The organism is Sphingomonas sp. MMS24-J13 (assembly GCF_044905095.1).
Lineage (GTDB): Bacteria > Pseudomonadota > Alphaproteobacteria > Sphingomonadales > Sphingomonadaceae > Sphingomonas_I.
In genome coordinates, this window is record NZ_CP173258.1 from 4,657,350 (window position 1) to 4,886,315 (window position 228,966).

Consider the following 228,966-nt stretch of genomic DNA (forward strand, 5'->3'; position numbering starts at 1 on the left):
CGACCGGATAGTCATATTGCCGCCCCGCGACCTCGGGCGGCGCCATCGGCGTCATCGGATCGAGCGGGCCGAACCAGTTGGCCGGCGCGTTGCCGGTGAAGGCATATTTCACGGCGACGAGCGCGCGGGCGATCATGCCTTGCGGATCAGCAGCCATGCGGCCTCCTTTTTGATTTCTTCTCCCCGAGCAACTCCCGGAAGAAGCAAACGGCTATTCCTTCAGTCTGGCATCCGCCCAGGCGAGCCAGCCCTCGATCCCCGACCCCTGCGACAGATAGCGCAGGGCCTGGGTCGTGCTGTCGACATCATCGTCGTGCGCACCGTTCGGAAAGGCGGCGTGCGAGGCGATATAGTCCGCCGCCCAGTCCGCCCCTTCGGGCAGGAACACGCGGCCCGACTGGATCAGTGCCGTCACCGCGAAGGCGCGGCTGATCTTGTCGGCGTCGACCTGCACCGGAATGATCGGCAGCATCGTGTCGCGCCGCAATTCCTGGACGAGCGACTGGCCCGAAGCCTTGTCCTCCACCAGCACGGCGTTGGGCAGGACCCCGCCCCAGCGTTGCGCGGCCTTGGAGACCAGGATGCGCTTGAGCTCGGGGAATTCGGCCTTCTGCTTCCACAGATCGACCAGATAGAAGCCACGGTCGGTCTCGGCCCAGGTGGTGCAGACCGAATAATCGTTCGTGGTCTTCGTCTTGAAAGCGGTGTCCCAGCTCTGCACGACCCGTTTGACCGGCGGCAGCGCATCGAGTGGGAAGAAGCGCCACCAGTCGATCTTGAAGATGCCGCCGTCGAGCGGGGCCGGAATCTGCATATATTGACCGGCGAACTCATAGGGCTTGATCCGACGCATGCGATCGAGCGCCTCGAAATCGTGCTTCTGCGGCCAAAGCGGCACATCGTCCTTGTCGAGCGCGGGGATACAGAGATGATCCCATATCTCTCCATTGCCGCCCGCCAGCAGCCAGCCCGCCAGATCCTCCTCGTGCAGCCGCTGCATGATCAGAATGATCGGCGTCGTCGGCGCATTCGCACGCGATTCCAGCGTGTTGCGGAACCAGTCGATCACATTGCGGCGAACGAGATCGGATGTCGCCTCGGCGGCCTTGTGCGGATCGTCGATGATGATCGCGCCGCCGAAGCCGTGATCCCCCGCGTCGCGCAACTTGCCGGCACCAAAGCCGGTCATCGTCCCGCCTGCTCCGGTGGCAAAGACGACCCCGCCCGCCGTCGTGCGCCAGTCGTCGCTCGCGCGGCGGGCGGGATCGCTCAGCGTGTCCGGAAACAGTTCGCGATACCAGTCCGATCGGACCAGGTCGCGGGCACGGGCCGCATTGCTCGCGGCCAGCCGCGCACCGTAGCTGACATGGATGAACTCGCTGTCGGGGGCGAGGCCGAGCGACCAAGCGATGAAATCGATCACCGCGATCTCGGTCTTCGAATAACGCGGCGGAATGTTGATGATCAGCCGACGGCAATCCCCTGCATGAACCTCCTCCAGCTTGGTGCAGATCAGCTCATGATGCCAATTGTGCTGCCATGGATAACCGCGCTGGTTCAGGAAAGCGTAACGGCAGAACCAGTAAAGCGATGATCGCGCCATTCCCTGCCGCGCGTCGAGGGGCTGGTTCGGATCAGGCGGCGTCATCGATAGCCAGGAGATGGCCCATGTTAAGCCTCCCGCAAGGTCTGCCGCTCGGACCAGCGCGCCATGTCGCGCAACCGCGCTGCCGTGCCGGTCAGGGTGTAATAGGCCGCTTCCGCGCCGAGTTCGCCCTGCGCCACCAGCATGATATCGTCGGCGAAATCGCGCAGCAGCTGATCGAAGCCGTCGGGCAGCGCATGCTTAGTCATCGAACAGTTGGTGGAGCGCCGCGGCGATGCGCTGTGCTTCGCCGGCATTGCGTTCCTCGCTTTCGATCCCGCGGGCTTCCTGGACGTCGAAGATCAGATCGTGGAGATCGGACGTGAGCCGCTCCAGCATCGCAGCCTTGTCAGCCACCATGGCACTCTCCCTACGTTGGTTTGGTCTTGGATCCGGCAGCGCAGATCGCGCGGGGTGGCAGCCGCGCTCCACCGGCGCCGGCCATGAAAAAGCCCGGCTGACGATCGTTCGTCCCGGGCACAACTTTCAGATGATGATGTAAATCTACGCCAGATCTTCCCCGGCGGCAAGGATATCCAGCGAAACTCTAGTCGATTGATGGATCGAGGCCGATCATCCGCTTTAATTGCGCGAATGACAGAACGACAGGTGCTTACGCATCCACCTCGATCATTCCAAGCTCCACGCGGCCAACCAGCAGTGGCTGGCCTTGGACACAACTTTAAGATGATGATGTGAATCTACGGCCCATCTTCCCCATGTGCAAGATCGATATTTCGTCGGTCGGCGGTTACGGCCGCGACCGTCACTTCCAAGGACTTGGAAAATGGTTGGCAGAACGGTAGCTCGCTAATGCTCTCCCGGGATTCCCGTTCAGCATGTTCGGTAGCTGGCGCATATGGGCGCGGGTTGAAAGTGCGAGCCGGTTGCTCAGATGCGAGCGCTGAGGCAAAATACGGCGGTGAGGTGCGGGGACAAAAGATGCGCACGTTGACGACGTTGATCGCCGGTGCTGCCTGCCTTGCAGGCTGCTCGGTGGCAGCCAACAGGTCGGCGGCTGAGGCGGGCATTGCCGATTTCCACAAGGCGCTCGATGCCGGCCAGTTCGATACGATCTATGATGGCGCCAGCCCGGACATGAAGACCGCCTCGGCGCCTCAGGCCTTCGGCGGGATGCTGGCGGCGGTCCATCGCAAACTGGGCGCCTTCAGGTCCGGTACTGCCGTGAACTGGAACGACAGCCACACGATGAAAGGCGAATTCGTCACGATCAGTTATGCGGCTATCTATGAGCGCGGCAAGGCGCAGGAAAGTTTCGCCTATCGGATGCTGAGCGGTCGCGCCGAACTGGCCGGCTATCACATCGCCTCGGACGCTCTGATCCTCAACTGACCAGCCGCACCGGCAAATGGCCCCAGCCGACGGCGGCGTTATTGATGAAGCGCCGTCCCTCGCCTGCGGGTTCGATAGCAGACACGCGGCGGATCAGCGCCTGAAAGACCGCATCGAATTCCATCCGTGCCAGCACTTGTCCCAGGCAAAGATGGATGCCCGCGCCGAAGCCGAGATTGGCGCCCTTGCGCATGATGTCGAAGCGATCGGGCTCTTCCCAGCGGTCCGGATCGCGGCCGGCGGCGGTAAGGAACAAGGCGACGGGATCGCCCTTGCGGAACCTGACGCCCTCGACCTCGCAATCCACCATCGCCGATCGGCCCTGGACGCGTGCGGGCGGATCGTAGCGCAATACCTCCTCCAGCGCGTTGCGGACCAGTTTGGGATCGGAGCGGAGCAATGCCCACTGATCGGGAAAGCACAGGAATGCGCCGATGCCGTTGGCGATTGCCAGCACGGTCGTGTCGAAGCCGGCCGCGATCGTCGCGCGTACCAGCAATTCGGCCCGCTCGGGCGCGATGATGCCCTGATCGCCCAGATCGAGGATGCGGCTGGCGAGCCCGCCCGGCTTGACCGTATCGCGCCGCGTATTCTCCTCCACCCACGCAAAGGCCGGGGCGGCGCGCTCGAACAATTCCTGGAAGATGGCATTGATCGGGCCGACCGTGTTGAACGCCGCCTCGCCGAAATCGAGGATGAGTTCGCGACCATCTTGCTTGAGGCCGATCATGTCGGGAAAGACCTTGAGCACGAAGGCGGCGGCAATGTCCTTGACCGCATCGATCGTGCCGCGTTCGGCTGCCTCCGCCACCACGCGATCGGCCTCGACCGCAAACGCGTCGGCGTGACGCGCCAACGCCGTGGGTGTGAAGAATTGCATCAGCGCATTGCGCACCAGGGTATGCTCGGGCGGATCCTCGGTCACGAGGATCGGCGGCACCAGCGAGAAGGGATCGTCGCACGGCTTGGCGGTCGAGGTGAAGCGCCGCCAATCGGGCAGGATCGCGCGCACGATCGCGTGTGATCCGACTGCGGCACAGCCATATTTGTCGAGCCAGGTGGCCGGCGCGCTTTGGCACAATTCGGCATCGGCATAAGGTAGCCGGGCGATCCATTCGGCCGAGAAAGGATCGCCGTCGCTCAGCGGCATGAACGGGGAGGGGGCGATCATGCGGGCCGCTCCGCAGCAGCCCGGCGCGCGCTTTCAGCCTGGAACGCCTGCTCGATCGCGCGATGGCGGCCTTCGACCGGGGCGAGCATACCGGGGTGGGTGATGATGTAGAGCTGCTTCAACTTGATCGCGCGGATCACCTGATCGGCGGTCGCCTCGGCCGAAAGCCAGTCGATCGGCTCATTCTCGAACTGGACAGAATCCTCGAGCAGCACATCGGTCAGCGCGCCGGCCAGTTCGGCAGGGCGGTTGCGCGTGCTGCGGCCGAGATCGCTGCGCACCGGGCCGGGGCAGAGGATGCTGACGCCGATCCGCCCGCCCTCGGCCTCCAGCTCGATCGCCATCGCTTCGCTCAAGCCCACGACGGCATATTTGCTCGCGCAATAGGGCGTCAGGCTCGGCACCGCCATCAGCCCCGCCATCGATGCGGTGTTGACGATATGGCCGCCTTGAGGGTTTGCATGCAGGATCGGCAGGAAGCTGGTGACGCCGTGGATGACACCCCACAGATTGACGTTGAGCATCCATTGCCAATCGCCGGGGGTGAGATCGGCGAGCGGCGCCATCGGGCCCACGCCGGCATTGTTGCAGAGCACGTCGACCACGCCGAACCGATCGACCGCGGCCCTGGCAAGCGCGGCGACGTCCTCTGCCTTCGAAACGTCCGCGACGACGGCGAAGGCGCCCAGCGCATCCGCGGTCGCCCGAAGCCGGCCGGCTTCCACATCGGCGAGAACGACATTCATGCCCTCCGCGATCATTGCGGCGGCAATCGCCTTGCCGATGCCCGATGCACCGCCGGTGACGACACCGACCTTGCCTGCCAGATTCTCCAACGCCGCTCTCCCTGCATCCTCGTGCGATGGGCGCTTTCGTGGCGCTCCATCCGCTGATTGTATGGAAGCGCGGCGGCCGTCGCTATGCTGAGAGCGCAGCCGGGCGGTCCAGAGCGAAGCCGGCCCATGTCTTCCAATGGTCTCGAAGCGGGGCTAACGCGCGTCCCTTGGATGGAGTGAATGGGATGGCCGCGCGGTATCTGATCGGATTGGCCCTGATGGCGGCGACGGTCGCCTTGGCCGAAGAGCCGACCTTCATCACCAAACATGGCAAGGTCATCCCCGCGCCGGGCGAGTCGACCAATACGAAACGCGCCAGGCCGGCCCACGTGACGAAAGCGCATGGTGGCCGCCAGTGCATCCCGATCAAATCGATCAAGGCCGAATCCGCCGAAACCAGCGCCAGCCTGATCTTCCACGCCAATGACGGCAGTGCCTACCGCAATCGGCTGGATGCGCCGTGCGATGGGGTGATGGACGTCAATAATCTCGGCGAACTCGGCCTCAAGCCCAAAGACGGCAAGCAGCTGTGCGCGGGCGATGCCGTGTGGATGCAGCGCAGCGGCGTGCAATCCGCGCTCGGCATGGGCAAGGACGGCGAACAGGAAACGTGCAAGCTCGGCACGTTCGAGAAGATCTCGGAGATGTCGCTGAGCGAGTTCCTGCGGCGCTGATTGCGGGGCGCTAGATCATTGAGCGCTGAATGTGATCCGTTCGTCCCGAGCGAAGTCGAGGGACGCTGCGCAACTGAATGAGCGTTGTGTAACGTCCCTCGACTTCGCTCGACACGAACGGACTTCGTTGCGCCCGTTTTAGCGCTCGATGCTCTAACAGGCCAGTCCAGCCCGTTCGGTCGGCGTGCCGCTTAGAGTGGTTTGTGATCGCAGGGATTCACAAGCGAGCTAAGATCTGATTCAACCTGCTGGCTGGAAGGAGGCCAGCAGGGATGACACGAGCCTATTCGCAGGATTTGCGCGACCGTGTGATATCGGCGGTGGAGGACGAGGGTTTATCTCGCCGCGAGGCGGCGCGGCGTTACCGGATAGGGGATGCGACGGCGATCCGATGGTTGCGGGCCCGGCGCGCTGGCCGACGTGGTGCTCTTGCGCAAGGTGGGGACCGTCGCTCTCGATTGCCTGCGCACGAGGCCTGGCTTCTCGGGCTGATTGCGGCGGAGCCGGACTTGATTTTGATCGAGATCGCCGAACGGCTGTATCTTGAGCACGGTGTGAAAGCGGATGCCGGGATGCTTAGCCGGTTTTTCACCGGGCGTGGGATCAGCTTCAAAAAAAAGCGTTTACGCGACCGAGCAGTTCAGGCCTGACATTGCCGACGCGCGGACGGCATGGCGGACGATGCAGCCGTTGCTCAGCACGAAGCGGCTGATCTTCCTCGACGAGACCGGGGTCACGACCAACATGATCCGACGCTACGGTCGGGCTCCCAAGGGGCAGCGGGTGACCGGCTATGCGCCAGGTGGACACTGGAAAGTCACGACCTTCCTCGCCGGCCTCGACCGCGATGGGATCGTCGCCCCCTTCGTGGTCGACCAGCCAATGAATTGGGCGATCTTCACTCAGTATGTTCGCCAGTATCTCGCGCCCGAGCTTGGGCAGGGCGACATCGTCATTTGCGATAACCTGTCCAGCCATAAGGGCGCCGAGGCCGCCGCTCTCATCGCCGAGCGAGGCGCAAGGCTCGTCTTCCTCCCGCCTTACAGCCCCGATCTCAATCCCATTGAAATGGCCTTTGCCAAGCTCAAGCAACTCCTGCGAAAGGCTGGGGAGCGAACCCGTGACGGCCTTTGGAGCCGCATCGGCAAACTTGTCGATCTCTTCCCGCCCGCAGAATGCCGAAACTACCTCCGCCATGCCGGCTATGAACCGGTATGATCGCAAATAGCTCTAATAGACCTTCTTGTACCGCACGCTCACATTCGATCCGCCGAACGATCCGGTCTGGCTCAGCACGCTCAAGGCCTTCGACAGCGAGATTTCGAGCTGGGTGGCGGTGAAGCCCCGGGCGTCGGTCACTATCTCAACATAGACATTGTTGGTGATATACTTGCCCGCGGCAAGCGCCGTGCCGCGGCCCGCGCTTTCGTCGGCACCCAGCACGCGCAACCGATCGATTCCCGTGACGCCGCGCAATTTGCCGAGCGGGTTGAGCCCGCCACCGGAGCCGCGCAACGAATTGAGCGCGGAGGCCAATTGGATCGCCTGGATCGGTGACAGCGACGTGACCGAGCTGCCGAACAGCAGCCGCGACAGCACCTCGTCCTGCGCCAGCGCCGGGGTCGAGGTGAAGGTGATCTGCGGCGCCTGGGCGTAGCCGCCGATATTGATCGTCGCACTCACCCCCTCGACCGTGGTCGAGGCCGAGATGTCGAGCGCCGGGTTGGTCAACGGCCCCTGGAAGGTGATCGTGCCGGTATCGATATCGAGCCTGCGGCCGGCGAAGCTGTACGTGCCGCGCACCACTTCCAGCTTGCCGACCACGCTCGGCGTGTTGCTCGATCCGCTGACGCGCATATCGGTGCGCCATTCGGCCTCGAGCCCCATCCCGCTGACGAAAATGCGATTGTCGGCGCGGATGCGGATATCGAGCTTCCAATTGTTCGGCAGCGACGCCGCTTCGGCCGGTTTGACCGGCGGCGCGCCCTTGCGGCGGACGCCCGTGAGATCGGGCACGACCGCGCCGCTTTGCCGGACGATCGTGTAGCGGGCCTCCGGGATTGTCAGATCGCCCTTGATCAGCCCGCCGGCCGCCTTGCTGTTGGTGACGTTGATCGATCCGGTGACGGTCGCGTCGACATCGTCGCCGCGCGCCAGACGGGCATGATCGAGCGTCGCGCGGATATCGATCGGGAAGCCGCCGGCGGCGTCGAGGCCGACATAGCCGGTCGCCGAGAGCGTGCCGTTGCCGGCCTTCGCCTGGAGCTTGGTGAGCTCGAAGCGCGATTGGGTGAAACGCCCGTCGATCGCCATGTTCGACAGTACGGTGCCGTAAGCCTCATTCTCGTAACGCAGCGCGTTCGCGCGGACCACGCCGGTCACCGTCGGCTGGTTGAGCCGCCCGCCGAAATCGGCGCCGATCGCGATTGGCCCACTCAATTGCTGTTTCGCGATGCCCGACAATGTCCACAGCACTTCGGCCGGGCCGTTATAGCGGATGCCGCCCGAGAGCGGCGCGGCCATCAGCCGCTGCGTCAGGCTTGCGCCCGTGCCGAGCGGCGCAAGCCGCGCCTGCAACCGGCCGACGATCGCGCCACGATCGCGGATCAGCGCGCGCATATCCGCCCCGCCGTCATTGAGCGTCGCCTCGGTCGCGATATCGACAGGATCGGATACGGTCAGCGCGGCCGTGCGGGTGAAGCCGGCGATATCGACCCGCGCCCTGAGATCCGGGACTGTTCCGCGCGCGACATAATCGACGGTACCCGACGCCTTGCCGCCCAAGCCGAGCCCCGGGGCGAAGGCATTGGTGATCGACAGGTCGAGGTTGCGCAGCACCGCGTGCACGGTCGTCGCCGCGCCGCCGAAGCTGCCGCTCACATCGGTCTGGCCTTGGGGCAGGACGATCGTCGCAGGCGCGAGCTTCCAGCTGGCACCGACTTTGGTGATGATGGCAGGCTGGGCAAGGCGGATCGCAACGCCGTTCACCATGCCGCGCAGATTGGCGACGATGCGGTTGGGCGAGAGCGTCGCCTGCGCTGCCAGATCGAACGGTGCACCCGCCTGTCCGCCGGTTGCGACCAGGGCGACCCGGCCGCTGCCGTTGCGATAGCTGACATCGCCGCGCGCACGAGCCACGCTGATCGTGCCCTGGCGGACATCGGCCAGGCTGAAGCGCCCGGTCACCGATGGCGCGTCCGGGGTGAGCAGGATCGATGCGGTGATCGTGCCGCTGCCGATCGTGGTCGGCAGCGGGCCGGGAATTTTCGCCGCCGAGGCGCGGACGTCGAGATCGGCCTGCTGGACTGATCCCGCCGCCGCCAGCCGGACGCTGCCGTTGAGCCCGGAGCCGGCTAGAGTCAGGGTCCCCGCGAAAGGCCCTGCCGGCGTCTGCACGACCTGCCCAGCCGCATGGATGCCGGCAAAGGTAGCGTTGGCGATATCGAAGCGCATCGGATTACCGGTGCGGATCGTCACGTCGGCGGTCAGCGGGCCATACGCCGATTGGCCGCGCGCCTGGACGCGATAGCCTGCTTTGTTGCTCTCCAATGTCGCTTCGACGCCGGTCAGCCCCACGCCCAGATTGGGCTGCGCCGCGCGCAGCCGCGCGGTCGGCTTGGCGACGGTGCCCGACACGTCGAGGATGATCGGCCCATAAGCCGAGGACTGGCCGGCGGCATGGAAGGCGATATGCCCGTCCGGCCGGTAGCTGCCCTGGCCCTCGGTGATCCGGAGGAGCGGCGCTGCGACCCGCAGATTACGCACCGACGCACCGCCTGCCAGATCGTAACCGACATCGGCTGTGATCACCGCATTGCCGCCGAGCTGATCGCGCACCGTGGCATTGTCGAGCCGGCTGGTCGTCACCCGCACCCGGCCGCGGATGGCGAAACCGCCCTTGATGCCGGGCACCAGTCTGGCGTCGGTCACCAGATTGACGCGGCCGAGCCCATTGACCTGATAATCGTTGACCCGCCCCTTAAGCGCGCCGGTGTAGGTGCCCTTGGCGATATCGGCGAGCAGCAGGGCGGTCGCGTCGATCCGGTCCGAGCGCAGGCGCAGATTGTCGGTCGCGACCTTGCCGTTCTGATAGGCGAGATCGCCATCGACGCGCAGATGGGTGAGCAACCCGCCGGCCGCGGCATTGAGACCGGTGACGGCGCGTGCGGTCGCGTGGACGGGCACGACGATGCGATCGGCATCGATCCGCGCTCTCCCGCTTGCCAGCAGCCCGTCGATCCCGGTCGTGCCGAAGCCGATCGCGGCGGCCGAGAGCTTGTAGTCCAGGGTCGGGGTCGCGAACGGCCCGTCGACTACAGCCGCCAGCCGCACATCACGCCCACGCACATTGGGCGCGATCGCGCCGGGAGTCAGTAATTGGCCGTCGACATGAACATTGCCGAACTTGCTGTTGCCCAGATCGATCATCCCGGACGCGGTGGCCACGAACGCGTCCGAATTCGCCTTGAGATGCGTATCGACCATCCGGTTGGCGAGCGCGGTGGTGAGATCGATCGTGATGGCGGGTTCGGTCAGCCGGCTCGCCGGGCCCGTCAGGATCAGGCCGGGGCGAACGTTGCCGGTGGTGCGGAAAGTGCCGTTGCTGCCCGTCACCGCCAGATTGGCGAGCTGCTCGACGCCCAGCAGCCCGTTGGCGGTGCCGTGCCAATTCGCCCAATCGCCTTGTCCGCCGACCGTCAGCACCAATGGCTTGCCGAGTTTGGCGTAGCTATCGACGAGACCGCCAACCGGCGCATTCAGCCGCGCATCGAGCCCGAAGCGATTGGCGGCCGGGACAGCATCCAGCTTCACATGCAATTTGTCGCCACCGGCAATGCCTGCCGCCCGCAGCGCGCCGGCATCGGCATCGATTTGCGCGCGCCCGTCGGCGATCTCGGCCGACCCCCGGATGCTGACGACATGGCGCTGGCCGGTGACGGCCGGCAGGATCGTCAACCGGTCGATCGTCAATTTCCGCAGCGACAGATCGATGTCGGGCAGGATCGGCGCGTTGGGATCGGACGGCACCGCCTTGAGCGCGGGCTTGCGCAGCAGGGTCATCATCGGCGCGGTGAACTCGCGCACGTCGATCTTCGAATGGATGTAGGCGAAGGGGCGCCAGTCGATCGTCAGTTCGGGGATGACGAGGAACGCCCCCTGCGTGTCGCGCACCTCGACCTGGCGAAGCAGCATCTTGCCGTAGATCGAACCTTCGATCCGCCCGGCGCGGAAGTTGAGCCCCGATGCGGTCGAGAAACCCGCGAGCCGGTCGACGATGAAGCGTTTGCCCGGCCCGGTGTTGAGCGCCAGCGCGGCGAGCGCGGCCAGGGCGATCAGGGTTGCGATCGCGATGCCGATCCATTTGGCGATCCGCAGCGCCATCAGAAGGCCTGGCCGATCGAGATATAGACGGCGATCTTGGACTCGCCCTTCTGCCGAGCGATCGGGGTGGCGACGTCGAGGCGGAACGGCCCGAAATTGGTGTAATAACGCGCGCCGATGCCGACGCCGTAGCGCATATCCTTGATGCTCGGGGTCGATTCCGTGCCGACCCGGCCACCGTCGAAGAAGGGCACGATGCCGTAATTGCCGAAGCGGTAACGCGCCTCGACCGCGAATTCGGTTTGCGATCGGCCGCCGATCGGATTGTTGTCGACGTCCTTCGGGCCGAGCTGCTGATAGCCGTAGCCGCGCACCGATCCGCCGCCGCCCGAATAGAGCCGCCGCGAGGGTGCGATATCGTCGCGCGCCGCGCCGATGATCGATCCGACCTGTGCCCGTGCGGCGATCACGAGGCTCTTGCCGATGATCGGATAATAGCCGCTCGTCTGGGCGAGCAGGCGGACATATTTGTCGAACCCGCCACCGCTCTGCTTCTGAGCCTCGGGACTGACCTTGGTGGTGATCCGGAAACCGCGCGTCGGATCGAGCAGGCTGTCCGACGTATCGTAGCCCACCTGCAGCGGCAGCGCAGCGATGAAATAGGTGTCGTGCGGGCGGGTGAGATCGCTCGGATCGAATGGCGTTTCGCGCGAGGCGGTGAGTTCGGTGCCGACCGACCAGGTCCATCTCTTTTGCCAGATCGGAGTCGACTGGCGGGCCAGGCTCGCCGCCAACGTGGCCGTATCGGCGCTGTAAGCGTCGAAACGCTGGCGGCTGACGGTTACGCCGGCCTGGAACGTGCGGTCGCGCTGGCCGGCGTCGGACCGGCGGAAGGTTGCCGCGAGCGACTGATCCAGCGTGCCGGCAGTCGCGGAGAGGATCAGCGCCCCTTCGGGCGGGAACAGGTTGCGATGCTGCCATTCGCCGGTGAGCTTGATGCCTTCGCCGGTGCCATAGCCGGCACTGGCCGAAAGCGTGCGTGCCTTGCCGCGGCTCTGGTGCACCAGCAGATCGACGGCTTCGGTGCCGTCGGGCGCGATCTCGCCGGTTGCGACCGGCTCGACCGACACGGTGGAGAGCAGGCTGGTGCCGATCAGCGCCTGGCGCAGATCGTCGACCTGGCGGCTGTCGTAGAGATCGCCGGTCTCGAAGCGTGGGAAGACGTTGAGATGCTGCACCGTGAAGACGGGATCGCCCGCGGTGCGCAGCTTGCCGAAATGCGATTTGCGGCCGGCATCGACCGGGAGAGTGTAGTCGCCTACGTGCGTGACGTCGTCGAGCAGGATGTCGCGCTGGCCGACCTTGACGAACGGATAGCCCTGTTCGGGCAGGCGCAGTGAGATATGCGCTTCGGCATCCTCGATCTTCGCCGCGACGATCGGATCGCCGGTCTTCAGGTTCAGCGCCGATTGGGCCAAGCCATAAGGTTCGGGCGTCAGGCCGGTGAGGGTAATCGTGCCGAGCTTGTAGCGATCGCCCGGCGTCGCGACGATCGCGACCGGAACGACCGCGTCGGGTGCCACCGTCGCCGGAATCGTCGCCACGGCAGTGCCGTCATAATAGCCGCCAGAACGCAAAATCCGTTCGGCCAGCGCGACATCCTCGTCGGCGCGCGCCTTGATCTGGGTGGCGTTGGCGGCCTTCTTGCCGTCATGGAGCAAGGCCGACAGGCTGCGGAAATCATCCTCCAGCCCGATCTGCTTCAGCCCCGAAATCTCGAACTTGTAGCGGAGCGCCTTGGGCGCCTCGCCTTGCGCGGCTTGCTGCGCCGTGGGGGGCAGGGGTGTGGGGTTGAAGGTCGTGAGCGGCGGCAGCGCCGCGTTGAGATCGGCGTCGGACGAGGGCGTTTGCGCTAGCGTGGGAGCAGGCTGGGTTTCGGGCACGGCATCGAGCGGCGGGAGCGCCTTCTGGAACTCGGCGTCGTCGATGCTCGTCGGGCGTTGCGGCGCCTGCCGTGCGATGGCTGCCGTCGCAGTCAGGCTTATGCCCGCCAGAAGCAGGACGTACGCCCCCCTGAAGCCATACGACTTCACGTGCCTCTTCGGCGGCGTTGCCCGATCCCCGCTTTTACTCATCCGCTCATCGGGGAACGGGCAACCCTTCCGGCGGTTCCCCGGAATATTAACGTCGGACGAACCTTTGCTGCCTTTTCGCGCCAAGCTGCGGAAATGAATGACCTTATTGGGCCGCCGGGCGTTAGGCTGGCGATAGACCGATAGGGGGAACGTGCAAGATGGCGGAGATTGTTCCGAGCGGGCAGGCGGGTGGTACCTCCAGCCAGGCAGACCATGCGGCGGTGCGCCAGGCCGACAATCCCTGGACGATCCTGCGCCTCGACGGCTGGAACGTTCTCAAGGCGACATGGAACGACAGCGGGGCCAACAATCTCAGCCTGATCGCAGCGGGCACGGCATTCTGGGGCTTTGCCGCGATCGCGCCGCTGCTCGCGGCGACGGTGCTGACTTATGGTCTTGTCGCCACCCCTGCGACCCTGAGCGAGAATATCAAGGACCTGTTCGGCGTGTTGCCGCGCGATGCGGCGGCCTTGATCGCGGATCAGCTTGCCGGCGTGGTCAAGACATCGGGCGAGAAGAAGGGCTGGGGGCTGGTGCTCGCCCTGGTGCTGGCTTTCTATGGTGGCACGCAGGGCGCATCCGCCGTCGTGACCGCCCTCAATGTCGCTTACGCAGAGAAGGAGACTCGCGGTTTCGTCCGGCTCTATCTGCTTGCCTTTGCGATCACCGGCTCGGCGGTGCTGTTGGGGCTCGCGGTCGCCGCCTCGACGGCAGTGACCGCCTTCATCGACAGCCTCCTGCCTGGCGCCCCCGCCAGCGTGCTGGCCGCGATCCGCTTCGCCAGCTATGCCGTGCTGGGCGTGATGGCGGTGACCGCAGCGGCTTTCCTGTACCGCTTTGGCCCGGACCGCACCCATGCCAAATGGGTGTGGCTGACGCCGGGCTCGCTCTGCGCGACGATCCTGTGGCTGGCGGTGACCGGCGCTTTCGGTTTCTACGTCTCCAATTTCGGCAATTATGGCGCGACCTATGGATCGCTCAGCGCGGTCGTGGTGCTGCTGTCGTGGCTGTGGCTGTCGACCTATGTCTTCCTGCTGGGCGCCGAACTCAACTCGCAGCTCGAACGCCGCACCGCCAAGGACACGACCGTCGGCGCGCCGGCCCCGATGGGAGAGCGCGGCGCGGCGGTCGCGGACATGGCCGGCAGCGTGCTGCCACCCCCCGATGTGCGCGCGTGCCTGAGCGAGCCGCTTCAGAAAGCGTCCTGACCCGCAATCCCTTGATCGCGCTTGACGTGATCGATCGGGCGTCGCTTTTTGCCGGATCATGAAGGTGCTGATCCTTGCGCCGGGGGAGCCATGACTGCCGCCATCGGGCTGCGCGCGCAAAAGGGCGGGTGCGTGGCTGTCGGCCTCGCGATCGAGCATGGGCAACCCCGGATCCTGATCTCGACCCTGATCCAGACGCATCGGCCCGGCGACCGCCTCTCGTTCGAACCGTTCGCCGTCGCCGCGGGGATGGCGCGCGACGAAGCCGCGGCCGCCGTCGCCGAAGGACGCGCGCGGCAGGATCGGCTTGCCGCGGACGGGTTGCAGGCGCTGGCCGATCGGCTGGCGGCGGCCGGATGCCGGCCGACGGTCGCGGCGCTGCTCATCAACCGCGCCGGCTGGATCACCGATCTGCTCGACTATAGCCGCGCCTGGACCGAGCATGGGCCCGTCGCCGAGGGCCTGGCGGTGCGCGAGGCGCTGCGCTTCGGTGTCCGCGAAACCGGAACCGCGCTGATCGAGCAGGACGAGAAGGCGCTGCCCGCTTACGCCGCGGCGGTGCTCGGCCTGGCGCCGGCCGGGATCGACGCGCGGCTGAAAGCGTTGGGCGAAACCGTCGGCAGGCCATGGCGCAAGGAGCAGAAGCTCGCCTGTCTTGCGGCGTGGGTCGCGCTGGTGCGCGATCGCTGACCCTCCGTCACGCGCGCGCGCCCCTACGCCTCCGCCCCATAACCCTGCACCAGCGCACGCAGCCCCAGATCGAACGCCGCGTCGAAATCGAGGATCGTGTCGAGGAAATCGTGCATCGGCCCGTTCGCCTGAAAGCTCGCCCAGCCCAACGTCAGCGAGATGACCGAGGCCTGGAAGGTCAGCGAGCGCGTCTCGTCCAGCCCCAATGCCAGCAACGGCGCGGCGATCGCGCGGCGGCGTTCGGCGACCGGGCCGGCATGGATCGGCTGCGCGATCGCGCATAGCCGCGCCCCGTCGCGATGCGCGGTGAAGCTGCGGCGCAGCGCATGGCCGAACCCGATCAGCCACGCGCGCCAGTCGCCCGCCGCAGGTACCGCCTTGCGCGCATCGGCATAGATCGCCGCCGCCATCCAGCTCAGCAGCTCGCCCTTGTCGCCCAGATACCAGTAGAGCGCGGGCGCCTGCACCGACAGCCGTGCCGCCAGCGCCCGCATCGTCAGCGCATCGAGCCCGCCATCCTGCAGCAGCGCGAACGCCGCCGCGAGCACGCTCTCGCGATCGATATTGATCTCCGTCCGGCGTGCCACGCGCCGATCCTTGACAATTGAACGCCGTTAAATCAACCTTTGCATCGCAGGGAATTGCACGCCCCGGAGAGGATCGATGAGCTACGTTCGCAATGCCTGGTACGTCGCCGCCTGGTCGCACGACATCGGCGCCCAGAAACCGTTCGCCATCACCATCCTCGGCGAACCCGTCGTCATCTACCGTTCCGAAAGCGACCGGCTGATCGCGCTCGAGGATCGCTGCGTCCACCGCATGGCGCCGCTCTCGCTCGGCCGGTGCGAGGGCGAACGGCTGCGCTGCATGTATCACGGCCTGCTGTTCGATCCCGACGGCAAGGTCGCCGAGATTCCGGGGCAGGACATCATCCCCAATCAGGCGCGGGTGAAGAGTTATGCCGTGATCGAGAAGCATAGCTGGATCTGGGTGTGGATGGGCGACGCCGCCAGCGCCGACGAAAGCCTGATCCCGCCCGCGGTCGGCTTCGACCACCCCGATTTCATCCTCGGCAGCGGCCATCTCGATTATGCGGCCGAGGCGCGGCTGATCAACGACAACCTCCTCGATTTCAGCCACCTCACCTATGTCCACGCCAACAGCTTCGGCGCGACCGATACCTGGGCGCGCAACCGCCCGGTCGTCACCCCGCTCGCGCGCGGCGTCCGCTTCGAACGCTGGATCACCGGCGAGGCCGGCATGCGCGGCCGCGACGACGGCGTGCTGCACGATCGCTGGACCAGCTACGATTTCCTCATCCCTGGCGTGCTGCTGATGACGGGCGGCTATTTCGAGCCCGGCACCGCGGAGGCGTGCAACCACCAGGCCCCCGATCTCGACGATGCGCTCGGCGGCATCACCTTCACCAGCCAGGCGGTGACCCCGATGCAGGCGAAGACCGCGCGCTACTTCTTCTCGTGGGGCCCGCACCGCCGCCATGGCGACGAGGCGCTGCGCGACGCGCTGATGAAGCTCGCCGACATGGCGTTCGGCGAGGACAAGGTGATGATCGAGGCGCAGCAGCGCGTGATCGACGCCACCCCCGATCCGCGCATCATGCCGACCAGCGCCGACAAGGGGGTGACCCTGTTCAACCGCCTGGTCGAAAAACTGGTCCGTGCCGAGCAGGACGCGCTGCGCAACGCGGCCTGACGCGGCGGCCGTCGAAGCGGCCATTTTTGGCAGTTTTTCCCTGTTATGAGGGCATAACAGGGAAAAATGCGGTTTTCGGGCGAGGCGGGCGGCGTTTAATTTTTCTATATCATTGATATCGCGAAGGAAAGTCGGGGCTTTCCCTGTGCCACATAACAGGGAAAATGCATTTGCATTACACGCGCGAAAATCGCCCGAACAGCAGTCATAAGGCAGCGTATCAGGGGTGATTGCGGATCTGGCCGAAATGGCCTGAAGCTGGTATAGTAAAGTTGTGTCTTTGCCCGTGTTCCGCATGGTGAATATTACCATGATCGGTGTGTTCCGACTTCGGATTATATGCCTGGCTAAACGTTACCCCTGCGGAGGCAGGAGCCCATGGCTGTCGCCGGACAGCATTCCGGAACTGCTATGCGAAACTCGCCGCTCCAACCTGGAATACTGCTCGCTGCGTCCCGGTGATGGTATGTTTCATATCGTGTTATCAGAATTCATGCCCCTTAGAGCAGGACGGCAGCTACCCGCCCTATCCCATTAGTATACCGGGCCCACCTGTCGCAAAAAACCGCCGTTCGCTTAAGAAAAGTGACCAAAACGACTGGTGGACTACGCACCCGGCCGGGTGCGATCCTGTGTTTCTGCCGTTCTTTCAGCTTTAAGGCGATGACAGCTACGTGCCTCACGTTGCCGTTTATCGTACTGTTAGCCTGCACTGAAGCTGCCGCTCGTTGCGGGTTCTCCTGATCGTGCGCCGGCCTCCGTGAAAGGTGGATGCTCAGCGGGTTGGTCAGCGCGAGGCGACCCAAGCTTGCGCTTCCAAGGCCCGATCAAAACTTCCGCCGGACGCCAATCCGGATATCGGAGTCGACGCCCAAAATGATTCGCGATTTCGGCGGCAGCATCGATGACGGTAACGAGCCCCGGATGGCGTCTCCAACGCTAATGTCGAAAGCGACCGCTCTGCCGGCGTATCACCACAGCAAGCTGCTAAAGGCTGCGCCCAATTATCTTTTTGCCGCGCGGCCCGCAGTGCAGCATGGAAACGCCGTCATGGACGCCTAATCATCCCTAGAAAAAAAACGTCGTAAGTGGAGAGAAAATTTAGTCATTTTTAACCGCGCGCCCAATAACCGGCCCGTCGCCAATTTCGGCATGAATGGGGGTCGTACGTCATTCGGGTGAATCGATCGCTTGCCGGCGTGCGCCGGCAAGGCAGGATTGCTGCGCCACAAGACCTACGCCGCTTGGGGAGCAAAGTCATCTTGAAGAGCCGTGTCCACCTGCTTGCATCGACCGCCGCCGTCATCATCGCCGCAGTCAGTTCGTCCTTCGCTAGCGCCCAGACCACCGTATCGGTGGTGAATGGTAACGGGGGCACGGGTCAGTTCGTCACGACCAACAACGCTTTGGCGACAACCAATTCGAACGTGACCGGTCCAACGGTCTCGGTCGGCAATTCGAACAGCCAGACCGTCTATACGAACTTCCGAACGGTCGGCGGCAGCGGGTCGGGCGGTGGCGCGGGCCTCGGCGGCGTATTCTTCATCGATACCGGTGCGTCGCTGAGCCTCACCAATGTCAGCTTTGCGAACAACACCGTGACCGGAGGTCAGGGCGGCGGCGTCAAGGTCAACTCGGCTGCATCGATCGCTTTCTCGGTCGCCGGCGCGACCACCGATGCCTCGGCCTATGTGCAGTACAACACCGGCGTCGGCGCGCATTATGATGCGCTGACCGATTCGGTTCAGGTTTCCAGCCTCACGCTTTCGGCGCAGAATACGTTGGTCGGCGTTGGCAGCGGCGTCGGCGTCGGCCAAGGCGCCTCCTACAGCTCGGCTATCGGCGATACCACGATCAATGCGGACGGCAGCGAAACGCTGACCCTTACCAAGGCGCTGACCCTGACCGACGGCAACGGCGTCAACAAGGTGACCCGCACGACCCTCGGCGGCGGCCTCGATGCCTGGAACTTCTCGTCCAACTCGGCGACGGCGGTCCAGTCGGGCATGACGATCGTCGGCAACGGCATCCCGACCGGCGTCATCGTCGATCAGGTGAACCGCGATGCCAACAACAATATCACATCGATCACCGCCAAGGATGCGAACGGCAACGCCTATCTGCTACCGGCCAACCAGTCCTTCTACGTCGTCAACGCGCAGACCTATGATTTCTCGCGCGTGCAGTCGTCGGTGAACGGCAACACCAATTCGAACACCCTGATCTCGACCGGCCCGCTCGCGGGCTTCGCGGTCGGCATGACCGTTACCGGCACCGGCGTGCCTGCCGGCACTAAGGTGACTGCGGTCTCCACCGATACCGATCCGGAGACGGGCGGCACCATCACCACGGTCACCCTGTCGAACAACGTCAACCTGACGACCGCGACCGATATCAAGGCCAGCTTCAATCCGCTCGTGTCGAACAGCGGCAATGCGGTGCTGAGCCTGTCCTCGACTGCAGGCTTCGCTGTCGGGCAGACGGTCAGCGGCATCGGCATCCCTGTCGGCACCAAGATCGTCGCGATCAACGGCAATGACGTCACGCTGAGCAGCGCGCTCGGCACGGCGGCGGTCAACGCGATCAACAATTCCAACCTGCTGCTGACGATCGATCCGGTCGTCGCCTCGGCGCCCGGATCGGTGAAGCTCACCTCGGTCAGCGGCTTCCGCGTCGGCGATGCGATCACCGGCACCTCGATCCCGGCCAATGCCCGCATCACCGGCATCGACGCTTCGACCAACACCATCACCTATGTCGTCGATCCCGCGCTGGCCTCGGCCAATGCGGGCGGCTCGCTCAACGGGCTGAAGGCACCGGGCACGGTGGGCGCCAACGGCTCGAACGGCCAGACCGGCACCAGCTTCGGCGCCACCTTCGATAACGGCGAAGGCTCGCCGGGCTCGAACGCCACCAGCGGCAAGACCGGCACCAATGCCGCCGGCGGCAATGGCGGAAACGGCGGCAACGGCAGCAACGGCTCCGCCACGAACAAGACGCTGATCACCGGCCTGGCGCTCGACACGGCCAGCCTGGTCGCGGATTTCCTGAGCACCGCCGACGACGCGGCCGGGCTCTTCACCCTGCCTTCGGTGGCGGGTGACATCGCGCACACCGTGGTCGATGCGGCGCATGTCGTGTTCGACACGACCCAGCTCGTCGCCTGGCAGATCGCGGAGAAGCAGGGCCTCGTGGCGCTCGGCGGCTCGGGCGGCCAGGGCGGCAACGGCGGCGACGGCACCGCTTACTTCGGCGGTGGCATGGGCGGCACCGGCGGCCATGGCGGCAACGGTGCCGAATCCAACTCGATCGGTGGTGCCGGCGGTGCCGGCGGCAGTGGCGGCGCGGGCGGCTTCGGCGCCGGCGGCGGCAATGGCGGTGCCGGCGGCGCTGCGGGCAATAACGGAATTGCCGGCTCCGCCGGCGCGGGCGGCACTGCGGGCTTCGGCGGCGGTACCGGTTCTTCGGCCGGCCAGAGCGGCCAGGGCGGTTCGGGCTATGGCGGTGCGATCTTCGTCCGTAACGGCGGCACGCTGACGATCACCGGCAACTCGATCTTCCAGAACAATGCGGCGCTGGCCGGATCGAGCAGCAACGGCGGTGCAAGCGGATCGTCGGCGGGTGCCGATCTGTTCATGATGACGGGCTCGACCGTCAATCTGCGTCCGGGCGTCGGCAGCACGATCACCTTCTACGATTCGATCGCGGACGATAGCTCGGCCAGCATCGGCGGCTCGATCGCGGCCGGCCAGGGCGCCTCGCTCAACATCGGCGGCGGCGGCACCGTGCAGTTGTTCGGCACCAACACCTATACTGGAGCCACCAACATCTCGGGCGGAACGCTCGAGGCGCAGGACGGCACCGGTATCAATCCGTTCAGCCAGATCCAGTTCAGCGGATCGGGCACGATCGGCAACAATCTGTCGCTGACGACGGCAGGCGTCCTGCTGTCGGGCGGCACGATCACGCGTGCGGTCGGTACCGGCCCGACCAACGTCTACTTCTCCGGCAGCGGCGGTTTCGCCGCCACGTCGAACGGGCTGGTCGTGAACCTCGGCTCGCTCAACGGCGGCGTCGGGCCTACCCTGGTGTGGGGCGCGGGCGGCTTCGTGCCGACCACCTCGACGCTGCTGTTCGGATCGGACGCAACCGACGCCACCGGCACGGTGACGTTCAAGAACGCGATCAACCTCAATGGCGGCAGCGGCCAGATCGCGGTCTACCACAACAGCGGCAACAGTGCAGCTTACGATGCGCTGATGACGGGCGCGATCGCCAACGGCACGCTGAACGTCAACGACACCGGCTTCGACGGCACTCTGGTGCTGTCGGCACAGAACAGCCTCAACGGCGTCACGCTCAACAATGGCACGCTCACGACCGTCAACGGTTCGCAGATCGGCCGCCTGATGAACACGTCGGCGGGCGGCTATGTGACCATCAACGGCGGCACCCTGCAGCTCGGCGGTGCCGAGAAGCTGACGACCGTGAACGTCGCCTTGGGCGGTTCGCTGCTGGCGGCCGGTGCGATCAATGCCGGCGCGATCAACAATGCGGGCATCGCGGGGTTCGCCTCGACGCTCAACGCATCGTCGATCAACAATAGCGGCGTCATCGGCCTGATGGGGGCAACCGCCGTAAGCGGCCTGTTCAACAACCAGTCGGGCGGCATCGTCCGGCAGTTGGCGGACACGACGGCGGGCAATGTCGTCAACGACGGCACCTGGTCGCTGGTCGGCGATCTCACCACGGGCGGTACTGTCGTCAACAATGGCGAGATCGACGTCATCGGCACGCTCGCCAACGGCACCGAGACCGCCGCGACCCGCACGATCCACACGGCAGGCCTGGCCGGTGGCGCGACGGGCGTGATCAACGTCGGCGGCACGACCGGTACGCTCGGCAACACCCTGGTGGTCGATCAGTCGGGCAACAGCATCTACGCCGGTGTCGTCACCGGGGCGGGCTCGCTCGCCAAGACGGGCACGGGCATCCTGACCCTGACCGGCGCCAACACCTTCACCGGTGGCCTGGCGATCAATGCCGGAATGATCGACACGACCGGCGGCGGCACGCTGGCCGACAACCTCGCCATTTCGGTGGCGCAGGGTGCGGCCTTCAATGTCGGCACCAACGACACGGTCGGCTCGATTCAGAATGCCGGTGCGCTCACCACCACGGCCGATCTGAACGTCGCGACGATCGGCAACAGCGGCACGGCCGTCGTCTATGCCGGCCTGAACACGACCGGCGACGTCGTGAACACGGTCGATGGCAACCTGCGCTTCGCGGGTAGCTCGAACGCGTCGATCGGCGGCAACCTCGCCAATGCGGGCAGCGTGAAGGCGTCGGGCGTCCTGTCCGTCGCAGGCACGGTCGACAATGCGGCTACCGGCACGATCAGCCTGTCTTCGGCGTCGACCCCGACCTTCGGGAGCCTGATCAACTCGGGCACGGTAACTGCCAATGCCGCACTCACCGTAACGGGTGCCTATACCCAGAATGCCGGCACGCTGAACGCCAACGCCAACATCGCCACGGGCAGCTTTTCGGGCCTCGGCGGCGTCGTGAACCTCGCAGGCGGCACCAGCTTCGCCATCAACCAGACCAAGGACGGTGCCTATCTGGGCTCGGTCGTCGGTCTCGGCGTGGTGAACAAGGCGGGTGCGGCGACGTTGGTCCTCGCCGGCGATGCGGGCAGCTTCGCTCCGGCGGCGCTGAACGTACAGCAGGGCGGGGTCGTCGCGTCGACCGCCAACGTGCTCGGCCAGGCGCTGGTCGTGAAGGTGCTTTCGGACGGCGGGCTCGGGGTTTCGGCCGACCAGTCGATCGCGACGCTCGCCAATGACGGGACGGTCGCGCTCGGTGCCGATCTCACCACCAGCGGTGGCGTCACCAATAACGGCGTGATCGTCCTGACCGGCGAGGGCGCGGTGATCCGCACGATCCACACGCCGACGTTCGCAGGCGCCAGCAGCGGCCAGGTCCTGCTGGGCGGCGCCGACGGCACGGTCGCCAACACCCTGGTGATCGATCAGTCGGGCAACAGCACCTATGCCGGCACTTTCTCGGGTGCAGGCTCGCTCACGAAGACGGGCGCAGGCACGCTGAACCTGACCGGCGCGAGCAGCTTCACTGGCGGCCTCGCGGTCAATGCCGGTACGCTCGACACGACCGGCGGCGGTACGCTCGCCGATACCCTCGCTGTCACGGTGGCGCAGGGTGCGGCTTACACGGTCGGAACCGCCGACGTCGTCGGCTCGATCCAGAATGCCGGCACGCTGACCGCCAATGCCGATCTCGGCGTCGGCACGATCGGCAACACCGGCGCGGCGACGGTCAATGCGGCTTTGGTCACCAGCGGCGACGTCACCAACGCGGTCGGTGCGAACCTTACCTTCGCTGCCAGCTCGAACGCGCTGATCGGCGGCAACCTGGCCAATGCCGGGACCGTTTATGGCGCTGGCGTGCTGTCGGTCGCCGGAACGGTCGACAATGCGTCGACCGGCACCGTGACCTTGGCTGCAACCTCCACCCCGACCTTCGGCACTCTGGTCAATGCCGGAACGATCACCGCCAATGCGGCGCTGACCGTGACGGGAGCCTACGTGCAGAATGCGGGCACGCTCAATGCCAATGCCAACCTCTCGACCGGCAGCTTCTCGGGCCAGGGCGGTTCGGTCATCCTGGCGGGCGGGACCAGCTTCGCCATCAACCAGATCAATGACGGTGCCTATCTGGGCTCGGTCGTCGGCCTCGGGGTGGTGAACAAGTCCGGAGCGGCAACGCTGGCGCTGGCCGGCGACGTGGGCAGCTTCGCCCCGGCGGCGCTCAACGTACAGCAGGGCGTGGTGGTCGCGCAGACCGCCAACGTGCTCGGCCAGGCGCTGGCCGTGAACGTCGCGCAGCAGGGCGCTCTTGCCCTTGCCGCCGACCAGTCGATCGCAACCCTCACCAACGAGGGCGCGGTCGCGCTCGGTGCCGATCTCACCACCAGCGGTGGCGTGGTCAACAACGGCCTGACGGTGCTGACGGGGGACGGCGCGGTGACCCGCACCATCCATACGCCGACCTTCGCAGGCGCCAGCACCGGCAACGTGGCCTTGGGCGGTATCGACGGAACCGTCGCCAACAGCCTCGTCCTCGATCAGTCGGGCGACAGCACCTATGCCGGCATCTTCTCCGGCGCAGGCTCGCTGACCAAGACGGGTGCCGGCACCCTCACCCTGACGGGCGCCAACACCTTCGTCGGCGGCCTGACGGTGAATGCGGGCGCGATCGACACGACCGGCGGTGGCACCTTCGCCGACACGCTGGCGATCAACATCGCCCAAGGGGCGGCCCTCGTCGTCGGCACGGCCGACGTTGTCGGCGCCGTCACCAACGCCGGGACGCTGACCGCGAACGCCGATTATGGGGTGGCGAGCCTCGCAAACAGTGGCAATGCGGCGCTCAACGCCAAGTTTGCCGCCAATGGCGACGTTGCCAATACGGGCACGATCGCGTTCAACGGCAGCAGCACCGCGATCGGCGGTACCCTGACCAACAACGGCACCGCGACGGTTGCGAACCAGTTCGTTACCTCCGCGGTCGTCAATGCCGCAAGCCTGTCGCTCCAGTCGGGTTCGGTGACGCACGTGACCGGCAATGTGACCAACAGCGGCCAGTTCGCCTCGGCGGGCACCTTGGTGGTCGACGGGCAGCTCAACAACGTTCAAGGCGGCACCGCCGCGTTGGGCGGCGTGGGTACCAGCCTTGGCAGCCTTGCCAATGCCGGTACGGTGTCGGCTTCGGCACCGCTCGGGGTGACCGGCGCGGTCGTCAACAGCGGCGCGATCGCGCTCGCCACCGGCGGCACGGTGCAGTTCGGCAGCCTCGTCAACAGCGGCACGGTCACCAGCAACGACGCTCTGTCGGTTGCCGGGTCCTACCAGCAGAATGCCGGTACGCTGACCGCCAATGCCGGGCTGGCCACCGGATCGCTCTCGGGCGCCGGCGGCAGGATCGTTCTCGCCAATGCCAGCCAATATGTCGTCAACCAGACGGTCGACGGCACCTTTGCCGGCAGCATCAGCGGCAACGGCAAGCTCGTGAAGACGGGCGCCGCCACGCTGACGCTCTCGGGCGGCAATGACAGCATCGCCCCGGCGGCGCTGGCCATCAACCAGGGCGGCGTCACGGTGCAGCAGGCCGGCGCGCTCGACAATGCGCTCTCGGTCAACGTCGCGACCGGCGGTACGCTGACACTCCTTTCGGATCAGACGATCCGCGACCTGGGCGGCAACGGCACCCTGTCGATCGCCACCAACAACCTGACGTTGAACAATGGCGGCACCTTCACCGGCGCGATCACCGGCACCGGTTCGGTCAAGGTCGCCTCGGGCACCTTCACCTTCAATGGTGCGGGCACGTCGAGCGTCAACAGCCTGGCGGTGTCGGGCAGCACGGTCAATGTGGGTCCGAACACGACGATCAACACCCAGACCCTTTCGGTCGCCAACGGTCTCCTGAACCTGCAGGGCACCGTCGTCGCCAACAGCACGACGATCACCAACAACGGTGTGCTGCATCTCGGCAACGGGATCGATGTGGGCCAGGCTGGGGCGGGCCTCGGCACGCTGAACAGCGGCACCACGCTGATCAACGGTGGCGGCATGCTGACCGGTAACGGTACGGTGACCGGCAACACGACGGTGGGCGGCACCAGCGGGGGTACGATCGCACCGGGCAACTCGCCGGGCGTGATGACCTTCACCAACCTGACCTATGGCAATCAGGGCGTGGCCGCGATGCAGATCGACGGTGCCAACGGTGCCGGCGTGGCAGGCGGCAACGATCTAGTGATCGTCAGCGGCACGCTGACGCTTCAAGCGGGCTCGACGCTCGCGATCAGCAAGTCCTCGTCCACGAACGGGTACGAACTGCCGCTCGGTAAGGGGATCCAACTGTTCCGTTACGGCCTTGGCCGTGTGAACGGCGCGTTCGGCTCGGTCACAAAGACGGGCTTCACCGGCAACCTGGCGTTCAACCTGTCGAACGGCACGATCTATGGTCTCGGCAGCTACACCCCCGACGCGTTCGCGGCGGCGGTGTCGACCACCGCGACCGGGGCCGCGGCGATGAAGGCGACCTTCGTCACCAACGCCGGCGGTGTGGCGCAATACTATGGGGGCAACCTGATCGGGGCGGTTTCGACCGCGCTCGGCTCGGGCCCCGCGGCGGTGACCGAGGTGCTCAAGCGCTGGTCGCCTGACGCCTATGCCGGCATTCTCGACGAAGCCCGTTCGGCTACGCTCAACAATCTGCCGGAGATCGGCGGTTATACGCAGCTCCAGCCGGGCCGGGTGTTCGCGACGGGGTCGGTTGAGCATGACCGCATCGATGGTCGTCAGGAGGTTGGCTATTCGCAGAACAAGTTCCACAACACCGGCTTCTCGCTCGGTTTTGCGGGTGATCTGCGCTTCGCCGAGGTCAGCGTCTCCTATACCCGCCACACCGGCGGCTTTAACGGCGACGCGATCCAGGCGAAGGTGAATGGCAACCAGTTCGGTGCCGGCGTGTCGGTGCCCGTTACGGCCGACCAGGCACTGCGGCTGGTCGCGCGCGGGGTGTATGGTGATTTCACCGCGCACGGCAGCCGCGGTGTGATCGGCGGGACGGCGAATTTCGGTGACGTCCGTTCGCACGTCTACACCTATGGCGGTGGTTTCGAATATGCCCGCCAGAGCAACCGTATCTGGATCGACGCCTCGGCCGAGATTCTGGGCGTCCACCAAACGCTCGGTTCCTTCACCGAAACGGCTTCGACCCCCGGCGGGCTCGATCTCTTCGGCGTGCGCCGCACGACGGAGAACCGGACGGTGGCCAAGCTCGACGGCAAGCTGGGCTACGCGCTAACCCCAATGGTCACCGCTTATGTGAAGGCCGGCTATCTGCACGAATTCGGTGGTGCCAATACCGCGATCGTCGCGGATGGGGCGATCGATCCGATCACCGTTACGGTCGACAATCCGGGCCTGGCGAAGGATCGGGCCAATGCCGGCCTGGGACTTCAGGTGAACCTCAGCCAGAAGCTCCAGCTGAACGCCGATGCCACCGGCGGTACGCAGGGCAGCTATCGAATCGGCGGCGGTGTGAAGCTGCGCTTCTGATCCTGTCGGAGGGCGTTCGAGACCTCGAGCGCCCTCCATCTTTTCTCGAACATTCCGGTTGCGCATCACACTCGAGTCCGCATTCGGGAAACACGATCGAGCCGCCATTCGTGTGGAACCAGGTGAGGTCAGTGCAGTGCATGATTGCACATCTACGGCCCCGGGTCGCATAAGCAGCCAGCCGCTCATGGTTTAAGCGGGTTAGGCACAATTGATGCCGGGCATCGCGAACGGCATGAACGGCGCCTTCTCAGATCCAACTCCTGCATCCTGCCTGGCGGCAACCGGCCAGATCGAGCCAAAATCGGAAGCTTAACGAGCGGCTGAAATTGGAAAGTGGCGGAGGCGACGCGAATGACCGAAACTGGGTCATTCCCGCCATCGACCAACGCTCCCTAATCCTCCTTCGCCCCATCGCTCGCCGCATAGGCCATGATCCGCCCGTACGGCGCGAACGCCGCCAGCACCTGCGGATCGTGCCGCAGCGCATCGGTGGCCGCGCGCTGCGCCCGGGCATACGCGGTCGGCGCCGGGGGCTGGCCTTGCGGTTGCAGGAAGACGGCAAGGCTCGGCCTTTCCGCCGGGTAGGTCAGCCCCTTGATCAGGGCTGCGCGCGCGGCCGGCATGTCGCCCATGCAGATCGCCACCTCCACCTCGGGCTCGCTATGCCCGGCCTGCGCTGCGATCGTCGCCGAGACGACCGCCTCCTTGTCGCGCCCGAGCGCATGGAGCGCACAGGCGCGTGCCTGATGCATCCCCGCGATCGCGTCGCTATTGACCTGGCCCTGCCAGCGATGGCTGTCCGCGATCGCCAGGTCGATCTGTTGCAGCGCTTCGGCCGGCCGGTCGGCGTTGAGCAGGGCGACCGCGCGGTTCGCCGCGATGTTGAGCGCGTTGGCGGTGCTGCCGAGCGGCCAGATCTTGCCCGCGCGATCGAACAGCGCAATCGCGTCGTCGATCCGCGCCTTGCCGATCAGCGCGCGCGCCAGCGGCGGCACGATATACAGCATCTGCCAGTCGCGGGCGGCATCGTGCGGGCCATCGAACAAGGGCAGGAATTCCGCGATCAGCCGATCCCGCGCGCCGGCCGCGGAGAGCGCCAGCGCATAATCCGCACCGCGCTCCAGATCGCCGCTCGCCGCCCAGCGCCGCTTCGCCTCGTCCAGATACAGGCGCCACTGCTCTTCGAGCTTCGGCCCGGCCCATGTCTCCAGATCGCCCCAGATCCGTCGATAGACATTTAACGACAGCAATTCGTAGCTCGCCGCCGGATCGAGCAGGCTGGGGATGAGCTGTCGCGCCCGCGCCAGATCACCCGCTTCGACCGCGCGCTCGATCGCGCTCTTCGCCAATGCGGTGCGACTGCGCACGCCGGCGCCGGTCCAGCCGAGATCGAGCAGCCGATCGCCCAGCAATTGCGCACGCTTGCGATCGCGCACCCCGTCCAGCCGGCGCATCAGCCCGTCCAGATCGTAATCCGGTATGCCCCGCGCGGCCTCCGGATCGATCTCGATCGCGCGCAGCAGATCGTCGGCGGCCAGCCCGGCATTGTTCGTATAGAGATGGATCTCGGCCGCCGTCATCAGCGGGCCGCTATAATCGGGCAGCAGCCGGATCGCCTCGTCGATCGCCGCCATCGCCTCGCCCGGTCGCTCCATATGCGCAAGCGCCAGCGCGCGGGTGGCCTGGATCACCCCGCGCAGTTTCGTCGGCCGGGGCAGATCGGCGAGCGCCTTGTCCAGCGCCGCCATGCGGCCTTTCACATCCTGCTGGGGCATGCCCGCGAAGGCGCGCATCAGCGCGGCCAGCACCGGCTGCTCCTCGGGTCGCGCGACCGTTTCGAGTGGCGGCATGCTGCGCGAAGGGCGGGGTTCGGACGCGGTGTCGGCTGTTCGCGGGACAAGGCTGAGCGGCGGCGGTTCGGGGGAAGGGGAGGCGACGCCCGGCGACGGAGTGACCGCCGCCAGGGCAAGCGCGATGGCGATATGGGCGACAGGCGGATGCGGGATCATATCGGTTCACACCGTTTGGCACGCGGGAAAACGATCGAGCAACAGGCGCCACGCTGCGCGGCGGGGCCAAGCGGGCGTGTCCGGCCCGTCGCGTCGCGCGCCGAGCCCGACACCCGCCGCGCTCAGTTCGGGCTGCGCGTCAACGCGATCGGCGTCACCGTGGCCTGCGCCGCAACCGGGGACGCCGCCGGGGCGGTGGCGACGGTCGCGGCCGGGGTCGGGGCGGGCGCGCTCGGCGCCAGCGCGACCATCAGCGGCTCCTTGGTGTAGGCCTTCCACTCGCTGCCCTGTGCCGCCGCCGCGCTATGCCCGGTGACGAAGGCGCCGAACACGCCGACGGCGACGACCGCGCCCACCGCCGCGCCGGTATTGCCTTGTCCTTCGATCCGGTAGTGGCCGCTCACCGGAATGAAGCGCTGCCCGACCTGCACGTCGACAAGATCGAATTCCATCTTCGCCGATTTGCCGAACGCGCCCTTGCCGGTGCGGTAGGAAATCTGCCCATGCGCCGGCGTGCCGCGGGATATGACGACATAATCGCCCATCATCACGTCGCGCGAGACGGTGAGATCGAACTTGTCGCCGACCTTGAGGCTCTTGGACGACAGGCCGCTGTTGAGGCTCAGCCAGACTTCGGAATTGCTCGGCAGCGACGATCCGATATCGGCCTTCCTGGCGACGATCATCTGCTGCGCCGACGCCATGACCGGCTCCTGCGCGACGGACGGCGCCGCTGCCGCGAGCGCGGCAACGAACAACATGCTCTTCATCGATCATCCTCCCCCAGTTCCGGCCAGCCCCCGCCGGCCATGGCGGACACTTACGCAGCCGTTCCGATCGTGTCGTGCGAAAGTATCTCCGTTTCGGAGGATGGACGGCGGGGGCTCACCCGCGCGGCCGAACCGGCACCGTGAGGCCATGGCGCGGCCGGCCCGCCATGATCCTGTCGACCGGCGCGGGCATCGCCGGTGCCGTTCAGATCATGGCGCGCAAACAGGACCCGTTCGTCCCGAGCGTAGTCGAGGGACGTTGGGCGCTACCGTGTCTCGACTTCGCTCGACACGAACGGGAGTCGTTGCGTCGTACTCTCATTGCCCCTTCGCGTCAGCCGCCGTGCGGCGGCGAAGCCTGATCGGCTGAAAACTGGTGCGCGCACAATCCCTGCGGCATCCACATGTGGGTCAGCGTCGTCGGCGGCTGATCCGCGTCGTGGAGAATGAGCGCGAAGCCCTGGCGGGGAACCTTGCCGATCGCCATGAGGAGCATCGGCGGCCCCGCCTTGATCATCAGGCTGTTGCCTGGTCCGCGCCCGATCTGGACGCCGTCGGGCGTTTCGAGGCAGGTGTCGCCGGTCACGGCGAAAAAGGCTTCGGGCCCTGAATGGATGTGGAGAGGCGCGGTCGTGCCGGGGTTGAAGATCGAGCGGAGATATTCGGCGGCATAGGTCGAAGCCGGCGCGATCGGGAGCGGCCCGATCGACGCGACATGCGCGCCGCCGTTGGACCGCCAGTCCGGTTGCGCGATCGTGAAAAGCCAGGTCGATCCGAAAGCCTCGACGACCGTGCTCGTCGCCATGCCGGCACCCGCCGCGGCGTCGCGCGACGCAAAGCGATCGATATGCCAGAAAACCGGGCCGGCCGGCAGCGCGGGAAGGGGCGTCCGGGCCATCAGGCAGGCGGGGCCCGCTTCCTCGACCGCGCCGCACGAGCGCGTGGTCGCCTGGCCGTACGCCACCGAAGGGGCGGCCGCCGCCGTGGCGGCCAGGCCGATCCAGATTCCTCGCATCGCTCGCTCCGTTCCAGACATCGATGAACAGCCCGACTGCTTTTGCTACGCCTTCGACCGGTGGGGCAAGTCGGTCGTCCGCCCGGCAGCCGGCAGATGCCGGCGTCGGATGATGCTTTGGCCCACGATCGTACCCCCGGTCTGTCCGCAATGGATCGACGGTCCGCATCATCCGGCGCCGACACGGGCGGCCCTTAGCGGGGCGGTGGCGGTGCAGCGTCCGCCAAAAAGGGGGATGCCGGCGGATTCATCAATTCCATCGCGCCGAATTCGGCGGCTTGGCGGTTGTACAGCGCGACGCATCTGCTGCGGAATATATGACAAAGTTAGGCTACGGCGTCAGGGTGCACTCATCCAGATCGCGGCATCGCTGGCGCCGCCAATCGTTCAAACTGCCATATGAGGTTCGTCCATCATGCTGATCCAACGTGCCGACTATGAAGAATATCTCCGCCGCTTCAACGCGCGCGATTATGACGGCGTGTTCGATTTCTATATCGAACGTCCGAGCATCGCCTTCTTCGGCATCACGATCCGCTCGCGCGAAGAGCTGAAGCGCTTCTACGGTTTCCTCCATGCCCATGCGAGCGAGGCGATCACGGTCGAACGGTTCGCGTCGAGCGAGGAACTGGTGGCGCTGGAGGCGATCGTGCGGATCGAGGGGCTGCGCGACCTGTCGGCCGAGACGCTGGCGGCGGCGGGCTACGGCGAACTTCATCCGATCGCCCGGGGGCAGGTGATCGAGATGCGGCAGATGATCCATTACGACGTCGTCGACGGCAAGTTCGCCGCGGTGCGCTGCGCGATCATTTGACCGCCCGTCATCGGCAATGCGGGGGACGCGCCCTTATGCCGTCCGCGCCTCGCCCCGCATCCACAAAGCCATTCCGCGCGCATCGGGCGTGACCTCGCCAAAGCCGAATTGCGCATAGAGCCGGTGCGCCTTCCTGTTGGCGATCAGGCTGACATACACTTCGGCCGGGGCGTGCGCCGCGATATGTTCGAGCAAGGCCGCCACGATCGCTCGGCCGATCCCGCGCCCCTGATGCAGCGGATCGACCGCGATATCGACGATATGGAGAAACAGAGACCCGTCGCCGACGATCCGCCCCATCCCGATCACCGCATCGCCGTGCCGCACATGCACGCCTGCGAAGCTGTTCGGCAGTCCTGCCTCGGCCGCCGCGATGCTGCGCGGGGTGAGTCCGCTGGTTTCGCGCAACCTGCGATAATCCGCGATGCCGGGCACGCCGACGTGCAAGGCATAGCCCGCGGCCAGCGTGCCCGGCGTTGCGGCCAGGGGCGGATCTTCGTTCCAAACTATCACTGACGGTCCTTTCGTAAGGACCACCGTAATCAGGCTGCGGCTGTATGATCTGACCGAAAGCGCGCCTGTCACGGCGGCCATGGTCATGGGTGATGACAACATGCCGCTCCCTATCGGGGGCGCCAATACTCCGTGTTGAAGAGGGTAAAGAGGGTCGTCATCGGGGAAAGGCAATGCCACAGCGGCGCGCGCGGGGCAATCGCAGAGGCTGTCAAATCCTCCCTGCGCCGGGCAGATTTGGCCAGATCAACCCTGCTCGCATGCCGCAGGCTGGGCGAAGCGAAGGAGGAGATCGGTCATCGCATCGCGATCGACTGCTTTCGAAAACAGATGGCCTTGGCCGAGCGCACACCCGAACGCCTGCAACTGGGCCGCCTGGCTTTCCCGCTCGACGCCTTCGGCCACGACCCGAATACCAAGCTTGCGGGCGATCGTGAGGATCCCCTCGACGATCACCCCGCCCGGCTTTGCCGGATCCAGTTCGGCAAGGAAGGATTTGTCGATCTTCAGAATGTCGATCGGCACGGTCAGCAGATGGGTGAGCGATGCAAAGCCCGTCCCGAAATCGTCAAGCGCGACCTTCAGGCCGAGAGCGCGCATCTCCTCCACCTCGCGGACGATCGTGTTGCCGCTCCGTCCCATATAGACATCCTCGGTGATCTCCACGATCAGGTGCCGCAGCGGGACGTTATTGCGCGCAAAGGCTTCGGCCAGTGCCGCGCCGAGCCCGCCCTTCTGGATATCGGCGAACGAAATGTTGAGGCCGACATGCTGGAACGGTATGCCGCAATCGAGCCAGTGCCGCACATCGGCGGCGACCTGCGCCAGCATGATCTCGGTGACCGCGCATGCGACGTGGGCATCGGACAAGGCCTCGACGAAATCGGCCGCCGGGACGATATCGCCATCGCGCGTGATCAGCCGGCATAGCGCCTCCGCACCGACGATCTCGCGGCTGTCGAGGCGAAAGATCGGCTGGTAGAAAGCCTTGAGCCGCCTCTCCGCGATCGCGAGGTTCAAGTCGCGGATGGCCGACAATCGCCGGACGATGGCGGAATCGATGCCCGGCCAGTAGCGCACATAGCCGCCCTTGGCGCGGTCCTTGGCGTGATACAGGGCGAAGTCGGCATTCTGCCGCACATCCTCGGGCCGGCGATCGGCGGCCGAAAGCATCGCGGCGCCGATCGTCGCCTGCGCACGAATGGAATGGCCATCGCATACCGCCGGCTGGTGCAGCGAATCCAGTATCCGCAGTGCCAGCGCATCCATATCCTCGAGCGCCGCCGGGCCTGCGATGATCAGCGCGAACTCGTCGCCGCCCAGCCGGAACACGCGCACGGGCCCAGCCGCCGCGAGGATCCTCTCCGCGACGGCCTGCAGCAGATCGTCCCCCGCGCGATGGCCGAACGTATCGTTCGTCCGCTTCAGATTATCCAGATCGACGATCATGATCGCCCAGGCCGATGCCTCGCCGCACGACAGGCGATCGAGCGCCGCGTTGAAGGAGGCGCGGTTGGCAAGCCCGGTCAGCGCATCGGTGTTGGCCAGCCGGTCGCGCTCGGCCACCCGCTCGTACCGCGCCAGCGCGATCATGCACAGGTGAAGGCAGGCATCGACGATCGCTTCCTCTTCGGGCCGCGGCCCACGGCATGTGCTATAATAGAACGCAAAGGAGCCCAGCACGGCGCCATCCTCGCCCAGGATCGGGCTCGACCAGCAGGCCCTGATCCCCAGCGGCAGCAATTGGTCCTTGAAATCCGCCCAATTGGGATCGGTGGCGATATCCGTCGTCGCCACCGGGTGGCGCAGATAGGCGCAGGCGCCGCACGCGCCGATCTCCGGCCCGATTTCCAATCCATCGATGGCGGCCGAAAATGCAGCGGGCAGGCTTGGTGCGGCCAGTGGGCGCAAGGATCCGGCGCGATCGATCCTCAGCACCGAGCAGATTACGTCGGGTAGCCGCTTTTCCACCTCGGTGCATAACCGCGCCATGGTCGCGTCCAGTGCTTGCCCGGTTGCAACCATTTCCAGGATGATATTCTGAAGGTCCCGCATCGGATCGATTCCAAGAGAGGCATAACCGTCTCTATGACGACCAATTCTATTGATTTTGTCGAAACGCCGGTCGATTTTCCTACCCAAAACGGTTGAATATGGGAACCGGCAAGGGGCACGATTGGATTTTCGAGCCGCAGCGCGGCATGATGCGCACATGCGAACCGCCTCGTGCCGTTGCGGCCAGTTGAAGATCCATTGCGTCGGCGATCCGGTCCGGATCTCGGTGTGCCATTGCCTGGCGTGCCAGCAACGCACCGGCAGTGCTTTCTCGGTGCAGGCGCGCTGGCCTGACGCGCAGGTGACGATCGACGGCGAGTGGTGTGCATGGGATCGGATTGCGGAGAGGGGCAACCGATCGACCTATCGGTTCTGCCCGGTCTGCGGATCGACCGTGGCTTATGCCGGCGAGGGAATGCCCGGGCTGACGGCCGTCGCGGTCGGCGCCTTTGCGGACCCGGATTTTCCGGCGCCGAAAGTCTCGGTTTACGAGGAGCGGCGGCACAGGTGGACGCAGATATTGGGTGACGATGTCGAGCACATTGATTGAACGCGATCGGGCGCTGCGCGCGCAGTCTTCCCGCCGCGCCGGTGCCCGATGGAACTGCCCATCATTCCCGTAGGTTAGGGCAATTCACGCCACGGAGTAAGCTTATGTCCCACATCTCATCGTCCCGCATGCCGCACGCTTACGCCACCCCGACGCCGAAGGATGACGACGGCCTGGGCGAAACCCTCAAGCGCGACGTGGCGGTGGCCCGAAACGCAGTCGGTGGCGTTTCGCGCAATGCCTGGGTGCTGGGTGCGCTCGGTATCGGCGCGGTCGGCGCGGCGCTCTATGCGTCGTTCCGTCCTGCCAAGCCTGCGCCCCGGAAGCGTCGCGGTCCTGGTCGCAAGCCCGCCGCGCGTCGCGCGAAGGCCGCGGCCTGACATCTTCAGGGTGAAAGCTCGAGATTAGCGTAGATACCCCCGCGCCATCGCTGACGCGGGGGTGATCGGCCTTAGCGGAACGAGCCGCTGATCTGGATGCCGAACGTGCGCGGATCGTTGTAGATGCCCGCGCGGTAATTGTTGGTGTCGATGACGTTGACGAGGTTCTTCTCGTTGGTGAGGTTGCGTACGAAGAACGCCGCCTCGTACCGGCCGAAGGCATAGCCGATCTTGCCGCCCAGCTCGAAGTTGCCGTTCGCCGTATATTCGATCGTGCGATACAGGACGTAGTTGGTCTTGCCCTGCATGTTGAAGTCGGCGCCGATGAACAGGCGGCTCTTCTCGTCGATCGGGAAGTCGTAACGGCCGCTCAGGTTGAGGTTGTACTCCGGCGCGTTCGGGAACGGATTGCCGTTGATGCTGGCGAACCGCAGCCCGCTATTGCTGCCCGTGCCCGGGAACGGCGTCGGGAAAACGGTCTCGGCCAGTACGCCGCCGGCTGCGCCGACCTGGGCGAAGGCGTTGGGATCCTCGATCTTGGTGTGCAGCCAGCTGAAGCCGACGTTGAAGCGGAAGTTCTTCACCGGCCGCGCCTCGAGCTCGGCCTCCATGCCGTAGCCCTTGCCCTTGTCGGCATTGAACAGCACGCCGTTGCCGTTGCTGTCATTGCCGTTAAGCTGCATGTTCTTCACGACGTAGTAAAAGCCGGTCAGGTTGAAGTGGACCTTGTTGTCGAGGAACACGCTCTTCAGGCCGATCTCACCCGACGTATTCGTTTCCGAATTGGCGGTCGTGTAGGCCGATCCGAACACCGCCGAGCGGCCCTGGATGGTCGGTCCACGGAAGCCGCGCGCGACGCGCCCGTAGAAGCTCAGATCGCCGGTCGCGCGATAGAGCAGGCTCGCATCCCAGCTCGGCTTGGTGTCCGACAGACGGCAGGAGAAGGCCGTGCCGCATGCGAAGGACGAGGCCGGGGCGGTGCCGGGGATGGTCAGCGCCACGCTGTTCGGGTGGAGCAGCAGTTCGGTGCGCTTCGTGTCCTCGGTCACGCGCACGCCGCCGGTGGCGGTCAACTGGTCGGTCAGGTCATAGCTCGCCTGGCCGAACAAGGCCCAGCTCGTGTTGTTGTCGTGCAGCAGCACGAAATTGTTCGGGTTGGGATTGGTGCCGAAGCTGTTGTTGGTCAGGAAGTAGGCCCGCTGATCGAATTCGGTGCGGTCCTTCTGGCTGAAATAGATGCCGCCGACCTGCCATTTGAAGCGGCCGGTGTCCGGGCTGGCGAGGCGGACTTCCTCGGTCACCTGATCGAGGCCATGGACGCGGCCCTGCGATTCACCATAGCCGAACGGCACCGGTGCGCCGCCGTTGGTGCTGAGCGGGAAGTTGACCGCGGCACCACCGTCGGTATCGCCGCGGCTATAGCCCGACAGATGCTCCCAGCCGGTGATCGACGTCAGCGTCGCCCCGCCGAAATCATAGACCGCCTTCAGCGAGGCGCCGTGGGTCTTGTAGGCCTGCGGGTTGTTATGGGCTTCGTCATAGGCGACGACCGAACGGTCGAAGCTCGACGGCACCGCATTCGTGCCCTGCCGGATTGAGCCGCGATAGAAGATCGAGGCGTTGCCGTCATAGTCGCGATAATGGCCCGACAGGCGGACGCTGAAATTCTCGCTCGGCTTGGCGAGCAATTGCAGGCGGACGTCGCGCTCGTTGAAGCCGCCCATCACATCCTTGCCGCCGACGGTGCCGTCGTCCGAATTGCCGGTGTAGCTGTTGGTGATCCAATTGTCGCGATGCTGGTAGAGGCCCGACAGTCGGAAGCTGATGCTGCCGTCCTTGGTCAGCGGGCCGCCGACGCCGGCGTCGACATTGACGCTGTTATACTTGCCGTAGCTTGCCGAGCCCTGGCCCTGCCACGTCTCGGTCGGCTGGGCGCTGTCGAACTTGACGATGCCGGCCGTGGTGTTGCGGCCGAACAGCGAACCCTGCGGACCTTTCAGCACTTCGATCTGGCCGACGTCGAACATCGGGTTCGACTTCAGCACGACGTGCTCTTCGACGATGTCGTCCTGGATCACCGAGACCGGCTGCGATGCGCCGAGATAGAAGTCGATATTGCCGAGACCGCGAATGTAGAAGCGCGGGAAGATGCGGCCGGTCGAGGTTTCGACATAGAGGCTCGGCACCTTGCCCGATAGCGAGAGCAAAGTGTCGCTGCCGGCGGCGACATAATCCTTGAATGCGTCGGGGCGGATGACCGAGACCGCGACCGGCACTTTCAGGTCGTTCTCGACGCGGCGCTGCGCGGTGACGGTGATCGTCTGCACGTCGCTGTCGCTGCTCGCGGGTGCAGCGGCGGACTGCGCCGGCGCGGCCATCGGCATGGCGGCAAGCATCGCGGTACCGGCAAACAGACCGGCATGGATCTTACGCATTTTCATATGATTGGGCCCTTAACTTTCTGTCGTTCGCCCTTCGGGAGGCGGGGCGAATCCGATGGGATGGCTCCTGCACTGGGGCGATGACCTTTTTGTTGCAATGCAAAATCGGGGCGCGACTGTGGACATTTTGCCGCATGTTGCGTCGGCGCCACTGTTCCGGATCCACGCCAAAAACCGGGAGAGCCTATTCCGCGAGAGCCGCCTGCTGGCTCAACCCGGCGATCAAGGCCGTCCACGACATCGATCGCGCGAACAGCCACCCTTGCGCATAGCGTACGCCTTCGCGCCGCAGGAACTCTGCCTGTTCGGCCGTCTCGACGCCCTCCGCGACCAGCTCGAGGCCCAGGTCGCGCGCCATTGCGATGATGTGCGACACCACCCGGCTGGTTGCGGCACCCTTGTGGGCCGAATCGACGAAGCTCTTGTCGATCTTGATATAGTCCAGCGGAAATTGCTGGAGGTAGCTCAAGCTCGAATAGCCCGTGCCGAAATCGTCGAGCGCGACCCTCAGGCCCCGCACCCGCGCGGCGTCGAGCGTGCTGGCACCGCCCTGGACATCGATCAGGCTGCGCTCGGTCGCCTCGACGATGAACTGGCGCGGGCTGCAGCCGGTCTCCTTGAGCAGCTTGTCGATCAGATGGAGCAGCCGTCCGGCCTGCAGATCCGCCGAGGCAACATTAACCGACAGATAGAAATCGGGTCGCCGCCGCAAATCCTCCCCGGCTTCGTCGGCGAGCCGGGCGAAGATATGGTCGGTCAGCGCGCCGATCAGGCCGGTCTCCTCCATATAAGGGATGAAGCTGTCGGGGCGCACGTCTTCGCCGCCGCGCCGCCACCGCACCAACACCTCTGCACCGATCCAGCGGCCGGTGTCGAGCGCCACCAACGGCTGATATTCGAGGTAGAACTGGTTTGCGCGCAGCGCGCGGCGGATGACCGTCCGAAACGACATCTCCGATCGCACCACCAGCCGCAGCAGCACGATCAGCAGCCCGGCGCAGACGATCGCGAGCGGCAGCAGCATGATCGCGTAATAGCGGAAATCCGGCGTCATTCCGTTCAGCGGGCGCAGTACGAAGCCGGCATAATCGCCCTGGTTCGAAGGCTCGATCGAGACCAGCCGATCACCATAGATGTAACTGGTCAGCCGGTCGCGCAGGAACGGTCCGAGCGCAGCGCGATCAAGCGGGCCTTTGACATTATAGACCCGCCCGGTGCCGATCCCCATCACGCCGACGGTCATGCCCCCTGCCGGCAGCGCGAGATCGAGCGTGAGATCCGGATGCGCGAACATCGTGTAGCCCGAAGGTCCGGTGAAGCTGATCAGCCGCGTCCCGGGCGCGGATGGCAGTCGGACGTCGGTGCGGACCTTGGAGCCATGGCCGCCGTCGAAGTTCGGCGGACCCAGGTCGATCGGCGGCTCGTTCGGACCGACCATCATGCACAGCAGGGTGTTGCCGCGCATGAAGCCCGCGCCGTGCAGCATCTCGAACCGCAGCATCACCCCCGCCGTCTGCCGGATCGCCTCGGGTGAGCAGGGCGGTGCGGGGATGGCGCGTAACAAGGTATGCGCGCTCAGCAATTGCGTATTGGTGCGATCGGCGCGGCGGATAATTTCCTTCGCGATCCATTGCGATTTGCGCCGTTCGCTCGCGAAGCTCTGCTGGCGAGCAAGCAGCAGGGCGGCCAAGACGGGCGCCAGTACCGCGATGACGGCCAGCGCGAAGACCATTGCCACGATCAGCCCGCGCCAGGGCCTTTCATGGCGGTGGCCATTATCGATACCCCGGTTTGTCGTAACCATCCGCCCGCCTGTATTGCCTCTGTAAGTGGGGCGGGCGGATGACGCAAATCGAGATCGGACCGGAACCGTAACAAATCACGCGGGTCGATCGCGGGTGGAGGCGCACTCCGCCAGGCCCTTCGATCAGCCTGTGGCCCGTCGGGCACCCTTGCGCCGGGCGACGATCTAGCCCCGCCGCGTCATATCCTCGGGCCGAAATGCTTGCCCGCTGCGGTTCGTCACCGCCGGCAGTTCCGCGACCCGCGCATCCCATTCGGCCAGCGCAGTCAGGGCCGGATCGACGGTGAGCCCCGCGCCGCGCGCGAAGGCGAGCGCGGCCCATAGGGTAATATCCGCCATCGAGAAGCTATCGCCTGCGACGAACGGCTGGGTGCGCAGCAACGCATCGAAATAGGGCATGCCGCGCACCGCCTGCGCGCCGCGCCGCTCACCCCATTCCTTGCGGCCGGCCCATTCGGGCATCCGCCACGGCGCCAGCGCGGGCCCCAGACCCGTCGTACCGTAGTGAAAGAAATCGTCGACCGGCTCCATCACCAATTGCTCGACCCGGCGCTGCATCATGTGGATCGTGGCTTTCTCGCGCGGGGTGCGGCCGGTCAGGCGCGGTTTGCCGTCGAGATTGTCGAGATATTCGGTGATCGCGGTCGATTCCGAGAGGATGAAGCCATCGTCCAGTTCAAGCAACGGCGTCTTCCCGATGGGATTTTTGGCGAGGAAGCCTGGCTGCTTCTGATCGGCGGCGATCAGATCGACAGTGACGAACTCGACCTGATCGTCGAGCCCCTTCTCGGCCAGGACGATGCGGATGCGGGCGGCATTGGGGGTACCTTCACGATCGTAGATCTTCATGAGATATGGTCCTTCGATTCGACTATCTATCGATAGATAGGTGAGTTGGGCTAGAGACCTATTCATCCACGCCGTCAACGCCTATCTATCGATAGATTGATGGAGGTGTGATGTGACTGTGGATACCCGCGAGACGATCATGGATGCGGCGCGGGCGATCGTGCAGGCGCACGGGTATAACGGGCTCAGCTTCCGCGATCTGGCGGCCGAGGTCGGCATCAAGAGCGCCAGCGTCCATTATCATTTCCCGACCAAAGGCGATCTCGGCGCCGCGATCGCGCGCCGCTACACCGAAACGGCGCGCGTCGATCTCGACGATCTGCTCGCGCGGACTTCCGATTCCTCCGCCTGCCTCGCCCGCTACACCGCCATTTTCCGCAGGGCGCTGGAGGACGACAATTGCATGTGCCTGTGCGGGATCCTGGCGGCCGAGTATGACGATCTGCCTCCTGCGGTGAAGGCGGAGGTGCGTGCGTTCGCCGACGTCAACGTCGCGTGGCTGACGAAGGTGCTGGCGCTTGCGCCGGAGGGGATCGTTCAGCCTGGACAAAGGGCGCTGGCGATCTTCGCCGCGATCGGCGGCGCGCAACTGGCGGCGCGCAGCCGCAACGATATTGCGATCTATGATGCGATCATCGAGTCCTATCGGACGAGCGGGCTGGTCCCGCGGTAAATATGCCGCGCCCCGGAACATCGCGCGGTCGGCGTTCGGGTGTCCTGTCCTTCATTCTGCTGTGCTGGTGCGCAGACGGCCCTCGTAATCGCGCTTGCCGATCGGCACGCCGCGCGAACGCAATATGTCGTAGGCGGTGACGGCATGGAAATGGAAATGCGGCAGTGAGAAGGAGAGGATGAAGGACTCGGCGGTGAAGGCGAGCCGGCGCGGTCCGATCTGCAGATCGAGCGCCTTGCCCGCGCATGCGTCGATCTCGTCGGGCGTGACTGCCTCCAGCGCGGTTTCGGCCCGGTCGATTACGGCCTGTAGTTGGGCGAACGGCACCGTGCCGACGAGCGGGGGCGGTGTGAACGCCCCAGTCTTCAAGGCTTCCACCCCCCAGACGGCATGGTGCCACGCGGCCTCGATCTGGAAGTGGAAGGGCGCCATGTCGGGGTAAAGGCGCGTGGCCACGAACGCATCGGCGTCCACGCCCGTCTCGGCAAAATGGGTCGCCGCGCGGTCCAGGAAACCGCCGATCGCCCGCACGGTCTGCAGGAAGGTCGGCACGCTCAGATCATAGAGTGATGTCGACATCGGTCCGCCCCTTATTCCGCCTTGCCCTTGTGCGCGACCGGCTTAGGCTGGGCCGCAAATATGCAGGGGAGAATGCCATGAAGAGAATTGCGCGCAATCGGTCTGTGCTCCGCCCGGCGATGGCTTTTGCCGCCTTCGGCCTGATGTTGGGCGTCGGCACGCCCGCGCTCACACAAACCGTTACCGCCGCCTCGCTCGTCGATCGCGCCGAGGTCGAGGATCTGCTTACGCGCTACTACAACAATTTCGGCAAGGCGGGCGGTGGCCAGTTCGGGGCTTTCTACACCGACGATGCCGAGATGGTGCTCGGTAAGATGAGCTACAAAGGCATCGCCGCGATCGAGGGGGCCTATAAGGGCCTTGCCAATGCCGACATCCCGCAGCACAAATCCTTCGCGTTCAACATCCTGATGACCAATCCGCTGATCGTCATCCACGGCTCGACCGCCACCGCGCGGCTGCTCTTCACTGAAGTGGTGGTCGACAAGCAGGGCGATACGCCGCGCCTGCTGACGCAGGGCAAGGAGTTCGACAATCTGGTCAAGGTCAAGGGTCAGTGGCGGATCTCGCGGCGGCAGATTTTGGGGGCGGAACAGGGGCCGCCGGCGGACTGGAAGGAATAGAGCCTGACACTTCGTCGTCCCTGCGCAGGCAGGGGCGACGAGAGGGATTCGATCGAGGCTAGCTGTCCACTGCCCGGTTCGCATCCCCCGCTGCGAAATGCGCGATCTGATTTGCGCGCGCCTTCCTGAATGCCGGTCGATCGGTCACCCGCTCCACATAGCGATCGGTGGCCGGCCGGTCGCCCCACGCGCGCACTTTGGAAACGCGCAGCACATCCGCCATCAGCAGATCCGCCGCGGTGAAGCGATCGGCAGCGAGCCATTTGCGTCTCGCCAGCACCGCCTCGAGCTGATCGAGCCGGCTCGCCATCCATCCCTCCAGTCCGTTATCCGCCGCGCCGGTCACTTCGAGGAACCACCAGGGCACGGTCACCATCTCGATCGAATTGAGCGCGGCGAACATCCACTGCAACGTCGCTGCTTCCCCCGACGGATCGCGCGGCATCAGGATTTCGCTCTTGCGCGCGAGATGGAGCAAGCCTGCGCCACTCTCGAACGTCTCCAGATCGCCGTCGCTCAGGAATGGAATCTGTCCGAAAGGCTGGTGCTCCAGATGGTTGGTCTCGCGTCCCTCGAACGGCACGGTCCTCACCGTATAAGCCAGCCCCGCTTCCTCGCATGCCCAGCGCAGCCGCAGATCGCGCACGAAGCCGCGCGGGCCGGGGGGCACCCAATCGTAGGTCCAGATGATCAGATCGGTCATCGTATCCGGCTATCCTCCCTGATGGTCCGACGTCTTCGCGGCGCGTAAACGATCGCAAGCCGTTCGTTTGGCGGCAAGGCATGGAGGGAATCTGCCGATCGGCCTGCCGCGCAACAAGCCATGCATCATCCCGCCCGCGGCGCATTGATCGCCAGCTGAGCGGCAAAGGCGCGCTGGTAGGCGGGGCGGGCCTCGCCGCGGGCCACATAGGCCGCCAGGTTCGGGAATTCGTCGAGCAGGCCCGATGCACGCAGCCGAAGCAGCACCGAAACCATCATGAGATCGCCTGCGCTGAACGAGCCGTCGAGCCAGTCGGCTGCGCCCAGACGCGCGGAGAGCTGAGCCAGCGGCTTGCGGATGCGATCCATGACCAGCGGCAACCGCTCGCTGGCCCAGGGCTTTTCGCCCTCGACCATCCGGGCGACGACCAGGTCGAGGATCGGCGGCTCGACCGAGTTGACCGCCGCGAACATCCACGTGATCGCCCGCGCCCGCGCATTCTCTTCGTCCGGCAGCAGGCCGCCATATCGTTGCGCGATGTAGAGGATGATCGATCCGGTTTCGAACAGGACGAGATCGCCCTCCTCGTAGGTCGGGATCTGGCCGAATGGATGGAGCGCCAGATGCGCAGGCTCCTTCATCGCGGCGAACGAGAGAAGGCGCACTCCGTAGGGCTGGCCGACCTCCTCCAGCGCCCAGCGGACGCGCGTGTCGCGCGCCAGCCCCCTGCCGCCGTCGGGCGACCGTTCGAACGCGGTGATGGTGATGCTCATCGTCGGCTCCTTATGGATCGTAGATCTGCGTTCAGCCCCACGACCATGTTCGGATCCACGCACACTGAGCGGCGCCGGTCCTTCAGGATCGTTCAGCACCGCAGCGCAGGCGGAATTTACGCTTCCTCCAACCCCCGCAACCGTTCGGCGTCACGCGATGGCGGCGCGCCGAACATGCGGGCATATTCGCGGCTGAATTGCGACGTGCTTTCGTAGCCGACCGAGTAAGCTGCGTGCGTCGCATCCGCTTTCGCGACGAGCAGCCGGCGCGCCTCCTGCAGGCGCAGTTTCTTCTGATATTGCAGCGGACTCATCGCGGTTGCCGCCTTGAAATGACGGTGGAACGAGGCGGTGCTCATCCCCGCCAGATCGGCGAGCGTCTCGATCCGGATCGGCGTGTCGTAATGCGCGCGGATCCAGGCGATCGCCGCGCGGATTTGCGCGATCCGGCTGTCGGCGCAGGCGATCTGGCGCAGCACCCCGCCCTGCGGCCCCTGCAGCAGCCGATAGAGGATCTCGCGCTCGATCAGCGGTGCCAGCACCGGCACGTCGTGCGGCGCATCGAGCAGGGCCAGCATCCGTGCCCAGGAATCGAGCAAGGGGGCGCTAACCGGGCTGGTCGCGAAGCCCGCGCCATGCCCCTCGGGCCGGGCGGGCAGATCGGGCACAAGTTCGGCGATCACGTCATGATCGAGCGCGAGCGTGACGCAGATATAGGGTTGCTCGGGGCTCGCCTCGACGATCTGCCCGCAGGCCGGCAGATCGAGCGTCGCGACGAAATAGCTGCCGGGATCGTAGCGCAGCCGGCGATCGCCGATCGTCACCTCCTTGGCGCCTTGCAGGACGAGGCACAGCATCGGGCGATAGAGGCTCGATGTGGCGCGTGTCCGGTTTTCCGACACGAACAAGGCGATGCGTGGCAGCCGCCCTATGCTCGCGGTGTTGCCGGCATGCATCCGGGTGAGGCGGCACATCCGGTCGAGCTGATCCTGCATGGCGCCAAGATGGCGTGGGGATCGCGTCAGGCAAGACGCGCCGCACGGATTTGAGAGGATCGGGCAAGAGAAAGAGGCGATCGGGCGCCGGGCACGGGCCACGCCACCCCAGATAAGGCGCATCACAACCATGGAGGACATTCATGACCAGGATCTTCGGCGCTGAATCGACGACCGATGACGTGCTCGACGGCATCGAATTGCGCGGCAAGCGCATCCTCGTCACCGGGGTTTCGGCGGGGATCGGCGTCGAGACCGCGCGTGCGCTCGTCGCGCATGGCGCTGCCGTCGTCGGCGCGGCGCGCGATCTCGCCAAGGCCGAGCGCGCGACCGAGGCGGTACGCGCCGCGGCGGCGGAAAGCGGTGGCAGCCTCGAACTGGTCGAACTCGATCTCGCCTCGCTCGAAAGCGTGCGCGCCTGCGCCGACGCTCTGGTGTGGGACGGGCGCCGGTTCGATATCATCATCGCCAATGCCGGCGTGATGGCCTGTCCGCAGGGCAAGACGACCGACGGGTTCGAGACCCAGTTCGGCACCAACCATCTCGGCCATTTCGTACTGGTCAACCGGATCGCGTCGCTGCTCGAGCCCGGCGGCCGGCTGGTGAACCTGTCGTCGGCCGGGCACCGCTTCGCCGACGTCGATCTCGACGATCCCAATTTCGAGCATACGCCTTACGCCGAATTCGTCGCTTATGGCCGCTCCAAGACCGCCAACATCCTGTTCGCGGTCGAGTTCGATCGCCGCCACCGCGATCGCGGCATTCGCGCCACCGCGGTTCACCCCGGCGCGATCAGAACCGAGCTTGGCCGTCACATGGATCCGGCGGTGATCGAGGCGATGATCGCGTCGATCAACGAAACCCAGAAGGCCAACGGCCTGCCGCCTTTCGCCTACAAGACGATCCCGCAGGGCGCCGCCACGTCGGTCTGGGCCGCGATCGTGGCACCGGCAGGCGAAGTCGGTGCGCATTATTGCGAGGATTGCCAGGTCGCCGCGATCCAGGACGGCGACGGCTTGCGCGGCGGGGTGCGGCCCTATGCGCTCGATCCCGAGCACGCCAAGGCATTGTGGGCAAAAAGCGAGGAGATGGTGGGGGAGCGGTTTTAGGCCGCCCGAACCGGTTTTTGCCGATCATCGATCGCATCGCGAAAGAAGCCGGTCAGGATCGATCGGGTTTCCGGCGCGACGCGATCGTTCAGAAACAGCCGCCGTTCCCACAGCGAGAAACTGGTGATCAGGCGCAGTTCGTTTTGCGGATCGAATGCCGCGACGATGCTCTCGATCGACATCGTTACGCCCAGCCCATCGACCGCGCTTCGGATCTTGCTGTCGTGAAACTGCGTGCGCAGCGCGACAAGGGGTTTGGGAACGCCTCTTTTTTCGAGGCTGCGGCGCTCGGAGCGCTCGTCGTCGCTGCCGATCGGGCTGAGGATGAAGGGGAGGGTCGCAAGCCCGCTTTGTCGCGCCTGCGCGGCATGCCGCTCGGTGCCATAGATCCCGCCTTGCACGTGAGAGAGGAGGATCGATCCCGGCATATCGTTCGCGTCCGGCACCGTCAGCAGAACCACGTCATATTCGCCCGCCAAGATATGCTGCTTCGCCTGATAGCGGGATTGGTTGATGTCGAACTGCAACTCGATTTCGGGATGATCACGCATCAGCCGGGGCAATGCCGGCCGGATGAAATCTTCCAGCAGATGCCCGCCGACGAACGCTTTCAATGGGGGGTGGCGACGTGAATGCCGCCGTGCCGCCGCGCGCAATTCGCGCCCGCGGCCGACGAACGCCAGCGCCTCTTCGCGAAACGCATTGCCCGCTTCGATCAACATGATCTTCGCCCCACGACGCCGGGCGAAAAGCGCACAATCGAGTTGACGTTCGAGCGCACGGATATGGTTGCTCACGCCGGCTTCGGAAATGCCGATCCGTTCTGCCGCGCCGCGAAAGCTGCCGGCTTCGCATACCGCCAGGAAAATCTCGATCTGCCGAACGGTGAACGCGAACATGCTGCCTCCCGTCTGTGCGTCTAACACACAAGGCACAGGTTATCACTTCTGATCACCTCAACCCCGATTGCTGCGGTGGCGTGTCCCATTGGATCATAAGGCGTCGGCGGGTGCAGCCGACGATCACAAATCATAAAGCACATGGGGGAGAGAGAAAATGGTTCGTCGTCCCACGACACGCACCGCTGCCTGCGCGGCGATTGGATGGGCCATGGCAGGGTCCGCGATGGCTCTCGCACAGGAGCCCGCCCCGGTGGCTCCCGCAACACAGGCTGCGGTGGCTGCGTCAGGCGCCAATGCGCCGGTGGACGAGATCGTCGTCACGGCACAGTTCCGCTCGCAAAACCTCCAGAACACCCCGCTCGCGATCACCGCCCTGAACGCCGCCAGCCTCGAAGCGCGGGGTGCCACCCAGGCCGCCGATCTCACCAACACCGCGCCGAACCTGTTGTTCAAGCAGGCCGGCGCCTCATACGGGCCGGCAGCGCAGGTCTTCATCCGCGGTATCGGGCAGCAGGATAGCAGCTTCGCATCGGAGCCCGGCGTCGGCACCTACATCGACGATGTCTATTACGGCACGCTCTACGGTGCGAACTTCGATCTGCTCGATCTCGACCGTATCGAGATCCTGCGCGGGCCGCAGGGAACGCTCGCCGGCAAGAATTCGATCGGCGGCTCGCTGAAACTCTACACCCATAAGCCCGACGGCAGGGGCGACGCCTTCGTCGAGGGCACTTACGGCACGCGAAATCTGGCGAGCTTTCGCGGCGGCGCGGATATCGTGATGGTGCCCGATCGGCTGTTCGCGCGCATTTCCGGCGTGTTCAATCGGCAGGACGGTTATGTCCGGCGGATGGACTATGGTTGCCTGCATCCCGGTGGCGGCGTGGCCGTGGCCGGCACCAGCCAGAATTGCACCCTGGGCCGCGAGGGCGGAAAGAATTATGGCGGCGGCCGGGTCGCGCTGCGCTGGCTGCCGACCGCCGGGCTGGAGATCAACCTCAACTCCACCTTGATCCGCGACACGTCCGAACCGGCGCCGACGGTGCTCACCGGTGTCACGTCTGCGGCCAACGCCTATTTCGGCGGCCTCAATCCGAACATCTTCGTCACCAATCCCCGCGACTATATCAATTACGCGACCTACACCGCGCCGGCCTTCACCGATCCGGCGACTTATGCGGGCAAGGTCGGCGCGGGCAACCATCCGACGACGACCGTGCCCGATCATAACGATATCCTGAATTCCGCCACCGCGGCGACGATCGATCTGTCCTTGCCGCACGGCCTGTCGATCAAATCGATCACCGGCTACACCTATACCCGCGCGGCCTATGGCGTTGATATGGATTCGACCCCGGTTGCGGTGCAGAACGCGTTGTATGCGGCCAAGAGCCGGCAATTCAGCCAGGAGTTGCGGTTGAGCGGCGACGCGTTCGGGGATCTCGTCGACTGGACCGTCGGCGGCTATTATTATCGCGCGCACAACAATTTCAGCGGGTCGAACATCCTGTATGCCGGGCTGCCGTTCGAAAACCTGAACAGCCCCGACGACGATATCATCTCCCGCAACAAATCCGGCTTCGGCCAGATCATCGTCCATCCGCTCGATCGCCTGAATGTCACCGGCGGCATCCGCTATACCGATGACGCGAAGAGCTACGTCTATCGACGGTTCAATCCATTCCTGCCCGGCGTACCGACCTTTACGCCCGCCGGTGCGTTGACCGGGGTCCACAGCGATTATCACGCAACGCGCGTCGATTATCGGGTGAATGTCGATTATCGCTGGTCGGACAGCCTGATGACCTATGCGCAGATCTCGACCGGATTCCGTGGCGGCGGCACCAATGCGCGTCCGTTCGTTCCGGAACAGGCGGTATCCTTCAATCCGGAAACGCTGACCGCTTACGAGATCGGCCTCAAGAGCGATCTGTTCGATCGCAAGCTGCGCCTCAATGCCGCGGGCTTCATCAACGATTACAACAATATGATCTTCACCAATGTGGCGCCGACGCCGACCAGCATCAACAATGCCACCCCGACGAATGTCGGCAAGGGCCAGTTCAAGGGCGCCGAAATCGAAATCACCGCGCGTCCGTTCGACGGGCTGCTGATCGACGCGAGCGGCAGCTACCTCGATTTCAAGCTCAAATCCTTCACCTCGGCCGGCGTCGTGATTGCCGGGGTGACGCTCGACAGCAAGGCGCCCTTCTCGCCGAAATGGAAGGCGGCAGTCGGGGTGCAGTACGCGGTGGGAACCGCGATCGGGACGCTCACGCCGCGGATCGATTATGCCTACCAATCGTCATTCTTCACCAATATCGATAACAATCCGCTCGGCGCGGTGCCGGGATATGGCCTGTTCAATGCAAAGCTCACCTGGGATTCGCCGGACCGCGCGTGGCGTCTTTCGGCGACCGTCAAGAACATGTTCAACCGCTTCTATTACGTGAACAAATTCTTCAATGTCGGGCTGCAGACCACCCAGCCGGCGCCGCCCCGCGAATGGATGCTGACACTGCGGCGCAAGCTTTGAACAGCCGTTGAAAAATCATGGTTCAGGAGTGACGAGGATGCCTCTGTTTCCTATCTCGCGGCGATCGCTGCTGGCTTCGTCGGTCGCGGCAGTCGGCGCGCTCGGCCTCGGGCCTGTCGCACGCGCGGCCGGCGGTGCGCGCAGGCCCAACATCCTCTTCATTCTCGCCGACGATCTCGGTTACGCCGATGTCAGCTGCTACGGCCGGCGCGATTACCGCACGCCAGCGATCGATCGGATCGCGGCGGAGGGGATGCGCTTCACCCAGGCCTATGCCAATTCGGCGGTCTGCTCGGCGACGCGGGTCGGGCTGATCACCGGGCGCTATCAGAACCGGCTGCCGATCGGGCTGGAGGAGCCGCTCGGGCAGCGCGATGTCGGCCTGCCGCCCGAACATCCGACCCTGCCGTCGCTGCTGCGCACGGCGGGCTATGGCACCACCCTGCTCGGCAAATGGCATATGGGGTCCTTCCCCAATATGGCCCGCTCAAGAGCGGCTACGATCATTTCTGGGGCTTCCGCGGCGGCGGGGTCGATTATTTCAGCCACGATTTTCAGGGCAAGCCCGACCTGTGGGACGATGACCGGGAGACGCGCGAGCCCGGCTACATGACCGATCTGCTCGGCAACCATGCGATCTCTGCGATCGAGACCTATGCGCGCGGCGATCGGCCCTTCTTCATCAGCCTCCATTTCAACGCGCCGCACTGGCCGTGGGAAGGCCCCGGCGATGAAGCCGAATCGAAGCGGCTGGCGGCGAGCAAGACGCCGTTTGCGGTGTTCGATACCGATGGTGGTTCGCAGAAGACCTATGCCGCGATGGTGACGCGGATGGACATGCAAATCGGCCGCATCCTCGCCACGCTCGATCGGCTGAAGCTGGCCGACGACACGATCGTGATCTTCACCAGCGACAATGGCGGCGAGCGTTATGCCGACACCTGGCCCTTCACCGGCCGCAAGACCGAATTGCTGGAAGGGGGCCTGCGCATTCCCGCGATCATCCGTTGGCCCGGCCATGTGCCGGCCGGCACGGTCAACGAGCAGATGATGATCTCGATGGACTGGCTGCCAACGTTGCTCGCCTGCGCCGGCGGCAAGCCCGATCCGGCATTTCCGCCGGACGGGGTGGATCTGACCGATACCTTGCTCCATCGCGCGCCGCCGAAGGAGCGCACGCTCTGCTGGCGCTATCTCAACCTGGCCCAGGAAGCGTGCCGGTCGGGCGACTGGAAATATCTCAAGATCCTGGACAACACGTTTCTATTCAACGTCGTCGAAGATCCGCTCGAGCGCGCCAACCTCAAGGATCGCGAGCCCGAAACCTATCGCCGGCTGGTGGCGGCGTGGCAAGCGTGGGACAAGCAGATGCTGCCGCTCGACATGGAGGCCAATACGAGCGGCTTCACGGGGCGAGAGGTGGCGGACCATTTCGGTATCACGCAGGCGAGAACGCTGGGGCGGCCGGGTCATTAAGTGTCTCTCGACGGAGCCCGGCGCGCGGTCTGCCGATCAGCGCCGTTGCGCACAGGGCCGCCGTCATCGCGGTGATCATGCTGGCCTCGCGATCATGGTTTTCTTCCAGCGGAGCCAGGGCAGGATGAGCGGCCTGAGAATCGGCGACGTGCCGTTGGGCGTCTTGATGTCGATTTTCAGGCTCTTGAACTGCCAATAGATCATCACGCTCATGATCGCGGCGTAGAAACACCAGACCGAGGCGAAGGCGTATTCCTTGACGATCTCCGCGACCGACAGCGCGGCGACGTTGAGCATGCCATAGGTCCTGACGACCCGGTGGGTCGATAGCAGCAGCGCGCCGCAGGTAGCGAGAATATACAGGTAGGATATCCAGATATCGCCCGTCATCGGGTTACGATAGGCTATCGAATTCTGCTCGATGAAGCACTGGCTGGGCAGGAAGATCAGCCCGGTCACATCCCACGCAAACACCAGCGCGCCGACGGCAGTCAGCCCGAGAATGGCGCCACGACGCCAGCCGGGCGGTTCCATCAAGGCGACCGCGGGGGGCATAAGCAACGGCAGGATTCCCAGCGCGTACAGCATGAACAGGAACGTGACATGGTCGAACCCAACCTTGCCTATCCGCCCGTCGAGGCCGAGCCAGACCCATCCCTCGGTAAATTGATGAAGCGCGAACAGCAGCGGTACGGAAGCGAACAGGAGGGCCCTGGGCTCGCGCACATGCCGAAGCGTCGCCACTCCGATCGCCCCGATTACGCCCGAGGCGATAAAGCTGGAAGTGGCCGAAAAGCACATGCGGATCCCCGATACAAAATAGGAACCTCACCGCTGTGCGGTGCTTCATGCGTTATGGCCATCGTGGCATCTACGTAGCGAACAAGGGACGATGAACGCGTATCGCTGTCGGATCACTGCAGGAATGGCGATTAATGGTTCAATCTGACCGATCCGCGCATTTGTCCGATAGGGTCGATTGTATTTCGAACTTGGCGAACCGGTTCGCGCAACTTGGGGCCGCATCCAATGCCCTGCCACCCCATGGGCAGGGGCGCTGATCGATGTCGGATCCGGCCATGATCGAAAACCACACATACGACGAGATCACCGTCGGCGAGAGCGCCAGCGTCACGCGGACATTGTCCCGGGAGGATATCGAGCTTTTCGGGTTTGTATCAGGCGATGCCAACTTCACGGACTACGAAGGAGATCAGGCGAGCGAGCGGTTCCCGCACGCGACCGCACACGGCATGTGGAGTGCAGGACTGATTTCCACGGTGCTTGGGAGCGTACTGCCGGGGCTAGGAACCAATTATGTCAGCCAGAACCTTCGTTTCGCGCGGCCGATCGCGATTGGTGACACGATCACGGCGACGGTGACGGTCAAGGAGAAGCAACCCGCACGTCGGAGGGTCGTCCTCGCTTGCCGTTGCGTCAACCAGGCCGGCGAAGAGGTCGTGACGGGCGAAGCGGAAGTCGAAGCGCCAGCCGAAAAGGTCCATCGCGCACCTGCCGTAATACCCGATGTACGGATTTCCAGCCATGATCGTTACCGCAAGCTGATCGAGCGGAGCGCGAGGGGCGCGGCCGTCGCGACCGCAGTTGTCCATCCGTGCAGCGCGGCGGCAATCACCGCCGCTGTCGATGGTTTCGAAGCGGGACTGATCCGCCCGATCCTTGTCGGACCCGAAGCGCGTATGCGCGATGCCGCACGGGAGGCAGGAAAAGACATATCGGCCTTCCGTATCGTGTCAGCGCCCCATAGCCACGCCGCGGCCGAGACCGCGGTTGCCCTGATCAGGGCAGGGGAGGCGCAGCTGCTCATGAAGGGCTCGCTACATACCGACGAACTGATGGGTGCGGTGGTCCCGCGTGCGACCGGTCTGAGGACCGAACGCCGGATCAGCCATGTCTACATCATGGACGTACCCGGTCATTCCTCGCTGATGTTCATCACCGATGCCGCCATCAACATCGAGCCGACGCTCGACGAAAAGGCGGATATCATTCGTAACGCGATCGATCTTGCCCATGTTCTCGGGATCGAAACACCGCGTGTCGCCATTCTTTCCGCGGTCGAAACCGTCAATCCCGAGATCCGGTCGACCTTGGATGCGGCTGCGCTCTGCAAGATGGCGGACAGGGGACAGATTACGGGCGCGATACTCGATGGACCGCTGGCGTTCGACAATGCCGTCAGCGAGGCGGCGGCGCGCGAGAAGGGCATTGTCTCGCCGGTCGCCGGCAAGGCGGATATCCTGGTGGTTCCCAACCTCGAGGCGGGCAACATGCTGGCCAAGCAACTGATTTTTCTCGGGGGTGCCGATGCGGCCGGAATCGTTCTGGGGGCTCGCGTTCCGATCATCCTGACCAGCCGTGCCGACTCATTGCGTACGCGGCTGGCATCCTGCGCCGTCGCCGTATCGATGGTGCGTGCCGCGACGATGGCGGCCCCCGGCCCTGCCGAGGCTGCCTGACATGGGCCGGGTGATCGCCAGCCTCAATGCCGGGTCGTCGAGCATCAAGTTCGCCTTGTTCCATGTCGGTCAGGACGAATTTGCGCTCGCGGCCTCCGGCAAGGTGGAAGGGATCGGGACCGCGCCTCACCTGGTGGCACACGATGCCGCTGGCACCATCCTGATCGAACGCACATGGGACGGCGGCGACGGCCTGAGCCATGAAGCGCTGCTGCAGGAACTGCTCCATTGGGCAGCCGGCCACCTTCCCGAGCACGAGATTGTCGCGGTCGGGCATCGCGTGGCCCATGGCGGGCTTCGGTTCGGGCAGCCGGCGCTTGTCGATGATGCCCTTCTTGCTGCCCTGGAGATGCTGTGTCCGCTGGTGCCTCTCCACCAGCCACACAACCTTGCCGTCATCCGGGCGATTCGGGCGCTCCGGCCGGAACTGCCGCAGATCGCCTGTTTCGACACAGGTTTCCATCAAGGGCGCCCGGAGGTGGCCACACGTTTCGCTCTGCCCCGTGCGCTGCACGACCGGGGCATCCGCAGCTATGGATTTCATGGCCTCTCCTATGAGTATATCGCGCATCGCCTTTCGAAGACCGAGCCGGCGTTCGCGGGCAAGCGGCTGATCGTTGCTCATCTTGGAAACGGTGCGAGCCTTTGCGCGATGCACGCGGGAAAAAGCGTCGATACGACGATGAGCTTCACGGCGCTCGACGGCCTGGTGATGGGAACCCGCTGCGGTACGATCGACCCTGGCGTCCTGCTTTATCTCCAGACTCAGGACGGCAAGAGCGTCACCGAACTGGAAACGCTCCTCTATTCGCAATCCGGGCTGCTCGGCGTCTCGGGCGTATCAAGCGACATGCGGGTCCTTCACGCCAGCAGCGATCCCCATGCCATCGAAGCGATCGACCTGTTCGTCTGGCGCGCCGCGCGGGAAGCGGGCGCACTGATTTCATCCCTCGGCGGCATCGATGGCCTCGTCTTCACCGCCGGCATCGGGGAAAACGATCCTGTCATTCGCGCTGCGATCTGCGAGCGGCTTGCCTGGACCGGACTGATTATCGATGCGGAGGCCAATCGACGGAACGCGACCACGATAAACGCCACGGGGAGTTCGGTCGCGGTTCGCGTCATCCCCACCGATGAGGAGCGGATGATCGCCATGCACGCGGTTGCGTTCGTCATGCCCGCTCAGCGAGCTTGACCTGTTCGATGCCGCTCGAGCCACGTTGAAAGGAGCACTGCCATGTCCGAACAGAGCCGCGCGTTCGTCACCCACACCGGTCTTCGGATCATCGTTCGGCCCGCCGAGCCCGAGGACGGCGCGATCCTCGATACATTGTTCCATCATGTCGCTCCGGAAGACCTGCGCTTCCGTTTCCTGACGGGGCTGAACGAGGTGCGGCCAGCGCAGATCGACGCGATGATTCATGTCGATCCCAAGACGGCCGAGAGCTTCATAGCCTTTCGCGAAGATGGGAAGACACCCCTGGCGACCGCAATGCTCGCATGCGATCCGGCGGGGGCGCGTGGCGAGGTGGCAATATCCGTCCACTCCGAATTCAAGAAACAGGGAATCGGGTGGCAGCTGCTCTCGTTCATGGCGGATGAAGCAAAACGTCGCGGCGTGAAGGTCATCGAGTTCGATCGAAAGCCGTGACAACCGTACGGCGATCGAGGTGGAGCGCGATTCGGGTTTTACCGTTGAGCCCTATCCCGGAGACGCGAGCCTTGTTCTCGTCTCCAAGCGTCTTGGATGAGATATCGACTGCGACGTAGCAAGGAACAGGGATCGTCCTCGACGCGCGGCGTAGCCGTCGCTCCTGGAACCAATCCCTAGGACATCTTCTGTTATCCGCAGCACGATTTTCCGCATCATCAGGACGGACAACACGGCCCGGATTGGTGGAACCGACTGCGCCCATGATCGGCCTATTCTACATCTGGCCCGTGCCGCTCATCGGCAGCCTGATATCGGAATTCCTTTCATCTGCATGCCGGGCATCATGCCGGACGCAGTCTTGGCCGAGCGCGAGGTGGCCAAGCGAGCGTTCCTTGTCATGGCCGCCATGAGACTAGGGAGATCACGAAGGGTGCCGGGGCGCTCGCAGGCCAGTCCGACTAGGGAAGAACCTCGAGCATCAGGGCGATTCCCTGGCCGCCGCCAATGCAAAGCGTGACGGCGCCCCGGTGAATGCCGTCGCGTCGCATGGAGTGAAGCAATCGGGTCGTGAGCACCGCTCCCGTTGCGCCGATCGGATGCCCATGGGCAACTGCGCCGCCCTCGACATTGACGATCTCTGGCGGCAACCCGAGTTCTCTGGTGACCGCAATCGCGATTGCGGCGAACGCCTCGTTGATCTCGATGCGCTCCAGATCCGATATCGTCCATCCGGCACGGTCGAGCGCCTGGCGAACGGCGGGTACCGGCCCCAAACCGAAGAGGCCGGGTTCGACCGCTCCCACGCCATAGGCGACGAGCCGGCCCATTGGCTCGACGCCGTGCCTTGATGCCCAGTCCATCGTCGTGACGATCATCGCCGCGGCGGCGCTGTTCAGCCCCGGCGAGTTCCCCGCCGTGATCGTCCCGTCGCTGCGAAAAGCCGGTCTGAGATGAGCAAGCGTCTCGAGCGTCGTATCGGGGCGGTTCTGTTCGTCGCGCACGAACAGCGTGGTCCCTTTGCGGGTCGTCAGCGGAACTGCGACGATCTCCGCATCGAATTTGCCAGCTGTCTGGGCATCACTGAAGCGCTGCTGCGAGCGCACTGCCCAGGCATCCTGGGCTTCCCGGCTGATCTTGAACTTCGTGACGAGATCTTCGGTAATCCAGCCGGAATGATGATCGCTAAAGGCGTCGTTGAGTCCATCGCGAAGCATGCTGTCGACGAGCTTGCCGTCACCCATCCTGTATCCCCAACGGCCCCTTTCGATGAGATACGGCGCCTGATCCATATTCTCCATCCCGCCGGCGATCGCGGCCGCGGAGTAGCCGAGCATAACCTCCTGCGCAGCGCTGGCTATCGCCTGAGCGCCCGACCCACAGACCCGATTGACCGTCAGCGCGGGCACCGAAACAGGAACGCCGGCCCCGATCGCTGCCTGTCGCGCCGGATTCATCCGCGCGCCGGCCTGGACGACCTGACCCATCACTACGGTGTCGACAGTCTCCGCGCCGACCTTTGCGCGGGCAAGGACTTCCTTGATAGCCACGGTTCCGAGTTGGGGTGCCGGCATATCCTTGAGGCTGCCGTCATAGGCGCCGATGGCAGTACGCACCGGTGCGCACAGAACAATCTGGGCTGGCATCTCGAATTTCCTCTCGATTGCAACCGCGGCCGAATTAGCCAGCGGGCGTCTTGATGATTTGCGCCCGATCCTAGGCCATGTACTTGCCGCCGTTGATGGACAGCGTGGTGCCGGTGATGAAGCCCGCCTCGTCCGCCACGAGGAACAGGACCCCCCGTGCGATTTCCTCCGGCGTGGCAAGGCGGCTGATCGGGATCCCTTCGAGAATGCCTTGCAGCACCGTCTCGGGCACCGCCTTGACCATCCCGGTATCCGTGTACCCCGGGGCTAACGCGTTGACGGTGATGTTTCGCGATGCGCCCTCGAGCGCCAGCGCCTTGGTGAAGCCGATCACCCCTGCCTTGGCCGCGGCATAGTTCGTCTGGCCGAACTGGCCCGACAAGGCGTTGACCGAGCTGATATTGACGATCCGCCCGAACCTGCGTTCGCGCATTCCCTCGATCACGGCGCGACACATATTGAAGCAACCGCCGAGATCGACATCGATCACGCTGCGCCATTGTTCGGGGGTCATCTTATGGAGAGTGCTGTCGCGCGTTATGCCGGCATTGTTGACGAGAATGTCGATCGGGCCGAAGTCCTGGACGACCGCCGCAACTCCCGCCTGGCTTGCGGCAAAGTCCGCCACGTCCCAACTGCGGGTTGGAATGCTGGTCTCGGCAGCGAATGCTGCGGCCTCGACATCGTTGCCGAAGAAGTTGGCGACGACCCGATAGCCCGATTTCTGCAGGAGCTTTGCGGTTGCGGCGCCAATGCCACTGACGCCTCCCGTGACGAGGGCAATACGCGACATGGGGTTTCCTTGGTTTGAAGCGGTCTTGCACCCGACTAGCGATCAATTCAGGCCGGCAGGATACGTATCCTTACTAGGCGGGGTTCAGAGGTCTCGGCGATGGCGAGACGTTGACCGGAGAGGTCAGCGCGCGATGCCTTCTCGACGCGTTTTCGCTTCGCTTCGCGCTATCAAAGGCAGGGGCTACGGGATGGGGCCTCGACGTGCGACGACCCACTTCAATGACCGTCTCCCCTGATCCTCCCAACGCTTGGAGAAGCCGATCGCCGCTCACGAACAGGGGATCGAGGATCGCAGGCGCTTTTGCTCGAGCCCTGATGGTGCTGGCGGCATCATGTCTCCAGCACATAATTGCCGGGAGCGTCTCCCAGCGCTGCGAAACCCTTCTCCGCGCCGCCCATGGGCGGCGGTGATCCTGGCTCGCTGGAGTGCTCGTCCAGCCAACGGCCCCATTCGATCCACCACGAGCCTTCGCGCTGTTCGGCCTGCTCCATCCACTCGTCCGGACCAACGGCAGGATCGTCGAGCGCGCGAGTGGCGACATGATAGCGCCGATGCGGATGACCGGGTTCCGAGACGATGCCGGCATTATGCCCGCCGCTGGTGAGCACGAAACGGATGGCGGCGCTCGTGAGCCAATGGATCTTGTGGACCGACCGCCAGGGGGCGACATGGTCGCGCTCGGTGCCGACCACGAACATCGGTTGGCGGAGCGACGACAGCGTGATCGTGCGGCCGTCCACCTTGAACCGGCCTTCGGCGAGGTCGTCGCCGAGGAACAGTTCCCGAAGATACTGGCTATGCATGGCATAGGGCATCCGCGTGCCGTCCGCATTCCAGGCCATGAGATCGATCATCGGCTCGCGCTCACCCATGAGATAGGTCCCGAGCAGATGTGACCAGATGAGATCGTTGGAGCGAAGGATCTGGAAGGCGCCACCCATTTGCTGGCTGTCGAGATAGCCACGGCTCCACATCATGTTCTCGATCAGATTGATCTGCGACTCGTCGATGAACAGACCGAGCTCGCCGGGTTCGCTGAATTCGGTCTGCGCGGCGAGCAGGGTGATCGACGCCAGACGTTCATCATGCTCTTGGGCCATGGCCGCGGCGGCGATGGCAAGCAGTGTCCCGCCCAGGCAATACCCCACGCCGTGAACCTTGTCCGAGCCGGTGATCGCCGTCACGACGTCAAGCGCCGCCATGGGCCCGAGGCGGCGATAATCGTCCATGTCCAGATCGCGATCGGAGGTGCCCGGATTGTGCCAGGATATGGCGAAGACCGTATAGCCCTGGCCGACCAGCCAACGGATCAGCGAATTTTCGGGGGACAGATCGAGGATATAATATTTCATGATCCAGGCCGGAACAATGAGCACTGGCTCGGGGCGCACCGTTTCGGTGGCAGGCGCGTATTGGATCAGTTCGATCAGGCGGTTGCGGTAAACGACCTTCCCGGGGGTCACCGCGACAGTTTTTCCGGGACGAAATTGTTCCACGCCCACGGGAGGCTCGCCGCGCATCAGGCGCCCCGCATCCTCGAACCAGTGCTGCGCACCGTCGAGCAGGCACTTGCCGCCGGTCTCGGCGACCCTGCGCAGCAGCACCGGGTTGGTCGCGAGGAAGTTGGTCGGCGCGGCCACATCGAGCAGCTGGCGCGCGGCAAAGGACACCATCTCCTCGTGATGCCGGGACACGCCGGCGACGGCCGTGGTCGCGGCGTGCCACCATTGCTGGGTCAGCAGGAAGGATTGCGAGATCAGATCGAAGGGAAATTGCTTCCAGGCAGGATCATCGAACCGGTGGTCCTGTGGCAGCGGGTCGATGGCCGGCTCGGCATCCTCGTGCCCGATGCGGCGGACAGCATAATCGGCGATACGATGACACTTGCGGTATGCCTTGCCGGCAAGTTCGAGGCGCTTGCCCGGCGAAACCCCAAGATGCGTGCTCCAGTCAAGAAACGCCAGCATCATGGTCGCCGGGGAGAGACCTGAGGTGACCTGCGCAATCGCGGCCAGCAAAGCGTGGTCCAGTGTCAGGGCGATGCCGTCAAGCGGATCGGGACCACGCTGCAGTTGGACGATGTCGGTCATGCAAGCTCCAGACGCTCATGATATCAGAGCGACCATGGCCGGAGCGGTCGCAGCCCGCATTACGTAATGTCCCAGTCGACGGTGCGGCTGGCCTGGACCGACGCTGCGCTCAAGCTTTGTCTTGCAAGAGGGCGCCTCCCCGCCGACCGTGTCGATTACGGCATCCTGCCCGGCTATCGCATTACACCCCGTGCCGCCACTTGCGCATGGGTCTGCCGTAGGCCGCACTGGAGAAAGGAATGACCATGCAGATCACATCAAAGGACTTCCGCGTGCGGAAAGGCGATCTTGTCGACCTCAAGAAGTGGCCGACGATGGTCGATCCCGTCTATCGGTCGAAGGAGCATTATCATGACCTGCTGACCGACCATGTCTCTCGTCTCAGTGTTCAGCAGCAGCTTCTCTACGCATCCAACCGTCACGCGGTCCTGCTGGTGTTCCAGGCCATGGATGCGGCAGGCAAGGACGGGGCGATCCAGCACGTCATGTCCGGCATCAATCCTCAAGGCTGCCAGGTGTTCAGCTTCAAGCATCCAAGCGCGACGGAACTGCAGCACGACTTCCTATGGCGCACGACCCGGGATCTTCCTGAGCGCGGGCGGATCGGCATCTTCAACCGATCCTATTACGAGGAGGTTTTGATCGTCCGGGTGCATCGGGACATCCTCATGAGTGAGGGACTGCCGGACGTGCCGCGTCACGACAAGACGCTTTGGCGCCACCGCTATCGGTCGATCTCGAACCTGGAAAGGCACCTGCATGCCAACGGGACTCGCATCGTCAAATTTTTCCTCCACCTCTCGAAGGAAGAGCAGCGTAAACGCTTTCTGGCTCGGATCGATGAGCCCGAAAAGAACTGGAAATTCAGCACGGCCGATGTCGAAGAAAGGAAATTCTGGGACCATTATATGACGGCGTACGAGGAATGCCTGGCTGCAACGAGCACTGGACATTCGCCGTGGTACGTGGTGCCCGCCGATGACAAGCAGAATGCGCGATTGATCGTGTCTCAGATCGTTCTCGACGCCTTCGACGACCTCAAGATGTCGTATCCGAAAACCAGCGAGGCTCGGCGCCGGGAATTGCTGATGATCCGCAAGCAGTTGGAGGAATGAGCGCTCCTGCGTCGCACGGCCGGCAGAGGCATCTGGACCAAGCTGCAGCGCAATCGCGGGTTGGCGCCACGCAGGCCGCGCGAGCCTGACTGGTTGGCTCCTCAGCGCGATCGCCGAAGATGCCGGGCTGGTACACGACCTGGCAGAGACGGTGCTGCGCCGTGCCTGCCTCGCCGCCGTGCAATGGCGGTGCACGTGCGCCTGCCGATCGACATTTTTGACTCCACCTGCGTGATGATCTGTTGTGCCCGCATCTTGCCTATGGAAGGACAAGGATCATGAGTGTCGATGTCGCCGTCCTCGTTGGCAGTCTCCGCAAGGAGTCCTTCACACGCAAGCTCGCCAACGCCATGATCGAGCTTGCGAAGCCCGCTCTTCGGCTCGAGATCATCGAGATCGGCCGACTGCCATTCTACAATCAGGACGAGGATGAAGGGCAGCCCCCGGCGGGCTGGACCGATTTCCGGCAGGCAGTCAGGGCGATGGACGCCGTGCTCTTCGTTACGCCCGAATATAATCGATCGGTCCCGGCCGTGCTGAAGAACGCAATCGATGTCGGGTCGCGGCCCTATGGCGCAAGCGTCTGGGACGGCAAGCCCGCGGCGGTCGTCAGCGCCTCGCCGGGCGCAATGGGCGGGTTCGGCGCGAACCATCACCTGCGCCAGTCGCTCGTGTTCCTGAATATGCCCACCCTGCAGCAGCCCGAAGCCTATATCGGCCACGTCGCCGCCCTGCTGGATGCGTCAGGCGGGATTGCGAACGAGGGTACGCGCAATTTCCTGACGACTTTCCTGCTCAAGTTCGGCAGCTGGATCGAGGCCAACCGCCCGCACGGCGCCTGAGGCTGGCGCATGATGCGGACCCGCGGAAACGAAATCGGTCGGGCGGCCCGGTGAAGAACCGGTCAGGGATGCCAAGCGCGTTCGGTGACTCCATTTTGATCGTCCCGACGGAAACCGCCGGTCGGGTTTAGCCGGTAAACGACCCAACCTTGGGCTGACCCTCAGCGCAGTTCCGATCGTCCCGCTAAGTAGAGATACGGACGGCGAGAAGGAATCTCGGCCTCTATCAGTGGACAATATCATGCGGTGGCGGGCGATGGCAGCATTCGTGCTGCATCGGCCCGTCGCCGGATGACGAGGATGTCCACCTGATGCCCACGCGAGAGGTCAGGAAAGCCGCTGCGAAATTGAGCGAAATGCCGGGCCACGGGATGACATCCCTCAGCCCGGCCAGCCGAACAGGATTTGAAGATGCCCGGTTATACTGCCCCCGTCGATGACATGACTTACCTGCTCGAGGAGCTTTTCAAAGCCGACGATGTGTTTGCTGCGTTGCCCGAGTTCAGCGCGGTCAATACCGAACTGGTCCGCACCATTCTGGAGGAGGCTGGACGCTTCTGCGCGGAGGTATTGCGGCCGCTCAACCAGAGCGCTGACGTGGAAGGCTGCAGGCTGGAGGATGGCATTGTCCACACGCCGAAGGGGTTTCCGGAGGCCTATCGGCGCCTCGTCGAGGGAGGCTGGCCTGGCCTGTCGGCCCCCGCCACGTTCGGCGGGCAGGGCCTGCCGCGCACGGTGCAGATTCTCGTCGACGAGATGCTGTCGAGCGCCAATCTTTCCTTCGGGCTGGTTCCTGGCCTGAGCCGTGGCGCCACCGAAGCCATCGATGCCCATGCGAGCGAGGCGCTGAAGGCGCTTTACCTGCCGCACATGGTCTCGGGCCAGTGGACCGGTGCCATGGCGCTCACCGAGGCGCAGGCCGGCTCCGACCTCGGCCTGCTCAAGACGACTGCCGTTCCACGCGAGGACGGCTCCTTCAGCATCACCGGTTCTAAGATCTTCATCTCGTCGGGCGATCATGACATGGCCGAGAATGTGATCCATCTCGTGCTCGCCCGGCTGCCGGGCGCGCCGGCGGGCAGCAAGGGGATCAGCCTGTTCCTCTGCCCCAAATATCTGGTCGATGAAGGCGGCACGCTCGGCGCGCGCAACGCGCTGAGCGTCGGCTCGCTCGAGCACAAGATGGGCATCCATGCCCAGCCGACCTGCGTCATGAACTATGACGGTTGCCAGGGCTGGCTGGTGGGCGAGCCCAACCGCGGGCTCGCTGCCATGTTCACGATGATGAACGCGGAGCGGCTGTTCGTCGGGGTCGAGGGGCTGGGCGTCGCCGAGGCGTCCTACCAGACCGCCGCCGCCTATGCGAAGGAGCGCCGCCAGGGGCGGGCGCCCGGGGGACGGGAACGGCCACGATCATCGAGCATCCCGACGTGCGCCGGATGCTGCTCACCATGCTGTCCTTCATCGAGGCCGCCCGTGCACTGACCGTGTTCACCGCGCTGGAGATGGACAGGGAAAAGGCCCATCCCGACGAGGTTGTGCGCAAGGAGGCGACCGGGCTGGTCGCCCTGCTCACCCCGGTCGTCAAGGCGGCCTTCACCGACATGGGCTTCGAGGCGACGGTGCTCGGCCAGCAGGTGCTCGGCGGACATGGCTATATCCGCGAATGGGGTCAGGAGCAGTTCGTGCGCGATGCGCGGATCACGATGATCTACGAAGGCACCAACGGTATCCAGGCGCAGGATCTGGTGACTCGCAAGGTTGGAATCGATGGCGGCGCGCCGGTGCGGACCTTCCTTGCCATGATCGGCGATACGCTGTCGCAAGCAGCCGCGCAGCCGGGCGCCACCCTGATCGCCGAGCGTTTGAAGGCGGCCCTGGGGCTGCTCGATACCGCCACCAAACGGCTGGGGCAGGGCGACTTCGCCAACAATCTCGAGCAGAATGCGGCCGCCAGCGATTATCTGCGGCTGTTCACGCTGGTGACGTTCGGCTGGCTGTGGCTGCGCATGGCGCTGATCACGCTGGCGAAGGGCGATAGCGCGACGGCCCGCGACCGGCGCAAGCTGCTGGTCGCCGAATTCTTCGCCACGCGCATCTTGCCGCAGAGCGCCGCACTGGCGCAGCAGATCGACGCCGGGTCCGCACCGCTGATGGCGCTCGCTTCCGATGACTTCTGACGCCATGCTCTATCGTTCGCGCATCATGACCGCGGATCAGGCGATCGCGCTCATTCCCTCTGGCGCGAAGGTAGCGATGGGGCTGGGCGTTTCGCAGCCGCCCGCGCTGCTGCGCGCGTTGGCCGATCGCGCGGCGGCGTGCGCGGTTTCGGACATCCACCTCTATTACATGCTCTCCACCGCGATCGCGGGCGAGACCGTGCTTCGCTACGAACTGCGCGATCGGATCAGGCCGATCTGCCTGTTCCACAGCCCGGTCGAACGTGCGCTCGATGCCCGCGCGGCCGCCGAAGGCGCGCAGCCCGTGGACGTCATTCCGGTCGCGTTCAGCCAGGTTCCCCGGGTGTTGTGCGAACATATCGGCGTCGATACCTTGCTCATTACCGTGTCGCCGATGGACGAGGACGGCAATTTCAGCTTCGGGACCGATACCGACTATGCACTGGCGGTCTCGCGGACGGCCAAGCGGGTGATCCTTGAGGTCAATCCAAACATGCCGCGGGTGCATGGCGACTGCGTGGTCCATGTGTCCCGGGTGACTGCCATAGTCGAGCATGAAATACCCTTGCTGGAAGTGCCTGGCATGCCCCTCCATGCCGAAGATGTTGCGATCGGTGCGATCATCGCCGGACTGGTGGAGGACGGCGCATGCATCCAGATGGGCATCGGTGCGCTGCCGGATGCCGTCTGCGCGGCGCTGCGCCAGCATCGCCATCTCGGCATCCACACCGAGCTCATGGCGCCCGGCCTTGTCGAACTGATGCGCCTGGGCGTGGTCGACAACAGCCGGAAGCAGATCAATCAGGGGCGCTCGGTCTTCACCTTCGCCATGGGGGACAAGGCGCTCTACGATTTCATGGACGGCAATCCGCTCCTGGAGGCCCACCCGGTCGACTATGTCAACGATCCCGCAGTGATCGCGCGCAATGCGCGCATGATCTCGGTGAACGCGACGCTTCAGGTCAATTTGGACGGCGCCTGCAACTCCGAATGTATGAACGGGCGGCAGTATAGCGCTGCAGGCGGGCAGCTCGATTTCGTGCGCGGCGCCTATGCCTCGAAGGGCGGTCGATCCATCATCGCCTGTCATTCCACGGCGGCGAAAGGCACGATCTCGAGGATCGTGCCTGCGCTCGATGGGCCGGTGACTACGCCGCGCAATGATACGCATATCATCGTCACCGAACATGGCTGGGCCGACCTGAAGGGGAAAACCGTGGATGAGCGCGCGCGGGCGCTCATCGGTCTTGCGCACCCCGATTTCCGCGAGACGCTCGAGCGCGCCGCCCATGAAAAGCGCCAACGTACGGCCACGGCCCGTGCCGCTGTGTGAAGCCGAAGTTGCCGGCGGGTATGCGCTGCCCGCTGACCCCGATGACGGCGCCGGCCAGAAGGAGACATGCATTGGTCCAGGTAATCGGCATTGACCACCTTGCCATCCGGGTGGGCGATCTGGCGCGATCGAAGCGCTTCTATGACGCGCTGCTCGGCTTCATGGAGTTCGAGCGCGAATGGGAGTTCGGCGAGGTCGTCGGCTGGAACAACGGCGAGACGATGTTCTGGATCACCCAGGCGGATGCGGAAGGCCGGTGCCACAAGCACCGCGCCGGCAATATCGGCTACCATCACTATGCCTTTGAGCTTGCCACGAGGGAACAGGTCGACGCGCTCTATGCCTTCCTGCTGGAGCAGGAGGTCGAAATCGTCGACACGCCAGCCGACTATCCCGATTATGGAGAAGGCTATTACGCCGTCTACTTTCTCGACCCCGATGGCCTGAAGCTCGAGGCAATGCATTTTGTCGAGAAGGAGAAGCGCCGGGCGCGTATTCGCCGCGATAGGACCAAGTCGGCAAAAGGCTGAGGGCTGACAGGCAGGAACCAGGCACGCTTCCCGCCGACCGGGGCGACAGCTTCGTCGCGACGACGGGGCTCACACTGCCGATGCGCGCCGCTCCCGCGATCACGAGGAACAGCTTTACGTAGCATTGCGGATTACCGCGCATCGGTGCGCGAGCGATGAAAAGACTGCCGATGGTTCGAGATACCGTTCATCGCTCGGAGATAATCATGTCCCTCGACAAGAAGACGGCCACTTTCGTTCGACCGCGTAGTGTCGATGGATGGGCCTGTCTGTCCAGTGTCGCTGTATCCGGCTGAGGGAGATCCGTGGTCCATGCCGAAGCGAATGGTGCGGGCGAGCGTCCGGTCGTACAGACCGATTATACGCTTCGTCACACCGCCAAAGGTCTGGAGCTTGTCGCGATCGGAGATTGGACGGTCCTGACGCTCGGCACGATCCCAGCAAGACTGGAGAGTGCGGTCAAACGACAGGGCCGGTATAATGCGGTCGATGTTTCGCAAATGGGGCGGGCAGATAGCGCCGGCGTCTACGCTATTCTCGGCGCTGTCGTGGCGGAGGCGGCGGATCGGTTGTCGGACCGCGAGGATCTGCGCCGACTGATGGACATCGTCCGTCCGGCGCTGCTGGCCGCACCGTCCCCCGTGCGCGCGGACCATGGGATCATCGCCTTTTTCGAGCGGATCGGCAGAGCTATCGCAGCGGAAGGAAGCGAACTCTACCATGCGATGGAATTCGTAGGGCAGATGGTGGTTGCGCTGGCGCGTACCGTTGTGCGGCCGCGTCGCTTGCGAATGACACCGCTTGTAGCGGTCATGGAAGAGGCTGGTCTCAACAGCATCCCGATCACGATGGTCATGACCTTCTTTGTCGGAGCGATCATCTCGCTCGTGGGCGTCAATATCCTCGCCGAGTTCGGCGTATCGGTATTCACCGTGCAAATGGTCGGGGTCGCGGTCCTGCGCGAGTTCGGCGTGGTCATCGCCGCCGTCCTGCTTGCCGGCCGTTCCGCGTCATCGTTCGCTGCACAGATCGGCGCTATGCGGATGAACCAGGAAATCAATGCGATGCAGGTCATGGGCGTCGACCGGTTCGACGCTCTCGTGGTTCCCCGCGTTCTCGCCGCCCTGCTGATGATGCCGCTCCTGACCTTCTGTGCCGACATGGGCGGCATAGTCGGTGGACTGCTGATCAGCTGGCTGACGCTCGACATCAGCCCGGTCTTCTTCGTCAGCCGAACGCTCGAGACAGTCGATATCAAGCATTTCTGGATCGGGATGAGCAAGGCGCCCTTTCTTGCCGTGGTGATCGCCGCCACCGGCTGTCGCCAGGGCTTCATGGTGGGAGGCGATACGGGAAGCCTGGGGCGCCGTGTCACGGCGGCGGTTGTCCAGTCGATATTTCTCATCATCATGTTCGACGCGATCTTCGCCATGATCTTTACCGAGCTGGATCTGTGAGCGGCGAGGATGGCGCCTCGACACTGGTCCGGGTCGCCGGATTGCGCACGGTGTTCGGCAGCCGGGTGATTCACGACGGCCTTGATCTGGACGTACGCCGGGGTGAGATCCTTGGTGTCGTCGGCGAGTCAGGCTCGGGCAAGTCGGTCCTTCTCAACACGATCCTTGGCCTCAAGCGACCCGATGCAGGGACGATCACCGTGCTCGGCCACGATGTTCTCGATCCTGACCGGCAGGCCGATATCGAACGGCGCATCGGTGTCATGTTCCAGCAAGGCGCTCTCTTCTCGGCCTTGTCGGTCCAGGAGAATGTCGAGGCGCCGTTCCTGGAACATGCCAGACTGCCCATGAACTTCGTGCACAGCATGGCGGCGTTGAAGATCAAGCTCGTCGGCCTTCCCGATCAGGTCGGCGCCCAGATGCCGGCGGAACTGTCCGGCGGCATGCGCAAGCGTGCCGGTATTGCCAGGGCGATCGCCCTCGATCCCGAGCTGCTTTTCCTCGATGAGCCGACATCCGGACTCGATCCCATCGGCGCCGATGCATTGGATGGGCTCGTGCGCGATCTTCGCGACGCGCTCGGCCTCACCGTGTTCATGATCACCCACGATCTCGATACACTCTATACGATCTGTGACCGGGTGGCGGTGCTGGCCGACCGGCGCGTGATCGCACTGGCGCCGCTGGCCGAAGTCCAGAATTCGCAGCACCCCTGGATCAAGGCATATTTCCAGGGGCCGCGCGGCCGTGCCGTGCGGGAGAGGCACTGATGGAGCGGCATGCCCGTTATGTACTGGTCGGCGTGTTTTCGACCGCGATTATCTTTGCGGCGCTGATCTTCATAGTCTGGCTGGGGCGGACCGATTTCAGCCGTAGTTACGACGAGTACCGCATCGTCTTCGATGGGCCGGTGCGCGGTCTGGGAGAGGGCGGGGACGTGCAGTTCAACGGCATCACCATGGGGCGGATTCAGAAGATCGCACTCGACGAGCATGATCCCAGCCGGGTCATCACCGACATCGAGCTCCGTTCGGGAACACCGGTGCGCACCAGTTCGGTAGCGACGATGGAGACCCAGGGCATATCGGGCGTGAATATCGTCCAGATCACAGCCGGCTCGGTACAGCAGCCGCTTCTCAGGAAGACCTCCCATGAGAACCGACCGGTCATCCGAAGCAGCGCCGATGCCACGTCGTCGCTGATCCCCGGCGGGGGCAAGATGGTACGGAGCGCTACCGAGACGCTCGATCGCATCAATCGGCTGCTTTCCGACCGGACCATTGCCGAGCTTTCGGCCACGGTACACGACGTGCATCTGACCACGCAGGAGATCGCCGCCAACCGGGCCATGTTCGGCCGAGCCGCCTCAACGCTCGCCAAGCTCGACAGCGCCGCGAGCGATATCCAGGTCGCGGCGGCATCGGTGCGCGGCATCTCGGAAGGCGATGGACGCCGTGCCGCGTCGGACATCGCCGATGCGGCAGCCGAACTCAAGCTCGCCATCGGGCAAGCACGGGGAACGCTGGGGCGGATCGATGCGCAAAGCGAGCAGATCTCGACCACGACGCTTCCCGATCTCGATGCGACGATGCTCAGCATCCAACGAGCCGCCGACTCGCTCGATCGCCTGCTTCGTGAGGTACGCCGGGACCCCAAGACCCTTTTGGGCACCGCGCGCGAAAAAGAGCTGGAATTGCGGCCATGATCATGTTTCGCGCCTGTGCCTGGCTGGCGCCGCTATCGCTGTGTGGCTGTGCCGCCTCGCTTCTGGCACCCCAGCCCGCGACGACGCTGTATCGGCTCGAGGGGGCGGCGCCCTTGCCGGTTGCCACGGACGGTGCCGTCGTGGTGCGGCAAACGGTGCGTTTGACGGTCAACTTTGCCACCGGGATCGATGGTGACCGCCTGCTGACCGTTCGTGGCCGGCAGGCAATGTATCTGAAGGGAGCACGCTGGATCGCGCCGGCCCCGGATCTCTTCTCCAAGGCTGTCGAGTATGGCTTCGCTCGCCACGCCCCCGAAATCATGATCGTTACTGCCACCGATCGGGCGAGAAATGCCAGCCGCATCCTCGATGTGAGGATTGACCATTTCGAAGCTGCCTATTCTGCGAGCGCTAACGCGGATGCCCCGCCGACCGTGACGTTGAACGGCGAAGCGCGACTTCTTCGGGCGAATGGAACGCTGGTCGCTTCATGGCGAGTTGCTTCGGAGGCTCATGCCGGTCGGAACAATGTCGGCGCAATCGTGGACGCATTTGGTCTGGCGACCGATGCCTGTATTGATCAGCTTGCAAATGAGGCGGCTTCACGGATCATGGCCGCACCATCCTGACGAATATCCCCGTTCCGAGACCAGTATATTGGCTCGCGCGCCGCAGCCGGATCGAGGCTCGAAACGCGTCAAGCGAGAAAGCATCCGACCGCGGCCTGAGGGACTGAATGGTTCTGCTTGGAACAAGCCCCTGTCCGCGCCAATTCACATCGAGTATCTCGCTTCCAGCAGATCAAGTTCGCGGGTCAATTTTCGGGTGAGCTCGCTTCCGAGTTCATGATGCCTTGCCCTGCGAAAAATCTCGGCACGCTCCGCCCTGATCCCGGCGAGCCGAAGGTCACGCTCGATCTTTTCCGAAATCCGAATCGATGCCGTTTCCTTCGCATTGCCCTGCCGGCTTTCGATGCGCTGCCGATAGGCGCCCATCACCCGGTCCGCCGCCGCGACATAGATGTCGGCATCGGTCCGTCCCTCAGCCATCTCGTGTTCCGCGCGTTCAACGGCCGCGATGGCAGCGACGGCTGCCGCCGCGCGTGCCGCGTCCTCTTCAGCCAGATGGGAAGGCTCCGGCGGCATCTTCAGTCCATGCAGAACCAACGGCAAGCCGAGACTGGCGACGATTAGAGACACGATGATCACTCCCATCGCTAGAAAAATGGCGAGGTCGCGTGCCGGAAATGGTGCGCCGTCGTACATTGCCAGCGGCAGCGTCAGGACGCCCGCAAGCGTGATCGCTCCCCGAACACCGGCAAACGACATCGCTGCGACGAGCCGCCAGTTGGGCGTCGCCTGCGCTTCTCCAACCCGGAAGAGGGTTGGCCGGAACGAGAGCCATACCCACAAGAAGCGCAGGGCGGCCAGGCCGGCGTTGATGGCAAGAACATAAACTGCAAGCCACCACGGTTCGTGATGACCAGTCGTCCGCACCGTCTCGGCGGCGTTCGCCAGGATCATCGGAAGCTGCTCACCCAGGAGCACGAAAATGATGCCATTGGCGGCGAACTGGATCGTGTCCCATACCGTGTTGCGGCGAATCCGCGTAAGCGCCTGCAACTCGCCGGACGTCTCCACAAATCCCATGGTGAGGCCGGCTGCGACGGCCGCGAGGATGCCCGAGCAATGGAGATGCTCGGCAACCAGGTAGGAACCGAACGGGATCAGGAGGCTGATGAGTATCTGCGAGCCGCCCTCCTCGCCAAAGTGCCGGGCGATCCAGCTCTTGGCTCGCGACACACCCCAGGTGAGACTGGTGCCGACAGCTATGCCGCCGAAAGCCACCCAAAGGAAATTGAGCGTCGCATGCTGGATCGAGAAGGCGCCGGTAAGCGCCGCGGCTACGGCAAAGCGCAGGCAGACCAGGCCGGATGCATCATTGAGGAGGGACTCGCCTTCCAGGATATGCATCATACGCTTGGGGATCGGCACGCGCTGCGCGATCGCGGAAACCGCGATCGGATCCGTGGGAGAAAGCACCGCGGCCAGGGCGAAGGCGACCGCGAGCGGCATTGAGGGGATCATCCAGTTGATGAGGAACCCCGTGCCGACGACCGTGAAGACGACAAGGCCCAGCGCAAGCTCAAGGACGGTCTTGCCATCCTTGAACAGCTCCTCACGGGGTATGCGCCAGCCATCGAGAAACAGCAAAGGCGGCAAGAACAGCAGGAAGAAGATCTCGGGATCGAGTGTGACCCGCCAGCCGGCTACGAGGCCGATCGCCGCCCCAAGCGCGATCTGGAATAGCGGCCTAGGCAGAGCGAGGGGAACGACCCGGGACAGGATGCCGCTCAGGATCACCGCGACCAGCAGAAGAAGGACAATTGTAACGGTATCCAATTTCCTGATTGCTCCTCGTTGGTTAGATCAACTCGATGACGTCCGCGCTATGGCTAGGACCGCCATTGAAAGCGCGGGACTACCATGGTCAGCACCATAACCAGCACGGTCTCGAGCTGCTGCATGTCATTGGTGGTGCGCGTGACACATAGGCGCGCCGAGGTGCCGCACTTCGGTGAGCGAGAAAAGCGGGACACGCGTGAACACCGCCCAGCGCGGGTCGCGCCCGCTTCCCATCGCGATGCCCGCCGAGCCATGCGGTACCGGTCGCGAACAGGATCTGGACGACCGCCACGGCGAGCATGATCGCGATCATGGGGAGGATGCGCGGAACGTCGCCGCGCAGCACGCCGATCGATCACGTCCGCGCTCAGCGCCGGCAGGCCGAGCGCCGCGACCGCCTGTACCGTCTGGCGGACCCGCAAAGGGAGAACGACCGGTACGTGGGGCGCCAGCAACAGTTGCCAAGGTGAAGGAGGGGCTAAGTGGCACTCATTCATACCGGAGGGAAGGGTACTGCATCGGTTCCTCATATCGGCTCCGCCAGTCAGGCCGCGGCGCCGGACTGACGCGTTGCCGGCTCTTCCGATAACTCGACCAGGGGCGGTGGCGCATTCGTAGCATTCCCTATGCCGGGCTTCGCTGCATCGCAGTAACAGGATGGTCCCTGAAATGCTTTTTTGGGCGGCAGAGATTGGCGAGTCGGATCAAATTTATCATTAAGCCGTTGGCAGCGACGCTCTTTCTGGGCGGTTGCTCGCTGACGCCCAGGCCTATGCATCCGGCAATGCCGGTCCCGGCGCGTTATCCGCTTGTGCAGGACATTCCGACCGCGCCGTCGGCGGGGCACATCGGATGGCGCGCGTTTTTTGCCGAGCCCGAGTTGCAGGCCCTGATCAGCCGCGCCCTCGAAAACAATCGCGACCTCCGGGCGGCCGCTGCGCGGATCGACCAGGCGCGCGCGGTCCTGCGCGTGCGCGGCGCCGATCTCGCGCCCCAAGTGAGCGGCTCGGCCGGCATGGTCAAAGCGGGCGTGCCCGATAACCTCGCGCTGCTGATGCGGGACGATACGCTCACCAGTTATAACGGACTTTTGCAGACGAGTTGGGAGATCGATCTGTTCGGCCGGTTGCGCAGTCTGCGCGCCGCCGCACTCGAGCAATATCTGGCAAGCGGTGAAGCTCGGCGCGGGCTGGCCACCAGCCTGATCGGACAGGTCGCCGCCGGCTATCTCGCCGATCGCGAATATGCCGAGCGGCTCGCGCTGGCGCGAAACACGCTCACCAACCGCGAACGATCGCTCGATATCCTGACGCGGCGCTATAGGGTCGGTTCGGGGTCCAACGTCGAAGTCACCCAGGCGGAAACGCTGCGGACCCAGGCGCTGGGAGCGATCCAGGCGATCGAACTGGCGCGCGCGCAGAATCTCGACGCGCTCGCGCTTCTGGTGGGAGAACCGGTCGATGAGAATGCGCTCCAGCACAGTGTGACACAGGTTGCGCTCGAGCAGTCCATTCCGCCCGGGCTTCCGTCCGAACTGCTCACGAGCCGCCCGGACATTGCGGCCGCCGAGCACCAGCTGCGCAGCGCGGAAGCGAACATCGGCGCCGCACGCGCCGCCTTCTTCCCCAGCATCAGCCTCACGGGTATGGCGGGGAGCACGAGCGACGATCTCGCCGGACTGTTCGGCAAAGGCACCGGCCTGTGGCTGTTTCGCCCCAGCGTCTCGCTGCCGATCTTCACGGCCGGCAAGCTGCACGCCAATCTGCGGCTCAGCGAAGCACAACGTGACGAGATGCTCGCCGGATATGAAAAGACGATCCAGACGGCTTTCCGCGACGTGGCCGACGCGCTCGCGCAGCGGCACTGGCTGGCCGAACAGATCGCAACGACGCAGCAGGCGATCAAGGCGCTCACCGAACGCTCGCGGTTGGCCCAACTGCGCTATGACGCCGGCCGCTCCGCCTATCTCGAAGTGCTCGATGCCGAGCGCGACCGCTTTTCCACCGAGCAGCAACTGATCCAGTTGCGCCGTGCCTGGCTGGCGAGCGGCGTTGCGCTCTACGTAGCCCTCGGTGGGGGCTTTCCCGAACCCGAACCAGAATTCAAACCGCAGGGGCGCAATCCATGAAGGTCAACTGGAGGAAATGGGCGATCCGCGTCGGGATTGCGATCGCCCTCGTAGCCATCGTGTTGATCGCCCGGCATTATCTTACCCGCGATCCGCTGGGCGCCGGCATCGCCAGCGGCAACGGCAGGATCGAGGCGACCGAGGTCGATATCGCCGCCAAGTTGCCTGGGCGCATCCGCGAGGTTCTCGTCAAAGAGGGCGACACCGTGAAGGCGGGGCAGGTGCTCGCCACGATCGACGTCGATGCGATCCAGGCGCAGCGCGCGCAGGCTTTGGCGCAGAGCCAGGGCGCGCTCATCACGGTCCAGTCGGCACAGGCGCAGGTCGCCCAGGCGCTGAGTCAGCGTACCTCGGCCGTCGCCCAACTCCGCCAGCGCGAGGCTGACCTCGCCACTGCCCGCCAGCATCTTCGACGGTCGACCGAGCTCGCCGCCGAGGGCGCGACGCCACGCCAGGAGCAGGAGGATGACCAGGGGCGTCTGCAGAGCGCCCAAGCTGCGGTGCAAGCCGCGCGGGCGCAGGTCGAGGCGCTCGACGCCGCCATCGCCACCGCGCGGTCGCAGGTCGCAGGAGCGCGCGCGAATGTCGGTGCCGCGCAGGCCGCGACCCGCCAGTTCGACGTGAACATCGAAGATGCGGTGCTGCGCGCGCCGCGCGCGGGGCGCGTCCAGTATCGTATCGCCGAGCCCGGCGAAGTCGTGGGGGCAGGGGGCAAGGTGCTCAACCTGATCGACCTGAGCGGCGCCTATCTGACCTTCTTCCTCCCCGAGCAGGCAGTGGGCCGTGTCAGGATGGGCGACGAAGCGCGGATCGTGCTCGATTCCGCGCCCGATCGCGTGATTCCGGCGCGCATCTCCTTCGTTGCGGATGTCGCGCAGTTCACGCCCAAGACCGTCGAGACCAAGGACGAGCGCCAGAAGTTGATGTTCCGCGTGCGCGCTTCGATCGACCCCAGGCTGCTCGCGCAATATCCCGCCTTGGTGAAATCCGGCATGCCGGGCATGGCCTATGTCCGGATCGACCCGACCAAGCCCTGGCCCGCCAAGCTCGCGCTGACTCCGGCCAAATGACGAAGTCCGCCGTCCGCCTCTCCGGCGTGCGCCTGCGCTTCGGCGACAAGGCGGCGCTCGACGGCGTCGATCTCGATATGCCCGCCGGCCGCATGGTCGCAATGATCGGGCCGGACGGGGTGGGCAAGTCGAGTCTGTTCGCGCTCGTCGCCGGCGCGCGCGCCATTCAGGAGGGTAAGGTGGAGGTGCTGGGCGGCGACATGGCCGATGCCGCGCATCGCAGGCGCGTGTGCCCGCGCATCGCCTATATGCCGCAGGGTCTGGGCAAGAATCTCTACCCTACCCTCTCGGTATTCGAGAATATCGATTTCTTCGCGCGGCTGTTCGGCCAGGGGAAGGCCGAGCGCGAGCGCCGGATCGAGGAGCTGCTCGACGCGACCGGCCTCACGGCGTTTCGCACACGCCCCGCCGGCAAGCTCTCCGGGGGCATGAAGCAGAAGCTCGGCCTGTGCTGCGCGCTGATCCACGACCCAGACCTGCTGCTGCTCGACGAGCCGACCACCGGCGTCGATCCGCTCTCACGCGTGCAGTTCTGGGATCTGATCGGTCGCATCCGGGCGAGCCGGCCGGGGATGAGCGTGCTCGTGGCGACGGCCTATATGGAGGAGGCGGAGCGCTTCGACTGGCTGGTGGCGATGGATGCCGGGCGCATCCTCGCGACCGGCACGGCGGCGGACCTGCTGGCGCGCACGCAAACCACGACGCTTGAGGCAGCCTTCATCGCGCTCCTGCCGGAGGACCGGCGGCGCGAATATCACCCCGTGACCATCCCCGCGCGCGATCCCTCCAGTGATGGAACGCCGGCGATCGAGGCGCGCGGGCTCACCAAGCGCTTCGGCGACTTCACCGCGGTCGATCATGTCGATTTCCGCATCGAGCGCGGCGAGATCTTCGGCTTCATCGGTTCGAACGGCTGCGGCAAGACGACCACGATGAAGATGCTGACCGGGCTGCTCCCCGCCAGTGAGGGAGAGGCGCTGCTGCTCGGCCGCGCCGTCGATCCCCGCGACATCGAGACGCGCCGGCGCGTCGGCTATATGTCGCAGAGCTTCTCGCTCTACACCGAGCTGACGGTGCGGCAGAATCTCGAACTGCACGCCCAACTGTTCCATGTCGCAACTGCGCATGTGGCGGACCGGGTCGCGGAGATGGCCGGGCGGTTCGGTCTCGCCGACCTGATGGATGCGTATCCGGAAAGCTTGCCGCTGGGCCAGCGCCAGCGATTGTCCCTCGCCGTCGCGATGATCCACGCGCCGGAGATCCTGATCCTCGACGAGCCGACCTCGGGTGTCGACCCGATCGCGCGCGACTCCTTCTGGCAGATGATGATCGATCTTGCCCGTAAGGATCATGTGACGATCTTCATCTCGACCCACTTCATGAACGAGGCCGAACGCTGCGACCGCATCGCTCTCATGCATATGGGCAAAGTGCTGGCCACCGACACGCCGGCGCAACTGGTGCGGACGAGCGGGGCGCCGGATCTGGAAGCCGCCTTCATCGAATATCTCAAGCGCATGGGCGGCCGCGATGCGGACGGCGCCCCGATCGCGGATGCGCCGCCGCTGGCGCCGGCGCTCGCTCAGGCGGAGGGGGTGCCGGATGTGCCGACCCGCTTCAGCCAGCGCCGCATGTTGAGCTATTCCCGTCGAGAGGCGCTGGAACTGCGCCGCGACCCGATTCGCGCCACGCTCGCGCTGCTCGGCAGCATCTTTCTGCTGTTCATCATGGGATACGGCATCACGCTGGATGTCGAGAACCTGCCTTATGCGGTGCTCGACCGTGACGGGACGGGCACGAGCCACAACTATGCCTTGAACCTGTCCGGCTCGCGCTACTTCGTCGAACGCAAGCCGGTCCACAGCTATGCCGAGCTCGACCGACGGATGCGCGACGGGGAGTTGAGCGTCGTCATCGAGATTCCCGAGAAATTCGCGCGCGATATCCGGCGCGGTACGCCGGTTTCGATCGGCATGTGGGTCGACGGATCGATGCCCAGCCGGGCGGAGACGATTCTCTCTTATGTCCAGGCGATGCATGCCGCCTGGCTCTCCGATTTCTCAATGCGCGAGCTGGGTGTGAGACCGTCGCTCGGCCTTGCGAATATCGAGACACGCTACCGCTACAATCCCGACGTCGCCAGCCTGGTCGCGATCGTCCCCGCCGTGATCCCGATCCTGCTGCTGCTGATCCCCTCGATGCTGACCGCGCTTAGCGTGGTGCGCGAGAAGGAACTGGGATCGATCGTCAATCTTTACGTCACTCCCGTCACCCGTGCAGAATTCCTGCTCGGCAAGCAGCTTCCCTATGTTGCGCTGGGGATGTTCAACTTCGCGCTGCTGACGATCCTGGCGGTAACGGCATTCGGCGTGCCCTTGAAGGGCAGCCTCCTTGCGCTCACGCTCGGATCGTTACTGTTCGTCCTCAGCTCGACGGCGATAGGCCTCATCTTCTCGACGTTCATGCGCAGCCAGATCGCCGCAATCTTCGGCACGGCGATCGGCACGATCATCCCGGCCGTGCAATTCTCCGGCATGTTGACGCCGGTTGCCTCGCTCGAGGGGACGGGCAAGTTCATCGGCGAGATCTATCCCGCCACTCATATCCTGACGATCAGCCGCGGCGTGTTCTGCAAGGCACTGGGGATCGCCGACCTGCCCAGCGCCTTCCTGGCACTGGCGATCACCGCGCCGGTGCTGATGGCCACCGCCATCGCGCTGGTGCGCAAACAGGAGCATTGAGCGTTGCGGATCTCCAACATCGCACGACTTGGCGTCAAGGAAATGCGCAGCCTGTGGCGCGACCGGATGATGGTCGTGCTGATCCTCTGGGCCTTTACCGCCTCGGTCTATGTCGCCGCGAGCGGCATTCCCGAAACGCTCAACAAGGCGCCGATCGCGATCGTCGACGAAGATGGGTCGCCGCTCTCGCAGCGGATCATCAATGCCTTTTATCCGCCCTTCTTCACGCCGCCGGCGCTGATCGACCAGAAGGCGGTCGATGCCGCCATGGACCAGGGCCTCTATACCTTCGTCCTCGACGTCCCGCCGAATTTCCAGCGCGACCTGCTCGCCGGCCGTCGCCCGGAAATCCAGCTCAACGTGGATGCGACGCGCATGGCCCAGGCCTTTTCCGGCAACGCCTACATCCAGCAGATCGTCAATGGCGAGATCAATGGCTATGCCGGACGCAACAGCCGGGCCGCCGCGCTGCCGGTCGACCTCGCGGTGCGCTCGCGGTTCAACCCTAATCTCACCTCGCTCTGGTTCGGCGCGGTGATGCAGGTAATCAACCACGTCACCATCCTCTCGATCATCCTCACCGGTGCGGCGCTGATCCGCGAGCGCGAGCATGGCACGATCGAGCATCTGCTGGTGATGCCGGTCAGCCCATTCGAGATCATGGCGGCGAAGGTCTGGTCGATGGGACTGGTGGTGCTGGTCGCCACTTGGTTCTCACTCACCTTCATCGTCGAAGGTGCGATGCATGTGCCGATCGAAGGTTCGGTCGGATTGTTCCTGCTGGGCGCTGCAGCCCACCTCTTCGCCACGACCTCGATGGGCATCTTCCTCGGCACCTTCGCCCGCTCTATGCCGCAATTCGGGCTGTTGGTGATCCTGACGATCGTGCCGCTTGAGCTGTTGTCCGGCGGCAGCACGCCCCGGGAAAGCATGCCGAAGCTGGTGCAGGACGTGATGCTCGCTGCGCCGACGACCCATTTCGTGAAGCTCGCGCAGGGCATCCTCTACCGCGGTGCGGATATCACCGTCGTCTGGCCGCAGTTCCTCGCCATCATCGCCATCGGTGCGGTCTTCTTCACCATCGCGCTCTTCCAGTTCCGCAAGGCGATCAACACCATGGCCTGAAGCCTGGCGGCTGGCTCCAAGTGCTCCAATTCAGCCGCGAGCGGGCCCGGGTGGTTATCGCCGGTTCACCTTCGAATCCGGTCCGTGAGGTCGCCGAATGCGATTATCGCCATGGGCGGCGAAGCAGAGGCATATCTCGGCGATCTCGCCGAAGGGCTGGGCATTCGTCGCACGCTGCGCAACCACCCCAGAGCGGCCGAGGCCGGATCGTGTCGGGCTGGGGCTGGGTCGACATGGTGAATTCTCTTTTGCACCAGCATCGCCGCGTCGGTGGGCAATCGCACCGGTTCGGAAACCCATGAGTCCGCGCGCGCGGACGAATGCGAGAAGTGGATCCTATGCCGTCTGGCCTGTGGTCCCGGGTACGACGGGGTCATGGCCAGTGGCGGAGCCTTCGACATGTTCGATCTTCGCCACATGTCGAAGAGTGTCGACGAAACTATCCGGATTCAGCGAGATCGAATCGATGCCCGCATTGACCAGAAGCTCTGCGAAGTCGGGATAGTTGCTGGGGGCCTGCCCGCAGATGCCGATCTTGATGCCACTGGCATGAGCGCGGTGGATCACGTCGAGAATGGTGCGCGTGATAGCCGGGTTTCGTTCGTCGAAAAGCGGCGCGAGTATCTCGGAGTCCCGGTCGACGCCGAGGATCAACTGGGTAAGATCGTTGGAGCCGATCGAGAAGCCATCGAAACGGCGCGCGAAGTCCTCGGCAAGGATCACGTTCGCGGGAATCTCGCACATCATATAGATTTGCAGGCCGTCCTCGCCGCGCTCCACGCCATGGCGCGACATTTCCGCAAGCACCCGGTCCGCCTCATCGACGGTACGGCAGAAAGGCACCATCACGATGATGTTTCTCATCCCAACGGTCTCGCGGGCGCGCCGGATTGCCCGGCATTCGAGCGCGAAGCCCTCGCGGTAGCGCTCGTGATAATAGCGGGAGGCACCGCGGAAGCCGAGCATCGGATTTTCCTCGATCGGCTCGAAATCGGCGCCACCGATCAAATGGGCATATTCGTTGCTCTTGAAATCGCTCAGGCGGACGATCGCTGGATAAGGGTGGCAGGCCGCAGCGATCCGGGCGATGCCACGGCTGAGCGTATCGATGAAATATTCGCTCTTGTCCGCGTAGCCGTGGGTCAGGGTTTCGATCTCGGCCAGCGCGGTGGGATCGGAAACGCGTTCGGGATGGATCAGCGCCATCGGATGAATCCTGATCAGGTCGCTGATGATGAATTCCATGCGGGCAAGGCCGACTCCCTTCGCCGGAAGCCGCCACCAGCGGAATGACGATCCCGGCGTCGCCAGGTTGATCATCAGGTCGGTCCGCGCCTCGGGCAGGCCGGCCGGGTCGATATCTTCGCGCGTGAAGGGCACTGCGCCGTCATAAACGACCCCGCGGTCGCCTTCGGCACAGCTCAGGGTTATCGTCTGTCCGTCCTTCAGGACGGTGGTGGCATTGCCGCTGCCGACAATCGCCGGAACGCCCAGCTCGCGGCTGACAATCGCTGCGTGGCTGGTGGCGCCGCCATGATCGGTGACGATCCCGGCGGCCCGGCGCATCAGTGGCGTCCAGTCGGGATCGGTCTTCTCGGTGACGAGGATCGACCCATCCGGGAAACGCGCCAGGTCTGCCGGATCGCGAATGATGCAGGCAGGACCGCTGGCGATGGCGTCGCCGACAGCCGCGCCAGCCGTCAGCGGCGCGCCCTTGCCCGTCAGTCGCCACAGGCTGAGCGTCGCCTTGCGACCAGCGCCAGCAGTCTCAGGCCGCGCCTGGACGATGAAGATCTCGCCGGTCTCGCCATCGCGCGCCCATTCCATGTCCATGGGGCGGCCGTAATGTTCCTCGATCAGCACCGCCCAGCGGGCGAGCTCCAATATCTCCGTATCTTCGAGCACGAAGCTGTGGCGTTCCTGCTCGCTGGTGTCGACCAGGCTGGTGCGGGCCTCGCCTGTGGCGGCGTAGATCAACTTGGTAGCCTTTGCGCCCAGCCTCCTGTCGAGAATCGGCTTTAGCCGGCCGTCGCAGAGCAGGGGCTTGAACACGACATATTCATCGGGGTCGACCGAGCCCTGGACCACCGTTTCGCCCAGTCCCCAGGCGGCGCTGATCACCGCTACGCGCGGAAAGCCGGATTCGGGATCGATCGAAAACATCACACCCGACCCCGAAAGATCGGACCGCACCATGGGCTGCACGCCGATCGACAGCGCGACGGCGAGATGGTCGAATCCCTTGTCCTCGCGATAAGCGATCGCACGGTCGGTGAAGAGCGACGCGTAACAGCGCCGGCAGGCATCGAGCAGGGCCGCTTCGCCGACCACGTTGAGGAAGGTCTCCTGCTGCCCGGCAAAGCTCGCATCGGGCAGATCCTCGGCGGTTGCGCTGGAACGCACCGCCACGGCTGGCTCGGCCTTGCCGGTTCGCACGGAAAGCACGCGATAGGCCGTGCTGATCGCGGTCGCCAAAGGTTCGGGCAGTGTCGATTCGAGAAACAGCCGGCGGATCGCGTCCCCGGTTCGCGGCAGATCCGCCTCGCCGCGACGATAGGCTTCCAGCGCCGCGCGCAGGCGTGGCCCGATATCATTCGCGGCCACGAAGCCGCGATAGGCGGACGCCGTCGTCGCGAACCCGTCGGGAATCCGCACGCCGCTGGGGCGAAGCGCGGCGATCATCTCGCCAAGCGAGGCGTTCTTGCCCCCGACCGTCGGGACATCCCGATTGCCGACCGTTTCCAGCCAGAGCACCAATGCCGCCTCAGGCGGCATCGGCTGGTTTGCGGAATGGGGCGGAGTAAGGGTGGTCTGATCGGTCATCATGATCGCAGGATGATCGGCAAGCCGCCTCGGCAGAATACGGAAAGGTACGGAGGGGATCAGACTGCAGGGATCGCGAACCGCTGCGCGAGGTGAGCAACCCGTGACGGCCTTCGCCGATGGCTGACGGCTCGTTCTCGACGACGCGAGGTTATTCCGGCTTTGGGTGGCGCTCGTTCACGCTGCGAGAGGTAGCCGCGCTTCCTGGAGAGCCGTCGAACGGAACGCTTGTTCAAGCGGCATGACCGGACCCAGGCAGTCGAGTGCTTGATCGACGTCATGCGTTGCGACAATGACCGGCGCGTCGGCTGCCGTGCCGATCCGGCGCAACTCGTTCATCGAATCCCGCGCGGCAGCATCGGGAAGAATCAGTATCAGGTCAGGATGCGCGCATGCGAGAAGCGATGCGGCTTCGCGCGGCTCATCGACGCGGAAGATCGAGTGATAACCCGCATCCCATAGGCGGCTTATCGCGGCGGCGGCAACGGGGCCATCATGGCCGATTGCGAATGCATGCATCATCGTGCTTACCCCACGGAGGTTGATGGCGGCATGATCTCTCATCCCCTGCCGACCGACATTACGTAAATGCCCCGAGACGCGGACTAAGGCTGACGATGGGATTGGAGACGTTCGCCGAGGCCGGGGTCGCATTTTCGTTGCTCATGTCGGTGTTCCTTTCCTGTGATCGGGTCTAGGGGAGCGAGCCGATGGGCAGGAACCAAGCCGATCGAGGGGATCCGGACACGCTGTGGCTTCCGGATTGCATGATGGATCGTCCGGATGACGGAACATTTTGGAATGTCGGCAGCGCGGAACGACGTGCTGTCTCAAGTACTGACGCTGATCCGCTTGCGCGGCGAACTGGTCTATACCGCCTTTCTCGGTGAACCCTGGGGACTGAGCTTCCCGCCGGGCCCGCTCATTTCCATTTCGTGGAGCACGGTGAAGCCTGGGTCGCGCCCTCCGGCGGGAAGCCTGTCCGGATCAAGCAGGGCGACCTGGTCTTGCTCCCGTTGGGCGATGGTCATGTGATAACCGATGCGCTCAATTCGGCGGCCGACGATATCGGCACGGTCGCGGCGCACCATTTCGATCGGGACGAGTTGATCCTGCGGCATGGCGGCGAGGGGGCGGCGGCGCATCTGGTCAGCGGGTTCTTCAGCCTGGAGGGGAGCCCGCTGCCGGCGATCATGTCGGCGCTTCCGCCGCTGATCCTCATCCCGCGCGGCGATGCCGGTGCGCCGCCCTGGCTCGAGGCGATATCGCACTTCCTGGTTGCCGAAGCGCAGCAGCCCAATCCGGGCTCCTCCCTCATGATCTCGCGACTGATCGACCTTTTGGTCATTCGAACGCTGCGCAGCTGGGCCGCCGCAGAGGCGAACCGCACGGGATGGCTCGGCGGACTGGGCGAAGAACGCATCGGCCGCGTCCTCAGCGCCATGCATGCCAACCCCTTCGATCGCTGGACCGTGGAATCGCTCGCCAAGGTGGCCATGATGTCCCGCTCCATTTTCGCGGAGCGCTTCAACGCAGTCGTGGGCGAACCGCCACTGCGCTATCTGTCGCGATGGCGCCTGACGATCGCCGCGGACATGCTTCGCGGCGGTGGCCTGAAAGTCACCGAGGCGGCGTATCGATGCGGCTATTCTTCGGATGCGGCGTTCAGCCGCGCCTTCAAGGCGCATTTCGGATATGCGCCCAGCGAGATCCGGCAGCAGCAGTCGCCGGTTTGACGACATGGCCGCCGGTGGTGGGGCGGGACAATGCGTTGCTCCCGCCCCATGTCGGGCCTCCGGATCGGCTTCGCCTTACTGCGCGGCGCGTTCGATCGCATCGGCCAGGCCGTCCGGGTCGGTCAGGAACGGCGTGTGGCCGGTCGGCAAAGCGTACTCCACGCGCACGGGGGTGGCAGCGACCATCTTGGCCTGGAAGGCCGGGCTGATGACCTGATCCATTGCCGTGTGGATATAGGCCTTATCGACCTTGCCGAAATTGGCGGCGGTCAGCTTTACCGGCGTTGCCAGCGGTGCCAGCGGTTCGTCCAGGATCAGATCCGGGATCGCCTTGCGCAGGTCTTCGGGGCCGCCATTGGCGAACAGGTCGGCGCGCGCCGAATATTCGATCGAGGCGATACCCTTGTCCTTCTGGATCTGCAGGTGCGGGCCGATCTTGGCGTCCGGGTCGCGCTGGGCCAACGAAACCAGCGAGTCACCGTCCTGCGGCAGGTAGGCGGCAAGATAGACCAGCGTCTTGATCTTCTTGGGTGCCTGCTCGGCGGCGGCCGAGATCACGATTCCGCCGAAGCTGTGGCCGACGACGACGGCGGGGCGCTTGACCGAGCCGATCGTCTTGACGACGGCATCACGATAGAGGTCCAGGCTGACCTTGTCGGGCGCCATGGGATTGCCGGGCCGCCCAGGAAGGTCGACGGCGACGACCTGGTAGCCGTCCTTCCGCAGCTTCGCGGCGACCTGGCCCCAGACCTGGTCATTCTCGAAAGCGCCGTGGACCAGGACGATCGGTGCCTTTTCGGTGGGCATGGCATTCGCGCTGAGGGCGAAGACCGAAGTGGCGAGCGCAGCGACAAACGTTTTCATGTTGAAGTTCCTCCGATTTTTCCAGCATCGCCATCGATGCTGCGGGAGGAAATTAGTCGGTCGTGGCGGTTTCCAGCCATGCCCGGGCCTCCGAAACACATGACCGATCGTCCGGATTGATGGGGCGGTTGCGAGCCGACGCGGTGCCGCCCGAGGTCAGCGATGCCGCGGCCCAGCTTGCCGCGGCGCGGATATGCCGCAGACTGTGCGTAGCGCGACGCCTGGAATGCGTTCCCGCGCCGATGGCATCTCCTCATCGTCATCGCGCAAACTTGGGCGAGACAGGACAGGCGCCCGGGATTGTCCCGGACGCCTGTATGCTGGCACGCAGATACGCTTAAGCTACTCGTACAAAACTGGACGGCCCATACTGGAACGATCGTTCGGGGCCATTCTGCCTACAGTTACGGACAAGCCCGCAGGTGGGTTGCACCGCGGCGAAATTTTTTTCCTGCTCGATCTCAGCCTTCCGGATCGCCGATCGGCCGGCTGCCGCGCTCGCGCAGATCCTTGAGCAGGGTGCGGATCGCCCAGCCGGTCGCGGTGGCGATCTGCTCGCCCGTCAGGCCCCAATGATCGCGCATCTCGAGCCAGGGCGTCGTGTGGAGCACCTGGATCATCGCGCTGGCCAGCGTCTGGTCTTCGGGCGGCAGATCCTTGACCGCGTCGGCGGTCGCGGCGGTGTAGGCGTCGATCCGGCGCTGGTTCTGCGCCTTGCGCATGGCGCGGCCCTGCGGGGTCGATCGCATCAGGGTCGCGATCGGCGCGATGCTATCGAAGCCGGTGTGGATATCGTGGAGCGTCCCAAGCAGATCGTTCTCGTCGCGGGGAAAGGTGACGCGCGGCCCCGCCATCTCACGCACGCGATCGGTCGCGGCTGCCAGGAGGGCCTCGCGATCGGGGAAATAACGATAGACGGTGCGCCGCCCGATCCCGATCCGATCGGCGATCACGTCATGGTTGAGGTCGAGCCGGCCTTCGGCGAGCAGTTCGATCACCATGTCGCTGATGCGCGTGCGCATCTCGTCTTTCTTCTGCGCACGGCGGCCCGGCGCGGGGGGATCGATATCGGCCATGCCAGGCCTCGTAGGAAATGACATAATCCGTGTCAAATTTGTGATTGACACAATTTATGTCACATTGCATGGGGCCGGCGACGAACGGGAGAGGGGTGCTCACCAATGCTGTTTCATATGTCGATCGCGGCGCACGATCCGGCGCACGTTGCCGGCGTGATCGCCGAATTGTGGGGCGGGGAGGCGCTCGCCTTCCCGCCGGTCGCGGAAAATAGCTGGCTCGTCATGGCCGGCGACGAACGCGGTACCGGGCTCGAAGTCTATCCGATCGACGTCGTGTTGCGCGAGAGCGAGGGCGATGCCGATGCCTGGGGCGAATATACTGGGCAGGTTACCTACACCGCCACCCATGGCGCGATCGCGACCGATCTCGACCGCGCGCAGGTGCTCGCCATCGCCGAGCGTGAAGGCTGGCCGGCCAAATATCGCAAGCGCGGCGGCATGTTCGGCGTGATCGAAATGTGGATCGAGGGGCGCCAGATGATGGAGGTGCTCACGCCCGAAATGCAGGCGGAATATCTTGCGACCATGACGGCCGCCAATTGGCGGCGCGGGCTGGCGCGAGGCGCGGTGCCCGCCTAGTACTGTTGATGCATCGCAAGGCTAAGTGTCTTTCGAGAAAGAAGAATTTCGCCGTGCTCGTCGGCGGGCTTGCTAGCCCTTTGCTGAACATAACATAACGAGGAACCCCAGAACCCATTCAGGGATTTCGGTGCAATCTTCGCGTAATCGCGCCGAAACGAATGGATGTTCTCATGACTGGACGCCGCACCCGTGCTGCCCGCTTCGCCTTCGCCGCCGGTTTGGCGGCGCTGACCCTCGCCAGTTGCAACAAGGCCCCGCAGCAGGCGGCCGATAGCGGCCAGCCCGCGGTCGCGCCGCCGATCGCCGCCTTGCCGCTCGCCACCGCCACGCCGCCGGCGCCCACCGCGCCGGCACCGGTCGCGGCTGCCTTGCCTGCGCCCGCCAAGCCGATCAGGGTCGCGGCCAGGCCGCGTGCCGACAATTATTATTATGTCGACGGCGCTTATTCGATGGATCGCGCCTTCGGCGAGACGCCGCCCGATTACACCGTCGATTACGATGGGACGCGCCCGTGGATCTGGCGCTCGGATAGCGGTGCCTATCGCGTGGTCGAGCAATTGCCGCAGGGCGAGCGCTATTATTATTACCAGCCGGGCGCCGAAGAGCCTTTCTACGTCACCGATCCCGAGGGCAGCTATGCCTATGACGATGGATCGCTCGTCGGGGTCTATGGGCCGAACGGCGTGCCGCTCGATTATGTCTATGCGCAGCAGCGAGCCGATGCCGCCGCGCGCTATCTCTACCGCGCCCGCGCGCTCTATCAGGCCGCGCAGCACCAGCAGCGGCAGGCAGCCTACGCCGCCGACTGGCAGGCGCGCCGCAACGCAGTCTTCGCCCAGCAGCAGCAATGGCAGGCCGAGCGTGCGCGCGACGCCCAGTGGCAGGCGTGGCATGACGCCCACCAGCAGGAGGAGCGCCAGGAGTGGCAGGCCGAGCGCAATCGCCGCGCGGCTTATGCCGCCGCGATCGGTGCGGGGGCCGCAGCGGGCGCGGCGATCCTGGTCCGCGATCATGATCGCGCGGTGCAGGACGATCAGGTCCGCATGCGCGAGCAGCAGCAGATCGCGGCGCAGCAGCGCAATATCGCGATCCAGCAGGCGCAATTGCGGGCACAGCAGAATGCCGATGCGCAGCGCCAGGCTACGCTCGACAACCAGCGCAATGCCCAGATGGCACAGGCCCGGCGGCAGGCGGATGACGCTGCCCGCCAGCGCGCCCAGCTCGACCGCCAGCAGGCGGACGCGGCCCGCGCGCAGGCGCAGAACCGGCAGATGCAGGATCAGCTGCGCGCGCAACATCAGGCCGATGCGCGGGCACATGCGCAGGCCGATGCCGCACGCCGTCAGGATCAGTTTGCCGCCGCCCAGCGCGCGCAGGCGGATCGCCAGCGTCAGCAGGCCGATGCGGCGCACGCCGCCGCGGCGAACCGTGCCCAGGCGATGGCCGATGCGCGTCGCGCGCAGCAGGCCGAAGCGATGAACCGCATGCGCGACCAGCAGCAACAGCAGCAGCGTGCCACTGCCGAACGCCAGCAGGCTCAGGCCGAGCAACACGCTAGGGCCGAGCGCCAGCAGGCTCAGGCCCAGCAGCGCGCAGATGCCCAACGCCAGCAGCAGCAAGCCGCGCAGCGCATGGAGGCGCAGCGCGCGCAGGCCGAGCATCAGGCCATGGCACACCAGGCGCAGGCGCAAGCGCAGGCCCAGCATCAGGCGGCCCAGCATCAGGCCGAGGCAGTGCACCAGCAGGCGGCTGCCGCGCAACGCCAGCAGGCGATGGCGGCGCGCCAGCACAACGAGCCGCATCGCGAGAACCAGCACTGATCGGGAGAGCAAAATAATCGCTCCGTCTTGCTTATGCCCCGAGGCGTGCCAAGTCGTGAACGCCCCGACCGTCCAGATCGTCTTTCACTCTGGCGAGATCATGGGTCCGTACTGGAGTTGGCGGGCCGCTGCCCCGCCGCCAATTTGCGCGCGTAGGCTTGCACGCTTGGGCTGATGCATGCCTCCATCTGGGGCCGCGTCGTCACGGTCTTGGCACAGGCGAGAGTTGTTTCGCACATCAGTCCGTCGAAGGCGGGATCGCCGCTGTGACGTTTGATGACGCAGCTCTGGGCGCCGGTTTTCTTGTCCGTTCTCGTTACCAGCCTCAAGCGCCGCATCCGTTCGCCCATCACGACGATTTCGTCGGCGGATGGCGGTGCGGGCGCGGCTTCGGTCTGGAGAGCCGCCAGCGCGGCGGCGGCGAGGGTCATCAGCATCGTCATGATCTCCCGAAGCCACGAACCAGCCGGATATCCGGGCTGCTGATGCCGACATTTTGATCCGGTACGATGCCCCGGTGGGTGAAGTGACGCTGCATGGTTTTCCGCATGGACAGCCCCGGAGGGAGCGGACCAAGCGTATAGAGATAGCCATCGTGCAACGTCAGCCCGATTCCTGGCGGTCCGTAGAATCTACTGTGACGGATGTGCTGTCGCCATTCGGCGCCGGCACTGGGCAAAGTTGGTGCGGCCTCCGGTGTTGAGCTGCAGCTTGGCCGCCACACGCGGCTTTTGCGTAAAGCGAACGGCCCCGAGCTGTTAAGCCCGGGGCCTTGAAGCCGATCAATGCAGTGCGTTCGCCAGGACCGAGGCGATGATACCGCTGGTGATGCCGACCAGCACCGCGTCATTGCCTGATCGCACCCAGTGATAGCCGCGCGGGGCGGGCTTCAGATGGTAAGCGCGCGGGGCGTCGATCACGCGGTAGTTGCGGGCGTAGCGGTGGTCGAAACGCTGGCCGCGGCTCCACTGGCGATATTCGGGCCGGCGCATATCCTTGCGGACGATCGTCTTGTGCGTGACCACGGTGCGCTGAGTTTGCTCGATCCGGTCGCGGCCGTCGCGCTCGTAGCCGGGGGCCGCCAGAACCGGGGCCGTCAGAACCGAAGCGGCCAAAGCGGCGATGATGAACTTCTTCATGACCTTGTCTCCTGTGTCGACGCCGTCGATCGGCGTTGAGTGGAAAATGGGCCCGGCCTGTCGCTGAACTTTGCCGGCCGCCGGTTGAAATTGTCGCAAATTGTATCGCGGGCTGTGGCACCCCGGATACGCGCCGTCCGCGCGGCTTATGCTACGAAGCCGCGGGCAAGCGGGGAGAGGGCAGGGTCGTTGGCGCAAAAGCCGAAGATGAAGAGCGGGCCGGGTCTGGCATCGCTGCTGAAGCCGTATCGCGGCTGGATGGCGTTGCTCGTCGCGATGACGATGGGCAGCAGCGCGCTCGGCCTGTTCGTGCCGCAGGTGATCGCGCACGCCATCGATACGTTCCGCGCGGGCACGCTCGATCTGCCCGTGGTGCTCATCTGGCTGACCGCGCTCACGCTCGGCACCTTCGTCTTCGGCAACCTGCAGAATGTCGTCCAGACCGTCGCGTCCGAACGCGTCGCGCGCGATCTGCGTACGCGGCTGGCCGGCGTGATCTCCCGGCAGAGCTATTCGTCGGTCGAGCAGATGACGCCCGACAAATTGCTCACCAATCTCACCTCCGATGTCGATGCGATCAAGGCGTTCGTCGCGCAGGCGGTGGCGTCGCTCATATCGTCGATCTTCGTGATCGTCGCCGCCAGCGCACTGCTGCTGTGGCTCAACTGGCGGCTTGCGTTGGCGGTGCTGGCGGTGCTGCCGCTGATCGGTCTGACCTTCTTCATGCTGCTCGGGCGGGTGCGGAAATTGTTCGGGCAGGTGCAGGGTGTGATCGACCGGCTCAATCGCGTACTGACCGAGAATATCGTCGGCGCGGCGCTCGTCCGGCTGCTCGATACGCAGGCCAAAGAATATGATCGCTTCGTCGGGGTGAATGGCGAGGCGCGCGCGATCGGCTTCCAGATCCTGCGCCAATTCGCCGGCATGATCCCGATCATCACCTTCCTGAGCAACGTTGCCACCTTGACGATCCTGACGCTCGGCGGGCATTTCGTGATCACGGGATCGATGAGCCTCGGCGAATTTTCCGCCTTCAACGCCTATCTCGTGATCCTGATCTTCCCGATCATCGTCATCGGCTTCACCTCCACCGCGATCGGACGCGCACAGGCCTCGTGGGTCCGGCTCGGCATGGTGCTGAACGTCCCGCCGCCTGCGCTGCGGGGCGAGGCGGTGGCGGCGCTGACCGGCGCGATCGCGGTCAAGGATCTCACGCTCGCTTATGGCGAGCGCAAGGTGCTGCGCGACGTGTCGCTGACGATCGCGCCCGGCACCCGCACCGCGATCGCCGGGCCGACCGCGGCGGGCAAATCGCAATTGCTCTATGTGATGACCGGGCTGCTCGCGCCGACCTCGGGCCAGATCCTCTACGATGGCCGGCCGATCGACGATTACACGCGCGACAGCCTTTATGCGCAGATCGGCTTCGTCTTCCAGGACAGCAAGCTGTTCAACCTCACCCTGCGTGAGAATATCGCCTTCAACAGCGAGGTCGACGAGGCGCGGCTGGCCAGGGCGATCCAGACCGCCGAACTCCACGATTTCATTGCCGGGCTGCCCCTGGGGCTCGAGACGATCGTGTCCGAGCGCGGCATCTCGCTCTCGGGCGGGCAGAAGCAAAGGATCATGCTGGCGCGCGCGCTCGCGCTCGATCCGCGCATCCTGTTCCTCGACGATTTCACTGCGCGGGTCGATCTCGCGACCGAGGGACGGATCCTCGCCAATGTGCGGCGCAATTATCCCGATCTGACCTTGGTCTCGATCACGCAGAAGCTCGCCCCGGTCGAGGATTACGACCAGATCATCCTGCTGATGGAGGGTGAGGTGCTCGCATCCGGCACGCACGACGAACTGGTCCATTCCAGCCCCGAATATGTGCAGATCCTGCGTTCGCAGCAGAGCACCGACGCGTACGAGGCCGCATGATGAGGGATTATGCGCTCAAGAGTGCCGATACGGCGGGCGGCAAGGGCGAGACCCTGCTGGCGGCGGGGCGTGCGCTCGCACCTCTGCTCACCGATCAGAAAAAGAATATCGCGGTCGCGATCGCCTGCGTGACCGTCACCACCGGCGCCAACCTGCTCACCCCGGTGCTGATCGCGCACATCATCGACAAGGCGATGGCGCATGCCGATTACAGCCTGCTGCTGCGCTATGCCGGGCTGCTGGCGCTGGTCTATCTCGTGGCGCTGCGGACGAGCTATCTGCAGACGTTGCGGATGGGCATGGTCGGGCGCGACACGCTGTTCGGCTTACGCAACCGGCTGTTCACCCAATTGTCGCGGCTGCCGGTGGCCTTCTTCTCGCAGAATTGCGCGGGCGATCTGATCTCGCGGGTCAACAGCGATACCGACAAGATCAATCAGTTCTTCTCGCAAGGACTGATGCAGATGTTCGGCAACGTCTTCCTGATGCTCGGCGCGGGAATATTGCTGCTGAGCCTGAACTGGCGGCTGGGCACGATCGCGCTCGTGCCGGCACTGGCGATCCTGCTGGTCACGCGCGCCATCTCGCCCTGGGTGAAGCGCGCCAATCGCGAGGGGCTGGAAAGCCTCGGCGCGCTGTCGGGCGACATCTCGGAAAGCCTCGCCAATTTCGAGGTGATCGTCGCGTTCAACCGCGTCGATTACTTCCGCGAGAAATTCGCCAGGGCGAACGATCGCAATTATCGCGCGGCGGTGAAGGCCGGGATCTCGTCGGGCGTCTTCATGCCGCTCTACACGTTGGCGGGAAGCGCGGCCTCGATCCTCGTGCTCGCGATGGGCATCTGGCTGATCGATCGCGGCCAGCTCAGCATCGGCCTGCTGATCGGCTATCTGCTCTACGTCACCTCTTTCTACAATCCGCTGCGCCAGCTCGCGACGATCTGGTCGACTTTGCAATTGGCGACCGCCGCGCTCGATCGCATTTCGGACGTGCTCGACCTCGAAACCGATCTGGTGCCGGTGCCCGAAGCGCCCCGCGGCGGGGCGGGCGCTTTGCTGGCGTTCGATCATGTCGGCTTCGCTTATCCCAACGGGAAGGCGGTGCTGAACGACGTGTCCTTCACGCTGGAGCGCGGCCGCACCTACGCCTTGGTCGGGCCGACCGGCGGCGGCAAGACCACCACCGCGATGCTGATGGCGCGGCTCTACGATCCGGTCGAGGGCCAGGTCTATCTCGACGGGCGCGACATCCGCACCTTCTCCGCGAGCGAACGCGCGCAGAGGATCGGCTTCATCCTGCAAGAGCCCTTCCTGTTCAGCGGCACGGTGCGCGACAATATCGTCTACGGCCATGACGAGCTGGCGATGGTCAGCGACGAAGCGCTGGCGGAACGGCTGACGGCACGGGGGCTGGCGGGGTTCGTCGCGCGCTTCAACGAAGGTCTCGCTACCCCGATCAAGGGCAGCGGCGACGGGCTGTCGCTCGGCCAGAAGCAGTTGGTCGCCTTCCTGCGCGCGGTGCTGCGCGCGCCGGACATCCTGATCCTCGACGAGGCGACCGCCAATATCGACACGGTCACCGAAATATTGCTGGAGGAGGTACTCGCCAACCTGCCCGCCGCCACGACCAAGGTGATCATCGCCCACCGTCTCAACACGATCCAGAATGCCGACGAGATCTTCTTCGTCGGCGGCGGCGGGCTCACCGAGGCGGGATCGATGGAGCATGCGATGGACATGCTGCTGCACAACGAACGGACGAGTTAGGGGCGTTCGATCAAATGAAGCGTCACCCCGGGCTTGACCCGGGGGCCCGCTATTTCAGCGGAACAGAAGAAGCGGGACCCCGGGTCAAGCCCGGGGTGACGGGTCGAGGGGGTGTAGATTCGGGTCCAGCGCACGCAGCGGGCCCTCTCCCACTTGCCGCACGGCATCGCCGCGCTAAGCATCGCGTCCCTCAAGGAGAGAAGTGCATGCGGTTGCTGGCGGGTTTGCTGTGTTCGGTCGCTCTTGCGGCGGCTTTGCCCGCTCAAACCCCCGCCACGATGAGCCCCGGTGCGCGGCCGAGCCTGTCCGAGCCCTCGCTCTCGCCCGACGGCAGCATGATCGCCTTCGCCTCCGGTGGGGATATCTGGGAAGTCCCAGCCACGGGTGGGGTCGCGCATCTGCTCGTATCGGGTGCCGCGACCGAGGGGCGGCCGCTTTATTCGCCCGACGGCCGGAGGCTCGCTTTCACCTCCACCCGCGGGGGCAGCGCCAACATCTACATCCTCGATCTGGCCAGCGGTTCGATCGCCCGGCTGACCTATGCCGAGGCGGGCGAAGAGCTCGATGCCTGGTCGCCCGACGGCAAATGGGTCTATTTCGCCTCGGGCGTCTATGACGTCTCGCGGTTGCCCGATATCTTCCGCGTGTCGACCGATGGCGGTACCCCGCTCGAGGTCAGCCACGAACGCTATCTCGCCGAATTCCAGGCGGCGCCGTCGCCCGACGGCAAGACGATCGCGCTGATGGCGCGCGGGATCAGCAATGGCCAATGGTGGCGCAACGGCAATTCGCACATCGACGACACCGAATTGTGGTTGAAGCCGGTGGCCGAGGGTGCGGGCTATACCCGGCTGCTCGCCGGCGACGCCAAGCATGCCTGGCCGATGTGGAGCCCGGACGGGGCCACCATCACCTACATGAGCAATACCGGCGGCACCGAGAATTTGTGGCGCGTGGCGGCGGGTGGAGGCACGCCCGAGCAATTGACTCATTTCACGAGCGGACGGCTGCTCTATCCCTCGATGGCGGGCGGTGCGGTCGTGTTCGAACGCGACATGGCCGTGTGGCGTTACGATCCGCGCAGCGGGCAGGCGGCGCCCGTGGCGATCAGCCTGCGCGGCGCGGCCGCGGCCGAGCAGAAACGGCACACCAGCCAGTCGAACTTCAGCCGCATGGCGCTCTCGCCCGACGGCCAGAAGGTGGCGGTGATCGCGCATGGCGAGATCTTCGCGGCCTCGGCCAAGGATGGCGGTGCCGCGCAGCGCATCACGACCAGCGTTGGGGCCGAGCGCGAGGTCGTCTGGGCCCCGGACTCGCGGCGCATGCTCGCCATCACCGAGCGCGGGCTCGATCACCGCCTTGCCGAATATGATGTCGTGAGCGGCCGCGAGACATTGCTGACCAATGCCGGCATCGCCTCGGTCCCGGTCTATGCCCCCGACGGCAAATCGGCGGCTTACGTGCGCGACGAGCGTGAGCTCCACGTCATCACCCTGCCGCGCGACGGCAAGCCCGCCGCCGACACGATCCTGTTCACCGGTGCGATCGGCACCGACGGGCGCGACGGGCCGCGTCCGGTCTGGTCGCCCGACGGCAAATATATCGCTTTCCCGCTGATCGACCGACGCTCGTTCGTGAATGTCGAGGTGGTGCCCGCCGCGGGTGGCGAGGCGCGGCCAATCAGCTTCCTCGGCAACGGCCAGATGGGGCGGATCGCATGGTCGGCCGACGGCAAATATATCCTGTTCGATACCGCGCAGCGCAGCGAGGATACGCGCATCGTCCGCGTCGATCTGCTCCCCCACGTCCCCAAATATAAGGAGGATGTGTTCCGCGATCTGTTCAAGCCGAGCAAGCAGCCGGGCTCGCCCGACGCGCCGACCGACAGCCCCGCGACGACCGCTGCGCCCAGGCCGCTGCCGCCGGCCAAGGCAAAGGCCAAGAGCCCCGGCGCGTCAGTCGCCGCCGAACCGGCCAAGCCGGTGGTCACGATCGTGTGGGAGGGGCTGCGCGATCGCGTGACGATCCTGCCGCTCGGGCTCAACGCCGACACGCCGGTGATCAGCGCCGATGGCAAGACACTGGTCTTCCGGGCGAGCGAGCGGGGGCAGGAGAATCTCTACAGCTACAATCTCGACGAGCTCGCGCCCGAGCCGCCGGTGGCACAGCAGCTCAGCCAGAGCGATCGGCGAAAGGGCGATTTCGCGCTCACGGCCGATGGCAAGACATTGTTCTATCTCGATGGCGGCCGGCTGATCTCGACGCCGCTCGAGACCCCCAAGCCCAAGCCGATCGCGATCGGCGCCGAGATGGACGTCGATTTCGCGGCCGAGAAGCAGGTGGTGTTCGACGAGGCCTGGGGCATCCTCGATCGCAAGTTCTTCGACCCGAAGTTCAACGGCGTCGACTGGACCAAGGCGCGCGCGACCTTCCAGCCCTATATCGCCGGCGCGCAGACCCCTGACGAATTGCGCCGGGACATCAACCTGATGATCGGCGAGCTCAACGCATCGCATTCGGGCATCAACCGGCCCGCGCGCGGCGACGGGGCGCTGCCGTCCGATCGCGTCGGCGATCTCGGGCTGCGCTTCGATCGAACCGCCTATGAGGCGGGCAAGGGGCTGGTGATCCGCGAGGTGGTGGCGCTCGGCCCGGCCGCGATCGAGCGGATCAAGGTCGGCGAACGACTGGCGAGCGTCGATGGCCATGCGATCGGTGCGTCCGACAATCTCGATGCGCTGCTCGAGAACAAGGTCGGCCGTCGCGTGACGCTGGGTATCGTAGGTGCGAACGGGCCGCGCGACGTGGTGGTGCGGCCGGTGTCGGTCGCCGTCTCCTCGGGGCTGCTCTACCGGCAGTGGGTCAATGAGCGGCGCGCGCTGGTCGAGCAATATTCGGGCGGGCGGCTGGGCTATGTCCACCTGGCCGACATGTCGTCGGACTCGCTGAACCAGCTCTATCTCGATCTCGATGCGCAGAACCAGTCGAAGCAGGGCGTGGTCGTCGACATCCGCAACAATAATGGCGGCTTTATCAACGGCTATGCGCTCGACGTGTTCGCCCGGCGCAATTTCCTGACGATGACGGAGCGCGGCCTGTTCCCGGTCCCCAGTCGTCAGGCGTTGGGTCAGCGCGCACTCGGGCTTCCGACGATCCTCGTCACCAACGAATCCTCGCTGTCGGACGCCGAGGACTTCACCGAGGGCTATCGCGCGCTCGGGCTCGGCAAGGTGGTCGGGCAGCCGACCGCGGGCTGGATCATCTATACCGGGCCTGAGCCGCTGATCGACGGATCCTCGGTGCGTGTGCCGCGCGTCCGCATCCAGGACTCGGCCGGTCGCGATCTGGAGATGCACCCGCGTCCCGTGGATCTGCCGGTCGAGCGCCCGCTTGGCGAGACGCTTGCGGGGCGCGATGCGCAACTCAGGGTGGCTGTGGACGCGCTGCTCGGCCAGATGGGAACGCCGGCCGCGAAGCCGGAGTGAAAGGAATATCCTCCCGAAACGGGGAGGATATTATTTATGCTTCCGCGTTCGCCGGCGCGTCACGCTTCTCGTGGCGCTTCTCGCGATGCTCGGCCAACACAGCCTCGGCGGTCCATGCGGCGGCTGCGGCGGTCGAGATCTTCTTCACGTTGTCGAGATTGCTCTCGGCTGCACGCTTGGTGTGGAGTTCTGCCTGGGCCCGGCAAAAAGCCGATGAGCTTTGCATAGGGAAACTCCTTTGGGTGGGGGCAACCGGCCTGGGCCGGTCTTGCCGTCACTTGGTGGCGATGTCGGTCGCTTCGGCGCGATATTCCTCGCGCAGATAGGTTCGTGCCCGCGTCGCCGTCGGAAAGCTCTGATCGAGCAATTCGGTTTTCACCAGCGGATAACCCTGCGAGTTGAAGCGCGTGGTGCGGACCGTGATGCGGAAAACGCCTGCCTCATCCTTGGCGACGAGATAGGGGCGGACTGCGGTTCTGGACACGATGATGGTTTTTCCAATGATCTGGCGGCCGTCATGGCAGGCGGCGCAAATTTGGGGACGGCTTTCGTCCGGCGTCGGTCAGGCCTTGATCTGGCCCTTGGTCGATGGGTTCGACTGATTCGGCTTGGGCGGCGCTTCCTTCTTGGGCTTGCGCGCTTCCTTGCTGCCGCGTTTCTGGGCTTTGGCCATGGTCGCTTCCTTATCGTGGAGGAATGGCCGGCCAATCAGTCGCGGCCCGGCTCGCGTCGATCACGCGAATGAGCGGGCGCCTCGCGACGCCCGCTCGTCCGGATCAGGCCGAGTGCAGATTGACGGCCGAAGTTTTGCCGCGGCGATCGGTTTCCAGCTCGTACGAGACGCGCTGGTCCTTATCGAGCGTGCTCATGCCGGCGCGCTCGACGGCCGAGATGTGCACGAAGGCATCGCCACCGCCGCCCTCAGGCGCGATGAAGCCATAACCCTTGTCGGCATTGAAGAATTTTACGGTTCCAGTGATCATATGGGTATCCTTTGTCCCATGGGTGTCCGGCATGCGCCAACGGGGCACATCCGAGCTTCGGCTAGGCAAGAAAGGGACAAAGGGAGGCCAAAAGCGCGGCCCGATATCCGTCGCAGGCGACGTCAGCACTTTCCCATATAGGCCATATCCGGCCAAATTGTTAGAGAAATAAAATAAGGATGATTTCTACGCGCCCGACGACGCTGTTTTCCGCCAATCGGCGCGATTATTTGCCGCCATTTTCGGCAGAGCGTGCGGCGATTTCCTGCGCGAGCCGGGCCATCAATGCCGCAAGGGCCGGTGCATCGTTTCCCGATGCGGCTTCGTCGGTCCGCCCGGCCTCGTCGAGCAACGCCTGCCAGAATCGAACCGTATCGGAATAGACCGGCCGGCCGCGCAGCCGTTCCGCGCTGGCGACGGCACTGCGGAGATTTTCGATCATGGTGCCGTGCAGCTTCATGCGCCACGCTCCTTGGGTCGGCGGGAGCATGGATCTCCGTCGCACGGCCGCCGGATCGGATCGCGCAATGGTCCTCATATGGGGCCGGCTGTCGCAGATTGCCAGCAATGCGGAAGCGGCAGCCGGATTTGACCGGCCGCGGCGTTCGTGAAACAGCGCCCGCAAACCCAGGAGAATGACATGCCCGGCCTGCGCCCCGACGTGGATCCGAACGGACTGCTCGAATTTTCGGTCGTCTTCACCGATCGCTCGCTCAACCATATGAGCCAGTCCTTCCAGGGCGTGATGCGCGATATCCACGCGACTCTGTGCGAGGTGTATGGCGCGGATCGCGCGATCGTGGTGCCCGGCGGGGGTACCTATGCGATGGAGGCGGTCGCGCGCCAGTTCGCGACGGGCGCCAAGGTGATGGTGATCCGCAACGGCTTCTTCTCGTACCGCTGGACCCAGATCTTCGAGGCGGGTTCGATCCCGTCGGAAGAGATCGTGCTGAAGGCGCGTCGGCAGGGCGATGCGATCGACGCGCCCTTCGCCCCCGCGCCGATCGACGAGGTGACGGCACGGATCGCGGCCGAGCGGCCGGCCGTCCTGTTCGCACCGCATGTCGAGACTGCATCTGGCATGATCCTGCCCGACGATTATCTGCGCGCGGTGGCGGATGCGGTGCACGCGGTGGGAGGATTGTTCGTCCTCGATTGCATCGCATCGGGCTGCGTGTGGGTCGACATGGCGGCGATCGGGGTCGATGTGCTGATCTCGGCGCCGCAAAAGGGATGGTCGGCGCCGCCCTCGGCCGGGCTGGTGATGCTGCGCGAGACCGCGCTGGAGCGGTGCCGCGCCGCCAAATCGACCAGCTTCGCGATCGATCTCGGCAAATGGCTGACCATCATGGAGGCCTATCTCAACGGCGGCCATGCCTATCATGCGACGATGCCGACCGATGCGCTGCGCGCGTTTCACGCGGCGATGCTGGAGACCAAGGCGATCGGGTTCGACACATTGTGCGCGGCGCAATGGGCGCAGGGCAATGCGGTGCGCGCGATGCTGGCCGATCATGGGGTCAAGTCGGTCGCGGCAGAGGGTTTCGGTGCGCCGGGCGTGGTGGTGGCCTTCACCAGCGACCCCGAGTTGCAGAACGGCAAGAAGTTCGCGGCTCTGGGGCTGCAGATCGCGGCCGGCGTGCCGCTGATGGTGGGCGAGGGGCCGGACTATCGCAGCTTCCGGCTGGGATTGTTCGGTTTGGACAAGCTCAAGGATGTGCCGGCGAGCCTGGCACGCCTGAAAACGGCCTTCGACCAGGTCTTTCCAGATTAGCCGTCCATCCCGAGCGATTGCGTTCGGGATGGACGGTCGTGTTACGCGGGCCGGAACCCGCGCATCAACAGATCCAGCGCCTCGGCGATCACCGCATCCACCTCGGCCGGGTTCATATGCAGCTTGACCGTGCCGTTGATCATCTGCGTCGCGATCAGCAGGCCGTGCGCGTCGATGTCCGGGCGTAACGTGCCGTCCGCATGCGCTTTGTCGGCGAGGGGCTGGAGCGCGACGAGAATGCGGTCGCGCATCGCGTTGAACGCCGCGCGATGCTCGCCATCAAGCGGCATATCCCCGGCGATACGCTGGAACAGGGCCGCCCCGCTGGTCGATTGCTTGACGAGTGCGGTCAGCACCCGATCGAGCGGCAGGTCGGGATCGATCACCTTCTCGATCTCACCGACCTGACGGTCGAAGATTGCCAGCGCCAGCGCCATGCGGTCCTTGAAGTTGCGGTAGAGCGTGCCGCGGCCGACGCCCGCGCGATCCGCGATCTGTTCGAGCGGGACGCTGAATCCTGCCTCGCGGAAGCATTGCTCGCCGGCAGTCAGCAGCGCCTCGCGACGCGTGCGGGCATCACTGCGCATGATGAGCGAGCCTCCCCGCGATCCGTTCCATCACCTCTCCGTCATTCGCGACGCGCATACCGAACCGCCTTCCTAATGTGCCTGCGCCACGCATGCCAAAAATTTCGGCCCGGGTCGTCGAACAGGGTTGGACAGCAGTTGCGTTTGTGCTTACCGGACACCATGTCCGCTTAGCGGACGCCTTTCCCGATCACTGGATCCCGACCGATGAGCGATGCCGATTTGCCCGCGACCGAAGCCGATGTCGGCCCGCCGGATACGCCTGCCAAGCCCGCCAAACGGCTGAGTCCCATCGCTAAAATCGTGCTGCTTTTGGTGCTGGCGATCGCGATCGTGGCCGGCATCGTCTGGTACGTTCACCACAAGACGACCGGCCAATATTATCAGGAGACCAACGACGCGACGATCCAGGCGGATGCGGTTACGGTCTCCCCCAAGGTCAGCGGCTATGTCGCCGAGGTGCTGGTCGCGGACAATCAGGACGTGAAGGCGGGCCAGCCGCTCGTCCGTATCGATCCGCGCGATTATACCGCCAAGGTTTCGCAGGCACAGGCGCAGATCGGTGAGGCGGGTGCGGCGATCGACAGCGCCAGGGCCTCGATCGACGAGCAATATGCGACGATCGAGCAGAGCCGTGCGCAGCTCGAGTCCGCGCGCGCCAAGGCCGCGCACGATGCCGCCGAAGTCGCGCGCTACCGCCCGCTCGCCGCCTCGGGCGCTGAGACGCGCCAGCAACTCGCCCAGCTCGAAACCGCCGCGCGCCAATCGGCTCAGGATGTCCGCGCACAGGCCGCGACGCTGCTGATGCAACAGCGCAGGATCGGTACCTTCCAGGCGCAGATCCGCCAGGGCGAGGCGCAGGCCAGGGGCGCGCAGGCGCAACTGGCGTCGGCCAGTGTCGATGTGGGCAGCACGGTCTTGCGTGCCTCGGTCAACGGGCGCGTCGGCAACAGGACCGTGACGGCGGGCCAATATGCCACCGCCGGCACGCGCCTGATGTCGGTCGTGCCGCTCGATCAGCTCTATGTCGTCGCCAATTTCAAGGAGACCCAGCTTGCCTTGATGCGGCCGGGCCAGCCCGCGACCATCGCGGTCGACGCGTTGGAAGGCACCGAGATCAACGGACGCGTCGCCAGCGTCTCGCCCGGCACCGGCGCGCAATTCTCGCTGCTGCCGCCGAGCAACGCGACCGGCAATTTCACCAAGATCGTCCAGCGCGTGCCGGTGCGGATCGCGATCGAGGCGACGCCGGAAGCGCGGCGCTTGCTGGTGCCCGGCCTGTCGGTGACGGTGACGGTCAACACCAAATCCGCCAAGGGCGAGCTCGACCGGATCAAGCAACTCGAAAAGGCCGATTAGGATGGCCACTCAGGCCATCAGCCGATCGGTCGCGCCACCTGTCGAGGAGCGCGCCGATCTCGCCGCCTGGCTGGCGGTGGCGGCGGGAACGCTCGGCGCGCTGATGGCGACGCTCGACATCTCGATCGTCAATTCGGCGCTGCCGACCATCCAGGGCGAGATCGGGGCGAGCGGCACCGAGGGCACCTGGGTTGCGACCTCCTATCTGGTCGCCGAGATCGTCATCATTCCGATGGCGGCGTGGCTGCAGCGGCTGCTCGGCCTGCGCACCTTCCTGCTGATCATGGCCGGCCTGTTCACCGCTTTTTCGGTCGTGTGCGGATCGGCGACGAGCCTGACGATGATGATCGTCGGCCGGGTCGGGCAGGGCTTCACCGGCGGCGCCTTGATCCCGACCGCGCAGACGATCATCGCCCAGCGCCTGCCGCGGCGCCAGCAGCCGGTCGGTATTGCCGCCTTCGGCGTCACCGCGATCCTCGGGCCCGTGCTCGGGCCGCTGATCGGCGGCTGGCTGACCGAGAATATCAGCTGGCATTATGCCTTCTTCATCAACCTCCCGGTCTGTGCGGTGCTGATCACCTTGCTGCTGGTCGGCCTGCCGCACGAGAAGTCGCGGCTCGACCTGTTCGGCGAGGCCGACTGGCTCGGCGTGGCAGGCCTTGCCTTCGGGCTCGGCGGGTTGACCGTGTTGCTGGAGGAAGGCCAGCGCGTGCAATGGTTTTCGTCGAGCCTGATCCGCTGGATGACGCTCGTTTCGGCGGCCGGTTTCGTGCTGCTGTTCGCGGGACAGGCCACCGCGAAGCGGCCGGTGGTGAAGCTCAAATTGCTGCTCGATCGCCAGTTCGGATCGGTCGCGCTGATGGGGGTCGTGCTCGGTATCGTCCTCTACGGTACGTCCTACGTCATCCCGCAATTTCTGGCCTCGATCGCGGGCTATAATTCGCTCCAGTCGGGCAAGATCGTCCTGCTGTCGGGCATTCCCAGCCTGTTCATGATGGCGATCATCCCGATCCTGCTGCGCTTCATCGACATCCGCCTCGCCGTCGGCGCGGGCCTGCTGATCATGGGCTCGTCGGCGCTGATCGACGCACATCTCAGCGCCGGTTCGGACGGCAGCGATTTCGTCGTCTCGCAATTGATGCGCGGCGTTGGCCAGATTCTCGGCATGCTGTTTCTCAGCCAAGCGGTGGTGCGTTCGGTGCCGCGTGAGGATGCCGGCGATGCATCCGGCCTGTTCAACGCGGTGCGCAATCTGGGCGGCAGCCTCGCGCTCGCCGGCATCTCGATCATTCAGGATCAGCGCGTCTGGCTCCATTCGCGCCGGCTCGAGGAAACGCTCGGCGCCAATTCGATCGCGGTGCAGGATTTTGTTCGCGCCAACGGCATCGGCCGCATCGCCCAGCAGATCCAGATCGAGGCGCTGGTGATGACCTATAACGACATCTTCTGGATCATGGGAATCGGTACGTTGGTCGTGCTGCCTCTGATCCTGTTCCTCCGCCCTCTGCCGAAGGACGCCGCGCCCGCGGCGACGCACTGATGAAACAGATCGCCTTTCTATTTCCGCTGGTCCTGCTCGGCGCCTGCACGGTCGGGCCGAATTACGACAAGCCACCCGCGGTCGGTTCGGATGCGATCGCGCGCGGCACGTTCGTGCGCGCTGCCGATCCATCGATCACGCCGGCACCCGGCCTCGCACGCTGGTGGGTGAGCCTCGACGATCCGACCCTGACCGCTCTGGTCGACGATGCGCTGGCGCACAGCCCCAATATCGATGTCGCCCAGGCGCGTATTCGCGCGGCCAATGCCCAGCTCAAGTCGCAACAGGCCGGCGGGCTGCCGAAGGTCAGCGCCAGCGCGACCTATCTCAACGCGCGGCTACCGGGCACCAATCTCAGCAGCTCGGGTTCGGGCGACAGCGGCGGCTCGTCCTCGCTCGAATTCTACAATCTCGGCGGCACGGCGTCCTGGGAGCCCGATCTGTTCGGGGGCACGCGGCGCGGGGTGGAACAGGCGCGCGCCACCGTCGGCCAGCGCTTCGCCGATCTGGCCGACGCGCAGGTCAGCCTCTCGGCCCAGGTCGCGCAGGCCTATGTCAATCTGCGCGACGTGCAGGAACGCGCCCGCCTCAACAGCCGATCGACCGAACTCCAGCGCCAGGCGCTCGCGCTCACCCGCCAGCGCTTCGATGCGGGCACCGCTTCGGCGCTCGATGTCGATCGGCTGCAGGCGCAGCTCCAGAATACCGATGCGCAGAATATCCCGCTCGCCGCGCAGATCGACGAATATCGCAACCAGCTCGCGGTGTTGACAGGCCGCGAGCCCGGTGCGCTCGACGCGACCCTCGCCGGGGTCGTGCCGGTGCCCTTGCCGCCGGCGCAGGTGCCGATCGGCGATCCGGTCAGCCTGATCGCGCATCGCCCCGATATCCGCTCGGCCGAACTCGCGCTGGCCGCGAGCACCGCCGGGATCGGCGTCAACAAGGCCAAGCTGTTCCCGTCGATCCAGTTCCTTGGACTGTTCGGGCTCGGCGGCACCAGCCCGGGCGACATCTTCGACATCGGCAAGCTTACCACCCTGGTCTCACCGATGCTGAGCTGGTCGGTCCTCGATTTCGGCAAGAACCAGGCCGCGGTCCGCCAGTCCGAGGCGCAGCGCGACGAGGCCGAGGCGAAGTATCGCCAGGTGGTGCTGGAGGCATTGCAGGATGCCGAAACCTCGCTGTCGCGCTTCGGCAACGTCCGGCTGCAACTCGCCCAGCTCGGTCAGGCCGAGGCGACCGCGGCGCGATCGGCAGCGCTCAACAAGCAGCGCGTGCAGGCGGGAACGAGCACGGTGATCGACCAACTGGATATCGAACGCCAGCGCCTGACCGCGGCGATCGCGGTGGCGCAGGCCAAGGCGCAACTGACCAACACTTATATCGCGGTGCATAAGGCGTTGGGGCTGGGTTGGACCGATTCCTGATCGGGCGCGACGGGGGCGCCCTATCGTCACCCCAGCGAAGCTCGGCGTTTCGGAAGTACAGAGCGCTCATATCGTTCTGAAATCCAATCCTGCACCGGGCAGCCGGTCGACCGGCAACGGCTCCATCCCGATAGACGCGCCTGAATGATCGTGCCTCGATCCTGATCCTGCGCGGCGATAAAAAGGCCGGCCGGCGCGTCGGACCGATGTTGCCGAGATAGCGCACTGGCCGAACATTTCCGGTTGGTTGCCGGGACGTGCGATTTGGCGCCTTGCGCTGCAGTTTCGTTTCAGTTCTGTTGCTGTCCAGCGACATGGACGCGCCGCGGTGCCATGAACGACAGGGGATGATGCTCAGACGGGCGCCCGAAGGCGATTGGCCTTCATCGGGACGGCTGGATGATCGAGTGCAAGAGATCACTGGTAAATGTGAACGACCCTCTGGGAGGGCGTGAGCGCCGCGACATCGATGCCGTGGTTTGTTTTGCCTGCACCCGACCGCATTTCTCGTGAGTAAGAAGCAAATCTATATTTGGAATACATCATATTAGATAGATTTATGCATTCCATATCGAAATCCCTTATATAAAACTCGTCAACTTCGGACTTGTTTAGTCGATTCGAGTAGCGGGAAGAGCGAATATACTCTCCCGATTCGGAAGGGGATGCTGGGGCAATTGTCATTGCGCCAGGAGCATCGTTATGAAGACTATCTCCATTGTTTCCCATATTGCGCTCATCGCGGCGCTGATCGGAGGCGCGCAGAGCGCTTTTGCGGAGGATGCCGCCGGTTCCGCAGCCCCGGCCCCGGAAAGCGAGATCATCGTCACCGGCACGCGCCTCGTCGGCATGACCGCGGCCGAAAGCGCCGCGCCGATCAAGCTCGTCGGTTCGGATGCGATCAGCCATGTCGGCCAGCCCAACCTCAATCAGGTGCTGACCCAGCTCGTCCCGTCCTTCACCGCGGAAGGCTTCGGTGGCGATGCCGCCAACCTCACGCTTTCGGCTGCGTTGCGCGGGCTGAGCCCGAACGACACGCTCGTTCTGGTCAACGGCAAGCGTCGGCACGGCACTGCCAACCTCCACGTTCTGTCGAGCCCGTTCCAGGGCGGCGCCGCCCCCGATCTCGATTTCATCACCCCCGCCTCGATCGACCATATCGAGGTGCTGGAAGACGGCGCCGCCGCGCAATATGGCTCCGATGCCATCGCCGGCGTCATCAACATCATCCTCAAGAAGAAAGCCGGTGGCGAACTCTCCGCGACCGGCGGCACCTATTACAAGGGCGACGGCAAGACCTATTCGGGCAGCGTCAATTACGGCATCACCAACGATCGCGGCTATTTGAACCTCACTGGTTTCTATCGTTTTCACGATTTTAGCCAACGCGGCGAACAGGATATCCGCGTGCTCGATCCGGCAACCGGCACCGTGCCGCAGACCGGTGCGCTGGCGGCCGATTATCTGGCGCTCAAGAATTATCCCAACGTCAACCCGATCGTCGGCGATTCCCGCTCCAAATTCGGGGTCGGCTCCTACAATGCCGGCTTCGACGCGACCGACAATCTGAGTTTCTATTCGTTCGGTACGGTCGGTTATCGCAAGGCCGAATCCTACGAGAATATCCGCTTGCCCAACCGGCTCGTGCGCACGGCGGTACTGGGAGTCGATCCTGGTACGGTCAGTTCGGCGGTCTATAACGCGACGGTCGCGGCCAATCCGACCTTCATCTTCTCCCGTACGGGCTTCCGCCCGCAGGAAGCCATTCGTGAGACCGATTATCAATTCACCGGCGGTGCCGAGGGTGGCAGCGGTGCTTTCCATTGGGATCTGAGCTCGACCTACGGCGTCGATCAGGAGAAGGTCTACACGCTGAACTCGGCCAACCGGAACTTGTTCATCGACACCGGTACCACGCCGACCAATTTCTATGATGGCTCGTTCGAAGCGACCGAATGGACCAACAATCTGGATCTGACCTACAAGATCTCGACGATTGGCACGCTGGCAGGGGGCGCCGAATATCGCCAGAATAGCTATACGATCGGGTCGGGTGATCCGAGTTCCTATTACGGAACTGGCGCGCAATCCTTTCCTGGCTACAGCCCGAGCTCGGCCGGCGTCCATAAACGGCACAATTACGCGTTCTACGGCGACTTTTCCTACACCCAGATCGCAAATCTGAAGCTCGACGGGGCCGTCCGGTACGAGAATTATTCGGATTTCGGCGGCAAGACCACGTGGAAGGCCACCGGCCGCTACGATTTCACGCCCGAGATTGCGATCCGCGGCACTGCCTCGACCGGCTTCCGCGCGCCGACGCTCGCCGAAGAATATTATACCCAGGTCAACGTCTCGCCGAACTCGGCCTTCGTTCAGATTGCAGCCAATTCGCCGGCGGCCAAGGTGCTCGGCATCCCCAATCTGAAGCCCGAAAAGTCGACCAACTATTCGGTCGGTACCGTGCTGCAACCGGTGTCACGCCTGACGATCACGGTCGATGCCTATCAGATCAAACTGCGCGATCGCATCGTCGGATCGGGCGAGGTCGATACGCAGAGCGCATCGTTCAGCCCGGCCGATCTGGTGTGGCAGTCGATCGTGAAAAGCGGCTATGCGGTCGAGCAATTGAGCTCGATCGGCGTCGAAGCGTTCGTGAACGGGCCGACGACCCGGACGCGGGGCATCGACATGGTCGCCAGCTACAATGCCGATCTCGGATCGGCCGGCCACGCAATATTCTCGCTGTCGGGGGCCTATAACAAGACCAAGGTCACCAAGGCCGGCACGGTACCGGCGACCCTGACCGCGTTCAACCCCAACCTGACCCTGTTCGACGCGCAGCTTTATTCGTTCCTCACCACCTCGCAGCCCAAGGTGAAGCTGATCGGCGGCGTGAACTGGAACCTGGGCAAATTCTCGGTCACCGCGCGCGAAACCTATTACAGCAAGACCAGTGCGATCCTGAACGATGGCGGCGGCACCTACACCTATACCAAGATCAACGCGGCCGGGATCACCGACCTCGAAGCGGGCTACGATCTCACCGCCCGGTTGCATATCGCTGCCGGCGCCAACAATCTGTTCAACAAGAAATCCGGCACCGATCCCTATATCGGGGGTGAAACCGCCTCGGGCGGTGCGGTCTACAATGCCCCGCTGACCTACTCGCCCTACGGCATCAATGGCGGCTATTGGTACGCACGCGTCTCGTTCAAACTCTGACATCTGCCTGGCGATCGGGCGGCGCGCGCTGCGTTCCGCCCGTCGCAACCTGATCGCACGGCCGCAATCGGCGGTTTATAGCGCCGCTTATGCTGACCGCCTTCCTGTTGGCCACTGCGCTGCAAGGCGCTTCGATCTGGCCGCGTGGCGTCGATCTTCCTGCCGGCGCGCCGGTGAGCGAGGCGTATCGCCGCCAATTCGACGAATGCGATGCCCGCGATCGCTTTCGCGGGCACGCCGTCTACGGCTGCCGCAACGATCCCAACGCCGTCACCGCCTTGCGCCGACTGCCCGACGGGGCGATCGCCTATACCGCCAAGCTCGCGGTCGATCTCGATGGATCGCCCTTTGCGTGCGGCCCGGGCCATGGCCGCACCGATCAATGCGGCACCGCTTTGATCCTCGATGGTCCGCATGGCGAGGACATTTCGGTCGATGCCGATGTCATCCCCTATGTCGTCATCCCGGAAGCCGGGCCGCGCGACGTGCGCGGCGAATTCACGCGCCTGACCGGGGTGCATGTCGGCGATTTCGGCGTCGTGATCGCCAAGGGGCGGGTGGTGCCGGTGATCGTCGCCGACACCGGCCCGTTCGGGAAGCTCGGCGAGGGCTCGCTGGCACTGCACCGCGCGCTGGGGCGGGAGTTATGCGTGAAGCGCGACGGTGTCGGGGCGTGCACGCGGGTGGCAAATGCGATGGAGAGCATCGGGGGCAGGGTGACGACCGTGCTGTTCCCCGGCACCGCGCGCGATGGCCTGACGCCGGGCAATATCGCGGCGGTGACGAAGCGCAGGGGAATGCAAGCCTGGTTGAAGGCGAAGAGCAGGGGTTTTCAGTAAAACGACGGAGCTATATCACCCCGGCCGCTGGGCATCCCGCTTGATCTGCTGCGGGCGCATCTTGCCGACCTGATCGGGCGTGATCGTCCCCGGATACTGGTTGCCGAAATGGGTGCGGATATAATCGGTCACGTCGGCGATCTGCTTGTCGGTCAAATCGGCGAAAGATGGCATCGCCTTCTGGCCGCGCAGCATCACGATCACCGGATAGACTCCGGCCTGCAATCGCGGATTGCTCGCCAGCGCGGGATATGTGCCGGCGCCCGTCGCGCCCTTGGCGTCGGGCATGTGACAGCCCTGGCAGATATGCTCGTAGACCTCCTGCCCGGTCTGATATGGATAGCCCGAGAAACGCTGGGCGGATGCGACGCCAACTATCGTCGAGGATAGTCCGGCGGCGGCACCGATCAGCAAGATGATCTTCTTCATCGCCATGCCCGTCACCCCTGCACGATGCGTTTGTGAAGCCGCCCGATCGCGTCGAGCGAGGAAAGGACCGCGCCCTCCTGCCAGGCGGGTATCATCGAGACATGCTCGCCTGCGAGAACGATGCGCCCGTCGATCTGGCAGATGTCGTTATAATGCGCGGCGCGCATCTCCTCGCTCCATTGGCCGAAACAGCCGAGCGTCCATGGCACGCGGTGCCACGCGACGGTCGCGCCGGTCTCGAACTCCTTGCGGTATTGCGGGTGGATGTTGGCGCCATATTCGACAGCCTTGGCGATGCGTTGCTCGGGCGACATGGCGGTGAAATCGACCGCGCCCGATCCGAACGTGTAGGCGCCCAGTAGCACGCCCTTGCCCGTTTTGAAGAAATCGGTGGAGGGATAGCCGATCAGCGCGCTCGGCTGATCGGTGTAGGTGATGCCGCCATAGATGCCGTCATCCTCCTCCCAGAAGCGCCGCTTCATCTGCAGGCCGACCTTGGCCGACGCGCCATAGGGAAGCGCGTAGATCGCATTCTGCATCGGCTTGCCGACGTTCATCGGGATCTGGCTCAGGATCGAAGCCGGGATCGTGCAGACGCACCAATCGGCATGCGCGGTCTGTGGTGCGCCGCCCGCGACCGTATCGACGAACGTCGCGGTGACCCCGCTATCGTCCTGATGGATCGCGGTGACCTTGGCATTGTAGCGGGTCACGTCCTTGAGCTCGCGCCCGAACGCCTGGCCGATCATGCCCATGCCGCCGATCGGCTGGAACATCGATTGCTGGACGTCGAACGCATGCGCCTGCCCGATCGCGCGCCACAAGCCCGAGCGGAGCAGATCGCTCAGCCCGATCGGGTCGCTCGGCGTCGGCATCGCATCGAGCCCGCCGCCGGGCGGATGATCGAAGCCGCGATGATCGCTGGCCTCGAGACTTTTGGCGTAGGTGTAATTCTTGTCGAGCGCGCCCCAGTTGCGCAGCGCCTGGAGGAGGATCTCCTGGTCTTCCTTGGTGACGGGCTGGTCGAGCTTGCCCTGCTGCGTCGATTTGGCGAGCAATTCGGCGACATGGCCGTCGAAATCGGATTCGATCTCGCGATAGCGCCGCGGGCGGCCGCCGAACGCCTGGGTCGAATGGACATAGGCATTGTAGTTGATCTGGATGAACGGCTCGAGCTTCACGCCCAGCATCCGGCAATAATGGAGCAGACCCTTGTGGTGGTGCGGGATGCGCCACGGGCCGGGGTTGAGATAGAGCCCCTTGTCGAAGCCCACATGCTGGGTGAAGCCGCCGAGCTCGGTATAGGTGTCGCCGCCATAGAGCGACCAGTTCCGGCCGCCCGAGCGGTTCTGATATTCGAGGATCTGGACCTTGTAGCCCGCCTTGCGCAGCTCATAGGCCGCGACCATCCCGGCGAGGCCCGAACCGAGCACCAAAACCGAAGCGCCTTTGGGCGCGCCGGTCAGCCCGATCGGGCCGGTGAAGGTCGATTCCGCTGCATGGGCGAGCGAGGCCATCGCCTCGTACATGACCGCGGCGCCGGCAAGCTTGCCGATACGCGCAAACAGTGTCCGCCGGTCGATCGGCATAAAGTCTTCGGCCACGTCTTCCCCTTCGCTGCCCAAGCCTGACCCGGATTGTTTCCGGACCGCGACAGTTCTGCACAGCTACGAAAGGGAAGCAATCCGCTGCGGTGCAGCAATTCAAAGATTTTGGACGATTGTCCTATCGACCGTGGCGGAAACCCAACAGCACGTTGCCTTCGGTCGACAGGTAATTGCGACGGTAATCGAAGCGCGGGGTATCCGCGAAGAGCAGGTAATAATATTTCATCTGCTCGGACCACCAGTAGCCGGGGCAGTGATCGGCCTGGCGCTTGGGATCGGACGTAACGTCGGCGAGATCGGTGTAGCCGTAGCGCGCCTTGTTCCAGCGCTTCATCGCGAGAAAATGGTCGCGCCCGATCGCGCGCCAGCGTGGCTTGCGATCGAGCAGCCACAGATTGAACGCGGCATCGGCCAGTTCCGGCCGGAGCGCATTGCCCTTCTGGGTCGGCTCGCCTTTGGCATAGTCATAGCCTTCGGGCAGGATGCCGAACCGGGTCTGCACCTTGGCCCAGCTTTCGGTGCAGGCCGCGCCGAGCTTCATCGCGCCGCCCTGGCCGAGCAGCCCGCCGTAGAAAGAAGCGAGCTCGTCCTGTTCGGTGCTGACCACCTGGCCGCTCTCGAAATCGACATCGGCGAACCAGAGGTTGCCGCCCTTCCACGTCTGCTGGTGTTTCAGGATCGCGGCGGTGCAGACATCGTACATATGCTTGCAGGCGGTATCGCCCAGCAACTGCCATGCATCCCACAGATATTCGAAGAAGCTGTCGCAATAGGATCCGATCGTCGCCCGCCGATCGCGCCATTCGCCGCTGCGCACATCGATCTGCGTCGCGACCAGATCGAGCCGCGAGCGCCGGTCGAACAAAGCGACGACCGCCTTTCGCGCGGCATCGCGATAGCGCATGTCGCCGGTCAATCGGCTGAGCGTGCCCCATTCGGGCAGATATGTCGCGATATCGGCCGGGCTGCTGATCGGCTCGCTGGGCTTGCCGGTGCGTAGGTTGATCTTGCGATACGGCATGCCTGTCGGGCTGGCGAACGCGGGCAGCAGCCGATCGGCCAGATCCTTCGCCTTGGCCAGTACCGTCCGATCGCCGCTGGCGTGGTGCGCCGAGAGGAGACCGCCGACCAGCCGGATCGAGGTCTCGAACACCGAAACCTCGCCGTCGACATCGAAATCGAGGCTGGTCTTGACCCAGTCGATCCCCTCCCGGAAGCGGCTGTCGAGCCCCATCACCCATAAGGTATCGAGCGCCTCGACCAGGCTGAGCCCGAGATGGCGGTTCTTGAGCGGGAAGCTGGAATTGCCGCCGCTGACCGGCTTGATCTCGTCCTTGCCCCAGGCATGCTCCTTGTAGAGATCCCACGCCCAGGCCATCTCGGCCTTGACGTCTTCGGCCAGCGCCTTCCAGTCGGCCGTGGTGTCGTGGGGCTTGGCGCCGACCAACGCCGCCGCCGTGCCGGCCATCATGCCCCGCCTGCCGATCCGCATCCTGACCCTCCGATGAGTGGATCCGTTGTCCGCCCGATCCGATCGGTGCGCAAGGCACGCCGATGGACGCAAGCCGGATGCAATCGGTTCAAGACGGTTTTATCCGTGCGCAACCAATCGGCACATCTGGTGTTAGGTGGCACCATGATGATGATTTTCGCCCATTTTCGCGGCTGGCAGCTCGTCCGCGAGGACAGTTTCCACCGTTATTACCTCAACCGCGACGGCCGCCGGCATGCCGAGCCCAAGGCGCCGCACGCGGCGACTGAATTCGGCTTCCGTCCCGATCGGGACGGGCTCGCCGGCGCGGGCCGCTGATCACCGAATAGTTTCAGGCGTAATCGCGCTGGGTCCGCGCCAATGGCGCCGGGAAGGGCGCTCCGCGGGGCGTCCCGGCGGGTCGCCTATCCATGTGGGGTCATTCGGCTTTGGCAGCCTTTGCAGCTTTGCGTTGCCTTATTTCCTCGTCGAGTTCGGCGATGCGATCGCGTTCTGGCGTGCCGGCCGGCAGCCCCCGCAGTCGCGCTGCCGCCCATAACTTGTTGCGCTCGGATATGAGCAGCTTCAATCGATCGGCCATGTCGTTTCCTTTCTGCAGCGCATAGGGCAGCGGGCGCCCCCGCGACAGACCACGGCAGCAAACAAAAAATCAACCGTGACGGCGGCGACGCGCAAGGCCTGATCAGCCCGTCCAAATGGGTCTCGCCACTCAAGGCGAGAAGAGGTTGCACAAGTGCATGCCTGCCTTCACGCGGAGCGCGTCGATCCGCCGCACCCCGTGATCGCTATTCCCGGCAGCGCGAAAATGCTAGCGACACGCCCCGGAGGTTGATGACCATGAGCTTGGAACCGGGGCCGGGGCCCGGGGATGGCCGCCCATGGCCCGTTTGGCATGGGCGCTATTCGTTGCCGGCGATCATTACCGCGGCGCGCGGCGGCGCGATCGATCATGCCTGGTCGATGTTCCGGGCGGGTGGCTTCGACCGGCTCGATGGCGATCCGGCGGCGCTCGCGGTCAAGGGGCGGCTGCTCAAGGAGAAAGCGTTGCGCGCGGTGGGCGATGCGCGCGCGCGCAACTTCGCCGACGCCGCCACCGCTTATGCCGAGGCCGACCGGATCGCGCCGCAGCCTTATACCCGCGCGAACGTCGCGGCCTTGTCGCTGCTGGCGGGGAATGTCGAACAGGGCCGCGCCATGGCCGGCGATCTGCTCGCCTGGCTCGAGCGCGAGACCGGCATCCCGGAAAAGCCTTATTATCTGGTGGCGGCGCGGGCCGAAGCGTTGCTGGTGCGCGGTGACGTCGCCGGTGCCGAACAGGCGCTGGCCGAAGCGATCGAGCGCGAGCCCGCGGCGTGGGAAGACCATGCCGTCACGCTCCACCAGATGCGCCGCATCGCCGCCGCGCAAGGGCTGGAACTGCCATGGCTGGCGCGCTTCCAGCCGCCGCGCTCGCTCCATTATGCCGGTCATCTCGGCATTGGCGACGAGGGCGCCGGGCCGTTGCGCGAAGCGGTCGATCAGATCCTGCGCCAGGAGCGGATCGGCTTCGCTTATGGTGCGCTTGGCGCCGGCGCGGAAATCGTCGTTGCCGAGCAGGTGCTGCGCGCCGGTGCCGAACTGCACCTGATCCTGCCGACCGATGCCGCCAATTTCGCGCAGCAGTCGGTGACGCCGTACGGCGGCGATTGGGTCGAACGATTCGAAGCCTGCCTGGCGCAAGCGACCAGCATCCGCCTCGCAACGCGTGTCAGCGGCGGCTACGAACCGCTGGCCGCTTTACTTGCCGGCGATTGGGCGATGGGCGCGGCGGTGCTGAACGCCGAGCATCTCGCAAGCGAGCCCTTCCAGCTCCTGGTGATCGACGAAGAGCCCGGCCGGTTCGGCGACGGCATCGGCAAGCTGGGGAGCCGCTGGCAGGGTACCGGCCGCGGGCAGCATATAGTCCGCGCGCCGCGGACCGCGCGGATCGTTGCGTCGGGGCACGAAGACGCAAGCGGACGGCCCGATCGACGGCTGGCCGCAATGCTTCACATCGCGTTCGAGGGGCTCGATTTACTGGATGAGGGGCGCTTTGCCGAGGCGCTCGACGAGATTATCGGGCCGTTCCGCCGGAAGATCGCCGCCTTCCCGATCCAGCCGACCTTGACCCTGCCGGCGGCCAACGCCCGGCTGGTCGCTTTCCCGGACACGGACAGCGCCTGGGCTTATGCGAAGCTGCTGCTGGCCGAGCCGTTACCGCGCCACCCGCTGCGCATCGGCGGTCATTTCGCGCTGGTGCACTGGCTCGATGAGCCGGCGGCTCTGATCGGCCACGGCGTGGCGGAACTGGGCGCGATCGCAGCGGCGGCGATACCAGGGGTGCTGACGGCAAGCGAGGCCATGGCCAAATCGTTGTTCGTCAGTCGCGCGGAAGGCCTGCGGGCCGAGCCCGTGGGGGAGGTGGATGGCGTCCGGTTGTTCGCGATGGTGGAGAGTTAGTCCAATTCGGATCGGCTCGAGCGCGTCGGTCGTGGCAGAAAGATCCGCGAGGTCGGCATGCTAAGCGAGCGATCGCCAGCCGGACGCCGCCCTTCCCCTGTGGCCAACCCCGCCTGGCTGGGGAGGGCGCTCAGTCAGCGCTCGCTTTGAACAGTGCGCTGACGCCCAGCATATATGGCATCAGCCATGGGATCGCCGGAATGCCGACGATCATGCCGGGCATCGTGTACCAGTCGTCCGACAGATCGGGATATTGCAGGCCGCGTCCGATCAGGCCGATGACCGCGATCGCAGCGACAGCGGCCATCGCACCGGCCTTGCCGCGTCCGAGCCAGCCGACCCGCGCGAACGACGGCGCGAAGAAGATGGTCGCCACATAGGTCATCAACCCGGCGAAGAAGAGCAGCACGTCGGACGCGTTGCCGAGCGGGCTATTGTACATCTCGACGAAGCTGGCGGGCTTGTGCGCTTCCGACATCGTCCAGCCGATCATGATGCTCGCCCAGACGAGTTGTATGAGAGTGGCGAGCAGCCCTGCCGCCTGCCCCAGCGGTGCAAGCAAATGGTCGCCGCCTTGCGCCAGCGGATCCTTGAGCAGCAGGAAGGCGCTGCCGAGCAGGGCGGTCGAGACGAACAGGATGACGAAGCGGATATGGTTCATCGCCAGGTTGGACGCGAAGGGCGGGCCGTAACCCGGCATCAGCGTGAGCAAGGCCCAGGGCAGGATCGCAAGCACACCGGCAATCGCGATCTGGCGGCGCCGGTCGTCGCCCGATCGCCACGCCGGGACGATCAGCCCCAGCGCCGCGCTGCCGATCAGGACCAGCTGGGCCAAGGTCAGGACGATCGCGACCGGCACGCTATAATGCGCGGGCGTTCCGAAAATGCCGATCGCGGGGATCAGCGCGATCAGCAGTGCCACGGCGCACAATCGGCGTCCTTCAACCCGAATAGCCATCGCGCAAGCCCCTGTCTGTGCGACAGACTGCCATACCTTACCGCTGGCGGCAATCAGGCGGCGATCCCCATCGATACCGATGACCGCGGGCGCGTGGCTCTGATCGGCATGGTGCTCGACCGGCATGAGCACATTGGCTTCGGGACAATTCGGGATAATGAGCGAAGGCAGCCGCGCAGGATATCGTAGGGTGTGACGATCAGCCTCTCTCGGCGGAGCCGCAGCCGCACTCGCCGCGCACCGACCGCGTCGATCACGCGCCGGGCCGAATTGCCGGCCTGAGCGATCATCCGGAAATCTTCGCTGCCCGGCACGTTATGCCTGGCAAGGAGATTTCTCATGAGCAACGTTGCAGCCGCCCTCGAAGACCTTTTGACCGCGGAGCGGCGCGAACGCGAGGCCGCCGAGCAGGCGGCCAACGATCTGGTCCGCGATCGACATTTCATGGCCGCCGAACGGCTGGCCGACCGCGCATGGAGTATTGCGGAGCAGACGCGGGGATGCCCGCCCGTGCCCAGTTCCATCTGGGGACCGCGGTGCTGAATTGACGGTAAGTCGACGCTGCGGGGCGAACCGGCCTGCGGCGTCATAACGATATCGGATCGACCGCGATCATCTCACGCGCGCTGACCTCGCCGATCACAGCGCCTCGCCAAAAAAACTCGATCGAGACATGATCGGATGCCAGCCGGAGCCGGCACGCCAAAGATTACCAATTGCCATACTTTTGCATTCGTTTTCCCGTGCTATCGGGGGCGCGCGCGCACCGGCGCGGGAGAGATTCAGTCGATGCAAGTGCCGCCGCCGAACCCGCCCGAGGATGTGAAACAGCCCGAGCGGCCCAAACTGCTGCAGGTGCTGGGGCCGGGCCTGATCACCGGCGCATCGGATGACGATCCCAGCGGCATCGCGACCTACTCGCAGGCGGGCGCGCAGTTCGGATTCGGCCTGACCTGGGTGATGCTGTTTTCCTGGCCGCTCATGTGCGCGATCCAGGAAATCAGTGCGCGGATCGGGCGGGTGACCGGCCGCGGCATCGCCGGCAACCTCAAGCATCATTATCCTGCAGGCATCGGCTATGCGATCGTCCTGCTGGTCGTCGTCGCCAACATCATCAATATCGGCGCGGACCTGGGTGCGATGGGGGCTGGGCTGCAGTTGCTGATCGGCGGCCCAGCCTTGTTCTATGTCGCCGCATTCGGGATAGTGACCGTCCTGCTCGAGACGTTTTCGCGTTACTCGCGCTATGTTTCGGTGCTCAAGTGGCTGACCGTGTCGCTGTTCGCTTATGTGGCGGTGGCGCTCGTCGTCCATGTGCCCTGGGGTACCGTCGGCTATAGCCTGATCGTCCCGCGCTTGACCTGGTCGGCCCCATATCTGACCGCGGTGGTCGCGATCCTGGGTACCACGATCAGCCCCTATCTCTTCTTCTGGCAGGCCGAGGAAGAAGTCGAGGAGGTCAAGGAGACCCCCAAGGCGCGGCCGCTGGAGCGCGCCCCGGATCAGGCGCCTGCCGAATTCCATCGCATACGCGTCGATACCTATGTCGGCATGGGCCTCTCCAATGCGGTCGCCCTGTTCATCATCATCACCGCCGCCGCGACCTTGAACGCCAGCGGTGTGACCGACATCCAGACCTCCGCCCAGGCGGCCGAAGCGTTGCGGCCGATCGCGGGCAAGTTCGCCTTCTTCGTGTTCGCGCTCGGCATCATCGGCACCGGGCTGCTGGCCCTGCCGGTGCTTGCCGGCTCATCGGCTTATGCGCTGGGCGAGATGCTCGGCTGGCATGTCGGCCTCGCGCGCAAGCCGCATCGCGCCAAGGCCTTCTATGGTTGCATCGCGGTTGCGACCTTGCTCGGCGTGCTGTTGAACTTCAGCCCGATCGATCCGATCAAGGCCCTGTTCTGGAGCGCGGTCATCAACGGTGTGGTGGCGGTACCGATCATGGTGCTGATGATGGTTCTGGCCAGCAACCGCAAGGTGATGGGACAGTTCCAGTTGCCGCTGGCGCTGAAGCTGGTGGGATGGCTGGCAACCGCCGTGATGACGGCGGCGGCGATTGCCTTGTTCGCAAGTTGGGGCGACTAAACCCGCGAAAACCTACGGCAGCCTGGCACGACGCGGCGTAGGCGTGGGCAATTCCTGGCTATCGCGGTTCCGTGCAGTGCGGGCCGCACGGGCGCTTGCGAAAGCCTCACTGTCGAACAAGTTCGGCGATGACACCCTATCGGGATAGGCCTTGCCCCGCGCGAGATCGTGCGAAAACCGCGCCAGTATCGTCGCGCCGCTCAGAGCAACCAGCGCGACCACGATGCCGCTGATGATGTCGATCAGATAATGCGTGCCTTCGACCGGCGTCGCCAAAAGCATCGCGGCGTTGAGCGCGAGCAGCGGCCAGCGTAGCGGCTTCGCCGACCAGGCGGCAGCCATATAAAGGATCGCGCTGGCGGCGTGGAAGCTGGGTGCGCACACCAGGCCATGCAGGCTACCCGGATCGACGCTCCGCAACGCATGATCGCGCAGCGCCGGGATGAGCTCGGCCTGATAGAGCGCGCTGACCGGCATATAGGGGATCCGGCCGCGCTCGAGGAAGGCGAGCGGACCCTGCGCCGGCATGAGGCTGAACAGTGCCAAAGTCAGGACGGCGGCGATCCAGAAGGAGACGATGAACAACCGTGCCTCCGCCCGCCGGCCGGCAAAAGCGAAATAGCCGAACAGGATGAGCGGCGTCACGAAGATGCTTTGATAGACGGTCCGGCCGAGGATTTGCAGCATCGGATGCGCGGCGACCACATCGTACCATGCCATCCAGTTGAACCGCAGCGTCTGGTCGATCGCTTCCAGGCGGGCGTCGGCGAAACCGTGATTGGCGGCGGCGATAGGATAGCTCGCCATCGCGCCCATCACGCACACTGCCACGAACAGCCCCGCATATTCGCTGTAATCGCGCACGACATTGCGCCAGCGCGCGCCGTCGCCGCGGCACAGGTAGCGCAGTATGACGGCCGCCGTGCCGGTCGCGTACATGGCGGTAGCGCCGATCGCGAGCGGGCCGATCCGCATCCGGACCATCGCCATGAGCACGGCCAGCAAGACCATGCTGGCGCCCAGCCCACCGACGAGCCAGGTGCCGGGCAGCACCGCGCAAGACGCCTTCGGGGCGGATCGATCCCTCAGCGGAGCGGGCCGCCGAACCATGCGAAAAGGTGCGCGTACCGCGTCGCGGCCGTCGTTCCGGCCGGGTGGCCATCTTCGAGGGAGGTTGCCGGGCGGGAGCAAACCGCTGCTACGGCAATGATTTGGTGATGGTGCATACGATTAGGTGGCGCTTCCATTGCACCTTCGCGCCCCCGTGCACAATGCGGAAGCGACGATCGGTTGGCTGCGCAGGTGGCGGCCATGGGCTTTCGCGGAGCTGAACCGCCCTTCGCTTCCGTGTCGAAATCGGGCCATCTCGGGCCAGGCGGAAGAGTGACGATGCGATCCCAATCCTTGCTTATCGCGGCGGGCGGTTTACGGTTCCGGCCTCCTGTCATCGGTTCAAGCCGTTGTTTCGAAGTCCCGCCGGTCAGGATCAGGCGGACGACCGCGCTGCCGAGGGCCGATGCCGACACCAAATGTGGATTGCCTGATCGTAGGGGGAGGGCCCGCCGGCCTGACCGCGGCGATCTACCTCGCCCGTTTTCATCTGAACGTGCTGGTGGCCGATTCAGGCGACAGCCGCGCGGCCTTGATCCCCAAGACCCGCAACCATGCCGGCTTTCCCGAAGGGATCAGCGGCCCCAATCTGCTGCGGCGGATGAACCAGCAGGCGCGCATCTATGGTGCGCGGATCGAAGACACCGTCGTGTCGGCAATCCACAAGGATGGCGAAAGCTTCCTCGTCGATACCGGGGGCGGGACGATCGCCGCGCGCTCGGTGCTGCTCGCCACCGGCGTGGTCAATAATCGCCCCGATATGCCGGACGATATGCATGACGAAGCGCTGGCGCGGGGGCTGCTGCGGTATTGCCCGATCTGCGATGGCTTCGAAGTCACCGATCAGGCGATCGGCGTGATCGGCACCGGCGCGCGGGGCATGCGCGAGGCCCTGTTCCTACGTGGCTACAGCGCCGATATCACCCTGATCGCACCGGGCGATGGCCATGCGCTGGACGAAGGTCAGCAGGCGGAGCTCGCAAATGCAGGGGTGGCGTTGCTCGCCGGCCCACCCGCTTTCGTGCTCGGCCCGCATGGCATTTCGGTCTTCACCGATGCCGGCTGCTTCGCCTTCGCCAGTATCTATCCTGCGCTGGGCTCGGTCGTCCGGTCCGATCTTGCGAGGGTTTTGGGGGCTGGCGTAAGCGAGGAGGGCTGCATGCTGGTCGATGCCCACCAGCGCAGCTCGATCCCCGGCCTCTATGCGGCAGGGGATGTCGTACTCGGTCTCGATCAGATCAGCCATGCCATGGGCGAAGGTGGGGTAGCGGCGACCACGATCCGCAACGATCTGGCCGCGCGGACCCCGCTTTGGCGATGATTGCGCTTATCGCGCTTGCGCGGGGCTGGGCGATAGCCATATTGTGCAGTGCAGCAAATCGCTTCCGCGCGTTTCGCTGATGGCCGGCATGTCGCGCGGCCCGGAGGCGCCTGATGAAGAAGCTGTCGGATAGCATTGCCGATCTGTCGAAGCTCGCCGCGGGCGCGCGCATCGGATCGATCGATCGGCTGCGCGATCTCGAGAGCTTCGGCGACGATCCGGGCAATCTGCGCGCGCGGATCCATGTTCCCGACAGCGTCGCCGATCAGCCCGCCTTGGTCGTCGTTCTTCACGGCTGTACCCAGACTGCGGCCGGCTACAACCATGGTTCGGGCTGGTCGCAACTGGCGGACGAACAGGGCTTCGTCCTGCTCTTCGCGGAGCAGCGCCGCGCCAACAATCCCAATCTCTGCTTCAACTGGTTCCAGCCCGGTGACTATTCTCGCGACAGCGGCGAGGCGCTGTCGATCCGCCAGATGATCGACACGATGATCGATCAATATGATGTCGATCCTGCACGCATCTTCGTGACCGGCCTTTCGGCCGGCGGCGCCATGACATCGGTGATGCTGGCGACATATCCCGAACTGTTTGCCGGCGGTGCGATCATGGCCGGGCTGCCTTATGGCACCGCATCGAATGTCTCGCAGGCGCTGGAACGCATGCGTGGGCACGGAATGCCCGCGCCGGCGGAGCTTGGCGCGCTCGTCCGGCAGGCCTCGTCGTATCGCGGACCCTGGCCGGCAATCTCGATCTGGCACGGTACCGCCGATGCTACGGTCAAGCCCAGCAACGCCGACGCCATCGTCGATCAGTGGCGCGTGCTCCACGGCGTCGATGGTACGCCGGGCACGGTCGAGATCGTGGACGGCTATCCGCACCGCATCTGGCGCGATGCCGCTCGGCGCGCCGTGATCGAGGAATATAGCATCACCGGCATGAGCCATGGTACGCCGCTCGACACGGTGGGCGAGCATGCCTGCGGCACCGCCGGCCCATTCATGCTGGAGACGGGCATCTCTTCCACCCGGCGGGTTGCTGCCTTCTGGGGGCTTTCGGGCGTACGGCAGGCTGAGCCCGCCCGGTCGCCCGACGCGATGGCCGCGGCTGCAACCGCGCCTGCCTCGCGATTGCCGGTGCCGCGCACCGCAAAACTCAGCCGCATGGCCGAGCCGCCGAAATCGGCCGCTCCTGCTCAGGGCGTGGGCAAGATCATCGAGGATGCGCTGCGGGCCGCGGGCCTGATGCGATAAATGATGGCGCCTTGCCGACGCTGCCGACGCCGCTAGACGCGCCCGCACCATGTCAGCTTCAAGTCCCTTCACCCTTGGCCTCGATTTCGGCACCACCAATTCGGTGGCGGCCGTCGCGCGGGGCGAAACCGCCGATCTCGTGATGCTCGACGGCCCTGAGGCGCCCGACGCCGTGTTCCGCTCGGCGCTGTGCTTCTGGGAGGAGGAAGGCCAGCGTAACGGGCTGGCCGCCGACGCCGGGCCATGGGCGATCCGCGAATATCTCGCTTTCCCGCAGGACAGCCGCTTCATCCAGTCGTTCAAGTCGGTCGTGGCCAGTGCCGCCTTCGAACATGCCAGTATTCTCGAACGCCGCTATCGGTTCGAGGATCTGGGGCGGCTGTTTCTTCAGAAGATGGGCGCGCGGGCGCACGGCGCGCTTTCGGGCGCGGCGTCGCGCGTCGTGGTCGGTCGACCGGTCGAATATGCCGGCGGGCGGCCGGACGAGGCGCTGGCGCGAACCCGCTACGATCTGATGTTCGGCGGGCTCGGGGCGGAAATTCATTATGTCTATGAACCGCTCGGCGCGGCGTTCAGCTATGCTTCTCGCATCACCGATCCGGCGACCATCCTGGTCGCGGATTTCGGCGGCGGCACCAGCGATTTCTCGGTCGTGCGGATCGAGGCGCCGGGGGCGGTGCGGCGCTGTAGCCCGCTCGGTCACGCCGGTATCGGGATCGCCGGAGACCGGTTCGATTTCCGCATCGTCGACAATCTCGTCATGCCGATGCTGGGCAAGGGCGGTTCGTATCGCTCGTTCGACAAGGTGCTGGAGATACCCGGCGGCTATTTCAACGATTTCGCCGACTGGTCGCGGCTTGCGCTGATGCGCAATCGCCGGACGCTGGCGGACCTGGAAAAGCTCCGCCGTGCGGCGATCGATCCCAATGCGATCGGCCGGATGATCGCGGTGATCGAGCAGGAGCTTGGCTACCAGCTCTATGATGCGGTCGGCCGGCTCAAGCGCGCTCTGTCCACCGCCGAGACCGCGCATTTCCACTTTGCCGGCGCGGAGCTGGCGATCGAGGCCGATGTCACGCGTGCGGCGTTCGAAGGCTGGATCGCGCCCGATATCGCCCGGATCGAGGCGACGGTCGATCGCGCTCTGGCCGCCGCGGATGTTCCCGCCGGGATGATCGATCGCATCTTTCTCACCGGCGGGACATCGCTGACGCCCCGTATCCGTCGCCTGTTCGTCGATCGGTTCGGCGAGGACCGTATCGCTTCGGGTGGAGAATTGACCTCGATCGCGCACGGCCTTGCGCTGATCGGTCAGCAGCCTGAAATATCGGAATGGGCTGCCTGATGCCGGTCCGCGCGACATGGCGGTTTGTCGGTGAGCAGTGATGCGCACGCGTTTGAGCATTTGCGCGCGGAAAATGCGGTTCGAGACCGAGCAAGATGCGGTGCTGGCGGCGCGGGATAGCGGGCTGGTGCTACGGCCCTATCGCTGCGATCGCTGCGGCAAGTTTCATCTCACCAGCAGGACGAAGGGCAAGCGCGTGCCGCGGGGATAGGCAACGGAGAATCCTCCCCGTTCCGGCCAGGTGAGCGCAATTGGGCAGCGGATCGGATTTCGCGATCCGGCTGTCCAAATTCCCCGTCACCCCGAACTTGTTTCAGGCTCCACCGTGCGTGCCGCACTGTCCGTGCAAGTTGCCTGGTGGATGCGGAAACAAGTTCAGCATGACGAGGAAGTCAAATTCGATCACCCACCGCTACGGGGAGGATTCGTCATCCTTCAGAACGTCGCCACCTTCAGCACGAAGCGCACGTTACGCCCGGGCATCTCGACCTCGTCCTTGTTCAACGCCGCGGCGTTGCGCTGCACGTCGTTGGTCAGATTCTGGCCGACGATCGCCAGTTCCACGCCCGGATGGGCGCTGAACGGCCGCCACGCGACATGCGCGTTGAGTTGCTTGTAGCTCGGCGTCGCGGTGTCGAATGCGCCGAACCTGTTCTGTCGGCCGACATAAAGGAGCAGGAAGCCGGCATCGAACGGCTTGCTTTCCCACGAAAGCCCGCCGCCGATCCGGTAAGGCGGGATACGCGGCACGTTGCCGCCATTGTCCAACGTCGCGCGGGTATAATCGGCGAGCGCCTTCGCCTCGAACGTGCCGTCGCCGATCTTCGTCAATTGATACGAGGCCTGCCCCTCGAGCCCGCGAAAATGCGCGCCCTGCTGGCGGTAGTTGAGCTCCTTCAGATCCTCGCTGTCGCCATCGACGCAGACTCCGTCGTCGTCGCAGGTCCGCCCGTTCAGATCGCCATAGATGTAATTGCGGAACCAGGTCGAATAGATGCTGCCGTCGAAGCGGAATTTGTCGAGCCGCACGCGGACGGTACCCTCCAGCGAATTGGCTCGCTCGATCTTGAGGTTGGGATCGCCGGTCTCGAACGTGTTGGGGCCGTCATGCCCGCCGCGCGCGAACAATTCGGTCTGCGCCGGCGCGCGGCCGGTGCTGGAGAAGGTCACCCCGAATTTGAGCGCGGGGGTCACGTCGAGCAATGCGCCGATCGCGCCGCTGATCGGGGTGTAGTCGACTTTGGTCGGCACGTCGGTGCTGGGCGTGCCCTTGACGCTGACATGCTCGATCCGGCCGCTCGCCTGCAGTTTCAGATTGGCGAACAGGGGCATTTCAGTGAAGAGATAGGCCGCTTCGCTCTCGGTGACCGTCGGGAACAGATAGCTCGCATCGGCACCCACCGCCGAGAAATTGCGATGCTGATATTCCACGCCGAGCGCGGAATTGCGCACCGGGCCGATCGGGCCGAGCAGCAATTCGGCGTGACCGTCATATTCCTTGTTGCGGAAGGTGGTGTCGATCGTGCCGTCGGGCTCGACCTCGCTATGCTTGTAATTGGCATAGCTGCCATCGACCGTCAGCGTTTTGAACAAGCCCGCTCCCAGATCGAAGCTGTTACGCGTCATTCCCTTGGTCTGCTGCATGACGATATGCGTCGTGTCGCTCGGAATGCCGTAATTGGCGTTATATTGGGTGACCGCGCCGCCGATATGGCTTTCGCCGAAGAAGTATGACCCGCCGACCGACTCGCCGTGGGCGCGCGAATAGCTGTTCTGCTGGGTGCCGTCGGGCGTGTCGTAATCGCCGGCATGGCGGTAGAAGCCGTCTGCGTGGAGCGCGAAATCGCCGACCTTCGCATCGGCCAGCAAAGATGCCTCGCCGACATCGGAGACAGTGCCGTAGCTACCGGTGGCCTCGGCCGAAAAAGGCGCGGTCGGCAGGCTCATCGGCACGCGATTGTTGAGCACGTTGACGACGCCGCCGATCGCCTGGCTGCCATAGCGCAAGGTCGCGGCGCCGCGTACGACCTCGATGCTCTGCGCGGCGAGCGGATCGAGCGGGATGCCGTGATCGGGGCCGATATCCGATACGTCCGAGCTACTGCTGCCGTCCTCAAGGATGCGGACGCGGGTGGCATCCATGCCGCGGATGATCGGGCGGCTCGCGCCGGCGGCGAAGCCGGTCGCGGAAATGCCGGGCACCCCGGCGAGGGAATTGGCGATGCTGGAACCGCCGGCTGCGAGTATCGCGCTGCGATCGACTCTGGCGGTGATGGTCGGCGTGTCGTCCAGGCCGGTCGCGATCGGCGATGCGGTGACGGTGATGACGTTGGTGGGGGCCTGCTGCGCGAACGCGACGGCAGGCAGGAGCGCGGCGATAGCCGCGCCCGACAGGAGGGGAGCACGCATGCGGGGAAACTCCGTGAACCTTTGGGCGGCGCGCAGGTGGCGCCTGTTATTATCTGGTCAGGTGCGGAGTGGGGATGGCGGCCCGCGGCTATGCCAGGCATGAGAACGCCGCTCGCCGATCCAGCCCGCCAAAGATCCGATTGCACGCCAGAACCCATGAACGGCGGGTGCGGTGAAGGGGAAGCCTCCGGGCGACAGATAATGGCCTGCGTGGGCGAATTGCCGGCAGATCGGGCAGTCGGCGGGCGTATCAGCGGGCGCGCTGCGATGTTGGAGCGTCTGGGTGCGATGGATCGCGGCGGGCGTCGCGTTCGTATCGAGATGGACGTGCGACTGGACGACGATGCTCTGCCACGCGAGCGCGATCAGCGCGACGATGGCAAAAAGGCGCACGCATCCCGGGTGCGGCAGGCTCGACGCCATCCTGTCGGTTCGTGCGGGCGACATCTGAATAGCGATATGATGTATCGTCACACATGGCAATGATTTTGCTGCAGTGCGTTATGGGCGCAGGCCGTCAGGCGAAGCGGGTCAGCCCTGATCGGGTGGCGGGTTTGGATAAAAGTCGAGTACCGGGCCGAGGGCTGTCTTCAGCGGATCAAGCCAGCGCTCGTAGTGGCGCCAGCGATCGACGCCGTCGCGGTTGATCGGCTTGCGAACCTGTTCGGAACTGGGTGTGTGCACGGCGCGCCTGGTTTCATAGAAGCGGAGGCAGGCCGGCTCGAACGGCAGATCGAGGTAGGCCAACATCCGGCGCACCTCATGCTCCAGATCGTCGATCAGCCCTTCATGCGTCAGATGATGGATATGCCCGGGTATTGTGCGATCGAAATGCGACATCTGGGCGACGTACGCGCGGTAGAACTGGCCGATATGGTCGAGATCGTATGAGAAATTGATCCCCCAATTGAAGTGCTGGGTGAAGTTGGCCACGCCGCAGCCCAAGGGATGACGCCGGACGTCGATGATCTTGGCATTGGGAAGGATCAGCCGGATCAGCCCGGCATACATCCAGTTGCTCGGCATCTTGTCGGTGAAGCGCGGTTTGGTCGTGTCGCGGAAGCGCGCGGTGGAGGCCAGATACGCATCGCCGAGCTTGCAAACCTCGTCCCTGGTCAGATCGGCGACCCTGTCGAGATAGCCGCCCGGCCGATCGGGGGCGATCTCCAGCGCGATCTTTTCGAGATCGAACAATTCCTCGGTCCCCTCGATCGCGGAATGGCTGGCGAGGATTTGTTCGACGAGGGTCGAACCTGCGCGTGGCAGGCTGACGATGAAGATCGGATCCGGCTCGGGGCAGCCCCAGCCCTCCCGTTCGGCTAAGAAGCGCGGCGTGAAGGTTTCGCGGACGCGCCCCACGTCCGCCCAGACCTTGTTTGGATCGTGCGGCGCCTGTTGGAGGCGAAGTTTTGCGCCGGCGGAAAAGCGGGTGAAGGCCTCCTCGTAACGTTCCCGGCTCTCCAGCGCCTTGCCGAGCGCGAAGAGCAGGTGCAGCCGATCGTCGGCTGAAATATCGTCGCGCGTCAACGCGGTTTCCATCGTGACGATATCCGTCTCATCGAACGCCGCGATCTTGAGATTGGCAAAGCCCCACCAAGCTTGGCCGTTGGCGGGGTTGGCGGCGAGTGCGTTGCGGTAGGCCAGGATCGCCTCTTGACGCTCTCCGATCGTCTTGAGCAGGAAGGCATGGTTCATCCAGCCGCGCGAGTCCGCCGGATGTTGTTCATGCAACCGGTCGAACACCGCGTCGGCCTCGTCCATCCGGCGCAGCCGCATAAGGATCGAGGCCTTTAGCGATAGCCCGCGAAGGTGATCGGGGGCGCGGGCCAAAAGATCGTCGAGCGTCGAGAGCGCACCATGAGCGTTATGCGCGTCGTTCTGGAAGTGCGCCAGCGCCATGCGCGCCTCGTCAAACCCAGGCGCGAGCAGCAAGGCCCGTTGCGCAAGCGTTTCCGCCTGCTGACGCGCCCCGGACCGCGCTGCGATTTTGGCGAGTAACAACGCCGCACCCGGATCCCTCGCGTCCTGATCGCGCAGATAGGCTCGGACGAACAGTTCGGCCTGTTCGAGGCGGCCGGCGGCGAATTCGCGTTCGGCGGCTTCGAGCCCGGCACTCTGAGCACCCAGCGCGATGGCCCTGAGATCGATCTGATCTGCCGCCGGATTATCGCCCGCAGCGCGCATCGTCAGGGCCAAAACCCGCCACCCGGCCGGTATGGCGGGATAGTCTTCGGTGAAAGTCTTAGCCGAAGCGAATGCACCGGCCGGATCGCTTTTCGACCGCGCCACGATCGCATCCAGACGCTGCAGATGCGCCGCGTCCAAGGTTTGCCGTGTCGCCATGTCGATCCCGATAGACAGTCTGGAGCTCAGCCGCCATCGGCGACGCAAGAGGCGCCGCCGATGTGGCTATCGTCTATCATGGAACCTGCCGGGCGCCAGTCCCCGGAGGCGTATGGGGGCAGGGCGCCAAGCCCTGCTCCGGGAACTTCGACTTAGCCGCCGAAGTGGTGCGTGAAGTGCACGAACACCGAGCGACCATAATAATCGTAGTTGCTTGAGTTAAAGTAGTTGCCGATGCGCGTGTACAGGCCGTTGGTCGTCGGTGTCTGGCTGACGACCGGCGGATGCGAGTTGGTCAGGTTCTGAACGCCGACGGTGAAGCTGCCGGCTTTCTGGACCTTGAACCGTACGGAAATGGCGTGCTCGAAATAGTTGCCGACCCTGTAGATCGTATTGACCGCGCCGAGACCCAGCCCGGCCACGTAAGGACCGATCAGATCGGTCGAATCCTGCGGTCCGACATATTTCAGACCGTAGTGGAAGGTGACCGTATCCGACTTGTCGGTCCAATCCGCATCCAGGCTGCTCAGCCACTTCGGACCGGCACCAGCACCCTGTTGACCGAGCGTGCCATTATAGTCGGTGCTCGGTTCGGTGACGAACGGCTGATACTTCTGGTGGATATTGCGCGTGCCCTGCACCCGCAGGTTGAACTTACCACCCGAAATGTGCGTCCCATATTGCAGATCGAAGTCGACGCCCGACGCCTTCTGGCTCGCAACGTTGAGGTAGGGATTCTGGAAGGTGGTGAGCCCACCCGGATGTGCAGTGCCAGCACCCGAGCGCGCTGCGATGAGCGAGCAATAAGGGTTGTTCGGCCCGAAGTCGGTGGCCTGATAGCAGCGGGTGAGGATCGTCGACCCGAGCTGCTGGATTTCGCCATCGACGGTTAGATTGAAATAGTCGATCGCCAGCGACAGATTGACCCGGTCCCGGGGTGCAGTCAGGATTACACCACCGCCCCAAGTCGTAGACTTTTCGGCCTTGAGCTTGCCTGCGCCGCCCTCGGTGAAGATGGCCGGGCCTTGCGTCGAAATGTAGCTCAGAGCGCCTGAATTACCCAGGATCGGGCTGAGCGCGGCGAGACAGTTCTTGTACAGGGTCGTGCCTGCGCCTGCCGAGGTGCCGAAGCCCGAACACGGGTCAACGCCGCTGCCGAGGAAACCCTGCTGGCTGGCGACATACTGCTCGTACAGGTTCGGCGCACGGAAAGACGTGCCGTAATTGCCGCGGAAACGAACGATGTCATTTACCGCATATTGCGCGTTGATGTGGTAGGTGAAGTCCGACCCGTAGGAGCGGTAATGGGTATAACGGCCCGATGCGCTCAGCTCGGCGAACTGAGCCCAGGGCTGGTCGCGGAACAGTGGTATGTTGAGTTCGCCATAACCCTCGTCAACCTGATCGCTGCCCCTGGTGATACCGCTGTTGCTGTAGTTGTAGAGCTGGCCATTCCGCGAGGCGAGCGGCGGCGTGTCGTTCAGATAATCCGAGCGATGTTCGTAGCCGACGGCGAGCTTGACCGTACCGGCCGGCAACTGGAACAGCGAACCGTCGAGGTTCAGCGATGCGATCGTTTCCCGATAGATCGTGTGATCGGTTTCAGGCCGGTATAGATAATTGTAGACGTTGGCCGGGATGATGCCGTTCAGCACGGCCGCCGGATTGTAGATGTCGAACGGCGCGCAGGTCGATCCGGCGATTATCGCGCCATTGGCGACGTTCGATGCGCAGGTATAGGCATTGCCCGCGCCGAATTCACCCGGGATCGCGCGCGTGATCAGATTTTCCGGCGTCCCGGCCGGAGCCAGCGTGGTTTGCAGCGCGTTGCTCAGGCGATCTGCGGTGATCTGCGTGCTAGTCGCATGGCCGTTCGACCGCGCATATTGGAAGTTCGCATCGTAATGCCAGTCACCGAACGGCAGGTTGCCGCGTAGGCCGCCATTGGCGCGGATGAAGTCGACCCGCTGCGAATTCTGCTGAAGCCGGCGGGGAATGATGAAGGGCGTAAAGTAATTGTAGCCAGCCGCAGCGACGGAATTGGGAAAGAACGGGCTATTTGGATAGTGGCCAACATCCTGAATTGGAGTGCCGGCATAGGTCCCGCCATAGATCTCGATATTGGGCGATAGAGCGGTCTGTGTTACGCTGAACTGCTGCGAATTCTGCTGATGCGACTCGCGACGGGTGAACAAGCCTTCGCCGTAGATTTCGGCATCGCCCAGGATGCCGATATCATAGCCGCCATTGACGTAGCCGGTGAACGTCTGGATCGGCGAAATGACCGTATCCTGCAGCTGCGTCGGGCTCGGCGACACGCGGGTCAGGCCATTCACCGTACGGAACGAGCTATTGTCGCCGTTGTAGCTCAGGCGGTTGAGCGCGCCGGTCGTGAAGTTCTGGGCGATGCCGTAGCCGCTGGCGATACCCGATCCCGAACCCAGAGAGTAAGGGAAGCACGACAATTTGCCGGTCGCCGGATCGGGCGCGCCGACCTCGGCTCCCGTGGTTGGATTGTAGAGCAGGTCGCGCGGGCAGCTGAAGGCGCTACGGTCGGACAATTTCAAACCGGCTTCGTGCTTATACTCGAACGAGGCCGTGATATGGCCGCGGTCGAACACCTTGCCGGCTGCCAGCGACATGCGCATGCTGTTGCCGGCACCGCCCGTCCTCGTCGGCGCGTTGTCATAGCCGTCCAGTGTGAAGCCGTTCAGCTTGGTGTCGGTGATGATATTGATGACGCCGGCGACTGCATCCGAACCATAAACCGAAGACGCGCCCTCGCGCAGAACTTCGATGCGATCCACGATCGCATCCGGCAGCACGTTGAGATCGGCCGAAACGAGCTGCGGTCCGACGCCCGCGGGCGCCAGTCGTCGGCCGTTGAGCAGGATCAGGGTACGCGACGAACCGAGGCCGCGCAGGCCGACGGTATTCGCGGCGGCGCCGTTTTCGGAAAGGAAGCCGAGGAAGGAACTGTTGATCTGCGAGGCACCCGACGTCACTGTCGCGGATTGCAGCGTGCTCGCGATATCACGCGCGCCATTGAGGCTCTGCTCATCCTTGATGATGATGTTGACTTCGGATGGCGTCTTGAAATTGTCGCGGCGGATGCGCGAGCCGGTGACGACGATTTCCGCCCGGCTATCGTCCGGACGCGACGTTTCCGAGGCGAGCGTGGGCGTGGTCGAATTCGTGTCGGCGGCGGTCTGCGCCAGCGTCACACTGGGTGTAGACAGGCCGCCCAGTATCGTGGTGGTGAGCAATAGATTTCGAACTGCCGTTCCCCGGAAGGTACGCATGAGAGGTCCCCTTGCTTGTCGCGGCGGGCGTGTCACCCAACCTTAACGTAAGATTGCTAAGCTTCAGTGTTGTGCTGCGCAACACGTACATTGCTGATTTGTTGCTGGTTTTTGACGAAGCTTTGCTGGCAGTGGCAAGGATGCAACGGTCCAAGTCGGCCCTAATTTCCCGCGAATTCCGTTATCGCCCGAGCGACATTACGAAATAGAAGAAGTAGGCCGGACTTGGGAATTTGCAGCACATATTCTTCCTGAATCGCGGATTGACCTAGGTCATGACTGCAATTTGAAAAATTGAAGAGGTCGACACCTCCCGATTTTACTGCGGGGTTTGTGCCCCGTGTCGGATCGGATGAAAAGTTCAGGTCGGAGCGATTCTGCCATTTCAGCCTGGTGCCGCGTCGAGAAGGCGATCCGCGCCGTTCAATCCGGCAACGCGAACACCGTAATCGCCGAACTGTTGACCGCCGGCATCTCGATCTCGGGCGTCAGCTTGCCGAGTCCGCCCGACAACGGATTGCCGTGGCCGGTGACCATCGCGATATATTGCTTGCCGTTGACCGAATAGGAGATGGGTGAGGCGTTGGGCACGTCGCTCGTCCCCTGGCGCCACAATTCCTTGCCGGTCGCCTGATCATAGGCGATGAACTGGCGGTCGACCGAGCCCGTGAAGAGCAATCCGCCTGCCGTCGCCAGCACGCCCATCGTGTAGGGTGCGCGCTGACGGTGCGCCCAGCGAATCTTGCCGGCCTGCATGTCGAGCGCCTGGAGCAGCCCATAACGGCCGTCCCCTTTGGCGGGCGGGGCATAATCGATGTTCACGCCGCTGGAGAGGAAGCCTTTGCCCTCGGCGGGCACCATGTCCATGCAAACATCGCGCGCGGTGACGAAGATGGTGCGTGACGCCTGGTCGAACGCGGTCGGCGTCCAGTTGCGGCCGCCGCCGCTGTGCGGGCAGATGAAGCGCGTCCGATCGCGACCCGGAAGCAAGGCCGGATCGACCGTCTTGTCGCCGGTGACCGGATCGATCCTGGTGATGAAATTCTGCAGACCCATATCGACCGTCTTCACATATTTGCCCGTATTCAGATCGAGCGTGTCGAACAGCCCTTCCTTGCCCGACGTCATGATAACGCGGCGCGTCTTGCCGCCGACGTCGATCGTGCCCAGCACGCGATCGAACACCCAGTCGAGATCATACTGGTCGTTCTTCATATGCTGGAAATACCAGACGAGCTTGCCGGTGCGCGGCTCGAGCGCGAGCGTGCTGTCGGTGTAGAGTCCGTCATTGTTGGCGCCCGGCTTGCGGATGCGCAGCGGCCCGGTGTCGTAGGTTTGCGCGGTGCCCCAATAAGCCAGGCCGGTCTCGGGATCGTAGCTGCCCGAGGTCCACACCGATGCGCCGCTGCGCTCGTTCGCCGCCAGCCCGTTCCAGGTGTCGCCGCCCGGCGTCCCCGGGGCCGCGACCGTGTCGAACGTCCACAGATGCGCGCCCGTCTCCGCGTCGAAGCCCGCGATCAGGCCGCCGCCCGGCGCCTGCGTCGTCAGCCCCTGCATGATCACGCCCTTGGCGGCGAGCGGCCCGCCGGGATTGCGGAAGCCGGGCTTGTCGGTGACGAGCTTGTCCCACACCGGCCGCCCGGTCCGCGCGTCGAGCGCGATCAGGTGGAGGTCGGAGGTCGCGGCGTAGATCTTGTCGCCATAGAGCGCCATCATCTTCTTGGAGCTCAGCATTATGCCTTTGGGCAGGCTACGCCGATAGCGCCACAGCAGGCGGCCGTCGGTCGCGTCGAAGGCGAAGATCTCGTCGCCATAGCCGAAGATGTAGAGCACGCCGTCGCGCACCAGCGGCTCGTTGGTGTCCTCGCCCGCAGGCAGCGGATAGGACCAGGCGACGCGCAGATCCTTCACGTTGTGCGTGTCGATCTGCTTGAGCGGGGAGAAGCCCTGGCCCTGGTGGCTGCGGCGCCAGCTCAGCCAATTTTCCGGCGCGGGATCGTCGAGCATCTGCTCGGTCACCGGGGTGTAGTTGGCGAAGCGATCGGGCGGAGTCGGCCAGGCGGGGAGCGGGCGCTTGGTGATGCCGCCGATGCCGAGTTCGGCGAAAGGCGCGGCTGCTGCCGGAGCTGCGGGCAGGGTGATCTGCGCGAATTTGGGCGAGCCGGTGACGAGCGGTTCGCCGCCGACGGCCGCACCGTTCCGCTGCAGGATGTAGGCGGTGATCGCCGTATAGGTTTCCGGATCGAGCCCGCCGGCGTTCGCGGGCGGCATCGACGTGCGGATATATTGATCGATCTTCGCGGCGGTCGCGCCGCCCCATTTGCTCAGGAAAGCACCGCCCCGCAGCGCCGGCGCGAACTGGCCGTCGGTCAGGTCCTTGCCATGGCAGACCGCGCAATTCTGCGCGAAGGCGGCGGCGCCCGCCGCGATCTGCGTGGGGTTGCCCGACGGTGCCGCCTGCTGCGCGAAGGCGAGCGGTACGATGCCCAGCGCCAGGGCCATGGCCGCCGTGGCCTGCGCGGTCCGTGCGATCGTTCCGCTCATAATCCCCCTCCGTTCATTCTGTTCAGGCTGCATGCTGCAGGCCATTGTTTTCGGCCGCGATCAGCCGCGTGACAAGCCTGCGCACGAGGATCGCCCCGCGATCGCGCGGCAGGATCACCGGATTGAGCGCCATCAGATCGGATGTACCCATCTGCGCCTCGATATCGGCCATCATCGGCCCATCCTCGCGCTCGAAGATGCCGCGGAAGAAGGAAATGAAGCGTTCGTCGTCCGCTTCGTCGCCATCGAGATCGAAGATGCGGCTGAAGCCCGAGAAATAATGGCTCGTCGTCGCGGTTTCGGGCGTGATGCAATGGCTCTGGACCATATAGGACGCGTCCTCGCCGTCCTGCCCGGCGGGCCGCGCGACCATCGTGAACTTCATGTTGGCGGGTGCGACCCATTCGGTGTCGTTCCACTGATCGTAGGGCACGCCCGCGGGTACGCCGTTATGGAAGACCGACGGCCGCTCGATATCGGGTACGAAGGTGCGGCTCTGCACGCGGCCCTGCTCGTCGGTGCGCGCGCTATAGGTTTCGCCCGGCGTCGCGCCGGCATCGGCCTTCCAGCCACCGATCGTGCCGGTGTGGAGCCAGAAGAGGTGGGTCAACTCCATCAGATTGTCGTTGCCGAGCTGCCAATTGCCCGCGAACTTCACGTGCCAGATCAGCGGTCGCATCGCCGCGACGTCCATATGCGAATGATCGGGAATCGCGGCCGGATCGGCGAGGGGCGGATCGCCCATCCAGATCCACAGCATCCTGTGGCGCTCGATCAGCGGGAAGGTGCGCACCACTGCGTTGGCCGGAGGCGACTCCTGATAGGGGCTGCGCGTGCATTGTCCGTCGGCGCCGAAGCGCAGGCCATGGTAGACGCACTCCATCGCATCGCCGATCCGCCGCCCCTTCGACAGGTAAGCGAAGCGGTGCGGGCAGCGATCGAGCATCGCCACCGGGGTGCCGGCCCCCGTGCGGTAGAACAGAATTGGCAGGTCGAGCAGGCGGCGCGCGAACAAGGCATCGCCAGCCACTTCGTGCGACAGCGCGCCGACATACCAGGCGTTGTGGATGAACTCGGCCATCGGCTCCCCTTTCTTATCGATTGGCAACGCCGGCCGGCTTGGGCACAGACAGCCCATGCCGGTGGACAGCGAGCGCGAACTGACCTTCCCCCACCTCATCAAATGGGTGGAGATGGCGACCCGCGCGCGAGTTGACCGCGCGATGCGCGACAGCCCCGTGTCGAGCAGCCAGTTGTTCGCACTCGCGTTGCTGAATGGACGCGGCGAAGCGACCTCCGCGGAGCTGGCGCGGCTGATGCACCTCACCCCGCAGGCAATGACGACCTTGCTGCGCCCGTTGCGCGACGCCGGCCTGATCGAGCGCCACGCCGATGCGGATCATGGCCGGCGCCTGCAATGGCGCCTTGGCGACAAGGGACGCGCTTTGCTGCGGGAAGTGCACGATCTCTGCCCCGCGCTCGAGGATGACCTGCTCGAAGGCTTCGACCCGGCCGAGCGGGCGACGCTCAAGGCGCTGCTGGCGCGCATCGCGCTGCGCTTCGGCTGATCCACCCACTCGCATCCTCGTCCGGTGCCTTTGTATAAGGTCACCTTACATTGATCGGAGGCGGAAGGCCAGTCCTCAGACGGAGACGATGGTCCGGAGTGCCGTCATCAGCAGGCCGACCTGGTCGCCCGAACCGACCGTGATCCGCACATAGCCGGCGACGCGTGGGCTCGCGAAATGACGCACCAGCACCGCCCGCTCGCGCAGCGCCGCGGCCAGCGCGGCGCCGTCATGCGCGGGATGGCGCGCGAACACGAAATTGGCGGATGAAGGCAGAACCTCGAAGCCCAGACGGGACAGGCCCTCGGTGAGTAGCGCACGGTTTGCGATCAGGGTAGCGCGGCTCGCCTGGAAGAAGGTTTCGTCCTCGATCGCCGCGATCGCGCCCGCCTGGGCCGGTCGGCCGAGCGGATAGGAATTGAAGCTGTTCTTCACGCGATCGAGCGCTTCAATCAGCGTGGCGTCACCGATCGCATAGCCGACGCGCAACCCCGCCAGTGCGCGCGATTTCGACATCGTCTGTATCACCAGCAGATTGGGGTAGGTCGCGATCAGCGGAACGGCGGTTTCCGCGCCGAAATCGACATAGGCCTCGTCGATCACCACCGGAATATCGCGATGCGCATCGAGCAATTCGGCGATCTCGACGCGCGATAGCGCGATCCCGGTGGGTGCGTTGGGATTGGCGAGGATGATCGCACCGGCAGGGCGGCGATAATCGGCGATCCGGATCCGCATCGCATCGTCGAGCGGTACAATCTGGTGCGTGATCCCGAACAGGCGGCAATAGACCGGATAGAAGCTGTAGGTGATGTCCGGGAACAGCAAAGGCGCTTCATGCCGCAGCAGCGCCGCGAACGCATGCGCCAGAACCTCGTCCGATCCGTTGCCGACGAACACTTCGTCCCGGCGTACCCCATGATAGGCCGCCAGCGTCTCGCGCAGCGCAGTGGCCTCGGGATCGGGATAGAGCCGCAGCGAGTCCGCCGCCTCGGCGCGTATCGCGGCCAGCGCGCGTAGCGAGGGGCCGAGCGGGCTTTCGTTGGTGTTGAGCTTCACCAGCCCCGGGATGCGTGGCTGCTCGCCGGGCTGGTAGGGCGCCAGCCCATGCACCTCTTCGCTCCAGAAACGGCTCATCGATACCCCGCGATTGGACTGAGAGGCTGCCGTAGCGATTTGGCCGTGGGGCGCAAACTTCACCTCCATTTCGGCGGAAAAATGCGGTTGGTATCGACGAAAACCGCGCAAAAACATTGCCTTGTAAAGCGGGAAGGGCGCCGGGCTGGGGGAATCCCGTAATATGCGATCTTCGGACGATCATCGATAAGCCGCCGCGAGGATTCGGCACATGATACAAAATTCCATAAAGACGGAAGCATCGCTGTTGCGCAGGCGCTTCGGCGCGCGCGCCCTGACCGAGGCCAGGCGCATGCTCGAAGCGGCGACGGCGGCCCGCGATCACAAGTCGGGCATATTCTATGCCGAAGTTTGCGGGATGTTGCGGGATTAGGTTAGGCGGGGTCGAGACCCCCATGGCGCCGCTGGAGCGCGATGCCGGCGAGGTTCTTCGATCGCGGCACGTGCCGCAGCCCCACATAGTTCAACTGCGCCGCGAGCGCGCGGAACCGTGCCTGAAGCTCGCGCAGTTCGGGCGATCGGCATTTGCCGATGTCCTTGGCCTGCTGGATGACCTGCAGCGAATCCCCTATGAACACGATCTCGTCGAGGTGCTGGGCAATCGCGAATTCGGCCGCGTGGATCAGCGCCAGCCATTCGGCCTCGCCGTTTGTCCCGATCCCAAGCCCCGTGCGGATCAAACTGCCACCGTGGACGAAGATGGCGGTCTCGATCGGGCCCGGATTGGGGCGCGCGCCGCCATCGAAATGAATTTTGGTGCGGGTCGCCACGATGATCCCTCCTAGCATCGGGCATGAAACGCCGAAACGAGTGTGCAGCGACCCGCACGACAACGTCTTCTCTCCAAGGAGACAATACGATGCGCACGTGGCGGATCAAAAAAGAGGCAGTGCGGCTTGCCGCCGAACCCAACGCCCTGGCGTTGGCCAAGCAGCAGATCGATGGGGCGACCGCGCTCCAAGACACCGACGGAATCCGTTACTGGACCGACGTCTGGTACAAGATCCAGGAGATCAAGTGGCAGCGCAACGACGTCGGCGCGCTCGGGCCCACCTTGCCGGCGGCGGTTCAGGTGCGTCTCATCATGAAGGCGTTGAGCGGTGTTTCGAATCTCGATCGACCGATGGCGATCCTCGCGACAGGATTGGGCTTGGCGCTGGTGATGCTGTTCGATTGGCTGAGCGGTGCGGAATGCGATCTGCTGGTTGCCTATCTCGTCGTCGTCGGCTTCGCGAGCTGGACGGTGAACGATCGCGCGGGTGCGGCGGTCGCATTCATTGCGACCGGTGCGGTCGGGCTGATGCTCCACATCCAGCGCCAGGGGCTGCCGATCGGTTATGCCATGTCCGGGACGACCGAAGCATGGAATCTGTTCGTGCATTTCTCGTCGCTATTGTTGTTCGCCGGCGTCGTGGGCGCCCTGCGCGCGGCGCTCGACCGGGGGCCGTCGCAGTTTCCGGCACGACAGGGCTGAAATGAAGATGGCGCCGGCGGGCGGCCGGCGCCATTCTCCCTCATCATGCTAGCCCGCCAGGTCGCTTTTCGTCAGCGGGGCGCGGCCGCGTCGAGTTCGGCGAATTCCGCGTCGGTCAGTTGTACCGCCGCGCCCGCGACATTTTCCTCGAGATGCGCGACGCTGCTGGTGCCGGGAATGGGCAGCATCACCGGGCTGCGCCTGAGCATCCAGGCGAGCGCGATCTGGCCTGGCGTGGCACCCTTCGCCCTTGCGAGGCTGTCGACGATGCCGCCGGGCTTGGCGAGATCGCCCGACGCCAGCGGATACCAGGGGATGAAGCCGATCCCGTTCGCCGTGCAATAGTCCAGCACATCCTCGTCGGCGCGATCGGCCAGATTGTAGCGGTTCTGTACCGTCGCGACGGGGAATATCTTCCGCGCAGCCTCGATCTGCGCGACCGTCACCTGGCTGAGCCCCGCATGGCGGATATAGCCCTTGTCGAGGAACTCCCGGATCACCGCGAACTGATCCTCCTGCGGCACCTTGGGATCGATGCGGTGGAGCTGCCACAGGTCGATCCGCTCCACCTTGAGCCGGCGCAGGCTCATCTGCACGCACTGGCGCAGATAGTCGGGGTTGCCGACCATCGGCCATGGCCCGGTAGGAATGCCGGGCCGCACCAGCCCGCCTTTGGTGGCGATGATCAGCCCCTCATAAGGGTGAAGCGCCTCGGCGATCAGATCCTCGCTGACATAAGGGCCGTAGCTGTCGGCCGTGTCGATGAAATTCACGCCGATCTCGGGCAGCCGTTTCAACACGCGTAGCGCCTCGGGCCGGTCGGTCGGCTCGCCCCACACGCCCGGCCCGGTGATCCGCATCGCGCCATAACCGAGGCGGTTGACGACGAGGTCGCCGCCGATGGCGAACTGACCGGAGAGGCTGGCGTCGATCTGTGTCATGCAAAGGGATTCCTGTCGTGGGGGCGGGGCGCAGGTGGGTGGACCGATCGCTCGCGTCAACCGGTGGACAGCGTAAAGGATGCCCGTCTATCGGCGCGCGATGAGTGTCACCGCAACCATCATCAACACCGCCACCGGCCTGCCCATCCAGAAGATGGTGTTCGGCCGCATGCCCAAGCCCTGGGCCTCTTTCACGCTGGAGACCGGGGAATTGGTGACCGCCGAGCGGGTCGAGGTGGGGAAGCCCGCACCGGGCAAGTTCGCCGTGCCGGTTTCGGTGTGGGTCAGCCCGAAGAAATCGCAGGGCTGAAGCCGCTTTATGCCGCCGCCGGCTGCGCCTAGACTCGGGCGCATGCGGCGATTTCGAGCAGCGCGGATGGTGGGCGCCGGGGTGGCGATCCTGGCGCTGTCGGCGTGCGCGGGCGGCCACTTCAAGCCGGTCAGCGACGTGCCGGTGCGGATCGGCAAGCCCTATCAGGTGCGCGGCGTCACTTACGTCCCCGCCGCCGATCCGACCTACGATGTGCTCGGATTTGCCAGCTGGTACGGCAACGAATCCGGCAATCGCACCGCCAACGGCGAACGCTTCCGTGCCGGGGCGGTGACGGGCGCGCACACCACGCTGCCGCTGCCGACCTATGTCGAAGTGACGTCGCTCGATACCGGCCGGCGGATCATCGTACGCATCAACGATCGCGGCCCGTTCGCGCGTAGCCAGCGCGTCATCGATCTGTCGCGCGGCGCGGCGGCGGAATTGGGGATCCTGGCGAAGGGCAGCGCGCCCGTGCGGGTGCGACGGATCGAGCCGGCGGAAAGGGATCGCGCACGGCTGCGGGCGGGCAAGCCGGCGCCGGAGCTGTCGCGGGTGCCGGAAGCCACGCTGCAGGACCTGCGCGCACAATTGGCGGCGAACCCAAATTCACTTCGAAGCGGGGAGGGGGGCCGCCGCTGAAAACGGCGGGGCAGGGGCTCCCGATCGGGTGCCGCGCAGGGGGCAAACCCGCTTCACAAGCCTGCGGCCGTCTCCCTTCCGCATGCCGGCGAGGGAACTGGCAAATCACTCCATATACGCCGCCAGTTCCTCCGACGTCCCCTTGGGAAAGGCTTGCGCCAGAAATGCGAGGAACGCCGACACCTTGCTGTTGAGCAGCCTGCGAGACGCGTAGAGCGCCCAAAGCTCGACCTCGCGCCCCTCGGCATTGCCCCAGCAGACGAGGCGCCCTTGCGCGACTTCGCGCATCACCATCGACAGCGGGAGCAGGCCGACGCCCGCTCCGGCCCGAACGGCATCGCGCACCATCGCCAGCGACGACAATTGCATGATCGGTTCGGGCAGGAGCGTCAGCGGAGCCTCATCGGTCTCGATCCGCCACGGCGCCGCCGGGCCGAGTATCCGCATCATGATCGCGCGGACCGGCCCATCGCGATCGGGCCGCACGACCCCGGGGGCCGCCGCCGCGACCAGCCGGTCGCGCAGGAAACAGCGCCCGATCAGGTCCACCTCCGCTGGCGGATTGACGCGGATGATCAGGTCATAGCCCTCCTCGACCATATCGACCGCACGATCCTCGGCGGTCACGTCGAGCCGGACATCGGGATAGAGCGCCGCGAAATCGGCTGCGAGCTTGCCCATCGTCGTCTGCGAGAAGAGCACCGGCGCACTGATCCGCAGGCTCCCGCGCGGGTGGCTCCTGCCGGAGGCGATCGCCGCGGCGGTCTCGTCGACCTCCGCCAGCAGTGCCGCGGTGCGCTCGTGTAGGGTGCGCCCCTCTTCGGTGAGCCGCAGCGTCCGCGTGCCGCGCTCGAACAATCGGATACCGAGGCTTGCCTCGAGATCGGCCACGCGGCGCGACAGGGTCGCCTTGGGGCGGCTGGCGGCGCGCGCGGCGCGGCCGAACCCGCCATGACGCGCGACAAGATTGAAATCGGCGAGAGCCATCAAGTCCATGACTGTTCCACTGATGAGACGGACTGTCCAGATATAACGTCTATCGGGTCATGAGTGGATCGCTAAATTGCGGTCATCAACCAAGGAGACCTTCAATGACCATTCTCGTAACCGGAGCCACAGGCAGCGTCGGCTCGCAAATTGTCGATCAACTCGCCGCGCGCGGTGCCAAGGTTCGCACCCTTGTCCGCGATCCCGCCAAGGCACGTTTCCCGACCGGCGTCGAAGTCGCGAAGGGCGATCTGATGGACGTGGATTCGGTCCGCGCCGCGATGAAGGGGGTGCGCACCCTGTTCCTGCTCAATGCGGTCGTCCCCGACGAATTCACCCAGGCGCTGATCGCGCTCAACCTGGCGCGCGAGGCGGGGATCGAGCGGATCGTCTACCTCTCGGTGATCCACAGCGACCTCTATGTGAACGTGCCGCATTTCGCCGGCAAGCACGCGGTCGAGCGGATGATCGAGCAGATGAATCTGCCCGCCACGATCCTGCGGCCGGCCTACTTCATCGACAATGACGCGAGCCTGAAGGATGCGTTGACCGGCCCCGGCATCTATCCGATGCCGATCGGCTCCAAGGGTCTGGCGATGGTCGCCACGAGCGACATTGCCGAGGTGGCGGCGATCGAACTGCTCCGGCGCGACGCGGCGGATACCCCACTGCCGATCGACCGGATCGAACTGGTCGGCCCGGATCTGATCACCGAGACGCTGGTCGCCACGATCTGGTCCGAAGCGCTCGGGCGCCCGATCCACTATGCCGGCAACGACACCGCCGCCTTCGAACGGGCGCTCAAGGCGCGGATGCCAGCCTGGGCTGCCTACGACATGCGCATCATGGCCGATCGCTTCCAGACCGAGGGCATGCTCCCGGACGAGGGCGCGGTGGAACGGCTGGTCGGGATACTTGGCCGCCCGCTCCGTTCTTACAGGGATTTCGCCCGCAAGATGGCCGCGGGGTGGTGAAGCAACGCGGCCCCCTCCCGCGAAAAAGGCGGGAGAGGGCAACGGTTTATTGCAACGTTGAAACCGCTCTCCGTGCCGTGATCGTGGTGCCGATCGATGCGAGCACGATCAGGGCGATTGCGAACCACTGGATCGGCAGCAACGCCTCGCCGAGCAGCAGCAGCGCCGTCAGCGCGCCGACGGCCGGCTCGGCGCTGACCAAAGTGCCGTAGGTCTGCGCGGGCAGGCGGGTGAGCGCCACCATCTCCAGACTGTAGGGGAGGGCGCTCGACAGCAAGGCGACGACGGCGCCGCTTGCCGGCACGCCGGGCGAAAGCAACGCCGTGCCCGCATGGCGATACCGATCGGCAGGGCGATCGCCGCGCCGACGACCATGCCCATGGCGGGGGCCTGATGGCCATGTTCGGCCCCGGCGCGCTTGCCGGCGACGATGTAGGCCGCCCAGAACAGGCCCGCGCCGAGCGCATACACCGTGCCGAGCGGATCGAGCGGAGCGGTATCGCCGCCGAGCCGGAGCAACAGCAGCACGCCGGCTGTGGCGAAAGCGATCCACAGGAAATCCAGGCGACGGCGCGACGACAGCATCGCCACTGCCAGCGGCCCGGTAAATTCCAGCGCGATCGCGATGCCGAGCGGGATCGTCTTGAGCGCCAGGTAGAACAGCATGTTCATGCAGCCCATGGCGGCGCCATACAGCACCGCACTGCGCCAGTTCCGCGCCGTGAGCCTGATCCGCCAGGTGCGCATGACGAGCACCATCATCACCGCCGATATCGATAAGCGCAGCGCGGTCGCGCCCTCGGCCCCCACGACCGAAAACAGCGATTTCGCGAAGGACGCGCCGGTCGTGAATGATACCATCGCGAGCAGCAGCGCACCCACCGCCATCCATGGCGTCACCCGCCTGCCCTGGTCTGCCGTCCTGATATTGCTCGTCATCGCTATCCTGCGTCTTCACAGTCGCCATTGTCGCGCTGTCGCGATAGCATTTAAGGGCTGGACCCGTATCTGGCGGTCGATTTTTAGCCGAAAACGATAAACTTTATCGGGAAGCCCATCATGCGCGAGCTCGACGCGATCGATCGTAAATTGCTCGAACAATTGCAGATCGACGCTCGCATGCCGATGGAGATGATGGCCGATCGCGTCGGCCTGTCCGGGCCGGCCTGCTATCGACGGGTGCGCCGGCTGCGCGAGAGCGGGGTGATCGAGCGCGAGATCGCGATCGTGAAGCCGCGCCGCATGGGCTGGCCGCTATCGATGATCGTGCTCGTCACCCTGGAGCGCGAGCGCGCGCAGACCGTGGACATGCTGATCCGGCAATTTGGGATGGTGCCCGAGATCATCGCTTCCTGGCTCGTCACCGGCGATCATGATTTTGCGCTGCATATGGTGGCGCGCGACATGGAGAGCTTCGACGATCTGACGCGGCGGATATTCGTCAGTGACGAGAATATCCGCAGCTTCAAGACGTTGGTCGTTTTGCGCCATACCAAGGCGATGAGCCCGATCGTGGCGGCTGAAGCGGGATAGATGGCGGCCGGCCAGCCGGCCGACCGCCATGATCCGTCAATCGTTAGGGCTGTTGGTGACGGTCGTCTTGGTCGTCTCGGTCGCCACCTGGGCGGGGCGACGGACGGTGGTGCGGCGGACCGTGTGATGGACGACATGCTTGACGGCGGGCGCGGGGGCGACCGCGGTCTGCTTGGTCGTCTCGGTAGTGACGGTGGTCGTGGGGGCCGGTGCCGGCGGCGCGGCCGGCACTGCGACGACGACCGGCGGCTGGTTGCGGGCCGCGTCGGCCGCTGCGGCCGAGGCTGCTGCGGCCTGTTCGGCATTATCCGCCCGGGCATTGGCCGCTGCGGCCTGCTGCTGTGCGGCATCGGCGGCGCTCTGTGCCGCATCCTGCTGCGCACGCGCGGCTTCGTTTCGGTTCTGCTGGGTCCGCCCGATGGCGGTATCGGCCAGTTCGGACGCACGGATCGCTTCTGCGATCGCACGCTCCTTGTGCCCGGCAGAGAGGTCTTCGCGCGCCATGCGCAGTGCGGCCTCGGCCGCGGCGGTGTCGTGCGGTGCCTCGCCGGCGGTGCCGGCCTTGTTGGCGGCATCGATCTTGCCGCGCGCCTCGGCGATCGCCTGTTCGGCGCGGTCGTGCTTGCCCTCGGCCATCGCCGGGATCGCCAGCAACGACAAGGCAGATGCGGCACACATGGTCCGCATCGCGAAAGAGATCTTACGCATATGACACTCCTACTTGTTTTCTCGATGCGCTAACGACCGCCCATGTCTTAGGTTCCGGAATGAAAAGCGCGATATATCCTCCATCATCGATCAGCCTGGAAAGGTTTCAGATCGACAACATTTGAGTTCATTGAAAATGAACGAAAAGTAATATTACCAGCAGCGCGGTTTGGATGGAGGAACGAGCAGGGATATTCCTTGGCGATCGATGACGCGCTCTGGCGCAACCTTCATCGTGCATTGTTTAAGGGGCGATCGTGCTGAGGGCCGAAAAAGGATCCTGGGCAGGCCGCGCGCCCCGGCCGTACGATCCGGGGGGCGGTCAGGCTGCTTCGGTCAGTCCCAGATCCGCCGCCATGACGGCCTTCGTCACGGCGTCCGCGGTGGCCTTGAGCGACGTGACATAGGCATCCGCGCCCATCGATCGCTGAATGGCTTCGTTCGACAAAGCCGCCTCGCGTTCGGCCCACAGGCCGACGATGATCCTGGCGTTCGGTGCCCGCTGCCGCAGTCGCCTGATCAGGTAGCGCAGTTCGGCGGGCGAGCCCGCCAGCTCGAGGTAGGCAATCGCGATCACGTCGATATCGGCCAGATCGAGCTGGTCGATTTCCTGGCGTGACACCTTGGCATTGGCGATCACGCGCGGGTGCATCCCGCGCTGGCGGAGCAATTGCGCCAGCATGATCGAGATCGCACCATCGAACGAGCCCTGACCGGCGACGCAAATCAGCTTACGCGCCGACGGCACCTCGGCCGGCGCGGCAGCATCCTTATCGACCACGTCGACATGATCGTCGAGATCGTGGATCACCGACAGCAGCGATCGCGTCATCTGTTGCGCGCGCGCCTTGTTGATCGTGCCGCGCGCCTGATCGTCGACCGCCAGCTTCAGCCCCTGCAGGACGACATCATCGAAATAATCGGCCAGGGTACGATCGGCGAGCAGGGTCTCGGCCTGCGCGAGCGCCTCGTCGGGATTATCGGCCAGGATGCGCTGATAGAAGGTTTCGATCGGGGTCAAAGCGGGGCGGTCGCCGAGCAGCACGTCGAAGAATTCGAGGCTCTTCACGTGTCGCCCCATCACCACGAGGCACAATGTCAGCGGGGTCGACATGATCAGCCCGATCGGGCCCCACAACCAGGTCCAGAAGATCGCCGAGACGATCACCGATACCGGCGAAAGCCCGGTCGAGTGGCCATAGAGCAAGGGCTCGACGACATAGCCGGTGAACAGATCGACCAGAAAGAACAGGGCGGCGACCCCGATCGCCATGCCCCAGCCGGGATCGATCGCGGCGCCGAGTGCTGCGGGCGCGACCGCGGCGAGCAGCGATCCGATATAGGGCACGAAGCGCAACAGGCCCGCCATCAGGCCCCACATCGCCGGGGAGGGAATGCCGATGAGGAGCAGGCCGACCCCGATCACGACCCCGAAGCAGCTGTTCACCGCCAGTTGCGACAGGAAATATTTGCTCAGCCGCTGTCCGGCATCATCGAGCGCGCGGGTGGTGCGATGCAGGTCGTTCGATCCGAACAGGCGGATGAAGCGATCGCGTAGATCCTCGCGCTGCATCAGGATGAAGATCGCGACGATGACGACGATGATCGTCGTTTCCAGCGGGCTCAGGATCGGCGCGAGCAAGGACCGCGCAATCGTGAAGGGCGAGCTTTGGTTCTGGACGACGCGGACGGGAATGGCGTGAGCGTCGTTCGCACCGGCCTGCGGCATCTGGAGCGGCGCTGTGGGGACGGCCTGGCTCGCCTGCGCCGGCGGCTTGCGGCCGATATCGAACTGCTTGGTGATGGCGCCGAGCTTGGCGACCGCATAGCTCTGGACGCCCTCCACCTTGGCCTCGATCGTATGCGCATATTGCGGGGCGTTGGCGGTGAGCGACGCTGCCTGGTTGGCGATCAGGGTGCCGACGATGCCGAGCAAAGCGAGCGCGGCCAGGACCGTCAGGATCACCGAGGGCCCGCGCCATCGCAGGAGCCGCTGCAGCGCGTTCACGACCGGCGACAGCACGAACGACAGCATGACCGCCAGCATGATCGGGATCAGCACCTCGCGCCCGACATACAGCGCGGCGACGGCGAGCGTGCCGACCGCGATGCCAAGCAAAGCCCTGAGCTCGGGTGCCCCCGCGGCGGGGACGTGCGCCGCACCGTGCGGCGCGCTGGGCGCATCGTGGCTACCGGTCAGGATGTCCTGATAACCGGCGATGTTATCGGGCGCCGTCATTGCCTGGACGGATCGAAGGGGGGCTTCATCAACCCTAAGCGTTTCATCTTATTCCCCGTTCCGGCCTCTCGCAAAATCCTGCGATGCGATCGATCGGCAGCCTACAACAGATTTTGCCAGATGGAACCGATCGCCTCCTTCGCGCGCTCGCTGATCGACCGATGCTTCCAATGATCGAGGCTGATCTCGGTCGCGCTTTGTCTGTCTTCCGCCGCCATGGCTTCCAGTTCGTCGGCGGTCCGCGATCCGATCACGATCGCGTCGACCTCGTCGTTGAAGACGATGCTGCGATGATCGAAATTGGACGATCCGATCACCGACCACACGCCGTCGACCGTGACCGTCTTCGAATGCAGCACGACCCCGCGGGTCTCGTAGATCTTCACGCCCGATCGCAGCAGTGCGCCATAATGGGCGTGGCCCACCGCGAGCGAGAAGGTGGAATTGCTCTTGTCGGGCAGGATCAATGTCACATGCACCCCGCGGCGCGCGGCGTCGGTCAGCGCGTGCATCTCGTCCTTGGTCGGCACGAAATAAGCCGCGTCGGCGGTGATGCTTTTTTCGGCGCTGCGCAGCGCCGAGACCAGGGTGGCGTAATAGCGCGGCACGGCATGATCCGGGGTGCTGCCGATGAAACGCACCACCGAATTCCCCTTGGCGCCGGGTACGTTGGGCAATTGCACGACGTCGGGCAGCGCCGGGCCCTTCTGCGCGCGCCAATGTTCGACGAAGATCGCCTCGAGCTGCGAGACGGCCGGACCGGCCACCCGCACATCGGTGTCGCGCCAGGGGCGATCGGCCTCATGCTCGATCGGGCCAGACCGGGCGACGCCGACAGTCTGATATTCGGTCGCCAGGTTGACGCCGCCGACGATCCCGATCGTGCCGTCGACGACCAGGATCTTGCGGTGATCGCGGTCGTTCGGCTTGTAGCCGATCTTGCTCTTGAGCGGATTGAGCGGGTTGAACTTGACGACGTTCACGCCCGCATCCCGCAGCCGGTCGAAGAAGGCGCCGGGCGTCACGCCCGATCCGAAATCGTCGTAGATGATGTTGACGGTTACGCCTTGCGCGCGCTTCTCGAGCAGCAAATCGCCGATATGGCGGCCGTCGCTCTCGACATCCTGGAAGATGTAATATTCGAGGTCGATGCGATGCTTCGCGCCGGCGATCGCCGCGAATATCGCGCGGAAGGTCGATGGCCCATCCTTGAGCAGATCGGTCGTCTCGCCCTCGATCAAAGGTCCGCCGGCCACCGCCTGTTCGATCGCGAGGTGATGGCGCAACAGCGCATCGTCACCCGGAGACAGCGTGAGCTGATCGACGACGCGCCTGATTTCGGCTGTCGACAATGCGCCGTCCCGGTCGTTGATCCTCGGCTTTTGCGCCACCGCCGCGTGGCCGATCGCCGGATCGATCTTCGGCACGGATGCGCAGGCGGAGAGGCAGAGCAGGGCCAGCCCGGTCGCGAGCTTGGGCGAGAACGAAATGTGGGCGACCATCCTGCCTCCGCTCACCCCGCCTGAGTGGAGGGTGGCTGCGGAACGTCACAAACTGGTTGCGGTTCCGGTACGATCGGGTGCCGCGATCGACGACATTCAGTACGCGCGTTCGTCGATCTGGTCGACGCGGCCCGGATAGAAAGCGAGATGATCCTTGATCGGCGCCACCGCATCATACGGCGCCTCATACGTCCAGATCGCATCGATCGACCGATCGCCACCCGCCGGGATGCTGAAGTAGGAGGCCTCGCCCTTATAGGGGCAATAGGAATGCGTGTCGGAGCGTTCGAGTGCAGCCATATCGACGTCCGCGCGCGGGATATATTGGACGGCTGGATAGCTCGCTTCGCGCAGGACCAGTGCGGCAGTCGTATCCGCGATCACCTTGCCGCCGAGGGTGACGACGACGCGTTTCGGATTGCGCTCGATGCCGATCGGGTGATCGGGGCCGGGGATCTTGATCGCTTTTTCAGCCATCGGATATCTCCTTGGGTTGGGAAGGCCGGTGGCGTACATGGTGAGGCGACGCGGCTTATGAAAGGCCGGCCTTCGGGGGTAAAAGTCGATGCGCATGCTGCCTCGCCTCGCCATCATTGCGCTCATCCTCGGGCTGGTGGTCCTGGTCTTCGCCTGGGTCGGCGGTTTCCTGACGCCGGGGCGGATCAGCGGAGGGCGCATCGCCAACACGCTCGAGGCGGCGAACGGCAAGGTCTTCCCCGGCTTCCGCCGCGCGCACGCCAAGGGTCTGTGCGTCAGCGGGCATTTCGATGCCAACGGCGCGGGCGTGCCGCTGTCGCGCGCAGCCTTGTTTCCGCGCGGATCGGTGCCGGTGATCGGCCGCTTGTCGACCGGCGGCGGCAATCCGATGGCGGCCGACGGACGCCCCGTCTTCCATGCGCTCGGCCTGCGTTTCGCGCTGCCCGGCGGCGAGGAATGGCGGATGGCGATCGATCATACGCCGATCTTCGTCATCGCCAACCCGAAGGATTTCGTCGCGCTGCAGGAGGCGAGCGTGCCCGATCCCGCGACGGGCAAGCCCGATCCGGCCAGGCTCGCGGCGTTCGTTTCGGCCCATCCCGAGACGCAGGCCTTCCTCGATTACATGAAGACTGCGCCGCTGCCGTCGAGCTTTGCCAACGGCACCTATTACAGCATCAACGCCTTCCGCTTCATCGATGCCAAAGGCGCCGCCCAATTCGTGCGCTGGCAGTTCGAACCCGAAGCGCCGTTCGCGGCGCTCGACAAGGCGACGCTCGACAAGCAGCCGCGCGATTTCCTGTTCGACGAGATGCTCGCGCGGATGAAGCAGGGGCCGGTGCGCTGGCACATGGTGGTGGTGCTCGCCAACCCCGGCGACCGCACCGACAACGCCACCATCCGCTGGACCGGGCCGCACCGGCAGATCGATGTCGGCACGCTCATCCTCGATCGCGCCACGACCGAGGCGCAGGGCGATTGCCGCGATTATAATTTCGATCCTTTGATCCTGCCCAAGGGGGTCGCGGCGTCGGACGATCCGGTGCTGGCGGCACGATCGGCCGCCTATTCCGCCTCGTTCCGCCGCCGCGCTATCGAAGGGCCGCACCCCGACGCGATCACCGCGGCGCAGACGCAGGGAGCCAGCCGATGACCCCGGACCCGACCCGCTTCGCATTGCCCGCGCGGATCCTCCATTGGTGCATGGCGGTGCTGATCCTGGCGATGCTGCTGATCGGCGCGGGCATGATCTCGACCGCGACGGCGCGTTATCCGGCATTGCTGGCATGGCATCGCCCGATCGGCCTCGCGATCCTCGTGCTCGCGCTGATCCGGTTGGCGGTGCGGTTCACCCACAAGCCGCCGCCGCTTCCGGCCGATCTGCCGGCGATCCAGGTCGCCGCGGCGATCGGATCGCATTATCTGTTGTACGCGCTGATGATCGCGATGCCGCTGATCGGCTGGGCGATGCAATCGGCGGGGGGCTATCCGATCATCGTGTGGAAGGGGCTCGTGCTGTTTCCGATCCTGCCGCATGACGTGGTCGTCTATGGATGGCTGCGGTTCGCGCACGGCCTGCTGGCCTATGCGTTCTTTCTCCTCATCCTGGGGCACATCGGGGCGGCGTTGTTCCATGCGCTGATCCGTCGAGACGGGGTGTTTCGGAGCATGGCAGGGTAAGATCCTCCCCGCGAAATCGCGGGGAGGATTCCGAGAGTTATGCGCCCATCGCCTTCGCCCCTAACGGCTGCCTGCCGATCGCGCGCAACACATGATCGGCGCCTTTGTCGCCGATCAGCATCGACGTCGCATTGGTGTTGCCCACCGGCAGGGTCGGGAACACCGAAGCGTCTGCGACCCACAAGCCCTCGATTCCGCGCAGCTTCAGGTTCGGATCGACCACAGCCTCGTTATCGTCCACTGCGCCCATCTTGCACGTGCCGACCGGGTGATAGAGCGGGATCGAGGCCATCGTCGCGAACTGCTTGAGCGCCTCGCCATGCACGCCCGCACCGGGTCGGATCTCGCCGGTGACATACTTCGCCACCTGCGGCTGCTGCATGATGCTGCGCGCGATTTCGAGGCCCTCGCACACCTGATCGAGATCGTCCTCGACGCCGTAGAGCCGATGCCGGATCACCGGCTGGACGAAGGGGTCGGCCGAGGCCAAGGTCAGCCTGCCGCGCGATTGCGGGCGGGCGATGCACACCACCGTGCTCACCGCCGGCGCCTTGCGCAGGACCAGCCGGCCCTGCCCGTCGAGATCGAAGGCGAAGGCGGTGAACGAGATCTGGATGTTGGGCGCAGGCAGGCCCGGCCGGGTGTTGAGGAAGGCCTGCGCATGGCCGACCGAGGTCGTCAGGATACCGCGCCGCTGGAACAGGAAGGCGGCGAGGTTGCGCATCAGCGCGAGGCCGCGCGCCTCACTGTTGATCGTCGGCGTGTTGACCTCATTGACCAGATGCGTGCCGACATGCTCCTGCAAATTGGCGCCGACGCCGGGCAGATCGCGGCGCACGCCGATCCCCATCTCCTGCAGATGCCCCCCGGGCCGAAGCCCGACAGCATCAGCAGGCGCGGGCTGTTGAGGCTGCCTGCCGACAGCACCACGCCATGGCGCGAACGCACCTGTTTGGTCTGCCCGTCCTGATCATATTCGACGCCGACGACGCGATCTTCCTCGACCAGCAGGCGGCGCGCGACGCATTGGGTGCGCACCTCCAGATTGGCGGCGACCCCCGGCATCTTGAGATAGGTCGTCGCCGAACTGCGCAGACCGTGGCGCTGCGTCAGCTGGGCATAGTCCGTGCCCTCGGCTGCATGCTCGCCGTTATGATCCCTGCTGCGGCGGATGCCCTGCGCCTCGGCCGCCTTCACCCAATCGTCGATGATCCTGTAGCTCAGTGCCGAATCCGAAACGCCGACCGGGCCCGATCCGCCGCGCCATGGGCTGGCACCGCGGCTATTGGTCTCCATCCGCCGGAAATAAGGCAGCACGTCCGCGGCGCCCCAGCCGGTCGCGCCCAATGCAGCCCAATGGTCGTAATCCCAGGCATGGCCGCGGACATACATCATGCCGTTGATCGAGCTGCCGCCGCCGAGCCGCTTGCCGCCCGGCCACACATCCTGCCGTCCGCCGATCGTGGGATCGGGTTCGGCCAGATATTTCCAGTCGAAATCGGTGTTCTGGACGACCGAACTGGTCAGGGCGGGGATGCGCAATTTGTAGTGGCGGTCATCCTTGCCCGCCTCGAGCAGCAGGACCTTAACCCCGGCTTCAGCCAGCCGCCCGGCCATCGCGCAACCGCCCGATCCGCCCCCCAACACGATGATATCCGGCGTGCCGCCCACCAACCCCTCCGTCATCGAAGATATTCTGATTGTAACGAGTGTTATTGTTTGGCCGCCGACCGGTCAAGCCTCAGCCAACTCGATCCGGTTCCGGCCACGTTCCTTGGCCAAGTAAAGCGCGGCATCGGCGCGCGCATAGAGACTGTCGAAATCCTCCTGCGCCGCCAATTCGGCAACGCCGAAGCTCGCGGTCACCCCGATCGTCCCGGCATCCGTGTCGACGCGGCCGGCGGCGATGGCGGCGCGCAGGCGTTCGGCGAGCAATTCGGCACCGGCGATATCGGTATGCGGCATGGCGATCGCGAACTCTTCGCCGCCCAGCCGGCCCACCAGATCACTCACGCGCACGAGGCCGGAGAGGATCTTGCCCGTCATCGCGAGCGCGGCGTCCCCGGCCGGATGACCCCACGTGTCGTTGACGCGCTTGAACTCGTCGAGATCCAGAACGATCAGGCTGCACGGCACGGCGACACGGTGGGCGAGCGCGATGAACTCGCGCGCCCCCTCCACGAAATGCTGGCGGCTGGCGAGTCCGGTCAGCGTATCGGTGCGGGTCAGCATCATCAGCCGCTCGTTGGCTGCCTGCAAGTCCGCGGTGCGGTCGGCAATCTGTTGTTCGAGTTCGCTTTGCCGGCGCTGAAGATGGCGCGTGCGCCAGCGCATCAGCGCCAAGCCCCCCAGAGCAGGATCGCCGCCACCGCGATGCGGACCCAGTCGCGCTGATGCCAGGCCGGTTGAACGCGTATCGGAATGGATAGACCGCGCTCGGTCCAGACCCCGTCGCGGTTGCTGCCGCGCAGGCGCAGCACATAATCGCCGGGGGGCAAATTGGTGTAGGAGGCGAGGCGGCGGCTCGGATCGGTCTCGGTCCAGTCGCGATCGAAGCCGTCGAGTTTATAGGCGTAGCGATTATGATCGGGCGCCGTGAAATCGAGTGCCGCGAATTCGACCGCGAGGCTATTGGTGTCGTGGGTCAGGAGGATGGGTGCCATATCGCCGCCGGCATTGACCGGGCCGATCGGCCGGACGACGCCGCCGACGCGCAGATCGGTCACGACGATAGGAGCCTTGAAGCTCCAACGCGGCAGTACGCCCGGACGCACGATCGTGAGCCCACCCTTGGCGCCGAACAGGGCTTCCCCGGCGGCATCGGTCCCGCGCGATCCGACGAAATAGTCACGCAACAGCGATCCGTCCGAGGGCGCGATCGATCGGATTGCGAAATTCGCCGGATCTATCATCGCCAGCCCGTCATCGGTGGCGGCCCAGATCGTGCCCGCGCCGTCCATCGCCAGACTGTCGACATTGCTGTGCGGCAAACCTTCGGCCTGCCCGAAGCGGCGAAAGATCGGCCGGCCATCGGCCGAGCGGCCGGTGGCAAGCGCCAGCCCGCCGCCGAACGTGGCGACCCACAGCCGACCCTTGCGATCGATCAGCATTCCGGAGACGAAGCGTCCGCCCAGCGCTTTGCGGTCGGCGGGATCGGCCATGATCTTATCGATCGATCCGCTCGCCAGATCGACCCGGTTGAGGCCGTTGCGGGTGCCGACCCACAGATCACGGCCTGTGCCGCGAACGATCGCGGTGATGTTCGAATTGGAGAGTTTGGCGGGATCGACCTGCTCGAGCGCGATCGTTCCGCGGCCATGCACTGTCCCACGCCATAGCCCTTCGCGCTCGCCCCCGATCCAGAGCCGCCCGCCGTCCAGCAGCAGCGCGTTGATCGCCATGTGCGGATCGGCCCCGCCGAGCAGGATCGGGCGAGCCGATCGCCCCGCGCCGTCGCTGGCGAAGAGCCCACGGCGCGTGCCGATATAGACGGTTCCATCCGCGCCCTCGACCATCGCGAACACCGGCTCGCGCGGCAGTCCATTTCGGCCCGGGCGGAGTGCGGCAACCCGGCCACGCACGGGATCGATTATGTCGACCCCGCCGTCGACATATCCCAGCCAGAGGCGGCCATCGCGGGTCGACAATATCGACAAGACATCGGCGCCGATCAGGCTGTCGGGGCGGTCGAGCGCACCGAATACGGTCGAGATCAGGCCCCCGGGGGCGGGGAGGTGACAGCCGAGCCCGCCAGTACCGCCGACCCAGATCGATCCAGCGTTGTCGGTGAGCAAGGCCCACACATCGTCGTGCGCCAGGCTGTTGGGCAGCGTGCGGTCGTGGCGAATCTCCCGCGTCTCGCCGGTGCGGGTATCGATCGCGACGATCCCGGAACTGCGAAGGCCCGCCCAGATCTCATGGCTGCCGGCAAGCGTCAGCGCGGAGATCGAATGGGGGGCAATAGCGATGGTGCCGCCGATCGGCCGCGGCGCGGCGTCGGGCGAATCGATTGCGAACAAGCCGTTCTGTGTCGTGCCGATCCAGATGCGGCCGTTCGGCTCTTCGAGCAGTGCCGATATGCCTGCGGTCATGCCGGCGATCGGCACGGCGATAAACGCGGTCGTTCCTGCCGCGCGGCGTAGGAGGCCGGTCGCGGTGCCGGCCCAGAGCGTACCGCGATGATCGCGCAGCAGCGACAGCACCGCGCCCCCCGCATTCGGGATCGCGCTGACAGTCCGTGCGGCCGGATCGAGATGCCGCAGCCCGTCGTCGGTGCCGATCCACAGACCGCCATTGCCGTCGTCGACGATCGCGCCGACATGGATATGCCCGGCCGCGAGACCGAGGGGCACTGCGACGAACCGGTCGCGCACGCCGTCGTAATAAGCAAGATGGCCGGCGGTCGTGCCGATCCACAGCCGTCCGGCCGGATCGACATGGAGCGTCTGGACCCAATCGTCAGGCAGGCTGCCGGCGACCGATGGATTGGCGCGCCATGTCTGGAAACGATAGCCGTCCCAACGCGCAAGCCCGCCCTGCGTCCCGATCCACAGGAAGCCCAGGCGATCCTGTGCGAGTGCAGTTGGCACTGGATGTGGCAGGCCCTGGTCGCGTCCGTAATTGTGGAACGCGGTTGCTGCGAGATCGCCCCAGCGTCCGGCGGCCTGCGCAGGAGCGAACGCCAGGAGGGCGAACACAAGCGCGAAGCAACGGAATAGGCCGAGCGACCCAGCGCGAAACTGGAACGCCTGCTTCATTCCGTTGCCAGCCGTGAAGGCCTTACGTTTGGCAGATATCAAAGGCGGGGCCGACACGATTTCTGATGCTACCCGCAAATCGTAATGATTCCGTACCAATCGAGCATGCGCAGGAAAGCGCAGGATAATCCAAAGGAAAATGCCGCGGGGCCGGAGGTCGGGATCAGGCGATGTGCACGTCGGCCTGCGCAAAATCGTCGCACTTGACCTGCTCGATCGTCCGATCGATGCCCCGGGTCAGCCCGGCCGGCACGGTCACGCTGAAGCCGCGCGATACGAGTCCGTCGATCGCCCAGCGCACGCAATAATCGGCCGCAACCCCGATCACGATCACTGCCTCGACCCGCCGCGCTTTCAGCGCTTCGAAGAACGTGTCGCGCCGTACCGCGTCCGAACGAGGCGAGCGGGCATTCTTCAGTGTCAGGGCGGGCTCGGCCCACATGTCGAACACGGCTTTCTCGATCCGCCAGGCAGGGATGGCCGGATCGAGCAAAGCGGGATCGAGCATGTTGGACCAGCCGGCCGTGCCGCGGACGCAATGGATCGGAAAAGCCGCGGCCTCGGGCGACGTCGCATAGACGTCGGGATCGTGCGTATCGAAGGTGAAGAGTACGCCCTCGGTTTCGGCCGGATTCAGCTTCGCCAGCCAGGCCTCCATCGGCTCGATCAAAGCGTCGGCGCCGGTTACGCTAAGAGCGCCGTCGGGCGCCATGAAGTCCCTTTGGGTATCCACCACGATTACGAAGCGGCGCATCTTCACTCTCCGGCCTCAGCCTTTGACATATACATATTTAGGATATAAGTAAATCGCAACTTACGTATAAGGTGGGATGTCGTGACGGAAGCCGACTTTCTTCAGGGCTATGATGCCGGTGCCTTCGATCGCCCCTCGGTAACGGTCGATCTGGTGTTGATCGGCCTGTGGGGCAAACGGCTGGGGGTCTTGCTGGGGCAGCGGACTCAGCATCCGCATGCCGGGCGCTGGGCGTTGCCAGGCGGCTTCGTCGGCATCGATGAAGCGCTCGATACCGCCGCGTTGCGCGTGCTGCGCGAGAAAGTCGGGATCGCCAATGCCCATCTCGAGCAGCTCTATACGTTCGGCGCGGTCGATCGCGACCCGCGCAGCCGGATCATAACCGTCGCCTATCTCGCGCTGATGAACCCGGCGGCCTTTGCCGATGCCCGCACGCACGCGCCGATGCTGGCGCCGGCTTTGATCGATATGCCCCGCCCGGCGCCGTTTGCCGGCCCGGTCCGCACCCTCACCATGGCCGGCGAAAATCTGCCGCTGGCGTTCGACCATCGCGATATCGTCGCTGCGGCGATGCAGCGGCTGCGCGGCAAGCTCGATTATTCGGATGTCGGCTTCGCCCTGCTGCCCGATCTTTTCACGCTGCGTCAGTTGCAGGATGTTCACGAGGCGATCCTCGGCGAGACGGTGAACAAATCGGCCTTCCGCCGGCGCATGCTCGACAAAGGGTGGGTGGTGCCGACTGGCACTTACGAGACCGATACCTCGTATCGCCCCGCCGAACTGTACCGTGTCCAACGATAGATCCGGAAGCCCGTCATGGCCGTCACCGATATCGCCACCCGCACCTACGACCATAATTTCCGGCTCGATCCGATCGTGCGCAGCCTGCTCGACACCGATTTCTACAAATTGCTCATGCTGCAGATGATCCGGCACGTGCATCCGGATGTCCGCGCCACTTTCTCGCTGATCAACCGCACGCGCACGGTGCGGCTGGCCGACATCATCGACGAAGGCGAATTGCGCGCGCAGCTCGATCATGCCCGCACGGTGCGTTTCACCAAGAAGGAGCTGATCTGGCTCGCCGGCAACAGCTTCTACGGCAAGGCGCAGATGTTCAGCCCGGATTTCATCGCCTGGCTCGCCGATTTCCGCCTGCCCGATTATGATCTGCGCAAGGCCGATGGGCAGTATGAACTGCATTTCGACGGGCCCTGGACCCACACGACGATGTGGGAGATCCCCGCGCTCGCGATCATCAACGAGCTCAAATCGCGCGCGGCGATGCGCGACAAGGGCAAGTTCGCGCTCGATATTCTCTACGCCCGCGCCAAGGCGAAGCTGTGGCAAAAGGTCGAGCGGTTGCGCGACCTGCCCGATCTGCGTCTGTCCGATTTCGGCACGCGCCGTCGCCACGGCTTTCTGTGGCAGCGCTGGTGCGTCGAGGCGCTGAAGGAGGGGCTTGGCCAGCGCTTCATCGGCACGTCGAACGTGCTGCTGGCGATGGACGCCGATCTGGAGGCGATCGGCACCAATGCGCACGAACTGCCGATGGTCGCGGCGGCTTTGGCCGAGGATGATGCCGCTCTCGCACAGGCGCCATACCGCGTGCTGGAGGAATGGCAGCAGCATTATAACGGCAATCTGTTGATCGCTCTGCCCGACGCATTCGGCACCACATCTTTCCTGGCCGGCGCGCCGGCTTGGCTCGCCGACTGGACCGGCTTCCGCCCCGACAGCGCCCCGCCGATCGAGGCGGGCGAGCAGATCATCCGATGGTGGCAGGAACAGGGCCGCGATCTGCGCACCAAGTTGCTGATCTTCTCGGATGGCATGGATATCGACACGATCGAGCAGACCTACCGCCATTTCGACGGCCGGGTGCGGCTGAGCTTCGGCTGGGGCACCAACCTCACCAACGATTTCCGCGGCTGCGATCCCGATGGTGCCGCGGCGCTCGAGCCGATCTCGCTCGTCTGTAAGGTCACGAGCGCGAATGGCCGCCCGGCGGTGAAGCTATCCGACAATCCTACCAAGGCGACGGGCGAGCCGGCGGAGATCGAACGCTATCTGCGCGTGTTCGGTGAGGTTGGGCGCGAGGCGCAACCGGTGCTCGTTTAGGTCCTCCCCGGCGCGGGGAGGATAATTACGCGCCGTAATCCATTGCCTTCAAATCCGCGATCAGGCTCGGTCCGGTCGGCTCCCAGCCGAGCTGCGTGCGGGTCCAGGCGCTGGAGGCCGGCATATCCAGCGCAGCGAACATCGCCATCCAGCCGAAATGCTGCGGCACCTCTTCCGGCGACAGCGAGACGACGGGCAGGCGCAATCCCTCACCCAGCACCTCGGCGATCGCGCGCGCCGTGATGCCTTCCTCGGCCACCGCATGGTAGCGCGCGCCGGCTTCGCCCTTGTCGAGCGCCAGCACGTAGAGCTTGGCCACGTCCAGCACCGGCGCCGCCGGCCAGCGATTGAGGCCCTCGCCGACATATGCCACGCGGCCTTTCTCCCGCGAGATCGCGACGACCGGTGTGATCAGCCCCTGCCTGACCGTGTCGTGCACCTGCGGAAGTCGCACGACGCGGACGTCGATGCCCGCCTCCGATAACGCCTCGCCGGTCAGTTCGGACAATATCCGCGGATTGGGATGGCCCTTGTTGAACACATCTTCGCGTGCCGGCTCGCCGTGACCCGGATCGCCCAACCCGGTACCCGAGGTTATCAGGATCGGCCGGTCGGAGCCCTTGAGCACCGACCCCAGCGCTTCGATCACCCGCTTATCCTTCTCGCAATTGGCGACGAAGTTCGAAAAGTTATGATCGAAGGCGGTGTGAATTACCGCATCCGCCTGCTCGGCACCGGCACGGATACTGTCGAGATCCTCCAACGTGGCGAGATGCGCCTCGGCACCCACTTTACGGAGCGCCTCCGCGCCTGCCTCCGAACGGGTCATGCCCAGCACCTGATGCCCGGCAGCCAGCAATTCGGGCGCGATGCGGGATCCGATGAAACCGGTCGCACCGGTGAGAAATACGCGCATGGAAGCTCTCCGATATTGTCCGGAGCGGCATGTCGGTCTAGCTTGCTTCCTGTTAAAGTAGTGACATTATCATGGTATAAACCTCAACAGGATCGGCTGTGCCTCACGAAAGCAGCAATCGCCTCGGTGCCTTCCTGCGCGATCGCCGCACGCGGATGGATCCGGCCACGTTCGGCTTCGCCGCCGGGCGCCGCCGCACCCCCGGCCTGCGCCGCGAAGAGGTGGCGCTGCGCGCCAATATCAGCCCGACCTGGTATACCTGGCTCGAGCAGGGGCGGGGAGGGGCGCCCTCGACCGACGTGCTCAACCGCATCGCCGCCGGACTGATGCTGACCGAGGCTGAGCGCGAACATATGTTCGTCCTCGCGCTCGGCCACCCGCCCGAGCCGCGTTACCGGGATAGCGAGGGCATCTCGCCGCGGCTTCAGCGCGTGATCGATGCGATGCCGGCCAGCCCGACGATCATCAAGACCGCGACATGGGACGTGGTCGCGTGGAACCGCGCAGCGGCGGCGGTGCTGACCGATTATGCGCAGCTTCCGCGCGAGCAGCGCAACATCCTGCGGCTGATCTTCTCCCATCCGCGGGTCCGCACGGTGCAGGAGGACTGGATGAAAGTCGCGCGCTTCGTCGTGGGCGCCTTCCGCGCCGATGCGATGCGGGCCGGCGCGGGCGCGGAGATCGCCGATCTGGTCGAGGAATTGTCCCGCACCAGCCCGGAATTCGCGATGCTCTGGCGCGAGAACGATATCGCCGCGCATGGCGAGGGGGTGAAGCGCATCCACCATCCCGAGATCGGCCTGCTCGAACTGGAATTCTCGACCTTCTCGGTCGAGGGGCGGCCCGATCTGGGGATGATCGTCTATAATCCCGCCACGAGCGAGGCCGCCGAGCGGATCGCGTCGCTCATGGCCTTGCGGGAACAGCAGGGCGTTTGACAGGATCGGGCAAGAGTTCGATCGAATCGGGCTGCGGCGCCGATCGGTTCGAACCCATCTAAAGCGGTGGGAACACAAGCTTCGCCGCCGGGCGGGCGACCAATATTCTGGAGGCTATCCCGCATGAAATACCGCAATTTGGGCCCCGACCTGACGGTCTCCGCGATCGGCATCGGCTGCATGCCTATGATCCGCAACGGCAACATCAATTATGGCATCGCCGACGACGATGTCTCGACGCGAACGATCCATGAGGCGATCGATCTCGGCATCACCTTCTTCGACACCGCGGAAATGTACGGCCCGTTCCGCAACGAGGAGCTGGTCGGCGCCGCGATCAAGGGCAAGCGCGAAGGCCTCGTCATCGCCACCAAGTTCGCGATGCGCTGGGATGGCGACACGCCGGTTGGGACCGACGGCAGCCCCGAAAATGCCCGGCGCGCGTGCGAGGGGTCGCTGAAGCGGCTCGGCATCGACACGATCGACCTGTTCTACCAGCATCGCGTCGATCCGAACGTGCCGATCGAGGAGACCGTCGGCGGCATGGCCGAGCTGGTGAAGGAGGGGAAGGTCCGCTTCCTCGGCCTGTCCGAGGCCGCCGCCGATACCGTCCGTCGCGCCGCCAAGGTCCATCCGATCGCGGCGTTGCAGAGCGAATATTCGATCTGGGAGCGCGATGTGGAGGGCGATATCCTTGCCGCCTGCCGCGAGAACGGGATCGGCTTCGTGCCCTACAGCCCGCTCGGCCGTGGTTTTCTGACCGGCACGATCCGCAGTCTCGACGAATTGCCCGCCGACGATTGGCGCCGCAACGATCCGCGCTATTCGCCCGAGAACATGCCGAAGAACCTCGCCATCGTCGATGCGATCGGCGCGGTCGCCGCGCGCCACGGCGTCTCGAACGCGCAGATCGCGCTCGCCTGGCTCCTCGCGCAGGGCGAGGACATCGTGCCGATCCCCGGCGTGAAGCGCAGCGAGACGATGCGTGACAGCGCGGGCGCGCCCGACGTGACGCTAAGCGAGGAGGATCTCGCCGCGATCGAGGCGGCGGCGCCGGCGGGGAGCACGGCGGGACCGCGTTACGCGGCGGCCGGGATGGCGCGGGTCAAGCTGTGATGACCGTGGTTCGATAACCACCGTCATCCCTGCGCAGGCGGGGATCCATGGCTCTCATCATGTTTGATGGCATCTGCAAGGCGAGAGACATGGGCCCCTGCCTACGCAGGGGCGACGATAGGTAAGACGCGAGACCGTCACATTGCGGCGCTAGCTGTCATAGCTTCAGCCATCGTTCGGGGCGGAGCATCAAGGTGGACGGTCGCTTTCAGCGCGCTCTGGCCCGGGCCCATCCGGCGGCCTTTGCGACCATTGCCGGCACCGCCGGCTTCTCCGCCTATTTCGCGATGTACGCGTTCCGCAAACCGTTCACCGCCGCGACGTTCGATGGTGTGCCTGGGTGGCATCTCGCACTCGATTACAAGATCGCGCTGATCGTAGCCCAGGTCGCGGGCTACGCGCTGTCGAAGATGATCGGGGTGAAGTTCGTGTCGGAGATCGCGCCGCAGCGGCGCGCCGCCGCGATCCTCGGACTGATCGGCCTGTCGTGGCTCGCGCTCGTCGCCTTCGCTTTGATCCCCGCGCCGTGGAATGTCGCGACGCTGTTCGTCAACGGCGTGCCGCTCGGGATGATCTGGGGGTTGGTCTACGGCTATATGGAGGGCCGCCGGATCACCGAGGTGCTTGCCTCGATGCTGTGCGCGAGTTTCATTCTTTCCTCCGGCGTGGTCAAATCGGCAGGCTCCTGGCTGATGCAGGACGGGCATGTCGATCGGATGTGGATGCCTGCCGCCACCGGGCTGTCGTTCGCGCCGATGCTGCTGCTGTCGGTGTGGGTGCTGAGCGTATTGCCCCCGCCGAGTGCGCGCGACGAGGCCGAACGCGTGCGCCGCGCACCGATGACGAGCGCGGAGCGGCGCAGCTTCCTGCGCGCTTACGCGCCTGGCCTGATCGCGATCATCTTCGCTTATGTGCTGCTCACCGCCTTCCGCGATTTCCGCGACAATTTCGCCGCCGAGATCTGGACGGCGCTCGGTTATGGCGGGGAGGCGGGGATCTTCTCGGCGAGCGAGCTGCCGGTGGCGGTGATCGCCTTGGTCGGGATGGCGATGGTGATCGCGGTACGTGACAATCGCCGCGCCTTGCTGGTGATCCATGCGATGGTGGCGGCGGGCTTCGTCCTGCTCGGCCTCGCCACGCTCGCGTTCCAGCTTCACCTGATCTCGCCGCTGGTGTGGATGATCCTCGGCGGATCGGGGCTATACATCGCCTATAACCCGATCAATGCGATCCTGTTCGATCGGCTGGTGGCGGCAAGCGGGCGGATCGCGAATGCCGGCTTCCTGATCTACGTCGCGGATTCGTTCGGCTATATGGGGAGCGTGATGCTGCTGCTCTGGCGCAATTTCGGACAGGCCTCGTTGAACTGGCTCCAGTTCTTCACGCGTGGTGCGTATGCCACCAGCATCGCCGGCACCGCCGCGACGATCGTGGCGGCGCTCTATTTCTATCGTCGTGCGGGCGATCCCGACCGGCACCATGCGGCGCCGGCGATCGCGATTCCGCTCGCGAATGCGGCCTGACATGCTCGATCTCGCCGAACCGAAGACGCGCCTGCTCGACGATGGCGCCGCGATCGAGATCTGCCTCGACGGCCAGACGCGTCGCTTCCACGCTTTGTGGCTGCGCGACAATGCGCTGGATGCCGCGACGCGCAGCCCCGGCAATGGCCAGCGCCTGATCACCTTGCTCGATATCCCGCCCGAAACGCGAATCGTGGACGCCGCCTGGTCGGGCGACCAGCTCGGCCTCCGCTTCGCACCCGAGGGCAAGACGATTCTCTTCGCGGCCGATTGGCTGGCGGCACACGCTTATGACCGGCCGGCCCCGGTCGAGGCGGGCTGGACCGGCCCCGGGATTACGCGCTGGGATGCCGGTCTGTCCGCTCACAGCCCCGTCGCGGCCTATGAGCAGGTCCGCGACGACGCTGCCGCGCGGCTGGATTGGCTCAAGGCAGTCCAGCGCTACGGCTTTGCCCGGCTCACCGGCCTGCCGACCACGAACGGCGTGCCCACTATCGTCGCCGCTCTGTTCGGCTATGTGCGCGAGACCAATTATGGCCGCATCTTCGACGTGCGGGTCGAGGCCAATCCGAGCAATCTCGCTTACACCAATCTCGGGCTGCAGGCGCATACCGACAATCCCTATCGTGATCCCGCGCCGGGGCTCCAGATCCTCGCCTGCCTGCGCAACGAGGTGGAAGGCGGGGAGTCGATCGTGATCGACGGGTTCGAGGTGGCGCGCCGTCTGCAGGCGGAATCGCCGCGCGGTTTCGCGCTTCTCGCCGGCCACAATGCGCGCTTTGAATATGCCGGTACGCCGGGGGTGCGGCTACGATCGAAGAAGCCGCTGATCGAACTCGGCCCCGATGGCGAATTGCTGGCGGTGCGATTCAACAATCGCTCGGCCGCGCCCTTCACCGATATCGGCTATGACGATATGGCGGACTTTTACCGCGCCTATCGCCGCATGGCCGAGCTGATCGAGGATCCCGCGCTGGCGGTACGCTTCAAGATCGAGCCGGGCGAGGCGTTCATCGTCGACAATCTGCGCGTGCTGCATGCGCGGCGGGCGATCACCAGCGGCGGTCACCGCCATCTGCAGGGCTGCTACGCCGATCGCGACGGGCTGCTGTCGAGCATAGCCGCGCTCGAACAGGCGAATGCCGCCGCATGACCGATATCATCGCCACGATCGCCGACATCATCGAACGGCGCGGGGCCGAGGCCTATCTCGGCGAGGCGGTGACGATGGCCGAGCATATGCTGCAGACCGCGACGCTCGCGCGCGCGGCCGGCGCATCCGATGCGCTGGTGGCCGCGGCCCTACTTCACGACATCGGCCATTTCACCAGCGAGTTCGGCACCTACACGCCCGATGATGAGGTCGATCGCTATCATGACGAAGCGGGAGCGGCAGTGCTGGCCGGGCATTTCCCGCCGCTCGTCGTCGAGAGCGTGCGGATGCATGTCGCGGCCAAGCGCTATCTTTGCGCGATCGAGCCCGAATATTACGACGCGCTTTCGGCCGCATCGAAGCATAGCCTGCGCCTGCAGGGCGGCCCGATGTCGACCGATGAGATGGCGCGTTTCCGGGAGTTGCCCTTCCATGCGGAGGCGGTGATGGTCCGCCGCTGGGACGATGGCGGCAAGGTGGCCGATATGCCGACCATGACCTTCGCCGAATGCCGCCCGCTGCTGGAGCGGGTTCTCGCGTCGTAGCCGTTTATTCCGTCATTCCCGCGCAGGCGGGGATGACGGGTTTGTGGCCATGGCTCGTTTAATTGCCAGCCGCGCCCGGTATCAACGTCGTGCCCGTAGGCCCGCGTCCGGTTTCCTCGACCAGCACGTCGCCATCCTTCGCCAGGCTATAATGCGGCGTCCCCGCGCGGATCAGGATCGCGCTCCCCGCCGGCACCGCCTGCGCCTTCGTCGGATCGAGCCGGTCGGGACCCGACCCGACATAGAGCGTGCCCTTGAGCACCGTCACGATCCGATCGTCAGGATGGCTGTGCGTCGGCGATCTCTTGCCATGATCGATCCGGACGAACAGGCTGTAAAGTGCGCCCGGTGTGGCGGGCGACCCGATCGTCGCCGCCGGAATGCCGAGCGCGCTGTTGGCGTCGTATTTGAGCCCGGCCGGGTCGATGATCTCGACCTGTGCCCCCGCCGCGCTCGTCAGCTCGCACAGCGCCAGACCCGTCAGGATCGCCTTCCGCATTGCTGCACCCTCCCCATTACCAGGCCACCTCTATAGGCTGTTTTGCGTGGCGGATCGCGCTTGCTGTGCGATGAAGGCCGCCACATGGCTATCCCGACGATCCATCCGTACGATTTCGATCCCACCGCCGGCCTCGGTATCGATCAGCTTCGCGCGATCAGACCACCCGAAGCGCCGGCCGGCTTCGACGATTTCTGGCGGGCGCGTTATGACGCGGCACTTCGGATCAATCCCCGGCCGCATCTGATCGAGCGCGCCTCGATCGATGCGAAGTGGCGTATTCACGATCTCAATTACGCTTCGACCGGGGATTTCCAGATCGGGGGCTGGCTGCTGCTGCCGCGCCAAGGGCAGGTGCGGCGCGGGCTCGTCGTGGGTCATGGCTATGGCGGCCGCGACAGGCCTGATTTCGATATTCCGGTCGAGGAGACCGCTTTGCTCTTCCCCTGCTTCAGGGGGCTCGGGCGCAGCAGCCGGCCGCCGATCTCGGCCGATCCGCAATGGCACGTGCTCGATCATATCGACGATCGCGATCGCTATATATTGGGCGGCTGCGTCGAGGATCTCTGGCTGGCGGTTTCGGCGCTGCTCCGGCTCTATCCCGGGCTGGAAGGAAAGATCGGCTACAAGGGTATCAGCTTCAGTGGCGGCATCGGCGCGCTGGGGATCGCCTATGACGAAAGGATCGATCGCGGCCATCTCGAGGTGCCGACCTTCGGCAACATGCCGCTGTGGCTGACGCTGCCCAGCATCGGCAGCGCGCACGCGGCCCAAATCTATCGCAAGGCGCATCCCGGTGTGATCGAGACCTTACGCTTCTTCGATTCCGCGACGGCCGCCAGCCGGATCCGGCAGCCGATGCTGATGGCGGTCGCTTGTTTCGACCCGGCGGTGGCACCCCCTTGTCAATTTTCGGTCGCCAATGCGCTGCCGCCATCGAATTGCAACGAAACCGTCATCCTGGATGCAGGACATTTCGATTATCCGGGCAGCGCGGCGCAGCACGCCTTGCTTTCGGCGAAGGTCGGGCATTTCTTCGGAGCGACATGAAACGCGATTACCGGCGCTGGTACAGTCCGCGGCTCCATCGCGACATGGAGTTGCTGATCTTCGGCCACGCCGGGGCCAAGGTGCTGATGTTCCCGACACGCGACGGCCGCTTTTGGGAATATGAGACCTTGCGCGTCGTCGAAAGCCTCGCTGACAAGATCGAGGCCGGTCATCTCCAGCTGTATTGTATCGAGGGGCTGGCGCAGCACAGTTTCTATAATCGCACCATCCACCCCGCCGATCGCATCGGCCTCCACGGCGCCCTGGAGGACTATATCCTGCACGAGGTGATGCCGCTGATGGCGCAGACCAATGCGCATGATTGCACCATCGCGATGGGCTGCAGCCTCGGCGCGTTTCAGGCCGCGAGCATCACCTTCCGCCACCCGCATCTGTTTCGCAAGCTGGTCGCTTTCTCCGGCCGCTATGATCTGACGACGAACGTCGAATGCTTCGGCGATCTGTTCGACGGCTTTTACAATGACGACATCTTCTATCACACGCCGCCGCATTTCCTGCCGGGACTGTCCGATCCAGGGCAACTGGATATGCTACGTCAGATCGATATCGTGTTGACGGTCGGCGATGCCGATCCGTTCCTCGACAACAATCTTCATCTGAGCCGCCTGCTCGACGCCAAGGGCATAAGCCATCGGCTCCACATCTGGGACGGGCGCGCGCATCGGGCGCGAGCGTGGCGGAAGATGGCTGCGTTGTATATTTGAACGCCGGTCGACGACGATACCCTTCTGCGGGTGCGCCGGCCGATCTGAAAGTCGAATGGATCGAAACATGGAAAAGCCGCCGATCTTGCGATCGACGGCTTTTCCATAATCGGTCGTGGATCAGGCGAAGGTCAGGCTGGTCTTGCGACGGCGCATGGCCCCGCCCATCAGGCCGAAGCCGGCGAGCATCATCGCCCACGAAGCCGGCTCGGGCACGGAGAGCGTGAAATTCTCGCCGGTCGAATCGCTGCCATAATTGCCCTGGCGGTTGATGATCGTGCTGAGCACGTCGCCGGCGTTGAGAAACACGGATCCCGAATAATTGTAGGTCAGGTTGCTGCTGCTGAGCGAACCGGCGCCGAAGAAGGTCGCCGGCGAAGCACCCGATTGCTGGCGGAAGATGAGATCGACGCCCGTCGGGTTATTATCCTGAACGCTGAACGATGCCGCGAAATTATAATAAGCCGAGGTCGGCGCGGTGAAGGTGATGAACACGCCGCCGTCCGCTGCCGTCGATCCGGGATGAAGCAGCAGGCGATCGGTCGGGACGTTGACCGAGCCATATTGGAACGAGGGCGAAGTCGATTTGGTCGCGCCCGGAACGTCGTGATTGGCCGCGGCCTGCAGGCAGACCGAACCCGAGATGAAGCAATTCGTGGTCGCGGTGAACAAAGTGCCCGCGGTCACGGCATCGTCGACGCTGCCATACGTGAAATTGCCTGCGCCCTGCGTTCCGTTGAAGCTGGAAAAGGCGTCGTAGGTCACGGCCATGGCCGGGCTCGAGAGCGCGGTAACCGCTGCAAGTGCAAAAACGGTAAGAGCCTTCATCGGGAATCCCCCCAAAATGCGACGAACCTGTCGCAGGCGACGTGCCATTTTTGGCTATCGCGATGCATGTCTATTAATGATTTGTAAACCTTATGACAATCCCTTGGTCTGCCTCCTGCGCGGAGACGGCATGATTAAAAACATAGTTAACAAGATTTGATGTCGATCAAGATTCGATCACATCGTTACGGCCTAAGAACAATGCGAGTCGCGCTTATCAGCCTAGCGCGTCATGACCGGTAAAAGTTGGCGTATATTGCTCCGCAAAAGAGCGAAACCTGAGGCCGGATCAGTCCTTGCCGGAAACCCGGCTGACGACATCAGGATCATCGTGCAGTCGCACAAATAATGCGCCGCCCGCAGGATGGGGCACCTGGAGGGTGTTGCCGGGGAAGCCGGGCGGGATGGTCACCGGCTGCTCGAAGCCCGGTGTCGCCGAGACCGATTGCAGCAGGAACAACTGGTCGCCGGTCAGCTCGCACGTCTGGCCGCGCTCGGTGCAACGGAGCTGGCGCAGGGTGGGCAGGCGCACCAGCGTGCCGAGCGTCAGCCAGTCGCCCGCCACCTTGTCGCGGACGATACGCACGCGCAGCCGCCCATAAGCAGACGTGCCGAGCGCCTTTTCGGGTTGAAGCCGCACAACCATCACGTCGCGATCGGCGAGCGTTACGCCCGCTGTGGTGGTGAGTTGCGCCGTCGCGCCATTACCATCCTCGACTGTCACCTCCACCGTTTCGCGACCGGTGAAATGCTGGTTGGCGCCGGCGCGCAGCGACGCGGTCAGGGTCGCGTTCGCGGGAATATTGGCTTCGTCACCCAACGTCAGCTGGACCGGTGCAGGATTCGGGGGCAGCTCGATATAGCGCGCGATCAGCGAGATCGGGACGCCGCGTGGCGCCGGCATCTGTGGCAAGGTAACGCTGTCGCTGCCTGCCGGGCCCGCTACCTGCAGCGCCAGATCCTTGATCGCGGCGAGGCCGTCCGGCAGCTCGACCGTCAGGTTGTGCGGCCCAGCGACGGTGAAGTTCAGTCGGCGCGACTGCCCGGTCCCACCCTGTACCGCGACGGTCGAGACGCAGGCCGACGATCCGCCCTGCAGGGCGAGCGTGGCGGCACCCGCTTTGAAAGTGCCGGGCGTCACCTGCCAATGGCCGGGGGCGGTCGCATCGATTGTCACGTTCGGCCCGTCGAACGGCTGGAATCCCCACGAACCGTGCAGTTGCGCCGGGTAGCTGGCGGCGGGATCGGCGGGCAACCGGCCCGCAATCGAGACGACCAGCCCGCCTTGCTCGGGATCGGGCTGGGCCGGCAGATCGATGGTGCGACCGTCGGGCAGGCGCGCGCGCAAGACGAGATCATGCGCATAATCGGTCGCGTAGATGAGCGGCGCGCCACCGATCGGCAGCACCGCCTCGCGCGCCTGTCCGCACATCGCCACCTGCTGGCCGATCACCTGCAAGGGGGGAATGCGCACCGGGGCGACGATCGGCAGTGCCGTCACCATGACCGATTTGGGATTGTGGAACGACGGCGCACTGTTGAGCACGAGGTTCATCGCATCGCCGTCGAGCCGCGCCAGCGCCGGGATATATTGATATTTGGCGGTGTGGATCGTGCTGAACAGCCCGATGATGTCGCGCGCGGCGGCGATGTACGGGCTGTAATAGCCGAGCCCGCCCTGCGGCGTCGCGCTGATCTGGAGCGCAAGATCGACCCCCGGCCCCGCCAGCGCATCGGTGATGGCGTTGGTGTGGCCGTCGTTCAGCACCAGCGCGTCCTGGTTCTGGAGCAGGCACGGCGCCTGAAGGTCGGGCGTCTTGCTCAGGCAATCGGTGTTGATCCGCACCTGGAGCGCGCGTGCCAGTAAAGGCGTGATCCGCTCGAGCCGCTCCGGATCGCCCGGCGCGGGCTTGCGCACCGCCAGCAGATAGGCGTCGAGCCGGCTGCGATCGAGCGACGCCTCGGCCAGATCCTGTGCCGCGCGCACGAACGCGCCGGGCTTGCCCTGGACCGCATTGCGCAGGGTCGGGAAGTCGCCCCCGGTGGAGGGCGCGAGGAACAGGACGACCTGTTGCGCGCCGTCCGGCACGGTCAGGGACAGGCCCTCGCGCCCCTTCGGCGTCCAGCTTTCGGCGCGAGAGAACCAGTCGTTGGGCGGTGGGTTGGTCGATCCGCGCAGGAAGGCGGCGACGAGCAGATAGCGGGCCGCCTGATCGGTCGGGAAATCGGCCTTGATCGTGATCCGGTCGCCCGCGGCGAGCTGCGGAACCCGCGCGATCGGCAGCGTGACCCCGGCATGGGTGATGGAGACACGCAAGGTCGGCCCGGTCAGATCGAACGGTGCGGTCTCCGGCCTGGCAGCGGATGCCGCCAACAGGGCCGTCAGCAGGGCTACGAGAGGAACGATACGCATAAGCCGCTCATAACGCCGGCCGAAGGAAACGCTATCGAATGGAGGATGCCCATCCCGTTCGTCTCATGCTCTTCGGCTGCCTGCAAAGCAGGCGCGCAGGGCGCGAAACGGACGGAAGGGTGCCTCTCGGCGGCTTAGCAGCGCGCGATATAACGCCGGCTCGCCTCGTCCCAATACATCGGGCAGTGTTGCTGATCCGACGGCGGGGGTGCCTGCGTATAGCCCGGCGGCGGCGCTACCGCTGTCGGGGGCGGCGCATCGTACCCATAATCATAGGCCGGCGCGTCGTAATAACTGTCATAGGGATAAGCGTAATAAGCAGGATAAGCGTCCCAGTAATAAGGATAGGCGCCCAGGGCATAGCCACCGAGCAGGCCTAGCCCAAACCCGCCGCCGTACCAGCCATAACCGCCACGATATCCGTAACCACCGCGATACCCATAACCGCCGCGATAGCCGCCGCGGAAGCCTCCTCCGCCGTGGTAACCTCCGCCGCCATGGAACGCACCCGCGCCACCGCCGTGGAAACCGCCGCCGCCATGGCCTCCGCCGCCGCCATGGCCGCCGCCACGCTGGGCCGCCACCGGCGCTGCCGCCAGCAATGCGGCCGCCGAGGCCAGCGCCATCAATCCGCGCATCTTCGTCATCTCAAATCCTCCACGCCAGGCCCGCTCTGCCATCGCGTCAGTTCATATAGGTAAGCCAAACCCCGAATTGAGGGGATTGTGCCGGCTTCTCCGTCATTCGTCGCAAACCGGTGCCCATATCTGACTCGGATCGATCGTGGATCGAGGAGCTGCGAGCTTAGCGCTCGCCGCTCCATCGTGGCCCATATCGGCCCAAATCGCTCAGTCGATGCGACGCGCGTGCAGCCCCGCCTCATTGCCCGGCTGGCCGTCGGGAACGAGTTCGTAAAACCCCGCCAGCCTGAGGTGGACCGTAACCGGCTTGATCGACTGGTTCTGGAACAGCCAGCCATGCACCCCGTCGAACGGTGCGGTCAGCACGCCATTGTCGCTGGTGCCGGTCGCCTTGCGGTAGAAAGCGACGGTCATCGCCTTGCCCGCTTCGACCGTATGGCCATGGAATTCGGTGTAGAATTCTTCCGGGTTATCGATCCCACCGACCGACCAGCTGTAGATATAGCTGCTGCCTTTCTTGAGGTGGACCTTATATTCGACATCGGCGCCGCCCGCCGGATCCTCGCCCGAATGGAGCGGGATATCGATCACGTCGGTGCGGAAGGCGACAGGGTAGCTGCGCGATGCCGGGGCGGCGGCATCGCCCGTGGCGGACACGACTTTCTCTTCAGGCGCCCAGAGCCGGTCGATCCCGGTGAGCCGGCCGAGGCCGATCGGATCGCGATGATATTCGGCCGGCAGGACGCCGCCGGTGAAGATCAGCGCAGCCACCGCCGCTGCCGATGCGGTCAGCAGCACGATGCGGCGCGGGGAGAGCGGGGTGGCGATCTCGGCCTCGGCCATGCCTCAATATCCTTCCGCGATCGTATAGCCGGCCAACTGCGTGCCGATGAGGACGAAGCCCGATGTCATGATAGCCCAGTTGAGCGCCACCGCGGTCCGCGCGAATAACGCCGTGCGACGCAGACCTGCAATCAATGCAAGCACTATGGCGAGCGCGACGATCTGGCCGATCTCGACCCCCAGGTTGAACGAGAGGAGGTTGATCACCAGCCCCTCGCGATGGAGCTTCAGCGCTTCCAACTTGGTTGCCAGGCCGAGGCCGTGGATCAGCCCGAACAGCAGCACCATCAGCTTCGGATCGGGCCTCCGTCCGACGAGCGTTTCGAAACCCCCAAGATTGTCGAACGCTTTCCACGCCACCGACAGCCCGATCACCGCATCGACCAGCCAGCTGTTCAGCCCGAAACCGAACAGGGCGCCCGACAGCAGGGTGCTCGAATGGCCGAGCGAGAAGAGCGACACATAGATCAGCACATCGCGGAAGCGTCGCAGGAAGAATACCACACCGGCAAGGAAGAGCAGGTGATCGTAGCCGGTCACCATATGCTTGGCGCCGAGATAGAGAAACGGCCCCGGCGCCGGCCCACGCGTTGCCGCCACGAATGCCGCGTCGCGGCCGCCGATCGCATGCGCGATCGCCTGATCGGCGGCGAGCAGCGACAGCAGGATCAGGCAGCGTAGCAGCGTCGGCAGCGATGATCGGAGCGAAGGCATGACGCATCATTATGGTGCGAGACTGAGCCTGTCCATTTGTCGGCGCTGTCGCGGCGATCGAAATGTGCCATGACCCGGCCAAACAATCGACGAGGGTGAGGATCGATGACACCGCTGATCTATGATCGTTTTGAAAATGCCACGAGCTACAGCGCCAAGGAGCAGGCCAATCTCGACACCTGCACGCGCATGTATCACGACATGCTGTTCAAGTTCGACGCGAGCCTGATCGATACCTATATCCCGGCGGATTATGTCCAGCACAGCACCGCGGCGAGCGGCGGCCGCGAGGGGCTGCGCGCCTTTTTCCTGAACCGTGCGGACAGTTTCCCCGATGTGCGGATGCGGATCATGGCGAAGTTCGCCGACGGCGATTTCACGATCTTCCATATCCACACGATCCGCCACGCGGGCGATCCCGGCATGTCGATCATCGATATCTTCCGCATGGAAGACGGCATGGTACGCGAGCATTGGGAAGTGCTGCAGGAGATTCCGGTGACGCTGCCGCACACGAACGGGATTTTTTGATTCGGACTAGGTTGAAGGGGCGGCAACTCGCTCCAGCGCAGCCAGCGTCTCATCGCTCGGGCTCGGGCCCGGCAAGCGCACCGACGGCGCGATCATCCAGCCGCGGTCCTGGCGATCGAACTCCGCGAGGCGGCTTTCGATCGCCGCGGCTGACCAGGGCCGGCCGTCATTGTTGAGGTGATGCTCGGCGCTCCAGCCTTCGAACAGGAACAGATCGTCGCCTTCGATCCCGAAGACCCGACCGGTGAAGCGGCATTGCGGCGACGCCAGCCAGACCACCAACGGTGAGACATGTTCGGGTGCGACCCGATCGAAGTCCGTCTCGACCGGCTTCATGATCTCGTCCAGCGCGGGCACGTCGAGCGTCATGCGGGTGCGCGCCATCGGGGCGATCGCGTTGACCCGCACGCCGAGCCCGGCCAGTTCGGTCGCGGCGGCGATGGTGAAGGCGGCGACGCCCGCCTTGGACGCGCAATAGGATGGGCTGCCCGGCGCGGGATTGGTGCCGGCGGGCGACGATGTGTTGATGATCGCGCGGCCCGCCCCGGGCCCGATCGCGCGCCAGTGCCGTGCGGCCCAGTGGGATACCGCCGCGGTGCCAGTGAGGTTGACCGCGATGGTCAGATCCCAATCCTCGGGCGTCATCGTATCGGTTTCGGCGAAGCGACAGATGCCGGCATTGTTGACGACGATGTCGATCCGGCCGAACGCCGTGATCGCGGCCTCGACCATGGCTTTGGCCGCCGTCCAATCGGCGACATTGCCGGTATCGGCCACTGCCCGGCCGCCTAACGCCTCGATCTCGGCCACGACCGCCGAGGCGGTCGCTGGATCGGCGCCTTCGCCTTTGAAGCCGCCGCCAAGGTCATTCACCACCACCGCCGCGCCAGCCTCAGCAAGCGCCAGCGCATGCGCGCGGCCGATCCCGCGCCCCGCGCCCGTGACCAGCGCGACCTTACCGGCCAGCGGCTGCGAACCCGTCATGCGATTCCCTCCCGGCATCAATCGTAGAACGCGAAGAAGCGCGCCTCGAGGCTGGCGCGCGGCGGCGCGTCCGCCAGGCCGGGCACGTCGAAGCCGGTGTGGAAGGGCTGGACGCCATCCGGATCGGCGGAATCATAGCCGACGAACACCAGCACGTCCTCCGCCCCCATGGCTGATGCATAAAACCAGCGATGATCGGGACTGTAGCGACAGCTGCGCGCCTCGACGCTCTCCAGCGCGGTGCCCTTGTCGCCGATGATCGCGTCGTACCACGCGACATCGGATCGGGCGACGGAGCGGCGATCGCACAAGGCAAGCAGATTGTCCTGCGGCGGATCGGATACGGCGCGCCACGTCTGGAACAATATGAACCGGCTGTAGGGCGCGATCGGGCGGCCGGCGGCTTCGAGGCTGAAATCGAGGAAGCGCTGGACCGAGCTGGTGGTGACGTCGAGGTGGATGAACCCCGCCGCGCCGGCCCAACTCTGCCGCTGCGAACGCGCGCTGAAGCGCACCGTCAGCCCGGTCGCCTGCGGGATCACCTCGCGCGCGCCGCTGATCCGTTCGATCAGGGGGAGCAGTTCGTCATAATAAGCCTGGTTGATCGCGGGCAGCCCGTTCTGCGCGACCAGATTGGTGTCGAGCATTTCCGGGTCGCGCGCGACCTTGCTGGTGTGGCGTGCGAGCATGAAGCCTTCGCGCTCGATCGTGGCCGGGGTGTCGCGCAGATCGTGGATCGGCATGTCATGCGCGGCGAACTGCATCAGATTGCGTTCGGGTTCGACCAGATCGAAGCGGCCGCGCGGCAGGTCCGGATCGAAATAGTTCAAGGTACCCGTCACGGTCGTTCCGGTTTCGTCGATCACGTCCATCGTCCGCCCTCTCAATGCGCCTGCCATTCGCGCCGCATCAGCCCCACCGTCGCCGCGCTCATCAAAGCCGGGATCGCCAGCAACGCCAGGATGTGCGGCGTCGAAAGCCCCCGTGCGATCATCGCCGCGCCGGCGATCGGGCCGAGCGTCGATCCAATGCCCCCGATCAGCAATGCCCACGAGACCCCGGTCGCCTTGATCGCAGGCGGATAATAAGCCGCCGACAGCGCGTTCAGCGAAAGCTGGCAGCCCGATACACCCGCGCCCAGCAGCAAAAGCAAGGCGACCCAGCCGGGGCCACTGGGCACCACGCTGAAACCGAGCAGGCACAAAGTCGCGATGCAGAAGCCGATCAGCAGTGCGCCGCGCGTCGCGCCGCGATCGAGGAACAGCGACATCAGCACCCCGCCGAAAATGCCGCCGCCCTGGATCAGCACCGCGCCGCGTAGCGCTGCCGCCATATCCCAGCCCGATCGCTGGAGCATCGCCGGCAGCCAGCTTACCAGCACGTAGAGATTGAACATGTTGAGCGTCAGCAGCGCCCACAGCAGCAAGGTGCGTCCACGCAGCTCGGCGCCGATCAGCTTGAGAGGCGACGAGCGCGGCGGATGGGCGGGCGGGGTCACCTGCACTGCTGTGGGATCCACATCGGGGGCGATGCGTCGCAGGATCAGTCCGATGCGCGGATCGGTAGAGCGGCGCACGATCATGAATTTGAGTGACTCGGGTACCACCATCGTCACCAGCGCGGCGATCACGAGCGGAGCCGCGCCGCCGATGACGAACGCCCCGCGCCAGCCGAAGGCGTCGAGCACCGGCGGAGCGATGAAACCCGCGCTGAACGCGCCGAGCGGGGAGGCGATGTTCATCAGGCCGACGACCAAAGATCGTCGGGCGACCGGCGCATATTCGGATGTGAGCGCGGCGCAATTGGGCAGGCCGGCGCCGAGCGCCGCGCCGGTCAGCAGACGCCAGACCACGAATTCGGGGACATCGGTGGAAAGCGCGGTGCCGCCCGTGGCAACCGCGATCACGATCATCGCAGCGATCATCATCGTCTTGCGCCCGAACCGATCGCCGAGCGGCCCCAGCACGCCCGCGCCAAAGGTGATTCCGATCACCACCGCCGATAAAGCGACGCCGAAACTCGATTCGGGCCGGCCGAGGGTATGCGCCAGCGACGGCACGGCCAGCGCCATCACCTGGATATCGTAGCCGTCGATGAACAGGGCCGCGGCGCACAGCACCGCCACCCAGATCTGCACCCACGCCATCGGCCGATGGTCGATGATCTCGCCCAGCTCGATGGCCGGTGTCGTTCTTTCCAGCATTCCTGCTCCTGCCCGCAGGTTTGCACGAAGCGATGCCCAAGGCGAGCGCCAACATTCACCATGAATAAAATTCAAGTTTGATGGGTGACGCGCGCACGATGCTGCCTTGCCCGAAATGCCGGCGTTACCTTCCGCCCTCGGTCGCCGGCAGGGACGTCGCAATCCATCCGATCCGGATCAATTTGCAATCGGCAAAAACCCCCTTGCCAGTGAACATGTGAATGATTAGGCCTGTTACCAATCGGCCGAAAGCGCCGGAAATTGTGGAGAGGATCAGTCCAGACACTATTGTCTGGAATAATGAAACGCGCCGGTAAATGGCCTGAGCCGAACGGCATGATCCTCTTCGATAAACGAGTCCAAAGCTGCCGCTGTCCGCGGCTGATTAAGGGCCGAAAGATGGGGAGACGATATGCCTGATCTCACGAGCCGAAGCCCGGAATCCGTCCGCTGGGGCCTTAGCCTTGCGGCGCTTGCCGCAGCGACTTTCGGAGTGGCGCCGGTTCGTGCGCAGGATGTGGCGGCGCCCGGTGCGGCCAGCACGCCCGCCCCGACCGAAGAAATCATCGTCACCGGATCGCGTCTCGCCCGATCGACCTTCACTACGCCTACTCCAGTGACCGTGCTGGGCGGCGAGGATCTGCAAAGGCTCGGCATCGTCAACGTCGGCCAGGCGGTGTCCGAACTGCCCGCTTTCCGCCCGAGCACGACGCCCGTGACCCAGGGTTTCGGCAGCTTCAACGTCGGCGCCAACATCATCAACCTGCGCGGCATCGGCAATTCGCGCAGCCTGATCCTTGTCGACGGCCGCCGCTTCGCGCCGACCACGCGCGAGGGCACGGTCGATCTCAACCTGATCCCCTCGATCCTCGTCGGGCGGACCGAAGTCGTCACCGGCGGCGCGTCGGCGGCCTACGGTTCGGATGCGATCGCGGGCGCGGTCAACATCATCCTCGACAAGCGCCTGCAGGGCTTCAAGGCGCAGGCCGATTACGGTATCTCCAACCAGGGCGACGGCGGCGATTTCCACGCGGCGGCCGCCTACGGAACGGCCTTTGCGGGCGGAGCCGGCCATTTCATCGTCGGCGGCGAATATGAAAAGCAGCAGGGCATCGGCAATTGCTTCACGCGCAGCTGGTGCAAGACCGGCGCGATCATCACCAACCCCACCTATACCGCCAATAACGGCCAGCCGAACTTCATCCGCAGCGATACCAATGGCGGCTGGTTCTTCAACAGCGCCGGCGTGATCGCGCCCAACAACAACGGCACCGCGGCTACCGCCGCGATCCGCAACCTGTTCGGCACCGGTGGGATCACCTTCAACCCAGACGGTAGCCCCGCACCTTATACCCCAGGTAGCCGGCCCTTCGGGCTTTCGCAGATCGGCGGCGATCTCTACCCGACTTATAACGACGCCAACATCACCGTTCCGGTCAAACGCTATACCGGATTTGCGCATGCCGAATATGAGTTCAGTGACAGGCTGACTGGCTTCGTCGAGGGATCCTATGGTCATGTCGGCGGCCAATTGCTGCAGACCGCCTATTTCTCCGCGTCGATCCCGATCTATAAAGACAATCCCTATATGCCTGCCGCGATCCGCGCGATCGTAGGGCCGGCACCGGCCACTCCCGACTTGACCCGTCCGACCACCTCCTCATTCGTGCTGGGACGTATCTTCGACGATGTCGGCCGCGGCTACAGCGTCTCCACCGCTGATACCTATCGCGCCACTGCGGGCCTGTCGGGCAAGCTCGGCGGCAACTGGACGTGGGACGGCTATTATCAATATGGCCGCACCGATCGGCTGCAGACGGTCGCGAACAATCTTATCACTGGCGATCCGTCGCAGTCGCTAAACGGCGATACCACTCTCGCGGCCAGCAATGCGCGCTTCTTCTATGCACTGGATGCAGTACGCGATCCCGCGACCGGGCAGATAACGTGCCGTGCCCTGCTAAGCGCGAATGCGGCGCTCCGCCAGGCGGCGACGGGTTGCGTGCCGGTCAATCTGTTCGGTGCGGGAAATGCCAGCCAAGCGGCGAAGAACTATATTTTCGGGACTTTGCGCGAAGAGATCAAACTGCAGCAGCATGTCGCCGCAGCCAATATCCGTGGTGATCTGCTCGATCTCTGGGCAGGTCCGCTTTCGGTCGCGACCGGCGGCGAATATCGCGTCGACAAGATTGGGGTGACCCACGACGCTTTGTCGAACCAATATGCCTATTTCCAGAATTTCGGATCGGATTATCGCGGCACCACCAAAGTGGTGGAGGGCTATGTCGAGGCCGAATTGCCTTTGGTCCGCGATGCGAGCTGGACCAAATCGCTGACCCTGAACGGTGCTGCGCGCGAGACGCATTACGATATCAGCGGGTTCGGCTCCTATCTGCGGACTAACACCAGCAACAAATTCACCCGCACCACCTGGAAGGCGAGCTTGCTGTGGGAGCCGGTGAACTGGCTGCGCGTGCGCGCGACCCAGAGCCACGATATCCGCGCGCCCAATTTCGCCGATCTCTATCTGGCCTCGGCGAGCAGCTTCACGCCGATCGTCAACGATTTCAATCGTACGATTGTCCAGGCGCCGCCCTCGATCGTCAATGGCGGCACGCCCAACCTCAAGCCCGAGCGCGCCGACACCACCACGGCGGGTATCGTATTCTCGCCGAAGGGCGGCATGCTCAACGGCCTGCGGCTGTCGGTCGATTATTATCACATCAAGGTGAAGGGCTATATCGCCCAGCCGCCGGGCGGCGCGCAGTTCATCATCGATCGCTGCTTCGCCGGCGTCACGGCGGCGTGTGGCCTGATCACCTTCGCCAACGGCCAGGGCAGCGCGATTACCCAGATTCTCAACGTCGCCCAGAATCTCGACGCGCTACTGACCAAGGGCATCGATATCGAGAGCGAATATCGCATCCCGCTGGCCGATCATGATCATTCGATCCAGTTGCGCGCGCTGGCGACCTATGTCGGCTCGCTGAAGGCGACCAGCTTCGGCACGGTCGTGCAGCGCGCCGGCCAGACCGGCGGATCGGCGGCGCTCGCCGCACCCGACTGGACGGTCAACGGCTTCGTCACCTACGCGACGCCGTTGTTCCAGGTGACGGTGCAGGGCCGTTACATCTCGCCCGGCCTCTATGACGGCACTTACGTCGGCCCCGATCAGGCGGGCTATGCCACCACGCTGCCGAACAGCATCACCAACAATCATGTGGCGGGGCGGTTCTATGTCAATCTGTCGGGCTCGATCCATATCGGCCCCGATCGCACCCATGGGTTCGAGGTTTTCGGATCGATCAACAATCTGTTCGATCGCGATCCGCCTGCGGCACCGGAAACGCAATTCTACACCAACCCGGTCTATTTCGACACGATCGGGCGCTATTTCCGGGTAGGGGCGCGGGCGCGGTTCTAAGGCGCACGGGCTGCCTTCAGCCCGTGTTCGCCGCTTCAGCCGTCAAATATAGAGCAGCAATACCGGCAGGACCGTACCGAGAGCCAGCAGCACGAGCGACATGCGACGCGTCGCCGGGCTGTTGAGCGCGATCACGGCTCCCAGGGCCGAAGAGGTGATCAGCCCCAGAGCCAGAAGGAGGACGAACGCCTTGAGCGGGATCGGCGACGGGCCCAATTCTTCGGGCGGTTTCGCCCGGCGATGCGCGGCCTGAGGCGCCCCCGGCTGGCGATCGGTAGCGCCCTTGTGTTCTGCGGCTGGTGGAACACGCTGGTCCTTGTGGACGCTGCCCATCCATTCGATCCATGCGATCGGCGGCGCGGCCGGGTCGTGGCTTTCGTGGAGGCCTAACGTCTGCAACGCACCGCTGAGCGCGAAAAAGATGATCGCCGGTGTGAAGAATATGCCGAAATAGCGATGATATTGGCGGACGCTGCGCATGGTCTGGGCTTTCATGCGCGTGACCGTACGGTCTCGAAGACCGCAGGCAATACGGGATTGCACCTAACCCGCGATGTTGCCGCGGCTTCGGTCCCGAGCGGTCCCGGTCGCCCGACCGCAAATTTTCGTATCAGGGTTATCTGACGTCCGCCCCTTCGCCCTTCGCCACCAGCGCCTTGTCCTCATTCGCCCGCTTGATGATGTAGTGCCGGATCGCGTCGGTCTCGGCGGGCGTCATCACCTTGGCGAACGAGACCATGCCCTGCTCCTTGAGCGCGCCGTCCTGGGTGATGGTCTGCCAGGCCGAGGCATCGCCCAACACGCCGCTATGGCGCAGATCGGGGACGATCGGGCCGGCCACCGCGGCGTCGCCATGGCACACGCCGCAATAGCGGCCGTAGCGATCGGCGCCGAGCGCGATCTGCTCGGGGGTGCCGGTCACCGGTGGCGGATCGAGCGGCGTCTGGGACAGCGGCGGCGCGGCCGGCAGCCTGGCGGTACCGCCGAGCTTGAACACGAGCAGGCGGCTGATGTTGCGGATCTGGCCGTTGACCACGCCCGGGGCGAGCGAGAAGACCCCGCCCGATCCCGCCATCACCGCCACATATTGCTGGCCGCCGACCGCATAGGTGATCGGCGCCGCGATGATCCCGGTCTGCACCGGCATCGACCAGAGCTTCTTGCCGGTGGCGCTCGCATAGACGTTGAAATGCCCCTTGGAATTGCCCTGCAGGACGAGTCCGCCGGCGGTGGCCAGCACGCCGCCATTGTTGGCGGCCGGATAATCGACTTTCCAGCGCGGTGCCTGCTTGATCGGATCCCAGGCGATCAGTTCGCCCCTGGTCGCCGCTTCGGCCGCCGCGCGCACCTTGGGATCGGCCGGCATCGCCGCAGCCCCCATGTCGACGCCGACGTTGAAGCCGATCGGCGCGGCCTTCCAGTCGGTCGCGGGGATGTAGGGGAAGGCGGCGATCTGTGCCGGGATGAACATCAGCTTCTGCTTCGGATCGAACGCCATCGGGTGCCAGCTGTGCGCGCCGCTCGGCCCCGGCATCTGCACCACCGGCTTGCCGGTCAGCGCATAGCGCGAGTCCGGATTGACGTCGGGCCGCCCGGTCTTGGGATCGATGCTCTTCGCCCAGGTGACCGGCGCGTAATTGTTGGCCGAGATGAACTGCCCGTTGGTGCGATCGATCACGTAGAAGAAGCCGTTCTTCGGCGCGTGCATCAGCACCTTGCGCGGTTTTCCGTCGATCGTGAGATCGGCCAGCACGATATGCTGCGCGGCGGTAAAATCCCAGCTTTCCGCCGGCGTCTCCTGGAAGTGCCAGGCATAGGTGCCTGTCTCGGGCTTCAGTGCGACGACCGAGGAGAGATAGAGATTGTCGCCGCCCTGCGGCGAGCGGATCTTCTGGTTCCAGGGCGATCCGTTGCCGACGCCGATATAGAGCAGGTCGAGATCGGGATCGTACGCCATCGAATCCCATACGGTGCCGCCGCCGCCGAGCTTCCACCACTCGCCGGTCCAGGTCTTCGCGGCCTGCTGGAGATAAGCCGGCTCAGGGCCCTTCGCCGGATCGCCCGGCACGGTGTAAAAGCGCCAGAGTTGCTTGCCGCTCTCGGCATCGTAGGCGGTGATATAGCCGCGCACGCCATATTCGGCGCCGCCATTGCCGATGATCACGCGGCCCTTGATGATGCGCGGCGCGCCGGTGATCGTGTACGCCTTCGACTGATCGACCGTGACGACCGACCAGAGCTGCTTGCCGGTGGCGGCATCGAGCGCGATCAGGCGCCCGTCGAGCGTGCCGACATAGATCTTGTTGCCCCACGCCGCGACGCCGCGATTGACCGCGTCGCAGCACGCCTTGACCAAAGTCTCGCGCGGCACCTTGGGATCGAACGACCAGAGCGGCTTGCCGGTGCTGGCATCGAACGCGCGGACCTTGCTCCACGCGGTGCTGACGAACAGCTTGCCGCCGACCATCAGCGGGGTCGCCTCCTGCCCGCGCGCCGTATCCAGATCGGAGAACCAGGCGAGGCCGAGCTTGCCTGCGGTGGCGGTGTTGATCTGGGTGAGCGGGGAGAAACGCTGTTCGCTATACGAGCGGCCGGTGGTGAGCCATTCGCCCGGCGTGCTGTCGGCGGCGATGATGCGCTTGGCGGTCACGCCGTTGCGCACGGCATCGGTCGCTGCGATCTGCTGGACGCCGAATGTCGCAAGGGCGAGCGCCATCGCGGTTGCCGCCGTCACACTGCGCTTCATCAATCTCTCCCTCTCCGCGAACCCGGTCGATCGCCGCGCCGGCTTTGCCAGAAGCGGTACTATGATCGCCTGACCCTACTGCACCGCGCCGGCCGGCCCCGCAATATGCTGCGCGACGATCGGTGCCGCCGCTCCCGGTCATGCCTACCGCCTTGCTGCAGTGTCTCGCTTTCGTGCGTTACATGTGGCCGGTTCATCCGGGCTTAGTGGACGCTCCGCAACGTGCTGCGATTGTGCTTGGGGAAGACGAGATCGGGCCAGACGAAGGCCCATGCCGGAGCGGAACAGCGCTATCGTTCACCGAACAGATCGCGCTGCGCCTTGTCGAGCTCTTCAGCATAGCGCCGGCGGACGAACACATCGGTTAGCAAACCGAGCACATGGCCTTCGGGGCTCAGTACCGCCAGTTCGTCGGTCTGTGCCTGATCGAAGATTGTCATGATCTGCTGGATATCGAGATCGGGCGACAGATGCAGTTCGGCGGCGTCGGCATAGTGTGCCACCGGCCGGTCACCATCCGTGTCCTCGGCATAGGCTTTGGCGAGCGTGACGATACCGGCATAGCATTGCTGGTCGTCGATCAAAACGACGCGGCTGGTCGCGCCGAGCGGGAAGCGGCGGCGCAGCTCGGCCACGGTCGAGGCGGCGGGGGCGGTCACGGGGCTGCGGCGCATCATCTTGCCGGCGGTGAGCGTCTTGGTCCAGCCGACGTCGCGCGCGCTCTTGATCGTCTCGCCGCGCAGATGGAGCCGCCAGGTGGAAAAGGAGTAGCCGAACAGCACGCGCGCCATCGTGGAGGAGAGCAGGGAGGCCGCCAGCACGGCGCCGGTCAGGCTGAAGTTGCCGGTCGCTTCCAGCACCAGCATCGCCATCGTCATCGGCCCGCTGACGACCGCCACCGCCAGCGCCGCCATGCCGACCAAGGCGGCGTTGCCGGCGTTGAGGATGGGGTGGCCCGCGGCGAGGTTGAGCAGGTCCGCGTAAAGATGGCCGATCAGTGTGCCGAGGAAGAGCGACGCGAAGAACAAGCCGCCGCGGAAGCCGAAGCCTAGCGAGACGATCGAGCCCAGCGATTTGGCGACGATCGCCAGCGCGATCAGAGCGAGCGGTACCGTCGCCGCCAGATCGACGTGGAGCGCGCTGTGTCCGGCCGAAAGCGCCTGCGGCGACCAGAAAGCGATGCCCGCCAGCAGAAACCCACCGACGATCGTCCGCAACCAGCCCTTGATATGCGCGCGGGTGAGGCTCTCGGTAAGCGCGATGGCGCGCATCAGCGCGATGCCGAACAGGGCGCAGAGCGCTCCGAGCCCGGCATAGACAAGGTAGCCGGCAGTGTGGATGGCCGGGCCAGGCTGGGCATAGAGCAAATAGGGCACGACGCCGAGCCGCTGGGCGACCTGCGATCCGGCCAGCGCCGCAGCGGCGACCGGCGCGATCGCCGAAGGCGTATAGGCGCCGATCACGATCTCGAAGGCATAGAAGGCGCCCGCCAGCGGGGCGCCGAAGGCAGCGGCGATCGCGGCGCCCGCGCCCGCGCCGACGAGGATGCGGACATCGCTCCGCCGCAGCCGGAGCCGCAGGCCCGTACGCGATGCAATCAGCGCGCCGAGTTGCGCATAGGCAGCCTCGAGCCCGACCGAGGCGCCGAAGCCGTTCGACAGCACGGTCTGGCCGGCGATGATCAAACTGTCGGAGGTCGATAGCCGGCCGCCATGGAGCGCATTCGCTTCGACCGCGTCGATCAGCGCCCGCCTGCGGGCGCGGACGGCGCGGTTGAACAGCATCAGGACCAGCCCGCCGATCGGCAGGATCGCAAGTTGGCCCCAGGTGAGCGGTGGCGCCCCGCTCAGGCGGACATTGGCGGGCAGGCGGTAGAGCAGCACCTGCAGGCCGCGCGCGCCCGCGCCGATGACGACGGTCGCAAGCCCGGCGATAATGCCCGTCGCGATGGCGAGCAGGATGAAGGCGAACTCGCTCTCGCGCATTCGTTGCTGCAACCGCCTCAACCAGACAGGCACATGCCTGGCAGCGCGGTGCATGCTGTGGAACGGGCCCTGCGCGCGAGTCATGATGCGCCTGATGGCCCGCGGTTGCGTATCTGTCACCCCGCGCTTCGGTTCGCGCACCTGCGGGCCGGCCTGGAAAGCGTCGATGTCAATCGCCGGGCTTTGCTTTATGATACGGCGACGCGGGCGTCGGATCTGCTCTGGCAGAGCCGCGGCGCCGCCGCGCCGGCAAGGGCATGAGGAGCGGAGAGGAAGGATGACCAGCGCGATCCATCATGCGGATGTCGTGCTCGATGTGATCGGCTCGCGGCGCAGCGCGGCAGTGTCGCCGGTGGCGGCGTCCTGGTGCCGATCGGCGCTGCACCACCATCTCGATCCCGCCCGCGCGACGCGGCGAGAACTGATCGATGCAGGCGCGCTCGCATTGCTGCGCGAAGCCAATGCAGCATTGCTGCGCGCCGCGGCGCCGGTGCTCGACCAAACCTATCTATCGGTCGGGCGATCCGGTTGTGGGGTGGTGCTGAGCGATGCGCAGGGCGTCATCCTGGATCGCCGCGTCGGTGCGGGCGACGGCGACGATTTCGCTGCGACGGGCCTCGTCGAAGGCGCGCGCTGGAGCGAGGCGGACGAGGGCACCAACGGCATCGGTACCTGCCTCTTTGAAGGCCGGCCGGTGGTGATCCACCGCGATCAGCATTTCGCTGCGCACAATGTCGACATCAGCTGCATGGACGCGCCTGTCTACGATCCGCACGGCCGACTGGCAGGCGCGCTCGATGTCTCGAGCTGCCGCCACGATCATGGACCTGCCATAGCCGAGATGATCGGCGCGCTGGTCCGCGAAGCCGCGCGCAGCATCGAACGCGACTATTTCTGCCGCCATTTCGAAGGCGCGCGCATCATCTTCCTGCCCGATGACGCGGCCAACGGCACCGCCTTGCTCGCGACCGACCGCGACGATCTGGTGATCGGCGCCAGCCGCGCGGCACGGCTGCGGCTGGGATTGAGCGACGCCGCGCTCGCCAATCCGCGGCCGATGGACCAGTTGCTCGGGCGCAGTGTCGCATCCTCGTTCGGCGATGCCGATCGCACCGTCTTGCGCCAGGCGCTGGCGCGGTCGGGCGGGAATGTCAGCGAGGCGGCGCGGCTGCTGGGCGTGGGACGGGCGACATTGTACCGGCGCCTGGCGCGGGCAGGGGTGAAGCCGTCGTAGGCATTTGATAGTCATCCCGGGCTTGACCCGGGATCCCGCTTCTCCGGTTCTGTTCAAAGGCAGCGGTACCCCGGCTCGAGGCCGCGGTGACGAAAGCGTTGAACCTGTCTCGCCCCTGAGACAGCTTGTCGCGCCGATCCGGATCGCCCTCTTCCTTCCGGCACTAACCCGGCTCATCTTCCTGTCATACTCACCCAACGTGAGCAGAGAGGATCGAAGACATGGATATGCCGGTTCAGGAGCGGCCTGCTTTATCGAAGCCGCCCTTCGCAAACTCGTATGGAAACTTCATCGGCGGACAATTCATGCCCGCCAAATCCGGCCGCACCTTCGACAACGTCTCACCGATCACCGGCAAGACGGTGTGCCGAATAGCCCGCTCGGACAAGGCCGATATCGATGCTGCGCTCGATGCTGCGCACAATGCTGCGGAAGCCTGGGGCCGCACATCGCCCGCAGAGCGCGCATTGATCCTCAACCGCATCGCCGATCGGATGGAGGCCAATCTCGAAAAGCTCGCTACCGCCGAGACGTGGGACAACGGCAAGCCGATCCGCGAGACGATGGCCGCGGACATGCCGCTGGCGATCGATCACTTCCGCTATTTTGCAGGAGCGATCCGCGCGCAGGAAGGTTCGGTCAGCGAGATCGATCACGATACGGTCGCCTATCATTTCCACGAGCCATTGGGCGTCGTCGGCCTGATCATCCCGTGGAATTTCCCGCTGCTGATGGCGGTGTGGAAGCTCGCCCCCGCGCTGGCGGCGGGCAATTGCGTCGTGCTCAAGCCGGCCGAACAGACGCCCGCCTCGATCATGGTGTGGGCTGAACTGGTCGGCGATCTCCTGCCGCCGGGCGTGCTCAACATCGTCAACGGCTTCGGGCTCGAGGCGGGCAAGCCGCTCGCCTCATCGAACCGGATCGCCAAGATCGCTTTCACGGGCGAGACCACGACCGGCCGGCTGATCATGCAATATGCCAGCGAGAATCTGATCCCGGTGACGCTCGAATTGGGCGGCAAGAGCCCCAACATCTTCTTCGAGGATGTGGCGCGCGAGGATGACGATTTCTTCGACAAGGCGATCGAAGGCTTCGTGATGTTCGCGCTCAACCAGGGCGAGGTCTGCACCTGCCCGAGCCGCGCGCTGATCCACGAGAAGATCTACGACCGTTTCATGGAGCGCGCGCTCAAGCGGGTCGAGGCGATCGTCCAGGGCAATCCGCTCGATCCCGCGACGATGATCGGCGCGCAGGCCTCGTCCGAGCAGTGCGAGAAGATCCTCAGTTATTTCGATATCGGCCGGCAGGAGGGCGCCGAAGTACTGATCGGCGGCGAAGCGGCCAATCTCGGCGGCGAGCTTGCGGGCGGCTTCTACATCAAGCCGACCGTGTTCCGCGGCAACAACAGGATGCGCATCTTCCAGGAGGAGATTTTCGGGCCGGTCGTCTCGGTCACGACCTTCAAGGATCAGGATGAGGCTTTGTCGATCGCCAACGACACGCTTTACGGCCTCGGCGCCGGCGTGTGGAGCCGCGAGGCGAACATCTGCTACCGCTTCGGCCGCGCGATCAAGGCCGGGCGGGTGTGGACCAATTGCTACCACGCTTATCCCGCGCACGCGGCGTTCGGCGGCTACAAGCAATCGGGCATCGGTCGCGAAACGCACAAAATGATGCTCGATCATTATCAACAGACCAAGAATATGCTGGTCAGCTACAGCCCGAAGAAACTCGGCTTCTTCTGAGCCTCTCTGCGTCCCGCCCCTTCGTGGGGCGGGACGGTTTTTTGGGAGAGAGGATGCGATGGTCGAGAATGTCGAGCGCGTCGTGGCGATGCCCGCGGCGCTGGCGCTGATCGCCGAACTGACCGCCGAATACGGCCCGATCATGTTCCACCAGTCGGGCGGCTGCTGCGACGGCTCCTCGCCGATGTGCTATCCGGCGGGTGAATTCCGCATCGGTGACGGCGACATATTGCTCGGCGAAGTGGGCGGGGCGCCGGTCTATATCGGCGGGGCGCAGGGCGAAGTGTGGGCGCACACCCAGCTTATCCTCGACGTCGTGTCGGGGCGCGGCGGCATGTTCAGCCTCGATAACGGGCGTGAGGTTCGCTTCCTCACGCGGGGGCGTGTTTTCTCGGACGACGAGATTTGCCTTCTGCCCGCAGGAGTTGGGGGAGGGGGCCGATGATCAGGACGGTCGGTCAGGTCCTATGCCGCTTAGTCGCGCGAGAAGGTGAACTGACGCGCAACTGGCACCCCGGAGCCTGACCGACTGAGGTTTCGTCTTATGCGATCGATCGGGTCACCAGGGCAGATCGATATCCCGGTAGCTTACGAAGCCCAGTCCGCTTTTGCCTGCCCGTCGCTCGAGCATCGTGACGAGGTTCGGGATGCTTTCCTCGATCGACAGGGTCGCCTCGGGCCCGCCCATATCGGTGCGGACCCAGCCCGGATCGACGGCGAGGTAGGTGCGCCCGTCGTTGCGGCGGGCGGCGATGCTCGCGAGGCCCATGTTGAGCGCCGCCTTGCTCGTACGATAGGCTTCCCAATGCCCGCTCTGGTTCTGCGCGATGCTGCCGAGGCTCGACGACATGACCGCGATCGTGCCCGCAGGCGCCACCAGATCGGCGAAGCGATCGGCGATCCGCAGCGGCGCGAGCACGTTGACCAGCATCATTTCGGCGAACGCCTCGGCCTCGACCTCGCCGATCGGCACAAGCGAAGGTCCGGCAATGGCGGCGCTGACGAAGAGCAGGTCGAGCGTTCGGCCCCGCAGCCGCGCGTGAAGCGCATCGACGCCGGCCCAATCGGTCGTATCGACGACCTGCTCGTCGAGATGCGTGGGATCGAGTCCGGCGAGCGCGCCGGCCGTGCGCACGGTGGCGATCACGTCCCAACCGCGCTTCAGATGTTCCTCGACGATCGCACGCCCGAGCCCGCGCGAGGCTCCGACGATCAGGGCGGTGGGCATGGCAAATCCTTTCAGGTTGGCAGGCGTTTCGACATCAGAACATGGCCGGTGTCCAGCACCTGCCGTTGGAACAGTAAATCGGATCGGCCGTTGCTGCGGCCAAGCGACGGAAACGGGGAGGACCGCCGTTTAAGGTGATGCTGGGGCGCTCGACGAGCAAACCATGCGTGTTGTTACCAAAGGAGATCCTATGAAAAAGATCCTGCTGGCCACCCTCGCCGTCGGTGCTGCCATTGCTGCCGTCGCGCCTGCCGAAGCCCGTGACGGTTGCGGCCCTGGCGGCCATCGCGGACCCTATGGCCATTGCCGCCCGAATCGCGGCCCCCGACCGGTGATCGTCGCCGGGCCCGGCGCGCCGGTGATCGGGACCTATTATCCCGGCCGCGGCTATTATTATAACAATCGCTACTGGCACCACCGTGAGCGCTGGCACGGCGACTGGCGCTATCGCTAAGATGCGGCCTCCTTCCCGAGACGGCTCGGGGAGGAGGCTAGGCTTGGGCTGCAATCTGGCGGATCGCCTGTTCGAACGCATCGGGCGGTTGACCGCCTGAAATCAGATAGCGTTGATCGATGACGATCGCCGGCACGGCATTGATCCCGCGCCGCTGCCAGAATTGTTCGGCGTCACGAACCTCCGCGGCATAGCGACCGGACGTCAATATCGCCCGCGCTTCCCCCGGATCGAGCCCGGCCTTGGTAGCAGCCGCCACCAACACATCGGGATCACCCGGATTCTCGCCGTCGGTGAAATAAGCCTCGAACAAGGCATGCTTCAGCGCAGCCTGCGCGCCCTCCGGTGCCCCTTCTTCGCCCGCCCAGTGCAGCAAGCGATGCGCATCGAACGTATTGTAGGCCCGGCTCTCGTCGCTGGTGTTCATCGCGAAACCCACCGCCTCGGCGCGCTCGCGGATCGTCGCACGATTGGCAGCGGATTGTTCGGGCGAGGCGCCATATTTCTGCGCGACATGCTCGACGATATTCTGCCCCTCGGGCGGCATGTCCGGATTGAGTTCGAAGGGCTGGAAGTGGATTTGCGCATCGACGACGTCGCGCGTCCGTTCCAGCGCCTCTTCCAGTCCGCGGAGCCCTATGATGCACCACGGGCAGGCGACATCCGAAACGAAATCGATCTTCATCGGCCGGGCCATGGCTTGTCCTTTCGGGGCGGCGACGGACGGCATATGGCGTATCGCTGGAGGAATTGCACCAGCGGACAACGCGCGGGCCGGTCTTTGCTGCAACCGCTTTGTCATCGACGCTGGCTAGCGCTTTCCATGACGAACAGGGGAATTCGGATGCGCGCGATCGTGGGTGGTATGGTGGCAGGGGTCGCGGTGGCAGCCGCGCCGGTGGAGGCGCAGCAGGCCGTGCCGGTCGACAACGAGATCGTCGTCACCGCGCAGCTGCGCGAACAGAAGCCGATCGAGGTGCCGATTGCGGTCAGCGCGCTGACCGGCGATCAGCTCGACAAGCTCGGGCTCGACGAGTTCGAGGAAGCGGCGCGCTTCATCCCCGGTTTCGCGGTGCAGAACCAGTCGCCCAACAATCCGGGCTTCGTTATCCGCGGCATCACGTCGGACAGCGGCACCGCCTATAACGAGCCGCGCGTGTCGGTCTTCCAGGATGGCGTTTCGATCTCGAAGTCGCGCGGCTCCTATGTCGAATTGTTCGATCTGCAGCGGCTGGAGGTCGCCAAAGGCCCGCAATCGACCCTGTACGGGCGCGGCGCGCTGATCGGCGCGGTCAATATCGTCCAGAACAAGGCCGATCCGAGCGGCTATGCCGGCTATGTCAGCGGCTCCTACGGCAATTTCGATGCCTGGACCGCCGAGGCGATGCTCAATGCGCCGCTGGGTGAGGATATGGCGCTCCGCGTTTCGGGGCGCATCCGCAAGGGCGACGGCTATGTCGCCAACCTGCTCGGCGGCAAGGATTACAATTCGGACGATACCCGCGCCGGGCGCGCCACCTTCCACGCCGGGACCGGCGCGCTGAGCTTCGATCTGATCGGCAATTACCAGAAGGACGATCCTTCGGGCACGTCGTTCAAGTCGATCGGCTACCGCCCGACCGATCCCGCGACCGGCGCGGTGCTGGGCGATGCCGGGCGCAACAGCGGTGCGGCGCTGGCGCCCGCGAGCGGGTTCGAGGGTGGTAAGCCGCTCGGGCTCGATCGCGAAGTCTGGGGCGTGACCGGGCTCGCGACGCTCGAGCTCGGCGGCGGGTTCACGCTCACCTCGATCACCGCCTATCGCAAGTTCGATGCACTGGAGGTGTTCGATGCCGACGGCATCTCGCTGCCTCTGCTGACCGCGGCCGAGGATGCGCGCGGCAAACAGACCAGCCAGGAATTGCGCCTGCGCTACGAGCAGGGCCCGCTCACCGCCTTCGTCGGCGGCAGCTTTTTCCACGAGACCGGATCGCAGCGCACGCCGACCCAATTCGACGAGCGTGAGGTGCTGGCGCGGCTGGCCGGTGCGCTCAACGGCGGCGGCGCGATCCCGGGCCGTGCGGCGACAGATCCGGCGCCGGCGGCTCTGTTCGCCAACACCGCCTTCACCGGCCAGCTCCTGCAAGGCGTCGCTGCCGCCTACGGCGTGCCGTTGGCGACCGCGCAGGCGCAGGCAATCGCGGCCAATCTCAAGTCGAACCATCTCGAGACCAGCACCAATTATGGGCGCACGACCGCATTCGATATCTTCGGTGACGCCAGTTACAAACTCTCCGATCAGTTCGAACTCGGCGCGGGACTGCGCTGGAGCCATGACGACAAGACCACGCGCTTCACCTCGGCTGTGCTCAACGGCCGCTCGATCCTCGGCGGCTTCATCGGCGCGCTGAGCCAGCCGGCGGCGACCCGCACCGCTCTGCTCGGGGCGCTCAGCGTGCCGGGCGCGGCTTCAATTCCGCCCTCGGCCGCCTATCCGGTACCCCTGTTCGGACTCGGCGCGCAGCCGACCGCGAATAACGGCCAGGTCGACAGCGTCGACGGCAAGGATGACGGTTTCGCCTGGCGGCTGACTGCGCGCTATTCGCCGAGCACCACGACCAGCCTCTACGCCACCTATTCGCGCGGCCGCCGCCCGGACGTGCTTACCGCCAGCGCGCCCTCGGCTCCGCTCGGCGCGACCCGCTTCTCGACCCTGCCGGCCGAGACGGTCGACAGCTACGAAGCCGGCGCCAAGGCCGAACTCGCCGATCGCACCCTCTTCGTCGACGGCGCGGTCTATTATTATCATTACGAGAATTTCCAGACGACGGTGCAGCAAGGCACGCTCTTCGTGCAGGCCAATGCCGGCAAGGCGCGCAGCTACGGCTTCGAGGGCGATCTGCGCTGGGTGCCGAACGATAGGGTCACTTTGTTCGCAACCTATGCGTACAACAACAGTCGCTTCTCGACCGGCGCCTACAAGGGCAATCATTTCCGGCTGGCGCCCGACAATGCCGCCTCGCTCGGCGCGATCCTGGGGGTGCCGATCGGGCCCGGACGGATCAATTTCGTGCCGAGCGTGACCTATCAGTCGAAGGTCTTCTTCGACGACAATAATGACCGGCCCGATCTCCAGCAGGTGGCCAACGGTGCGCTGGTCGCGGACAATATCCAGGACGAGGTGCAGGGCGGCTACGCGCTGGTCAACGCGCGGCTGGGCTACGCATTCGATAACGGGCTCCAGATCGAGGGCTTCGTCACCAATCTTCTGAACAAGAAATATATCAAGGATGCCGGCAACACCGGCGACGCGCTCGGCATGCCGACCTTCATCGCCGGCGAACCGCGCTTCTACGGTGTGCGGGCAAGCTTCCGCTTCGGCGGCAAGAAGTGAGCATCGATCGCCGCTCGCTCCTGGGCCTCATCGGCGCCGGGGCGGCTCTGCCCGCCGCGGCCGCCGAGCGCGCCGCCACCGGCGTCGCGTTCAAGCATGGCGTGGCGAGCGGCGATCCTGCGATCGACGGCGCGATCCTGTGGACGCGCGCCACCCCTATCGCGCCGGCTCATGTCGCGCCGATCGCCCTGATGTGGAAAGTGGCGCTGGAGCCGAACGGCAAACCCGTCGCCATTGGTGCTATCGATGCCCGTGCGGCGAAGGATTTCACCGCCAAGGTCGATGTCACCGGGCTCAAGCCGGGCACCGAATATCATTACTGGTTCGAGGCTGCCGACGGCACCCGATCGCCGATCGGCCGCTTCCGGACCTTGCCCACCGGCAGGCTGGCTGAGGCGAAACTGGCCTTCGTCACCTGCCAGAATTATCCGTCCGGGCTGTTCAACGCTTATGACGCGATCGCCAAACTCGATCGGGTCGACGCGATCGTTCACCTCGGCGACTATATCTACGAATATGGCCAGGAGGGCTATGGCGGCGCGACCGGGGTCAAGATCGAGCGGCTCGTCGACCCGCCACACGAGATCGTGACGCTCGACGATTATCGCCGCCGCCACGCACTCTACAAGACCGACGCGGATCTGCAGGCGGCACATGCGCGTGCGGCCTTCATCTGCGTATGGGACGATCACGAAGTCGCCAACGATAGCTGGACCGGCGGCGCCGAGAACCATCAGCCCGAAACGGAGGGCGAGTGGCGCACGCGCAAGAATGCCGCGCTCCAGGCCTATTTCGAATGGATGCCGATCCGCGATCCGATCCCCGGCAAACCGTGGGAATCGATCAATCGCGGCTTCCAGTTCGGCGATCTCGCCACTCTGCTGATGGTCGAGACTCGGCTGCTCGCGCGCAGCCATCAGGCGGTGCTCGGCGGCCGGCCCGCGACCCCCGAAACCCTCGCCGCGATGCTCGCCGAGCGTAACCGCCCCGATCGCGAGATGCTGGGGGAGCCGCAGCGCCACTGGCTGGAGCAGGAGTTACGGCGCTCGGTCGCGGGCGGCACGCCATGGCAGGTACTCGGCAATCAGGTGGTGATGGCGCGCGTCGCCGGGCCCCGGCTCGATCTGGCGATCGGCGAGGCGCAGGCGGCCAAACTCGTCGCCTCGTTGCCGCCCGAAATCGGCAAGCAGGTCACGGCCGCCCTGGCCTCGTTCAAGGCCGGGCTGCCTTATGATCTGGACGCATGGGACGGCTACCCCGCCGCGCGCGAACGGCTCTATGCGGCGTTCCGCGAGGCCGGTGCGCATCCAATCGTGGTGTCGGGTGACAGCCATGCTTTCTGGGCCAACGATCTGTTCGACGATGGCGGGCGGCTGGTCGCGTCCGAATTCGGCACCAGCTCGATCACCAGCCCCTCCGATGAAGACGAACTGGGCGGCATCCCGCTCGGCAAGATGTTGCGGGAGGCGAACAAGGAGGTCGTCTACTGCAACCAGAAGGCCAAGGGCTATATCCTGCTGACCCTGACGCGGGAGATCGCGAAGGCCGAGCTGATCGCGGTTTCGACGATCTTGGCCAAGCCGTACGAGGCAAGCACGATCGCGACCTACGAGGTTGCACCGGGGAAGGCGCGAGAGACGCTGCGGCGGGCTTGAACGTATCACGCCAAAGCTTGCAGGCCTTTGGCACGGACGATGTTGAGCAGCTTGAGTGACGGCCCGTTCGGTCGTTTCTCGCCGCGTTCCCACTTGCTGACGGCGTCTTTCCGGACATTGAGATAACGGGCAAAGACTGGCTGCGAGACGTTCTCGCGCTCGCGCAGAGCTCGTATCTCGTCCGGTGCAAGCGGTTTGACCGGCGCGAGGCAGAGCGCATCGAACTCGCGCATGGTGGCCTTGTCCAGAATCCCGGCACCGTGCAGCCCGGCGACGGTCTCGTGGATCGATGCGAGGATCGAATTCTCAGTCTTCTTGTGCCTGGTCACCATTTTCCATCACCTTTACGAACTCGCCCGCCGTGATCGCTTTGCCGATTTCAACATCCGAAAGTGCGAGCAGGATTTCGGCAAGCCTCTTGAACGCCTTCAGCTCCTTACCGCTGATATTGGCCTTGTCATTCTTGGCGAAGCCATGGGCAAAGATGCTGTGGCTGCCGATCTTGAATAAAATGATCGTTCTAAACCCGCCTGATTTCCCTTCGCCAATCCGTGCGACCCGTTGCTTGTAGACATGGCCACCGAGGTCGGCATCGAACGCTCCGGTAACCACCTCATGTGCCGCCTGAGCGAGACTGCTATCCTCTAGCCCCGCCCTGCGAGCGAAGCGTGCGAACACCTTGGTCATGAGAACCGTCATGGATCGCTGAATTGGCCTCCGCAGACAATCTGTAGTCCTTAGAGCTATATTTCGCAATGGCTGTGTGATTATCGGGATGCTCGCTGTCGTTCCGATCACGGTCAACCGAGCTTCTGGCGCGAGCAATTGCTGCACTGCGGGAACGCAAGGCCGGTCTCATTGTTGACCCGGTATGATTGTAACGCCTCTGCTCGCCCGATCCGCCACCGGAGAGTCATTGTGAGCCAGACGCAAACCATCAACACCCCCGCATCCCAGCACCCGCCGCTCGATCTGCTGGAGCGTGCGAGCCTGTTTCTGGATTTCGACGGTACTCTGGTCGAACTCGAGGCGCGGCCCGATGAGACGCGGGTCAACGATCGTGTCCGGCGACTGATGGCGAAGCTAAGCGCGAAGCTCGACGGCCGGCTCGCGATCATCAGCGGGCGGCCGCTCGACCAGATCGACGCTCTGTTCGGCGGCGCCGGTTTCGCGATCAGCGGCAGTCACGGGCTCGAGGTACGCATGCCCGATGGCAGCCTCAGTGCACCGATCCGTCCGACCGGTCTCGATCATGCGCTCCGGGAAGTGCGCGGGCTGGCGGCGAAGCATGAAGGGCTGGTGATCGAGGACAAGCCGTTCGGCGTGTCGCTCCATTATCGCCTTGCCCCGCATACCGAGGCCGAATGCCATGCGCTCGTGCGCGCGATGGCTGAGCAGGATGGCCTCGCACTGCAGATCGGCAAGATGATGGTCGAGGTGCGGGTCGCGGGGAATGACAAGGGGCATGGTCTGCGGGCGCTGATGCAGAGCCCGGGCATGTTCGCCACCCGCCCGGTCTTCATCGGCGACGACGATACCGACGAACCCGCGCTCGCCGCCGCGGAGGAGATGGGCGGGGCGGGGATCGTGGTCGATCCGGTGCGGCCGTCGGCGGCGCGCTATCGGCTCGACGATGTCGCGGCGACCCTGGCGTGGCTGGAAAGCGCGGTGGAGCGATGACGCCCGATCTCGATCGCACCCCCGATTTGGATCTTTGGCCGATCGGCAATTGCCAGGTCAGCGCTTTGATCGATCGCACCGGACGCTTCGTGTGGGGTTGCGTGCCGCGCGTCGATGGCGATCCGCTTTTCTCTGCGCTGGTCAATACACGCGGAGAGGATGGCGCCGGCTTCTGGTCGATCGATCTCGAAGGCGGTAGCACCGTCACTGCCGAATATCGCCGCAACACGCCTGTGCTGGTCACCCGCCATGTCGACGCGGCAGGCAATGGGATCGAGGTCATCGATTTCTGCCCGCGCTTCCGCCGCCACAATCGCCAATATCGCCCGGTCGCGTTCGTGCGGCTGGTGCGGCCGCTTTCGGGCAGTCCGCGCATCAAGGTGCAGTTGCGCCCGACGCGCGGCTGGGACGGCACGCGTGCCGAAACCACCAACGGCACCCACCACATCCGCTATCTGCTCCAGCATGAGGTGATGCGGCTTACTACCGACGGCCCGGTCGAGATGATCATGGCCGAACGCGCCTTCCGGCTCGAGCGCGAGATGGTGTTCTTCCTCGGCCCCGACGAGAGCTTCAACGGCGATGTCGGCGTGGTCGTGCGCCAGATGCTGTCCGACACCACCGACGAGTGGCAGGATTGGGTGCGCGGCCTCGCCACCCCGCCCGAATGGCAGGAGGCGGTGATCCGCTCGGCGATCGCGCTCAAGCTCTGCCAGCATGAGGAGACCGGCGCGATCGTCGCAGCGCTCACCACCTCGATTCCCGAACATGCCGGATCGCAGCGCAACTGGGATTATCGCTACTGCTGGATCCGCGATGCTTATTACACCGTGCAGGCGCTCAACCGCCTGGGTGCGCTCGACGTGCTCGAATCCTATCTCGCTTACCTGCGCAACATCGTCGATGAATCGCGCGGCGGGCATATCCAGCCGCTCTACGGCGTGCTCGGCGAGGCGCGGCTGGAGGAGGGATTTGCCGATGCGCTCGCCGGCTATCGCGGCATGGGGCCGGTGCGGGTCGGCAATCAGGCTTATGAGCAGATCCAGCACGATGCCTATGGCCAGATCGTGCTCTGCAACGTGCAGGCCTTCTTCGATCAGCGGCTGTTCCGCATGGCGGGGCACGAGGATTTCGAGGCGCTGGAGCGCGTCGGCGAGCGTGCCTGGCTGTCCTACGACAAGCCCGATGCCGGGCTGTGGGAGCTGCGCACGCGGCAATCGGTCCATACCTATTCGTCGGCGATGTGCTGGGCGGCGTGCGACCGGCTCGCCAATGCCGCGCACGCGCTCGGGCGCGAGGATCGGCGCGCCTTCTGGCAGGATCGCGCCGACACGATCCACGCCGCGATCACCCAATCGGCGTGGCGTGCGGACACCGATCGCCTGTCGGCAACCTTCTCGGGGGACGATCTCGACGCCAGCCTGATCCAGCTGCTCGATCTGCGCTTCCTGCCGCCCGACGACCCGCGGTTCCTCAGCACACTCAGCGCGGTCGAGCAGGGCCTGCGTCGCGGATCGAACATGCTGCGCTACGCGACCGAGGACGATTTCGGCCTGCCCGAAACCGCCTTCAACGTCTGCACCTTCTGGCTGATCGAGGCGCTCTACCTCACCGGCCGCCATGACGATGCGCGTGCGCTGTTCGAGGAGATGCTTTCCCGTCGTACCGGCGCCGGGCTGCTGTCGGAGGATATCGATCCGGTGACGGGCGAATTGTGGGGCAATTACCCGCAAACCTATTCGCTCGTCGGGATCATCAACTGCGCCGTTTTGCTCAGCAAGCCGTGGAGTGCGATCCGGTGAGCCGGCTGATCATCGTCTCGAACCGAGTGTCGACCCCGTCGGCGACGGGTGCGCAGGGCGGGCTTGCGGTGGCGCTACAGGCGGCGCTGCGCGAATATCGCGGCATCTGGTTCGGCTGGTCGGGCGAGACGACCGAGCAGTTCGATGGGCGCATCAACTTCCAGCGCGTCGAAGGCGTCACCACCGCGACGATCGATCTCGAGGAGCAGGACGTCGAGGAATATTATAACGGCTACGCCAATCGCACGCTCTGGCCGCTATTCCACTATCGCATCGATCTCGCCGAATATGAGCGCGGCTTCGCCGGCGGCTATCAGCGGGTCAACGATCGATTCGCGGATACCGTGCTGCCGCTGATCGAGCCCGACGACGTCCTGTGGGTGCAGGATTATCACATGTTCCCGCTCGGTCAGGCGCTGCGCGATCGCGGCTGCGCCAACCGGATCGGCTTCTTCCTGCACATTCCGTGGCCGCCGCGCCGCCTGCTCGCGACCTTGCCCGAGGCGGCCGAGCTGACGCGTACGCTGCTCGCCTATGACGTGGTCGGTTTCCACACCGAGGAATGGCTCGACGCCTTCCGCGATTTCGCCGTGGTCGAGCTCGGCGCGACCGAGCAGGACGGAGTTCTCCGTCTCGACGGGCGCAGCGTGCGCTTGCTGGTCGATCCGATCGGCATCGATGCGCAGGAATTCATCACGGCCTCGCGATCGACCCCCGCTCGGCTGATGTTCCGCCGGATGCGCGAGGCCGCGGTCGGGCGAGACCTGATCGTCGGCGTCGACCGGCTCGATTATTCGAAGGGGCTTGAGGAGCGTTTCCTCGGCTACGAACGCTTCCTTCAGGAGCATCCCGAGGAGCGCAAGGAGGTCACCCTGCTCCAGATCGCACCGCCCTCGCGCGGCACGGTCGAAAGCTACCAGCGCATCCGCAGTTCGCTGGAAGGCATGGCGGGGCGGATCAACGGCGCCTATGCCGATGTCGATTGGGTGCCGATCCGCTACGTCAACCAGGGTTATTCGCGCGACATGCTGGCGGGCATTTACCGCGCCGCGCGGATCGGGCTGGTGACCCCGTTGCGCGACGGCATGAACCTCGTCGCCAAAGAATATGTCGCAGCGCAGGATCCCGAGGATCCCGGCGTGCTGATCCTGTCGCGCTTCGCCGGCGCGGCCGCGCAACTCGATGTCGGCGCGGTGCTGGTCAATCCCTACAGTGCCGAAGAAATGTCCGACGCGATCATCCTCGCGCTCAAGATGCCGCTCAACGAACGGATCGAGCGCTGGCGCGCGATGATGGTCAATGTCGAGGCGGAGGATGTGTTGTGGTGGCGGCAGCGCTTCACCGACGCGCTGGAGGCGGTGGCCGTTTAGACCAATCCTGGCAGAATGCATTGCCTTCGTGAGTGTATAGTGCTGCCATATATTTGATATATGCGGATAATTGTGAAGAACGCAGGCCCATCCGTTGTCGTCACGCGGCACGCCGTTGCAAAGCTGTGCAACCGCGTGCCGCAAGATCGAGATCAGGTGAAAGAAATTGTAGTCTTGTGGCGCACACGCCGGGCAAGGCCGATGGCGCCGAAGCCGACGACCATCATCGCCCAGGCCGAAGGCTCCGGCACCGCACCGCCACCGATTGCGTTGGAGACTCCCGGGCTGAGGCGCAACGTAGCATCGTTTGCCGACACGCCCAGCATGTCGAGAAACGGCTGGTTGATTGTGACAAGCGGATCCAGATAGGCGGTGCCGCCGGTGCCACTGTAGGGGTTGATGCCGTTGGTCACGACACCATAAGCGTCAGCCTGCATGTTGATCGTGCCGCGATACACTTCGTATACAATGCCGTTCACGACATTCGAGCCGACTAGCGTGCCCGGAGCGCTGAAGGAAAAGCTCTTGTCGGCGTCGTAGACGCCCCCACTGCTGCCGTCGTGAAACTGGCCCACCTCGCCGGTCTGGCCGAATGCCGTTTGCGAGGTCGCCATGATCGAGACGTTCGTGTTGGGGCCACTCGTGTGGATCTTGCTGATCCCTGAAACGGTGACCATGTCGACATATTGCGTGCCCAACTGGTAACTGCCCGGCGGCGGATTGGCGCCCGCCGCTATGGTCAGCTCATAATCGTAGCGCAGTTCCGCGTGCGCGCTCGCATTGTCGGAACTACCCTGCGGGTTGGTGGCGTCGGCTTCGACATAGGGCGCGCCAACGCCGATCGAGTGTGCCGACGACCAGACCGTCGATGGCGGGTTGGGATTGTTGGGATCGTAAAAGGTTTCCGTTCCGCTCAGCGTGCCGGTGCTTCCTTGGCTGCGGTAGTAATTGGCGTTGCCATGGCGATAGGCGACCTGGAGCCTGCCGCTTGCCTGGCCGATCGGCGGTGGGGGATCGGCCAATGCCGGTCCAGCCATTGCGGCACATGCCAACACGAACGTCCGATACCGGCACTCCAGCATATCCAACCCCTCCATGCGATGCGGTCCCCACCGCATTCGCCTGAAGTCTTAACAGAAATTTAACCCAGTGTATCGCAAGAAAGGTCCTCCGATCACGTGGCGCCCATTGTCGCCTTCGCGAAGATGCGAAGGATAGGGGCGACTTGCCCTGCCGCTATCGGCGGATGGTGCCGTGATCATCGGAAAGAATATTGAATTATCCGCACGCGAGTCGAGACGATCCTGTGTGCTGCCGGGGATATCCATGGGCCATCACTGTCGTCGGCGATCGTGCCGAGTATCCGCACACCGCTGCCGCCCTCGCCCCGGACCGGCTTGACGACCAATTCGCGGCAGGCCGGATCGGCGATGACGCGGATTTCACCCTGATCGACGAGCGCGATCGTCTCGGCGTGCGGGAGGTTGGCGTCGCGGCAGTGTGCGGCGAAACGTTCCTATCGACGAGCGCGCAGTCGGCGGTCCAGCCGCGCGGCTGGCGGGCGACGCCGCCGTTGTGTTGAGGCAGGGGCGTTACGGAATGCTGCTCGGCGGTGAAAACACCGCCGAGCTGGCCAACGCGATCCTGGCGCAATTGTCGGGCTGCGCCGTGAGGCCGGGTGAGCGGGCGCGGGATTATGGCGTGCCGACGGATGCCCACCTGCGGATGATCGAGACGGTCTGAAATCCTCCCCGTTCCGGGGGGGCCTTGAAAGCACGAAAAAGGGGGCGGCCGTTGGGCCGCCCCCTCCAGGGAGGAGCTGGGTAAAAAGCTTAGAACTTGAACTTGGCGTTCACGTAGAAGCGGCGACCGAGCACGTCGTAGAAGCTGCCCTGCGCGCTGCTGGCGCCGATCGAGCCGCCTGCGATCTGGCCGGCGAGCGGAGCGCTGTTGTACTCCACGATCGGCGGCGCCTTGTCGAAGAGGTTGTCGATGCCGAACGTCAGCGAGACGTCGCGGGTGATCGCAAAGTTGGTCGACAGGTTGAACAGATCGTAAGCGGGAGCGCCGACGAAGGTCGTGCCCGGGTTCACTGCCGAGGTCGCCGACTTCACCTTGGGCAGATGCTGCCACTGCATGCCGATCCCGAACTTGCCGATCTGGTAGTTGGTCGACATGAACGAGCGCCAGCGATACGAGTTGGCGTTGAGGCCATTGTCGCCCGCTGCCGGCCCGAGCGTGCCGGCATATTCGGTCTCCGGCAGCACATCGAGCAGAGCAGATTTCACGCTGTCGATATAGTTGACGACGATGTTGGTGGTCAGGCGGCCCGGCAGGTTGAGCGTTTCCTTGAGGTCCAGCGCCCAATCGACCTGGAAGTCGATGCCCTTCACGTGGAAGCGGCCCGAATTGTTGTAGGTGCCCTGCAGATCGCCGATCGTGCCGATATTGATGTTGCGCGTGATGCCCAGGCAGGCCGGGGTGGTTGCACTCAACGTCGGATTGAAAGCGACGTCGAAGCACTGGCGCTGGAGGATGTCGGCGGTCTGCGCCGAAATCGCATGATCGACCTTGATGTTATAATAGTCGACCGACAGGCGCAGGCGGCGCACCCATGGATTGTCGAACGGCGAGGAGATCACCGTGCCGATCGTGACCGTCTTGGCGACTTCCGGACGCAGGTTCGGATTGCCCTTCAGGCTCGTGAAGACAAAGGCTGAGCCGGCGCCCTGGTTGTTGGGGCTCGCATAGAAGTTGATCGAAGTCTGCCCGGTCGGATCGGCGCGGTTCATGATCGTCTCGCACAGCGCACGGACTGCGGCGCGATTGGTCGTGTTGCCGACACCTGCCGAATAACGCTGAGCATTGTTGACCGAGCAGAGGTCACCCGCGCCGGCAACGGCGAAGGTCTGCTGGGGCGCCAGAAAGAGTTCGCCGATGTTCGGCGTACGCTCGGCGCGGTTGAAGCCGCCGCGGAACCGCAGCCAGTTGGTCACGTCCCAATTGCCGAGGATCTTGAAGGTCGTGCTGCCGCCGGTGGTGTTGTAATCCGAATAACGGATGCCCGGCTCCAGATCGATATTCTTCGCGAACGGCAGATCCTTGACGATCGGGATCAGCAACTCGCCATAGACTTCCTTGGTGGTGATCGTGCCAGCCGAGTTGCCGCTCGGATAGATGCCGATCGCCTGATCGAGGAAGGACGATCCCTGCGTCGTCAGATTGTCGTTCTCGAACGAGAATTTGTTGCGGCGATAATCGAGGCCGGCTGCGAACCGCAGCTGGCCGCCGGGCAGGGTGAGCAGGCCGCCCTGCAGCGAGCCTTCCCAAACCGTCTGCTGCATGGCCGAGCGGTTCTTGAGGTCGGCCTTGATCGCGTTCAAACAATCCTGGCTGGTCGGCACGCTGTCGAACGGATTGAGGCCGCTGGTGCAGGTCGCCGTCGCGGCACCGAAGCCGCCGCCGCTGGCATTGCCGGTCGCCTTGAAGTTCGCACCCCAGTTCGGCGCGGTGATGATCGCGGTGAAGCGCGCCAGCGAGAAGGCGCCGGTCAGCAAGGTGTTGGTGACCGATTCACCCTGCGACCCATAGACTTCCCAGGTCCAGTCAGTGCCCGGGATTTTACCCTGGAGGCCCGCCAGCATCTGGTAGGTATAATTGTCGGTCTTCAGATTGCGGTTGATGCCGGCAAAGTAGGAATTGAGCTGCCACGGTGCCGTCGGATCCGGACGGCTGGCGAGGATCGTCGCCAACTCGGCCGGCAGGGCGCGGCCGTCGACCGGAATCTGAACGCCCCAGCCGTTCACCGCCGGCGACGGCTGCTGGACGGTCTCGCTCTTCGAACGGTTGAAATAGCCCTGGGCGAAGACCGAGATCCAATCGTTCACCTCATAGGTGCCGCGCGTGTAGAAATTGTAGCGGTTGAGGGGGAACTGGGCGAGATCGTCCTGGAAGTTCTGCGCGAGCTGGCCGGTCGCGAGCCGCTCCCACTTGCTGCCGTTGCCGGTCTGGCCGCCAAAGCGATAGGCGCCCGGAATGCTGATCGCATCGAAGCCGCCGAACGCGGTGTTGTTGGTGCCGTTGCCGTTGTTGAAATAATAGCTGGTGACCGTTGGATAGTTGGTCGTCGCGGCGTTGGCGCGGCCGGCGAAGATCGAGTTGACCACCGCCTGGTTCGGCGCGTTGCTGCCGCTGGCGACGAAGGTCGGGAAGTCGGAGAAGAATTCGGTCCCACCGGTCTGGGGGCTGTTGTTGAACTTCTTGTACCAGGGGAAATCGAGCTTCTTCGCGTCCGAACGGTCGTAGACTTCCATGCCGAGCGTGATGTTGCCACGGCCCTCGGCGAAGTTGGTGCCCATGAAGCCGCTGATGCGATACTCCTGGCCGTTGCCACGCTGGGTGATGCCATAGTGGCCGTCCAGCTCGAGGCCCTGGAAGTTCTTCTTCAGGATGAAGTTGACGACACCGCCGACGGCATCTGCCCCGTAGGTCGACGAGGCGCCGCCAGTGATGACTTCGACGCGCTCCACGGCCGCAGCCGGGATCGTGTTGATGTCGACCACCATGCTGGCATTGGCCGGGGTCGCGCGGTGGCCGTCGAGCAGCACGAGGTTACGGTTGGCGCCGATGCCGCGCAGCGACACGGTGGCCGAGCCCGGCGTGTTGGTGGCGGTCGGCTGGACGTCGCCGCCCTGGGTCGGGGCCTTGTCCGGCGTGAACTGCGGCAGCTTGTTGAGGTTGGTCTCGAGCGAGACCGAGCCGGAATTGGTGAGCAGGTCCTGCCCTGCGGTCACGATCGGCGTGGTCGAGGTGAAATCGCGGCGCGCGATACGCGAGCCCGTCACGACGATTTCCTGCGACGGTGCGGGTTCTGCGGCGGGTGCCGCCGGGACGCCCGCAGGTGCCGCCGAGGTCGTATCGGCTTGTTGCGCAAAAGCAGGCGCCGCGATCAGGCCGATGCCGGCACCAGCCAGCAGGAATGCGCGCAGTGCGCGGGCTTGCGTGAAGTGATTCCCTTTACCCATGCTGATCATGGTCGTCTCCCGTTTGAATTCATGATGATGGGCGCGTTGGCGCGCCTTCGGTTCGGATGCGGATTGGCCGTCGTCGATACCGGCGCCTTCAGGCGCAGTTCAGGATCGAGCGGCTAGTAAGAGTGGGACGCCGCCGCAGCGCCCATTTGCCTTCATTGTCCTCACGTTTTTGAACTGGGACCATGCACGGGCCGGGCCGCTGCATTGGGGCTTTCGGGTGTCGCCGCGCTCGGGGCTCGCGCACTGCGAGCGCCACTGCGCATATCAAACATCCTCTGACCCGTTGCGGTGCACAAACCGTGTTGTCGGCGCGGCGATTACGCCGATTCGTTGACTGTGTCTAGCAATCGATCGTGACATTTTAGGCACTACAAAGGCTATTTGGCTCTAGGTAGGGCCGGAATGATGACTTTGTCCCAAATACAAAGAACAAAACCAACGCACTTCAACTTGTTCGACCGCGCTCTTGTGAAGATCTTTTTCAGGTCCAGTTTGATGCGATGCACAAAATCGCTAAGCGGGTGCAGAGCGGGAGTGGATGTCGCACTATCGATTTGTTGGCGTAAGGAGATCGCTGGTGGAGCGAGCAGAAGCAGGCGTGCGGGCACTGCTTGGACCAGCGCTTTTCAGGGCCGGGAAATATAGCCCGGACAGCGGTAATTTGATTTGATCGAGGGTTTCGTCCCACGTCTTGAGATCGCAAAGTGCAAAGACCATCCACCCGACGCCCGGTCGAGACCGAGCCAAGCTCTTCCTGCTTCGTGCAAAGGAGTGGGATATATCCCACTATCGATTAAATCTTGGGATCGATCGTCAAATGAAGCGTCACGAGGCGAAATAGCGATGGTGAGCGTCCTAATTATTGCCGTGCTCGATCCGCCGCCAGCATGCGCTGGTGCCGGTCACCGCGGAAAGTGCGCCACTCGCCGCTTGTGCCGCCTCCGACAGCCATCCATGATCGGTGTCACGACAGGGGAACGAAGCGAATGCGCAGTTTGATACGTCGGATTTGGGCCCTGTCCTTGCTGATCGCGGTCGCCATCGCGATCCCGAGTCCGGCTGTGGTCGCCGCGACCCCGGCGCCGCATCTCGTGACCGCGCTCAAGGTCACCGTCCTGTCGACGATGCTCGCCGACAATGACGAATTCGGCGAATGGGGGTATGCGGCGCTGGTCGAGGTCGATGGCCGCAAATTCCTGTTCGATACCGGCGCGCATCCGGACATCGTCCTGCGCAACGCAAGGACGCTCGGCGTGGATCTGGCGCAGGTCGAGGATGTCGTCATCTCGCACAATCATGACGATCACACCGGCGGGTTGCTGACGCTCCGGCGCGAACTCATGAAGATCAACCCCAGGGCGATGAGCCGCGTCCATGCCGGTGCCGGCGTCTTCGCCTCTCGAGCGGGTTCCAACGGCAGGGAGGCCAACGGCCTGCTGCCGCTCAAGGCCGATTATGAGGCGACGGGCGGCCGCTTCATCCTCTACGAAAAGCCGACCGAACTGGCGCCCGGTGTCTGGCTGACCGGCCCGGTCCCGCGCCCGAACGACGAGACCAACTGGAGCCCCGGGCTCAAACTGCGCACCGCCGACGGCACTGCGCCGGACACGATCGCCGAGGATAGCTCTCTCGTCTTCGCTACCGCCAACGGCATGGTGATCCTGACCGGTTGCGGCCATGCCGGCATCGTCAACATAACAGAATATGCAAGCGCGATCACCGGATCGCACCAGATCATCGCCTTGATCGGCGGCGTGCATCTCTTCGCCAAACCGGACGCGGTGATCCGCTGGACCGCCGCCAAACTGGCGCCGTTCCATCCACATTATCTGCTGATGGGGCACTGTACCGGCATCGAGGCGACGTATGAATTGCGTGCGCTGCTCGGGCTGGCACGCAGGACGGCGGTGGTGAGTGCGGTGGGTTCGTCGTTCGAGCTGGGCAAGGGGATCGAGGCGGGATCGATTGCGGCGTAAGGCTGCGCCTCAGCCCTCGACCAATACCCAACCGAACCGCCAATCGTCGCGGATCGTGACGGGAAGGCCGCGCCAGGTTTCGACCATGCCTTCGCTACCGAGGTCGCGGACGATATCGTCCGAAACCGCAGGCGACATGACGATCGCCACGATCGGAGTGGCGCTTGCCTCGGCGCGGGCCAGTGCGGCGTCGATCGTTTGGCCGACCGTGGGGACGGATTCGGAGATGTCGCCAGTTGAGGCTGCGGGGCGCGCGGGGGATATGACGGGCTTCGCTATCGCGCCACGGGCGGCCAGGTGTTTGACCCCTTGCTGGAATTCCTCCCGGATCAGCGTCGGATGGCGGCCCGAGCGGGGTGAGGTTCGTGTGCGGAAAGTGCCGGTCGCGTCGTCATAGACCTCCACCTCGCGATAACCGAAGCGCGCCATCGCCACCTGGGCATAGCTCATGTCGTCAATCGCGATCGCGCGTACCGTGTCCGCCAGCGGCCCGAGCCACGTCTCCATCATCGCCAGTTCGCGCCGCGCGCGGATCAGGGCGGGCGCTTGCTCGCCGCGCTCGCCGGTGCCGCCGCGTTCGATGTTGAGCGAGGAGCGGGTTTCGGAGCGCAAGGACGCTTCATGCGCGGTGCGGTAGCGGCGCAGCGCATGGAGATCGTCGATCGCGAAGGCGGGAACGCGTCCCTCGCGCTCCGCATCGGTCCAGTCGCGCTTGACCAGGCTCTCGAACCAGGGCTCGCGATGATAAGCCCGCCCCATCTTGAGGCCGGTTTCGGTGGTGGGAGTGATCTGGTGATCGCCATAACGGGCGATCCATTCGGGCGTCGGCTTGATGGGATCGGGCAAAGCGGGGTGCTTCGCCTTCTTGCGTTGCGCTTTGGTGGTCATGCGATGTCCCTTCGCGACGGTAGTGGTTAATCCTCACGCTCGCCGTGACAGGCGATGGCGAGGGTGAGCAGCAAGTCTCGGTCGAGCCCGGTCGCCATCCATTCGGGGCGCAGCATGATGAGTCCGTGCGTGTGCCAGGCGGCCCGGGCGATCCGCCGCTGCTCGGCCGCGTCGGCCATCTCGCGGCGGATCGGCAGGTTATGGAGCGAGGATTTGAGTGAGGATCCCGCGCTCATCGTGCCTGCCACCCCAGATCGCGCCGAATGTCTGCCAGCCGCGCCGCCACCGCCTTGCGCGACAGGCCGAGCGCTTCGGCGATGCCGGCATGGTCCATGTCCTGCGCGAACAACTCGGCGATGCAATTCTTCTGCGATCCCGCCATGGTCTGCCCCTTGCGTCTCATGCCGTTACCTCCCGCACGCAGGTTTCCTCCGCGTCGGACGCACCCGGCGCGTTGTGGTCTTCGGTCATTGTCGAACTCCTGCCGGTCGCCCGGCCTTCAGGTCACGCCTTATTCAGCCTCTGTCCGCTGCTTGCGACTCGCATTGCCGAGTGCACCGAGCTTGCGGAAATGGTCGGCTTTCTCCTCGGTGGTCAGTCCGTTGGCGCGCACCAGCCGCCGGTAGAGCGTATCTGCCCGCGTCCGCTCCTGCTCGGCGGTCGAGCACCAGTAAGCCGTATCGGACGCTTCCGATCGGAGTGAAGTCTCGGCCTGCTGCGCGCGTTTGCGCCAATGGGTCGCGCGCCTGTGTGCGTTCGCGACCCAGCCGGCCGCGATCAGCGCCGCGGCCCCCTCGGTCCAGGCTGCGGCGGTGATGATGAGGATGTCGTTCATGGCAATGTCTCCGCTGGCGGTGTCGGTCTTCAGTGACACACGAATCGTAGTGCTATGTTCCTAGCAATCGTAGCGAATCATAGCAACATGATTTGTATCGCCATATCGTGCGACGTGTCGCGCATGGTGGATGACTATGATCTCGATAGCGCGCATGGCCGGCTCGCCTGGGCGCGTTGGCGCGCCGGTTATGTCGACAAGGCCGAGTTCGCGAAGGTGGTCGGGGTCAATCCCACGACCTATCGCGCCTACGAAAATGGCCAGAACGGCTATGCCAAGCTGGCGGGCATCTTCGCGCGCCGGCTCGGCGTCAGCGCCGAATGGCTGCTCAACGGCGGTGACGAGCCGGACGGGCCGATCCCGGCGAAGGTGCCGCCGCTCAAGCGCGCGTCCGATCTTCCGCCGACGCGGGATGCATCAGCCGGCGAGACCGCGCCGATCCAGCGGCTCGATCTGTCGCTCTCGATGGGGCCGGGCACCAATATCGACGATTATATCGAGATCGATACGGTCGCGTTCGATGTCGGCTGGCTGCGATCGATCACGCCGTCACCGCCCAGCATGCTGCGGCTCGTCAGCGGCATCGGCGACAGCATGTTTCCGACGTTGCTCGATACCGACGTGATGATCCTCGATACCTCGCAACGCATGCTCAACATGCAGGATCGCATCTACGCCATCTCGCTTTACGGCGCCGGCGCGCTCAAGCGGCTGCGCGCCGTGGGGAAGAACCGGATATTGGTGATCAGCGATAATCCGGCGGTGGAGGACCAGGAGGTCGATGCCGAGGATATTTCCATCGCGGGGCGGTTGATCGGGGCGTTCCGCAGGTATTAACGCGCACGTTGCACCCTGCTGCGAGGCGCCGATGCCATCCTACGACACCGATGTCCTGATCTGCGGCGCCGGCGCGGCAGGCCTTACGCTTGCGATCGACCTCGCGCGGCGGGGCGTGCGCTACCGGTTGATCGACAGAATCGCGCAGCCGTTCGGCGGATCGCGCGGCAAGGGCATCCAGCCGCGCACGCTCGAAGTGTTCGAAGATCTGGGATTCGTCGACGCGCTGGCGGCGATTGGTGGCCCCTATCCGCCGCAACGCGAATATAAAGCCGGCGGCATCGTCGGCGAAACGCCGATGATGGTTTTCGACGCGGCCACGCCCGACGTGCCCTATCCTGCGCCCATCATGATCCCGCAATTCCTGACCGAAGGGGTGATGCGGGCACGGCTGGCCGAACTCGGCGGTGCGCCGGATTTCGGAGTGACCTTGCTCGGCTTCGATCAGGATGACGATGGTGTCAGCGTGCGCGTCGATACCGGCACGGGCGAGCAGGCGCTGCGGGTCCGGTATCTGATCGGCACCGACGGTGGGCGCAGTACGGTGCGCCACGAGCTCGGCATAGACTTTCCAGGCGAGACGCTGGGGGTACGTGCGCTCGTGGCCGATGCCGTGCTGGACGGGCTCGATCGGACGGCGTGGCATCGCTTCCAGCTCGGCGGGCCCGAGACGCAGGTGTGGATCTGTCCGCTTGCGGGCACCGATCTGTTCCAGATCCAGGCGCCGGTGCCGATGGAAGGCGATGCCGATCTTTCGGCCGAGGGGCTGACCGCGCTGACGCGTGCGCGCACCGGCCGGAGCGATATCCTGATCCGCTCGGTCAGCTGGGCATCGGCCTACATGATGAACGCGCGGTTGGCAAACCGCTATCGCGTGGGACGCGTTTTCCTGGCGGGCGATGCCGCGCACATTCATCCGCCGACCGGCGGGCAGGGCCTCAATACGAGCGTGCAGGACAGCTACAATCTCGGCTGGAAGCTCGCCGCCGTGCTGGCGGGAGCGCCGGACACCCTGCTCGACAGCTATGAGAGCGAGCGGCGCACCATCGCCGCCGGTATGCTCGGGCTGGCGACCCGGCTGCTCGATCAGGCCAGGCAAGGCACGATGACCCGCGGCCGCGAAACCCAGCAGCTCGATCTCGCTTATCCCGATTCACCCTTGTCGCGCGGCGAGGAGAGCGAGCGGATCCGCGCCGGGGACCGCGCGCCCGATGCGCCGTGCCGCGGGGCGGCGGGGCAGGCGACGCGGCTGTTCGCCCTGTTCCGCGGGCCGCACTGGACGTTGCTGGGCTATGAGGTCGACGGGACGGTGGCGCCGCGATCGGGTTTGCATGTTCACCGGATCGGGGCGGACGGCGATATCATCGACGATGGCGGGCATATCGCCCGCATCTACGGGCTGAGTGCGGGGCAATGGGTGCTGGTGCGGCCGGATGGCTATGTCGCGGGCTCGGTAACCGGCGATCCAGCCGCGTTCGTCGCGGGCTATCTCTGATCAGGTGAGGTGATCGTTTCCGGTGTGGTCGCCCCGGCCGCACGGACGAGCCACCCCATCAACGCTTGCGCCGCATCATGTGCCGCTTCCGCGGCATCGCTTCGCCCCAGGCACAGGGCCGACAATATGTCGCGCTCGTGCGTGAGCAATGTTTCGACGATCTCCGACGGCTGCCGCGGCACGGGAAGGCCTTGGCGCGCCTGGAAGCAGGCCATGCAGCGAGCGAGCGTATCGAGCAGGACATTGTCGCTGAGGCTTGCCAGTGCCTGCTGCAGGACGACCCAGCGCTGCGGCTCCTCCAGCTCTTCGAGAGCCGTCCCGGTCCGCGCGATCCAGCGCTCGCGATCGGATGCGGGCATGCGTGCGAGCCGCGTTGACGCCAGTTGCAGATTGGCGAGGTTCAATATCCAAAGCTTTTCGAGCGAGGTCTCCACCGTATGGCCCTCGCTTGCCAGATAGGAGAAAAGCTGGCGCACGATCGCGATCGGCGCCGGCCGCTTGAGGAAAACACCGCCGCCACGCCCCCGCCGTGTCTCCAGCATATCGAAATCCCGCAGCACGCGTAGTGCCTGGCGCATCACCAGCCGCGAGGTTGCGAAGCGGATCGAAAGATCCCATTCGCAGCCGAGACGTCCGGGATCCACGCCGGTTTCGGACGCGTCGATGATCCGCATCGCGATCATGGCGGCGCGCACGTTGGGGTTGGCGAACATCGCGCGGCAGCCGGGCGACCCATCCTTGGCGTCCAACGCGCGGAGCATCTCGCCCGCGCCTTCGGCCAATCGCAGCGGGAGCGTGGCATCGTCGTGCGCCATCGTACGCAACACGCCGATCAGTTCGTCGACCCGCTCCACCGGGCAGCCGAGCGCGCGCAGATAGATTGCCAGCGCCATGGCCGCCTGTTGCAGGCTCGGCCGTGCAATCGTGAGGCCGCCGAACCGGCCGCGCGTCATCCGCATCGCGCCCCGGCGCTCGACGATGCGGATCGCCGCACGCAGCGTCTCCCGCCCCACGCCGAAGCCACGCAGCAATTCCGCTTCCGAACCCATTATCCGGCCCGCCGGCCAGCCCAGCGCGCAGGCCGCATTCTCCAGCTTCCAGGCCACCTGCTCGGGCGCGCTGGCCTGATCCGGACGTTCACCGCTCACATATTCGTAGAAGGGCGGCGGCCGGGCGACGATGCCGCCTTCAATCAGGGGGCTATTTATCACGTCGGCTAGGTACCAAACATCGCGGCAGATAAGAAGAAGGTTCGGGAGGATCATCGAAGGCCGCGTGTCGGCACGCGCCGGTCGTCGCCATCGCCTGCCCTTCTCGATTGAAGAGGGGAGTTCTGATGCGCATCCGACTTGCTACGACGACCGCCATTCTGGCGCTGATTGCCGGATCATCTCCATCATTGGCGCAGACCGCGCAGGGCGCCGCCCCCGGCAGCCAGGCCGCTCCCGCAGAGGGCGAAAGTTTGCGCGAAATCGTCGTGACCGCTCAGCGGCGCACCGAGAATCTACAGAATGTGCCGATCGCGGCGACCGCGCTGGCGGGCGACCAGCTCAACGAGAAAGCGGTGGCGCGCGTAGCCGACCTGCAGTTCGCCGCCCCTTCGCTGTCGGTTACCGATGCGGGCCTGACCCAATCGGTCAATATCCGCGGCATCGGCATCGCCGACGGCAATCCTTCGGTCGCCAACGGTGTCGCGCTCTACGTGAATGGCGTTTTCCAGCCGCCGATCGTCAGCACGTCCGACTTCTACGATCTGGCCGGGATCGAGGTGCTGCGCGGGCCGCAAGGCACTCTGGTCGGTTCGAACTCCACGGGCGGCGCGGTGTTCATCAACAGCCAGGCGCCGCAACTCGGCAAATGGGGTGGATATCTCGAGGGCAGCTTCGGCAATTATGCCAATCGCACTCTGCAGGGCGCGCTCAATATCCCTGTGACCAGCAACCTCGCCATCCGCGGAGCCGGCAATTACCAGCAGCACGACAGCTACTTCACCGATATCGGATCCTACCACAACGAGGCGGGACGGCTGAACGAGAAGGACGCCCGCATCAGCGTGCGCTGGACGCCCGGTGATCTTCAGGCCATCGCACACGCCGAGTGGGTGGATCACGACACCGGCGGCTATGCCTATCGCCCGATCATCGGCACGCCTTATGCGGCTGGGCGCGTCGGCGATATTCGGACGCTCGATTATGATGCGCCGACGAAGAATGACGAGCGCGGCTTCCAGTCCGATCTCGAGCTTCGCTACAGGCTGCCCGGCGACATCACGCTGCGGTCGCTGACCGGCTATGTCTTCAAGCGCATTTACAATCTGTACGACAGCGACGCGACGGTGCTGCCCCCGCCCGCGACCGAGAACCAGTTCGTATCCGAGCGCGAGCTGGTCCAGGAGCTCAACCTGATCTCGCCGACGACCGGTCGCTTCAACTGGATCCTCGGCGGCTATTACCAGCACAATGTGATCCATGTGCGGATTTCGCAGACGTCGGGGGCGCCGGTCGATCCGACGCATATCGTCATCGACGATTTCAAGACGACGCTCGGTGCCTTCGCCCAGGCCGGATACAAGATCACGGATCGGATCGAGTTCCAGCTGGGCACCCGCTATTCGCATTACGCCGTGCGCCAGGAGGGCGGGGTGGCGATCGGGTACGGCACGATCTTCGGGCCGACCGGTTTGCCGGTCGCCGATCTGGGCAGCCGGCACAAGGACGGTCGCCTCACCGGCAAGGCCAATATCAACTTCCAGGTCGATCGGGACAATCTGATCTACGCCTTCGCGGCGCGCGGCTACAAGCCGGGGGGCGCGAACTCGTCGGTTTCGGAATTCGGACCGGAAACGGTGTGGGATTATGAAGCCGGCTGGAAGTCCACGATGCTGGACAATCATCTGCGCACCCAGCTCGGCGCCTTCTACATGGATTATCACGACTTCCAGTTCAGCGTGATCGATACCAGCAGCGGGCAATCGGGCGTGTCGAACATCCCGCATGCCAGCATTTACGGCGTCGAGGGGCAGGTCCAGGCCAGGATCGGCCATTTCGATGTGGATGGCGGCTTCGCCTACGTCCATTCGCATCTGGAACGGCTGACCGCGGTCAATCAGCTGCTGGTGCCGCCGGGCACGACGCTCGGGCCGCAGTGCGGCGCGGTGGTGACGCCCGGCTGTACCAGCTACGGTCCTTACACGCGGGACGCAGGGGGCGGCCCGAACCTGCTGTCACCCAAATTGAGCTACAATTTCGGAATCGATTATGAGATCAGCTTCGACGATAAGACGAGCCTCACGCCGCGCCTGAACTATGCCTATGTCGGCCCGCAATTCACCAACCTGTTCTATTCGCCGGTAACAGATCGGCTGAGGGGGCGGGGGCTATTGTCCGCCTTGATCACGCTGCGCAGGGGCAAGTGGATGATCGAGGGCTACGGCACCAACCTCACCAACAAGCAATATGTAAGCGGCCACTTCAACAATAACGAATTCTACGGAGCGCCCCGCGAATATGGCTTGCGCGCGCACGTGCGGTTCTGACGACGCGGTCATGACAGAAGAGAAGGAGAGAAACCCGGTGCATCATTCATGGAAGCGGGCGCACATGGCGCTGACGTCTGCCCTTGCACTCGCGATCGGTCTGCCTGTTTCGGCTCAGCAGGTTCTGCCGCCGCCGCTCACCGCAGGGCCGAAGTCCGACGTGCCGATCGCGCTGCAGATCGCGCGCTGGCACATGCTGGATGGGGACATCAATTCGCTCACCTTCCGCAGCATGGATACTTTGTTCACCACCCGCACGGTGCCGCGCTCGGGACCGGTGTGGCAACTGCCCCGCGCGGATCATGCGCTCGACTTCACGTACAGCTACAAGGGCGCAACCTATACGCCCGAACAGTTCCTCGACCGGACCTATACCAACGCGCTACTGGTCCTGAAGGACGGGCACATCGTCAGCGAGATCTACCGCAACAACAGTAATGACCAGACGCGGTTCATGGCCTGGTCGATGACCAAGTCGATCACCTCGATCCTGGTCGGCTGCGCGCTTGCGGAGAAGCGCATCCGGTCGCTCGATGATCCGATCACCGCCTATCTGCCCGAATTGAAGGGAGGCGGCTATGACGGCGTGACGATCCGGCAAATCATGGCGATGCGATCGGGCGTGGACTATGAAGAGCGCTACGATTTCGAGCATCCGGGTACCGCCGCCAGCAACCATATCGCCGCGCTGGTCAAGAACGTCGCCCGCTTCGCCGACGCCGCCCGCACGGTGAAGCGGGCGCATCCGCCCGGCGCTGTCTTCCAGTACAAGACGCTGGATACGGCCGTGCTCGGCTGGCTGATCGAGCGGGTCAGCGGTGGTTCGACCGTTGCCGCTTATACTGCGCAGCGGCTGTGGGAACCGCTGGGCGCCGAACGCGACGGATTCTACATCATGGATGGGGCGCCCGGCGTGGGCCGGGAATTCAGCGGCGCCGGCTTCAACGCCACCCCGCGCGATTTCGCCCGGGTCGGGCAGATGATGCTGGATGGCGGCGTCGCCAACGGCCATCGCATCGTCTCGCCCGAATGGATTGCGGAAACGACCCGCTCCAGCGGGCCCGCGGATTCCCCGCGCACCTATGGCCTGCAATGGTGGCTGCTCGACGGCAAGAGCTATTCGGCGATCGGCCTACAGGGGCAATATATCTTCGTCGATCCGGCGACCCGCACGGTGGTCGTCAAGATCAGCTATTTCCCGCCAGGCAACCAGGCCGCGAGCGAGGAAACCGCCGCCTTCCTTCAGGCAGCGTCGCACTGGACGCCACGCTGAGCCGATCGGCCGAAGCCGAAGGATCCTAAGCCTTCGTCTTCGGCAGGAACGCCGCGAGCAGGCCGATCGCAGGCAGGAAAGCGCAGATCGCGTAGACAGTCTCGATCCCATAGTGATCGGCCACCTCGCCGAGCACGCCGGCGCCGATCCCGCCCATGCCGAACGAGAAGCCGAAGAACAGGCCCGAGATCATGCCGATCTTGCCGGGCACCAGCTCCTGCGCGAACACCACGATCGCGGGGAAGGCCGATGCCAGGATCAGGCCGATCGCCACCGTCAGCGGGCCGGTCCAGAACAGGCTGGCGTGCGGCAATAGCAGGGTGAAGGGCAGGGTGCCCAGGATCGAGAACCAGATCACATATTTGCGCCCGAACCGGTCCCCCAGCGGTCCGCCCGCGACCGTGCCGACCGCGACCGCGGCGAGGAAGGTGAACAGGTGGATCTGCGCCACCGCGACCGACACGCCGAAGCGGTGGATCAGGTAGAAGGTGAAATAGCTCGTGAGGCTGGCGAGATAGACATATTTGGAGAAGATCAGCGCCAGCAGGATGAGGATGCCCTTGGTCGCCTCGCCGCGCGGGATCGGGATCGCCGCCGCTCCGCTTCTGGCGCCGCGCTTGAGCCGCGCGAGGCCGTGATTCTTGTACCAGACGCCGACATTCCACAGGATCGCGCAAGACAGCAGGCACAGCAAAGCGAAAGCGGCGAGGCTCGACTGGCCATAGCGCACCACGAAGATCGCCGCCGCCAGCGGTCCCAACGCAGATCCGGCATTGCCGCCGACCTGGAAGAGGGATTGCGCGAGCCCATGGCGTCCACCGGCCGCCATCCGCGCGACGCGCGAGGATTCGGGGTGGAACACCGATGATCCCATCCCCAGTAACGAGGCGCCGATCAGTAGCATCGGATAGGAATGCGCGATCGACAGGACGAGCAGGCCGGCAAAGGAGAACAAGGTTCCGCCGGGCAGCGCCAAAGGCGCCGGCTTCTTGTCGGCATAGAGCCCGACCAGGGGCTGCAGGATCGACGCGGTCACCTGATAGGTGAGCGTAATCAGCCCGATCTGGCCGAAGGTCAGGCCAAGCCCGGTCTTCAGGCTCGGGTAGATTGCGGGCAGCAAGGACTGCAGCATATCGTTGAGCAGATGGCAGAAGCTGATCGCGAGGATGATACGGAACACCGTCCCGTCGACCGGATTGGTCGGGGCCGGAGGGACGGATTGCGCCGGGTTGGTCGCGTCCATGTTTGCACTTGCCATATCGAAGCCTCTTTCTCAGGCGGCCCGAATAAGCGCTCTTATCATGGCCTGCATTCCGCTATGGGCCTTTGACTTTCGCGAGTGGGACGCAAATGGCGTGGACCAATCCTGATGATGTCGAGCACGTCGCGCGGCCGGTCGTCGCGGTCGGCAACGATTATCCGGCGGCGTTCGAACTCGACTGGCATCGCCATCGGCGCGGGCAATTGCTTTATGCGTCGCGCGGCGTGGTCGTCGTCAGCACCGCCGAAGGCGCGTGGATCGCGCCGCCCGAGCGCGCGGTATGGACGCCGGGCGGGACCGCGCATTCGGTCCGCATGGTCGGCGCCACCAGCACGCGCGGAGTCCTGATCGAACCCGCCGTTGCGGGTCCGCTCGGGCAGCGCAGCAAGGTGCTCGCCGTCTCGCCCCTGCTGCGCGATCTGTTGGTGGCGGCGGGCGATATCGCACCCGAATATGAACCGGACGGCCGCGACGGGCTGGTAATGGCATTGCTGCTGGCCGAGGTATTGCGTGCGCCGGTCGTGCCTCTGGCGGTGCCCTTTCCCAAGAGCGCGGATCTGGCGCGCCATTGCCACGCCTTCCTCGATCGGCCGCGGCCGCACGACACGATCGACGATTGGTGTCACGCACTCGGCATGGGCCGCCGCGCTTTCACCCGCGCGTTCCGGCGCGAGACGGGGCTGAGCTTTGGCGCGTGGCGACAGCAGGCCTGCCTGCTCGTGGCGCTGCCCCGGCTGGCGGCGGGCGAGGCGGTCACCACCGTCGCGCTCGATCTCGGCTACGACAGCCCGGCGGCCTTCTCGACCATGTTCAAGCGGCTGATCGGCATGGCACCCAACCTGTATCGGCGGGGCGCGGATATCCGACAGGGTGCCCCTCAGGCCTCCAATCTGGGAGGCGCTAACCGGCCCGCCTGACCGGCGCCGCCGCGACGGTGGCGCCGCCGCCGAGATCCTTGGCCCGCAGCAGGGCGGCATCGGCGGCCGCGATCAGCTTCTCCAGGTCCATCCCATGCTGCGACGCCAGCGCGAACCCGATGCTGGTGCCGATTATGATGGTCAGATCGCCGATGACATAGGGTTCGGCGATCAGCCGCGCGGTGCGGCGGGCGAAGAGGTTGGCTTCGCTTACGTCGCCGATGCCGGGCTGCAGCACCACGAATTCGTCACCCCCGACGCGTGCTGCGAAATCGTGGTTGCGTAGCAACCTCCCGAGCCGCTCCGCGACTGCCTGCAGCAGCAGATCGCCGGTGGGATGGCCATAGCGATCGTTGACGGGCTTGAAGCGGTCGAGATCGAGGCAATGCACGGCGATGTCGCCGCGAATGCCCTTGCGGCTGCTGATCTCGTCGAACCGTTCGCCCAGCGCCAGCCGGTTGGGCAGGCCGGTCAGTCCGTCCTTCCGCGCCAGTGCGGCAAAGGCGCGCCGCATCGTTATGCCGGCGGTCGCATAATGATAGCGCCCGATGATGCTGTGGATGCCGCCCGCCAGCAGGATCAGCAGCACACAGCCGGCGGCACGATAATCGATGCCGGGGGTCGCGAGGGTGACGGCGATCGTCGGCACCACCCCCATCAGCATCGCGCTCACGCCGATCCAGGGGCGATAGGATATCCCTGTAGCGACCCCCGCGGCATAGCCGACGAGCAAGGCGGTCACCGCGATCCGGGCATCTGGCGCGGCCACCATGAAGGCGCGCGCGCCGAACGAGCCGATGATGGCGGCGAACCCCAGATAGGACAGAGCGAACTGGCGCTCCATCCGGCGCGCCTCGGCGATGCCGAGCGTATCGTCCGCCGCACGCCGGCGCAGGAGCAGGAGCAAGGTGATCCGCGCCGCCGCCGCTACCGTGCCGAATATGCCCAGCAAGTCGAGCAACGGATCGGGCGTTTCGCGCGTGATCAGCAAAGCCAGCGCGCTGAAGATGAGCGTGATGAGGATCGTCGGCGGCAGCGTCCGGAACAGGCTCCGGACCAATTCGACATAGGTCCCGTCAGGGACGGAAGCGCTCGGCAGTCGCACGTGGATGAGCCTCCCCGAGCGCCCTGTAATCGTCTTTCGGTTAAGGAATTGTCCCTGTAATTATAGGGGAATTACGTACCGGACAGAAAGTATAGGGCGGTTTCAATGCAAACGCCGCGCCGCCGCCTCGCGGTTGTCGACCGTCGCTTGCGTGCGGCGATCAGGGGTCACGCACACCGCGTCGCCATCGCGCGCGGCGCGCCAGACGAAGCCCTGGATGCAGGTGTTCGGGCCGTAGGCGCCGCTGGGATCGCGGCGGCTGGCGGCGAGACGGTTGTCCTCGGCGGCCTGCGCGCGCGTCAGCGGGGTGACGCAGACATGATCTCCGGCAAAGGCTTCGCGCCAGACATAGCCCTGGATACAGATGTCGGATGCAGGTGTGACCCGAGCAGCCACTACCGGATGCGCGATCACCGCGGCGATCGGCGCAGGCGGCGTGGGCCTGGGATGGGTTGGCGGCGGTTCGTTCGCGCCGGGCTCGGCCGCTCTCAAGGACGGCAGCGAGGAAAGACCCGACGCGCTCACGCCCGCCTCCTGCGGCTGCGGCGGGGGCGGCGGGCTGGCGCATTGCCGGATCCAGCTGTTGATGATGTTCATCTTCTCGGAGCCGACGACATAATCGACGCGCAATTGGCGGAATGCGGCGGCGTTGCTCGCCAGATGGGGGTGAAGCATGCATTCGGCGGTCGCGACGATGAAGGCGGCGCTGAAGCGTGGGCCCTGGGTCCGCAGATAGGCCTGCGCCAGATCGCGCGCCTGAGCATAACGATGCTGATCGAGATACTGGAAGGCCCGGAACAGATCCTGCTCGGGCGTGGTGGCGGCAGCCATGCCGGCCGCGAACAAGGCGACGGCAAGGGGAACAGCCATCAAACGACGGCTCATGGTCTCTTCTCCTGCGTGGCTGGCTGGCGCGGCGGCGAATCGGCGTCGCTGGCGGGGTTCATCGCTTCCAACGATGGCGGATCCTCGACCGGCGCCTCGGCGCGACCGAAATAGATGGCGGCGTCATGCACGTCGGTGGTCACCGGCATCACCAATGCGATCCCGATCAGGATCGTGCCGAGCGCCGCCATGACGATGCCGGGCGACGCGCTCTTGATCGAGACATTGGCCCCGCTGGCTCCACCGGCAATCTCGCTTTCGGGCGATGTGAGCTTGCCCAGCACGAAGGCCGCACCGACCATGGCCAGGATCATGCCCGTCAGGAAGCCCATCAGGCGAGTCCACAGCCGCAGCGAAAGCATCGCACTCGCCTGGCGGTATCGCCGCGCGATCAGCTCGCGTTCGAGGATGAAATTGGCCTGGACGCTCGCCAGATCCTTCTGGTCGCGCCAATTGCCGGGCTCCAGCCCGGCCTTGGTCCAGGGGATGGAGATTTGCGACTGCGGCGGATCCTGCAGCGTCTGCTCGATCGCGGAGAAGCGCACGAGCATCACCACCGCGAAGAAGATCGCGGTCGAGACCACTGCGCCGACCATCAGCGGCGCCATGCGCTTTTGCCAGCTGCGATCTTCTGACGCCATGCAGGGACCCCCCGATCGGCACGTCGTATAGCCGAAATCGCGCGCATCGGCCATCGCCCATCCGAGTGGTCGGTTCGCTGCGGTTCACGGTTGAACTCCGGCCTGCTTCGTCCCCACATGGTGCACGTGCAAACGCCCCTGAAGAGACTCCTGGTCGGCCGCGTCCGCGCCCTGTTCAACGATCAGGCGCGCGGCGAACGGCCGGTCCGGCGCAGCGACGACGCCCTGTTCGCGCGCAACGCCGTCGTCTGGCGCGTCCATGGCGATGTGACCAGCATGATGGTCGGCGGGGTTGCCTCGCTCCTGCTCCAGATGTTGCACCCCGCGGTGCTGGCGGGCGTATGGGATCATTCGAACTTTCGCGGCGATATGCTCGGCCGGTTGCGGCGGACGGCGCGGTTCATCGCGCTCACGACCTTTGCGAGCCGTATCGAGGCCGAAGCCGCCATCGCCCGGGTCCGCGACGTGCATCATCGCGTGCGCGGCGTCCTGCCCGACGGCACGCCTTATTCCGCCGACGATCCCGAACTGCTGCTCTGGGTGCATGCGACCGAGACATTGTGCTTCCTCGATGCCTGGATCCGCTATGCCGAGCCCGACATGGCGGCGGCCGATCAGGATCTTTATTTCGAGGAGGTCGCGCGGGTGGCACGGGCCCTCGGTGCGGCGAACGTGCCGGTCACGCGGGCGGGTATCGTCGCGCTGATCGATCGGATGCGCCCGCAGCTTCGCGTCGACGATCGCACGCGCGAAGTCGCCCGGCTGGTTCTCGACCAGCGCCCGCCCAGCCTTGCTGCCCGGCCAATCCAGCAGATGACGTTCCGGGCCGCGGTCGATCTGCTGCCGGAATGGGCGCGCGAAATGCACGGGCTGTACGCGCCGGGCCTCTCGCGCCCGCTGGTCCGGGGCAGCACGCTCGCGGTGGCCCGAACCTTGCGCTGGGCTTTCACTTAGCAATTCCTCTCCGGTTCCGGAAGGAGACCTGTCCATTGCTTGCAGCCCGGCGTCCGCCCTCGCTAGGGATGCCCGGCCATGACGCTTTCCATCAGCCTGCTCGTCCTGTTCGCCGCAGCCCTCCACGCCAGCTGGAACGCCGTGCTTCGCGCGGGCGAGGACCGGCTGTGGGGAATGACGGTCATGTGCGTGGCGGTCGCGATCGTCTGCGCCCTGCTCGTGCCGTTCGTGCCCATGCCGGCCAGGCCGAGCTGGCTTTATGCCGCCCTCTCGGGTTTGCTCCATATCGGCTACAACCTCTTCCTGGTGCGGACCTATCGCAGCGGGGATCTCGGCCAGACCTATCCGATCGCCCGCGGCTCCTCGCCCTTGCTCGTATCGGTCGGCGCGGCGTTGTTCGCGGGCGAGCTGCCCGATCCGGTCAGCCTGCTGGGCGTGGTGCTCGTTTCCGGGGGGATCATCTCGCTGGCCTTCCAGGGGAAAGGCTTCTCACGCGAGACATTGGCCTACGCGCTTGGCACCGGCTGCTTCATCGGCGCCTATAGCGTCACCGACGGGATCGGCGCGCGGCTGTCGGGCACGCCGGTCGGCTATACGATCTGGCTGTGCCTGCTGTGGGGCCTGCTGATGCCGCCGGTCTATATCGCGGCGCGCGGCTGGCGTGGCCTGATCCGGGCGCCGCGCGCAACGCTGATCGCGTCCGGCGGCGGACTCGTCTCGCTGCTTGCATATGGCATTGTCATCTTCGCGATGACGCTCGGGCCGATGGGGCCGGTCTCGGCACTGCGCGAGACGAGCGTGGTGTTTGCCGCCCTGATCGGCCGCATCTTCCTGCGCGAGCGGCTGACCTGGCGGCGGCTGGGCGCCTGCATCGTCATCGCGATCGGCGCGATTTGCATCGGGCAATGATCGAACCAGTGCCTTTTGAGGCGCTATATAATATGTTGACACGCTATATAATATAGCGCTACATACCTCTCGAGCCATCTCATCGGCAAGGGAGACGTCGTGGAAAACACCCCCCGCATGATAGCCCGTGCCTGGCGGTTGAACCCGGCGGAGCGCGGCCGGATCGAGCGGCTGATCGCCGTTGAGGACATGCAGCATCTCTTCCGGTGGGTGGACGGGCGATTGCTCGCCCGCATCGGCGCCGCCGATCGTGCGCGCATCACGGCGTCGGGCGGCGGGGCCTATCGGCCGGCGGCAGACCGCCGGCTGGGCGGTTTCAGCGCGGAGGTCGCGGCGGCCGCCGGTGCCGCTATCGATCGCCGGGCCACTTTGGACGGTGAGCCGGTCGGCCAAGTCGAGGCCGAGGCGCACCGCGCAATCGCCCGGAGAGCCGCATGACCAACCTTCCTGCGACATCGCTGGCGGACAGCTTCCGGGCGATGAAGGCAGCGGAAGCCGCGCGCAACGGCTGGTGGGCGGAAGGGCAGGGACTGCATCGGGCCGGCCGCGAGAGCGCGGCTTGCGACGATGCGGCGTCTGCCCAGGATGAACGCGCGCAAGCCATTCGCGCTGAAATCAAAGCGGCAATCCTTGGGCGGATTCCGGGTTGGACCGAGGCCATGGTGCAGGATGTATTCGGTTGAAACCAAGCGTAGCATGGAGCGAGACTTGCCGACCGCAAAACCGCGTCTCTGCGCTGTCTGCGCATCGCGAGGGCGACTAGCTCGGTCGTAGAGCATCTCGTTTGAACTGAGAGGAATGGCCCTTCCAAAAGGTGGCGCCTTGATCGATGCCGGAATGAACCGGTTGGCCGGTTTAGGATTGTCTTAAATCGCCTTATTCTAACGCCCCCTCTGGAGAAGGGGCTAATGTTGAGAGCGATATTGTGGACGCCGCTGCGAGCAATCGGAGGCTGGCTCGCGCAGATCCGCCTTGCGCTAGGCGAGCCGGGCGTACGATGCGGCATGTGCGACACCGTCCCACCGCCTGGGGAGCGGCTTTGCTATGATTGCCAGTTAGACGAGTTGTCCGCGCCTTAATGAGGCCGCCGCTCGCCGACTCCAAGGCTTGCTCGGGCGCCGCGTGCCGAAAAACAACGGCTGTTTACCTGAGGTGCGATCCCGACTATCTCGCCTTCGCGCGCTTGGCGCTGGCCACGTCGTTGACGAGGTCATGGCTGCGGCAGACCTTGGTCTGCGGGCCATTTGCGGGCCACCCGAGGCCGGGGCAAGATCGCCGTGCGACGGCGAAACAGCTCTGAAGCTTTGGAATGGCTGGCGAAACAACCAAGGGCGGGCGATTAGCTCAGTTGGTAGAGCATCTCGTTTACACCGAGAGGGTCGGCGGTTCGAGCCCGTCATCGCCCACCACCACCGGAAATCCAGAGGCTATCGCCGATAGAAACATCGAGCGTCTGATCTCATGCACGTCTTCACAGCTAAGGCTGGGGTCTGATGAGGATAAGGGGGCCTCGACATCTGCCGGATATTGCATACGGCGCCGTGCCTACAGAACACCCGATTTCGGGTAGCCCGGCCGGTGCGTAATCCGGCGAACTTGGGCGCCGCGCTCTGGGATAGACTATCTTGAGAGAGACTGACGCCTGGTATCGTTGCGTGAGGGGCGATGTGTGAAAGCCCCTCACGTGCGAGTTCGCTACCTCATGCTTGTACGCGGCGACGGCGACGTAAGGACATGCCGATCGCGCCGAAGCCCAGGATCATCAGCGCCCAACTTGAGGGCTCAGGCACGGCGGGCGGCGGAGGAGGTGGTGGCGGATTGGGGCCGCCGCCTGGGCCGGTGTTAGGCGTGCCCGGGGGCGTCAGGGTCGGCGTATTGGGAAAAACCGACCCGGGATTCTGTGGACGGTTACCGCCAGGCGAATTGGTGAACTGATTGTCCTGCGGCGAAAGCGCATCCTGCACGGCCCTCGCAAACTCGTCGCCGAGCGGCTGATCCATGTCGCCGACGCCGAAGGCCTGCATCACCGGTGCACGATCCTGGCAGATCGGGCTGCCGAACGTCGCGCGCTGCAGCGCGTCCTTGCCGGCATGCTTGTTGCCGCCATCATGGCCAGTGCCGCCAGAGCGCTTATGAAGCGTCTTGCGCGGCTTTGAGGGCTTTTTCGGGTGCTTTTTGATAGGTTTATGCGCTGTCGGCTTGGTTACCGGCGGCTTGCTGGCCGTCGGCTTCTTGGCGTGGTTCGGCTTGTGGGCGACCGTCTTCTTCTTGGCATGCGGCTTCGCCTTCTTGTGCGGGACATGCGGCGCATGCGACGCAAAGGTGCTGCGCCCCAAAACGGGCCTTTCCGGCAACGGAGCCGATTCCTCGGAGCAGTTATTCGCAAGCAAGCCCGAATCGTTGGTCGTCTGACCGAAACCCGCGGCATTGACTGGCGATAAGGCCAAACTGACTGTGATCAGCCACGCTATGGCTACGGTACACTGCCGCATGGGTCCCCCGAAACGAATACGCACTTAAATTTTCCTTAACAGCTAAACGGCGCAACCACAAATTAGTTTCGGATCGTTAACCACACAATCGTCGTTAACGGCCCGACGGGGGTAAATCGACACGTTGCGTCGTCGTAATGATCTAGTCCCGCCTCGTGGAATTTCCAACTGCGGTACGGCCCTCTACGTACTTTCCCTCACGTTAGCCTTCTGTTAAAGGCCGCGATGCGGGATCGCGTTCACGCTGCGGGGGCAGCGTAGTGTATGCGTGATTCAGGAGTAGCAGGGGGATGTTGAGAATATCAGGGCCGGCGATGCTCGCCCTATCGTTCCTGACATTTTCCGCACCACTTTCCGCGCAGACTCCGTTCGAACGCCAGGTGCTCGAGATACTTAACCAGGCGCGTACTAATCCCGCCGCCTATGCCGAGACGCTGAAGCGCTACAAAACCTATTTCCACGCCAATGTCGTGTCGCTTCCCGGCCAGGAGGCCGATATCGAGACCGAGGAGGGGGTGGCGGTCGTCGACGAGGCGATCAACTTCCTTAGCCACCAGACGCCGCTCGCGCCGATCGCGCTCGCGCCCTTGTTGGAGGGCAGCTCAGCCGATCATGTGCGCGACCAGGGCGCGTCGGGCGAGACCGGGCATGAAGGCTCCGACGGATCGTCGCCCGCCCAGCGCGTCCGGCGCCGCGGTGGGGGCGCCTATGTCGCCGAAGTCATCGCTTATGGCCCTGTCGATGCGGTCGATGCCGTCCGCCAGCTCATCGTCGACGACGGAGTCGAGGACCGCGGCCACCGCCAGATCATCTTTTCGCCCGAACTGCGCTTCGGCGGCGTCTCGTGCGGCAAGCACCCCGAATTCAACACGATGTGCGTTATCGACATGTCGGTCACCGCCGATGCGAAGGAAGCAAGCGGCGGCACCCGCGTGGCACATGCCGACACGCCGCAGCACCCGACTAACTGAACGATCCGCGCCCTCTATCGCGGATGTTGACCGGCTATTATGCGGGCGGGATGGCAACCAGTAAATATGACGCCGTCATCATCGGCGGGGGGCATAACGGGCTCGTCTGCGCTTTCTATCTGGCGCGCGCCGGCAAACGGGTACGCGTGCTGGAGCGGCGCGCGATCGTGGGTGGAGCGGCGGTTACCGAGGAATTCCATCCCGGTTTCCGCAATTCGGTGGCGAGCTACACGGTCAGCCTGCTTCAGCCGAAGGTCATCCGCGACATGGGGCTCGCGGCACGCGGCCTGCGCATCGTCGAACGCCCGATCTCGAACTTCCTGCCGCAGGAGGATGGCGGCTATCTGAAGCTTGGTGGTGGGCTGGCGCGGACGCAGGAGGAGTTTCGCCGCTTCTCGGCGCATGATGCCGCTGTCCTTCCCCAATATTACGACGCACTCGAAGGCGTGGCCGATGTGCTCCGCGATCTCGCGCTGCGTACCCCGCCCAATGTCGGCGACGGGCTTGCCATGCTGGTCGATGCCGCGCGGCAGGGTCGGGGGCTCGCCGGGCTCGATCTGGCGGCCAAGCGCGACGTGCTCGATCTCTTCACCAAATCCGCGCGGACCTTCCTCGATGGATGGTTCGAGAGCGAGGCGGTCAAGGCGGCGTTCGGCTTCGACGCGATCGTCGGCAATTTCGCCAGCCCCGATACGCCCGGATCGGCCTATGTGCTGCTCCACCATGTCTTCGGCGAGGTGAACGGCAAGAAGGGCGCCTGGGGCCATGCGATCGGCGGCATGGGCGCGATTACGCAGGCGATGCAGGCGGCGTGCGTGGAAGCGGGCGTCGAGATCAGCGTCGACGCGCCGGTGGCACGTGTGCTGGTCGATGGCGGCCGCGCGATCGGCGTGCGGCTGGAAAGCGGCGAAGAGGCGATGGGAGCGGCGGTGGTCGCCAATGTCGGGCCGCGCCTGCTGTACGACCGCCTGATCGCCAGCGAGGATCTCACGCCTGAATATCGCCGCCGGGTGAAGGGCTTCAAGGTCGGATCCGGCACCTTCCGGATGAACGTCGCGCTGTCCGAACTGCCGCGCTTCACATGCCTGCCCGAGCCGGGCGAGCATCACCAGAGCGGGATCATCATCGCCCCGACTCTCGACTACATGGATCGCGCTTATACCGACGCGAAGACGGGCGGCATGTCGAAGGCGCCGATCGTCGAGATGCTGATCCCATCCACGGTCGACGACAGCCTCGCCCCGCCGGGCCAGCACGTCGCGAGCCTGTTCTGCCAGCAATTCGCGCCCGAACTGCCCGACGGCCGCTCGTGGGACGATCGGCGCGAGGAAGCCGCCGATCTGATCGTCGATACGGTCGAACATTATGCGCCGGGCTTCCGGGCATCGGTCATCGCGCGTCAGATCCATTCGCCGCTCGATCTGGAGCGCAAATTCGGGCTGATGGGGGGCGACATCATGCACGGCAACATGACGCTCGATCAGCTCTGGGCGGCGCGGCCGATCCTGGGCAACGGCGCCTATCGCGGGCCACTCAAAGGGCTGTATATGTGCGGGGCCGGCACCCACCCGGGCGGCGGCGTCACGGGTGCGCCCGGCCATAATGCCGCACGCGAGATACTGGCCGACCAGGGGTTGTTCGGTCGGCTGCGGGGCCGGAGCTGATCATGGCGAAGCATCGGATCAAAACCGAAAGCCAGATCGGCGAGGAGATCCGCCGCCGCGCGCAGGGGGCGGCCGATGCCGCCGATCAACAGGTCAGGATTCGGACACCGTCGGTTACGCGCATCGACGAGCCGACGTTGTACGGATCGCACTGGATTCTGGAGACAGCGGACGGGCCAGGCATCGCCTTCGTCGAGAAAGCGGCGATTCAGATCGCGAAGATCTGGGATGTTGTTTCGTAGGTCCCGCCCGGACGAGAGGTGGTTACTCGCTGATTTGAAACATTTTATCCGTGGACCCATGCCGCTGCGCGCGCGTTGAGGGAGGCGAAGCGCCGTGGCGGCGCGGTGGACAAGGATCGAGATCGAGCGGTGGCCTTCACAATCAAAGACGATGCGGCCAAACCCACCGCGGCTTCCCGCGCGGAGCGCGACAATCGCGGCGAAACCCATTTCGAATGGCTCGCGCGCATCGTGCTCGAAGAGGATCGGCGGCTCGCACCCTTCACGTATGGCGAACCGGCCACGGGCGGCGAGCGGCGGCGCTGGGATTTGCGGAAAGGCCTGTTCGCTGCGGCCCGCACGCGACGCGCGCTGCTGCAGGACGGATGATATGCCGTCGCACCCTGTCCATCTCACGGGCAAGATTGTCGGCCAGGTCCTGAAGACCGCCTATCCAAGCGGCCAGCCCGGATCGTTCAGCGACGAGATTGCCGATCTGCTCCGGCAGCTCGACGCGATTTCGATCGCGCCCGCACCAGCATCTGCCGCCTCTCGCCTTGCGGACATCATCGCTCGTGAATGGGACGACGGCGCCCGTTGATCGGGTTCGGCGCTCGTCCGAACCCGCCCGCGATCGGATGTGAAAGTGAAACGTGGTCAGGCCCGCTCGATCCGCGCGGCATAGCAGCCGCGCTTGGCATAATGAGCGTGGAGGTACGAAACCACCCGATTGCCGAGGAAGCGGTCGATCAGGCCTTCGATGGCCTGGCCATCGACCAGATCGGCATCGACCATCTCGCCAGCCGAATCGAAAGCGCGGAGCGAGATCGGCCTGATCCGGATCACATCGGGGATGCGATCGATGGCCGCATAAGCCGTCCGCGCGCCTTCGCGGACGAAGATGGCATGACTCGCACGATAGGGCGTATCGGCGGGCTGATGGACATGGTTGAGCAGGATCGCGCTTTCGCCTGGCTCAAGGTCGCGCATTTCGATCCGATCGGGAAAGCCGGGCGCCTTGTCGACGCGATAGCGCCGCGCGCCGACGGCGGACAGAGCGTCATCATCGAGACCGTAAAGATGCTCGAATTGTGCCGGATCGAGGCCGGTAAGACGGAATGCCATGAGAAGCTCCTGCGAGTTGCAGGGGGGGTAGCTCGTCGTGACGAGCCGTTGCGTCCCGTTTCTTGCCGGCAAAAGGTAAATCACACCGCTTGGTAAGGCGGCGGTGAAGTCGGGGATTGTCCGCTTCCCGCGTCTGTACCAGACGGTCGGTCAGGCGCGGAAGGTGCCGCGGATGATCGCATCCGCCACGCCCGTAATACCCGTGACGACGATCTGCACGCCGACGCAAAGCAGAAGGAACGCCACCAGCCGCGACAGGACCCGCGCGCCACCGGGGCCGAGCAGAGCCACCACCCGATCCGACCAGCGGAAACTGAGCCAGATCGAGAAGGCGAGGCAGGCGGCCGCAAGGCTCATGCCCCAGAAGAAGGGCAGCGTGCCGATCCCGCTGGAGGGGCGCTGCGATGACAGCGCCACCGCCACCGCGATCGTGCCCGGCCCGGTGGTGAGCGGGATGGTGAGCGGAAAGAAGGCGATATCCTCCTCTTCGACGTCCTGCGCCGGTGCGGCCGCACTCACCTTGCGCTCTTCATGGGCAGCGGGTTGCATCAACAAGGCCCAGGCGCGGATCGCAACGACCAGGCCGCCCGCAATCCGCAGCGCGGCAAGGCTGATGCCGAAGAAGTTGAGGACATAGCCCCCCAGCCACAACGAGGCGAGCAGCACGATCAGCGAATAGATCGCCACCTTGTGCGCCAGCTTATGGCTTTCGGCGCGCGACCGGCCCGCGATCACCTGGTTGAAGATCAGCGCGGCCCCGATCGGATTGACGATCGAGAACAAGGCGGGAAAGGCGAGCAGGAACGCACCGATCACGCTGCCGAGCGGAAGCGGGTTAAAGTCCATCAATATCCCTTGCGCGTTGCGACGCTCTCTTTCCCGCCGCGATAGCATGCCGCGGTGGAACCGACATCATTTACGGGCGGTTACGCTTCCACATTTCGGGAGTAAAACAAATGCTCGGCACAATCCTGATCATCCTGCTCATATTATTCCTCATCGGCGCGCTGCCGAATTGGGGGCACAGCCGCAACTGGGGATATGCGCCGTCCGGCGGCCTCGGCCTGATCCTGGTGATCGTCATCATCCTGGTCCTGCTCGGCCAGATCTAGGAGCGACCCGGATACCAGCGCGCCGTGTGTCGGGCTGAGCGGCGCGATCATGCCCGGGCTGGAGGGAATGCATCGATCCCGGCCCGTGGCAGTCGGGTGGTGCGACGCATCGTCGCGGCGGTGTCGGCACGGGTGATTGTTTTGCCTCGTGGGCACGCCATATACGTGAGATCGCACCTCCGCCACGAGCAAGGATGCGACCGAGAGATACTTCGTGCTCCCGCTCAGACGAGGAGCAGACTATGTCACGACCTCCTATCACTCGCGTCGATACGGCATTTCAGCCGTCGGATCGGCCGCTTCCCGTCATAACGTTCATGTACGGCGCTGGCGGGATCGCCGAACCATATGGGCTGGCAGATCCGATCATGGCGATCACCGAGTTCCGGGTCATGCTTGGCGCGGACGCGCCGGCTCGATGTGCTGACAGCGGGCCGGCCTGAAGGGGGATCGGTCATGTCGCGCATCATCTGTATCGACGCCAACCGCACGGACGTTCTCGCCACGTGCCTGGACCGGAATATCCGGGTCAGCATGATCGAAACGCTGCAATCAGGCGGTACGCGTATCGTCCTGTTCAATTCGCATGACGCCGCCTTGCTTGGCACCTTCTACGGTGCGAAGGTCCTGACCGAAGCGATCACCCGGACGTCAGTCCGCTTCAGGCATCCGGAAACAGGGTCGGTGCGATGAGCGATGACCTTCACGGCGAACGTTTGAGGCCGGCCGCGTTCGGGGCATGGCTGTTGATCCAAACCGACCGGGACGGGTGGATCGGCGATCTTGCCAAGGCTGCCAAGGCCGATCGCGGTTTCCCGTGCGACGGCGACGCCGATGCGATCCGCGCGCATCTGAGTGCCAGACAGGCCGATGCCGATATGCTCGAAGCGCTCGACGATGCCGAAGGCATCTGGTTGCGCGAATGACATCGCGCCATCCCGGCTGAAAGCACGGCACCGAAAGGCCGGCCCGTCCTGGAGCGCCGGCGCGGTCCTAGGCGTTCTTTCCAACCGTATCCGGTCTTTCCGACCAACCCCTTCGACGCTCTTCTGAGCATCGTCGCGGAAGCAAGCAGTCGGCCGTCGCTCCATGCAAGGGCGGTTCGGCCCTTGACTCGGCGCCGAGCAATGGCACGGCATCGTTCTTTTTGGAACCAGAGATGGCATCGAGCCGACGAAGCCGTATGCGATAGGCACGCGCCAGAGCCTCATGGGCCAATTGTGCGGTTCGGTCCTTCGCAGATCGTGCGGCCCCAAGCGTGGCGGCCAGACGGCGAGTCAAATAGGCGTTTTCCACGATCTCTCTCCGCTACGGGCGGTAACGCAATGCTCCGCGAGGCCTCTCTGGCGCCGACTGGCTGAACATTCCCGATTACGTGGGAATATATGGGTCGCCGCAAGAAATTTCCTAAGAGAAAAATTAAAATATCTATCGAGTATAATCGCCGAGATGTCGCAGGCGTATTGGAATACGTCAAAATCTGTCGCTCGAAATTTTACGCGTAATATTATTGCAACCCTGATATGCTGATATAAGACAGGAAAAGATCCGAATGTCATTCGCTCGTCGGGCGGCGACCCTCATATCCCGGAGGCACCAATGGCCGAAACCCTGTCACCCGATCTTCTCGCCCAAATGGACGCTTATTGGCGAGCAGCCAATTATCTGTCGGTCGGGCAGATCTATCTGCGCGACAATCCGCTGCTGGAGGAGCCGCTGCGGATCGAGCATGTCAAGCCGCGCCTGCTGGGCCATTGGGGAACGACCACCGGCCTCAATTTCCTCTATGTCCATCTCAACCGGCTGATTACCCAGCATGATCTGGACATGATCTACGTGATCGGCCCAGGCCATGGCGGCCCCGGGCTGGTCGCGCACACCTATCTGGAGGGTTCATATACCGAACTCTATCCCGCGATCGAGCGCGATCGCAGCGGGATGCGCAGGCTGTTCCGTCAGTTTTCCTGGCCGGGCGGCATTCCGAGCCACGTCGCGCCGGAGACGCCCGGATCGATCCATGAAGGTGGCGAGCTCGGCTATTCGCTCGCGCATGCTTATGGTGCGGCGTTCGACAATCCGGATCTGATCGTCGCCTGCATCGTCGGCGATGGCGAGGCCGAGACGGGTCCGCTCGCCACGAGCTGGCATTCGAACAAGTTTCTCAATCCCGCGCGCGACGGCGTGGTACTGCCGATCCTCCACCTGAACGGCTTCAAGATCGCGAATCCCACCGTGCTGGCGCGGATCGGCCGCGAGGAGTTGACCGATCTGCTGCGTGGCTATGGTCACGAGCCTTTTTTCGTCGAAGGCGACGATCCGTCCCTCGTCCACCAGCAGCTCGCCGCCACGCTCGATACCGTGCTCGAACGGATCCGCGCGATCCAGGCCGCCGCCCGTGCGCCGGATGCGGGCGATCCGGTCCGCCCGCGTTGGCCGATGATCGTGTTCCGCACGCCCAAAGGCTGGACCGGGCCGAAGGTGATCGACGGCAAGCCGGTCGAGGGCACATGGCGCGCGCATCAGGTGCCGATCGCCAATTTCGACAAGCCGGAGCATCTGCTTCAGCTCGAAGCGTGGCTGCGCAGCTATCGGGCCGAGGAGTTGTTCGACGCCAACGGCAAGCTGATAGAGGAACTGGCCGCGCTCGCGCCGACCGGCCGTCGGCGGATGGGATCCAATCCCCATGCCAATGGCGGCGCGCTGATGCAGCCGCTCGCCATGCCGCACTTTCGCGATCATGCGGTCGAGGTCGCGTCCCCCGGTGCCGTTCGGGCCGAGGCGACGCGCGTGCTGGGTGGCTTCGTGCGCGATGTGATGAAGCTCAATCTGGCGGCCGCCAATTTCCGTCTCTTCGGGCCCGACGAGACCGCGTCGAACCGGCTGGAAGCGGTCTACGACGTTTCCGGCAAGGTCTGGATGGCGGATGTCGAAGCGATCGACGAGCATCTCACCCCGACCGGCCGGGTGATGGAGGTGCTGAGCGAGCATCTTTGCCAGGGGTGGCTCGAAGGCTATTTGCTGACCGGCCGCCACGGCTTCTTCTCGTGCTATGAAGCGTTCATTCATATCGTGGATTCGATGGTCAACCAGCATGCCAAGTGGCTGAAGGTCAGTGCCAAGATACCGTGGCGTCGACCGATCGCGTCGCTCAACTATCTGCTCACCTCGCATGTCTGGCGCCAGGACCATAATGGCCTGTCGCATCAGGATCCCGGCTTCATCGATCATCTCGCCAACAAGAAGGCCGACGTCGCGCGCATCTATCTTCCGCCCGACGCGAATTGCCTGCTGTCGGTGGCGGATCATTGCCTGCGCAGC

The 228,966-nt window shown here is 64.9% G+C and carries 196 protein-coding genes, 1 tRNA gene and 2 pseudogenes (2 of these 199 running past the window's edge); 103 read left to right on the plus strand and 96 right to left on the minus strand.

Annotated elements, in window-relative coordinates; all coding sequences use genetic code 11:
- From AB4Z44_RS21835 to AB4Z44_RS21850, 4 genes are all read right to left on the minus strand, one after another.
- Positions 1-157, minus strand: the start of a protein-coding gene (locus AB4Z44_RS21835) for a phage portal protein (RefSeq protein WP_404711754.1). 1,205 nt of this gene lie to the left of the window's left edge; 157 of the gene's 1,362 nt are visible here — the first part of the coding sequence; its start codon is at positions 155-157; its stop codon lies beyond the left edge, outside the window.
- 54 nt (positions 158-211) lie between these two features.
- A complete protein-coding gene (terL, locus tag AB4Z44_RS21840; protein ID WP_404711755.1) occupies positions 212-1,603 on the minus strand; it encodes a phage terminase large subunit in 1,392 nt (463 codons plus the stop codon).
- A gap of 68 nt (positions 1,604-1,671) precedes the next feature.
- Positions 1,672-1,854, minus strand: coding sequence for a hypothetical protein (locus tag AB4Z44_RS21845; protein ID WP_404711756.1), 183 nt, complete (start codon positions 1,852-1,854; stop codon positions 1,672-1,674).
- Complete coding sequence (locus AB4Z44_RS21850; protein WP_404711757.1) at positions 1,847-2,005, minus strand: hypothetical protein; 159 nt, start codon at positions 2,003-2,005, stop codon at positions 1,847-1,849. Before AB4Z44_RS21850 ends, AB4Z44_RS21845 begins: the two co-directional genes overlap by 8 nt.
- A 582-nt stretch (positions 2,006-2,587) precedes the next feature.
- On the opposite strand from AB4Z44_RS21850, the gene AB4Z44_RS21855 reads away from it, so the two are divergent.
- Positions 2,588-2,998, plus strand: coding sequence for a DUF4019 domain-containing protein (locus AB4Z44_RS21855; RefSeq protein ID WP_404711758.1), 411 nt, complete (start codon positions 2,588-2,590; stop codon positions 2,996-2,998).
- Here the strand turns inward: AB4Z44_RS21855 and AB4Z44_RS21860 are convergent.
- Positions 2,991-4,169 carry a cytochrome P450 gene (locus AB4Z44_RS21860; RefSeq protein WP_404711759.1) on the minus strand — a complete coding sequence of 393 codons (1,179 nt, stop codon included), beginning with the start codon at positions 4,167-4,169 and terminating at the stop codon, positions 2,991-2,993. The two genes, AB4Z44_RS21855 and AB4Z44_RS21860, sit on opposite strands and share 8 nt — an antisense overlap.
- Positions 4,166-5,005, minus strand: a complete 840-nt coding sequence (locus AB4Z44_RS21865) for an SDR family NAD(P)-dependent oxidoreductase (RefSeq protein ID WP_404711760.1) — start codon at positions 5,003-5,005, stop codon at positions 4,166-4,168. Before AB4Z44_RS21865 ends, AB4Z44_RS21860 begins: the two co-directional genes overlap by 4 nt.
- 185 nt (positions 5,006-5,190) lie before the next feature.
- Here AB4Z44_RS21865 and AB4Z44_RS21870 point away from each other — a divergent pair, with 185 nt between their 5' ends.
- Entirely contained in the window at positions 5,191-5,679 is a 489-nt protein-coding gene (locus AB4Z44_RS21870) for a hypothetical protein (protein WP_404711761.1), read from the plus strand.
- 272 nt (positions 5,680-5,951) lie between these two features.
- Positions 5,952-6,897 (plus strand): IS630 family transposase gene (locus AB4Z44_RS21875; protein WP_404711762.1). Its coding sequence is split into 2 segments (ribosomal slippage): positions 5,952-6,301 and positions 6,300-6,897, totalling 948 coding nucleotides; the frame shifts between segments, so codons are not numbered across the junction.
- Between the two features lie 12 nt (positions 6,898-6,909).
- On the opposite strand, the gene AB4Z44_RS21880 is transcribed toward AB4Z44_RS21875, so the two are convergent.
- Together AB4Z44_RS21880 and AB4Z44_RS21885 are read right to left on the minus strand one after the other, a co-directional pair.
- Positions 6,910-11,061, minus strand: coding sequence for a translocation/assembly module TamB domain-containing protein (locus tag AB4Z44_RS21880; RefSeq protein ID WP_404711763.1), 4,152 nt, complete (start codon positions 11,059-11,061; stop codon positions 6,910-6,912).
- Complete coding sequence (locus tag AB4Z44_RS21885) at positions 11,061-13,094, minus strand: autotransporter assembly complex family protein (RefSeq protein WP_404711764.1); 2,034 nt, start codon at positions 13,092-13,094, stop codon at positions 11,061-11,063. The genes AB4Z44_RS21880 and AB4Z44_RS21885 overlap by 1 nt, the downstream gene beginning before the upstream one ends.
- 200 nt (positions 13,095-13,294) lie before the next feature.
- On the opposite strand from AB4Z44_RS21885, the gene AB4Z44_RS21890 reads away from it, so the two are divergent.
- Positions 13,295-14,344, plus strand: coding sequence for a YihY/virulence factor BrkB family protein (locus AB4Z44_RS21890; protein ID WP_404711765.1), 1,050 nt, complete (start codon positions 13,295-13,297; stop codon positions 14,342-14,344).
- Between the two features lie 90 nt (positions 14,345-14,434).
- Positions 14,435-15,034 carry a hypothetical protein gene (locus tag AB4Z44_RS21895; RefSeq protein WP_404711766.1) on the plus strand — a complete coding sequence of 200 codons (600 nt, stop codon included), beginning with the start codon at positions 14,435-14,437 and terminating at the stop codon, positions 15,032-15,034.
- A 23-nt stretch (positions 15,035-15,057) separates the two neighbouring features.
- Here AB4Z44_RS21895 and AB4Z44_RS21900 read toward each other — a convergent pair whose 3' ends face one another.
- Positions 15,058-15,621, minus strand: a complete 564-nt coding sequence (locus tag AB4Z44_RS21900) for a TetR family transcriptional regulator (protein WP_404711767.1) — start codon at positions 15,619-15,621, stop codon at positions 15,058-15,060.
- Between the two features lie 76 nt (positions 15,622-15,697).
- Between AB4Z44_RS21900 and AB4Z44_RS21905 the strand changes: the two genes are divergently transcribed.
- Entirely contained in the window at positions 15,698-16,747 is a 1,050-nt protein-coding gene (locus tag AB4Z44_RS21905; RefSeq protein ID WP_404711768.1) for a Rieske 2Fe-2S domain-containing protein, read from the plus strand.
- Positions 16,748-18,009: 1,262 nt separating this feature from the next.
- On the plus strand, positions 18,010-26,898 hold the full coding sequence (locus tag AB4Z44_RS21910) for an autotransporter-associated beta strand repeat-containing protein (protein WP_404711769.1): 8,889 nt from the start codon (positions 18,010-18,012) through the stop codon (positions 26,896-26,898).
- A 395-nt stretch (positions 26,899-27,293) separates the two neighbouring features.
- Here the strand turns inward: AB4Z44_RS21910 and AB4Z44_RS21915 are convergent, their stop codons facing one another.
- The 3 genes from AB4Z44_RS21915 to AB4Z44_RS21925 all read right to left on the minus strand — a co-directional run bounded on the left by AB4Z44_RS21915 (position 27,294) and on the right by AB4Z44_RS21925 (position 30,695).
- The gene (locus AB4Z44_RS21915; protein WP_404711770.1) at positions 27,294-28,910 is read right to left on the minus strand and encodes a hypothetical protein; all 1,617 of its coding nucleotides are present in this window, start codon (positions 28,908-28,910) and stop codon (positions 27,294-27,296) included.
- A 122-nt stretch (positions 28,911-29,032) separates the two neighbouring features.
- A complete protein-coding gene (locus AB4Z44_RS21920; RefSeq protein ID WP_404711771.1) occupies positions 29,033-29,680 on the minus strand; it encodes a hypothetical protein in 648 nt (215 codons plus the stop codon).
- Between the two features lie 334 nt (positions 29,681-30,014).
- The gene (locus tag AB4Z44_RS21925; RefSeq protein ID WP_404711772.1) at positions 30,015-30,695 is read right to left on the minus strand and encodes a hypothetical protein; all 681 of its coding nucleotides are present in this window, start codon (positions 30,693-30,695) and stop codon (positions 30,015-30,017) included.
- A gap of 415 nt (positions 30,696-31,110) precedes the next feature.
- Here AB4Z44_RS21925 and AB4Z44_RS21930 point away from each other — a divergent pair, with 415 nt between their 5' ends.
- A complete protein-coding gene (locus AB4Z44_RS21930) occupies positions 31,111-31,509 on the plus strand; it encodes a nuclear transport factor 2 family protein (RefSeq protein WP_404711773.1) in 399 nt (132 codons plus the stop codon).
- Between the two features lie 33 nt (positions 31,510-31,542).
- On the opposite strand, the gene AB4Z44_RS21935 is transcribed toward AB4Z44_RS21930, so the two are convergent.
- Positions 31,543-32,022 (minus strand): GNAT family N-acetyltransferase, encoded by a 480-nt coding sequence (locus AB4Z44_RS21935; RefSeq protein ID WP_404711774.1) that lies wholly within the window; start codon positions 32,020-32,022, stop codon positions 31,543-31,545.
- A gap of 246 nt (positions 32,023-32,268) precedes the next feature.
- Positions 32,269-34,164: a putative bifunctional diguanylate cyclase/phosphodiesterase gene (locus AB4Z44_RS21940; protein ID WP_404711775.1), complete on the minus strand. Its 1,896-nt coding sequence runs from the start codon at positions 34,162-34,164 to the stop codon at positions 32,269-32,271.
- 70 nt (positions 34,165-34,234) lie between these two features.
- On the opposite strand from AB4Z44_RS21940, the gene AB4Z44_RS21945 reads away from it, so the two are divergent.
- On the plus strand, positions 34,235-34,627 hold the full coding sequence (locus tag AB4Z44_RS21945; RefSeq protein ID WP_404711776.1) for a GFA family protein: 393 nt from the start codon (positions 34,235-34,237) through the stop codon (positions 34,625-34,627).
- Between the two features lie 104 nt (positions 34,628-34,731).
- Positions 34,732-35,007 carry a hypothetical protein gene (locus tag AB4Z44_RS21950; protein ID WP_404711777.1) on the plus strand — a complete coding sequence of 92 codons (276 nt, stop codon included), beginning with the start codon at positions 34,732-34,734 and terminating at the stop codon, positions 35,005-35,007.
- 71 nt (positions 35,008-35,078) lie between these two features.
- Here AB4Z44_RS21950 and AB4Z44_RS21955 read toward each other — a convergent pair whose 3' ends face one another.
- The 3 genes from AB4Z44_RS21955 to AB4Z44_RS21965 all read right to left on the minus strand — a co-directional run bounded on the left by AB4Z44_RS21955 (position 35,079) and on the right by AB4Z44_RS21965 (position 40,101).
- Positions 35,079-37,448: a TonB-dependent receptor gene (locus AB4Z44_RS21955; protein WP_404711778.1), complete on the minus strand. Its 2,370-nt coding sequence runs from the start codon at positions 37,446-37,448 to the stop codon at positions 35,079-35,081.
- A 184-nt stretch (positions 37,449-37,632) separates the two neighbouring features.
- Positions 37,633-39,252: an EAL domain-containing protein gene (locus AB4Z44_RS21960; RefSeq protein WP_404711779.1), complete on the minus strand. Its 1,620-nt coding sequence runs from the start codon at positions 39,250-39,252 to the stop codon at positions 37,633-37,635.
- A gap of 165 nt (positions 39,253-39,417) precedes the next feature.
- Complete coding sequence (locus AB4Z44_RS21965; RefSeq protein WP_404711780.1) at positions 39,418-40,101, minus strand: glutathione S-transferase family protein; 684 nt, start codon at positions 40,099-40,101, stop codon at positions 39,418-39,420.
- Between the two features lie 112 nt (positions 40,102-40,213).
- Between AB4Z44_RS21965 and AB4Z44_RS21970 the strand changes: the two genes are divergently transcribed.
- Positions 40,214-40,774 (plus strand): TetR/AcrR family transcriptional regulator, encoded by a 561-nt coding sequence (locus AB4Z44_RS21970; protein WP_404711781.1) that lies wholly within the window; start codon positions 40,214-40,216, stop codon positions 40,772-40,774.
- Positions 40,775-40,825: 51 nt separating this feature from the next.
- On the opposite strand, the gene AB4Z44_RS21975 is transcribed toward AB4Z44_RS21970, so the two are convergent.
- The gene (locus tag AB4Z44_RS21975) at positions 40,826-41,353 is read right to left on the minus strand and encodes a DUF1993 family protein (protein ID WP_404711782.1); all 528 of its coding nucleotides are present in this window, start codon (positions 41,351-41,353) and stop codon (positions 40,826-40,828) included.
- Between the two features lie 77 nt (positions 41,354-41,430).
- On the opposite strand from AB4Z44_RS21975, the gene AB4Z44_RS21980 reads away from it, so the two are divergent.
- Positions 41,431-41,976 carry a nuclear transport factor 2 family protein gene (locus AB4Z44_RS21980; protein WP_404711783.1) on the plus strand — a complete coding sequence of 182 codons (546 nt, stop codon included), beginning with the start codon at positions 41,431-41,433 and terminating at the stop codon, positions 41,974-41,976.
- Positions 41,977-42,034: 58 nt separating this feature from the next.
- On the opposite strand, the gene AB4Z44_RS21985 is transcribed toward AB4Z44_RS21980, so the two are convergent.
- From AB4Z44_RS21985 to AB4Z44_RS21995, 3 genes are all read right to left on the minus strand, one after another.
- Positions 42,035-42,679 (minus strand): glutathione S-transferase family protein, encoded by a 645-nt coding sequence (locus AB4Z44_RS21985; RefSeq protein ID WP_404711784.1) that lies wholly within the window; start codon positions 42,677-42,679, stop codon positions 42,035-42,037.
- Between the two features lie 125 nt (positions 42,680-42,804).
- Complete coding sequence (locus AB4Z44_RS21990; RefSeq protein WP_404711785.1) at positions 42,805-43,452, minus strand: glutathione S-transferase family protein; 648 nt, start codon at positions 43,450-43,452, stop codon at positions 42,805-42,807.
- A 116-nt stretch (positions 43,453-43,568) separates the two neighbouring features.
- The gene (locus AB4Z44_RS21995) at positions 43,569-44,447 is read right to left on the minus strand and encodes an AraC family transcriptional regulator N-terminal domain-containing protein (RefSeq protein ID WP_404711786.1); all 879 of its coding nucleotides are present in this window, start codon (positions 44,445-44,447) and stop codon (positions 43,569-43,571) included.
- Between the two features lie 143 nt (positions 44,448-44,590).
- Between AB4Z44_RS21995 and AB4Z44_RS22000 the strand changes: the two genes are divergently transcribed.
- Complete coding sequence (locus AB4Z44_RS22000; RefSeq protein WP_404711787.1) at positions 44,591-45,556, plus strand: SDR family NAD(P)-dependent oxidoreductase; 966 nt, start codon at positions 44,591-44,593, stop codon at positions 45,554-45,556.
- Here AB4Z44_RS22000 and AB4Z44_RS22005 read toward each other — a convergent pair.
- Entirely contained in the window at positions 45,553-46,455 is a 903-nt protein-coding gene (locus tag AB4Z44_RS22005; protein WP_404711788.1) for a LysR family transcriptional regulator, read from the minus strand. The genes AB4Z44_RS22000 and AB4Z44_RS22005 overlap by 4 nt on opposite strands.
- A gap of 253 nt (positions 46,456-46,708) precedes the next feature.
- Between AB4Z44_RS22005 and AB4Z44_RS22010 the strand changes: the two genes are divergently transcribed.
- The 3 genes and pseudogenes from AB4Z44_RS22010 (at position 46,709) to AB4Z44_RS22020 (ending at position 50,470) form a co-directional block, all read left to right on the plus strand.
- A complete protein-coding gene (locus tag AB4Z44_RS22010; protein ID WP_404711789.1) occupies positions 46,709-48,994 on the plus strand; it encodes a TonB-dependent receptor in 2,286 nt (761 codons plus the stop codon).
- 37 nt (positions 48,995-49,031) lie between these two features.
- Positions 49,032-49,415 (plus strand): annotated as a pseudogene (locus tag AB4Z44_RS22015) (sulfatase); the annotation flags it as partial.
- A 32-nt stretch (positions 49,416-49,447) separates the two neighbouring features.
- Positions 49,448-50,470, plus strand: coding sequence for a sulfatase (locus tag AB4Z44_RS22020; RefSeq protein ID WP_404711790.1), 1,023 nt, complete (start codon positions 49,448-49,450; stop codon positions 50,468-50,470).
- A gap of 75 nt (positions 50,471-50,545) precedes the next feature.
- Here AB4Z44_RS22020 and AB4Z44_RS22025 read toward each other — a convergent pair whose 3' ends face one another.
- Positions 50,546-51,214: a DUF6629 family protein gene (locus AB4Z44_RS22025; RefSeq protein WP_404711791.1), complete on the minus strand. Its 669-nt coding sequence runs from the start codon at positions 51,212-51,214 to the stop codon at positions 50,546-50,548.
- A gap of 320 nt (positions 51,215-51,534) precedes the next feature.
- Here AB4Z44_RS22025 and AB4Z44_RS22030 point away from each other — a divergent pair, with 320 nt between their 5' ends.
- The 3 genes from AB4Z44_RS22030 to AB4Z44_RS22040 are packed head-to-tail and all read left to right on the plus strand — an operon-like array spanning position 51,535 to position 54,601.
- Entirely contained in the window at positions 51,535-52,950 is a 1,416-nt protein-coding gene (locus AB4Z44_RS22030; RefSeq protein WP_404711792.1) for a bifunctional enoyl-CoA hydratase/phosphate acetyltransferase, read from the plus strand.
- Between the two features lies 1 nt (position 52,951).
- A complete protein-coding gene (locus AB4Z44_RS22035) occupies positions 52,952-54,145 on the plus strand; it encodes an acetate/propionate family kinase (RefSeq protein ID WP_404711793.1) in 1,194 nt (397 codons plus the stop codon).
- Positions 54,146-54,187: 42 nt separating this feature from the next.
- On the plus strand, positions 54,188-54,601 hold the full coding sequence (locus AB4Z44_RS22040) for a GNAT family N-acetyltransferase (protein ID WP_404711794.1): 414 nt from the start codon (positions 54,188-54,190) through the stop codon (positions 54,599-54,601).
- Between the two features lie 461 nt (positions 54,602-55,062).
- Here the strand turns inward: AB4Z44_RS22040 and AB4Z44_RS22045 are convergent, their stop codons facing one another.
- The 3 genes from AB4Z44_RS22045 to AB4Z44_RS22055 form a co-directional block, all read right to left on the minus strand.
- Positions 55,063-56,247, minus strand: coding sequence for an acetyl-CoA C-acetyltransferase (locus AB4Z44_RS22045; RefSeq protein WP_404711795.1), 1,185 nt, complete (start codon positions 56,245-56,247; stop codon positions 55,063-55,065).
- Positions 56,248-56,317: 70 nt separating this feature from the next.
- The gene (phbB, locus tag AB4Z44_RS22050) at positions 56,318-57,040 is read right to left on the minus strand and encodes an acetoacetyl-CoA reductase (RefSeq protein ID WP_404711796.1); all 723 of its coding nucleotides are present in this window, start codon (positions 57,038-57,040) and stop codon (positions 56,318-56,320) included.
- A gap of 332 nt (positions 57,041-57,372) precedes the next feature.
- Positions 57,373-59,133 (minus strand): PHA/PHB synthase family protein, encoded by a 1,761-nt coding sequence (locus AB4Z44_RS22055; RefSeq protein ID WP_404711797.1) that lies wholly within the window; start codon positions 59,131-59,133, stop codon positions 57,373-57,375.
- A 239-nt stretch (positions 59,134-59,372) separates the two neighbouring features.
- Here AB4Z44_RS22055 and AB4Z44_RS22060 point away from each other — a divergent pair, with 239 nt between their 5' ends.
- The 9 genes and pseudogenes from AB4Z44_RS22060 (at position 59,373) to AB4Z44_RS22100 (ending at position 68,924) form a co-directional block, all read left to right on the plus strand.
- Positions 59,373-60,248, plus strand: a complete 876-nt coding sequence (locus AB4Z44_RS22060; protein ID WP_404711798.1) for an ADP-polyphosphate phosphotransferase — start codon at positions 59,373-59,375, stop codon at positions 60,246-60,248.
- A gap of 278 nt (positions 60,249-60,526) precedes the next feature.
- Positions 60,527-61,090 (plus strand): NADPH-dependent FMN reductase, encoded by a 564-nt coding sequence (locus tag AB4Z44_RS22065; RefSeq protein ID WP_404711799.1) that lies wholly within the window; start codon positions 60,527-60,529, stop codon positions 61,088-61,090.
- 411 nt (positions 61,091-61,501) lie between these two features.
- A pseudogene (locus AB4Z44_RS22070) lies at positions 61,502-63,270 on the plus strand (acyl-CoA dehydrogenase family protein).
- Positions 63,260-64,603: an acetyl-CoA hydrolase/transferase family protein gene (locus AB4Z44_RS22075; protein WP_404711800.1), complete on the plus strand. Its 1,344-nt coding sequence runs from the start codon at positions 63,260-63,262 to the stop codon at positions 64,601-64,603. Before AB4Z44_RS22070 ends, AB4Z44_RS22075 begins: the two are co-directional and overlap by 11 nt.
- A gap of 20 nt (positions 64,604-64,623) precedes the next feature.
- Positions 64,624-65,133, plus strand: a complete 510-nt coding sequence (locus AB4Z44_RS22080) for a VOC family protein (RefSeq protein WP_404711801.1) — start codon at positions 64,624-64,626, stop codon at positions 65,131-65,133.
- Between the two features lie 305 nt (positions 65,134-65,438).
- Positions 65,439-66,590, plus strand: a complete 1,152-nt coding sequence (locus AB4Z44_RS22085; protein ID WP_404711802.1) for an MlaE family ABC transporter permease — start codon at positions 65,439-65,441, stop codon at positions 66,588-66,590.
- Positions 66,587-67,360 (plus strand): ABC transporter ATP-binding protein, encoded by a 774-nt coding sequence (locus AB4Z44_RS22090; RefSeq protein WP_404711803.1) that lies wholly within the window; start codon positions 66,587-66,589, stop codon positions 67,358-67,360. Before AB4Z44_RS22085 ends, AB4Z44_RS22090 begins: the two co-directional genes overlap by 4 nt.
- Positions 67,360-68,295, plus strand: a complete 936-nt coding sequence (locus tag AB4Z44_RS22095) for an MlaD family protein (protein ID WP_404711804.1) — start codon at positions 67,360-67,362, stop codon at positions 68,293-68,295. The genes AB4Z44_RS22090 and AB4Z44_RS22095 overlap by 1 nt, the downstream gene beginning before the upstream one ends.
- Positions 68,292-68,924 carry an ABC-type transport auxiliary lipoprotein family protein gene (locus AB4Z44_RS22100; RefSeq protein ID WP_404711805.1) on the plus strand — a complete coding sequence of 211 codons (633 nt, stop codon included), beginning with the start codon at positions 68,292-68,294 and terminating at the stop codon, positions 68,922-68,924. The genes AB4Z44_RS22095 and AB4Z44_RS22100 overlap by 4 nt, the downstream gene beginning before the upstream one ends.
- 144 nt (positions 68,925-69,068) lie before the next feature.
- Here AB4Z44_RS22100 and AB4Z44_RS22105 read toward each other — a convergent pair whose 3' ends face one another.
- Entirely contained in the window at positions 69,069-70,697 is a 1,629-nt protein-coding gene (locus AB4Z44_RS22105; protein ID WP_404711806.1) for a Na+/H+ antiporter, read from the minus strand.
- 302 nt (positions 70,698-70,999) lie between these two features.
- Between AB4Z44_RS22105 and AB4Z44_RS22110 the strand changes: the two genes are divergently transcribed.
- From AB4Z44_RS22110 to AB4Z44_RS22130, 5 genes are all read left to right on the plus strand, one after another.
- The gene (locus tag AB4Z44_RS22110; RefSeq protein WP_404711807.1) at positions 71,000-71,170 is read left to right on the plus strand and encodes a hypothetical protein; all 171 of its coding nucleotides are present in this window, start codon (positions 71,000-71,002) and stop codon (positions 71,168-71,170) included.
- A 314-nt stretch (positions 71,171-71,484) separates the two neighbouring features.
- Entirely contained in the window at positions 71,485-72,828 is a 1,344-nt protein-coding gene (locus AB4Z44_RS22115; protein ID WP_404711808.1) for an efflux transporter outer membrane subunit, read from the plus strand.
- Positions 72,825-73,898: an HlyD family secretion protein gene (locus AB4Z44_RS22120; RefSeq protein ID WP_404711809.1), complete on the plus strand. Its 1,074-nt coding sequence runs from the start codon at positions 72,825-72,827 to the stop codon at positions 73,896-73,898. Before AB4Z44_RS22115 ends, AB4Z44_RS22120 begins: the two co-directional genes overlap by 4 nt.
- A complete protein-coding gene (gene rbbA, locus AB4Z44_RS22125; protein ID WP_404711810.1) occupies positions 73,895-76,639 on the plus strand; it encodes a ribosome-associated ATPase/putative transporter RbbA in 2,745 nt (914 codons plus the stop codon). The genes AB4Z44_RS22120 and rbbA overlap by 4 nt, the downstream gene beginning before the upstream one ends.
- Positions 76,640-76,681: 42 nt before the next feature.
- Positions 76,682-77,764, plus strand: a complete 1,083-nt coding sequence (locus tag AB4Z44_RS22130; RefSeq protein ID WP_404714306.1) for an ABC transporter permease — start codon at positions 76,682-76,684, stop codon at positions 77,762-77,764.
- Between the two features lie 336 nt (positions 77,765-78,100).
- On the opposite strand, the gene ppsA is transcribed toward AB4Z44_RS22130, so the two are convergent.
- Positions 78,101-80,539: a phosphoenolpyruvate synthase gene (gene ppsA / locus AB4Z44_RS22135; protein ID WP_404714307.1), complete on the minus strand. Its 2,439-nt coding sequence runs from the start codon at positions 80,537-80,539 to the stop codon at positions 78,101-78,103.
- A 225-nt stretch (positions 80,540-80,764) separates the two neighbouring features.
- Positions 80,765-81,151 (minus strand): hypothetical protein, encoded by a 387-nt coding sequence (locus AB4Z44_RS22140; RefSeq protein WP_404711811.1) that lies wholly within the window; start codon positions 81,149-81,151, stop codon positions 80,765-80,767.
- 371 nt (positions 81,152-81,522) lie between these two features.
- Between AB4Z44_RS22140 and AB4Z44_RS22145 the strand changes: the two genes are divergently transcribed.
- Complete coding sequence (locus AB4Z44_RS22145; RefSeq protein ID WP_404711812.1) at positions 81,523-82,323, plus strand: AraC family transcriptional regulator; 801 nt, start codon at positions 81,523-81,525, stop codon at positions 82,321-82,323.
- 75 nt (positions 82,324-82,398) lie between these two features.
- Here the strand turns inward: AB4Z44_RS22145 and AB4Z44_RS22150 are convergent, their stop codons facing one another.
- Together AB4Z44_RS22150 and AB4Z44_RS22155 are read right to left on the minus strand one after the other, a co-directional pair.
- Entirely contained in the window at positions 82,399-83,187 is a 789-nt protein-coding gene (locus AB4Z44_RS22150; RefSeq protein WP_404711813.1) for an alpha/beta fold hydrolase, read from the minus strand.
- A gap of 461 nt (positions 83,188-83,648) precedes the next feature.
- Positions 83,649-84,263, minus strand: coding sequence for a TetR/AcrR family transcriptional regulator (locus AB4Z44_RS22155; protein ID WP_404711814.1), 615 nt, complete (start codon positions 84,261-84,263; stop codon positions 83,649-83,651).
- Positions 84,264-84,368: 105 nt separating this feature from the next.
- Here AB4Z44_RS22155 and AB4Z44_RS22160 point away from each other — a divergent pair, with 105 nt between their 5' ends.
- Both AB4Z44_RS22160 and AB4Z44_RS22165 read left to right on the plus strand, forming a co-directional pair.
- On the plus strand, positions 84,369-84,845 hold the full coding sequence (locus AB4Z44_RS22160) for a hypothetical protein (RefSeq protein ID WP_404711815.1): 477 nt from the start codon (positions 84,369-84,371) through the stop codon (positions 84,843-84,845).
- Between the two features lie 173 nt (positions 84,846-85,018).
- Entirely contained in the window at positions 85,019-86,668 is a 1,650-nt protein-coding gene (locus tag AB4Z44_RS22165; protein WP_404711816.1) for a hypothetical protein, read from the plus strand.
- Positions 86,669-86,766: 98 nt separating this feature from the next.
- Here AB4Z44_RS22165 and AB4Z44_RS22170 read toward each other — a convergent pair whose 3' ends face one another.
- Positions 86,767-87,105, minus strand: a complete 339-nt coding sequence (locus tag AB4Z44_RS22170; RefSeq protein WP_404711817.1) for a hypothetical protein — start codon at positions 87,103-87,105, stop codon at positions 86,767-86,769.
- A 345-nt stretch (positions 87,106-87,450) separates the two neighbouring features.
- Positions 87,451-87,807, minus strand: a complete 357-nt coding sequence (locus tag AB4Z44_RS22175) for an RcnB family protein (protein WP_404711818.1) — start codon at positions 87,805-87,807, stop codon at positions 87,451-87,453.
- Positions 87,808-88,014: 207 nt separating this feature from the next.
- On the opposite strand from AB4Z44_RS22175, the gene AB4Z44_RS22180 reads away from it, so the two are divergent.
- The 3 genes from AB4Z44_RS22180 to AB4Z44_RS22190 all read left to right on the plus strand — a co-directional run bounded on the left by AB4Z44_RS22180 (position 88,015) and on the right by AB4Z44_RS22190 (position 94,984).
- Entirely contained in the window at positions 88,015-89,733 is a 1,719-nt protein-coding gene (locus AB4Z44_RS22180; RefSeq protein ID WP_404711819.1) for an ABC transporter ATP-binding protein, read from the plus strand.
- Entirely contained in the window at positions 89,730-91,499 is a 1,770-nt protein-coding gene (locus AB4Z44_RS22185; protein ID WP_404711820.1) for an ABC transporter ATP-binding protein, read from the plus strand. Before AB4Z44_RS22180 ends, AB4Z44_RS22185 begins: the two co-directional genes overlap by 4 nt.
- A 206-nt stretch (positions 91,500-91,705) precedes the next feature.
- Positions 91,706-94,984 carry a S41 family peptidase gene (locus AB4Z44_RS22190; protein WP_404711821.1) on the plus strand — a complete coding sequence of 1,093 codons (3,279 nt, stop codon included), beginning with the start codon at positions 91,706-91,708 and terminating at the stop codon, positions 94,982-94,984.
- Between the two features lie 34 nt (positions 94,985-95,018).
- Here AB4Z44_RS22190 and AB4Z44_RS22195 read toward each other — a convergent pair whose 3' ends face one another.
- The 4 genes from AB4Z44_RS22195 to AB4Z44_RS22210 form a co-directional block, all read right to left on the minus strand.
- Complete coding sequence (locus tag AB4Z44_RS22195) at positions 95,019-95,210, minus strand: hypothetical protein (RefSeq protein ID WP_404711822.1); 192 nt, start codon at positions 95,208-95,210, stop codon at positions 95,019-95,021.
- A 48-nt stretch (positions 95,211-95,258) separates the two neighbouring features.
- On the minus strand, positions 95,259-95,468 hold the full coding sequence (locus AB4Z44_RS22200) for a hypothetical protein (protein WP_404711823.1): 210 nt from the start codon (positions 95,466-95,468) through the stop codon (positions 95,259-95,261).
- A gap of 292 nt (positions 95,469-95,760) precedes the next feature.
- Complete coding sequence (locus tag AB4Z44_RS22205; protein ID WP_404711824.1) at positions 95,761-95,967, minus strand: cold-shock protein; 207 nt, start codon at positions 95,965-95,967, stop codon at positions 95,761-95,763.
- A gap of 226 nt (positions 95,968-96,193) precedes the next feature.
- Positions 96,194-96,427 (minus strand): hypothetical protein, encoded by a 234-nt coding sequence (locus tag AB4Z44_RS22210; protein WP_404711825.1) that lies wholly within the window; start codon positions 96,425-96,427, stop codon positions 96,194-96,196.
- 180 nt (positions 96,428-96,607) lie between these two features.
- Here AB4Z44_RS22210 and AB4Z44_RS22215 point away from each other — a divergent pair, with 180 nt between their 5' ends.
- Entirely contained in the window at positions 96,608-97,741 is a 1,134-nt protein-coding gene (locus tag AB4Z44_RS22215) for an aminotransferase class V-fold PLP-dependent enzyme (RefSeq protein WP_404711826.1), read from the plus strand.
- Between the two features lie 41 nt (positions 97,742-97,782).
- Here the strand turns inward: AB4Z44_RS22215 and AB4Z44_RS22220 are convergent, their stop codons facing one another.
- Positions 97,783-98,328: a TetR/AcrR family transcriptional regulator gene (locus AB4Z44_RS22220; RefSeq protein WP_404711827.1), complete on the minus strand. Its 546-nt coding sequence runs from the start codon at positions 98,326-98,328 to the stop codon at positions 97,783-97,785.
- 207 nt (positions 98,329-98,535) lie between these two features.
- On the opposite strand from AB4Z44_RS22220, the gene AB4Z44_RS22225 reads away from it, so the two are divergent.
- The 5 genes from AB4Z44_RS22225 (at position 98,536) to AB4Z44_RS22245 (ending at position 106,718) form a co-directional block, all read left to right on the plus strand.
- The gene (locus AB4Z44_RS22225) at positions 98,536-99,687 is read left to right on the plus strand and encodes an HlyD family secretion protein (protein WP_404711828.1); all 1,152 of its coding nucleotides are present in this window, start codon (positions 98,536-98,538) and stop codon (positions 99,685-99,687) included.
- 1 nt (position 99,688) lies between these two features.
- Positions 99,689-101,227: an MDR family MFS transporter gene (locus AB4Z44_RS22230; RefSeq protein WP_404711829.1), complete on the plus strand. Its 1,539-nt coding sequence runs from the start codon at positions 99,689-99,691 to the stop codon at positions 101,225-101,227.
- Entirely contained in the window at positions 101,227-102,654 is a 1,428-nt protein-coding gene (locus AB4Z44_RS22235) for an efflux transporter outer membrane subunit (RefSeq protein ID WP_404711830.1), read from the plus strand. Before AB4Z44_RS22230 ends, AB4Z44_RS22235 begins: the two co-directional genes overlap by 1 nt.
- A 702-nt stretch (positions 102,655-103,356) precedes the next feature.
- Positions 103,357-105,879, plus strand: coding sequence for a TonB-dependent receptor plug domain-containing protein (locus tag AB4Z44_RS22240; RefSeq protein WP_404711831.1), 2,523 nt, complete (start codon positions 103,357-103,359; stop codon positions 105,877-105,879).
- 89 nt (positions 105,880-105,968) lie between these two features.
- The gene (locus AB4Z44_RS22245) at positions 105,969-106,718 is read left to right on the plus strand and encodes a hypothetical protein (protein ID WP_404711832.1); all 750 of its coding nucleotides are present in this window, start codon (positions 105,969-105,971) and stop codon (positions 106,716-106,718) included.
- 15 nt (positions 106,719-106,733) lie between these two features.
- On the opposite strand, the gene AB4Z44_RS22250 is transcribed toward AB4Z44_RS22245, so the two are convergent.
- The 3 genes from AB4Z44_RS22250 to AB4Z44_RS22260 form a co-directional block, all read right to left on the minus strand.
- Positions 106,734-107,147, minus strand: coding sequence for a c-type cytochrome (locus AB4Z44_RS22250; RefSeq protein WP_404711833.1), 414 nt, complete (start codon positions 107,145-107,147; stop codon positions 106,734-106,736).
- Between the two features lie 11 nt (positions 107,148-107,158).
- Positions 107,159-108,751 carry an NAD(P)/FAD-dependent oxidoreductase gene (locus AB4Z44_RS22255; protein WP_404711834.1) on the minus strand — a complete coding sequence of 531 codons (1,593 nt, stop codon included), beginning with the start codon at positions 108,749-108,751 and terminating at the stop codon, positions 107,159-107,161.
- Between the two features lie 121 nt (positions 108,752-108,872).
- Positions 108,873-110,246 (minus strand): glycoside hydrolase family 47 protein, encoded by a 1,374-nt coding sequence (locus AB4Z44_RS22260; protein WP_404711835.1) that lies wholly within the window; start codon positions 110,244-110,246, stop codon positions 108,873-108,875.
- Positions 110,247-110,390: 144 nt separating this feature from the next.
- On the opposite strand from AB4Z44_RS22260, the gene AB4Z44_RS22265 reads away from it, so the two are divergent.
- Entirely contained in the window at positions 110,391-110,564 is a 174-nt protein-coding gene (locus tag AB4Z44_RS22265) for a hypothetical protein (RefSeq protein WP_404711836.1), read from the plus strand.
- A gap of 100 nt (positions 110,565-110,664) precedes the next feature.
- Here AB4Z44_RS22265 and AB4Z44_RS22270 read toward each other — a convergent pair whose 3' ends face one another.
- Positions 110,665-110,826, minus strand: coding sequence for a hypothetical protein (locus AB4Z44_RS22270; protein WP_404711837.1), 162 nt, complete (start codon positions 110,824-110,826; stop codon positions 110,665-110,667).
- Between the two features lie 326 nt (positions 110,827-111,152).
- Between AB4Z44_RS22270 and AB4Z44_RS22275 the strand changes: the two genes are divergently transcribed.
- A complete protein-coding gene (locus AB4Z44_RS22275) occupies positions 111,153-112,724 on the plus strand; it encodes a hypothetical protein (protein WP_404711838.1) in 1,572 nt (523 codons plus the stop codon).
- A 130-nt stretch (positions 112,725-112,854) separates the two neighbouring features.
- On the opposite strand, the gene AB4Z44_RS22280 is transcribed toward AB4Z44_RS22275, so the two are convergent.
- Positions 112,855-113,682: a hypothetical protein gene (locus AB4Z44_RS22280; RefSeq protein WP_404711839.1), complete on the minus strand. Its 828-nt coding sequence runs from the start codon at positions 113,680-113,682 to the stop codon at positions 112,855-112,857.
- 339 nt (positions 113,683-114,021) lie between these two features.
- Here AB4Z44_RS22280 and AB4Z44_RS22285 point away from each other — a divergent pair, with 339 nt between their 5' ends.
- On the plus strand, positions 114,022-114,225 hold the full coding sequence (locus AB4Z44_RS22285) for a hypothetical protein (protein WP_404711840.1): 204 nt from the start codon (positions 114,022-114,024) through the stop codon (positions 114,223-114,225).
- A gap of 246 nt (positions 114,226-114,471) precedes the next feature.
- Positions 114,472-115,770: an NRAMP family divalent metal transporter gene (locus AB4Z44_RS22290; protein WP_404711841.1), complete on the plus strand. Its 1,299-nt coding sequence runs from the start codon at positions 114,472-114,474 to the stop codon at positions 115,768-115,770.
- 12 nt (positions 115,771-115,782) lie between these two features.
- On the opposite strand, the gene AB4Z44_RS22295 is transcribed toward AB4Z44_RS22290, so the two are convergent.
- Positions 115,783-116,823 (minus strand): phosphatase PAP2 family protein, encoded by a 1,041-nt coding sequence (locus tag AB4Z44_RS22295; protein ID WP_404711842.1) that lies wholly within the window; start codon positions 116,821-116,823, stop codon positions 115,783-115,785.
- 463 nt (positions 116,824-117,286) lie between these two features.
- On the opposite strand from AB4Z44_RS22295, the gene AB4Z44_RS22300 reads away from it, so the two are divergent.
- From AB4Z44_RS22300 to AB4Z44_RS22315, 4 genes are all read left to right on the plus strand, one after another.
- Positions 117,287-118,201 carry an NAD(P)/FAD-dependent oxidoreductase gene (locus AB4Z44_RS22300; RefSeq protein ID WP_404711843.1) on the plus strand — a complete coding sequence of 305 codons (915 nt, stop codon included), beginning with the start codon at positions 117,287-117,289 and terminating at the stop codon, positions 118,199-118,201.
- Positions 118,202-118,314: 113 nt separating this feature from the next.
- Positions 118,315-119,454: an alpha/beta hydrolase family esterase gene (locus tag AB4Z44_RS22305; RefSeq protein ID WP_404711844.1), complete on the plus strand. Its 1,140-nt coding sequence runs from the start codon at positions 118,315-118,317 to the stop codon at positions 119,452-119,454.
- A gap of 49 nt (positions 119,455-119,503) precedes the next feature.
- Positions 119,504-120,799, plus strand: coding sequence for an Hsp70 family protein (locus AB4Z44_RS22310; RefSeq protein ID WP_404711845.1), 1,296 nt, complete (start codon positions 119,504-119,506; stop codon positions 120,797-120,799).
- A gap of 73 nt (positions 120,800-120,872) precedes the next feature.
- The gene (locus AB4Z44_RS22315; protein WP_404711846.1) at positions 120,873-121,010 is read left to right on the plus strand and encodes a hypothetical protein; all 138 of its coding nucleotides are present in this window, start codon (positions 120,873-120,875) and stop codon (positions 121,008-121,010) included.
- A 224-nt stretch (positions 121,011-121,234) separates the two neighbouring features.
- On the opposite strand, the gene AB4Z44_RS22320 is transcribed toward AB4Z44_RS22315, so the two are convergent.
- From AB4Z44_RS22320 to AB4Z44_RS22345, 6 genes are all read right to left on the minus strand, one after another.
- Positions 121,235-123,208, minus strand: coding sequence for a TonB-dependent receptor (locus AB4Z44_RS22320; protein ID WP_404711847.1), 1,974 nt, complete (start codon positions 123,206-123,208; stop codon positions 121,235-121,237).
- Positions 123,209-123,265: 57 nt separating this feature from the next.
- Positions 123,266-123,601 carry a hypothetical protein gene (locus AB4Z44_RS22325; RefSeq protein ID WP_404711848.1) on the minus strand — a complete coding sequence of 112 codons (336 nt, stop codon included), beginning with the start codon at positions 123,599-123,601 and terminating at the stop codon, positions 123,266-123,268.
- A gap of 138 nt (positions 123,602-123,739) precedes the next feature.
- Positions 123,740-125,551, minus strand: a complete 1,812-nt coding sequence (locus AB4Z44_RS22330) for a sulfotransferase (protein WP_404711849.1) — start codon at positions 125,549-125,551, stop codon at positions 123,740-123,742.
- Positions 125,552-125,703: 152 nt separating this feature from the next.
- Positions 125,704-128,853 (minus strand): TonB-dependent receptor domain-containing protein, encoded by a 3,150-nt coding sequence (locus AB4Z44_RS22335; protein ID WP_404711850.1) that lies wholly within the window; start codon positions 128,851-128,853, stop codon positions 125,704-125,706.
- A 423-nt stretch (positions 128,854-129,276) separates the two neighbouring features.
- On the minus strand, positions 129,277-131,397 hold the full coding sequence (locus tag AB4Z44_RS22340) for a PQQ-binding-like beta-propeller repeat protein (protein WP_404711851.1): 2,121 nt from the start codon (positions 131,395-131,397) through the stop codon (positions 129,277-129,279).
- A 22-nt stretch (positions 131,398-131,419) separates the two neighbouring features.
- Positions 131,420-132,478, minus strand: a complete 1,059-nt coding sequence (locus tag AB4Z44_RS22345; protein WP_404711852.1) for a Rieske 2Fe-2S domain-containing protein — start codon at positions 132,476-132,478, stop codon at positions 131,420-131,422.
- 55 nt (positions 132,479-132,533) lie between these two features.
- Here AB4Z44_RS22345 and AB4Z44_RS22350 point away from each other — a divergent pair, with 55 nt between their 5' ends.
- Positions 132,534-132,965 carry a MarR family winged helix-turn-helix transcriptional regulator gene (locus AB4Z44_RS22350; protein ID WP_404711853.1) on the plus strand — a complete coding sequence of 144 codons (432 nt, stop codon included), beginning with the start codon at positions 132,534-132,536 and terminating at the stop codon, positions 132,963-132,965.
- Between the two features lie 75 nt (positions 132,966-133,040).
- On the opposite strand, the gene hisC is transcribed toward AB4Z44_RS22350, so the two are convergent.
- Together hisC and AB4Z44_RS22360 are read right to left on the minus strand one after the other, a co-directional pair.
- Positions 133,041-134,102 (minus strand): histidinol-phosphate transaminase, encoded by a 1,062-nt coding sequence (hisC, locus tag AB4Z44_RS22355; RefSeq protein WP_404711854.1) that lies wholly within the window; start codon positions 134,100-134,102, stop codon positions 133,041-133,043.
- A gap of 374 nt (positions 134,103-134,476) precedes the next feature.
- Positions 134,477-134,872, minus strand: coding sequence for a reverse transcriptase-like protein (locus tag AB4Z44_RS22360; RefSeq protein WP_404711855.1), 396 nt, complete (start codon positions 134,870-134,872; stop codon positions 134,477-134,479).
- 89 nt (positions 134,873-134,961) lie between these two features.
- On the opposite strand from AB4Z44_RS22360, the gene AB4Z44_RS22365 reads away from it, so the two are divergent.
- Positions 134,962-135,576 (plus strand): hypothetical protein, encoded by a 615-nt coding sequence (locus tag AB4Z44_RS22365; protein ID WP_404711856.1) that lies wholly within the window; start codon positions 134,962-134,964, stop codon positions 135,574-135,576.
- 71 nt (positions 135,577-135,647) lie between these two features.
- On the opposite strand, the gene AB4Z44_RS22370 is transcribed toward AB4Z44_RS22365, so the two are convergent.
- A complete protein-coding gene (locus AB4Z44_RS22370; RefSeq protein WP_404711857.1) occupies positions 135,648-136,517 on the minus strand; it encodes an aldo/keto reductase in 870 nt (289 codons plus the stop codon).
- Positions 136,518-136,617: 100 nt separating this feature from the next.
- Between AB4Z44_RS22370 and AB4Z44_RS22375 the strand changes: the two genes are divergently transcribed.
- On the plus strand, positions 136,618-136,827 hold the full coding sequence (locus AB4Z44_RS22375; protein ID WP_404714308.1) for a hypothetical protein: 210 nt from the start codon (positions 136,618-136,620) through the stop codon (positions 136,825-136,827).
- A 42-nt stretch (positions 136,828-136,869) separates the two neighbouring features.
- The gene (locus AB4Z44_RS22380) at positions 136,870-137,469 is read left to right on the plus strand and encodes a septal ring lytic transglycosylase RlpA family protein (protein WP_404711858.1); all 600 of its coding nucleotides are present in this window, start codon (positions 136,870-136,872) and stop codon (positions 137,467-137,469) included.
- Positions 137,470-137,574: 105 nt separating this feature from the next.
- On the opposite strand, the gene AB4Z44_RS22385 is transcribed toward AB4Z44_RS22380, so the two are convergent.
- Complete coding sequence (locus AB4Z44_RS22385) at positions 137,575-138,465, minus strand: LysR family transcriptional regulator (RefSeq protein WP_404711859.1); 891 nt, start codon at positions 138,463-138,465, stop codon at positions 137,575-137,577.
- Positions 138,466-138,560: 95 nt separating this feature from the next.
- Between AB4Z44_RS22385 and AB4Z44_RS22390 the strand changes: the two genes are divergently transcribed.
- Positions 138,561-139,430, plus strand: a complete 870-nt coding sequence (locus tag AB4Z44_RS22390; protein WP_404711860.1) for an SDR family oxidoreductase — start codon at positions 138,561-138,563, stop codon at positions 139,428-139,430.
- A 46-nt stretch (positions 139,431-139,476) separates the two neighbouring features.
- On the opposite strand, the gene AB4Z44_RS22395 is transcribed toward AB4Z44_RS22390, so the two are convergent.
- Positions 139,477-139,674, minus strand: a complete 198-nt coding sequence (locus AB4Z44_RS22395) for an EamA family transporter (RefSeq protein WP_404711861.1) — start codon at positions 139,672-139,674, stop codon at positions 139,477-139,479.
- Complete coding sequence (locus AB4Z44_RS22400; protein WP_404711862.1) at positions 139,599-140,369, minus strand: EamA family transporter; 771 nt, start codon at positions 140,367-140,369, stop codon at positions 139,599-139,601. Before AB4Z44_RS22400 ends, AB4Z44_RS22395 begins: the two co-directional genes overlap by 76 nt.
- Before the next feature lie 120 nt (positions 140,370-140,489).
- Between AB4Z44_RS22400 and AB4Z44_RS22405 the strand changes: the two genes are divergently transcribed.
- The gene (locus tag AB4Z44_RS22405; RefSeq protein ID WP_404711863.1) at positions 140,490-140,963 is read left to right on the plus strand and encodes an Lrp/AsnC family transcriptional regulator; all 474 of its coding nucleotides are present in this window, start codon (positions 140,490-140,492) and stop codon (positions 140,961-140,963) included.
- 36 nt (positions 140,964-140,999) lie between these two features.
- Here AB4Z44_RS22405 and AB4Z44_RS22410 read toward each other — a convergent pair whose 3' ends face one another.
- The 4 genes from AB4Z44_RS22410 to AB4Z44_RS22425 form a co-directional block, all read right to left on the minus strand.
- Positions 141,000-141,671 carry a hypothetical protein gene (locus AB4Z44_RS22410; protein WP_404711864.1) on the minus strand — a complete coding sequence of 224 codons (672 nt, stop codon included), beginning with the start codon at positions 141,669-141,671 and terminating at the stop codon, positions 141,000-141,002.
- A gap of 322 nt (positions 141,672-141,993) precedes the next feature.
- Positions 141,994-143,910, minus strand: coding sequence for an AI-2E family transporter (locus AB4Z44_RS22415; protein WP_404711865.1), 1,917 nt, complete (start codon positions 143,908-143,910; stop codon positions 141,994-141,996).
- A 101-nt stretch (positions 143,911-144,011) separates the two neighbouring features.
- Positions 144,012-145,412 (minus strand): phosphatidylserine/phosphatidylglycerophosphate/cardiolipin synthase family protein, encoded by a 1,401-nt coding sequence (locus tag AB4Z44_RS22420; RefSeq protein WP_404711866.1) that lies wholly within the window; start codon positions 145,410-145,412, stop codon positions 144,012-144,014.
- Positions 145,413-145,508: 96 nt separating this feature from the next.
- Positions 145,509-145,889: a DUF427 domain-containing protein gene (locus AB4Z44_RS22425; RefSeq protein WP_404711867.1), complete on the minus strand. Its 381-nt coding sequence runs from the start codon at positions 145,887-145,889 to the stop codon at positions 145,509-145,511.
- A gap of 88 nt (positions 145,890-145,977) precedes the next feature.
- Between AB4Z44_RS22425 and AB4Z44_RS22430 the strand changes: the two genes are divergently transcribed.
- On the plus strand, positions 145,978-147,042 hold the full coding sequence (locus tag AB4Z44_RS22430; RefSeq protein WP_404711868.1) for a catalase family peroxidase: 1,065 nt from the start codon (positions 145,978-145,980) through the stop codon (positions 147,040-147,042).
- Complete coding sequence (locus tag AB4Z44_RS22435; protein WP_404711869.1) at positions 147,039-147,569, plus strand: cytochrome b; 531 nt, start codon at positions 147,039-147,041, stop codon at positions 147,567-147,569. The genes AB4Z44_RS22430 and AB4Z44_RS22435 overlap by 4 nt, the downstream gene beginning before the upstream one ends.
- A 37-nt stretch (positions 147,570-147,606) precedes the next feature.
- Here the strand turns inward: AB4Z44_RS22435 and AB4Z44_RS22440 are convergent, their stop codons facing one another.
- From AB4Z44_RS22440 to AB4Z44_RS22460, 5 genes are all read right to left on the minus strand, one after another.
- The gene (locus AB4Z44_RS22440) at positions 147,607-148,407 is read right to left on the minus strand and encodes a GMC family oxidoreductase (RefSeq protein WP_404711870.1); all 801 of its coding nucleotides are present in this window, start codon (positions 148,405-148,407) and stop codon (positions 147,607-147,609) included.
- Positions 148,293-149,255 (minus strand): GMC family oxidoreductase, encoded by a 963-nt coding sequence (locus AB4Z44_RS22445; RefSeq protein WP_404711871.1) that lies wholly within the window; start codon positions 149,253-149,255, stop codon positions 148,293-148,295. Before AB4Z44_RS22445 ends, AB4Z44_RS22440 begins: the two co-directional genes overlap by 115 nt.
- Before the next feature lie 48 nt (positions 149,256-149,303).
- Positions 149,304-149,903: a GGDEF domain-containing protein gene (locus AB4Z44_RS22450; protein WP_404714309.1), complete on the minus strand. Its 600-nt coding sequence runs from the start codon at positions 149,901-149,903 to the stop codon at positions 149,304-149,306.
- The gene (locus tag AB4Z44_RS22455; RefSeq protein WP_404711872.1) at positions 149,903-152,326 is read right to left on the minus strand and encodes a two-component regulator propeller domain-containing protein; all 2,424 of its coding nucleotides are present in this window, start codon (positions 152,324-152,326) and stop codon (positions 149,903-149,905) included. The genes AB4Z44_RS22450 and AB4Z44_RS22455 overlap by 1 nt, the downstream gene beginning before the upstream one ends.
- Before the next feature lie 163 nt (positions 152,327-152,489).
- A complete protein-coding gene (locus AB4Z44_RS22460; protein ID WP_404711873.1) occupies positions 152,490-153,080 on the minus strand; it encodes a cysteine hydrolase family protein in 591 nt (196 codons plus the stop codon).
- A gap of 81 nt (positions 153,081-153,161) precedes the next feature.
- Between AB4Z44_RS22460 and AB4Z44_RS22465 the strand changes: the two genes are divergently transcribed.
- Both AB4Z44_RS22465 and pncB read left to right on the plus strand, forming a co-directional pair.
- Positions 153,162-153,881: an NUDIX hydrolase gene (locus tag AB4Z44_RS22465; protein ID WP_404711874.1), complete on the plus strand. Its 720-nt coding sequence runs from the start codon at positions 153,162-153,164 to the stop codon at positions 153,879-153,881.
- Between the two features lie 15 nt (positions 153,882-153,896).
- The gene (gene pncB, locus AB4Z44_RS22470; RefSeq protein WP_404711875.1) at positions 153,897-155,201 is read left to right on the plus strand and encodes a nicotinate phosphoribosyltransferase; all 1,305 of its coding nucleotides are present in this window, start codon (positions 153,897-153,899) and stop codon (positions 155,199-155,201) included.
- Positions 155,202-155,226: 25 nt separating this feature from the next.
- Here pncB and AB4Z44_RS22475 read toward each other — a convergent pair whose 3' ends face one another.
- Complete coding sequence (locus AB4Z44_RS22475) at positions 155,227-156,117, minus strand: SDR family oxidoreductase (RefSeq protein ID WP_404711876.1); 891 nt, start codon at positions 156,115-156,117, stop codon at positions 155,227-155,229.
- 155 nt (positions 156,118-156,272) lie between these two features.
- Between AB4Z44_RS22475 and AB4Z44_RS22480 the strand changes: the two genes are divergently transcribed.
- The 5 genes from AB4Z44_RS22480 (at position 156,273) to AB4Z44_RS22500 (ending at position 161,392) form a co-directional block, all read left to right on the plus strand.
- Positions 156,273-157,055: a helix-turn-helix transcriptional regulator gene (locus AB4Z44_RS22480; RefSeq protein ID WP_404714310.1), complete on the plus strand. Its 783-nt coding sequence runs from the start codon at positions 156,273-156,275 to the stop codon at positions 157,053-157,055.
- A 123-nt stretch (positions 157,056-157,178) separates the two neighbouring features.
- The gene (locus tag AB4Z44_RS22485) at positions 157,179-158,171 is read left to right on the plus strand and encodes an aldo/keto reductase (protein ID WP_404711877.1); all 993 of its coding nucleotides are present in this window, start codon (positions 157,179-157,181) and stop codon (positions 158,169-158,171) included.
- A gap of 194 nt (positions 158,172-158,365) precedes the next feature.
- Positions 158,366-159,694 (plus strand): DUF5690 family protein, encoded by a 1,329-nt coding sequence (locus tag AB4Z44_RS22490; RefSeq protein ID WP_404711878.1) that lies wholly within the window; start codon positions 158,366-158,368, stop codon positions 159,692-159,694.
- A 1-nt stretch (position 159,695) separates the two neighbouring features.
- Positions 159,696-160,847 carry a TauD/TfdA family dioxygenase gene (locus tag AB4Z44_RS22495; RefSeq protein WP_404711879.1) on the plus strand — a complete coding sequence of 384 codons (1,152 nt, stop codon included), beginning with the start codon at positions 159,696-159,698 and terminating at the stop codon, positions 160,845-160,847.
- On the plus strand, positions 160,844-161,392 hold the full coding sequence (locus AB4Z44_RS22500; RefSeq protein WP_404711880.1) for an HD domain-containing protein: 549 nt from the start codon (positions 160,844-160,846) through the stop codon (positions 161,390-161,392). The genes AB4Z44_RS22495 and AB4Z44_RS22500 overlap by 4 nt, the downstream gene beginning before the upstream one ends.
- 58 nt (positions 161,393-161,450) lie before the next feature.
- Here the strand turns inward: AB4Z44_RS22500 and AB4Z44_RS22505 are convergent, their stop codons facing one another.
- Positions 161,451-161,891 (minus strand): cupin domain-containing protein, encoded by a 441-nt coding sequence (locus AB4Z44_RS22505; RefSeq protein WP_404711881.1) that lies wholly within the window; start codon positions 161,889-161,891, stop codon positions 161,451-161,453.
- Between the two features lie 84 nt (positions 161,892-161,975).
- Between AB4Z44_RS22505 and AB4Z44_RS22510 the strand changes: the two genes are divergently transcribed.
- Together AB4Z44_RS22510 and AB4Z44_RS22515 are read left to right on the plus strand one after the other, a co-directional pair.
- Entirely contained in the window at positions 161,976-162,941 is a 966-nt protein-coding gene (locus AB4Z44_RS22510) for an acetylxylan esterase (RefSeq protein WP_404711882.1), read from the plus strand.
- The gene (locus AB4Z44_RS22515) at positions 162,938-163,666 is read left to right on the plus strand and encodes an esterase family protein (RefSeq protein WP_404711883.1); all 729 of its coding nucleotides are present in this window, start codon (positions 162,938-162,940) and stop codon (positions 163,664-163,666) included. Before AB4Z44_RS22510 ends, AB4Z44_RS22515 begins: the two co-directional genes overlap by 4 nt.
- Before the next feature lie 120 nt (positions 163,667-163,786).
- Here AB4Z44_RS22515 and AB4Z44_RS22520 read toward each other — a convergent pair whose 3' ends face one another.
- The 5 genes from AB4Z44_RS22520 to AB4Z44_RS22540 form a co-directional block, all read right to left on the minus strand.
- Complete coding sequence (locus tag AB4Z44_RS22520) at positions 163,787-164,494, minus strand: PEPxxWA-CTERM sorting domain-containing protein (protein ID WP_404711884.1); 708 nt, start codon at positions 164,492-164,494, stop codon at positions 163,787-163,789.
- Positions 164,495-164,783: 289 nt separating this feature from the next.
- Positions 164,784-166,907 (minus strand): hypothetical protein, encoded by a 2,124-nt coding sequence (locus AB4Z44_RS22525; protein ID WP_404711885.1) that lies wholly within the window; start codon positions 166,905-166,907, stop codon positions 164,784-164,786.
- Between the two features lie 134 nt (positions 166,908-167,041).
- A complete protein-coding gene (locus tag AB4Z44_RS22530; protein WP_404711886.1) occupies positions 167,042-167,554 on the minus strand; it encodes a hypothetical protein in 513 nt (170 codons plus the stop codon).
- Positions 167,555-167,755: 201 nt separating this feature from the next.
- Positions 167,756-168,391 (minus strand): hypothetical protein, encoded by a 636-nt coding sequence (locus AB4Z44_RS22535; protein WP_404711887.1) that lies wholly within the window; start codon positions 168,389-168,391, stop codon positions 167,756-167,758.
- Positions 168,392-168,394: 3 nt separating this feature from the next.
- A complete protein-coding gene (locus tag AB4Z44_RS22540) occupies positions 168,395-169,105 on the minus strand; it encodes a HupE/UreJ family protein (protein WP_404711888.1) in 711 nt (236 codons plus the stop codon).
- A gap of 105 nt (positions 169,106-169,210) precedes the next feature.
- Between AB4Z44_RS22540 and AB4Z44_RS22545 the strand changes: the two genes are divergently transcribed.
- On the plus strand, positions 169,211-169,636 hold the full coding sequence (locus tag AB4Z44_RS22545) for an ester cyclase (protein ID WP_404711889.1): 426 nt from the start codon (positions 169,211-169,213) through the stop codon (positions 169,634-169,636).
- A gap of 6 nt (positions 169,637-169,642) precedes the next feature.
- Here the strand turns inward: AB4Z44_RS22545 and AB4Z44_RS22550 are convergent, their stop codons facing one another.
- The 3 genes from AB4Z44_RS22550 to AB4Z44_RS22560 are packed head-to-tail and all read right to left on the minus strand — an operon-like array spanning position 169,643 to position 172,823.
- On the minus strand, positions 169,643-170,620 hold the full coding sequence (locus AB4Z44_RS22550) for an SDR family NAD(P)-dependent oxidoreductase (RefSeq protein WP_404711890.1): 978 nt from the start codon (positions 170,618-170,620) through the stop codon (positions 169,643-169,645).
- A 17-nt stretch (positions 170,621-170,637) separates the two neighbouring features.
- A complete protein-coding gene (locus AB4Z44_RS22555) occupies positions 170,638-171,492 on the minus strand; it encodes a CmcJ/NvfI family oxidoreductase (RefSeq protein ID WP_404711891.1) in 855 nt (284 codons plus the stop codon).
- Between the two features lie 11 nt (positions 171,493-171,503).
- Entirely contained in the window at positions 171,504-172,823 is a 1,320-nt protein-coding gene (locus AB4Z44_RS22560; protein ID WP_404711892.1) for an MFS transporter, read from the minus strand.
- Between the two features lie 412 nt (positions 172,824-173,235).
- Between AB4Z44_RS22560 and AB4Z44_RS22565 the strand changes: the two genes are divergently transcribed.
- Positions 173,236-176,247 (plus strand): TonB-dependent receptor domain-containing protein, encoded by a 3,012-nt coding sequence (locus tag AB4Z44_RS22565; protein WP_404711893.1) that lies wholly within the window; start codon positions 173,236-173,238, stop codon positions 176,245-176,247.
- Positions 176,248-176,289: 42 nt separating this feature from the next.
- On the opposite strand, the gene AB4Z44_RS22570 is transcribed toward AB4Z44_RS22565, so the two are convergent.
- The 3 genes from AB4Z44_RS22570 to AB4Z44_RS22580 all read right to left on the minus strand — a co-directional run bounded on the left by AB4Z44_RS22570 (position 176,290) and on the right by AB4Z44_RS22580 (position 180,978).
- Positions 176,290-176,742, minus strand: a complete 453-nt coding sequence (locus tag AB4Z44_RS22570) for a hypothetical protein (RefSeq protein WP_404711894.1) — start codon at positions 176,740-176,742, stop codon at positions 176,290-176,292.
- A gap of 121 nt (positions 176,743-176,863) precedes the next feature.
- Positions 176,864-178,993 carry a PQQ-dependent dehydrogenase, methanol/ethanol family gene (locus AB4Z44_RS22575; protein WP_404711895.1) on the minus strand — a complete coding sequence of 710 codons (2,130 nt, stop codon included), beginning with the start codon at positions 178,991-178,993 and terminating at the stop codon, positions 176,864-176,866.
- Between the two features lie 290 nt (positions 178,994-179,283).
- Positions 179,284-180,978 carry a chloride channel protein gene (locus AB4Z44_RS22580; RefSeq protein WP_404711896.1) on the minus strand — a complete coding sequence of 565 codons (1,695 nt, stop codon included), beginning with the start codon at positions 180,976-180,978 and terminating at the stop codon, positions 179,284-179,286.
- A gap of 277 nt (positions 180,979-181,255) precedes the next feature.
- On the opposite strand from AB4Z44_RS22580, the gene AB4Z44_RS22585 reads away from it, so the two are divergent.
- The 3 genes from AB4Z44_RS22585 to AB4Z44_RS22595 all read left to right on the plus strand — a co-directional run bounded on the left by AB4Z44_RS22585 (position 181,256) and on the right by AB4Z44_RS22595 (position 184,402).
- A complete protein-coding gene (locus AB4Z44_RS22585; protein WP_404711897.1) occupies positions 181,256-182,212 on the plus strand; it encodes a GAF domain-containing protein in 957 nt (318 codons plus the stop codon).
- A gap of 227 nt (positions 182,213-182,439) precedes the next feature.
- Positions 182,440-183,957 (plus strand): aldehyde dehydrogenase, encoded by a 1,518-nt coding sequence (gene adh / locus AB4Z44_RS22590; RefSeq protein WP_404714311.1) that lies wholly within the window; start codon positions 182,440-182,442, stop codon positions 183,955-183,957.
- A 58-nt stretch (positions 183,958-184,015) separates the two neighbouring features.
- Entirely contained in the window at positions 184,016-184,402 is a 387-nt protein-coding gene (locus AB4Z44_RS22595; protein ID WP_404711898.1) for a DUF779 domain-containing protein, read from the plus strand.
- 114 nt (positions 184,403-184,516) lie between these two features.
- On the opposite strand, the gene AB4Z44_RS22600 is transcribed toward AB4Z44_RS22595, so the two are convergent.
- Positions 184,517-185,185, minus strand: coding sequence for an SDR family NAD(P)-dependent oxidoreductase (locus tag AB4Z44_RS22600; protein WP_404711899.1), 669 nt, complete (start codon positions 185,183-185,185; stop codon positions 184,517-184,519).
- 190 nt (positions 185,186-185,375) lie between these two features.
- Between AB4Z44_RS22600 and AB4Z44_RS22605 the strand changes: the two genes are divergently transcribed.
- Positions 185,376-185,639: a GCG_CRPN prefix-to-repeats domain-containing protein gene (locus AB4Z44_RS22605; RefSeq protein ID WP_404711900.1), complete on the plus strand. Its 264-nt coding sequence runs from the start codon at positions 185,376-185,378 to the stop codon at positions 185,637-185,639.
- Between the two features lie 37 nt (positions 185,640-185,676).
- Here the strand turns inward: AB4Z44_RS22605 and AB4Z44_RS22610 are convergent, their stop codons facing one another.
- Positions 185,677-186,336, minus strand: coding sequence for a DsbA family oxidoreductase (locus AB4Z44_RS22610; protein ID WP_404711901.1), 660 nt, complete (start codon positions 186,334-186,336; stop codon positions 185,677-185,679).
- A gap of 147 nt (positions 186,337-186,483) precedes the next feature.
- Here AB4Z44_RS22610 and AB4Z44_RS22615 point away from each other — a divergent pair, with 147 nt between their 5' ends.
- Both AB4Z44_RS22615 and AB4Z44_RS22620 read left to right on the plus strand, forming a co-directional pair.
- Positions 186,484-189,012, plus strand: a complete 2,529-nt coding sequence (locus tag AB4Z44_RS22615; protein ID WP_404711902.1) for a TonB-dependent receptor — start codon at positions 186,484-186,486, stop codon at positions 189,010-189,012.
- Positions 189,009-190,667, plus strand: coding sequence for an alkaline phosphatase D family protein (locus tag AB4Z44_RS22620; RefSeq protein ID WP_404711903.1), 1,659 nt, complete (start codon positions 189,009-189,011; stop codon positions 190,665-190,667). Before AB4Z44_RS22615 ends, AB4Z44_RS22620 begins: the two co-directional genes overlap by 4 nt.
- A gap of 5 nt (positions 190,668-190,672) precedes the next feature.
- On the opposite strand, the gene AB4Z44_RS22625 is transcribed toward AB4Z44_RS22620, so the two are convergent.
- Together AB4Z44_RS22625 and AB4Z44_RS22630 are read right to left on the minus strand one after the other, a co-directional pair.
- Positions 190,673-190,999: a helix-turn-helix domain-containing protein gene (locus tag AB4Z44_RS22625; protein WP_404711904.1), complete on the minus strand. Its 327-nt coding sequence runs from the start codon at positions 190,997-190,999 to the stop codon at positions 190,673-190,675.
- Positions 190,974-191,354: a type II toxin-antitoxin system RelE/ParE family toxin gene (locus tag AB4Z44_RS22630; protein WP_404711905.1), complete on the minus strand. Its 381-nt coding sequence runs from the start codon at positions 191,352-191,354 to the stop codon at positions 190,974-190,976. The genes AB4Z44_RS22625 and AB4Z44_RS22630 overlap by 26 nt, the downstream gene beginning before the upstream one ends.
- A 231-nt stretch (positions 191,355-191,585) precedes the next feature.
- Here AB4Z44_RS22630 and otsB point away from each other — a divergent pair, with 231 nt between their 5' ends.
- From otsB to AB4Z44_RS22645, 3 genes are read left to right on the plus strand one after another with little or no spacing between them, the layout of a single operon-like run.
- Positions 191,586-192,347 carry a trehalose-phosphatase gene (otsB, locus tag AB4Z44_RS22635; protein ID WP_404711906.1) on the plus strand — a complete coding sequence of 254 codons (762 nt, stop codon included), beginning with the start codon at positions 191,586-191,588 and terminating at the stop codon, positions 192,345-192,347.
- A complete protein-coding gene (locus AB4Z44_RS22640) occupies positions 192,344-194,149 on the plus strand; it encodes a glycoside hydrolase family 15 protein (protein ID WP_404714312.1) in 1,806 nt (601 codons plus the stop codon). Before otsB ends, AB4Z44_RS22640 begins: the two co-directional genes overlap by 4 nt.
- Positions 194,146-195,519 (plus strand): trehalose-6-phosphate synthase, encoded by a 1,374-nt coding sequence (locus AB4Z44_RS22645; protein WP_404711907.1) that lies wholly within the window; start codon positions 194,146-194,148, stop codon positions 195,517-195,519. Before AB4Z44_RS22640 ends, AB4Z44_RS22645 begins: the two co-directional genes overlap by 4 nt.
- A 152-nt stretch (positions 195,520-195,671) precedes the next feature.
- Here AB4Z44_RS22645 and AB4Z44_RS22650 read toward each other — a convergent pair whose 3' ends face one another.
- Positions 195,672-196,556, minus strand: a complete 885-nt coding sequence (locus AB4Z44_RS22650; RefSeq protein ID WP_404711908.1) for a PEPxxWA-CTERM sorting domain-containing protein — start codon at positions 196,554-196,556, stop codon at positions 195,672-195,674.
- 269 nt (positions 196,557-196,825) lie between these two features.
- Here AB4Z44_RS22650 and AB4Z44_RS22655 point away from each other — a divergent pair, with 269 nt between their 5' ends.
- Together AB4Z44_RS22655 and AB4Z44_RS22660 are read left to right on the plus strand one after the other, a co-directional pair.
- Complete coding sequence (locus tag AB4Z44_RS22655; RefSeq protein ID WP_404711909.1) at positions 196,826-197,101, plus strand: hypothetical protein; 276 nt, start codon at positions 196,826-196,828, stop codon at positions 197,099-197,101.
- A gap of 17 nt (positions 197,102-197,118) precedes the next feature.
- Positions 197,119-197,262 carry a hypothetical protein gene (locus tag AB4Z44_RS22660; protein WP_404711910.1) on the plus strand — a complete coding sequence of 48 codons (144 nt, stop codon included), beginning with the start codon at positions 197,119-197,121 and terminating at the stop codon, positions 197,260-197,262.
- 89 nt (positions 197,263-197,351) lie between these two features.
- Here the strand turns inward: AB4Z44_RS22660 and AB4Z44_RS22665 are convergent, their stop codons facing one another.
- Positions 197,352-200,552: a TonB-dependent receptor domain-containing protein gene (locus AB4Z44_RS22665; RefSeq protein WP_404711911.1), complete on the minus strand. Its 3,201-nt coding sequence runs from the start codon at positions 200,550-200,552 to the stop codon at positions 197,352-197,354.
- A gap of 986 nt (positions 200,553-201,538) precedes the next feature.
- Between AB4Z44_RS22665 and AB4Z44_RS22670 the strand changes: the two genes are divergently transcribed.
- On the plus strand, positions 201,539-202,528 hold the full coding sequence (locus AB4Z44_RS22670) for an MBL fold metallo-hydrolase (protein ID WP_404711912.1): 990 nt from the start codon (positions 201,539-201,541) through the stop codon (positions 202,526-202,528).
- Between the two features lie 9 nt (positions 202,529-202,537).
- Here AB4Z44_RS22670 and AB4Z44_RS22675 read toward each other — a convergent pair whose 3' ends face one another.
- From AB4Z44_RS22675 to AB4Z44_RS22690, 4 genes are all read right to left on the minus strand, one after another.
- A complete protein-coding gene (locus AB4Z44_RS22675) occupies positions 202,538-203,416 on the minus strand; it encodes a hypothetical protein (RefSeq protein ID WP_404711913.1) in 879 nt (292 codons plus the stop codon).
- Positions 203,417-203,442: 26 nt separating this feature from the next.
- Positions 203,443-203,652 carry a hypothetical protein gene (locus tag AB4Z44_RS22680; RefSeq protein ID WP_404711914.1) on the minus strand — a complete coding sequence of 70 codons (210 nt, stop codon included), beginning with the start codon at positions 203,650-203,652 and terminating at the stop codon, positions 203,443-203,445.
- Positions 203,649-203,819, minus strand: a complete 171-nt coding sequence (locus AB4Z44_RS22685; protein WP_404711915.1) for a hypothetical protein — start codon at positions 203,817-203,819, stop codon at positions 203,649-203,651. The genes AB4Z44_RS22680 and AB4Z44_RS22685 overlap by 4 nt, the downstream gene beginning before the upstream one ends.
- 108 nt (positions 203,820-203,927) lie before the next feature.
- The gene (locus tag AB4Z44_RS22690) at positions 203,928-204,251 is read right to left on the minus strand and encodes a hypothetical protein (protein WP_404711916.1); all 324 of its coding nucleotides are present in this window, start codon (positions 204,249-204,251) and stop codon (positions 203,928-203,930) included.
- An 87-nt stretch (positions 204,252-204,338) separates the two neighbouring features.
- Here AB4Z44_RS22690 and AB4Z44_RS22695 point away from each other — a divergent pair, with 87 nt between their 5' ends.
- Positions 204,339-205,088 (plus strand): XRE family transcriptional regulator, encoded by a 750-nt coding sequence (locus AB4Z44_RS22695; RefSeq protein ID WP_404711917.1) that lies wholly within the window; start codon positions 204,339-204,341, stop codon positions 205,086-205,088.
- Between the two features lie 31 nt (positions 205,089-205,119).
- Complete coding sequence (locus AB4Z44_RS22700; RefSeq protein ID WP_404711918.1) at positions 205,120-206,583, plus strand: FAD-dependent oxidoreductase; 1,464 nt, start codon at positions 205,120-205,122, stop codon at positions 206,581-206,583.
- On the opposite strand, the gene AB4Z44_RS22705 is transcribed toward AB4Z44_RS22700, so the two are convergent.
- Positions 206,574-207,794, minus strand: a complete 1,221-nt coding sequence (locus AB4Z44_RS22705; protein WP_404711919.1) for a hypothetical protein — start codon at positions 207,792-207,794, stop codon at positions 206,574-206,576. The two genes, AB4Z44_RS22700 and AB4Z44_RS22705, sit on opposite strands and share 10 nt — an antisense overlap.
- Before the next feature lie 125 nt (positions 207,795-207,919).
- Here AB4Z44_RS22705 and AB4Z44_RS22710 point away from each other — a divergent pair, with 125 nt between their 5' ends.
- Together AB4Z44_RS22710 and AB4Z44_RS22715 are read left to right on the plus strand one after the other, a co-directional pair.
- Entirely contained in the window at positions 207,920-210,118 is a 2,199-nt protein-coding gene (locus AB4Z44_RS22710) for a TonB-dependent receptor (protein ID WP_404711920.1), read from the plus strand.
- A 64-nt stretch (positions 210,119-210,182) separates the two neighbouring features.
- The gene (locus AB4Z44_RS22715) at positions 210,183-211,391 is read left to right on the plus strand and encodes a serine hydrolase domain-containing protein (protein ID WP_404711921.1); all 1,209 of its coding nucleotides are present in this window, start codon (positions 210,183-210,185) and stop codon (positions 211,389-211,391) included.
- Positions 211,392-211,416: 25 nt separating this feature from the next.
- Here the strand turns inward: AB4Z44_RS22715 and AB4Z44_RS22720 are convergent, their stop codons facing one another.
- Positions 211,417-212,634, minus strand: a complete 1,218-nt coding sequence (locus AB4Z44_RS22720) for an MFS transporter (RefSeq protein ID WP_404714313.1) — start codon at positions 212,632-212,634, stop codon at positions 211,417-211,419.
- Positions 212,635-212,741: 107 nt separating this feature from the next.
- Between AB4Z44_RS22720 and AB4Z44_RS22725 the strand changes: the two genes are divergently transcribed.
- Entirely contained in the window at positions 212,742-213,569 is an 828-nt protein-coding gene (locus AB4Z44_RS22725) for an AraC family transcriptional regulator (protein ID WP_404711922.1), read from the plus strand.
- On the opposite strand, the gene AB4Z44_RS22730 is transcribed toward AB4Z44_RS22725, so the two are convergent.
- The 3 genes from AB4Z44_RS22730 to AB4Z44_RS22740 all read right to left on the minus strand — a co-directional run bounded on the left by AB4Z44_RS22730 (position 213,553) and on the right by AB4Z44_RS22740 (position 216,200).
- The gene (locus tag AB4Z44_RS22730) at positions 213,553-214,674 is read right to left on the minus strand and encodes a diguanylate cyclase domain-containing protein (protein ID WP_404711923.1); all 1,122 of its coding nucleotides are present in this window, start codon (positions 214,672-214,674) and stop codon (positions 213,553-213,555) included. The genes AB4Z44_RS22725 and AB4Z44_RS22730 overlap by 17 nt on opposite strands.
- 102 nt (positions 214,675-214,776) lie before the next feature.
- The gene (locus AB4Z44_RS22735) at positions 214,777-215,559 is read right to left on the minus strand and encodes a hypothetical protein (protein WP_404711924.1); all 783 of its coding nucleotides are present in this window, start codon (positions 215,557-215,559) and stop codon (positions 214,777-214,779) included.
- Complete coding sequence (locus AB4Z44_RS22740) at positions 215,556-216,200, minus strand: hypothetical protein (RefSeq protein WP_404711925.1); 645 nt, start codon at positions 216,198-216,200, stop codon at positions 215,556-215,558. The genes AB4Z44_RS22735 and AB4Z44_RS22740 overlap by 4 nt, the downstream gene beginning before the upstream one ends.
- Positions 216,201-216,317: 117 nt before the next feature.
- Here AB4Z44_RS22740 and AB4Z44_RS22745 point away from each other — a divergent pair, with 117 nt between their 5' ends.
- The 5 genes from AB4Z44_RS22745 to AB4Z44_RS22765 all read left to right on the plus strand — a co-directional run bounded on the left by AB4Z44_RS22745 (position 216,318) and on the right by AB4Z44_RS22765 (position 219,472).
- Positions 216,318-217,154 (plus strand): oxygenase MpaB family protein, encoded by an 837-nt coding sequence (locus AB4Z44_RS22745; protein ID WP_404711926.1) that lies wholly within the window; start codon positions 216,318-216,320, stop codon positions 217,152-217,154.
- A gap of 78 nt (positions 217,155-217,232) precedes the next feature.
- A complete protein-coding gene (locus tag AB4Z44_RS22750) occupies positions 217,233-218,063 on the plus strand; it encodes an EamA family transporter (protein WP_404711927.1) in 831 nt (276 codons plus the stop codon).
- A 99-nt stretch (positions 218,064-218,162) separates the two neighbouring features.
- Entirely contained in the window at positions 218,163-218,501 is a 339-nt protein-coding gene (locus AB4Z44_RS22755; RefSeq protein WP_404711928.1) for a hypothetical protein, read from the plus strand.
- The gene (locus AB4Z44_RS22760) at positions 218,498-218,746 is read left to right on the plus strand and encodes a hypothetical protein (RefSeq protein WP_404711929.1); all 249 of its coding nucleotides are present in this window, start codon (positions 218,498-218,500) and stop codon (positions 218,744-218,746) included. The genes AB4Z44_RS22755 and AB4Z44_RS22760 overlap by 4 nt, the downstream gene beginning before the upstream one ends.
- A gap of 650 nt (positions 218,747-219,396) precedes the next feature.
- Positions 219,397-219,472: transfer RNA gene (locus tag AB4Z44_RS22765), tRNA-Val, on the plus strand.
- Between the two features lie 291 nt (positions 219,473-219,763).
- On the opposite strand, the gene AB4Z44_RS22770 is transcribed toward AB4Z44_RS22765, so the two are convergent.
- The gene (locus AB4Z44_RS22770) at positions 219,764-220,579 is read right to left on the minus strand and encodes a PEPxxWA-CTERM sorting domain-containing protein (RefSeq protein WP_404711930.1); all 816 of its coding nucleotides are present in this window, start codon (positions 220,577-220,579) and stop codon (positions 219,764-219,766) included.
- A 290-nt stretch (positions 220,580-220,869) separates the two neighbouring features.
- Between AB4Z44_RS22770 and AB4Z44_RS22775 the strand changes: the two genes are divergently transcribed.
- The 5 genes from AB4Z44_RS22775 (at position 220,870) to AB4Z44_RS22795 (ending at position 224,012) form a co-directional block, all read left to right on the plus strand.
- Positions 220,870-221,526 (plus strand): CAP domain-containing protein, encoded by a 657-nt coding sequence (locus AB4Z44_RS22775; RefSeq protein ID WP_404711931.1) that lies wholly within the window; start codon positions 220,870-220,872, stop codon positions 221,524-221,526.
- 50 nt (positions 221,527-221,576) lie between these two features.
- Positions 221,577-223,190, plus strand: coding sequence for a phytoene desaturase family protein (locus AB4Z44_RS22780; protein WP_404711932.1), 1,614 nt, complete (start codon positions 221,577-221,579; stop codon positions 223,188-223,190).
- A 2-nt stretch (positions 223,191-223,192) separates the two neighbouring features.
- Positions 223,193-223,432 carry a hypothetical protein gene (locus AB4Z44_RS22785; protein ID WP_404711933.1) on the plus strand — a complete coding sequence of 80 codons (240 nt, stop codon included), beginning with the start codon at positions 223,193-223,195 and terminating at the stop codon, positions 223,430-223,432.
- A gap of 75 nt (positions 223,433-223,507) precedes the next feature.
- Complete coding sequence (locus AB4Z44_RS22790; protein ID WP_404711934.1) at positions 223,508-223,801, plus strand: hypothetical protein; 294 nt, start codon at positions 223,508-223,510, stop codon at positions 223,799-223,801.
- Position 223,802: 1 nt separating this feature from the next.
- Positions 223,803-224,012: a hypothetical protein gene (locus AB4Z44_RS22795; RefSeq protein ID WP_404711935.1), complete on the plus strand. Its 210-nt coding sequence runs from the start codon at positions 223,803-223,805 to the stop codon at positions 224,010-224,012.
- Positions 224,013-224,068: 56 nt separating this feature from the next.
- Here AB4Z44_RS22795 and AB4Z44_RS22800 read toward each other — a convergent pair whose 3' ends face one another.
- Together AB4Z44_RS22800 and AB4Z44_RS22805 are read right to left on the minus strand one after the other, a co-directional pair.
- A complete protein-coding gene (locus AB4Z44_RS22800; RefSeq protein ID WP_404711936.1) occupies positions 224,069-224,536 on the minus strand; it encodes a DUF1203 domain-containing protein in 468 nt (155 codons plus the stop codon).
- A 150-nt stretch (positions 224,537-224,686) separates the two neighbouring features.
- Positions 224,687-225,382 carry a MarC family protein gene (locus AB4Z44_RS22805; RefSeq protein ID WP_404711937.1) on the minus strand — a complete coding sequence of 232 codons (696 nt, stop codon included), beginning with the start codon at positions 225,380-225,382 and terminating at the stop codon, positions 224,687-224,689.
- Positions 225,383-225,492: 110 nt separating this feature from the next.
- Between AB4Z44_RS22805 and AB4Z44_RS22810 the strand changes: the two genes are divergently transcribed.
- The 4 genes from AB4Z44_RS22810 to AB4Z44_RS22825 form a co-directional block, all read left to right on the plus strand.
- A complete protein-coding gene (locus AB4Z44_RS22810; protein WP_404711938.1) occupies positions 225,493-225,648 on the plus strand; it encodes a DUF3309 family protein in 156 nt (51 codons plus the stop codon).
- 456 nt (positions 225,649-226,104) lie between these two features.
- Complete coding sequence (locus AB4Z44_RS22815) at positions 226,105-226,341, plus strand: hypothetical protein (protein WP_404711939.1); 237 nt, start codon at positions 226,105-226,107, stop codon at positions 226,339-226,341.
- Positions 226,338-226,574: a hypothetical protein gene (locus AB4Z44_RS22820; protein ID WP_404711940.1), complete on the plus strand. Its 237-nt coding sequence runs from the start codon at positions 226,338-226,340 to the stop codon at positions 226,572-226,574. The genes AB4Z44_RS22815 and AB4Z44_RS22820 overlap by 4 nt, the downstream gene beginning before the upstream one ends.
- Before the next feature lie 673 nt (positions 226,575-227,247).
- Positions 227,248-228,966, plus strand: partial view of a phosphoketolase gene (locus AB4Z44_RS22825; protein ID WP_404711941.1) — the 5' portion only. It continues 540 nt past the right edge of the window; only the first 1,719 of its 2,259 coding nucleotides appear in the window; its start codon is at positions 227,248-227,250; its stop codon lies beyond the right edge, outside the window.

Excerpts from the sequence above, each read along its gene's own strand:
- AB4Z44_RS21905 (WP_404711768.1), top strand. The coding sequence starts at position 15,698 with ATGAGCTACGTTCGCAATGCCTGGTACGTCGCCGCCTGGTCGCACGAC.
- AB4Z44_RS22685 (WP_404711915.1), bottom strand. The coding sequence starts at position 203,819 with ATGAGACGCAAGGGGCAGACCATGGCGGGATCGCAGAAGAATTGCATC.
- AB4Z44_RS22370 (WP_404711857.1), bottom strand. The coding sequence starts at position 136,517 with ATGACACAGATCGACGCCAGCCTCTCCGGTCAGTTCGCCATCGGCGGC.
- AB4Z44_RS22350 (WP_404711853.1), top strand. The coding sequence starts at position 132,534 with ATGCCGGTGGACAGCGAGCGCGAACTGACCTTCCCCCACCTCATCAAA.
- AB4Z44_RS22195 (WP_404711822.1), bottom strand. The coding sequence starts at position 95,210 with ATGCAAAGCTCATCGGCTTTTTGCCGGGCCCAGGCAGAACTCCACACC.
- AB4Z44_RS21890 (WP_404711765.1), top strand. The coding sequence starts at position 13,295 with ATGGCGGAGATTGTTCCGAGCGGGCAGGCGGGTGGTACCTCCAGCCAG.
- AB4Z44_RS22545 (WP_404711889.1), top strand. The coding sequence starts at position 169,211 with ATGACACCGCTGATCTATGATCGTTTTGAAAATGCCACGAGCTACAGC.
- AB4Z44_RS22290 (WP_404711841.1), top strand. The coding sequence starts at position 114,472 with ATGCAAGTGCCGCCGCCGAACCCGCCCGAGGATGTGAAACAGCCCGAG.
- AB4Z44_RS22385 (WP_404711859.1), bottom strand. The coding sequence starts at position 138,465 with ATGGACTTGATGGCTCTCGCCGATTTCAATCTTGTCGCGCGTCATGGC.
- AB4Z44_RS22400 (WP_404711862.1), bottom strand. The coding sequence starts at position 140,369 with ATGACGAGCAATATCAGGACGGCAGACCAGGGCAGGCGGGTGACGCCA.
- AB4Z44_RS22345 (WP_404711852.1), bottom strand. The coding sequence starts at position 132,478 with ATGGCCGAGTTCATCCACAACGCCTGGTATGTCGGCGCGCTGTCGCAC.
- pncB (WP_404711875.1), top strand. The coding sequence starts at position 153,897 with ATGGCCGTCACCGATATCGCCACCCGCACCTACGACCATAATTTCCGG.
- AB4Z44_RS22485 (WP_404711877.1), top strand. The coding sequence starts at position 157,179 with ATGAAATACCGCAATTTGGGCCCCGACCTGACGGTCTCCGCGATCGGC.
- AB4Z44_RS22785 (WP_404711933.1), top strand. The coding sequence starts at position 223,193 with ATGGCGAAGCATCGGATCAAAACCGAAAGCCAGATCGGCGAGGAGATC.
- AB4Z44_RS22110 (WP_404711807.1), top strand. The coding sequence starts at position 71,000 with ATGATCGCGATCATGGGGAGGATGCGCGGAACGTCGCCGCGCAGCACG.
- AB4Z44_RS22170 (WP_404711817.1), bottom strand. The coding sequence starts at position 87,105 with ATGCTGATGACCCTCGCCGCCGCCGCGCTGGCGGCTCTCCAGACCGAA.
- AB4Z44_RS22580 (WP_404711896.1), bottom strand. The coding sequence starts at position 180,978 with ATGCGCGAGAGCGAGTTCGCCTTCATCCTGCTCGCCATCGCGACGGGC.
- AB4Z44_RS22510 (WP_404711882.1), top strand. The coding sequence starts at position 161,976 with ATGGCTATCCCGACGATCCATCCGTACGATTTCGATCCCACCGCCGGC.
- AB4Z44_RS22115 (WP_404711808.1), top strand. The coding sequence starts at position 71,485 with ATGCCGGTCCCGGCGCGTTATCCGCTTGTGCAGGACATTCCGACCGCG.
- AB4Z44_RS21995 (WP_404711786.1), bottom strand. The coding sequence starts at position 44,447 with ATGCAGGATCAGCTCGACCGGATGTGCCGCCTCACCCGGATGCATGCC.
- AB4Z44_RS22745 (WP_404711926.1), top strand. The coding sequence starts at position 216,318 with ATGGTGCACGTGCAAACGCCCCTGAAGAGACTCCTGGTCGGCCGCGTC.
- AB4Z44_RS22020 (WP_404711790.1), top strand. The coding sequence starts at position 49,448 with ATGGCATATGGGGTCCTTCCCCAATATGGCCCGCTCAAGAGCGGCTAC.
- AB4Z44_RS22075 (WP_404711800.1), top strand. The coding sequence starts at position 63,260 with ATGACTTCTGACGCCATGCTCTATCGTTCGCGCATCATGACCGCGGAT.
- AB4Z44_RS21980 (WP_404711783.1), top strand. The coding sequence starts at position 41,431 with ATGAAGAGAATTGCGCGCAATCGGTCTGTGCTCCGCCCGGCGATGGCT.
- AB4Z44_RS22120 (WP_404711809.1), top strand. The coding sequence starts at position 72,825 with ATGAAGGTCAACTGGAGGAAATGGGCGATCCGCGTCGGGATTGCGATC.
- AB4Z44_RS22670 (WP_404711912.1), top strand. The coding sequence starts at position 201,539 with ATGCGCAGTTTGATACGTCGGATTTGGGCCCTGTCCTTGCTGATCGCG.
- AB4Z44_RS22140 (WP_404711811.1), bottom strand. The coding sequence starts at position 81,151 with ATGAGAGATCATGCCGCCATCAACCTCCGTGGGGTAAGCACGATGATG.
- AB4Z44_RS22060 (WP_404711798.1), top strand. The coding sequence starts at position 59,373 with ATGACCATGCAGATCACATCAAAGGACTTCCGCGTGCGGAAAGGCGAT.
- AB4Z44_RS21965 (WP_404711780.1), bottom strand. The coding sequence starts at position 40,101 with ATGAAGATCTACGATCGTGAAGGTACCCCCAATGCCGCCCGCATCCGC.
- AB4Z44_RS22095 (WP_404711804.1), top strand. The coding sequence starts at position 67,360 with ATGGAGCGGCATGCCCGTTATGTACTGGTCGGCGTGTTTTCGACCGCG.
- AB4Z44_RS21960 (WP_404711779.1), bottom strand. The coding sequence starts at position 39,252 with ATGGTTACGACAAACCGGGGTATCGATAATGGCCACCGCCATGAAAGG.
- AB4Z44_RS22680 (WP_404711914.1), bottom strand. The coding sequence starts at position 203,652 with ATGAGCGCGGGATCCTCACTCAAATCCTCGCTCCATAACCTGCCGATC.
- AB4Z44_RS22530 (WP_404711886.1), bottom strand. The coding sequence starts at position 167,554 with ATGACGAAGATGCGCGGATTGATGGCGCTGGCCTCGGCGGCCGCATTG.
- AB4Z44_RS22395 (WP_404711861.1), bottom strand. The coding sequence starts at position 139,674 with ATGGTGGCGCTCACCCGCCTGCCCGCGCAGACCTACGGCACTTTGGTC.
- AB4Z44_RS22225 (WP_404711828.1), top strand. The coding sequence starts at position 98,536 with ATGAGCGATGCCGATTTGCCCGCGACCGAAGCCGATGTCGGCCCGCCG.
- AB4Z44_RS21920 (WP_404711771.1), bottom strand. The coding sequence starts at position 29,680 with ATGAAGAGCATGTTGTTCGTTGCCGCGCTCGCGGCAGCGGCGCCGTCC.
- phbB (WP_404711796.1), bottom strand. The coding sequence starts at position 57,040 with ATGTCGCGTATTGCCCTCGTCACGGGAGGCGTCAGTGGCATTGGCGCC.
- AB4Z44_RS22700 (WP_404711918.1), top strand. The coding sequence starts at position 205,120 with ATGCCATCCTACGACACCGATGTCCTGATCTGCGGCGCCGGCGCGGCA.
- AB4Z44_RS22080 (WP_404711801.1), top strand. The coding sequence starts at position 64,624 with ATGCGCTGCCCGCTGACCCCGATGACGGCGCCGGCCAGAAGGAGACAT.
- AB4Z44_RS21915 (WP_404711770.1), bottom strand. The coding sequence starts at position 28,910 with ATGATCCCGCATCCGCCTGTCGCCCATATCGCCATCGCGCTTGCCCTG.
- AB4Z44_RS22740 (WP_404711925.1), bottom strand. The coding sequence starts at position 216,200 with ATGGCGTCAGAAGATCGCAGCTGGCAAAAGCGCATGGCGCCGCTGATG.
- AB4Z44_RS22330 (WP_404711849.1), bottom strand. The coding sequence starts at position 125,551 with ATGGCGACACGGCAAACCTTGGACGCGGCGCATCTGCAGCGTCTGGAT.
- AB4Z44_RS22235 (WP_404711830.1), top strand. The coding sequence starts at position 101,227 with ATGAAACAGATCGCCTTTCTATTTCCGCTGGTCCTGCTCGGCGCCTGC.
- terL (WP_404711755.1), bottom strand. The coding sequence starts at position 1,603 with ATGGCGCGATCATCGCTTTACTGGTTCTGCCGTTACGCTTTCCTGAAC.
- AB4Z44_RS21860 (WP_404711759.1), bottom strand. The coding sequence starts at position 4,169 with ATGATCGCCCCCTCCCCGTTCATGCCGCTGAGCGACGGCGATCCTTTC.
- AB4Z44_RS22035 (WP_404711793.1), top strand. The coding sequence starts at position 52,952 with ATGGGCCGGGTGATCGCCAGCCTCAATGCCGGGTCGTCGAGCATCAAG.
- AB4Z44_RS22175 (WP_404711818.1), bottom strand. The coding sequence starts at position 87,807 with ATGAAGAAGTTCATCATCGCCGCTTTGGCCGCTTCGGTTCTGACGGCC.
- AB4Z44_RS22005 (WP_404711788.1), bottom strand. The coding sequence starts at position 46,455 with ATGTTCGCGTTCACCGTTCGGCAGATCGAGATTTTCCTGGCGGTATGC.
- AB4Z44_RS22795 (WP_404711935.1), top strand. The coding sequence starts at position 223,803 with ATGCCGTCGCACCCTGTCCATCTCACGGGCAAGATTGTCGGCCAGGTC.
- AB4Z44_RS22205 (WP_404711824.1), bottom strand. The coding sequence starts at position 95,967 with ATGATCACTGGAACCGTAAAATTCTTCAATGCCGACAAGGGTTATGGC.
- AB4Z44_RS22630 (WP_404711905.1), bottom strand. The coding sequence starts at position 191,354 with ATGACCAAGGTGTTCGCACGCTTCGCTCGCAGGGCGGGGCTAGAGGAT.
- AB4Z44_RS22500 (WP_404711880.1), top strand. The coding sequence starts at position 160,844 with ATGACCGATATCATCGCCACGATCGCCGACATCATCGAACGGCGCGGG.
- AB4Z44_RS22045 (WP_404711795.1), bottom strand. The coding sequence starts at position 56,247 with ATGCCAGCCCAGATTGTTCTGTGCGCACCGGTGCGTACTGCCATCGGC.
- AB4Z44_RS21855 (WP_404711758.1), top strand. The coding sequence starts at position 2,588 with ATGCGCACGTTGACGACGTTGATCGCCGGTGCTGCCTGCCTTGCAGGC.
- AB4Z44_RS22605 (WP_404711900.1), top strand. The coding sequence starts at position 185,376 with ATGAAAAAGATCCTGCTGGCCACCCTCGCCGTCGGTGCTGCCATTGCT.
- AB4Z44_RS22435 (WP_404711869.1), top strand. The coding sequence starts at position 147,039 with ATGACCCCGGACCCGACCCGCTTCGCATTGCCCGCGCGGATCCTCCAT.
- AB4Z44_RS22720 (WP_404714313.1), bottom strand. The coding sequence starts at position 212,634 with ATGGACGCGACCAACCCGGCGCAATCCGTCCCTCCGGCCCCGACCAAT.
- AB4Z44_RS22185 (WP_404711820.1), top strand. The coding sequence starts at position 89,730 with ATGATGAGGGATTATGCGCTCAAGAGTGCCGATACGGCGGGCGGCAAG.
- AB4Z44_RS22540 (WP_404711888.1), bottom strand. The coding sequence starts at position 169,105 with ATGCCTTCGCTCCGATCATCGCTGCCGACGCTGCTACGCTGCCTGATC.
- AB4Z44_RS22000 (WP_404711787.1), top strand. The coding sequence starts at position 44,591 with ATGACCAGGATCTTCGGCGCTGAATCGACGACCGATGACGTGCTCGAC.
- AB4Z44_RS22460 (WP_404711873.1), bottom strand. The coding sequence starts at position 153,080 with ATGCGCCGCTTCGTAATCGTGGTGGATACCCAAAGGGACTTCATGGCG.
- AB4Z44_RS22415 (WP_404711865.1), bottom strand. The coding sequence starts at position 143,910 with ATGACGGCGCCCGATAACATCGCCGGTTATCAGGACATCCTGACCGGT.
- AB4Z44_RS22610 (WP_404711901.1), bottom strand. The coding sequence starts at position 186,336 with ATGGCCCGGCCGATGAAGATCGATTTCGTTTCGGATGTCGCCTGCCCG.
- AB4Z44_RS22180 (WP_404711819.1), top strand. The coding sequence starts at position 88,015 with ATGAAGAGCGGGCCGGGTCTGGCATCGCTGCTGAAGCCGTATCGCGGC.
- AB4Z44_RS22515 (WP_404711883.1), top strand. The coding sequence starts at position 162,938 with ATGAAACGCGATTACCGGCGCTGGTACAGTCCGCGGCTCCATCGCGAC.
- AB4Z44_RS22305 (WP_404711844.1), top strand. The coding sequence starts at position 118,315 with ATGAAGAAGCTGTCGGATAGCATTGCCGATCTGTCGAAGCTCGCCGCG.
- AB4Z44_RS22810 (WP_404711938.1), top strand. The coding sequence starts at position 225,493 with ATGCTCGGCACAATCCTGATCATCCTGCTCATATTATTCCTCATCGGC.
- AB4Z44_RS22445 (WP_404711871.1), bottom strand. The coding sequence starts at position 149,255 with ATGACGGAGGGGTTGGTGGGCGGCACGCCGGATATCATCGTGTTGGGG.
- AB4Z44_RS22230 (WP_404711829.1), top strand. The coding sequence starts at position 99,689 with ATGGCCACTCAGGCCATCAGCCGATCGGTCGCGCCACCTGTCGAGGAG.
- AB4Z44_RS22535 (WP_404711887.1), bottom strand. The coding sequence starts at position 168,391 with ATGGCCGAGGCCGAGATCGCCACCCCGCTCTCCCCGCGCCGCATCGTG.
- AB4Z44_RS21925 (WP_404711772.1), bottom strand. The coding sequence starts at position 30,695 with ATGCGAGGAATCTGGATCGGCCTGGCCGCCACGGCGGCGGCCGCCCCT.
- AB4Z44_RS22820 (WP_404711940.1), top strand. The coding sequence starts at position 226,338 with ATGAGCGATGACCTTCACGGCGAACGTTTGAGGCCGGCCGCGTTCGGG.
- AB4Z44_RS21955 (WP_404711778.1), bottom strand. The coding sequence starts at position 37,448 with ATGAAAATGCGTAAGATCCATGCCGGTCTGTTTGCCGGTACCGCGATG.
- AB4Z44_RS21895 (WP_404711766.1), top strand. The coding sequence starts at position 14,435 with ATGACTGCCGCCATCGGGCTGCGCGCGCAAAAGGGCGGGTGCGTGGCT.
- AB4Z44_RS22550 (WP_404711890.1), bottom strand. The coding sequence starts at position 170,620 with ATGACGGGTTCGCAGCCGCTGGCCGGTAAGGTCGCGCTGGTCACGGGC.
- AB4Z44_RS22375 (WP_404714308.1), top strand. The coding sequence starts at position 136,618 with ATGAGTGTCACCGCAACCATCATCAACACCGCCACCGGCCTGCCCATC.
- ppsA (WP_404714307.1), bottom strand. The coding sequence starts at position 80,539 with ATGCCGCCTGAGGCGGCATTGGTGCTCTGGCTGGAAACGGTCGGCAAT.
- AB4Z44_RS22640 (WP_404714312.1), top strand. The coding sequence starts at position 192,344 with ATGACGCCCGATCTCGATCGCACCCCCGATTTGGATCTTTGGCCGATC.
- AB4Z44_RS21870 (WP_404711761.1), top strand. The coding sequence starts at position 5,191 with ATGGCCGCGCGGTATCTGATCGGATTGGCCCTGATGGCGGCGACGGTC.
- AB4Z44_RS22320 (WP_404711847.1), bottom strand. The coding sequence starts at position 123,208 with ATGCGTGCTCCCCTCCTGTCGGGCGCGGCTATCGCCGCGCTCCTGCCT.
- AB4Z44_RS22555 (WP_404711891.1), bottom strand. The coding sequence starts at position 171,492 with ATGGACGTGATCGACGAAACCGGAACGACCGTGACGGGTACCTTGAAC.
- AB4Z44_RS22475 (WP_404711876.1), bottom strand. The coding sequence starts at position 156,117 with ATGCGCGTATTTCTCACCGGTGCGACCGGTTTCATCGGATCCCGCATC.
- AB4Z44_RS22210 (WP_404711825.1), bottom strand. The coding sequence starts at position 96,427 with ATGAAGCTGCACGGCACCATGATCGAAAATCTCCGCAGTGCCGTCGCC.
- AB4Z44_RS22220 (WP_404711827.1), bottom strand. The coding sequence starts at position 98,328 with ATGCGCAGTGATGCCCGCACGCGTCGCGAGGCGCTGCTGACTGCCGGC.
- AB4Z44_RS22430 (WP_404711868.1), top strand. The coding sequence starts at position 145,978 with ATGCGCATGCTGCCTCGCCTCGCCATCATTGCGCTCATCCTCGGGCTG.
- AB4Z44_RS22570 (WP_404711894.1), bottom strand. The coding sequence starts at position 176,742 with ATGAAAGCCCAGACCATGCGCAGCGTCCGCCAATATCATCGCTATTTC.
- AB4Z44_RS22160 (WP_404711815.1), top strand. The coding sequence starts at position 84,369 with ATGCTGTTTCATATGTCGATCGCGGCGCACGATCCGGCGCACGTTGCC.
- AB4Z44_RS21945 (WP_404711776.1), top strand. The coding sequence starts at position 34,235 with ATGCGAACCGCCTCGTGCCGTTGCGGCCAGTTGAAGATCCATTGCGTC.
- AB4Z44_RS22565 (WP_404711893.1), top strand. The coding sequence starts at position 173,236 with ATGCCTGATCTCACGAGCCGAAGCCCGGAATCCGTCCGCTGGGGCCTT.
- AB4Z44_RS22245 (WP_404711832.1), top strand. The coding sequence starts at position 105,969 with ATGCTGACCGCCTTCCTGTTGGCCACTGCGCTGCAAGGCGCTTCGATC.
- AB4Z44_RS22285 (WP_404711840.1), top strand. The coding sequence starts at position 114,022 with ATGAGCAACGTTGCAGCCGCCCTCGAAGACCTTTTGACCGCGGAGCGG.
- AB4Z44_RS22155 (WP_404711814.1), bottom strand. The coding sequence starts at position 84,263 with ATGGCCGATATCGATCCCCCCGCGCCGGGCCGCCGTGCGCAGAAGAAA.
- AB4Z44_RS22450 (WP_404714309.1), bottom strand. The coding sequence starts at position 149,903 with ATGCGCTGGCGCACGCGCCATCTTCAGCGCCGGCAAAGCGAACTCGAA.
- AB4Z44_RS22420 (WP_404711866.1), bottom strand. The coding sequence starts at position 145,412 with ATGGTCGCCCACATTTCGTTCTCGCCCAAGCTCGCGACCGGGCTGGCC.
- AB4Z44_RS22130 (WP_404714306.1), top strand. The coding sequence starts at position 76,682 with ATGCGCAGCCTGTGGCGCGACCGGATGATGGTCGTGCTGATCCTCTGG.
- AB4Z44_RS22300 (WP_404711843.1), top strand. The coding sequence starts at position 117,287 with ATGCCGACACCAAATGTGGATTGCCTGATCGTAGGGGGAGGGCCCGCC.
- AB4Z44_RS22455 (WP_404711872.1), bottom strand. The coding sequence starts at position 152,326 with ATGAAGCAGGCGTTCCAGTTTCGCGCTGGGTCGCTCGGCCTATTCCGT.
- AB4Z44_RS22695 (WP_404711917.1), top strand. The coding sequence starts at position 204,339 with ATGATTTGTATCGCCATATCGTGCGACGTGTCGCGCATGGTGGATGAC.
- AB4Z44_RS22340 (WP_404711851.1), bottom strand. The coding sequence starts at position 131,397 with ATGAGCGGAACGATCGCACGGACCGCGCAGGCCACGGCGGCCATGGCC.
- AB4Z44_RS22725 (WP_404711922.1), top strand. The coding sequence starts at position 212,742 with ATGGCGTGGACCAATCCTGATGATGTCGAGCACGTCGCGCGGCCGGTC.
- AB4Z44_RS21880 (WP_404711763.1), bottom strand. The coding sequence starts at position 11,061 with ATGGCGCTGCGGATCGCCAAATGGATCGGCATCGCGATCGCAACCCTG.
- hisC (WP_404711854.1), bottom strand. The coding sequence starts at position 134,102 with ATGAGCCGTTTCTGGAGCGAAGAGGTGCATGGGCTGGCGCCCTACCAG.
- AB4Z44_RS22260 (WP_404711835.1), bottom strand. The coding sequence starts at position 110,246 with ATGCGGATCGGCAGGCGGGGCATGATGGCCGGCACGGCGGCGGCGTTG.
- AB4Z44_RS22410 (WP_404711864.1), bottom strand. The coding sequence starts at position 141,671 with ATGCGTAAGATCTCTTTCGCGATGCGGACCATGTGTGCCGCATCTGCC.
- AB4Z44_RS22480 (WP_404714310.1), top strand. The coding sequence starts at position 156,273 with ATGGATCCGGCCACGTTCGGCTTCGCCGCCGGGCGCCGCCGCACCCCC.
- AB4Z44_RS22660 (WP_404711910.1), top strand. The coding sequence starts at position 197,119 with ATGCTGCTCGGCGGTGAAAACACCGCCGAGCTGGCCAACGCGATCCTG.
- AB4Z44_RS22715 (WP_404711921.1), top strand. The coding sequence starts at position 210,183 with ATGGCGCTGACGTCTGCCCTTGCACTCGCGATCGGTCTGCCTGTTTCG.
- AB4Z44_RS22595 (WP_404711898.1), top strand. The coding sequence starts at position 184,016 with ATGGTCGAGAATGTCGAGCGCGTCGTGGCGATGCCCGCGGCGCTGGCG.
- AB4Z44_RS22040 (WP_404711794.1), top strand. The coding sequence starts at position 54,188 with ATGTCCGAACAGAGCCGCGCGTTCGTCACCCACACCGGTCTTCGGATC.
- AB4Z44_RS22380 (WP_404711858.1), top strand. The coding sequence starts at position 136,870 with ATGCGGCGATTTCGAGCAGCGCGGATGGTGGGCGCCGGGGTGGCGATC.
- AB4Z44_RS22780 (WP_404711932.1), top strand. The coding sequence starts at position 221,577 with ATGGCAACCAGTAAATATGACGCCGTCATCATCGGCGGGGGGCATAAC.
- AB4Z44_RS22665 (WP_404711911.1), bottom strand. The coding sequence starts at position 200,552 with ATGATCAGCATGGGTAAAGGGAATCACTTCACGCAAGCCCGCGCACTG.
- AB4Z44_RS22335 (WP_404711850.1), bottom strand. The coding sequence starts at position 128,853 with ATGCGTACCTTCCGGGGAACGGCAGTTCGAAATCTATTGCTCACCACC.
- AB4Z44_RS22425 (WP_404711867.1), bottom strand. The coding sequence starts at position 145,889 with ATGGCTGAAAAAGCGATCAAGATCCCCGGCCCCGATCACCCGATCGGC.
- AB4Z44_RS22615 (WP_404711902.1), top strand. The coding sequence starts at position 186,484 with ATGCGCGCGATCGTGGGTGGTATGGTGGCAGGGGTCGCGGTGGCAGCC.
- AB4Z44_RS22150 (WP_404711813.1), bottom strand. The coding sequence starts at position 83,187 with ATGAAAACGTTTGTCGCTGCGCTCGCCACTTCGGTCTTCGCCCTCAGC.
- AB4Z44_RS22815 (WP_404711939.1), top strand. The coding sequence starts at position 226,105 with ATGTCGCGCATCATCTGTATCGACGCCAACCGCACGGACGTTCTCGCC.
- AB4Z44_RS22240 (WP_404711831.1), top strand. The coding sequence starts at position 103,357 with ATGAAGACTATCTCCATTGTTTCCCATATTGCGCTCATCGCGGCGCTG.
- AB4Z44_RS22650 (WP_404711908.1), bottom strand. The coding sequence starts at position 196,556 with ATGGCTGGACCGGCATTGGCCGATCCCCCACCGCCGATCGGCCAGGCA.
- AB4Z44_RS22560 (WP_404711892.1), bottom strand. The coding sequence starts at position 172,823 with ATGCTGGAAAGAACGACACCGGCCATCGAGCTGGGCGAGATCATCGAC.
- AB4Z44_RS22055 (WP_404711797.1), bottom strand. The coding sequence starts at position 59,133 with ATGACCGACATCGTCCAACTGCAGCGTGGTCCCGATCCGCTTGACGGC.
- AB4Z44_RS22190 (WP_404711821.1), top strand. The coding sequence starts at position 91,706 with ATGCGGTTGCTGGCGGGTTTGCTGTGTTCGGTCGCTCTTGCGGCGGCT.
- AB4Z44_RS22675 (WP_404711913.1), bottom strand. The coding sequence starts at position 203,416 with ATGACCACCAAAGCGCAACGCAAGAAGGCGAAGCACCCCGCTTTGCCC.
- AB4Z44_RS22520 (WP_404711884.1), bottom strand. The coding sequence starts at position 164,494 with ATGAAGGCTCTTACCGTTTTTGCACTTGCAGCGGTTACCGCGCTCTCG.
- AB4Z44_RS22735 (WP_404711924.1), bottom strand. The coding sequence starts at position 215,559 with ATGAGCCGTCGTTTGATGGCTGTTCCCCTTGCCGTCGCCTTGTTCGCG.
- AB4Z44_RS22280 (WP_404711839.1), bottom strand. The coding sequence starts at position 113,682 with ATGGCTATTCGGGTTGAAGGACGCCGATTGTGCGCCGTGGCACTGCTG.
- adh (WP_404714311.1), top strand. The coding sequence starts at position 182,440 with ATGCCGGTTCAGGAGCGGCCTGCTTTATCGAAGCCGCCCTTCGCAAAC.
- AB4Z44_RS22525 (WP_404711885.1), bottom strand. The coding sequence starts at position 166,907 with ATGCGTATCGTTCCTCTCGTAGCCCTGCTGACGGCCCTGTTGGCGGCA.
- AB4Z44_RS21950 (WP_404711777.1), top strand. The coding sequence starts at position 34,732 with ATGTCCCACATCTCATCGTCCCGCATGCCGCACGCTTACGCCACCCCG.
- AB4Z44_RS21985 (WP_404711784.1), bottom strand. The coding sequence starts at position 42,679 with ATGACCGATCTGATCATCTGGACCTACGATTGGGTGCCCCCCGGCCCG.
- AB4Z44_RS21990 (WP_404711785.1), bottom strand. The coding sequence starts at position 43,452 with ATGAGCATCACCATCACCGCGTTCGAACGGTCGCCCGACGGCGGCAGG.
- AB4Z44_RS22600 (WP_404711899.1), bottom strand. The coding sequence starts at position 185,185 with ATGCCCACCGCCCTGATCGTCGGAGCCTCGCGCGGGCTCGGGCGTGCG.
- AB4Z44_RS22690 (WP_404711916.1), bottom strand. The coding sequence starts at position 204,251 with ATGAACGACATCCTCATCATCACCGCCGCAGCCTGGACCGAGGGGGCC.
- AB4Z44_RS22165 (WP_404711816.1), top strand. The coding sequence starts at position 85,019 with ATGACTGGACGCCGCACCCGTGCTGCCCGCTTCGCCTTCGCCGCCGGT.
- AB4Z44_RS22710 (WP_404711920.1), top strand. The coding sequence starts at position 207,920 with ATGCGCATCCGACTTGCTACGACGACCGCCATTCTGGCGCTGATTGCC.
- AB4Z44_RS22270 (WP_404711837.1), bottom strand. The coding sequence starts at position 110,826 with ATGGCCGATCGATTGAAGCTGCTCATATCCGAGCGCAACAAGTTATGG.
- AB4Z44_RS22760 (WP_404711929.1), top strand. The coding sequence starts at position 218,498 with ATGACCAACCTTCCTGCGACATCGCTGGCGGACAGCTTCCGGGCGATG.
- AB4Z44_RS22750 (WP_404711927.1), top strand. The coding sequence starts at position 217,233 with ATGACGCTTTCCATCAGCCTGCTCGTCCTGTTCGCCGCAGCCCTCCAC.
- AB4Z44_RS22030 (WP_404711792.1), top strand. The coding sequence starts at position 51,535 with ATGTCGGATCCGGCCATGATCGAAAACCACACATACGACGAGATCACC.
- AB4Z44_RS22310 (WP_404711845.1), top strand. The coding sequence starts at position 119,504 with ATGTCAGCTTCAAGTCCCTTCACCCTTGGCCTCGATTTCGGCACCACC.
- AB4Z44_RS22100 (WP_404711805.1), top strand. The coding sequence starts at position 68,292 with ATGATCATGTTTCGCGCCTGTGCCTGGCTGGCGCCGCTATCGCTGTGT.
- rbbA (WP_404711810.1), top strand. The coding sequence starts at position 73,895 with ATGACGAAGTCCGCCGTCCGCCTCTCCGGCGTGCGCCTGCGCTTCGGC.
- AB4Z44_RS22585 (WP_404711897.1), top strand. The coding sequence starts at position 181,256 with ATGACCAGCGCGATCCATCATGCGGATGTCGTGCTCGATGTGATCGGC.
- AB4Z44_RS21975 (WP_404711782.1), bottom strand. The coding sequence starts at position 41,353 with ATGTCGACATCACTCTATGATCTGAGCGTGCCGACCTTCCTGCAGACC.
- AB4Z44_RS22405 (WP_404711863.1), top strand. The coding sequence starts at position 140,490 with ATGCGCGAGCTCGACGCGATCGATCGTAAATTGCTCGAACAATTGCAG.
- AB4Z44_RS22215 (WP_404711826.1), top strand. The coding sequence starts at position 96,608 with ATGCCCGGCCTGCGCCCCGACGTGGATCCGAACGGACTGCTCGAATTT.
- AB4Z44_RS22365 (WP_404711856.1), top strand. The coding sequence starts at position 134,962 with ATGCGCACGTGGCGGATCAAAAAAGAGGCAGTGCGGCTTGCCGCCGAA.
- AB4Z44_RS22265 (WP_404711836.1), top strand. The coding sequence starts at position 110,391 with ATGATGATGATTTTCGCCCATTTTCGCGGCTGGCAGCTCGTCCGCGAG.
- AB4Z44_RS22495 (WP_404711879.1), top strand. The coding sequence starts at position 159,696 with ATGCTCGATCTCGCCGAACCGAAGACGCGCCTGCTCGACGATGGCGCC.
- AB4Z44_RS22625 (WP_404711904.1), bottom strand. The coding sequence starts at position 190,999 with ATGGTGACCAGGCACAAGAAGACTGAGAATTCGATCCTCGCATCGATC.
- AB4Z44_RS22505 (WP_404711881.1), bottom strand. The coding sequence starts at position 161,891 with ATGCGGAAGGCGATCCTGACGGGTCTGGCGCTGTGCGAGCTGACGAGC.
- AB4Z44_RS21845 (WP_404711756.1), bottom strand. The coding sequence starts at position 1,854 with ATGACTAAGCATGCGCTGCCCGACGGCTTCGATCAGCTGCTGCGCGAT.
- AB4Z44_RS22390 (WP_404711860.1), top strand. The coding sequence starts at position 138,561 with ATGACCATTCTCGTAACCGGAGCCACAGGCAGCGTCGGCTCGCAAATT.
- AB4Z44_RS22250 (WP_404711833.1), bottom strand. The coding sequence starts at position 107,147 with ATGAAGAAGATCATCTTGCTGATCGGTGCCGCCGCCGGACTATCCTCG.
- AB4Z44_RS21850 (WP_404711757.1), bottom strand. The coding sequence starts at position 2,005 with ATGGTGGCTGACAAGGCTGCGATGCTGGAGCGGCTCACGTCCGATCTC.
- AB4Z44_RS22805 (WP_404711937.1), bottom strand. The coding sequence starts at position 225,382 with ATGGACTTTAACCCGCTTCCGCTCGGCAGCGTGATCGGTGCGTTCCTG.
- AB4Z44_RS22800 (WP_404711936.1), bottom strand. The coding sequence starts at position 224,536 with ATGGCATTCCGTCTTACCGGCCTCGATCCGGCACAATTCGAGCATCTT.
- AB4Z44_RS22315 (WP_404711846.1), top strand. The coding sequence starts at position 120,873 with ATGCGGTTCGAGACCGAGCAAGATGCGGTGCTGGCGGCGCGGGATAGC.
- AB4Z44_RS22065 (WP_404711799.1), top strand. The coding sequence starts at position 60,527 with ATGAGTGTCGATGTCGCCGTCCTCGTTGGCAGTCTCCGCAAGGAGTCC.
- AB4Z44_RS22575 (WP_404711895.1), bottom strand. The coding sequence starts at position 178,993 with ATGAAGCGCAGTGTGACGGCGGCAACCGCGATGGCGCTCGCCCTTGCG.
- AB4Z44_RS21930 (WP_404711773.1), top strand. The coding sequence starts at position 31,111 with ATGCTGATCCAACGTGCCGACTATGAAGAATATCTCCGCCGCTTCAAC.
- AB4Z44_RS22775 (WP_404711931.1), top strand. The coding sequence starts at position 220,870 with ATGCTCGCCCTATCGTTCCTGACATTTTCCGCACCACTTTCCGCGCAG.